Origin of the sequence: [Clostridium] aerotolerans DSM 5434 (genome assembly GCF_000687555.1) — a bacterium.
Taxonomy (GTDB): domain Bacteria; phylum Bacillota; class Clostridia; order Lachnospirales; family Lachnospiraceae; genus Lacrimispora; species Lacrimispora aerotolerans.
The window spans coordinates 288357-460333 of sequence record NZ_JHWJ01000002.1; the positions used below are offsets into that span (position 1 = coordinate 288357).

Consider the following 171977-nt stretch of genomic DNA (forward strand, 5'->3'; position numbering starts at 1 on the left):
ATAGAAAGACTCAGTTCTTACAGCAAAAACTGCGCTCATTATTTGTAATTATTTATATTTTTATGTCTAACTTTGATATTATAATAACAATTTTGACAGATCAATTTTACTCAGCGGTATGTTTGGTTCCCCTTCCTTGATTCGTATCGTGATATCCTCATAATTCGAATCCAACATGACCAAGGGAACTTTTTCTTTTTCTGCCAGATCAGATATGTTAAAAATCTTTCCAAACTCTCTGTACGTGGTATCCTCTTCATTGACGGCTGCTGTGGTAGGATTATAATCATCGTAGAAGCCTGTCACATATTTGCCGTCCTTATAGGTCAAGCATACATACCCGGACCCACTGGTTCCATTGCTGACCAGAAAGAGGCTGTTTCTTCTATAATATATATTATTAATGGAGTACCAGCCTTCCGGCTCATATAAATCAATTACCTTTTCAGCCTTGTTATTTTGATACGTAAATATACTGATGGAGACGGAATCACCTAATATTAATTCCGGTATGCTGTCATTATTAAAATCGTGAAGGCTTACGTAGGCCCAACGGTCAGTACCATTTCCTTCCCTTAGACCGTATGGATCGACTAAATATTCTTTTGCATAAGTTATGATGTCTTTATACGATGTTTGCCAGCCATTATCAATGGAAGATTTCTCCGGTATTTTATCATCGGATGCCATTGTTTCTTCCTTTGCTTCTTTTTGCATATGACTTTGACTTTCAAGCTTCACATTATTACTTTGAAGCTTGGTGGTCCGACAGCCTGTTATCCCCGATATTGTAAAAAATGATATTGCAAGTAACATGAATCTCCTTCTCAATTCTCAGTCCCCCATATCTATTATTGTTGCGTTCTAACCTTATAGAATCCGTTTTAAAATATTAAAGTACGAACTAACTTAATATTATAGCAAAAATCCTACCTGATATTTATTTCGTGTAATTAAATCGTATTACATTGTAATTATTTAGTTGTAATTATTTCATTGTATTTATTACATTAAAGATCGGACTAAAACAGTACCTTGATCCATGGGAATGCACTTTGGGTAATAGAGAAAAGAGGGGCTGCAAGTTACGCCCCTCTTTTCGCAAATATCTTAATTCATTTTTTGAAACACCGGAATTGCCTCCAGGGGAGCCTGACAGTTAATGGTCTGACCACCAGAGTATTCTAAATGATCAATTAGATTCTTCCAGGTTCCGGCTGGCAAATATACATTTCTCTCAAATTTACCTGGATATAAAATTGGGGCGACCAGATACTCCGCACCGAACATATACTGATCAGTTAATTCCCAACATTTTTCGTCCTCTGGAAATTCATAGAACATGGTACGCATGAGAGGGGCACCCTTCTCACTCGCTTCCATCATAAGCTTTTCTATGTATGGCTTTAAGGACAGTCTTATGTCTAATTGCTTTTTCATAATGGTAAATGCCAACTCCCCATAGCTCCACAGTTCGTTTGGCTGGCCAGTAAACAGGCTTCCCCCACCGTATTCTTTAGGAGAAAGTGGCGGAATGTTATGAGGGCCACGGTCACCGTGCATCCTTAGAATCGGGCAATAGACTGCAAATTCAAACCAGCGCACTAGCAGTTCTTTAAAGGCCGGATCATCAACATCGTCTGTCATGAAACCACCGATATCCGTAGTCCACCAGGGAATGCCAGCCAGGCCGATATTTAAGCCGCCGTATAATTGGTCACGGAGTGACTCGAAGGTACTGGGTACGTCGCCGGACCAAACCAGGGTGGAATATTTCTGACTTCCTGCCCAGGCGCTGCGTACCAGGTGAAGCATCTCCTTTTCCCGACCAAGCTTTGTTATTCCATCGCAAAATGCCTTCGCATACATCTGGGGGTAGATATTGTTCACTTCAAGGGCACACCCCAAAGCGTACCGGTAATTATCAAAATCATATACTGCATAATCAGGTTCTGCATTGTCAAGCCAGAACATATCGATCCCATAGTCATAATAATTCTTTTGGCATTTCTCCCATATAAATTCTCTTGCTTCCGGGTTCGTAACATCTATGGTCAGGCAGTCCCCCTGAAAATCATAGGTCTGAATACTGCCTCGCTCCGTACGGATAAGAAGTCCTCGTTCAAACATTTCAATGAAATTTTCACTTTTTCGATCCACAGTCGGCCATACGGATACTACTACTTTGACCCCCATAGAATGAAGCTCATCACACATTGCCTTAGGATCCGGCCAGTATTCCACATCAAATTTCCAGTCCCCCTGCCTGGTCCAATGGAAAAAGTCGATCACAATCACATCAAGGGGAATCCCAAGTTCTTGATACTTTCTCGCCACGGTCAATACTTCCTCTTGGGTGCGATATCGTAATTTGCACTGCCAAAGGCCTAACAGGCCCTGAGGTAAGGCTGGTGCATGGCCTGTCACAGCCGTGTAATGTTCTACGATCTGAGCTGGAGTATCTCCCACCGTAATCCAATAGTCCATCTCTTTCGTAGCCTCTGCCCGCCATTCGGTATAATTCTTACCAAAGGAAACCTTACCAATAGCCGGATTATTCCAAAGAAATCCATATCCGAGGCTTGAGACTGCAAATGGGATTGATACCTGGGAATTTCTCTGTGCCAGTTCCAGGATACAGCCCTTTAAATCTAAATAGGCATGCTGATATTGCCCCATGCCAAAAAGCTTCTCCCCATCGTTGCTATCGAAACGGACGGTAAGTCCATAATCCCCTCCCATAATTGGCTTATAATCTCTTCCCACAATCTTTAAGCAGCAGCTTTCCCCACATTCTGTCCCAAAATAATTCCGATAATATTCCCGAAGAATAAGCTTCCCATCCCGAAAAAATGAAAGTACTCCAGCAGCATTTACCTTTGCAAGAATCCTTCCATTTCGAATCGTTGCGGACTCATTGCCATCAATTGTAATTTCAGCAGAGCTCTCCTCTTCCGGTACATCTTCACTAAGAGCCCAATTGCGTCCGGTAAAGTTCACGTACTGGGTAGCCCTCACCCGAAGAGAATCCTGTCCCCAGGCCTCAATGCAGAGTTGTTCCGTTTGATGACGGATTACCAGAGTCTTGTTTCCATTGGAATAAATCATAGTTCCTCCTTTTACATGGCTGTGTACACGTTTCATTTGACTTCCACCAGGTTCCGCAAATGCAGGGTTTGAACATATTGGACCAGAAATGGAATGTTCATTGCAATACATAGAAAAGAGGGTGCTGCAAAATGAGAAACATCAACAAGATACCATAATTGGCTGCCTTATTATCAACCGTATCTTGTATGAAACTTTCATCTTACAACACCCTCTACCATCGATAAACGATGTAATTTTAACGATTAATTATTATTCAATGCTGCCTGTGCTGCTGCCAGTCTGGCAATGGGCACACGGAATGGAGAACAGGAAACGTAGTCCAGACCAATCTTGTGGCAGAACTCCACAGAGGAAGGATCTCCGCCGTGCTCGCCGCAGATACCTACATGCATATCAGGGCGTACTGACTTACCAAGCTTTACAGCGGTCTCCATCAGCTTACCTACACCAATTTGATCCAGTTTTGCAAATGGGTCATTCTCAAAAATCTTGGTGTTATAATAAGCATTTAAGAATTTGCCGGCATCATCTCTGGAGAAGCCATAGGTCATCTGAGTTAAATCGTTGGTTCCAAAGCAGAAGAACTGTGCGTCCTTTGCAATATCGTCTGCCATAAGAGCAGCTCTTGGAATCTCGATCATAGTACCTACTTCATATTTTAAGCTGCTTCCTGCTGCTGCAATCTCTGCATCAGCGGTTTCCACAACAATGTTCTTAACGAACTTAAGCTCTTTTTCGTCACAGATAAGAGGAATCATGATCTCAGGACAAACGTTCCAGTCTGCATGAGCCTTCTGAACATTGATGGCTGCACGGATAACTGCTTTTGTCTGCATTCTTGCAATTTCAGGATATGTAACGGTCAAACGACAGCCTCTGTGTCCCATCATTGGGTTGAACTCATGAAGGGAATTGATGATATTTTTAATCTGTGCCACGGTCTTACCCTGAGCATCGGCAAGCTTTTTAATATCATCCTCATCAGTAGGAACGAACTCATGAAGAGGTGGATCCAGGAAACGAATGGTAACAGGATTTCCTTCCAGAGCCTCATACAGTGCTTCAAAATCTCCCTGCTGAACCGGAAGGATCTTTTCAAGAGCTGCTTCTCTTTCCTCTACGGTATCAGAACAGATCATCTCACGGAATGCATCAATTCTGTCACCTTCAAAGAACATGTGCTCGGTTCTGCAAAGACCGATGCCCTCTGCTCCAAGCTCTCTTGCCTTTCTGGCATCAGATGGAGTATCTGCATTGGTTCTTACTTTCAGTCTTCTATATTTGTCGGCCCATGTCATGATTCTTCCGAACTCACCTACAATGGCTGCATCCATGGTTGGAATGATTCCGTCATATATCTTACCGGTAGATCCGTCAATGGATAACCAGTCGCCTTCATGGAACTCTTTGCCAGCCAGTGTAAACTTCTTATTTTCTTCATCCATAGCGATTTCAGAACAGCCGGATACACAGCAGGTTCCCATTCCACGGGCAACAACCGCTGCATGGGAGGTCATACCGCCTCGTACCGTTAAGATACCCTGAGCTGCCTTCATGCCCTCGATATCTTCTGGTGATGTCTCAAGACGCACCAAAATAACCTTCTCACCTTTTTCTTTCCATTCCTTTGCATCATCGGCAGTGAATACAATCTTACCGCAAGCGGCTCCGGGAGATGCTGCAAGAGCTTTCCCGATTGGCTCTGTACTCTTTAATGCCTCGCTGTCAAATTGTGGGTGGAGAAGGGTATCTAAGTTTCTTGGGTCAATCATCTTGACTGCCTTTTCCTCTGAAATCATTCCTTCATCAACCAGATCACAGGCAATGGTTAAAGCAGCCTTAGCGGTCCGCTTTCCGTTTCTGGTCTGAAGCATATATAATTTCTTATCTTCAATGGTGAATTCCATGTCCTGCATGTCGCGGTAATGGTCTTCCAGCGTGTTACAGATTTCTACGAATTTGTCGTAAGCTTCCGGCAATTCATCCTTTAGCTGATCGATCTTTCTTGGAGTACGGACACCTGCAACGACGTCCTCGCCCTGAGCATTCATTAAGAACTCACCCATAAGGTGCTTTTCTCCGGTTGCCGGGTTACGGGTAAATGCAACACCAGTTCCTGATGTCTCACCCATATTTCCAAATACCATCATCTGAACATTGACTGCAGTTCCCCAGGAATATGGAATATCATTGTCGCGCCTGTAAATGTTGGCCCGCGGATTATCCCAGGAACGGAATACTGCTTTTACTGCTTCCATAAGCTGAGTCTTTGGATCATCGGGGAAATCCTCACCGATTTTTGCTTTGTACTCATCACGGAAGAGATAAGCCAGTCTCTTTAAGTCCTCAGCCGTTAAATCAACGTCTTCTGTGACTCCTTTTTCCTTTTTCACCTTGTCGATTAATTCTTCAAAATATTTCTTTCCGACTTCCATTACTACGTCAGAAAACATCTGGATAAATCTACGGTAGCAGTCCCAGGCCCACCTTGGATTTGATGATTTTGCGGCCAGAACTTCAACCACCTCTTCGTTTAAGCCTAGATTTAAGATGGTGTCCATCATTCCCGGCATGGACGCTCTTGCACCGGAACGGACAGAAACCAGGAGAGGATTTTCTTTGTCGCCAAATTTTTTTCCTGCAATCTCCTCCATCTTAACGATGTATTCCATGATTTGACCCATGATCTCATCATTGATTTTTTCGCCGTCTTCATAATACTGGGTACAGGCTTCTGTTGTAATGGTAAACCCCTGAGGTACTGGAAGACCCAGATTCGTCATCTCTGCCAGATTGGCCCCCTTGCCCCCTAAGAGATTCTTCATCTCAGCATTGCCCTCGGTAAACAGATAAACCCATTTTTTTGCCATAAGTAAAGTTCCTCCTCAAAAATGTGTTGGTTAGTTTACTCTTCCACTATATTCCAAATCGGAAAAGTCATGCAAATATTATAACATAAATAGACGCCTAGTAAATAGCTTTTCCCAGTTTTTTATATAAAATTTCGTCATTTTTCGATACAATTATACTTTTTTCGCGCTTATAGTCTGTCTTTTTCTTATATGCGATTATAGGTCGTATATACGAATTTATGGGACAAATATCATTTTTTTGCTCTTTATTTAGGAAGCTTCCAGTAATTGGAAGTGACAAATTTGGTAAAAACCGTATAATAAACTGGGAGATATAAAACCACGTTTATTTGCCATGGATTTTCGGTAAAATAACATCAAATAAGATTGTCTAAGAAACAAAAATATGATACATTATTGTTATCTCTGAAAAACAATCAATAATAGGAGGAAAAAAGCATTATGAAAAAGAGAGCATTAGCATTGGCTATGGCAGTTTTAATGACTGCTTCCTTAAGCGCATGTGGTTCTTCCAAGCCTGGCACATCTACAACTGCTGCGCCTGCGGAAACAACGACTGCTGCTGCAGAATCCAAGGGGGATACTTCCAAAAAGTCTGACTCCTCCACCGGATACGAGATCGCGTTGGTTACAGACTTAGGAACCATCGACGACAAATCATTTAACCAGGGTGCCTGGGAAGGAATGAAGAAATACGCTGAGGAAAAAGGAATCTCCTACAAGTACTATCAGCCACAGGAAGGAACCACTGATTCCTATCTTGAGACCATTGGTCTTGCAGTGGAAGGCGGAGCTAAGTTAGTTGTCTGTCCTGGTTTCTTATTCGAGGAGCCTGTTTTCATGGCTCAGGATCAGTACAAAGATGTTAGCTTTATCCTTCTCGACGGAGAGCCACACAATGCTGACTATTCCGAAAAAAGAATTGAGAAAAATGTAATGCCTATCCTTTTCCAGGAGGACGAGCCTGGTTTCTTAGCCGGCTACGCTGCTGTTAAAGATGGCAATACAAAGCTTGGTTTCTTAGGCGGTATGGCTGTTCCTGCAGTTGTTCGTTTCGGATACGGTTTTGCAGAGGGTGCTGACTACGCTGCAAAAGAATTAGGCATTGATAACATTGAAATTATGTACAACTATACTGGTGCATTTGCTGCTACACCTGAAGCACAGTCTATGGCTGCTTCCTGGTTCCAGAACGGAACTCAAGTCATCTTCGGCTGCGGTGGTGCGGTTGGTAACTCCGTAATGGCTGCTGCTGAAGAAAAAGGCGGTAAGATGATCGGTGTTGACGTTGACCAGAGCTTTGAATCACCATCTGTTATTACCTCTGCTATGAAACAGCTCTCAGTTTCTGTATATGATGGCGTAAAGGCTTACTATGACAATCAGTTCCCAGGCGGCAAGACAAGCATCTTCACCGCAAAGAACGACGGTATCGGCCTTCCAATGGAAACTTCCAAGTTCACAAAGTTTACAAAAGAAGACTACGATAAGATTTACGGCGTGTTAAAAGAAGGTAAAGTAACACTCGTTCAGCCTTCTCAGGATAACAACAATCCTAACGTTGACTTAAAGCTTGAAAAAACAAAAATCAATTTTGTAGAATAATCTGCAAAAATAGCCCTGGGGGCATACCACGATGCTCCTTATAGGAGCAGATAGGAGGAAAGGAGATGCCGTTTGTTCACCAGTCAATTAAGACATGGTTTCTTACGGCATCTCCTTTCTCTATTTATAAGAAAAATAATCTAAGGCATATTTTGAAGAATTGGTACCGGGTCCCATAGTCAGGTACCGTAGTTAGGGGGATTTTATGGACTATATTATTGAGATGCTGCACATCACAAAAGAATTTCCCGGTATCATCGCCAACGATGACATTACACTGCAGTTAAAGAAAGGCGAGATACACGCCCTGCTTGGTGAAAACGGCGCAGGGAAATCCACTCTTATGAGTGTTTTATTTGGTCTGTACCAGCCGGAAAAAGGTGTGATTAAGGTTCGCGGTAAGGAAGAAAAGATTACCGGACCACTGGATGCCAATACCTTAGGAATCGGCATGGTTCATCAGCATTTTAAGCTGGTTGAGAATTTTACCGTACTGCAGAACATTGTTCTTGGTATGGAAACAACGAAGCGGGGCTTCTTAAAGATGGACGACGCCCGCAAAAAAGTAATGGAATTAAGTGAAAAATATAAATTGTTCGTGAACCCGGATGCCCTCATATCGGATATTACGGTGGGCATGCAGCAAAGGGTCGAGATTCTTAAAATGCTTTACCGTGATAACGAAATTATGATTTTTGACGAACCCACAGCGGTTTTGACCCCTCAGGAGATCGATGAACTGATGCAGATCATGAGAGACCTGGTAAAAGAAGGTAAATCCATACTGTTCATCACTCACAAGCTCAATGAAATCAAGGCGGTTGCAGACCGTTGCAGCGTACTGCGCCGCGGTAAATATATTGGAACTGTAGACGTAGCAGGTACCACAGCAGAGGAAATGTCTGAGATGATGGTAGGCCGTAAGGTGAATCTGACGGTTGACAAAAAGCAGGCAGCTCCCGGTGAAGTGGTACTGGAAATCAAAAACCTTTCTGTAGAAGCCAAACGGGAAGGACAGAAAAAGAAGCTGGTTCATGATGTTAATTTCCAGGTAAAAAGAGGCGAAATCGTCTGCATCGCAGGAATCGACGGAAACGGCCAGACAGAGCTGATCCATGCGATCACCGGTATCTCTGATATGAGTTCCGGTACCGTTTCTATTAACGGGGAAGACATGACGAAAAAAAGCATCCGCTATAAAAATACCCATGGCTTGTCCCACATACCGGAAGACCGTCATAAACATGGCCTCGTTCTGGAATATAACCTGGCTTACAACATGATTTTACAGCAATATTTTGAATCCGGTTTCCAAAGCGGTACATTTTTAAAGAATGATAAGATTTATGAATATGCGGAAAAGCTAATTGGGGATTACGATATCAGAAGCAGCGAAGGCCCATTTACCATCTCCCGCAGCATGTCAGGCGGCAACCAGCAAAAAGCAATTGTTGCCAGAGAGATTTCCAAATCACCTGACATCCTTTTGGCAGTTCAGCCTACCAGAGGTCTTGATGTAGGTGCCATTGAGTACATCCACAATCAGCTGATCAAACAGAGAGATGCTGGCGCGGCTATCCTTTTGGTTTCTCTGGAATTAGATGAAGTTATGAATTTAAGCGACCGTATTTTAGTCATGTTCGAAGGCGAGATTGTCGCTGACTTAGATCCTGAGAATGTTACGGTTCAGGAACTGGGTCTTTACATGGCAGGCGCAAAGAAAGAAGGTGAGCGGTCATGAAACAGAAATCAACCAATAATTACACAGGCATACTCTCTTCCATTTTTGCCATTGTTTTAGGACTTATTGTAGGTCTTATTGTCCTGTTCTTCTGTAATTCCGAACAGGCACTTCCGGGCTTTGCCACCATTTTAACTGGTGCATTTACCCATGGTGCAAAAGGAGTTGGTCAGGTCTTTTACTATGCCACTCCCATTATCTTAACCGGTCTTTCCGTAGGGTTCGCCTTTAAAACAGGGCTCTTTAATATCGGAACTCCCGGACAGTTTATCATGGGCGCCTTTGGTGCGGTATACGTTGGAATCATGTTCACCTCATTAGGTCCGGTTCACTGGATCGCAGCTCTTCTTACCAGCGTTTTATTTGGAGCTTTATGGGGACTGGTGCCAGGACTTTTAAAAGCTTATTTTAACGTGAATGAAGTGATTGCTTCTATTATGATGAACTACACCGGAATGTATCTGGTAAACTGGATCGTAAAAAGCTATAAGCCGCTGTTTAACAATCTGCGGAACGAATCCCGTAATGTAGCAGTCACAGCCAATATTCCTAAGATGGGCCTTGATAAGATCTTCCCAGGCTCCAGTGTAAACGGAGGCATTATCATTGCGATCTTAGTCGTTATTTTAATCTGGCTGATCTTAAATAAGACAACCTTTGGCTATGAGCTAAAGGCAGTAGGCTTTAACCGGGATGCCAGCAAATACGCGGGTATCAACGAGAAAAAGAGCATTATCCTTTCCATGGTGATCGCAGGTGCCATTGCAGGACTGGCAGGCGGCTTATTATATCTGGCAGGAACCGGTAAGCATATTGAGATTAAGGATGTATTGCCTTCTGAAGGCTTTACCGGAATCTCTGTTGCTCTTCTTGCTCTTAATAACCCCATCGGAATCCTTTTCTCCGGTATCTTTATTGCTTACTTAACAGCCGGCGGATTTTATCTCCAGCTATTTGAATTTTCAACCGAAATTATTGATATCATCGTAGCCGTTATTATCTACTTCAGTGCCTTTGCCTTAATGGTCAAGCTGCTGATCAGCAAGCTCCACGGCAGAAAGTCGACCACTTCAGAACAGTCCAGGGAAGGAGGAAAGAAATCATGAATGTAGTTTACTTTATCTTTCAGCAGACCATGTATTTCATGATCCCTCTTATGATCGTTGCCTTAGGTGCCATGTTCTCTGAGCGAAGCGGTATCATTAACATCGCTTTGGAAGGAATTATGACCATGGGCGCATTTACAGGAGTTCTGTTTTTAAGCCTTACAGGGGCAAGCATGAGCGGTCAGAGCCAGCTTATCATCGCTGCAGTGATCTCCATGGCAACAGGAATGGTATTTTCTCTCTTCCATGCCTATGCTTCCATTAACATGAAATCCGATCAGGTTATAAGCGGTACTGCCCTTAATATGTTCGCTCCCGCATTCGCCATCTTCGTAGCACGTGTCATTCAGGGCGTTCAGCAGGTACCTTTTAGCAACACCTTCCGTATCGTCTCTGTTCCAGTGTTAGGTAAGATTCCATTTATCGGACCTCTCCTGTTCCAGAATGCATACATTACCACTTATATTGGAATCGCTATCTTTATTCTCTCTTATGTGGTGCTTTATAAGACAAGGTTTGGACTTCGCCTCCGTTCCTGCGGTGAGCACCCTCAGGCAGCTGATGCGGCAGGAATCAACGTATATCATATGCAGTATGCCGGAGTGCTCATATCCGGCGCTCTGGGCGGACTTGGAGGACTTGTCTTTGTAGTTCCCACCTCCACCAACTTTAACGCCGATGTAGCCGGTTACGGCTTCCTGGCACTGGCTGTACTCATCTTCGGACAGTGGAAGCCGGTGAACATTATGTTTGCCTCCCTGTTCTTTGGACTCATGAAGGCTGTGGCATCTGCTTACTCCGGAATCCCATTTTTACATTCCCTGGGCATTCCAAGCTACTTCTACAAGATGGTGCCATATATTATTACTCTGATTGTACTGATCTTTACCTCCAGAAACTCTCAGGCTCCTAAGGCAGAGGGTATTCCTTATGATAAAGGACAAAGATAGTAAATGATAATAGGGAAAGGACCTTGGAAATGTCTTTTCAGACAGACCAAGGTTCTTTTTTTGCACCAGTTTTATCAATATTATGTGAAGAGGCCTTGTGTCCATTTAACGAACTGTAAACTTCTTACCTCGTCTGATAGAGCCGTCACTGTTCCATTCTGTGTAGACGTATGGACCACCGTCTGTGGTTCCATTTTCCGTAAAGTAATGGTTGGTACCATTGTAATCAATTGGGCCAGTCATCATTTTCAGGGTACTGGTATTAAAGTAATAGACATTGTCATTGATCTTCATTATTCCCCCCTGAAGCTCACCGGTATCAGACGCATAATACCAGGTATTATCTCTTTGAATCCACCCGGTACGCATAAGCTGGTCATTGCCAAAGAAAAACCAATGGCTTTTATAATTGACCCAGTTATTGGTACAATAATCCCCTGATCCCCACTGGTACTTTACTCCCTGTGGTGTGGTGACAAATCCGGCCGCAAATGAAGATATCGCGCTTCCTATCGATAAAGCCATAGATAGTGCTGTAACTACTAAATACTTTCTTTTCATAGGTTTGACCTCCTTATCAATGCATTAGCATTTGGATTTGCCTAGAGTATATAACTGGATCGGTTTCAAGTCAACAAAGTTCAGGTATCCGTAAAGATATGTAAATGAAATGTAAATATTTGGTAATAATGCGTGAAACCTTAAGAAAACTGTAAATATTTTTCAATTTGAGAAATAAATTTCACAATTTTACTACATCAGGCAGTGTCTGTCCATGGGGGTATTTGACCCGATTTCCTTCCCGGACTGTATGAGGGATACCAGATAAAATGGGGTTTCCTCTTCCTCCACTCCTTTTAGAATCTCAATTTCAACCACATGCTTTCCCGGCGTTCCGTGATGAAGGAGATTGGTCAGCGCGAGACAGTCTCCCCACTCCTCATCGAAGTTTCCGTCCAGAATGACGCCATGATCCCTGTCTCCATCAAGATAGGCTGCTGCCACTGGCGCAGGTCTCTTTATGGTTCTTCGGTATTGTACCGAAAGGCTGCTGCCCTCCGTCTCAAAAACAATACGGTCCCCACTGCATCGGCTGATCCAGCCTCCTTTAAAGACATCTGTTACTCCGTTTTTTATAGAATCATCGCGTAGAAAGCCCCTGCACTGGAACGGAGTTATGTTATTTTGTATCCGACTGGCGTCCTGGTAGCTGCACGGAGTTAAAGGAACTGGCATATTGGGTTGACCTGTATCCTCTGACGGTACAGGATCCATTCCTTTTATTTCCTCCAAAGCTATGATGATTAAATCAGCAATCTTTTTATGTCCCTCGTCATTGGGATGAAGCCCATCGGGAGTTATGTCTTTTATGGCTGTCTTGCCGTCTAATATGTCCTGATAGAGAGTTTCCTTTATGGAAACATAAGGGATGGAATAATGGTCCAGGACTTTCTTATGACGCTCCAATGCCGAGCTTCCATCTTCATAAAATGCATTGCACAAAGCCATGACTCCAGGTCTTTTAGAGTGGGATAAAATACGCACAATCAGGCTTTCATATGTTTCCATGAAAAAATCCGTATTGTCATCATTGACCGAAAAATCAAGAATTATAAAATCCGGGTTACGGGAAAGAACATCTTCCTGAGCTCTGGCTGCACCGAATAAGGAATTGGTCCCCCCAATTCCGGCATTGATGTAGGTAAAGCTTGCATTAGGAAATGTTTTCTTCCACCACTCATATACAAGATAAGCATAACAGGTTACTGGTTTTGTGGCTAAAGAGCCCTGAGTGATGGAACCGCCAAGAAACGCCAGCACCACATGCTTTCCCTCCTGAGCCTTTTTAACTGCCTGAACGATATCTCTTGGATTCTCTAAGTGAATCCCACGTAATTTCATCCTTCTCCCCCTTTTCTATGCTGGTTAAAACATCTTTCTTCAACGCTTTTAGCTTTTCATCGGCATCATGAAATGATTTTCCTTTTACTCCAAAATAAAACTTGATTTTAGGCTCCGTTCCAGAAGGTCTTATGGCAAACCAGGCATCCTCCGATAAGAGGAAGCGAAGTACGTTTGATTTGGGAAACCTTCCAGATACCCCTTCTCCTGTTTCATAATCTTCCTTTTTTATTATCTTAAAGCCACCTGCCATTTCCGGTGAATGGGTTCGGAAGGTCTCCATAATTTTGTTCATTTGAGTCAGACCATCTTCTCCTTTTAAGGTTACAGATTCCAGACACTCCTGATAGTAGCCAAATTCTTTATATAGCTGATTTAATTCTTCCCAGACAGAGCTGTCCTTTGTCTTATAATAGGCCGCGGCCTCGCACAAGACCATGACCGCTGAAATGGCGTCCTTATCTCTGACACAGGTCTCCACCAGACAGCCGCAACTTTCCTCAAAACCAAACTGGTAGGTGAATTCCTCAGATTCTTCAAAGATTTTCATCTGCTCTCCTATGTACTTAAACCCGGTTAAGACCTCAATCAGCTTCATTTTATACTTCTCTGCCAGAGGTCTTGCCATTTGCGTGGTTACAATGGTTTTTACTACAGCTCCTTTCAAGGGGAGATTTCCTGTTTCCTTTCTCCTTAAGAGAAGATAATTGCATATTAATATTCCGGTCATATTCCCGGTCAAACGGCAGTATTTACCGGTTTGGTCATCCCTTACATAAACACCCATACGGTCTCCATCAGGGTCCGTAGCCAGAACAAGATCAGCGACTGCCTTTTCGGCAAGCTTAAGAGCCAGCGCAAAGGCACTTTCTTCTTCCGGGTTTGGGGACTTTACTGTCTTAAAATCACCGTCTGGTTCCATCTGCTCCTCGACAGTAAACACATTGGTAAATCCCAGATGGGATAACAATCGCCGTACCGGCAGATTCCCGGTGCCATGAAGAGGCGTGTATACAATATTCACTCCCTTTGCGGCCTGTAATAGAGCCTTGGGAGATGATACCCATTGTTCCATTTCCTTTATGTAAGCGTCCTCCAGCTCATCTCCGATCCAATGAAGCAGTCTCTTTTCTTCTGCCTCTTCCAACGGAAGTCTCTTGATGGAACCATAATCCTTTATTCCGGTGATACATCGTCCTATTTCCTTATCCTTTGGAGAAGTAATCTGTGCCCCATCATCCCAGTATACCTTATATCCGTTGTATTCCGGTGGGTTATGGCTGGCTGTGATAACAATACCAGCAGCAAGAGAAAGGCTGCGAATGGCATATGAAAGTAAGGGGGTAGGTGTCAGTCTGGAAAACAAGTAGACCGGAATCTGGTTTCCGGCCAGACATCTGGCTGTCTCTTCAGCAAATTCCCTGGACATATGTCTGGAATCATAGGCGATACCAACGCCCTTTTCCCATTTTCCACTCTCTTTAAGATAATTGGCTAGTCCCTGAGTCACCCTCGCCACCGTATACCGGTTCATCCGGTTGGTTCCGGCTCCCATAACTCCTCTGATTCCTCCAGTGCCAAATTCCAGTTCCTTTGAAAAGCGATCCTTAATTTCTTCTTTCTGGTTCCTGATTGCTTCCAGCTCTTTTCCTGTTTCATGGGAAAACAAAGGACTGGTACACCAATATTCATACTGATCTATATATGTCATAATCTGCTCTCCATCAAATGACCATCAAAACCGAATTCATCCCGCCAGATTTCTTCTCCTAAACCATTGATATACTCCGACAGCTCTCCGGCCATTTCCTCTGCTTCTGGAATCCTGATATGTCCCGGTGTTCCACAACCGTTTCTCTTATAAAGGAAATGAGATACACGGTCATCCTTAAGTGTACTCCACACTTCTTCGATTGTCCTGTCCCAGTTATGGTGATGGCACAGTATGGTTGTTGTCAGGATTAGAAATGCCTGTGGATAGAGTTCTCTTAACTTCTGTATAAAACAGGTGTAGTGGGCCCTCCATTCCATTGCTTTCTGACCATCATAATCTTCCTTCATGAAATCCTCTGGGTGGCTGTCATTTTGACCCAAAGCTATAATTACTACATGAGGACGATACTCCTTAAAGTCCCACAGACTGGTTCTTCCTATTGTGGGTTGGTACTGAACCTTATCATAGACCCACTCCATACCAATGGGCCTTGGAGATTCAAACCAGCCCGTTCCATTTCTAAGGGCAATTCCGCCCTGGGAGATATTGTGGATGGAGGCATGAAGCTTTCTTGCCGTCATCCAGGCATAAGAGTACCAGCTATTGGAGTACTCTCCCTGATGAACCGGGTCAACTTTTCCCACATAATCAGTGGCTTCTGATACCTCTCCTGCACTGACAGAATCCCCGTAAACCTCGATTCTCCGTTTGGGCAAAGGCTCTGGTTCCATGAGGGAACCGCCCTTTGGCAGTAGAAAGCCCTCTAGGGAAATGGTATGGCAGGAATCCTGACGCTTGAACAGCAACAGGCTGTGCCTGCCCTCTCCCAGTTCCTTTCCCAGACAAAGACTGGTTTTTCCTTCCCCGGGAAGTTTTGCTTTTCTCTGGCCTCCATCTAAAATCCAGCCAATGTAATTATCCCAGTATACGGAATGGTTCTCCAGTTCTACTTCAACAGAGTCTCCTATAAATTCCAGCCTTACAAAACTGCAGGGATAAATAAACTCCGGCCGCCCCTTGTCATCTCTTCCGATCCTGCCACAGTACTGCAAAAAGGGGTGGTCTGCTTTTATAAACAGCTTCTCATTCATACCTTATAAGCTCCTTATTCTTGTGAATCAGGGCAATTCTCTGCCTCACACAATCAGCACTCCTTAAAGGGTCCTCAGGCGTAGAAAACACGTAATCCATCAGCTTCTCTACAGTGGTGACTGCCACATGGATTCTGGTATCTGAGGAAGCATAATAAAGATATACCTCTCCATTTTCACGGGCAATTGCCCCATTGGTAAAGACCACATTGGAAACATCTCCTACCCGTTCCTCTCCTCTTGGTCCAAGAAGAAGGCCAGAAGGCTCTGCTATGACTTTAGATGGCTCTTTTAAATCTGTTGCAAAGGCATAGAGAACATATCTGAGTCCTGCTGCCGTATACCTGACTCCGTGAGCGATGTGGATCCAGCCAGCCGGTGTTTTAATGGGAACAGCCCCGGCTCCATTTTTCGCTTCTGTTATGGTATGATAACGGCGTTTGCTGGTGATGATTTCTTCGTCTATGACTCCGTGGCGGATATCCTTGCAAAGGCCAAAGCCAATTCCACCGCCGCTTCCAGTCTCAATAAAGTCATCCATGGGTCTTGTATAAAACCCGTAACAGCCATTTACAAATTCAGGGTGAAGCATGACATTGCGCTGCTGAGGGGAACGAAGTGTCTTAAGATTATCAAGACGCTCCCAGGTTTTTAAATCCTTTGTTCTGACAATACCTGCCTGGGCCACTGCTTTTGATAAATCAGAAGAAGTGGAGTCGTGGCTTTCTGAGCAGAATACCCCGTAAATCCAGCCGTCCTCATGCTTTGTCAGCCTCATATCATACACATTAGTTTCTTCCGGGCAGGTGTCAGGAAGAGTGACTGGTTCTTCTAAGAAGCGGAAACCATCGATTCCATTCTTGCTTTCTGCTACCGCAAAAAATGATTTCCGGTCGTTTCCTTCCACCCTCGCAATGAGATAAAACTTTCCATTTAATTCAATGGCTCCGGCATTCATCACTGCATTGATACCAAGACGCTCCATAAAATAAGGATTGGTGTTCCAGTTAACATCATATCTCCAGGTAAGAGGCACATGGTCCCTGGTCAGGACCGGGTATTTATATCGGTCAAAGATGCCGTTATACCAATCTGTCTTTTCATTCCTCCTGCCAATTAACTGATCCTGCCTGTTCTTTTCCGCTTCATACCGCGGGTGAAGAATGCCAAGTCTCTTTATGACTTCCATGCACATTCTTCCATTGTGATAAGGACATTTCCAAGGCTCCACCAGAGGATCGTCACCAGAAGGTGCTTCCCCTCCACAAATCCGGTAGAACCATTCTGACCCGGGTCTTTGGTCCACCACCCGTTTTTTTATGTAGCTCCAGATATCCTCTGCGGCTTTAAAGAACCTGGTATCCTCCGGCTGTTTCTCCCAGGCATTTAAAAATCCCACCACGCCCTCTGCCTGAACCCACCAGATCCGGTCTTCATCGGCTCTGCCATTTTCCCATTCATTTAAAAGGCTATGGTCTTTATAAGCCAGCTCATAGACCTGTTCAGCCAGCATTCTGGTCAATGGTTCCATTCTCTTTTGATATTCCGAATCTCCTAACATTCCGGTACAACGGTCAATAAGCCAGGAAGCCTCTATGTCATGACCATAGGAATGAAGGTCTAAAAGGGATTTCCAGTCATTGTCGAAAAATACCTCCAGCCGCCTTTTTTCAGTATTAAACACACGGCTTTCAAGTACATCTAAAAGATGCCTCAGGGTTTTAGCCACTCTGGGAGCATGGTCCACCCGGTAAAGCTCTGTATACGCCTCCAGCAGGTGAAGCAGCGTGTTCATGGTTCTTTCTGCCATGACTCCGTGCTCTGAAAGCTTATCATTTCTGATAGGGTGGAAGGAAGAATCATAAGCTTCTCCGTAACCATCCATAGACCGGAAGGAATGCTCAATCTGGTCAAAAAGATCATAAGCAAGACCCAACGCCTCTGGTTGCCGGGAGGCATCGTAATAGGCTGATAGGGCGTAGACGGCAAACGCCTGATTATAGGTGTGTTTTGTCCGGTCCACCGGCTTTCCATCGTAGGATACCGACCAGTACACCCCTCCTTCTGCCCGGTCCAGACAGAAGTTTTTTAGGAACCGAAAACTATGATCCGCGTAATCCAGAAGGTCCTTTCGCTTTAAAGTCAGAGAAGCATTGGAAAAGAACCATAATATCCTGCTGTTTAAGATAACTCCCTTATCTGCCTTTTCATCCACCTTAAGGTCATGGCCCACGTAGCCGTAATAGCCTCCGTACACCTCATCCTTTAATCCTTCCCAGAATGGGAGCAGCTTTGTCTCCAGATGCTCCCTCATTTCTTCTGCCATCGTTTCCTTCATGTATTACTCCCTTTCTGTCCCTGCTATCGTCTTCCTGGTTCCTGGTCCTCTTCCGTTAAAACACTATGTTCCTTTATGTAAGTGACTATTTCCTCTGCCCTTGTAAAGGCCAGGGCCACGTAGCTGTCTGCCGCGCCGTAATAGATGGCTATTCTTCCATCCTCCGGGTCACAGATCGTGGCGCAGGGGAAGCAGACATTGGGAACAAATCCCCGTTCCTCATACCAGGTTTCAGGGGTCAGAAGGAAATTTTCACACCGGTATTTGACCACGGAAGGATTGTCGATATCTAAAATAGCCCCCCCAATGCTGTATACGAATCCATTGCAGGTGCCGGATACCCCATGGTAAAATAAGAGCCAGCCTTCATTGGTCTCAATAGGAGCTGCACCTCCCCCAATCTTTAAGGATTGCCACCATTCCTTGCCCTTTCCCATTACGTGGCGGTGTTTTCCCCAGTAAACAAGATCCGGGCTCTCGCTTAGAAAAATATCTCCAAAAGGGGTATGACCGCTGTCACTGGGACGAGAGAGCATCATAAAATTCCCATTTACCTTTCTGGGAAATAAGACGGCATTCCGGTTAAATGGAAGAAAGGGATTCTCGAGCCTGACAAACGTCTTAAAATCCTGTGTTTTTGCCATACCAATGGAAGCTCCGTAAAAATCCTGACACCATATGATATAGTAGGTGTCCTCCACCTTTACCAGACGGGGATCATAGGCATATCTTGGCATGAACTCCTGACCTTCCTCGTCGACGAACGTAATCTTTTCTTCTTCAAACTCCCAATGAATTCCGTCTTTGCTTCTGCCAAGATAAATATAGGGAATTCCATTGTTCTGCTCTCCCCGGAACACGCCGATAAAGCTGTTCTCATAGGGAATCACGGCAGAATTAAATATCCTGGCCACATGATCTATGGGATTTCTTCCGATAATAGGATTTTCTGTATAGCGCCAGATTGGGGATCCTGTACATGTTCCTGCTGGCTCCTGCCATGGCATTGCCTTTATTTTAGGTGTATATAATTTCATGGTTTTCCTCCTAACCTTTGACTGCTCCCTGAGTCAGTCCGCTGTATATTTGTTTCTGACAGAATATAAATACAAAAAGTGCTGGCAGCAAGGTAATGATTACACCTGCGCAGATATAGTTATACTGGCTGCCAAGTGGCCCTGTAAATTTATAGAGAGACGTAGCCACGGTTACCAGACGGTTCTTATCCTGGAGATATAAGTTTGCCATATAGTATTCGTTATAAGTCCCAACGCCTTTTAATATCATCACCGTTATGATGGCTGGTTTTAAAAGGGGCATTAATACCCGGAAAAATACACCGAAATACGTGCAGCCGTCCATAATGGCTGACTCATCTAAGGATATTGGTATGTTTTCAAAAAACTGAATGAAGATGTAAATGGAGATTACATCGGTTCCCATCATCAGAATAATGTATCCTGTAAGGGTATTGATTAAGTGAAATTCATACATCAGCTGATAGACCGATACCTGCATGGCGATTCCAGGCAGCATGGCTGCAAATAAAAAGAGATTCCTGATGAGCCCATTTCCAAGAAACTTAAAACGGTTCAATATGTAGGCAAGCATGGAACCTGTGAGCACGGAACCAAGGAGAACAAATACTAAAATTACAAGGGAATTGCGAAATGCAGTTGCCATATTCGCCTGATTCCATGCCTGAATAAAGTTTCCTCCATACAGCCAGTTTTGAGGTAAAGTCATGACATTGGTGGAAGCATATTCTTTTTCTGTTTTACATGCAGTTATGACGCATACCACCACAGGAGTCACGGATACAAAAGCGCCCGCCATAAGAGTCAGATATTGAAAGAACTTCCATAATCGCTTTTTTACTTTATGACGATTCACTAAGCCCCCTCCTTTCGGGAGATCATTTCTCTTTTTCTCCTCAGCCTCTTTTCCCGCCAGGAATCCTCTTCCCCTTCTCCGAAGAAATATCTAAAAATAAGTTTCTGGAACAGAGTGGCTGCCAGAATGATCACAAGCAGAATCACAGCCATTGCAGAAGCGAGGCCTACCTTTTGATTTTCATGAGCCAGTTTATTCATGACCACAAAATAAGTTGCGGTCCCAAAGCTTCCGTTGGTAATGACATAGGGTGGTTCAAATGCGCTTAGGGAACCAGTGATGGACAAAATCAGATTGAGGACAATAACAGTCTTAATGCTTGGAAATACGATATACCGGAATTTTTTCCATTCATCTGCCCCATCTATAGCAGCCGCCTCATACATGGTGGAATCCACGGACATAATGGCACCGATAAATAAAACCATGTTCTGTCCCATGTACCTCCATATCGAGGTAGCCGCTATGGAAATATTATTGATCCGTGTATCTTTCAGCCAGTAAGGCAACTGATCCTGTGTAAAGCCGAACCAGGAAAGGACAGTATCGAAAACAAACCCTCTGGTATAGAAAAACTTGAAAATAAAGCCTACTGCGATTCCACAGATGAGATATGGAAAAAACATAAACCCCTTAAACAAATTACCACACCGGATATTGGTACTGAGTACGGAAGCAAAGTAAAGAGCCAGGGACATCTGAACAAAGCATGCCCCTATGTAGTAAAGACTCAGTCTCAATGCTTTAAAGCAATCATCTCTTTGAAACACATCCAGATAATTTTGTATTCCTACATATTCCCTTTTTCCAATGTACTTCATATCGAAAAAGCTAAAGCCCATCATTTTCACAAAAGGAATATAGGTAAATACCAAAAGCAGGAATACGGGTATAAACATAAATGTCAGGATGACAAGCCACCGGTTCACTTTCCCCTTTTGGAGCCATTTCACCACATGGGCCGCCATGTTCGATCTTTTACTCAAAGCTGTCTCCTCCTACTTTATCGCTCCGAACTTTTTCTGAGAAGCAGTCCATCTGGCATTCCAGTCAGCCATGATCTCATCAAGAGTCGGAGAACCGGTTGTGGCTGCTTCCAGGATTTTAGAGACTCCGTCGGGGGATACGTTAAGGCCTACCTCAGAATCATTGTTGATATCATTGTAAAGCGTCTCCTCTCCCTCTGGAGCCGGGTTATCGATGACTAATTCAATTCCATCAAACATCTTATAGACGTCCGGATACTTTTCCCCTACGCAGATGGGAATCCCGCCCTGGTCATAGGCAAAATTAGACTTTTCCGTAAGCCATTTGATGTAAAGCATGGAAGCGATCTGATTATCCTGGCTGCTGTTCAAATTAATGCCATAATTATAATCGGGAGCTGCGGAGACATATTGTTTTCCATTTACAGTAATAGGAAATGGCATATATCCGATGTCATCCCCATGATCTCCTGCCCCCTGCATCTGAACTACAGACCAGGAGCCCAGTGCCATGGTCGCAATCTTACCGCTGTTCATCATGCCCTTGCTTCCCTCCCAGTCCGTTGTGGTTGGATCTTCTTCCGTCAGTCCTCGTTTCACAGCCTCATATAAAACGTAATAAACCGCATAAGGTCCTGTCATATCTGCCCGCTTTTCAAATGGATTTTTGCTGTGGAGCAGCTCATTGTTGGCAAAGTCCGGATCTCCTGTGGCAGATCCTGTAATATAGGCATCCCAGGCCGTCATCGTCCAGTTTGCCGCGAAATTGGTATACATGGGAATCGCGTCTGTATTATCCTTGATTTTCTGTAAGGCTGCCAGAAAATCGTCGGGCGTTTTGGGAAGCTCCGTAATCCCTGCATCTGCAAAAACCTTTTTGTTATATACAATTCCCTGTACATTTCCCATAGACGGGATTCCATAGACCACATTTTTATAGGAATAGTTATTCAGCATGACGTACTTCTTTTCCAGCTCTGTGATATCTCCAAAAGGAAGGAAATAATTTTTCAGTTCATTCTTATCGATCTGAGTAGGAACCATGCAGATATCGCCCCAATCTCCTGTGGTGAGTCTGGTAATAATATCATCCGCATAACTGGTGATTCCTTCGTATGTAATTGTTACGCCCGGATACATCTTCTGGAATTCTTTTATGTAATCCTGAAAGACCGTATCAATGATATCTGTCTTGTGTGTGATAAATCTTAAATCTGCTTTGATATCCTTATAATCTTCTCCCACCTTCAAATCTGTAAATTTAGGCAGCTCAGCTGCCTTCTCTTCTTTGGCTGCCTGGGTTGCTGTGGCTTTTGCGCCGCCGCAGCCTGCCAGGGAAGCAGCCATCACTGCCGCCAGTCCTGCCGCCCCAATTCGTTTCCAAACCTTCATCATGCTTCCTCCTTCATTATTTAATCCTGTTAATTTCAGGATTTTATTAATTTATTTTAAGTTAATTTAAGTATATTTTAAAGTTAATCCATATTCATCGACCATTCTTGCGACTTATCATGAATCCTTGTTTATTTTTATGCACTACCTCTGTTTTATATCATTTATTTCATTTTTTTTGTTTATATTGTTATATTTATCCTGGATTTTAGTAAGACACTTTCGTTATAAATGATTTTTTTATTCTGTTTTTAACTTTAATTTTATGGTTTATTATGCTAGACTATAAAAAAACAGATGAAAAGAGGTGCGTTTTGGAATTCAACAAACTTTTTTTAGCTCATTTATTAAGTAATAACAAGCTAACTTCTGCTTTCAGTGCCAGCCAGTGTCTGCCCCCTGAATATCCCCTTAAACCAGAAGATGGTGATTCCTTACTTTCCCTGATGGCAGCCGGATATATGAATACCTGTTACCCTTACCGTTACGAAATTACAGATCTTCCCTGCTTTTGTATTCTGTATACTGTATCAGGAAGCGGTGTGTACGAAACTGGTGATAAGAGGCTTTCCCTTTCACCCGAAACCTTTCTTTTTATCGATGGTTCTATCCGCCATAAAATTTACACAGAAAAAAACAGCTGGAATTATTACCAGCTGTTTATAGAAAAAACAAAATGCTTATTCTTTTTTAGAGAGTTTATAAAAACGTGGGGCAGTCTTACCGTCATTCCAGCCACCCCATATATCCTGTCTCTTTTTTCCCGCCTCACTGAGATTCCTGAATTCTTAAGCAGGGACAACTTAATCATCAATCACCGGCTTCTTACAGACCTGCTTACGGCTGCTGTCCTGCCTCCTTTTGCCTCCCAGTCTGATGTGGCCCCTCCTTATTTAAGGGAAATGAAAAAAATAATGGACACCCGGTACGCCTCTTCCCACAGCCTCACTCAATTTGAGCAGACACTGGGAATCAGCAGATACCGGCTGTCCAGAGAATTTCATGAGCTTTATCAGGTCCCGCCTTTGCAGTATTTAAACAGGCGGAGAATTGAAGAAGCAAAAAAGCTGCTTCAGGATCCAGCCATCACCGTGTACGAAGCAGGCCGGCGGGTGGGAATGGAAAACACCACTCATTTTATCCGTATCTTTCGCAAATACACAGGAACGACGCCTGCCAATTACAAAAATTCCCTGCCCACTTAGATTTCTGACACGCTTTTTTTCTTGACCAGTCCCCCTGCTACGATCTGGATTCCAGAAATGTAAGGCTCTTTTTTAATCTTACTTACCAGATTTTCCACTGCCAGTTCAGCCATTCTGTCTTTGTGCACATCATAGCTGGTAATAGGGACCTTCACTACTTTGTCCCATTCACAATTATCAAATCCAACAACAGAAATATCCTCCGGCACCCGATAACCAGCTTCTCTAAGCCCGTTGATCAGTACATCTGCCGTATAATCGCTGCTGCATGCAAATGCGGTCGGCATCTCATCAGGTAGCGGAATGGTCTCATATGCTCTATGACCAGCGGACAAGCTCCTGTCCTGAATGACCCATTCCTGTTTAAAAGAGATTTCCTGCTCCATAAGAGCCTTCCTGTAACCAAAATACCGGTCAGTGATGCTGCTGGTTGACATGGGGGTCCCAACAAAGGCGATTTTTTTATGACCGCATTTGATTAAATAATCTGTAAGGAGATACATCCCATAAAAACCATCGGATATGACGCAGTCATATTCCTGATTCGCCTCATAAAAATCCATGAAAACAACGGGTACATGGGGATTCTTCCACAAGAAACCGGAATATTCCTGGCTTGGCTGTCCGATTAAAATAACACCGTCCACCTTACCGTCTAAAATCATCTTTGGCATGGTAAGGGAGGCTTCCTCCTCCTGGTTCACAATTTCAAGTATGCAGTAATAGCCTCGCTCCGAGGCAGAAGTCACTACAAACTGATACATGTTCCAGTAAAAGGAATTGACTCTATCTAAAAATCCGGCTGGAATTAAAATTCCCAGATTCCCGGTCCCCTCCGGTCTTACTTTCTTGGAGGAAGTAACCATCTGATATCCCAGCTCGGCTGCAACTTCTTTGATCTTATTTCTCATATCCTCACTGACACCGCTTTTATCAGACATTGCCTTGGAAACGGTAACGGTGCTGACACCCACGATTTTGGCGATATGGGACAATGTAACAGCTTTTGACATAATATCCCCCTGTAATTTAAGTTAATGTAAGTATATTTTAACTTAAATATTTTGTCAATGTAAACTTAACAGATAAAAAAGAGGTTGCAACTAAAAAACCAGAGCATCAAAAGACAATTTATTTCATCTTCCAATGCTCTGGTTTCATTCAAACTTATTTACCAAACGCTTCCCTCTCATCTGCCCGGAACTTTTCAATTCCCTGGTCGGTCAGGGGATGCTTAGTCATCTGCATCAGTACGCCGTATGGAACGGTAGCTATGTCTGCTCCTGCCTTTGCACAGTCAATGATGTGAATGGGATTGCGTATGCTGGCTGCAATGATTTCTGTCTCGATTCCATGTATCTGGAAAATTTCAGTGATATCACGGATCAAATCAATGCCCGGCATGGAAATATCATCAAGACGGCCTAAGAAAGGAGAAACATAGGTAGCTCCTGCTCGTGCAGCCAAAAGCGCCTGAGCAGCGGAAAATACCAGCGTAACATTGGTTTTTATTCCTTCCGCTGTCAGCACCTTGACAGCCTTTAAGCCTTCTGCTGTCATAGGAATCTTTACTACCATATTGGGGTGAATGGCTGCAATGTCTCTTCCTTCTGCAATCATACCTTCCGCATTTTCGGTAGAGGCTTTTACCTCACCACTGATGGGACCGTCAACGATGGAGGTGATTTCTTTGATGACTTCATTAAAATCACGGCCTTCCTTGGCAATCAGGGAGGGATTGGTGGTAACTCCACAGATAATGCCCATATCACTTGCTTTTTTCACGTCTTCCGTATTTGCTGTATCTACAAAAAATCTCATTCCAGTTCTCCTTCGTCTATTTCATTTTCGAAACTAGCTTACCTTGCAGAATTCAATTTTTTCCCCGTTTGGTCCCTGAAAGAGAAAGAAACGATTGGTACGAGGTGCAAACATTTCATTGGACTCAATCCCATTGGAGATAAGAGTATGTCCCTGGGATACAATTTCATCATAAGCCTCTTCCAGATTCTCACAGGTCAGGGCTATATGGTCGATATTACCGATGGGCTTTTCATCCTGGCGTCTGGGGTAAAATTCTATGACGCAGGTTCCGCACTGAAGCATCCCCCTGATGCCCCCATCTACCAGCCGGGTAAATCCCAGATTTTCATAAAATGCTTTTGTGGCTTCCGGGTCATCGGTAGGAATTGCCACATGGGCAATTCCTGATGGTTTATTCTTAAGCATGTAATGCCTCCTAAGCAAGCAGACTCTTTACATACTCTGCTATTTTCTCATCCTTGCAATTTGCAAAGAACAGCTCGCTGAATTTCTCTCCGCCGATCGAACCCTTCACCAACTCCTGGTCAAGTCCCTTTAAGCAGGTTAAGATATCCTTTAAGTTGTTTTCTCTTACCACATCAAGAATCTTTTTGTTTCTCTGCTCTGGAACTGCACGCTCTCTTGGGTAGCCCTGACCGCTGGCTTCTGAGAATAATTTTTCAAAGGTATATTCCAGGTTAAGCTCTGCTCCCCAGCCAAAGCCTTTTGCAAATGGCATGGAAATAGCATTGCCGTCATTGATCTGAGCGAACATATATCCGTCACTTGGATCGCATACGTGGCCGCAGATAACTCCTGGGAAGCTGTTGCATGCCAGCATGGCACCTTCACCCGTTCCGCATCCGGTAATTACATAATCTGCTGCGCCGGAATTTAATAGGATGGCAGCGAGAATTCCGTTCTGTACGTAAGTGAGGGAACAGGCATCCTCTGGGGAATACATTCCGTAGTTATCAACTTCGTAGCCTTTCGCATCTGCTACCTTTTTTAAGCTGTTATAGATCAGTTCATTTTTTGCCGCCTGGCTGTTCTCGTTAATTAATGCGATTCTCATGCTTCCAACACTCCTTTAATCTGATGGTATACTTGATTTTCGCTCAGTCCGTATTCTTCTAAAAGCTCTTCCGGCTTACCAGATTGTCCAAACCGGTCCTGAACGCCAATCTTTTTAAATGTTACGTTACATTTATGTTCCAGAAGAACTTCACCTACTGCATCACCAAGTCCGCCGATGGTGCTGTGTTCCTCTACAGTTACTACTTTGCTGCATTTTGAAGCATATGTCAAGATGCATTCTTTATCAATTGGCTTTATGGTATGCATATTTACGACGGTAATGGACGTTCCTTCCGCTTCAAGCTTCTTCGCACATTCCAAAACGGTGGAGACCATGATACCACAGGCAAATACAACCAGATCCCCGCCTTCTTTTAATACGTTGGCTTTCCCAATGACAAAGGGCATCTCCTCTTCAAATACAGGACTTGGTAGTCTGGCAAGACGCAGATAAGCCGGTCCTTTCATCTCTGCCACTGCCTTGACCGCACGGTGTGTTTCACTGGCATCACAGGGAACCACGACTGTCATTCCTGGAATGACGCGCATGAGGGCAAGATCCTCAATGGCCTGATGGCTTCCGCCGTCTTCCCCAAGGGTAATGCCGGAATGTGTCATGCCAAGCTTAACATTGAAATTTGGATACGCTACACCGTTTCGCACCTGCTCATAGGCACGGCCTGCGCCAAAGATTGCAAAGGTGCTGCAAAATGGTATGTATCCCATCGTAGAAAGTCCTGCGCTCATATCCACCATATTGGCCTCTGCAATTCCTGCATTAAAGAACCGCTCCGGAAACTTCGCTCCAAAGGTTGCTGTCATGGTGGCATGGGCAAGATCCGCATCCATAACCACTACTTTTTCATTCTCTTCTCCAAGCTCAGCCAACGCTTCCCCGTATGCCACTCTGATTGCTTTTAATTCACTCATGTCTTAACCCTCCAGTTCCTTTAATGCCTGCTGTCTCTCGTCTTCGCTCGGTGCCTTTCCATGCCAGCCAACCTGGTTTTCCATAAAGGAAATGCCTTTTCCTTTTACGGTGTGTGCCAGGATGCATTTTGGTTTGCCTTCCATGGTACTGATGGAATAAGCGGCAAGAACTTCTTCTAAATTATTACCATCAGGTAGCTCCAGTACGTTAAAGCCAAATGCCTTAAATTTGGAATGAAGGTCTCCCAGTGACATGACCTGGTCATTGCTTCCATCAATCTGAAGTCCGTTATTATCGATGATAATCGTAAGGTTATCCAGGTGATAATTGGCTGCTGCCATGCAGGCCTCCCAGACCTGTCCTTCCTGAAGCTCTCCATCTCCTAAAAGAGTGAATACCTTGGTATCCTTATTCTGGGCTTTCGCTCCAAGGGCCATGCCAACTGCGATGGAGATTCCCTGTCCTAAAGAGCCAGTGGATGCATCCACACCAGGTACCTTTTTTGCATCCGGATGTCCCTGAAGAATGCTGTGAAGCTGTCTGAAATTCTTAAATTCCGATTTATCGAAAAATCCCATTTCTCCTAAAACCGCATAATAGCAGGGAGCTGCATGTCCTTTGCTTAATACGAAACGGTCACGGTCTTCCTTGTCAGGGTTCTTAGGATCGATCCGCATCTGGGTATAGAACAGGGCTGCCATTAATTCTACCGCAGAAAGGGAACCGCCTGGGTGACCACTGGCTGCATCTGCTGTCATATTAATAATATCTTTCCGGATATCACTGCATTTCTTTTTTAGTTCCATTATGTCCATCATTTATTGTGCCTCCGTCTTATTTATGAACGATCACTTTTTCAGTGAGCCTCTCTTTTTTAAGTAATCTACATAGACTGCTCCAAGGATAACCAGTCCTTTTACTACGAACTGCCAGTAGCTGTTTATCTTAAGCAGGTTCATTCCGTTGTTTAATACGCCGATGATCAGTACGCCGATTACAGTACCGCCTAAGGTACCTAATCCTCCGTTAAAGCTGGTACCACCAAGAACGGAAGCCGCGATGGCATCACGCTCAAAGCCTTCTCCTACAGATGGCTGTCCGGAATACAATCTCGCTGCCAGTACAACACCAGCAAGGGCTGCCATCACTCCACTGATAATAAATACTCTTACCTGAATCCATTTGGTATCAACGCCTGCGTATTTTGCCGCCTCCTTATTTCCTCCGGTGGCATATACATGACGGCCAAAGGATGTACGGTTCATAATGAAATAAAGTATGATAAACGCTCCAATTACAAATACAACTGGAATGGGAATTCCAAAAATATTACCTACGCCCATGTTGTTAAATACTTCGTTGTTGGACTGGGCAGGCTGTCCTCCTGTTAAGATGTAACTGATCCCTCGCACGATAATCTGTGTGGAAAGGGTTACGATAAAGGGAGGAAGTGTGGTATGGGAAATAACAAATCCATTGAAAAATCCAATGACTGCTCCGAATACAAGGGGAATGAGAATGCAGATGATTAAAGGAAGACCTGCATTGCCGCATCTTACTGCGATAACACCTGCTGCTGCAACCACAGAACCCACGGATAAGTCAATACCGCCGCAAATTAAGACACAGGTAATACCAAATGCAATAAAGCAGTTCACGCACACCTGGCGCAATACGCTGAATAAGTTATTTTTAACAAGGAATGTTTCGGTGGTTATGGATAAAACGATGCAAAGGAATACCAATGCGATCATAGCTGCCATGTTGCGTTTCAGCCAGATAAAAAATGGATTGGTAGTCCACAGGCTTTTCGCCTCTAACTGGGGTGTCTCTACTTGACTTTTCCTGTTTAACATACTGAATGTTCTCCTCCTACTGCATATGACATGATCGTTTCCTGGGAAATTTCTGTTTCCTGCTGATCCAGGATTCCCGCCAGGCAGCCTTCCCTCATAATTGCAATCCGGCTGGAGTTATTGATGATCTCAGGTAACTCTGAAGATATCATGATAATGGAAACTCCTTCTTCTGCCAGTGTGTGCATCAGCTTATAGATCTCAGCCTTTGCCCCAACGTCAATGCCCCTGGTCGGCTCATCAAGAATTAACACCTTTGGCTTTGCTGCCAGCCATTTTGATATAACGATTTTCTGCTGGTTTCCACCGGAAAGCTCTCCTGCTGTCTGTTCGGTAGAAGCCATTTTAATGGAAAGCTTCTGTTTAAACTCGTCGACGATTTCTGACTCTTTCCTTTTGTCCACCCGCAGGCTCTTTATGAATTCAGAGAGTACCTGAAAGGTCAAGTTGGTTCCTATGCTGTGTCCTAAAAACAGTCCCTGCTCTTTCCGTTCTTCCGGCACTAAAGCGATACCGGCATTAATGGCATCTCTTGGCTTTGTAATGGAAAGTTTCTTTCCTTCCAGCCACACCTCACCGGACACGATGGAATCAATGCCAAAGAGAGCAAGAGCAAGCTCGGTTCTTCCCGCTCCGACCAGACCGGAAAATCCAAGGATTTCTCCTTTTTTCAAGGTGAAGCTAATGTTGGATACCTTTTGAGTCGTCAGGTTTTTCACTTCCATGATAACATCGCCACCGACTACCCGCTTATTTCCATAGATGTTGTTAAATTCACGGCCAACCATCATGCTGATTAATTCGTTTTCTGTAGTTTCCTCTGTATTCCTGGTGCCGATAAATTTACCATCCCGTAAGACCGTAACGGAATCACAGACTTTAAAGGTTTCCTCCATACGATGGGATATATAGATCATGGCTACCCCGGCCTTTTTCAGACGTTCAATCTGTGCAAATAAGTTCTCTGTCTCGCTGTGAGATAAGGAAGCCGTAGGCTCGTCAAGAATCAAAATCTTTGCCCCTTCATTCACTGCCCTTGCAATTTCAATCATCTGCTGCTGTGCCACGGATAATCCACGGATCAGCATACCGGCATCCAGCATAAGTCCCAGTTCGTCAAGGGCCTTTTGTGCTTCCTGCTTCATCTTCCGGTAGTCCACCATCTTTAGATGGTTCTTTGGCTCCCGCCCCAGAAAGATATTCTCTGCTATGGTCATCTCCGGCACATTGGTAATTTCCTGGTGAATGAAGCTGACTCCGTATTTTCTGGCATCATCTACATTCCGTATGGCTGCCTCCTGGCCTTCCATAAAAATAGTACCTGAATCTGAGCTGAAAATCCCCCCAAGAATCTTCATGAGAGTTGATTTTCCCGCTCCATTTTCTCCCATCAGGGCCCGGACTTCTCCGGGCCTTATGGAAATACTCACTCCGTCAAGTACAACATTGCGGCCAAACGCCTTGGTAATATCTTTCATTTCAAAAACATATTCCACTGACATGTTTTCACTCCTGTTCTGCATTCTTGCCTCAAGTCACACACCTTACGGATTATTTGTCTACATTATCCTTTGTGATAATAGACATTGGTACAACTACCTTCTCCTCAATGGTCTTTCCGGTAAGCAGACTGTAAGCAGTTTCAATACAGGTGGTTCCGATTCCTGCCGGATCCTGAGCAGCGGAAGCAACCATCTCGCCGGAGCGGATAAAGCCCTTTCCTTCATCAGAGCCGTCGATGGAAACTACCTTGGTGTTTTCTAATCTTCCAGCTTCCTTAAGGGCTGCAATGGCTCCTCTGGCAGTGGGATCGTTGATGGTGAATACACCGTCAATCTCTGGATTCGCATTGATGAAATCTACCATGATTGGCTGGGAATAGTCAGACTTTGGCTTCTCCACGTCTTTTGTCTGAATAATCTGAATGTCAGGATATTTCTTTAATTCTTCTTCAAAACCGATCTGACGGTCATAGCATACTTCTGTAATACTGTAAGTAATCTCAACTACCTTGCCTTTTCCACCCAAGGCTTCTGCCAGTGCCTGAGCACAAAGCTTTCCAGCAGCTTTGTTGTCAGATACTACGGTACACTGAACCAGTTCAGGATTCTTTACAGCAGTATTAAATGCGATGACTGGAATTCCAGCTTCCTTACATGCCTCTAAGGTTGCTCTTACGCCTTCGGAGTTGATGGCTGAGATACAGATAACATCACACCCCTGATTGATCATATCTGCAACATCATTCATCTGTTTGTTCTGATCTCCGGCAGCGTCCTGAATAATTAATTCATCATTAGGACCTGTTAAAGCTTTCTGCATGGCTTCTTTAATCTGAATAAAAAATACGTTTGTAAGATCTGGAGCGGAAACACCGATTTTGATTCCTTTTCCATCTTTTGATTCCCCTGATTTTCCTGTCTCTACCCCAGCTTTCGTAGTCGCTGCTGCTGCCGTTGTCTCAGCTGCACCTGATGATGGTTTTGTTTCGTTCCCCTCAGTTCCGCAAGCTGATAAAGAAAATGCCATAAGAACAGATAAAGCGATTGCTGCAATTTTTCTCATAATAATCCACCTCTCAACATTTGTAATCACATGGTATATTTTTTTCATATACCGTGTATTTATCCCCTAATTTTTGTCTCTGATGCCAAGTTCATTGTATGATATCATTCTGAATACGTTCCCGGGTATGTATTATTGTATGCTGTCATACAATCTTAGCATCCTCATGATACATCTTTACTCAAAAAATGTCAATGATAAATTTAAAAATATGCAAATTACACAATATACTCATATACTCTCACATAAAAAGGACCTGAAAGCCTTTATCACCGGCTTCCGGTCCTTATAAATTTCTATCATATTCTCTTAACATCATACAATTTTTCCTGGGTCAAAGATTCTGATAAACCAGTGATTCTATCCTGCTATCGTTTTATAATTACATCCATATCAATATTGATCAGGGAGATATGGCGCTTGGCATACAGCTCCGCCACTTCCTCATCTCTTGCCTTTATGGCATCAACGATATCCTGATGAGCTTTTATGGCATTGGCTGCATTTGGAGGAACCTGAAATGTCTTTAATCGGAAATCTCTGATGCATTCATCGATTTTTTTACTGATGAAAATCAGCATCTTATTTCGGCTGCATTCCACAATGTGCTTATGAAACCGCTCATCATACTTTGCCATTCCGGCAAAATCCTCTTCCTCTACTGCCCGGATAAAACGCTGATGAATCCGCTCCAGCTGCTCTAACTCGGAATCCGAAGCACGCCTTGCCACCAGTCTGGCACACAAAGGCTCCACGGCACTTCTCACTTCTATATAATCCTTTAATTCCACTTCATTTTTCAGAAACCACTCTGCCAGCTCTTCCTGTCCAAGTTCTTTTTTACTTACCAGAAATGCTCCACGGCCCGGTTTTATTTCGACCAGTCCCCTGGCTTCCAGAATACGGAATGCTTCCCTGACAGTACCCCTGCCCACGGAAAGCTTTTCGCACCATTCTTTTTCTGTAGGTAATTTTTGTCCCACCTCTGTTTCCTCAGATGCAACGTAATCTTTCATACTGTTTACTACCTGCTGCACGATCGGGACCCTGGAAAACTCTGCCATGCTATTGCCCCCTCTTTCTTCCTATCTTTCGTAAAGTTATTACGATGTCATACAATTATTGTACCACATTTCCGTAAAACTGCAAACAGAAACGTATTTTATGTTATTTTGCCCTGACTCATCGGACAATTTCGACAAAAAAAGACAGCCGGTCTGCCCCCCTTTAATCTCCCCTATGGGAATAACTGGAAATAGGCATATCCGGCTGTCCATATATTATTATTAATTTGTTTCATCCATTGATAGACGTGCTCCGTTAGATTCAATCACTTCTTTATACCACCAGAAGGATTTCTTCCGGTAACGTTCCAGTGTTCCGGTGCCGTCATCGTTACGGTCCACATAAATATATCCGTATCGCTTTCTCATTTCAGCGGTAGACGCACTGACTAAGTCAATGCACCCCCAGGAAGTATATCCCATCACATCAACGCCGTCATGAATGGCTTCTCTTAGCTGAATGAGATGCTCCCTTAAATACTGGATCCGATAATCATCCAATACGGTTTTCTCACCAGATTCCAAGGTCACCAGCTCATCTTCAGCACCAAGTCCATTTTCAACAATGAACAAGGGAAGCTGATACCGGTCGTAAAGCTTATTTAAGGTATACCGAAGTCCCCTGGGATCAATCTGCCATCCCCAATCCGAAGCCTTTAAATATGGATTCTTAAAGCCCCTCGATAGATTCCCTCCGGTAGATGTCCCAAGTTCTTTGTGAACGGTTTCACAAATACTGGAATAGTAACTAAAGGAGATAAAGTCCACAGTATTTTTTAATATCTCATGATCCTCTGGCTCCATCTGAATCTGAATTCCATGTTCTTCAAAGTAATTCAGGAGATATTTAGGGTAACGGCCTCTGGCATGAATGTCGGCAAACAGCATGGTCTCCCGGTCCTTTTCCATGACTGCGATAATGTCCTCTGGATCTGGCGTCAGGGGATAAACTGTGATTCCAAGAATCATACAGCCGATCTTTGCGTCGGGCATCAGCTCATGACCGATTTTAACGGCCAGGGCACTTGCTACCAGCTCATGGTGTACCGCCTGATACAAATCCTGTTCCGTCAGCTGATCCGCAGGAGTCATAATTCCTCCGCTCATAAAGGGAGCGTGAAGAAGAGAGTTGATTTCATTAAAGGTCAGCCAGTATTTCACCTTGTTTCCATATCTGGAAAAGATGGTTCTTACATACCGCTCAAAAAAGCCGATCAGCTTACGGCTTCTCCAGCCATCGTATTTCTCTGCCAGCCACAAGGGTGTCTCATAATGAGAGATGGTCACCAAAGGTTCGATGCCGTATTTTAAGCATTCATCGAAAAGATCGTCATAATATTTCAGTCCCATTTCATTGGGCATTTCTTCATCGCCCTTTGGAAAGATTCTGGACCAGGCAATGGAGGTACGAAACACCTTAAAGCCCATCTCCGCAAACAAACGGATATCCTCTTTATACCGATGGTAAAAATCAATTCCCTCAAGCTTTAAATTATCTTCTGTAGGTTGTTCGGTCCGCTCCCCTCGAAGGCCGCCGGGCAGTACATCTTGTACGGAAAGACCTTTGCCGTCTTCCTTATAAGCTCCCTCGCACTGGTTGGCGGCAACGGCTCCTCCCCACAGAAAATTTTCTGGAAATTTCCGCATAGATACCTCCACTAACGAATTGTCAACAACGGGGAACCGAAGGTCACAGGACCAGAAGCAGCTGCCTCAACGGCTTCATAGTTGCCATAATTGGAGATAATAATGGGAGTTATCACATCATATCCTTCGTCTCTTATGGCCTCTAAATCAAACTCCAGGATGCAGTCTCCAACCTTGACCTTATCGCCTGCCTTCATTTTTACATCAAAATATTTTCCCTTTAAATTCACCGTGTCAAGACCTACATGAATCAAGACCTCTGCTCCTTCTTCGGATTCCAGACCAACAGCATGGCCTGTTTCGAAAATGGTGCGGATGGTACCATTCACTGGAGATAATACTCTTCCGCTTTCCGGTTCAATGGCGATTCCCTTTCCAAGGATTCCCTCTGCAAAGGTGGGGTCATTTACCTGATTTAATGGTACTGCAACTCCTGACATCGGAGACTGGATGATGATATCAGAAGCATCGGACTTACCAGTCTTATTATCTGCTGATACAGTTTCTGCTGGTGCTGTTTCTACTGATGTTGTCTCAGTGGCCTTTAATATCTCATTTGATTCCTCTACCGGGTCCTTGTAAAGAATGTAGGACGCAACAAATGAGATAACAAGACTGATACCTGCTCCCATGCAGGCAAAGTAAAAGTCATTAAGCGTATCCCCGCCCAGGTAGCTTGGGAGAGTCAGGAAACCTGGTGAGCCTCCGGTATAATTCTTAACATTTAAAAGGCCCATGATAAATCCACTGATACCGCCTCCCAGCATGGCTGCATAAAGAGGTGTTTTATAACGTAAGTTTACACCATAGAGTGCTGGCTCTGTAATTCCGCACACACCTGTAATACCGGCGGAAGAAGCGAGCTGTTTAATCTCAGACTTTTTGCTCTTAAAGGCAACGGCAAGAGCCGCGCCACCCTGAGCCACGTTGGAACCAAGCATACCAGGATAGATCAAGGTATCGTACCCAATGGTCATACGGTTATTGATACCAATAGGTACGAGTCCATAATGGGTTCCTGTCATAACAAGAAGAGGTGTTAAAGTACCAACTAAAGCAGGTACCAGCCAGCTTGCATACTGGTTTAATGTATGAACTCCGGATGCGATTAAATTACTGATAATGGTTCCGATTGGTCCGATGACAACCAGTCCCACGATTCCTGTCACAATGATGGAAATCAGCGGCTTGGTAAAGAACTTAATGGGCTTTGGTGATATCCGGTCCGCAATGGGTTCTACGTAAGATAAGAACCATACGATTAATATAATCGGAAGTACAGAGGAAGAATAGCTGGCATTGGTAATGGGGATACCAAATACCCGGATTGCCTCATGACTTTCCTTTGCCGCGGTCACCATAGCTACAAAATTGGGGTGAAGTAAAATTCCACCTAACATCATTGCCAGATAAGGATTGCATTTAAACTTTTTAGCAGCTGAGCTGGCAAGAAGAATGGGAAGGAAATAAAAGGCCGCATCTGCCATAAAGTTAAGCACCTGATACGTAGACCCTTCCTTGCTTACAAGACCAAAGGCAAGTAAAAGAGACAACACAGCCTTAATCATACCGGCAGCCGTAATAGCCGGAAGGATTGGGGTAAAGATACCGGATAACGTATCAATCAGCTTCTCAAGAACCTTTTTGTTCTCCTCCTTCTCCGGCTTTCCACCTTCCTCTGTGCTGATATCAGCCATCTCCGTGATGGGGCGGTATACGTTAGCTACATCACTTCCGATGACGACCTGATACTGGCCTCCTTTATTTACAACACCCATAACTCCGTTTACTTTTTTTAAGGCTTCTGTCTGGGCTTTGTTTTCATCTTTTAAATTAAAGCGCAGCCTGGTCGCACAATGAGTCAGCCCTGAAATGTTACTCTCTCCGCCGACTTTTTCTAAAATTTCTTTTGCTAGATCTTGATAATTCATGGCCATAGCCCCCTTTCTTTTGTTTCTGATATTTTACCATAGTATCCCCGTTTCCATCATTATTAAAAGATAAGATTGAAACATGGTTTCAATAATCCAATAAAAAAACCGCTGAAATTGAAACAGCGGTTCAAAAATTCTATATTTTGTTTTATTCTTCCTCCTCAGGAAGCTCCTTTAAGCTCCAGTAATCCACAGCAGTTCTTAAGGATTCATGACATACCATTTCAAGAGAAGATTTCACGTGCTCTTCATAAGTCTGCGAAAGAAACAGGGAGAAAAATATATCAAGAACATAAGTGGTGGCAGTAAAAGAGGTCACCACTTTAAGACTTAAAAGAGAATCTCTGGACGGAATCTCAACAATCTCATCACACCATTTTCTTATTTCATCGTTATGACGTCCTACAATCCCAACCACATAAGACCCGGTCACCTCTTTTAGATATCTGGCAACACCGATCATATCCAGATTGGCACCGGTAAAGGTAATGACAAAGGAAACTGACTTTTTCTTCTTCCGGGCCATCAGATAATGTGCATTGATACTTTCATAAGCCGTACATTCCATACCCAGGGTCGAAAACTTAAAGGCGGCTGACTGGGCAAGAATATAGCTGATTCCGCTTCCGTAGATATCAAGGCGCTCCGTCTGGCGAATCCTGTTTGCAATCCGAAGCATCACATTCTTATCCATACAAAGCTTTGTATCTGTAATGGCCTTGTCGTAAAGCTTTGGAAGCGTGGTTATGATATCGCTGTAGCTGCTCTTTTCTGTAATCGGCTCTTTGCTTAAGAGCTGATTCACCCTGATGTTTTCTACCATTTCAGAAACAAGCTTAAGCTTTAATTCCTGATATCCTTCCATCCCAAGCTTTTTACAAAGCCTTGCCACAGTAGCCTTGCTGGTAAAGGAGGCCTTTGCAAGCTCCTCTGCCGACATCTTCTGAATTAGCTCCACGTGATCAAGGATATACCTTGCCGCGGCCTTTTCTTGATGGGTAAAAGACTCCATCCTGGACAGATTCTCTAAAATCATATTGTTCTCCTTATCCTCTAAGAAAGAAAAAAGGTGCAGGCAAAGGCATTCCCCGCCTTACACTGCACCTTTAAACGTTCCTAGAAACGGAATTTATCTTCGAAATAAGCTTTCAGCTCTGCAATCGGAACTCTTACCTGATCCATGGTATCGCGGTCACGAACGGTCACTGCGTGATCTTCCTCAGAATCAAAATCATAGGTAATGCAGAACGGAGTACCGATTTCATCCTGTCTTCTGTAACGCTTACCAATATTTCCTCTGTCATCAAATTCACAGTTATAGTGCTTGCGCAGCTCGTCAAATACCTTTTCAGCTCCTTCATTCAGCTTCTTGGAAAGAGGAAGTACGCCGATCTTAACCGGAGCGATGGCAGGGTGGAAATGAAGAACGGTACGAACATCGCCTTCTGCAATCTCTTCTTCATCGTAAGCCGCACATAAGAAAGCCAGAGTCACACGGTCTGCACCGAGAGATGGCTCAATGACATAAGGAATATAGCGCTCTTTCTTTTCATCATCAAAATAAGTCAGATCCTGGCCGGAGGTATTCTGATGCTGAGTCAGATCGTAATCGGTTCTGTCAGCAATTCCCCATAACTCTCCCCAGCCAAATGGGAATAAGAACTCGATATCAGAGGTAGCCTTGCTATAGAAGGAAAGCTCTTCCTTATCATGGTCTCTGACACGCATCTCCTCATCCTTGATTCCAAGGTCCTTTAACCAGGTGATGCAGAATTCTTTCCAGTATGCGAACCACTCTAAATCAGTATCCGGCTCACAGAAGAATTCCAGCTCCATCTGCTCAAACTCTCTGGTACGGAAGGTGAAGTTTCCTGGTGTGATCTCGTTACGGAAGGATTTTCCGACCTGGCCGATACCAAAAGGAATTTTCTTTCTGGAGGTTCTCTGTACGTTTTTAAAGTTAACAAAAATACCCTGAGCGGTCTCAGGTCTTAAGTATACCGTATTCTTTGCGTCTTCTGTTACACCCTGGAAGGTCTTGAACATTAAGTTGAACTGACGGATATCGGTAAAATCATGTTTGCCGCAGCTTGGACAGCAGATATTCTTCTCATCGATATACTTTTTCATCTCTTCCTGAGACCAGGCATCTACAGATCCTTCAATGGTTATGCCATTCTCAGCCATGTAATCTTCAATGATCTTATCTGCACGGAAACGCTCCTTGCAGGCTTTGCAGTCCATCAGAGGGTCGGAGAAGCCGCCCAAATGTCCGGATGCGATCCATGTCTGGGAATTCATCAAAATAGCGCAGTCAACGCCTACGTTATAAGGACTCTCCTGAATAAATTTCAGCCACCATGCTTTTTTTACGTTGTTCTTAAGCTCCACACCTAAGTTTCCGTAATCCCATGTATTGGCAAGACCGCCGTAAATCTCCGAACCAGGATATACAAATCCCCTTGATTTTGCAAGTCCCACAATCTTTTCCATTGTCTTTTCCATGATCTTAACCTCTCTTATTTAAAAATGATGTAATTTTTGCCCTCTGACGTCTGTACTGTATGTTGATCCTTAATGACAACGTTCTTTGATACGAATAACAGCTTGCCCTCTGTCTGTATGGTAACCGGCTTTTTCGTCTCCACCACAACCGCGTGGCTTTCGCCCTTTAACGCTTTTTTCTCTGCCTTTTTCCCGTCAGAAGCCTTTAAAAACTCCACGCCCTCTGATTCCGCCTGACCGGATACTTCTGAAAAATTGGTGACAGAAAGAGAGTCCACCTGGTTATCCTTATCCTCATACTGAGACGCAAAGCTTACCAGATCCTTGCTGGAGCTGTACTGAAACACCATTCTGGCAATTCCTTTTTCCATGGTGCAGGACTCAAGCTTTACAGCGCCTTCTCCATTGGCCTGATTGTATGACGCGGCCGTCTCTTCCAGAAATGCTTTTAGTTCATCCGTATTATAATAATCCTGTTGTACATAGGTTTCTACCGTTGCTGTTTTAAGCTCTCCGGTCCCTGTTACAATAATTCTGCTGCTCTCTGCATTCTGGGCGTTGGTGCCGGTTCTTCCAAGACAGCCAGTCAGCATTCCCGCAGCAATGAGAGCTGCTAAAACTGCTTTCTTTTTTTTCATCCATCTTCCTCCTGCATTGAATCCGCGGTGCTGGAGGGGGGAAATCTTAAGGATTTCCCCCCTCACGGGCATTCGCCCTATGAATGAGAACACAAATAATTTTTTTTATGTGCAAGCACAACAAAAAATTATCCGTATTCTCATTCGCACTTCTCATCGCTTACGTGGATTATACCAAATCATCCCCTTCATTTCAATACTTTGCATTACATCATGGTATGCAAAATATCCAGGGAGTGGAATTCCCTGTCTATAAAGCGTTTTTTATTCATTTCCACGCATCGGGCGAATTCCTCTAAGACCGGCTCTGTAAGAGTGAAGGTATAAAGATGTTCCACCGGAGAAGCGATTACATACTCCCAGGCATAGTTGGCGGAATCGCTGACCGGCCGGGGAGGTGCCTCGGTATACTCTCCGTTTAAGACCATGGTTTTTAATTCAAAGATTCTCTGAACCAGCTCATTTTTTAAGGCAGGCTTTAAAAGGGCCCGCACCGACTGGTACAGGAGCTTTAAGAGCCCGGTGGAGTCCTCATTTTCCCGGGCATAGTAATCAGCCAGCTCAAGAAAATAAGAACCGTAACAGGTTCCTTCCATATCCTGAGCCAGGTCTTCAAAATAATTGGTTATCTCCGCCGAACGCAGGGAATAGGAATCCCTGCCTTCGTACAGCGAAAACTGTCCGAAGGCAAAGGGACGGCTAAGGCCCATCAGCTGATTGCCGGGCCTTCTTGCTCCTCTGGCAAATGCAGTGATCTTTCCTCTTTCCCTGGTGAGTATGACAAGGCGTTTATCCATTTCTCCTACGGGGGCTGCTTTGATTACCATCCCCGTCAGCTTTTCAACTTCCTTCAATTCCTGCCACCGTTTTAGATATCTTTTTGATTGTATCCATAGTTTTTCATATAAAGCTCACTGTCACGCCATTCTTTCCGGACCTTGACCCACAGCTGGAGATTAACCTTCGTATCCATAAGATCTTCAATCTCCTTACGTGCCTGGGTTCCGATCTTCTTTAACATGGCGCCGCCCTTACCGATGATAATTCCCTTATGGGAATCACGTTCGCATACGATATTGGCTTCCACATCCATGATTCCGTTCTGACGCTCTGTCATCTTCTCCACGGTTACTGCGATTCCATGAGGAATCTCATCCTTTAAAAGGCGAAGAGCCTTTTCCCGGATCAGCTCTGCTGCAATCTGGCGCATAGGCTGGTCAGTGACCGTATCCTCATCGTAGTACTGAGGACCAGAAGGAAGATATTTGTAGATCAGCTCCAGCATCAGATCAGTATTTTTATCCTTCAATGCAGAAACAGGTACGATCTCAGCAAATGGACAGATGTCCTTATAGGTACTGATGAACGTAAGGATATCTTCCTGATTCTTCACCGTGTCGATTTTATTGATGACCAGAATGACAGGAGTCTTCACATTGGAAAGCTGCTCTGCGATATACTGCTCTCCAGCTCCGATATAGGTGGTAGGCTCAACCAGCCATAACACTACATCTACCTCTTTTAAGGTATGCTCCGCCACACTTACCATATATTCCCCAAGCTTATTCTTGGCCTTATGAATACCAGGTGTGTCCAGAAATATAATCTGCCCTCTGTCGTCTGTATAAACAGTCTGTATCCGGTTTCTTGTGGTCTGGGGCTTATCAGAGGTGATTGCAATCTTCTGGCCGATCAGGTGGTTCATCAGGGTGGACTTACCTACGTTAGGGCGTCCGATCAGGGTAACAAAGCCTGATTTATAATTGGTTTCCATATGGTTCTCCTTTGTGTTATGAGTGGAATAAGTTCTTTGTCTCTCCAAAGAAATCCTTATCCGCTGCGATTCTGTCTTCATTGCCGATGACGCAGAGGCTGCCGGTACTTAAAACGGCTTTTACAATAGGTGCCAGTTTTCGGATATCTTCCTGGGTAGCATTTAAAACTTCCTCACGCTCCCGTTTCATCATCTCCTGGTCAACGCCGGAAAGATAGGCAGAAAGGCCTCTGTTTCCTTTTGTTGACGGTGGATACGGCACATCCATGTCGCTGACGGTTCCGATGACATACTTGGTCATGTCACGGTCCTCGACCTGGAATTTTTCTAAATAATCTACTACACCTTCGTAAATCTGGTTGGTTTCTTTTAAATTCGGGTCACGGTAGGAGGCAAAATAACCTTCCCCGGAACGTCCAAAGCCGCTCATGCAGCCATAGGCACCGCCTTTTACCCTGATATTGATCCAAAGATAATCATAGCTTAAAATAACCTTTAATATCTTTAAAGCTCCTGTATACGTAAGACCGCTGTCTAAAAAGCTTCCGCATCTGGCCACGTAGTTTACCTGGGAGGCTGTTGCAAAGCCTTCGTTTCTGTTTCCGCTCTTATAATCAAATGGGTAACAGGTACCGTCGCCCACAGGAAGAACCGAGGTGAGCTGCTTCATTGCGTCTGGAAGAAGTTTGTAGCCTTCCTCATCAGCAGTATAGCTGACCAGCATATTCCCGGTGTTAAAAAGCTTCTTAATCACTGCTTTTAATCTGGCGATCACTGCCTGCTTGTCTTTAGCAAAATCCTTTTCCAGCTGTTCTAAGAATTCATAGTATCCGATTCCTCCGGTCATATCATTGTAAGAGGAAGTGGCGGAAAAATAAGAGGTAGCTCTGGCAACTGCGGCTGAATGACAGGCGCCTTCTAACTTCATTCTGGCCCTTGATCTCGTTTCGCTGATGACTTCGCCCATACGCTTTTCATCATCAAGAACAGAACGGGTCAAAATTTCAGCAAGAATGGAGAAGCCAAAGTCCAGCTTATCATACATGACTCTGGCGCTAGCCATAAAATATCCCTTAAACTGTCCCTGGTTTTTCAGATCCGGATAAGAGGTGACGCTAAAGCCCACGCCGCCGCTGTTTAGATGAATCTCACTGGTCAAGTCACTGTAGGTGAAGTTCTCTGTATCCACATAGCCTAAAAGGGATTTTAAAAATCCAACATAGGGCAGATCTTCCGTAGGAACCGCTGAGGTATCAAATAAGACCTTTAAATATCCGATGCCTGAGGTAAACATGTTATGGTGAATCACCTTAACCCCATGGGCTTCTTTCTCTTCCCAGATAATCTCCTCTGGTTCCCTGGTGATGTCTTCCCTTTTAAGCATAGGAATCTTTTCTAAATTTTTCTGGTCAGACGGTGTTTCCTGATATTCTCTTAAGGCGTGAGTCTGCTCCACAAGGCGGGTAATCTCGTCCTGTGATAAGGATGCCTTGTAGGCCGCCAGCTTTTTGGCCGTTTTTTCCTCTTCCATTGCAGTCAGATTCTTTTTCGGACTAACGGTTAAATATGCCTCAAAAGGATTATCCAGCAGATATTCCCGAATGAGCTCTTCAAAGTATCCGTCATCCACGACCTTCTTTAAATAAGCAAAGGTTTCCTGATACTCCAGATGCATCATCGGGTCACCGTCATAAAGCCAGCTGTCTAAGCACTGGAGTCCATACATCAGACCCTTGGGTGCGGAACCATAATCAGCCTCACGGTAACGGAATTCATAATAGTTCATTCCAGCCTTTAAGCTCTTGCGGTTAATTCCTTCATCTGCAAGCTTTCGTAAGGTCCCTTTTACCACGGAAAGGAACTCGCCCTTCTGGTCAGGATTTGCATTCTTTGCAATGATTGAGAAATAAGGCTGTAAGATTCCGCTGTCATATCCGCCCAGAATATCCTGACCGATTCCTGCATCGATGAGAGCCTGCTTAAGTGGGGCTCCTGGTGCATCAAGAAGGGTGTATTCCAAAATTTGAAATGCAATATAATGTTTGGGATCTAAATTATTTCCTATTACGGTATTAATGGAAAGATAGGTGGCATTATCTAAAGATTCTCCCTCTGTAATAGAATAGAAGGTCTCAGCTTCCATAGGCTTTTCAAATGGCTTCTGGCTTCTGATTCTGGAATCTATGGACATTTCCTCATAATGGCTTAAATATTCCTGGTCAAGCCATGTAAGCTTCTCTTCCATATTCATATCGCCGTAGAGATAGATGTAGCTGTTGGAAGGATGATAATACCTTCTGTGAAAGTCCAGAAAATCATCATAGGTCAGGTCAGGAATAAAGGATGGATCACCACCGGATTCCTGGCCGTAACAGCTGTCAGGGAACAGTACTTTTCTTGTAAAACGGTCTAAGACCTCTTCCGGGGATGAAAATGCCCCCTTCATCTCATTGTATACAACACCATTGTAGATCACATCAGATTCCGGGGTTTCCATCTCATAATGCCACCCCTCCTGCATGAAGATCTTCTGCTCTTTATAGATGTTTGGATGAAGCACGGCATCCATATAGACGTTCATTAAGTTCTGAAAGTCCTTTTCATTGCAGCTGGCTATGGGATATACGGTTTTATCCGGATAAGTCATGGCATTTAAAAAGGTATTCAAAGAGCCCTTTACCAGTTCCACAAAGGGATCCTTTACCGGGAACTTGTCCGAGCCGCAAAGCACGCTGTGTTCCAGAATATGGGCCACACCGGTGCTGTCTGACGGCGGTGTACGAAAACCAATGGAGAAGACCTTATTGTCATCCTCACAGGCCACTAAAAAGATTCTGGCCCCGCTTTTTTTATGGCGAAGGACACTTCCCTTTGCCTGAATTTCTTTTATTTCTTTTTCTTCTACTAACTCATAAGCACTCAAGTTTTTCAAATCATACATTCTATCTTTGTTCCTCCTGCATAATCAGTATACCTTACATATTGCCCACTAATTTGTCTTTTAATATCGCTGCACACTCCCTGACGCAAAAGTGTATGAAAAGAACCGGATCTGAACCACAGGATATGGTATAAATATCCGGTATTCCCCATTTTCTTGCAATCTGCTGAGCGCGGAACACATGAAAATCACTGGTCAGTACACCAATCTTAATGGGTTTATCCGGAACCTCTTCATAAGTTCCCGGCACCATAATGATGGGACTTTCCTGGCTTTGGGCCTTTTTTCTCTCCTGATCCTCTTCAATCGCCACACGGCTGTATGCAATATTCTCCACGGTACTGTAAGAACGTGTCTCTAAAATCAGCTGCTCTTCCTTTACTCCATTAAAGACCAGATACTCCTTCATGGCCTCAGCCTCACTGACAGGCTCATCCACACCCTGTGCGCCGGAAAGAACCAGAATGGTTCCCGGATTCTCATCCAGATAATCAATGGCCTTATCCAAACGCTTTTTTAATGATTTGCTGATTCCGTCTTCCTTGACCCTGGCTCCTAAGACTATGACATAATCAAGCTTTGACGTATCCCTGGCTGCAACTCCAGTAAAAACTAAAATCTCCACAATCGTAAATACCAGAAGTCCTGTACAGCATATGGTAACCACAGAGACTGGAATCCATAAGGGAATCCTATCTTTTTGTCTTAAATAAGTATCCCAGCCCAATCCGAATAAAATACAGGCCACCGCAAAAAAAAGCCAGATAATGGAAAAGGAAGTAGACAATCCCGAATAAGTAACGATTATGACGTAATAGATGACACATAAAACTGCTATCAGCCATAAAATCCACATAATAGGCAAGCCTCCATTTTTGTTCCCTCTAAATCCAGGTAATTTCTGGGTATAATTCTTCTATAGTATACTACAAGATGACCATTTCTACAACTGTCAGCCATGATACCTGATTTTATATAAAAAATCATGTCTACGATCCATCATTAGCTGGCCATAGACATGATTCCTTAAATTTCATTTTTATAGTTAAAACAATCTTTTTGCATGCTTTAATCTGAGTATTACATTCCATCATACCTTAGAAATGACGGGCATTGTATCAACCTATTGCTATATTTTCCTTGGATTAGCTCTGGGGCTTATGTGCAAGAAGCGCTTCCACAATGAAGTCAATCTGGCTTCTTATAGAAATAACATCATTAAAGGTGGAGAGATATTCATTCATCAAAATGACATTCCCGTTTTTCACCGCTTCCAGACTTTCATAGACCCCATTTCCTGAAAATGCATTATTTTTTCCATCTCCATAGAGAATGATATAATCCCCGCAATATTCTGGTAAAACTTCAAGAGATATATTTGCATACCACTCTCCAGTCTCATAAAGCTCCTGCCCTTTTTCACTTCGAGTCATTCCCAGTTCATCATAAAGTGCCTGAGCTCCTTTATACGTAGAGACGACGATACCGGGTTCCTCAAGGCTGTTGGTCATAAGCGTAACGCTCTCATCCTTATATCCAGCGTCCGCCAGCGTCTGCCTGGCTTGTTCAATATGAGAAGTATAATCTGATAATACTTTATCTTTCACGGAATCGTCCACGCCCAAAACATTGCTTAAAAATGAGAGTCTTTCTTCTGTTGACAGCTGAGTCGTATCCTTAGCTGTCCCAAAGCTGACCGTGGGAGCTATTTTGCTTAGTTTCTCATAGTCCTCATCTTTTTCGTAAGCTGTAATAATTAAATCCGGCTCTATACTCATGACCTCTTCAAGTTCACTGGCTCTTGGTATATCTTTTAGCAAGTCTTCAACAGCAGAACCTGTAATTGCCCAATAATCGTTGATTGCCGCCGGCGTAACCCCAAGTGCCAGGACATCTCCAAACGCATAATTCATTACCACCACCTTTTGAGGACTTTGTGGTATTAAAACATCACCTCTGACCGTACTCACAACTCTTGTTGCTTCCTCCACCTGCTGCTCCTGACTGGTAACCGTCTTGGACTGGGCAGAGTTTCCGCTTTCGTTATTTACCGGTGCGCTGCCGCAGGCATTCAATAACAATATCATTGACACTGCCGCCGCAACCGCCACTTTGCCTTTCATTTGTTTGAACATGTAGGTTGCTCCTTTTCCTCCTGGTTTGTCAAAACTAACTTGACTCTCACAATTATACGAAAAAGAAATCCTTTTTCCAAGGTCATCATCTCTCATATGATGCGACGCGTTCTCTCTATAGGCATTGGGAGTCATTCCAAAGTTTTTTGAGAACATTCTCTGCAGATTGCGTTCATCCTGAAAGCCGCAATAATCGGCAATCTCACGAATGGACGCCTGGCTGTTTTTTAGAAACTCCGCCGCCGCAGTCAGGCGCATATGAATTAAATACTCCTGCGGACTTTTTCCCATCTGCTGTTTAAATCTACGGTAAAAATGACTGTAGCTGATGCCCAGCCCTTCACAAAGTTCGTTGATGGAAACCGTCTCCCGATAATTCTTTTCTAAAAACCTGGTGGCCATAAGAACCAGATCCGGCTTAAAAATCTGTATCTGACCTTGCTCCAGTTCCTTGTAGACCTCATACACAAAACGGCTAAAGGCTGCTTTCCCATAGAAAATATTGAGTGGTGTGGGATTTTTCCATTTTTCATACATAATCCGCAGCTCTTCCGAGAAAAAAAGCGGATCATAAGGCATATATCCGTATTGCTGGCGAAAGGGATTAACCTGCTCCATCAACCGGCGATATTCACCCCTGTGAAGCGGAGGCTCTAAAGCCTTGTACAGCACCATATAATATTCGAGCCAATTACAATGGGGAGTAATGGTCAGTTCTGTTCCCTTGACTCCATGGAAGAGACCGTAACGCGTTACGTTGTATACGGTATCATTCAGTAAGATCTCCGCTTGTCCGCCGCTGGTGTAGAGAAAAACATTTGCAGGCAACCGATAGCCACAAAGAGCTTCTTCGGGTGAAATTAAATTGTGGCGAATGTCTATAAGAGAAATAACCCCACGGTTCCATATCTGGATTGCGGCGGCGATTTCTTTATGTGTGGAGTTAGGAGAATTCTTATCTATGTACATAACATACCTCAATTATAAATTCAGCTAGTTAGTTTTGGCTAACCACTAGTGTAACATAGAAGCGCATTTACGGCAACGACTGAAAGCTATCTATTATATTTTTCGGTTACTTTCCCATTAGTCTCTCCCGCGGGACCAGTAGCACCTGTTGAATTATATCGGCAGCCGTTAAGGGAACAATAACAGCGTGCAGAGCACACGGTTTCCCGTAATACTCTGCACGCTGTTATGTTAAGATTTAAGACATCTCGCTTCGGCGGAGAATGTCATAAGGATCCATCTCCACGCTCAAATCAACAAAAAGTATTTGTCTGGAATGAGGTGCACTCTCCTGGGGTACTCCCTCTTCGTTGTAAATTCCTTTTACAACTGCTTCCAGATTGCGTCCGTCTGGTTTCATAACTTCAATGGTCTCGCCCACTGAAAATTTATTTTTCTGCTCTATCCTTGAATACCCTCTCTCATCTACCGCTTCCACGGTTCCAAGATACGTGTAATTTTTTACATAAGTATTGTTATCATAGATCTGAGTGGTGGAATCCGGTTTTCCAAAATAGAAACCGGTGGTAAATTCCCGGTAAGTACATTTCCCGATTTCAGAACGGTACCAGTCTAAATTTGCCTCATAAATCTTTGGATCTTTTAAATAATCATCAATGGCTTTCCGGTAAGTTCTTGTAACAGTAGCCGCATAAAGAGCGGTCTTCATACGTCCTTCGATTTTAAAGCTGTCAATACCGGCATCAATCATCTCTGGGATATACTCGATCATACATAAATCCTTGGAGTTAAAGATATAGGTTCCACGCTCATTTTCATAGACCTGCATATACTCTCCCGGACGTTTTTCCTCTACGATGGAGTATTTCCAGCGGCATGGGTGAGAGCAGGCGCCCTGGTTTGCATCTCTGCCTGTCATGTAATTGCTCAGGAGACAACGGCCGGAATAGGACATACACATGGCTCCATGGATAAAGCTTTCAATCTCTAAATCCTCTGGAATGCGGCTGCGGATCTCCTTGATTTCTGCCAGGGAAAGCTCTCTGGCCGTAACCACACGTTTTGCCCCAAGCTGATGCCAGAATAAAAAGGTTCCGTAATTCGTATTGTTCGCCTGGGTGCTGATGTGAATTTCCATCTCAGGCATGATCTGTTTTGCAATCGCAAATACACCAGGGTCTGAAATGATAACGGCATCAGGACAAATATCCTTTAATTCCTTAAAGTATTCCTCCACTCCGTTAAGATCATCGTTGTGAGCCAGAATGTTTGCTGTAATATATACTTTGACTCCATGCTCATGGGCAAAGGCAATCCCCTGCCGAATCTCATCCTGTGTAAAATTTTTCGCCTTGGCACGAAGTCCGAAGGCTTCTCCTCCCAGATAAACAGCATCCGCACCGTAAATGACTGCGGTCTTTAAGGTATCTAAGCTGCCTGCCGGGATTAAAAGTTCCGTCTTTCTCATGAAGCTCCTCTCTTTGGTTCTTTATCTTCGAATGCTGACGGTAATACCGTCACCGATAGGTACAATGGTGGTGACCAGATGGTCAGAATGCTTTAATTCGTAAAGATACTCCCGCATCCTTGCGTGAATGGTACGATTTCGCCTTTCGACTGCATATCTGGATTCAATGATGTCTCCATCCTGGAGAACGTTATCCGATATCAGCATTCCGCCAACTCTCATCACTCTTAAAATTTCCGGAAGCCAGGCCAAATACTGTCCTTTTGCCGCATCCATGAAGACAAGGTCAAAGGGGCCAGTCAGCCCCTTTAATCGTTCCCCGGCATCTCCCTCTAACAGGGTGATGCATTCTGTCTTTCCTGCTTCTAAAAAATTCTGCCTGGCTACCGGAATCCTTTTTTCATATTTTTCTATGGTAGTGATCTGACAATCAGGTGCCATTACCTCCGCCATCAAAAGGGTGGAGTAGCCCACGGCTGTTCCCACTTCTAAAATGGCTTTTGGATTCATGGCTGCTGTCATGGTCTTTAAAAAGGCAGCCGTCTCTTCCCTGATGACAGGAACTCCATTCTCTCTTGCCTTTTTTCCAATCTCATAGATGAGAGGACTCTCATCCGGCTCCAGAGATTTTATATATTCTGTAATTCGGTCATTTACTATCATCTTTACTTTCCTTTTCCTCTGTATTCTCATTCATCATCTGAAGGATATCCCTGGAGGTCATGGAAGTATTTAAGGTATAGCTTCCCGGATTGGCCTTATAGTTGAAAAATTTAGCCTGTATGATTAAGGAATACTCATTGGCAATCAGGCCTTTCTCCTTTAAAAGCTTTGCTACGCCTGCAATGGAGGTTCCCTTTTCCACCTTAATTTCCTTATCCTGTCCAGGCTCCGCCTCCATGGCTGACGCATAGAAAATATCATGGCCGAACTCATAGCCCTTTGTAACTCCTTCATAAAGAAGGAGTACAATAAGGGCAAGAAGGATAAGCCTTATAGATATGGCAATGACCGCTCCCGTTACTTTATTAATTTCCTTGGTTGTTCGGCTCATAAATTTCCATTCCTCTCTTGTTAAAGGTACGGTTATTTTCAGCTTACTGCTATACTTCCATAATGATTGGAAGAATCATAGGGTTACGTTTCATTCTCTTCCAGAGGAAGTCACTTAAGCTGTCCCTGATAATGTTCTTGATTTTACCCCAGTCATTGATTTTACGGTCCAGGCAATCCTGAACGGCATCGCTTACAATTCTTCTTGCTTCTTCCATCAGGTCCTCGGATTCTCTTACATATACGAAACCACGGGATACGATGTCCGGTCCTGCCAGTAACTGGTTTGAGAATTTCTCCAGAGTAAGAACCACAACGATGATACCATTCTGAGCCAAGTTCTGTCTGTCTCTTAATACAATATTTCCAACGTCACCGACTCCAAGACCGTCTACTAAGATAGCCCCGGACTGTACGTGATCTACGATTTTACAGGATTCCTGACCTACTTCTACTACATCGCCAGAAGACATGATGATAATGTTTTCTTTTGGCATTCCCATTGCCTGAACCAGACTCTTCTGGGCCATGAGGTGACGGTATTCACCATGAACCGGAATGGAATATTTCGGGCGAACGAGAGCATACATCAGCTTAATTTCTTCCTGACAAGCATGACCGGATACATGAGTATCTTCGCAGATTACTTCAGCACCCTTCATGGACAGCTCATTGACAACCTTTGAAACTGCCTTTTCATTGCCTGGAATCGGGTTGGAGCTTAAGATAATAACATCGTTTGGCTTAATAGAAACCTTCTTATGGGTGCTGCTTGCCATACGGGAAAGAGCTGCCATGGATTCTCCCTGGCTTCCTGTGGTAATTAACACGGTCTGCTCATCAGGATAATTCTTTAACTGATCGATATCAATTAAGGTTCCTTCCGGAATGCTGATATAGCCAAGCTCACTTGCAGTGCCGATTACATTGACCATGCTTCGTCCCTCGACAACTACCTTTCGTCCGTATTTGGCAGCAGAGTTGATGACCTGTTGCACACGGTCTACGTTAGATGCAAAGGTAGCTACGATGATTCTGTTATTCTTATGATCTGCAAATATATTATCAAAGGCTTTGCCTACGGTCTTCTCAGATGGTGTAAATCCAGGTCTTATTGCATTGGTACTGTCACATAAAAGTGCAAGCACTCCTTTTTTGCCAAGCTCTGCAAAACGCTCCAGATCTGCAATCTCTCCAAATACAGGAGTATAGTCAATCTTAAAGTCACCTGTGTGAATAATGACGCCTGCCGGTGAGAAGATAGCAAGAGCAGAAGCATCGGCGATGCTGTGGTTCGTTTTAATAAATTCGATACGGAAGCAGCCAAGGTTAATGGACTGTCCGTGCTTGATTACTTTTCTCTTTGTATTCTTTAAAAGATTATGTTCTTTTAATTTGTTGTCAATGAGGCCGATGGTAAGCTTTGTTCCGTAAACCGGCACATTGATCTCTTTTAAAATATAAGGGAGGGCACCAATATGGTCCTCATGACCATGGGTGATGACAAAGCCCTTCACCTTATCAATATTTTGTTTCAAATAAGAAACATCTGGAATAACCAGGTCGATTCCCAACATGTCATCGGTAGGGAATGCCAGACCGCAGTCTACCACTATGATGCTGTCTTCGAATTCGAACGCAGTAATATTCATACCGATCTGTTCCAATCCGCCTAAGGGAATAATTTTAACTTTCGCATTGCTGTCTTGTTTTTTCAATCTTTTACCTCCATTTTATCATTTTCCGTTCTGTTCTTTTTTCACTTTTCCCTGCATTCCCTGAAATACTAACAGAGCCTTACTTCCTGATGAGCCATAAATCCCGGGCATTTCAAAAAGAGTCTGCTTCTGTGTATTTGGTATGCTTTTTAAGAAAATACGTTTCCGCACCGGTTTCATATCTTTAAATGATGATTCAGGACTCACGACCAAAGCCCCCAGCTTTCAGCGGGAACCCTAATCGTTATAGCTTTCCTTGTCAATGATTGCTTCATCCACCTGCTCCTGCAACGTCAAAAAGGTCGTGACCAGCCCTGTCTCCGGACACTTCTGTCTGGCCTGATCACAGATCACCTCTGCCGCCAGTTGTTATCCGGGGTGCTAATCAAGAGCTTTCGTACCAGCATACGCTTCGTACAAAGCCGATCCAATGCTCACCATTATTTTTCGATATCTACATCCGCTCCGTCAAGCAGTTCGGAAAATATTTTAAATAAATAATCTATCTCGTTATCATCCTCTACAAACTCATACAAAGCCTCGGATTCATCCTGCTTTGATAAATCTTTTAAGATGTAACATTCACCTTCTTCATCCTCATCTGCTGCATCGGTAACTAACAGATAATTCATGCTATTGATTCTGGTCTCTTCCAGAACGTAAAAATCCACACGATCCCCTTCCTCAGTGGTCAGGGTAATTTTCTTTTCTTCGTTGTTCATTCTTTATCTCCTGTTGTTAAGCTATCCAGATAACCTTGCAAAATCAGTCCTGCTGCCACCTTGTCGATAACAGCCTTTCTATTCTCCCGTCTTACGCCGCTTTCCATTAAGATGCGCTCCGATGCCAGGGTAGTCATTCTTTCATCCCACAGGATGACAGGAAGCCCGGTCCGTCTTTTTAACATTTCCATAAATTCTTCTGTTTTTAAAGCACGGTCACCGATTGTATTGTTCATATTCTTAGGATAACCCAAAACTATGGTTTCAATCTCAAATTCCCGAATCAGTTCCTCGATCCGGGCACAGGTTTTTCGTAATTTGTTTTCGTCTTCTCTGGTAATTGTCTCCACGCCCTGGGCAGTTATACCCAGCAGGTCAGAAACTGCAACTCCTACAGTTTTAGAACCAAAATCCAGTCCCATGATTCTCATATTTTATTCTCCACGTCAAATTTATGCAACAAAACAAAGCTGGTCCGCAGCCAACTGTATAAAAACAAACTGCCAGACTCCGCCCATTCACTTCATCTGACAGCTAGACTTAAGATTATCCACGTCGTTACTTTAACATCGTATCAATATATACCCGCATCAATTCTTCCAGAATCTCATCACGTTCTACTTTCATGATCAGACTTCTGGCGTTCTTATGGCTGGTAATATAAGTAGGATCTCCTGACATAATATAGCCCACGATCTGGTTGACCGGATTATAGCCCTTCTCTGTGAGGGCAATATAAACTTGTTCCAGTACCTGGCTTACGTCCATTTTATTTTCCTGCACTGCTTTGAAAAATTGTGTGTTATGAATATCGCCCATGTTTCTCACGTCCTTTAACTGTTCTCCTTTATTCTAAACCATAATCATAATTTCGGCAAGACTTAAATTAATTTTGTCCGTTAAGGTTTAATAATAACACCTCATCATTGATCATTTCCGTAAGGGTTCCGGTAAGCAACACTCCCTTTAAGCCCTCTTCATAAGGCACTGCCGCCTTCACATATTCTCTGGTGTGACCGATCATATATCTTGTCCCATTCCATTCAAAGGCTTCTTCCATAAGAACCTCTGCAGAGCTGCCAAGATAGGACATGCGGTAGTCATGAGACATCTTCCCTTCCAGGGTTAATAGCTCATTGCTCCTTACTGATTTCACTTGTTCCGGTACCTGATCCGGCATATCGGCTGCCCTGGTGCCGTTTCTCTTTGAAAATTTAAATACATGCATTTCATAAAAACGTACTTTTTCCAAATATTCCCTTGTAATGGAAAACTCTTCTTCCGTCTCTCCCGGAAAGCCTACGATCACATCGGTGGTAATCGCCGGATTTGGAAATGCCTCTCTTAAAATATCACAGCAGTGATAAAATTCTTCCGCAGAATAATGACGGTTCATCCGCTTTAAGGTAGCATCACAGCCACTTTGTAAGGATAGATGGAAATGAGGACAGATTTTGGAAAGCTTTGATAATTCCTTTGCAAATTCCTCTGTGACAATTCTTGGCTCCAGGGAACCTAAGCGGATTCTCTTAAGCCCTTCCACCTCATGAATCTTTATAATCAGATCTAAAAGAGTGATTCTCTCTTCTGCAGGAAAGTCTTTCCCATAAGAGCTTAAATGGATTCCAGTCAGCACCACCTCTTTAAAACCCGTAGCGGTCAGACGCTTTATTTCTTCCACGACCTCTTCTGGCTTACGGCTTCGGACCTGTCCTCTTGTATAAGGGATAATGCAGTAGCTGCAAAACTGATTGCATCCATCCTGTATCTTAATAAAGGCTCTCGTATGATCTGCGATTTTATCGATGGACAGACTTTCGTATTCTCTTGTCCCACGGATATCGATTACGGTCTCCTCTAATGCCTCTTCCCGGTCTGAAAAATAATCATCGAGAATGGACACCAGCTCCGTCTTTTTATTATTACCGATAATTAAATCCACGGCTACGTCTTTTTTCAGTTCTTCTCCTGCTGCCTGGACATAGCATCCGGCTGCAACGACAACGGAATCCGGGTTCATATTCTTGGCCCGGTGAAGCATCTGCCTTGATTTTTTGTCTGCAATGTTTGTGACAGAGCATGTATTTATAATATAAACATCAGCCTCTTCTGTAAAGGGAACAATCTCATATCCAGCATTCTCCAGAAGCTGCTGCATGGCCTCTGTTTCGTATGAATTAACCTTACAGCCAAGGTTATGCAGGGCTGCCTTTCTCATTTTATTTTCTCCTATCTAAATTATCCGTTTATAACGATTTTTTTCATCTAATATTACCATTGACAATTACATTATATGCCAGTAGTATGTAAGGGAAAAGGGGACGATCCCCAATATTAATAAAGAGCCGCTAAAGGAGGTTTTCCCATGAAAACAGTTCGTATATCATTAAACTCTATCGACAAAGTAAAATCTTTCGTAAATGATTTAACAAAATTTGACACAGACTTCGATCTTGTATCTGGCAGATACGTTATCGACGCAAAATCCATTATGGGTATTTTCAGCCTGGATTTATCCAAACCAATTGATTTAAACATCCATTCCGAAAGCGATGTCGAGGAAATCCTGAGCATTTTAGCTCCATACATCGTAGAATAAGAAAAATCAGTTTTAAAATGGGGCCCGGCCTTTGATGCCGGTCCCCTTTTTTATTTCTCTAACACCAAACTTTTTCTACGGTATTAATTGCCGTTTCTAACAGCTCATCAATCTTTTCTGACAGATTTTCCTCAGAACGTTCAATCAGCTTTAAAACTGGCTTTGTGACCGGATGCTTTGCCACAAAGATGGTACAGCAGTCTTCAAAAGGAAGAACGGAGGTTTCATAGGTTCCGATTTTTTCTGATAAATGAACAATTTCCTGTTTATCAAAGCCGATGACCGGACGGAATACCGGAATGGTCGCTGATGCATCGGTTGCTGCAAGGGACTGCATGGTCTGAGATGCCACCTGTCCGATGCTCTCTCCTGTAATCAGTGCCTGAGCACCGCTTTCTGCTGCCAGACGTTCTGCAATCCGCATCATGTATCGTCTCATGATGATAGTAAGCTCCTCGTGAGGACATTTTTCGTAGATGTAGAGCTGAATATCCGTAAAGTTTACGATATGAAGGCGGATAGCGCCGGAATATCTGGAAACAAGCTTTGCAAGATCCACGACCTTCTGCTTTGCGCGGTCACTGGTGTATGGCGGTGCATGGAAATACACAGCATCGATTCTAACGCCTCTCTTAGCAATCATGTAGCCTGCTACCGGGCTGTCAATGCCGCCGGAAAGGAGAAGCATAGCCTTCCCATTGGTTCCAACCGGCATACCGCCTGGACCTGGAATGATATGGGAATATATATTAATTTTATTTCTTACTTCCACATGAAGCATAACTTCCGGTTTATGGACATCAACCTTAGTCTCTGGAAATGTATGTAAAATCACTTCTCCAAGATCCCGGTTGATCTGTTCGGAATTGACCGGATACTTTTTATTTCCTCTTCTTGTGTTGACTTTAAAGGTAAAGCTTTTCTCCTCGTAAAACTCATCAACATAGGATAAAACCTGCTTTTTTAAATCCTCATAGCCTAAATCCTCTACCTGAACCATAGGGCAGATCGCTGCGATACCAAAAATACACTTTAACGCCTCTACTACTTCGTCAAAATCATAGTCGGATTGTGCTGTGGCATAAATTCTGCCGGATTCTTTAGCAACTTCGAAATCTCCGTCCACTCTCTTTAAGGAATGGCGGATGTTGGTCACCAGGGCATCTTCAAAAACATAACGGTTTTTTCCCTTTACTCCAATTTCTGCATATTTTATTAAAAATGATTTGTATTGCATCTGTTGTCCTTTCTGTTAAAACTCCCTAATGACAAAACGTTACCCTCTCTGGTAACGTCTGAGGATTGGAAGCAGTTCCTTTAGTGTATCGATACAGGTATCAACCTCTTCCTTTGTGCTAAAAACTCCAAAGCTGAATCGAAGGGTGGAATCAAGAAGCTCTTTTTTCACGCCGATTCCCACCAGAGTTCCGCTGACTCCCGGATGATTGGATGAGCAGGCAGATCCTGAGGAAACATAGATTCCCTTATCCTCCAGTGCATGAAGGAGAACTTCGCTTCGTACCCCAAGGAAGCTGGCACTGACGATCTGAGGGGATGATAAGTTGCCTTTTAAGCTATTAACAGTAACTCCATCCATTTCCTGAAGCCGTTCTATCATATAATCCTTTAATTCGGTCATGGCGTCCATCTTTTTATCATGGTCCGTATACATGAATTTGGCTGCCACACCAAAACCGGCAATCCCAGGAACATTCTCTGTTCCTGCCCGTAACCCCTTTTGCTGTCCGCCTCCATAAATCAATGGACGGATTTTGACTCTTGGGTCAATGTATAAAAAACCAATTCCTTTTGGTCCGTGAATCTTATGGGAACTGACTGAAAGTAAATCAATTCCCTGCCGTTTCGGCCGGATAACAAACTTTCCATATGCCTGTATGGCATCCACATGAAAAAGAATGGCTGGATTCTTCTTTTTAATTACCTTGGATATGGCTTCCACAGGTGCTACCGCGCCAATTTCATTGTTCACGTACATGGCAGAAACCAATATGGTCTCCGGACGGATGGCCTGTTCCAGCTCCTCTAAGGAGATAGTTCCATTGCCATCGACGGAAAGATAAGTAACGATAAATCCCTGTTCCTCTAAATATGCCAGCGGATTGTATACCGAAGGGTGTTCAATCCCTGTGCTTATAATATGGTTACCTGCCCGCTTATTAGCCATGGCAGTCCCGATGAGAGCCATATTGTTGGACTCTGAGCCGCCTGAGGTAAATAAGATATCCTTTGGGGCAACCTTTAAGGTGTCGGCTATGATTTCAGCCGCCTCTTTTACATACTGCTCTGCAATCATCCCTTTTCTATGCTTTGCAGAGGGGTTTCCGTAATCCTCTGTCATAACCTTAAGTACGATGTCTTTTACCGGCTCCAGCACTTTGGTTGACGCCGCATTATCAAAATAAACTTCCATGTGTGTTTCTCCTATTCCTCTAAAAGCGGGATCCCCCGGGATGAGGAAGCTTTTTCTATGGTTCCAGTAAATAGGACAAGACCGATAAGACTGAAAGTCCTGCCGTTTCGGTTCTTAAAATTCGTTTCCCCAGGGTAACTGTCCTGGCCCCAAAGCTTTCAGAAAGTTCTATTTCCGAATCCTCAAAGCCGCCTTCCGGCCCTATAAAAATCCCTACGTTCATGCCAGGCTTTACCTGAGAAAGAATCTCCCTGGTCCGTTCCATGCCCTTGGCATTTTCAAAAGGAATCACGGTCAAATCAAACTCTTTGGAAAAGACAAGTGCCTCTTTTAAACTCATAACGCCTGCCACTTCCGGAACAATGAGCCGTTTGGACTGTTTGGCAGCGCTTTCTGAGACTGCGTTCCAGCGACGGAGCTTTGATTCTTCCTTTTTCTTATCCAGCTTGACTACCGTACGTTTTGTTTCTACCGGCACGATCTCACAGGCACCAAGCTCCACCGCCTTTTGTATGATCAATTCCATCTTATCACCTTTTGGCAGTCCCTGAAATAGGGTAATCCTGGCTGGAAGCTCACGCCCTCCCTCTTCCACAGACAATATCCTGGCGGTGACTTCCTGGGCTGTCACTGATGTGACCTCACATAAGTAGTCTTTATCCACTCCATTGCTTATGAGCACTTCTTCTCCTGCACCCATGCGCAGAACATTCTTTATATGGTTCACGTCAGGGCCAATGATCCTGATGTGATCGTCTTCTACCTGATCCTGGTTGATAAAAAAGTGATACATTCTATCCCTCTTTCTACTTTTTCCTCACCGTTACAGAAACCCATTCTCCCTGATAGGTGATTTCCACCAGCTCAAAGGCATCATTTTCTGCAAATGCTTTCTTTACTGCTTCCTCTTTCATATTAATGATACCGGCAGTAATAAAGATGGCACCTTTTTTCATATGAACCGGAATCTCTTTTTGAAGCAGGATAATGATGTCAGCTAAGATGTTAGCTACCACCAGATCGTAGGCTTCAAAACCAACTTCTGCCTTTACCTCTTCATCGTCAATGATATTGCCCTTTAAAACCTTGAATTTTTCCGGGGCGATATCATTGGCTTCCATATTCTCTTTTACCGCTACGATGGCATTTTCATCGAGATCGGTTCCGAAAACTTCCTTTGCCCCCAGCTTTAAAGCAGTGATTCCAAGAATTCCGCTGCCGGTTCCTACATCAAGAATCTTTGTATCAGAAGTCACGTATTTTTTTAGCTGGCGGATGCAAAGCTGAGTCGTCTCATGCTGTCCAGTACCAAAAGCAGTACCAGGGTCGATTTCAATTAAAAGCTTTTCCTTATGCTCCTTCGGAATCTCTTCCCAGGTTGGCTTAATTAAAATATCATCCACAGTAAATGGTTTAAAATACTGCTTCCAGTTGTTAATCCAGTCCTTGTCCTCTGTCTCACTGGATTCAATGGTTCGGGCACCAAGGTCAGTAAACATGGATAACTCATCAAGGCTTTCATCCACACGCTTTAACATCTCATCGATATCAACATCGGAATCCGGATCCAGATAAAAGCTGACTTTTGCTACACCCTCATCTGGAGGAAGCTCTGGCAGGATGTCAATGAACATACCTTTTGTCTCAGCTTCGGTAAGAGGCGTATTGTCTTCAATTTCAATTCCTTCTATTCCGATCTCATCAAATGCGCTGCTGATTAAGTCCACAGCTTCCGTTGTGGTAGTGAGTGTAAATTTTTTCCATCTCATGCTTTTATTTTCCTATCCTTTTATAATTTTTACAAACAGGCAAAGAAGCACCACAAATACAACCGGGCGCACGATCTTTAAGCCGTTCTTTAGGACAAGGCCTGAACCAATGTAATGACCTGCAATACAGAAGATTCCGGATGCAAGTCCAAGGGGAATTAAGACCTTACCATTTATTAAAAATGTCACCAATGCTGCGATGTTTGATGACAGATTGATTACTTTTGTCGTTCCAGATGCATTTCTAACATTCATCTTTGCAAGACCAGTCAGTAAAAGCAGTAAAAAGGTGCCGGTACCAGGCCCGTAAAATCCATCGTAGCAGCCTACCACCAGCGCTGCTCCCATACTAATTAGAAGAGTCTTTCGCTCCGGAAGACTTTCTTCCTTTGTATCGCCTAAATTTTTATTTTTAAACACATAAAATGCTACTACCGGTAAGACCGCTATCATCATGGTCTTTAATACCTGCTCACTTGCCAGTAAAGAAAGGTGTGCTCCTATGACAGAACCGATGACAGCACATAAAGCAGACAGCAAAGACAGCTTCACATTGATAAATCCGTTCTTTGCGTATCGGGCCGTTGAAATAATCGTACCGAGCGTAGAACTCATCTTATTGGTTCCAAGTGCAATATGTGGCGGTACCCCTGCTGCCAGATAAGCCGGCAGAGAAATCAGTCCTCCGCCTCCTGCGATGGAATCTACAAATCCAGCCAGGAAAACAAGGGGACATATGATCAAATATTGGTACATATGCGGGTTCCTTTCTTCTGTCAAAACTAAACCACATGATATCATAACATACAATGAAATGGGTTGCAAGCTTATAAAATCATGGATTTATGGAAGAATTTTCGGCTCAAAAAAAATATTTCAAAAAATTTTAAAAAAAGATGCAATAAAAAACCTTCCTAGTGCATTAACTAATTGAACGGATGAAAAGGACTTCTGTTTCATTCCCGGAACTAAGGCAAAAAACATATCAAGTAAACGAAATTCCTTGATGCATTACACCCCATCACACCCGCCTGAACGCCTGGTAATGAAGCAGAATCTATTTTCACAACATGCAACAAAAAAGCAGAAGACAGATCTGATAATTGGAATTAATCCATGTTCAGATCTGTTTTCTGCTTTTTTTATATCCCAATCATTTTCTTTCTGCCTTACTGCTTTAAGGCACCGTCCGCTCCAACGGAATAACCATCAGGCGTAACAGTGTTGATTAACAGCCGGCCCAAAGAGCCGTCTGACATGGTATTAAAGTAGTATGCTTTTCCGCCTATGATCTGCCAGCCGATTCGCATAGACCCTAAGGTACCGTCATCAACTGGATTTAAATAGTACCGGTTCCCGGTCTGGTCTGCATACCATCCCATAAGCAGATGGCCGCCCTGATCGAACCGGTACCATCTGCCATCAATATATTTCCAGCTGTCTAAAGGCCAGGTACCATCTCCATACTGATACCACCAGCCTGCCGGACTGTAACGCCAGCCTCTTTCATAGCTGCGGCTGTATGGACCGTCGTCGTCGTCATCGTCATCTTCGTCATCGTCCCAGCAGTCATAGTGATTCGGTCCTTCCACCGGTCCCTGAAAACTGGTTCCGGAACCGTGAAAGCCTGGATATTTTCTTACTGCCTGTGTCTCATCGGCTGCAGCACGCCCCGGAAACATCCCGGAAAGAAGCAGGAAACAAAATAAAAGTATGAACTTTCCCTGAATCTTCTTCATTCCTAACCTTCCCCTTTACATGTATCCCCTAGAAACCTATTTAAAGATTCCCTTTTTTTTATGTTTTTCCCCATCCGTGGTGCCATTCATGGCATCCTGGAAACTCTTAAGGGCATCTTTTTGAACTTCTGTGAGGCGCTCTGGGACCTGTACTACCAATGTTACATAATGATCGCCACGGACCGCTCTGTTTCTTAAAGAAGGAACTCCCTTTCCTTTTAAGCGAACCTTGGTATCTGTCTGAGTTCCTGGTTTGATTTCGTAATCCATATCGCCGTCAACGGTCTTGATCTTAATGGTTCCGCCTAATGCTGCATTGACAAAGGAAATGGGTACGGTTGAGAAGATACTGGTATCCTGACGCTTAAAGATAGGGTGATTGGATACAACCACTTCTACTAAAAGATCGCCTCTTTCTCCTCCGTTGGTACCTGGTTCCCCTTTGCTCTGTAAACGAATGGACTGGCCGTTATCAATTCCTGCGGGAACTGCAACACTGATTTTCTTTCTTTTTGTAATAAAACCAGTTCCATAGCAATCCGGACATTTTTCCTTGATTACCTTACCAGTGCCGCCACAGTCGGGACAGGTCTGAACACTCTGCACCTGACCGAAGAAGGACTGCTGGGTGTACATGATCTTACCTTTACCGTTACATTTGGTACAGGTAATGGGTGATGTACCCGCCTTTGCGCCACTTCCGTGACACGTATTACATTCTTCTTTGAAATTAATTTCAATTTCTTTTTCGCAGCCAAAAATCGCCTCTTCAAAGGTAATACGGACGCTGGTTCTTACATTGGCTCCTCTGGCCGGACCATTGTATGCGGCACCGCCTCTGGAACGGCCGCCGCCAAAGATATCGCCGAAAATATCCCCAAAGATATCTCCCATATCTGCTCCGCCAAAATCAAAGCCACCGAAACCGCCAGGTCCTCCGCTGCCATCAAATGCTGCTGATCCAAACTGGTCATACTGACGTCTCTTATCAGGATCACTTAAAACACTGTAAGCTTCGGAAGCCTGTTTAAACTTCTCTGCCGCCACAGCATCCCCGGAATTTGTATCCGGGTGGTATTTCTTAGCCAATGCCCTGTAAGCCTTCTTAAGCGCTGCATCATCTGCATCTCTTGGAACGCCAAGGATCTCATAATAATCTTTTTTACTCTCTGCCATCTTAGGTCTACCTTTCATAAACTAAGGAAGCCCGGTAGGACATCGCCTGCCGAACATAAGAGCCCAAACTGTAAGCTTCGTTTTTACCGGGCTATACAAAAGAACTCATGCCTGCGGAAAAAGTGCTGTATCACTACAACACTTTTTCCAAAGCCCTGTCAACTGACCAGACTATTTTACACTTCTTTGTACTCTCCGTCAACTACGTCGCCGTCTTCATAGGAAGCACCTGCTGCATTCATGTCAGGACCTGCACCCTGTCCCTGAGCCTGCTCGTAAACCTTAGCAAATAGAGCCTGTGCGCCTGTCATCAGTTTTTCTTTGCCTGCCTTGATATCTTCGATCTGAGCATCTGTCATCTCGTCGATTGGAGCTCTGTTGATGGCTTCTTTTAATGCATTTAAATCAGCTTCTACTACTGCTTTATCGTTAGCGTCGATCTTATCTCCAACTTCCTGAAGAGCTTTCTCTGTCTGGAATACCATGGAGTCAGCATCGTTTCTTGCATCAATGCCGTCTTTACGCTTCTTATCCTGTGCCTCGTACTCAGCAGCTTCCTTCACAGCCTTGTCGATATCAGTATCAGACATGTTGGAGCCGGAAGTAATGGTGATGTGCTGTTCCTTACCTGTTCCTAAATCCTTAGCGGATACGTTAACGATACCATTGGCATCAATATCAAAGGTAACTTCGATCTGAGGAACGCCTCTTCTTGCTGGTGGGATTCCATCAAGACGGAACTGGCCTAAGGTCTTGTTATCTCTTGCAAACTGTCTTTCACCCTGAACAACGTGGATATCTACAGCGGTCTGGTTGTCAGCTGCTGTGGAGAATACCTGGCTCTTCTTTGTAGGAATGGTGGTATTTCTCTCGATCAGTCTTGTTGCTACGCCACCCATGGTCTCGATAGATAAGGAAAGTGGAGTAACATCAAGTAAAAGGATATCGCCTGCGCCTTCATCGCCTGCAAGCTTACCACCCTGAATGCTGGCACCGATTGCTACGCACTCGTCTGGATTTAAAGACTTGGAAGGCTCTTTGCCTGTCAGCTGTTTTACTTTTTCCTGAGCTGCTAACATACGGGTAGAACCACCAACTAAAAGTACTTTTCCTAATTCAGCAGATGTGATGCCTGCATCTTTTAATGCATTCTGAACCGGAACTGCTGTACGCTCTACTAAGTCTAAGGTAAGCTCGTCAAATTTAGCTCTTGTTAAGTTCATATCTAAATGCTTCGGGCCTTCAGCTGTTGCTGTAATAAATGGCAGGTTGATGTTTGTAGTTGTAGAGGAAGAAAGTTCTTTCTTTGCCTTCTCTGCAGCTTCTTTTAATCTCTGCATAGCCATCTTATCACCAGATAAATCAACGCCTTCTGCTTTCTTGAATTCGTCAACCATCCACTGTGTAATACGGTTATCGAAATCGTCACCACCTAAGCGGGTATCGCCGTTGGTAGAAAGTACTTCGATTACGCCGTCACCGATTTCAATTGCAGATACGTCGAAGGTACCGCCGCCTAAGTCGTATACCATGATCTTCTGCTCATGCTCGTTGTCAAGACCGTATGCCAAAGCTGCTGCTGTCGGCTCGTTGATGATACGCTTTACATCAAGACCAGCGATCTTACCGGCATCCTTGGTTGCCTGACGCTGAGCATCGTTAAAGTAAGCTGGTACTGTAATAACTGCTTCTGTAACCTTCTCACCTAAGTAAGCCTCTGCATCTGCTTTTAATTTCTGAAGAATCATAGCAGAGATTTCCTGAGGACTGTAGTTTTTACCGTCAATGGTTACCTTATAATCGGTACCCATATGTCTCTTGATAGAAGAGATGGTACGGTCTGCATTCGTTACTGCCTGACGCTTTGCAGGCTCACCTACTAATCTTTCACCATTCTTTGTAAATGCTACGATAGATGGAGTTGTTCTTACTCCTTCGCTGTTTGGGATAACAACTGGCTTTCCGCCTTCCATAACGGCTACACAGCTATTTGTTGTACCTAAGTCAATACCAATGATCTTGCCCATAGTTTTCTTCCTCCTAATTTATGAAACAAATGTAATATGTTTTCTGATTTTGATTTATTATTAATTAGCTACCTGTACCATGGAATGTCTCACCACAGTATCCCGGTAGGTATAACCTTTTAAAAGTTCCTGAGCTACTACGTTCTCTCCCAGGGATTCATCTTCCACGTGCATCACTGCATTGTGGAAATCAGGATTAAATGGCTGGCCAACTGCTTCAATTGGCTTTACTCCCGCCTCTTCCAACGATTTTATAAGCTGTTTGTAAATCTTTTCCATGCCCTCGGCAAATGCAGAAGCCTTTTCCTCTTCCGGAATGGCTGCAAGGCCTCGTTCAAAATTATCGACAATAGGAAGGATTCGTTCAATGATATCCTTTGCCCCGATCTCAAACATGGCTGACTTTTCTTTTTCTGTTCTCTTTCTGAAGTTATCAAATTCTGCCATACTTCTCTGGAGACGGTCTGTCAGTTCCTCGATTTTTTCATCCTTTGGATCAGGCTTATCTTTTTTCTTACCAAAGAAGCCTTTCTTAGCGGTATCGCCTTTTGCGCTTTCTTCTTCGTTCTGCCCTGTCTCAGCTGCAGTCTCTTCTGCTGCGGGCTCTGTGCCTTCTATCTCATTTTCAGTGGAAACGGCATCTTCCTCATTTAAAATCTCATCTGCCAGTTTTTCCTCTGTTTTCACATCTTCCATGCTCAATGTTCTTACCCTTACCTTTCATCTTTTTTCAATATCACATCAAGCTGCGTCATTAAATTGCGCAGAGTACTGAGAACCTTCTCATAATCCATTCGCTTGGGGCCGATGATTCCAATGGTGCCTCGTAACCCTTCCCCCAGCTCGTAATTGGCTGTTACAATGCTGCAGTCCTTCATATCCTTAACCGGTGCTTCATCTCCGATATAGACCTGGATACCAGAATTGCTCTCCGAGTCGTTGACATCATCGACCAGCTCCTGCAAAAGCTCCTTTTGCTCCAGGGTTCCAAGAAGTCTGCTCGCCTTATCTCCCTCGCTCAGCTCCGGATATTTAAAAATATTGGTGGTGCCGCTGGTATAGATCTGTAAATCTTCATCATCTGCCCGAATGGCTGCTGCCACCTCGGTCAGTACCCGGTCTACCACTTCACTGTGATGGCCTGCCTGAACCTTTAACCTGCTGATCACTTCCAGATTAATCTCTTCTATGGTCAGTCCGTTTAAGGCACTGTTTAAAAGAATGTTTAAATTCAACAATCCTTCGTCATCCAGTTCCTTATCAATGGGAATCATGGTGTTCTTAATAATATTGCCTTCAATGACAATCACCACCAGAAGCTTTCCTTCATCTACCTTTGACAGCTGGATAAACTTTAGCTTATTCCTTTGATACTGAGGAGCGCTGATCATAGCCGCGTAGTTGGTATTCTGAGCCAGAAGCTTTGCCATCTGCTTAAGCATAAGCTCTACACGGTCTACTCTCTTTAGCATCATATCCTTGATTTCTGTTACTTCTTCTTCCTTTTCCAGCATGATCTGATCCACATAGAACCGGTATCCTCTGTCGGAAGGAATTCTTCCTGCTGATGTATGAGGCTGAACAATATAGCCCAGTTCCTCTAAATCAGACATCTCATTACGGATCGTGGCGGAGCTTAAATTCAAATCCGTATACTTTGATATGGTTCGGGATCCAACCGGTTCTCCGGTTTCCAGATAAGTTTTAATGATGGCCTTTAATATGGTTATCTTCCGCTCATCCAGCTGATCTTTATCCTTCAAACTGCCACTCTCCTTTCTTAATGCTTATTACTGCTTTGTTAGCACTCAACGTTTGGGAGTGCTAACATCTTCTTTTCATAATATATGCTTTTTTTCTACATTTGTCAATACATTCCTATAAAAAAAATACGTTAAGTTTTTATGACTACTTTCTACATTTTTAAACATAGTACAAGCATATATTACAAAGGTGTTGACATTTTTTTCTTGACTTTTAACACTTTTGTAATATAATAGTAAATGATACACCATAACAACACGATTGCGAGGTAAATCATGAAGCGTTTTTCAGGTAAACTACGAATCACTGGACTCCTGACAATCCTTTGTATTCTGCTGTTATCTACATCTGCAATGGCAGATGAAGCTGCTGGTAAAGAACAGACTACAGCGGATGCACAGTCCGGGAGTGTCCAAACGATAAAAAGCGATGCCAAAACCGAAAACGGGACTGAGGGCACAAAAGACTCAGAGGAAATCGGACCTGGTATTAAAAAAGAAACAGAACCGCAAGAGACAGAGCCAACTGGACCTGTTTTTGAAAAAGGAGCATCACTGGGACTTTTTTCTGCAACTGCATATTGCCCCAGCAAAAGCGGAAAAATCGGCCGGACCTACTCCGGTACTACACCAAGAGCACAGCATACCTTGTCTGCGGATCTTACAATTTTGCCAATCGGCACTATGGTCATGATCGATGACGTCATCTATACTGTGGAGGATACTGGAAGCGGAATCAGAGGAAATAAGGTTGATATCTACTTTGGAAGCCGGGAAGAAGCCCTAAACTTCGGCAGACAGACAAAAGAGATTTTTGCAGTGAATGTAAAATAATACATGTCCAAATGGCGCCCAGAAAAGCGATTTGATTTCGCTTTCTGAGGTGCTTTTTTGATGTCCAAAAGTTCTCTCCCCTAATAGTATGAAATAAGTTAGCCTTGACTTTTCTGGAAAAATATGTAAAATGAATACTTGTACCTCATTTATTACAAAACTGTTACATATAATTATAATAGTGTTAATTTGTATTACAGTTTGTAAAAAAGAAAGGAAGTATTTGTAATATGCAAAATAGGAAGAACCTTCACCAGATTTCTGGAATTTTACTGATGACAATCTTTGTTTTAATAAACACATTAAAAGCTTACGGTAATCCGGTAACCGGCATTATCGACGGGGCGGATGATAAAAATGTCCGGGGCTGGGCCTTTAACAGCTCAGAACCAGAATCCTCTTTGCCTGTAAGGGTCATTATCACCAACCAGTCAAGCGGTCAGGTGACAGCTGAGCTTGAAACCACCGCTTCCAAACACCGGGAGGATTTAGCCGCACAGGGAAGCGGAACCGGTAATTATGGATTTGAAGTGAACGTTCCCTGGGATACCTACGAAAATGGTACTTATCTCATTGAGGCCTACGCATCAGGGCAGAAGCTTTCCGGCACCAAGGTATACGGCGTTGGCACTGCGGTTCCTGCTGTTAATCTCCGCTCCATCGGTACGTTTAAAACAACCGCCTACTGTCCCTGCAGACAGTGCTCCGGTAAATGGGGCGGCCGCACCAGCACAGGAACCATTGCTGCTGCCAATCATACCATCTCTGTGGATCCAAGAGTCATTCCTTATGGAAGCAAGCTGATGATAGGCGGTGTTATTTATACCGCTGAGGACTGCGGTGGAGGCGTTAAGGGTAGACATATTGATATCTTCTTCAATACCCACGGGGAGACTCGCTTTTACGGTACCAGAAGTATGGAGGTATTTCTGGTTCAGTAGTATGAAAGTAACGCCAGTTGTTTTGAAATAAACTGCAAGCAATTGTGAGGTATTAGCCTACATTGCTTGAGTATATAATGAGGTCAAGAAAGGGCACAGGACACAAAGAATGGTTTCTCTTTGCGTTCTGTGCCCCTTCTATATTCTTATTAATAAGAATGTATTACCAAATCGCTCTACTGTTTTATGAGAGGTTACTCCCTCCCATGCGGCGCACCAGTTAATGTCATGTACATATAACTCGTATTAGCTCTTACATGGTTTAAGGTCTGAATTAAAGCTTATAACAGGAACTGACTCATCGCATAATTGCTGACATCAATTCCGTGGGAAGTTAGCTTGTAGTAACCATCTTTAAATTCCATCAGCCCCTCCCGCTCCAGCTTATCCAGCACCTGACCATAAACATTGCGGATATTCTGACCGAAATTGCTAACGAAGTCATGGGCAGATACCCCATTGGTCAGCCGTAGGCCCAGAAACATATACTCTTCCATCTTTTCCTCAATGGACAGACGTTCTAATTCCTGTCTCAGTGCCTGAGTAAATCCCTCGTCCTCATCGAAGCTGGCATTGCGGTAATCACTTAAATCTGTGGTATTGTGAAAGCGGCATCCATTCATATAGGAAGACGCTCCTAGCCCAAGGCCAAGATATTCAATTCCAGTCCAATAGCCAATGTTGTGACGGCATTCATATCCTTTTTTAGAGTAATTGGAGATTTCGTACCGTTCGTATCCCTGTTCCATTAAGAATTCCTGAGTGAGATAATACATCTCCCTTTCCGAATCCTCATCAGGAAGGTCCGGCAATGCCATCAGACGTTTCCGCTCTTCCTTTGTCATGGAATAGCTTTCCATTTCCACATGATCTCCGTACCTGTCATAATAGGGAGTCCCCTCTTCTATGATAAGGCTGTAAGCGGAAATGTGCTCCGGTTTTAACATGGTGACCTTTTTTAAGGTATTCTTCCAGGAATCCACCGTTTGCCCGGGAATGGCTGAAATTAAGTCCACGTTAACATTATCAAAGCCTGCCATCCGCACTCTCTGATAGCTTTTTAAGAACTCATCATAGGTATGAATTCTGCCAAGATAGCGAAGTTCTTTGTCATCTGCGGATTGAAGGCCCATGCTGATGCGGTTGACTCCAGCTTTGCGGTAACTTAAAAGCGCTTCCTGAGTCAAGGTACCTGGATTGGCCTCCATGGTGATCTCTGCATCGGGAAGAATGTCAAAATGGGTATTTAAGGCATTTAAGACAGCTTCCATATCTTCTGTCTTTAATATAGAAGGAGTGCCTCCTCCTATGAATACACTGACTACCTGGTATTCTTTCGCAAAGGCACTCTGGTATTCTATTTCTTCTATTAATTTCTCCGTGTAATCTCTCTGTGTCCGTTCATTTCCCGGAAAGGAAAGGAAATCGCAGTAAGCACATTTGCGGGAGCAAAATGGGATATGCACGTAAATCTCCAAACTTTTTTTATTCATCATCTAATTTCAGTACGCTCATAAATGCCTTCTGCGGTATCTCAACGTTACCGACCTGGCGCATACGTTTTTTACCTTCTTTCTGTTTTTCCAGAAGTTTTTTCTTACGTGAAATATCACCGCCATAGCATTTGGCAAGAACGTCTTTTCGCATAGCCTTAACGGTTTCACGGGCAATGATCTTGCCGCCAATAGCAGCCTGAATGGGAATTTCAAAAAGCTGTCTCGGTATTTCATCTTTTAACTTCTCACACATTCTTCTGCCTCTGTCGTAGGCTGATTCTGCATGAACGATAAAGGACAGAGCATCCACTTCTTCTTTGTTGACAAGAATATCCAGCTTCACTAATTCTGAGCGCTCATAGCCCTTTAATTCATAATCAAAGGAAGCGTAGCCTTTGGAACGGGACTTTAATGCGTCAAAGAAATCGTAAATGATTTCATTTAACGGAAGTTCATATTTTAATAAAGCTCTTGTTGTCTCCATATATTCCATGCCAAGGTACACACCGCGGCGTTCCTGACAAAGGGACATAATGGCTCCAACGAATTCTGTGGTCACCATGATTTCTGCACTGACAATGGGCTCTTCCATGTAATCGATTTCAGTTGGGTCAGGAAGGTTTGAAGGGTTCGTAAGCTCCAGCTTCTCTCCATTTCTTTTATAAACCCGGTAAACTACGCCTGGGGCTGTGGTTACAAGATCTAAGTTATATTCCCGTTCCAGACGTTCCTGAATTACCTCCAGATGAAGCAGACCTAAAAATCCGCAACGAAAACCAAATCCAAGGGCAAGGGATGTTTCCGGCTCAAAGAACAGGGAAGCGTCGTTTAGCTGAAGCTTTTCCAGCGCCTCACGAAGGTCATTGTAGCGGGCACCATCTGCGGGATATAAACCGCAATAAACCATGGAGGTTACTTTTTTGTATCCTGGAAGTGCCTCTGCGCAAGGTCTTGCCGCATGAGTGATGGTATCACCTACCGCAGTGTCTTTTACATTCTTGATGCTGGCGGTGAGATAACCTACCATACCTGCGCTTAACTGGTCACATGGAATAAACTGTCCGGCACCAAAATATCCTACCTCAACCACGTCTTCCACGGCTCCTGTGGCCATCATCCGTACTTTATCGCCTTTTTTAACGGTTCCTTCTTTCACTCGGAAGAATACGATAACTCCCTTATAGGAATCGTATAAAGAGTCAAAAATCAGGGCTCTTAATGGTGCCTCCGGATCTCCCTCTGGAGCAGGAATCTTTTCAACAATCGCTTCCAGAACATCTTCCACATTCAGTCCGGTCTTTGCAGAAATGCGAGGAGCATCATGAGCTTCTAACCCGATAACGTCTTCGATTTCCTGTACGACACGTTCTGGATCTGCGCTTGGAAGGTCAATTTTATTAAGAACGGGGAACACATCTAAGTTATGGTCCAGTGCCATATATACATTGGCAAGGGTCTGGGCTTCTATACCCTGGGAAGCATCTACGACTAAAATTGCGCCGTCACAGGCCGCAAGGCTTCTGGAGACCTCGTAGTTGAAATCCACATGACCTGGTGTGTCGATCATGTTAAAAACGTACTCTTCTCCATCTTTAGCTTTGTATACGGTACGAACGGACTGGGCCTTGATGGTGATTCCTCTCTCTCGTTCCAAATCCATGTTGTCAAGGACCTGAGCCTGCATCTCTCTGCTGGTGAGCAGTCCGGTTTTCTCTATAATTCTGTCTGCAAGGGTTGACTTCCCGTGATCAATATGAGCGATTATACAAAAATTGCGAATCTTATTCTGCTGGGCAGCTGCCATAAAGTAAACTCCTCTTTTCTGATGTTTCTGTCTGGTCCCGGCGCTCTTAATGATTTAAGAGTCAAACCGCCTAAAACCTATGATATCCTTAAAAATATACCATTAAAATCACGGATTGTCCACTGTGAAAGCGTTGAAACACCCTGCAATTCCCTTGGAAAAATAAGGACGATTGTTTGTATACACATCATACCACTATTTTCGCTTGCAAATACTATAATTATGTATTAGAATAAAAGTAAAGGAACAACCGCCCCAACACAAGGGGTTGACCAAATACGAAGAATAGAAATCCCATCCTTATGACTCGGCAAAGTTTACAAGGGTGGTTTTTCTTTGCCTGTTACCAGGACTTTTTGAAAAACTCTACTTACAATTATAAAAAATAAAGGTAAGCAATGCTAAAATGAAAGAACCAAAAGCCATAATGTCTTTAAAGTCATATTTCATACGCACCACCTCCCATCTATGTAGTGATGGAAGGCCAACACCCTCGCAGTGACACGATTGTTCCATAAGATTATGGTAACATATCCCATTTTTCAGTGCAATTATTTTTTACAAGATTTCTGCTGTTTTAATGCCTTTTATCTGATGAAAAAGGCTAAGATTCTGGCATCTTAATTTTTATATACAAACGTGATAAATCAGCTATTATAAAAACGGCCGGAAACCTGAAAGGAATACAGATTTCCGGCCTTACTATATTTATTCAATGTTCTAATTTCCCTGTAATACCATATCCAGAACTTCTGCTAATGGGTCCATGGCATTCAGCGCTTCCTGATATGTATTGGTCTGGGCTCCTACTTCTATTAACGCAGACCTTGCCCTTAAATGCTGGTTATAGCGAAGTCCCTTTATGTATATCTTTCTTGTTAGATTTGGAAAATAAGCGGCCGCATCCAGCTGCATCTGGAAGCTGAAGGCCAGATTTTGTTCCCGATATGGATTTGCCAGGTATTCGATTGGGCCTTCCGGCGTCTGGCTGACACCGTTAAAAAACATTAGAGGGGCCGTAGGCTTTCCATTGACCTGATTGACCATATGCAGGCTTTCATTGACTCCATCTCTGTGAACATCCAGAACAACTTCTATAGATGGATTTTTCTGAAGAATTGCTGTGATTCCGTCCAGTGCATAGGTATAGGCCTTGTTTCTATCCAGTTTTCCATTTTGCAAATCGTAGACTGTAGTATCGTGAATGACATTATATCCTTTTTCTGTGAGAAGCTTAGTTAAATAGTTTCCTAATCCCACAACGGTTGCATCTGGTTTTGCTGGTCCATGGTCGGCATATTCCTCCTGGGAATGGGTGTGGTAGATAAGAATCTGAGGTTTATCATTTCCCCCTTTTAAAGTGAAATCCTCTGCAAGGAATTTATCTGCCTTCATAAGGTCCCTGCCTGCTGTGGTGGAGGTATGAACGCTGTAAAAATGCTTCATCATATAATCATAATCAACCAGCTGCTCTTTTAAATATGTAGTTCCTACAATGGGCCAGATACTGCTGGAGGCACAGGTTAGTGCGTCATTTTTCGTTATCGAAGGGTTATGCTCCTTCACCGGGCCAGTGTTTCCTGCTGGTTCCTGGGAAGCGGCTGCCTGGTCGGCTCCTCCACTGTTATCACCTGCATTTGCATGTTCTCCTCCTGCATTGGCAGCCGGTATACCGGGATTTACAGATCCGTCTTCACCACTTTCCTCTCCTCCGTCATAAAGAAGAAAACCATGCTCTTCATAGAATTTACCACTTTCTATATAGCCTCGATAGGACGGATCCGCTTCTTCATAGTCAATGTCTCCCTTTTTCGTATCACCGGAGTAGCGGTAAAGAGGAGACTGGCTTACTAAAAAATGAAACAGCGCGCTTCCTATGGATTCATTTTTTCTATCTATACTGCTTTTACTATTTTCTTCGTCCCACACGACCGCAGGATACTGGTGTCTCCAGATATAGGAGACACCAAAGCCAGCGCCCTCTTTTACCAGCGACTCTGCTTTACTTAAATCTGCCTTTTTTCCAACTTCGGCAGCTTCTTTTATGCCTAAGAAAGCAGCCAGAATTAAGATTACTGCGATCATCATGTTTTTGATTATCCGGTTTATGAAACTGTTTCTCCTATTCATAGCCGCCTTCCTGCATTATCATTCTTAATATCCTATGCAGAAAGCCTGTCTTTTACTACGAATCTTCCTGTCCCAAAAATGCCAGATGGATTCCTTCTGAAATGGTAAAGCTCAGTTCCTTGACTGTCTCATCAATATCAGGCGGTGTTACATAAAGTGGGCCAAATTCTGGTTCCAAAAGCTCCTTAATGAGATTATACTGTTCATCGGAGCTTAACTTTCCAACAAAATCACCCATGCCCTTTGTTTCCATGCTTTCTGATAATGCTCCGATCATTGCGGAGACGGTATCGTGAACAATGGCGGCGGCTCCCACAACCGTAGGAACACCAATTGCCATGACAGGGATACCAAGGCTGTCTTTCGTCAGGCTGTGCCTGTGATTTCCAACTCCAGAGCCAGGATGAATGCCTGTGTCCGTAAGCTGTATGGTGGTTCCAAGACGTTTGACACTTCTTGCTGCCAGCGCATCAATGGCAATGATTAAGTCGGGTTTTGTCTCTTTGATGATTCCTTTTAATATTTCAGCACTTTCCATACCTGTTTGAGCCATAACGCCTGGTACAATGCCGCTGATGATTGGCATGCTTCTTCCTTTTAAAAAGTCATCTCCGTACTGAACCTTCAAATGTCTTGTTACCTGGAGATTATTAAGAACTCTTGGGCCTAAGGAATCTGGTGTTACGGAAGAATTTCCAAGTCCTGCCACCAGGACATGAAAATCTGGTTTCCTGTATTTTTTCCCCTCCAGGAGATGTTCGATTTGAGAGGCCAGCTCTTCAGACACCTCCCTGTGATAATCTTCATCTTTCATGGAGAGCTCGTCTGCCTCCAGAGTAATGTAGGTGCCAATGGGCTTTCCCATTGCTTTTTCGCCTTTTTTGTCTAAAATTTTAACCTCTGTCATTTTAATACGGCTGCCGGATCTATGCCATTCCCGCAGAGAAACGCCGGATATTTCACCGCCGTCACCAGGAAAGCTTTCCTTCTCCTCTACCGCGAGGTCTGTGCGCACTTCAAATGTGTTTTCCATTTTTTCCTCCTTTCCAGCTTTTATAGGGTATTTTCTGCAAAAAAGCAGGAATTATGTATTGACATATGGGACGAAATTCGTTAGAATACAAAGGTATGTTTACATTGAACTGTCCGTGTCCAGACTTTGATGCAAAACAAAGAATAATCATATATCAGTATATTGGAGGTGTACAGATTGGCTAACATTAAATCTGCTAAAAAAAGAATCTTAGTTAACGAGACTAAGGCTGCAAGAAACAAAGCGATCAGATCCAAAGTGAAGACATCTATTAAGAAGGTAGACGCTGCTATTATTGCCGGTGACAAGGCTGCTGCCCAGGCATCTTTAATCAGCGCTATCACAGAGATTGACAAGGCTACAACTAAAGGCGTTTATCATAAAAACAACGCTTCCAGAAAAGTATCCAGAATCTCTAAAGCTGTTAACGCAATGGCTTAAATTATAGAATAGTACGTGATCCCATTCAGACTAACCCGCTGAGTGGGATTTTTTGTTGTGTTTTAATTCTTTTTTGGGTTTTATTGATTGAGGAAATATAATAGGCGGGGCTGTTATAGATATCTGCTCTCTAGTTATTAGACATGAGGCAAACTCTCAAACAGACTCCCGCCTTTTGCATAAGTTCTTAATAAATCTTTTTTTGATTTTCTATATAAGCTTTTATTTAATCATATAGGATTCTTATATAATCTGTTTTTAATCTATCTTGTATTTCTTTACTTTTTTGTAATCTTTTTTTGTTTAGTCTTTTTTGTTTAATCATCTGTATCATTCACATGTGGGAGTGCGTTTTTGATTCTACATCAATTTACTATACCATTTTTAATGCACCTTTGTCATCGGTACTCAGGGAAATGGTTCCTTCCAGCATACTGCCGTCTTCTGTGGCACGATATAGCTCATCTTTCCAGATGACCCACTGATCTTTTGCCATGGAGCCGTCACTGGTCAGGTAGTACCATTTTCCATCGGAACCGGTTTTCCAGGTGTCTTTTACCATATAGCCTGCATCATCAAACCAGTACCATTTCTCACCGTCTTTATACCAGTCGTTTCTTACAGGATTGCCAGTATCTCCCAGATAGAATTTCCATCCGCTTTCTTCTTCTACCCAGCCTGACTTTATTTCAGCTGCTGTTACCAGACTTTCTTTAAAGTCCTGCCAGGTATGTTTTGTGTGATTGTATACATAAGGATTGGGGCAGATTTTTCCGGTGACGTCATAATGGCGGATGATGTGATCTTCTGGGACGCCGTATTTTTCCATCAGCATCTTAGTAAGCGCTTGAGCTTCTCTTACGGTTGCATCTTCAAAATACCAATCCCGGCTGGTATCGGACTGAACGCCTTTGTTTCTGACACACAGCTCGATTCCCAAGCTGTTGCTGTTACGGCATTCCGGGTGTTTGTAGGTTTTGGCACCGCAATGCCAAGCAATGTTTTTGTCTTCTACGGACTGCCAGACTTCACCGCTAAAGCCTACAAAATAATGGGCGCTTGCTCCGATATATTGTGAGGCATAGTATTTACAGTTGGCTTCTGCTCCGCCCAGGGCTCCTACATAATGGATTACGATATATTTAATACGGCTGATCTCGCCGTTTGAATAGTTATATGGTGTTAACAATTGATGAATTTCCATATTAGATTCCTTCCCTTCTGCCTGAAAAACCCATATCATCCGGGTCAAAGGATTCCCGGAAACGTTTGATTTCTGAGTAATCGGCATCCTCTAGGTTCTCCTGGATTCCTATGAGCTCCAGACGCGACATATCTATCGTTGCTTCGCTTTTTACCATACCCTCCACCTTGTCCTTTCTATATCTATTACATTTTATGATATGAAAGGGCAAGGTAGAATGTCCCGGGTGGGAAATGGGTGGGTGGGCTGGCTCTTTTTCTTTGTTATTTTGTGTAGATGAAGAAGAAAATTGGAAAGAGCTGTTTGGTGGGATGGCTAGGGTGATGGTAATAGCGATGTTATTTTGATGGTTCTGATTTCTGATTTAGGATATCAATGGCCTTGGATAATACGGCTGGGAGGGGTAAGCCCATGAGGCCAGCATTTTCCACGATTGATATTAATTCGTTTGCCATAAAACCGATGACTACGGTATCTCTTATGTAGTTTGTCCCGATGGATAAGTCGAGACGGTGGGCGATTAGGACAAAGAGCAGAGTCATGCTTTTTCTGCAAAGTCCCTTCCAACCGGCTCTTGATTCCAATGCGCCGGTTTCTGTTTTACTGCTGTTTTTGAAGATTCCGGCGACTGCCAGGCCGGAGAAAAAATCGATGCCCATGAAAAGGATTAGTGTTGCGATACCTGTGTCCCACCCTCCGAATAGTGATGCTATGATGCTGCCTGTTAGGCCTGTTGTTGTGCATATTATATTTTTCATATTATTTACCTCAATATTTTTGTTGCTAAATTATTAGTATATTTGTGTTTAAGATAACTTTTGGTTTTGCTTAATATAATAGTGATTTAAATATTAACTTGCTTAGTGTTCTAAGTTCTGCAGATTCCTCACGTTTCAGATTTGATAGTTGGACAGTTAATAAAATTGTACGTAAGGGATAGGAGGTCTATTTTCATTGTCATTTTGTTTTATTAAAACAAGTAAATGATTGGAACGAGTATACTTTGGTTAATTTACCTACATAATTTAAATCATCTTATGAATTCAACGGTGAAAAATACGCGTCCTATAACGGTTCAACATATCTATTTCAGTATTTTGTAAGACCTTCTGGGACTATTTCAGTCAAAATGATAACGGTGCCCCTGCTGGATTAGCTTGCACCTTGGAACTTACATACCTTGCAAGCTAATCAGTTAAGTATTTGCTTGAACCATCTTAGCTTCAATGTACCGCCATATTGGTAAATTGTTGGCAGCTGTATCCGCAAAGGTGCGGAAATATATAGGACACCCCGCATTAGTGGCATTATTATGGGGTATATAAATTTGAAAAGAAAGCCAAGCATAATTATGTTTGCCGGTAATCAAAGCGCCATACCCGTAAGCATCGGCCGGAAATCCCTTCGTGTTTTTTGGCCTTTCTGATGATATTGTATGAAAGTATATTTTGTTTTCGACAAATAACCCGCTGTCTAAATTAATACTAGCCGTATCTGTTAGAGGAATAGGGGTGGTTAAAGAACTTAAATCACTATTTAATTTAGAATATAAATCAAATAATGTTTTTCCATACCTTGCATCTAAAGCATATCCTTCAAACGTTGTATTTCCGTTATTTGCTAGCTTTCCTACAGTAATAATTCCAGTTTTAAAATTATTAAAATCTTGCATGAATTTTTTAACTTTTCCCAAAAATACATTAGATGTCTCTCCCTGATTTGGAATTGGAAACTCAGTCGCAATAGACTCTAATGAGCCAATCATAGTTTCAGAAATATCTCCCCCAGAAGCCCCAACCTTCCCATTCCAACTACTCTTCTCCGCATCACTAACAAACCGATGCACCGAATCTGTCGCAACATCTTTTGCATGGCCTGAAAACGCCACATCTTTCATCTCCGAAAACCATTTCTTCACCTTACCAAAAGTAGATGACAATGTCTCCCCAGACTCAATATTGTCCCTTAAAATCTCCTCTTCAAATTCAGTGACTGCCTCTGAAGCGTCCCCATTCTTATTCAGCTTCTTTTGATCCATTTCCGTCAGCGAATCATCTAACATATCCATGGTTTTGTTATACTCTGATATATCGTAAAAATCATCAACCTCCGGCTTAGGAAGTTTATAATTGTTGGTTTTTTTTGCCACTGATAAGCACCTCATTTCTTATATGCCTGTGAGTCCAGGCTCCTAATTGTTTGTGTGTGTATTCGCTGAGCAAATGATGCTGATTATAAAGAAGGTCTAAATCGATTACCATGTTGCAAGGCACAAATTCCTCCAGCATACGTTTCACTTCGTTTAAATTTCGTTTGCTCTTTAAGGCAACTCTTACAATAACCTTCTTTTCCGGATCAATCTCCAGCGTATATCCGTCTTCCCCACATAACACAGCAAGCCTCTGCCTTAATGTCACTTTTGTATAAGGGATGATCCGGTTCCATTTGGAAAGGACCTTAAATCTCCGGTCTGCCAGCGTATCCTTTGAGGATGCCTGTAAACGCAGCATTTGCTCATATCGGCGTATGTTCCCTAAATCGGAGCTCATGATAAACTGATTGTCAAACAGCACTTCTGTTTCATTTTCCATGTGCTGGATTTCCGTCTGCAGGACCTCCTGAATGACTCTCATTTCTTCGTATTCCTTTAGAAAATCAGGAATATAGGACAGCAAATTAACTTCTCGAATCAATTTCAGCACCCCCGTACACTGGAATCTGATATTGATTTAATTCCAGATTTTCTGCTGCTCCATTTATAAGAGTATTTTTAATATCATAGATTCCCTCCAACGCAAGAATCCTGGCTTCCATTTGAGAAATTCTTATAATACAGCCTCGTTCTCCAAGACCTTCCCAGGACGCCCTCAATTCTTTTAAGTAGGCTTCCGCGGCATCTTTTATCAGAGCTTTCAGGGTCTCTGCCTCATAACCTTCTTCATATTCCAGAGTACAAGCTATCTGCACTTTTACTTCTTCTGCTGTATCCACTGTGACGACGTGGTCGATTGGAGCAAGTCCATCTCCCTTTCCGGTGCCTGAAGGATCTATAGTTTCCTGTGCCGTCTGAATAAGAAGGTCTGATGCCTTATTATAATTAGAATCCAGAATGGTCAGCTTAACCGTGGAAGGGCCATTCCATGCCCTTGTAATCTTTGTGGCTCCTACTCCAGGAATTCCATTTGTTTTGATTAGATAATCCTTTCGATTTCCACTAAATGTCTTTTCACTAAAAGAACTCATATAAATAGCACGAAAATCGTCTGTATCCTCTTCATTTTCGCCCGGAATCAGCAGATCAGTAACTTCCAAAGAGGTAAGTCCTGAAATACTCTCGATTGGTACCAGGCGGCCTGAAAGCCGATTACCTGCCTCTCCTGCTGTTTCACTTTCTAAATGAAACACTCCATCTCCAACAATTTTAGTGACGGTATAATAATAAATGCCCAACCGGAAACGCTGACCTGGTAAAATAGTAACATCAGAGGGTGTTGCTTTTGCCTTTATCACCGCTTTTGTTGCAGGTCTTGGCTCCATTCCCCGTTCTGCTGCCCTGCGGATTAAGTTTTCTCTGGAAGCAGTCTGTGCAAATGTTTCTTTTAGAATCGTATCAAACTCTATGTACATAACCTGCATTTCTGCAGCAGCAGCGGAAAGTGCTGTATAGACAAGTGATCCTTCTCTTTTATCGAGACCTTTTGGAACACGGTCCAGCATTCGTTTTATAATGACTTCATAAGTCATGTCTTCATACATTAAATACTCACCTCTTTCTCTGCCTCAATTTCCCCCCATTGGGTATGCACGGTAAATGTTACATGGAGCTTTCGCTCATTTATATCAAAGAAAAAGGAATCCACATCAGAAATCCTGTCATCTTGAATTAAGGCTTCCCGTATTCTCTTTTTTATTTTAGCCTTAACAAGCCCCGATGACTTTCCAAATAGGTCCTTTAATTCTGAACCATAATTCCAGCTGTAGATGAGCCATTCAAATCGCTCCGTATACAAGATACAATATACAGATTGTTTTACGGCTTCCAAGCCATCTACCATATCGATAATTCTTTTATTTTCCACATCCAGCTTAAATGTTTTTGATGGTTTCTGTACAATTTTTAAATTCTTCTGTAAAATATCACCTGTCGTGGGAAGCATCAAATTCCTCCTTTCTTACCAAGTGCCTATAACTACATACTGCTGTCCGCCCCGTTTTTGAAGAAGAAGCACCTTTTTCCCTGTTTTTATTTCACCTTTTACTAAAACCGTAACTTCTCCTACCCCAGGAATATTCATTATCCTGTTGTGGTCTTTTAATTGGTCTGGGATGAGGATCTGGGAGGGGAACAAAACGATCTTCTCACTGATTCGTATTTCAATTGGTGATTCACTGACTACGGTACCGGGAATGACATCGCAAGGATCTCCGGCTTCTACCGCCTGAATTACAATTCTTTTTATATTATCAATCCACTCAACATCAGCCATAAATATTAGCTCCTCTCAACGTTAAATCCATGGTATGAGTTCCCGTATCAATCTTATGGGTCACTGTTTCTACCAGCAGAAAATTTTTAAGCTCAATGTCATTGGTATCCATAATAACAGGAAGAATACAGCCTGCACGTACCCTGATATCTCCAAAGGCATCCTTGATAGACAGACTTCTGGAAGGACGGTTATATAAATTTAAATAATTCTCTGCAATGGACTGGCCGTCAGCCCCTTCATCAATGGATTCATCTTTTTGCAAAATGCCCCATTTATTAATGTTTTCCGTACTCTTTGTGAGAAAAATCTCTCGTTTCTGGGTATTCTTATCGTCGCGGTAGAGCTTGATCTGATTGTAAGTGTTGCTGTCAATGCTGATCTTATAGTCATAGTCAAGAGCGGTTTTATTGTCAATGACCACATTTAACTTCATGTTCTCCACATCTTTTAATACAAGCTTTCCTGCATTGTCGTAGAATACAAATATCTTTTTCTTATTTATCATAGTAAGATCCAGATTGTTTTTAATGATGTCAAATAAGGTTTTATCTTTTTCATTTCTGGTAAGTTTCTCACCGGTATCTTCCAGCTCTCCAACATTCAGGTTATAATCTCCGGCTATCATTTTAATTAAGTCGCCAGCTGTTAAATCAATGTAATTGTAGCTGTCCTTATTTTTTAAATACCTCAGCTGATCATAGGCGGTGACCTTTACCTGGCCGTTACTGTTCCAGCTTCGTTCAAATATAAAGCCAAAGAAGACTGGAGTCCCATCCACATCCAGTCGGAGGGCATTGCCCTCCTCAATGTTCAGGATGTTGTCAGGGATCAGCGTAAACGTACATTTTCCCGGCTGACCGCTGCGCTGTGTCTCCCAGGTGATACTTCCCTGGACAACCGGCTCGTAAACGGTCTTGCCATTTTGAATATATAAATGAGCTTCCACTGTTCCCCTCCCTTCTATGGCAATGTAAGAATCTGCCCTGGATAAATCAGATTCGGGTTCTTTATTTTGTCTTTGTTCAGCTGATGAATTTCCGGCCATCTGCTGCCATTACCAAGCTGTTTTTTTGCAATGGACCAAAGACAATCGCCCTTTACTACGGTATAGCTTTTTTCTTTGGGTGCCTCTCCCTCACGCTCGCCTTCTGTTTGTTCTGCCTCAGCTTCTTCCTTATCTACCAGGACAAAGTTCATGATGTGAGTTCCGTAGTGCCTGTATTCTTTCATGGAAATGGATACAAGCAGATCAAGCCCCTGGCTGACATCATCTGACACCTTATAGTCTTCCAGAGTCACATCAAGGCTTGTATCAAACAGGCTGTCTCCACCGAAGTCTTCTCGTACAACAGTAAATTCAAAAGGTTTTCTTTCCTTTTTTAAGGCTTCCAGCTTGCCCAGAAAATCTTCTGCATTTTCAATGCTCCCGTCCCATACGGCTGATGGATAATCCATTTGGGGAATGGTCACATCAATACTGATTTCTGCCAGTCCGGAGGGCTTTAAGAGGTTAATTTCTTCCCCATTTATTAAGTTGGCTGTTTTGTTCTGGCCACTGTATTTTACAGGGATTTTCTCTGGTGGTAATGGAAGCCGCATATCATCTATGTATACCTCATAAGCCATTATCCAATCACTCCTTCCGCAAAGGCAAACAGTGCTTCGGATGTTGAATCTTTTAACATGTTGGAGACCATATCTGCATCTGCAACGCTTCGGATTGTGTTATTATTGTTAATATCCAGTTTTAGATCCGCAAGGGTAAATCGGTTGATCACTTCCTGCTCTGCCACATCTCTCATGTATTTTAATTCTTCATCCATGGAATCCAGGGAGTTTGACATTGCTGCTGTGTTCATTGCGGTGTCACCGGTATTTTTTGAAATATCCTGGAATCCGGAAGCTCCGCCAGTTGCGTTGTTGTTTAAGTTGTTTAGTAGCGCTGATGTATCAGGCTGATTATCCTCACCTAAATTGCCACCATAATTGTTTGGGTCCAATGGGTTGTTTCCCTCATTGAGAAAACCTTTCATTCCCTTAAAGGGATCTTTTGATAAATTATCACCCGAATTATAACCTTTCTTTGCCGCTCCTTCTATGTCTATAAAATTAGCCTGCTCTAATAATTCTTTAAAACTTGCATCTTCATTATTTTTATAGAATTTATTAGCATCGTATTTCTTGTCCCCTAAACGCTTCTCAATATCCGACTTCATTGCAGAGAGATTCTCTTTCTGCACTATTATCATACTTTCAAATTTTGAACCAAATATTTTGTCAATTGCTTTTGCCACTTTTTGAAGTGCTCCAAGAATTGTATCAGTCATGGAAAAAAATAATTCAACCGCAGTGCCAACAGGGTTAGTAAATACATTTCCTATAAAATTAGCAAGTTTGAAAAATATTTGTTTAAGTTCTGAAATGATTGCCTCAATAAATATTTTCATAAATGTAAAAATGTTCATAACTACTGCTCCCAATGTGGTAAAGAAACCGCATATTAATCCAGTTGCGCTTAATGAAGTTCCCGTTAATTTATTAATCAATCCAATAACTGCATAAAAAACTACAATTAATATGATAACTGCTGCAATTATAAGACCAATGGGAGATGTCCAAAACGCTGCGTTTAAAGCATTCTGTGCTACTGTCAGAACCATAGTTGCTGCAGCCGAAGCTAAATCACAGGCTGCTTTTGCATTTAGAGCTGCTATAATTCCAAAAATAATTGGTGCTATAATGGCCCAATTATCAGAGATAAAACCTCCCACAATCCCGATTCCTAGTCCCAACATGCCAAATATTCCATTAATTTCGTCCACTTTACCTTGTAAACCAGTTGTAAAATCATTGATTATATTAGTTATAAACATGACTGCCCCAGTCATTGGACCAGCCAGGCCTGTATTTATTGTATTGGCAAGTGAGGTTATCGCACTGCTGGCGTTGCCGAACTTTAGCTGATTTAATTCTTCTAAATGTTGTGAGGATGTGCTTACCGATCCATTTAACTCAGACAATGCTGCTAAACCTTGCTGCCCCAACTCTCCCCATGAGTTACCAAACAACTTAGTTCCAGCAATATTTCTACTTACCGGATCATCCATGGTATTTAGAGCATTTACCGTTTCCAAAAATGCCTGTTTGGCAGCTTCTCCTCCACTGCCGAATGCATCTGTCATCCTTCCTGCATCAAGTCCCAGAGCAGCAAACCCCTCAGATGCATCTTTTCCTCCGCTGACAGCCTTCTTTGAAAACTCGTTGACTGCATTGCCTAATGAACTGATGGAAACATTGCCGTTTTGTGCCCCGTTCACCAGCATATTAAACATTTCCTGCCCGCCAATTCCAAGAGACTTAAATTTGTCACTGCTGGCATTTATGGTTTCCAGTAAATCCCCATTTTTATTGAGCCCTGCCTGGGTCGCCTGTATGATTAAATCAAATGCTTCCGCTCCCTGAAGTCCAAATTGCTGCTGTAGTGTTCCTGCTGACTTAATACTATCTGTCAGACCATAGCCAAAGGTGTCCTGTAAAAGCAGACCTGCCCGGGTAACTGATTCCAAGCCATCACCTGTCAGCCCCGTTAACTGATTTACAGCTGACAGACTTTGTGCTGCCTCCTGAGGACTTTTGCTCATATTATCAGCAAATAGACTTTTGGTGCTTTCTTTCGTAAGTTCAAGATCCTGGCCCTTCATTCCCGTTTGTGCCTGTATGATATTACCAGAAGTATTTATACTATCTGCCCGAGATAAAATATCCAGCGGATTATGATCAATTCCCATTTTATCCAGTCCACCCATAAAGCTTTTCCAGACTTCTTTAAGTTTTTTTATTTTTTTCTCATTTTCATCTGTAGCTTTATTTAAATCATTCTGTTTTTGTTCAACACCAGCCACTGTATCCGTTATTTCTCTATACTCGCCATCTATAATATCAAGTTTTCTTCCCATGTTTTCAAAAGATGAAACATTAACGGCCAAGGTATTTAATCTCTGAAAATTCATAAGAGACGTTGTCGTCTTCTTAATTGAATCATCTATTACACTTAAAGCGGTACTCATTCCATCATAGATGGCAAGAGAATATTCCACTGAAGCCAAACCTATCTCCTCCTTTCCTATTATGATAGGAAGAACGTCCCCATAGACGTTCTTCCTTGTTACCTGTATTTACCTGCCTTTGCCTTATCCGCTTCTTTCTTATCATGCTCAAGCTTTAACTGCACCGCTGCAATGACAAAAGCACGTTCATACCGGTCAAGACTCAAAAACTCGTGAGGCCATTTGTGGATTTTATGAAGGCAATAGTAGGCTACATTGGCCTCCATATCGCCTCCTTCAATTAGTTTTTTGCTTCTTCTACCTGCTCTTCCATGGTGCTGTCAAAGCCGTTGACCTGCTGGATCTTCTCCAGATAGCCAGCGTACTCCCCGGCTGTCAGCATAGCCTTTAACAGCGCATCAGCGCCCATGACGTGGTAAGAATCCTGTAATGCTTTATCATTTAAATTTGGATAAACGGTACATTCTGACGCCAGCTTTCCAAGATATAAGTTAAAGTCCGTTTCCTGAGTGTACTGGCCCTTTTTGCCGGATACTGGAACTCTTTTTGTACATTCTTTTCTTAAATCCTCATCTTCCTTAGAGGTAATGGCCTTGATTTCCCATTCTACCGGCTTTTTATCCGCTCCCAGGAAACGTTTGGATGCCACATATTTTTCACGATCTGCCTTTACTGCATTCTGACTTAAAAAACAACTTAAATCTCCCATAACTTTACTCTCCTTTTATTCTTACTGCATTCCTGCGATTTTTCCAAAACGTTCTGGCATTTCCCAGCTTTCGAAGGTGAACTCAAACTCGTCTTCCAGGTATTCGCCGGTAGCGTCAAATTTAGTTAAAAGGCCACCATTTAAGTTACAATCCTTTAAAATAATGGTCTGTCTGCCTACGCTGGAGGTCGGATCTTCATTGGTCACCTGGATATCAAAATAGACATCCTTGCCAGACTGCTGATACTTGTACAAAATATCACGGAAAATGCTGGTGTTATAATGGAAGGTAGCGGAGCCAGTCCCCTTCATTCCAACCGTTTTGTTTCCTTTCATGGCTCGTCCTAAAATCGGGATTTCGGATTTTACCTTTTCAATTTTTGCCTCCAGCTTTAATGCCTGCATAAAATTGTAACGCTCATTTTCAATTGTGATAAAACATTCTGCTTTCGCTGCGCTGATTGCGTCCCATGCGTTCATTGTAATATTGCTCATAATCCATTACCCCCTTCTTAAGATACAACGACTGTCATATATAAAATGCTCATACAGTTAACCGGCTGAACCGGGAAATTAACAACAACGGAACGTCTGCCTTCTCCCTTTTCCACGGTAATCGCTTCTGAATCAAGAGCCTCAATAGCCCGTAAGACCGCCAACTGTTTTCCGTATGTAACAATATCATTCCAAAGACTTACCCTGCCTGCTGCATCATTGGAGATTTTTCCAAGATAGCGGGTATTAAATAAGGAAGCAATGTCATTTCCAATCTGGTCCAGAATTCTGATGGTCTGGTTATTGGAGAAATCCTCTCCCTTTTCCGCAGTATAGGTAACCAGGGTATTCACATCAGTGAGAACTCTGATATCCGTTCCGACTCTGTGGAAAAGGAATTTACCTTCCTTCATACCACCTGCAAGCTGAGTCTGTGTATAAGGAACCTTTACGCTGTACTCACCGTCATAGATTCTGTTCTCATTGGTTTTGTTGATTTCACAGGCAGCTTCTGCACCTGTTACCCAGTAGACAAGCCCAGAGGCAGATTCCTCTGTTTCATTTTCCACGGAAATGATTCCTTCATGATCCGCCTTTGCATATTGATGTAACACAGTCTGGAATTTAATACCTGCTTCATCTCTCAGACGTTTTGTAAATGCTGCAAACAGTGCTTTTACTTTATCATCGGTCGATGGGCAGCAAAGAACCTGGAAGGAAGTGCTTTCAATCGTTTCAAGAAATGCTGCGTAATCTTCCCCTGTTACATTGCTTCCATTGGTGCCTCCAACAAATGCACTGCCGGCTGTCTCGGCAAGAGACGCTTCCTTTTTAAAGGTGATATAGGAATTGTCCTTTAATTCAGATGCGGTTAATACGGTCTGGGAATCTACCTCTCTGCCGTCAAATAATGTTTTCACATCAAATTTCTTTCCGTCATCTACATTCTTTGCAATGACAGTCATAAGGCTGTTGCCCCGTTCTCCCGAATATTTAGCTGTACCATAGTCATTGGAACCATAGGCGCCGCCATTTAAACGATAGAAGATACCTTTAGTCATATTTCTGAAAAGCTCTCTGATTGGAAGCATGGCTTCATCATCTGAGGAAAAACCAAAGATCTCCTTTGCGTTCTTCTGGAATTCTTCTGAGGTCACCTCAAATACCTGTTTTTCCGGTCCCCAGGAAAGAATCATGGGAATCGCTGCTACTCCTCTGTTTCCTAAAGATGCTCTGGCTGAAACGCTGTTTACGAAATTGATATACGCACCTGGAAACACCTTATTCTGAACTGTAAAATTTCCTCCACCTAACATACTTTCACCCTTCCTTTCATAAATCGATTCATAATCTCATCTGCTTCTGACAGGGAGTATAGCTTCCCATCTTCCAGCAGAGCGCATAAAAGATCACTTTGATTGCAATACCGTTCGGAGCAGACCAACTGTTTTTTGGTATAACGTTCGCTGGCTGTCTGATTTGTTACTTTTACTTCTTTCTTTGCCAAAACTGCACCTCTTTCAATTTAGTTCTATGTCTTCCATGGATTCTTCTGCCTTGGCAGATTTTAAGACATGTATTTGATACTCTGTGAGGAAGTTTAAGTATCTTTCCTCATTTTTTGCTGTTCTCATACTTCCTCTGATTAAAGAACCGTCAGTTGTTGTTATGTATTCCAGGTTGTCCATTAATGCATCCAGCACATTGTTTCTTTCTCTGATAGCATCTCGGGACTCTTTGGGGTAATACATGATGGAAATGCTGATGTTTCGTAAATAGCGATTTCCATTGACCGGCTTTTCTTCTGCCTGGGTGATCCTTACCTCAAAATAAGGACCGATCTCCCCCTCCCCCAAGGGGTCTGCTGAGACTTTTGTTTCTGGGAATAAGTCACCAAGCTTTTTCATAACTGCATCCAAAATTTCGTTATACACGTATGCCCTCCTTTGCCATGCTGCCACTTGTTATTCGGGCCTTTTGTTCTCCATCTTCTTAACTTTATGTAGTCTTATTGTCTACATCGTCAGTAAAAAAAATTTCCTCTTTCTTTTTCAACGACGTAATCTTAAGAAGCTGGCACAAGCTTTTAATTTCTCCGGCCTTAAATTGGCTTTCATTGTTCATCTTTCGATGAAAACCATAGCTGGATAACCCCAGCTCCGCTGCTATCCACCCTTTTTTCAGACCGGACCGTTTGATTTCTTCTTTCAGCCGAACCGTATCCGTCATACCTGCCCTCCCTTGCTGTAGTCATTTCGTCTACATTGTTATAATACTCCTATGTTTCACTTTTGTCAACAGTGTTTCATAAATTTGTTGAACTTTTATCTACAATGTGGTATAATATCATTATGGAGGTGATCCTATGGAAATAGGTCAGATCATTAAACGGAGGCGCGAGGAGCTTGGCATTTCCCAGGAGGAACTGGCGTTAAAGGCAGGCTACAAATCCCGCTCTTCCATTAATAAAATCGAGGTCGACGGCCGGGGTCTTCCCCAGTCAAAGATAGAAGCGATTGCAAAAGCATTAAAGACCACCCCCACTTATTTAATGGGCTGGGAGAATGATACTGCTTCTGCGTTCGATTATGTCAATAACTGTTTTGGTACCGATGCCGGTGAGATGTTACAGAATTTCAACCGCATGAATGAAAAGGGTCAAAAAGAAGCGTTAAAGCGTGTCAGGGAAATGGTACACATACCTGAATACATCAAAGAGCCAAGTAATATAAGAACCATTAGTCCTAAGGACAAGTCTTATCTTTTACCCGTGGCCTCTCATGAAAGAACGGACATAGAAGTGACCGAAGACATGAAGAGACACGATGATGCATTTTTTGATGAATAAAATTAACTCGCTGGGGTGATTTATTTTGAATTATGAAGCATTGATTGAAGAAGCTGAATTAGTTGGAATTACGATTAAAGAAAGGCCGCTAAAGGCCAATGATGGCCGGATCATGGGGGAGAAAATCCTGATCCGGCAGAATATGCCGGACTGCAAAAAGGCCTGCGTCCTGGCAGAGGAACTTGGACATTATTACACCACCGTAGGAGATATTTCAGATCAGTCTGAAGTTTCCAATCAGAAGCAGGAACGAACTGCAAGACTTTGGGCCTATAATAAGATGATTACTTTAGACAAACTGGTAGCGGCTAAGGATGCGGGATGCCGAAATGGTTATGAGATTGCAGAATATTTAGATGTAACCGAAGATTTTTTATATGAAGCCATTCATTGCTACCAGGCAAAGTACGGCAAGGGGTTCCAAAAGGACGATTACCTGATTCTTTTTGAACCATTTAATATTTATAAGTTAATGGATTGAGGCATGTTCTCTCTCCTCACAGGGTTTCGCTACATATACTATCCCGAGGTGATGTCTTTATGCAGTCCTGTGAACTTGTCTTGTTCATATCCTCTTTGGCGTGTTGTATTGCCAAAGACAAGACCGATGAGGAAATCGCACTGCTGAGCTGCATTTTTTCACAGCTTGGTGACACCCTGGGAACAATCTCCGCGCAGGAAGCTTTATGCTGCAATGATGATGATGACGATGATGACGATCCTTGCTGTTGTGAAGATTAAGACTAGAGGCTTGTGTCGATAAGAACACGCCTGAAAAGCAGCTGTTACAAAACAAATTGTGATAGCAATGAATACTTAAATATAATACCACCGACACGAAAATACGCCTTGAAGCGGAACTTTAAAGTAGTATGCTCCCAATCAAAAGAGCACTACATACCTAAGACCAATCAAGACGTATTTTTTGTGAACTTCTTTAATATTTACTGGTAATCAAAAGCTCCACTGCCATTCGATCTCCCAAACGTCCGGTTTTTACCGATTCTTCCGCGTCCACGCAAAGATCAACATAGGAAAGAATCGCCTCCTTGGAAAATGATCTTGCCTGGGGCATCAGCTTTCCTGCGGCAAAGGGAGGAATCTTAAGCTTGGAGGCAATACCGGCTTTATCAAGCCCTTTTCCCATCAGCTCCTTTACCTGTAATAACTGATTAAACTGTCTTGCGATGAGAAACAGGATCCTCATCGGAGGCTCCTTTAAGGTCAGCAGATCCTCATATAAATCCATGGCTTTTCTTGTCTGTCTGTTTACGATGGCAGCTACCATATCAAAAATCTTATTGGTGACCCGCTCGGTACAAATCGTCTCCACATCCTGAGCCTCAATGACCTCACGGCCTAAGGTATAGCTGATCAGCTTTTCTAATTCCATCTTGATATTTTCCATATCATCTCCGGTTTTATGGAGAAACAGTTCCATGGTATTTCCAGTGATTTTTTTCCCTTCTCTGGCAAGAATGGTGCCTGCCCATTTGGAAAGCTGGTTTAAATCCTGACGCTCCATTTCACAGGCATATCCGATTTCCTTCACCTTTTTGAACATCTTGCTTCGCTTGTCCACCTCTGATTCCACAAATATAATACAGGTGGTTTCCGGAACCTGAGGCAGATAAGAGGACAGTTCCTCTGAAGGACTCTTAAAAAATCCGCTGTCCTCAACAAGAATCAACCGCTTATCCGCAAAAAAAGGCATGGTATCTGACAGGCTGATAAGCTCCTTCACATCAATTCCTTTTCCTTCAAACTGGTTGAAATTAACGGTATCTCCTTGTGTGATGGTAGCCTTCAGCTGATTTTTATAGCTGTTCTTTAAAAATACTTCTTCCCCATATAATAAATAAACCGGTTTAAAACGGTTTTCTTTCATATCCTGAGCTAACGTCTGCATGGTATATCCTCTCTTCTTTCCTTCTATTATTATACCCATAGAATTACTCCTCGTCAACGAAGCCGGAAAAATGTATGTCTTGTCCGTCAGTCCATAGACGAACTGCTCCGCTTTTAGCCGTTTCAAATACACGGATCCGCCTCTCTTCCAGTCGATCCATTACTTCCTGATGAGGATGACCGTACGTATTATTTTCCCCATAGGAAATGACTGCCCAACTGGGAGAAACTCCGTCAAGAAATGGGCCGCAAGATGAATATTTAGATCCATGGTGAGCCGTTTTCAGCACATTGATCTGAGATAATTGGCTCGTGTAACGCTCCAAAAGCTGCATCTCTCCTTTTTCTCCCATATCTCCGGTAAATAACATATGACAATCCCCAAAGTCCATCTTTAGTACTTCAGACTGTTCATTTACATTATCAGGAGTATCCTTAATTTCTGGATAAAGGCATGAAATCTTTAACCCTTCCACTTGAAATGTCTCTCCAGCAGCTATATATCCTACTTTCGTTCCTCTCCTGTTTGCCAGTGACTCAAGGTTTTGTATTGCTTCATCTTCTTTTCCGTGGTAAGGAAGCAGGATGGTTTTAATGGATATATCTTTGCTTTCTTCCAGCAGAAAACGGACACCACTGATGTGATCCAGATCTCCATGGCTGACAAAGGCATAGTCAATGGCTGGAACCCCCAGGTTTTTAAGACACGGCTCCAGGGTATATTGACCAAGAGCCTTTTTTGATGAACTTCCCCCATCTATGAGCACGGAAGAGGTTCCGGTGCGAAGAAGAATGCCATCCCCCTGCCCTACGTCCAGGAAAGTAGCTTCCAAACCATTTACGGGCGCAGGTTTAAAGAACAGGATACCAAGTCCATAGATAAAGAATAAAAGCAACAGGCGTATTGAGGTAGAACGAAACCTTGGTTTTTCTTCCTTCTCCCCAAGGTTTGTATTAGTTGTGATAGAAAAGAGAATAAAGAGAGCTGATAAAAAGAAAAGATAGGCTAGAATCCGCTTAGAATCTGGTCTTCCAAAGGTCAGATTATAATAGGGAAGCTTTTCCATACATCTGCAAGCAAACTCGTAAAAAATAAGAATGTAATTTCCCAGACCTGCCGCCGCTGTTCCAAGAATGGGGCAGATACTGCCTATAAAGATGACGGCCAGACCAGAATATACCACCGCATCCATAAGAGGTATGGCTATAAAATTTAGTAAGATACCGTAGAGGGGCAGCTGATAGAAATGATAAAGAATAACCGGAAGTGTGGCTAACTGTATGGCAATGGATGTGGCTATCCCCTTCACAAGTGGTCTGTCATCCCCCACCCATTTGACCATCATTGGCATGATTCCTCCAATGGCAAACACGGCTCCAAAGGATAACTGCACACCTCCCTGCATCAGCATTAGTGGAGATTGAAGCCCTAAAAGAAGGAGGGCTAAGGCTGCAGAGCAAAGAAGATCATAAGTCCTTCCGAGATAAGATGCTAAAAATGCTATGACCATCATAATTACGGCTCTTAAAACAGAAGGTGAACCTCCGGTCAGGATTCCATAAAGAATGACTACCACAGAACTGATCCCTCCGGCAAAACCGTAGGAAAGTCCAGTTTTTCTAAGTATCCGGTAAAAGAAAAGTCCGATTACCGACATATGCATTCCGCTGATAGCTAAGAGATGGGCAATGCCATTCTTCTGATAAAGATCATTGATCTCCTTTGGTATTCCTTCCTTATCTCCAATGACAGCGGCTACAAAAATTCCGGCTTCCTTTTCCCCTGTAAGTCTGTAGAAAATTTCAATGATCCACAGCTTTACCTGACGGATTCCTTCAAGAACAGGATCCTTTCGGCTATCCAGGATGAAAATTCCTTCGCCATATAGCTTCATATCCAGATCCATTACCTGATAGAAGGATTTAGAATCAAACTCACCTGGATTTCTGGCTCTGGAAAAAAGATCTCCCTCACCTCGAATCAAGACCTTCTGTCCCACTAAAAGTGTCTGAAGGCCAGCACAATTGCCTCGTTTCTCCCGCTCAGAGATATCCTTTACCGTCACCATAAGGCCATTCACGGATAAGCCCTCGCCGCTTCGTTTCCCTTTATCCCCCAGCTTCCAGACCTGGTTATCCTTACATATGACCTTTAAGGTTCCATCTTTTTCTTCCAGAGTTGTGATTCTTCCCTCCGCTTCCACAAATGCCTTCGAAAGGCTTTTGGCGCATTCCTCTCTCCTTGTCCAGTCTTTGTCATATTTACAAGTCCAGGCCATACCCAGATAGAAAAAAATGAGAGGCACAAACACCCAACGGGTATCTTTGCCTCTCCAATAACCATAAAGAATCATTCCGGCAGCAAAAAAAGCCGGAATCAAAAGCCATGATGTCAGAGCCAGCAAAGCGGCAGTCTCTCCAAGTACAAATCCCCCTGCGATCAGACATAATGGGCGTTTTATTGTTGTTTTCCTCCTGTTTCGGTTTCCGTTTCCCCTTCTTTCTCTGTTCCTGCATTCTCCGCGTTAAAATCAAGGTTACGCTCAAACAGCTGATTTAAGGAAATGGAATCCCGGAACATAAATTCTTGAGAGCCATTTACCGTAATCTGCACCTTGTTTATAGAGGTCACAGCAGCCAGCGAGTTTACGATGGAGTAAATCGGAATGTACTCTTTCACTTCCAAAGTATTATTTAAAAATGTAGAATCAAAATTAATATAACAAACATTATCGTTTACTGATACATTTAACAGCTTTGTTTCTTTGGGCAGCGTGGGATTCATTCCCACACGGCTGGGACCGGCAATGAGCTGTTCTACAATCAGCTTCTCCAAAGAGGTATTCACGCTGTGGACCACCTCTCTCGTCTCCCTTTCCAGCTTATCCCCTGTGCTATTTGCAAAATACAGCACAAGCTCTGTCTTTTCATAGGAGTTCACGTTGCTGATGTTATCAATAAAATCTGAGTTGGCCATGGGCCTGACTGGACTTCCTGCGCTATCCATAAGGGGCTGGTCTGCGGTGTAGACTGCAACATAATCTACTCCCTTAATCTGGGTCAGTGTCCTTACCAGGGACGCTCTGCAAAGAATCTCCCTGGTGCTGTTCATCATGGAATAATTGTTGTCAAAATACAGATAAAGGACCTTATCCTCCAGCTTGTATTTTTCAAATCCTACCTTGTCCGGAACAGCGGCCTGACGGTCCAAATCCTTTGGTACCGTTTTTAACTGCTCCATGAGTTTTACGATTTCCCAATCTAACTGGGTATCATCACTTTCAGACGTTTTCTCCGGCATGGTATAATCCTGAGGCTCCAGCCTCGTCATTGCCGAATTTAAGTAATAAATCTTATATACATTACCAGTAGTATCTCCTCCTATATCCCTTCTTCCCTTGCATCCTGTCAAGATGAGAAGGCAGACCAGGAGGAGAAATACCATAAATTTTTGTTTCTTCATATGACTCCTCCTGTTTCTATGAAATATAGGTAAGAGGAATTCGCACCGTAAAGGTTGTTCCCTCTCCGTCCTTACTTTGTAGCTTTAAGGCTCCCTGGTGCATTAATATAATCTTCTTCGTAATGGAAAGGCCAAGGCCGGTACCGCCGGTTTCTCTGGATCTCGCTTTATCTACCCGGTAGAACCGTTCAAATACATGCTCCTGGAATTCCTCCGGGATACCGATGCCGGAGTCAGCCACCTTAACATAGAAAAACTTGTGGTCCGCATCCAAGGTTACACGAACCCAGCCGCTTTCAATATTATACTTAATGGCATTTTCCACAAGATTACTGAGAGCCAGGGACAGCTTCATCTCATCTACATCAGCCGTCACCTCACGGATGCTCTCAAAAATCAGCTCCACATTTCGTTTTCCTGCAATGGGTCTCAGCCTTTTTAAAATCAGCTCCAAAAGCCCATTGATATTCACCTGGGCGATGTTCAAATTCCCCCCAGATGTCTTATCCATTCGAACAAGAGCCAGCAGGTCGTCGATGATCTTGCTTTCCCGCTCGATTTCCACAGAAATATCACCCATGAATTCCCTGTAAAGCTCCACCGGAGCATCCTCCATCCCTATGAGAGAATCTGCAAGCACCCGAATGGAGGTAATAGGCGTTTTAAGCTCATGGGAAACGTTAGATACAAATTCTTCCCTGGACTGGTCCACTGCTTTTAGCTTCTTTAAGGTCTGATTGATGGAATCTGTAATTTCCATGGTCTCTTTGTATGCATGAGAGCTGATTGGCTCATCCATATTTCCTTCGGAAGCACGATTTAACAGACGTTGAAGGTCACGAAATGGCTTCATAACAAGCTTAGCCAAAATGACCGCTATAATGGCCAGAATGGATATAATCATTATATTCAGTAAGGATCCTTTTTCCGATACCTGGGAAACCCGGTTAAGAAGATCTTCCGTGGAAGCAGTTACTATCATGACACCGTCAATCTCTTTATCCTGACTGTTGGAATAGATTGGAATGGTAAGAGCAGAATATCGCTTTTCAGAATTGTATTTATTGCTGTTTTCCCCTCCAAAGCACCGAATCACCTCTTCTGACACATTAATCTTACCAAGAGATAAGGAAAATGTATCTCCAATGATCCGAAAGCTCCGGTTTACAATCACGATTCTTCCATTAAACATGTCTGCTTTCACAGACATCTCATTATCCAGGAGAGGATCCTTTGGTTCCGAGGTAAGATATCCGCTCCTGGTCATCTTATTGCTTAAAATCCAGCACTGGTTCTGAATATCCTGCATTCTGGAATCAATGAGATTCTGCTTATAAGAGCCCAGCATCACCGGACTCTGAATAAATACAGGTATACTGCCAATGAGCAAAAAAGCAAGAATTAAGGTGGCTCTCAGGCTAATGGTGTGTTTCATTTTAAAAAACTTTAACGGAAACATCGTCCCGCACCTCCTATATGATCTCCTGTCATAGTTCCAGCTTTTTTGTGCAGGTGATAGCAAGAGCACCAGGGCCAATATGGCAGGAAATGCTTAAGGATAAATGATCCACATAAATCTCACCAGTCTCTGGAAAAATTTCTTCCAGCTCCTGTTTAAACTCCAGGGCAGCTGCCTCATTATGGGAATGAACCACAGCTATGCTGGTACGAATCCCTTTGGGGTCTCCAAAGCGTTCTTCCATATCCTTTTTGGCGGCGGTGATCATCATGGTCTTAGCCTGTTTTGTGGTTCTTGCCTTTGCAAAGGCATCCAGCTTCTCTCCCTGGATGGTAAGAACTGGTTTGATACGGAGAAATGAACCAAGAAGGGCGGCTGCCGGGGTGATTCTCCCACCCTTTTTTAAATATTCCAGGGTATCCAGAGTAATATAGATAGTGGATTCCATCTTCGTTTCTTCCAGTTTTTCTTTAATGGCGCTGCCGCTCATTCCAGCATCCGCCATTCTTTTTGCCTCCAGGGCTGACTCTCTTAATGTAACGGAAATTCTCTGGTTATTGACGACAAACACCTTACCCTCGTAATCTTCCGCAAGCATCATAGCAGTCTGGCAGGAACTGCTTAAACCGCTTGACATGGGAATATGAACCACTTCATCGTATTCTTCCAAAAGCTTATTCCAGACATCCATAAGGTCTGCAGGAGACGGCTGTGAGGTGGAAATATCTACTCCCTCCTCCAGCTTTTCATAAAATTCATCTTGAGTTAATGTGATATCTTCATAATATGTCTCTCCGCCCATCATAAAAGGCATTGGTATCACATGAATTCCAGCTTCCTCTCCCTGCTTTTGGGTGATTCCGCTGTTGCTGTCCGTTAATATTGCTACTTTCATTTACGTTCTCCTTTATTCCTCTAACTCAGCTTCCGCCCCTGCATCCTTTACAGAGGTATAAAGCTGATAATACATGCCCTGCTTATCAAGAAGCTCTTCGTGGCTTCCTTCTTCTATAATTCTGCTGTCTGACAGAACCAGGATCCTGTCAGCATTCTGTATGGTTGTGAGGCGATGGGCAATGGTAAGAGTGGTACGTCCTGTTGACAAACGCTCCAGGGACTGAGATACCAGGTGCTCACTTTCATTATCCAGAGCTGAGGTAGCCTCATCAAGAATCAGAACCGGAGGATTCTTTAAAAATACTCTGGCAATGCTGATTCTCTGCTTCTGTCCTCCAGAGAGCTTAACCCCTCGCTCTCCTACGTAAGTATCATAACCATCCTTTAAGCCCAGAATGAATTCATGGGCTCCTGCAAGCTTCGCTGCCTCATACACGGCTTCCCTGGACGCACCTGGGTGACCGTATTCAATATTTTCAAAAACAGTACCGGAAAACAGGTATACATCCTGCTGGACCACACCCACTGCATTACGCAGGCTCTCCAGCGTCACTGTTTTTATCTCCTGACCGTCGATCCATATGCTTCCTTCTGTTGGATCATAAAAGCGGGGAAGGAGGTTGCATAATGTAGTCTTTCCACCGCCGGAAGGGCCGACCAAAGCGACCTTTTCCCCCGGTCTAATGGACAGATTAATATGGCTAAGTACCGGATTGTGATCATCGGGATATTCAAAGGAAACATTTTTAAATTCAATGCTGCCCTTTACGTCATGAAGAGGAAAAGCTCCTTCCTCATCAAAAATGTCCACATCTGCATCCATTAACTCCATGAACCGCTCAATACCTGTCATACCTCTCTGGAACTGCTCCGCAAACTCAATGATTCTTCGTATGGTGGAAAGAAGAGCGGTCACGTAAAGAGTATAAGCCACTAAATCTCCTGGTTCAATCAGGCCCTTGATCATAAAAAGACCGCCTGCAACAATAACTACCACATACATCAGGCCGTCAAACATGCGAATGGTATTCTGGAATGCAGCCATGTATTTGTAGGTTTTCCTTTTGATTTTAAGGAACTCCATATTGTCCTGAGTAAACTTTTCTATCTCAATCTTTTCGTTGGCAAATGCCCGGACTACCCGGTTACCAAGAAGACTGTCTTCAATTCTTGCATTCAGCTCACCAATATGATTTCTCTGATGCTTAAAGGCCCGTTTTACCTGAAGATTAAAGTAGATACAGGAAGCCCCCATGACTGGAATCAAAGTGAAAATAAGTACAGTCAGCGGCAGGTTAATTCTTGATAAAATAATAAATGAAACCACTGTCTTTAAAAATGCAATGAAAAACTCCTCCGGACAATGGTGGGAAAACTCTGTTACTTCAAATAAGTCACTGGTGATTCTGGACATGATCTGTCCGATTTTTGTGTTATTAAAATAGTTATCAGATAGCTTCTGCAAGTGGGAAAAGGCATCCTGCCTCATGTCTGTCTCTATGGCGGCTCCCATAACATGACCTGTATATGCCATATAAAAGCTGGCCAACCCATCAATGATTCTAAGGCCAAAATAAACGAGGCCAATGGTTACAATGGTCTTAGCAGATAAAGAAGCCAGATCCCGAAGGCCCTGATTTGTAATGTAGCGTAAGATAAGCGGTAATACCATCTCACAGATGGTTGTCAGTGATGCACAGAACAAGTCCATAATCATCACTTTCGTATATTTCCTATAGTAAGGCACAAAGCGTTTCAGCAATACGCCTGTCTTCATCTCATTTTCTTTCATATAATCCTCTACTCTGTAATTCGAATGCTATTAATCAGTTTCAAAGCCCAATCCTTTTCTCCCGGGCTTCTGCTGATAATATTTATGTTCATGCGTTGATCCCCGTAAATTACCTGGGCTGACACCCCATAGAGAATTTCTCCCTTTTGATCCTCCGGTTCATAAAATGCAGCACGGGCTCTTGCTTCCCCCACATTAAAATCCATGAGTTCTTCTACCGTTCCCTGTTCAAACCACTGCTTTTTAAATTCCGCCTCCCGTCCTTCAAAAACGGCAGCATAAATATAATAATCATGTCCCCCATACTTAGGACCATCATAATAATGATCCATGATTCCCTGATCCACTTCATCGTATAAGAAATTTCCAGGCAATCCAAAGGTCATGCTTCCAATCTTACGGTAAACCATATGCTTCCTGCATCCAATGGAATTCTCAGACAAAAGTACTGCATCCGTAACCTCCACCGGCGTATGGTGATCAAGGCTGCATACCTCTAAATATTCCTCTTTGGGAAATGGAATTTTATCATCCATGGATCTGGCTGTTTCCAGAAGCTTTATAATCTCACGGTTGATCTGTTTATCCAGCCTGCTCCGCTCGGAAGGCATATAATAGCAAAACTGATTAAGCAGTACCAGTGCACTGTTTCGATAGAACCAGGCATCCTTTTCTATTTCGTTCCACACAAAAAAATCTCTGGCAAATGCAACGCTTAGGCCGGAGTTTGCCATGCCCTTTAATTCTTTGAATGAAAATGCCCGGATATGGGTAATCAGTTTTTCTTCCTGTCTCTCCGGTATGTAATAGACCGCAGGCCAGCAAAACAAATATTCTTCGTCTTCATCCCATCTGGATACAAGATCCACCAGATCCGAAAACCACTGATAGAAATATTTCTGGCGCATGGCAAGAAAATCTCTTTTTACAAAATACCCCGTACGGTCCTCAACCTTTAGCTTAAGTTTTTCCTTCCCTGCAAGCCGCTCCAGAAATTCTATGACAGCAACATGAAAGCCTGGTCCGGCAATATTCGTCTGGCTTTCCCCCTGCAGCTTATTCTTGTTCCATTGAAACCAGATGAAACCTTCCGGACAGAGCTGGACCAGTAAAAAACCTTCCATCCGATAGCAATGATACCCCATTTCCTTTATCAGGCTTTTCGTCATTCGCTCCGCATTTTGGGCATTCCAGTTCACCCCGGAAAATATTTTTTTCTTTGGTTCCAAAGTAAATCTGATACGAATACTCATCTGAAACCCTTCCTAACATATCTTTATCTATTCTATCGTATTTCTGTTAGAAATGGAAGCCCAAAACGAATCTGGACAGATATAATTTTCCAGGCAGTGAAAGGAGGGCTCTCCAGATTCCCCTGGAAAGCCCTCTGTTTTACTATGCTATGCTTTATTTTACAAGCAATGATTTTCCTGTCATCTCCTCTGGCTGCTTCATTCCCAAAAGTTCAATGAGAGTCGGAGCAATATCTGCAAGGCATCCGCCTTCTCTCAGCTTATAAGAAGGATCCGCATTTACCAGAATGAATGGCACTGGATTTGTGGTATGAGCCGTAAATGGTTCTCCGGTTTCATAATCCAGAAGCTGCTCTGCATTTCCATGATCCGCGCAGATAAATAATACGCCGCCAGTTTCCTTAATGGCATCAACCGTCTCGCCAACGCATGCATCCACGGTTTCAATGGCCTTAATGGCAGCAGCCTCGATTCCTGTATGACCAACCATATCCGGATTTGCGAAGTTTACAATGATCACATCGTATTTACCGGAACGAATGGCACCTGTAAGCTTTTCACAAACAACTGGAGCGCTCATCTCAGGCTGTAGATCATAGGTGGCAACCTTTGGTGACGGAACTAAAATCCGGTCTTCTCCTTCGTTTGGCTCTTCCACACCGCCATTAAAGAAGAAGGTTACATGGGCATATTTCTCAGTCTCTGCAATTCTAGCCTGAGTCATATGGTTGTCAGCGAGGAACTGTCCAAAGGTATTATTAATGGATTCCTTCTTAAATGCCACCAGCTTATTTTTAATGGTCTCATCATAGTTGGTAAAGCAGACAAAGGTCAGATCAAGGCGTTTTTCTCTCTCAAATCCCTTAAACTCGTCGTCACAGAACGCTCTTGTCAGCTCTCTTGCACGGTCAGGACGGAAGTTAAAGAAGATTACAGAATCATGGTCTGATACGACTGCCAGCGGTTTTCCGCCTTCTGTTACTACAAGGGGCTCAACAAATTCATCGTAAACTTCCTTATCATAAGAAGCCTGGATTCCAGCTACTGCAGATTCAGCATGATTTCCTTCTCCCTTAGTGAGCGCACGGTAAGCACGCTCTACACGATCCCAGCGGTTATCACGGTCCATGGCGTAGTAACGGCCAGATACAGATGCTACTTTGCCTACTCCAAGCTCTTTCATCTTCGCTTCCAGTGCCTCTACAAAGCCTTTTCCGGAAGCAGGAGGAGTATCACGGCCATCTAAGAAGCAGTGTACATAAACGTTTTCAAGTCCGCTTCTTTTTGCCAGCTCAAGTAAGCCGTAAATGTGGGTATTATGGCTGTGTACACCACCGTCTGATACCAGTCCCCACATATGAAGAGCGGAGTTATTCTTTTTACAGTTTTCAACAGCCTGTAAAAATTCCTTTATTTCAAAGAAATCGCCGTCTGCGATAGATTTTGTTATTCTAGTCAGCTCCTGGTATACGACGCGTCCGGCACCCATATTTAAATGTCCTACCTCTGAGTTGCCCATCTGTCCATCTGGAAGGCCAACAGAAAGACCGCTTGCATATCCTTTTACATAAGGACACTGACTCATTAACTGGTCCATGATGGGAGTTCTTGCTTCACAGACAGCATTATGGTCACAGTTATCATTTAATCCATAACCATCAAGTATCATTAATACAACTGGTTTTTTGCTCATAACTAGTTTCTCCTTTTCATTATGCTTTCACAAAACAGATGTTGAGAAAAAAACTGCCGACTCATGGCATTATCATATGGAGTCGGCAGCATTCTTTATTTGTTATAATTAACAATGGAACCAAACTCTGGCTTTAAGGAAGCCCCTCCAACCAAACCGCCGTCAATGTCAGGCTGTGCAAACAGCTCAGGTGCGCTGGCTGCAGATACGGAACCGCCGTACTGAATTCGAATGGCAGCAGCGGTTGCTTCGTCATAAATCTCACCGATGCAGACACGGATGGCACTGCAGACCTCCTGAGCCTGCTCAGTCGTTGCTACCTTGCCGGTACCAATGGCCCAGATTGGCTCATAAGCGATGACTGCTTCTTTTGCCTGAACTGCGGTTACATTTAAAAATGCAATCTTGATCTGCTGACGGATCCAGTCAAGTGTGATGCCCTGCTCTCTCTGGGTTAAGGATTCTCCGCAGCATACGATTGGTGTAATGCCATATTCAAATGCCTTTAATACTTTTTTATTTACCGTCTCATCGGATTCTGCAAAGTATTCTCTTCGCTCGGAATGACCGATTACCACGTATTTAACTCCTGCATCCTTTAACATAGCAGGAGAAATCTCACCGGTGTAAGCTCCCTTATCCTCATAATACATGTTCTCAGCACCAATATTAATATTGGAACCCTTTGCTGCTTCCATGGCCGGAATGATATCAATGGCCGGCACACAGAAAATAACATCCACCTCGTCGTTTGCTACCAGAGGTTTTAATGTATTTACAAGCTCAACCGCCTCGGTTGGCGTCATATTCATCTTCCAGTTTCCTGCTATGATTTTTTTTCTAGACATACGATTACCCTTCCTTTTTCTACACTCAAAGCCCGGACGCTCACCGCCCGGGCCGGTATCTTTTCTTATTTGTTGTCAGCAGCTGCTACGCCTGGCAGTTCTTTTCCTTCCAGGAACTCTAAGGATGCACCGCCACCAGTAGAGATATGAGTCATCTTATCTGCAAATCCAAGTCTCTTCACTGCATTTACAGAGTCACCACCGCCGATTACGGTAGTTGCATCGCTGAGTGCTGCAACAGAACGGCATACCTCTAAGGTACCTTCTGCGAAATTGGAGAACTCGAAAACGCCCATCGGTCCGTTCCATACAACGGTCTTAGCGCCTGCTAATGCGTCTTTGAAAAGTTCGATGGACTTTGGTCCGATATCAAAGCCTGACCAGCCTGCTTCAATGGTCTCAACTACTTTTCTCTCTGTATCGTTAGAGAATTCTTTACCAATTACGTTATCAACCGGAAGAAGAAGCTTTACGCCTTTTTCTTTCGCTTTTTCAATCATCTCCAATGCATAATCAAGCTTATCTTCTTCACATAAAGAATTGCCGATTTCTTTGCCCTGGGCTTTTGCAAAGGTATAAGCCATACCACCGCCGATGATTAAAGTATCAACCTTATCAAGCAGGTTATTGATTACGTTGATCTTATCAGAAACCTTAGCTCCTCCCAGGATAGCCACGAAAGGACGTACCGGATTCTCAACTGCCTGACCTAAGAATTTGATCTCTTTTTCCATCAGGTAACCAACTACGTTGGTGGATGTATACTTTGTTACCCCTACGTTGGAGCAGTGAGCTCTGTGGGCGGTACCAAATGCATCGTTAACAAAAATGCCGTCGCTGAGTGCTGCAAGTTCTTTTGCATAAGCTTCTGCACTCTCGTCTTTGCCATATTTTGTTTCTTCCACTCTGTAACGGGTATTCTGAAGTAAAAGAACTTCACCGTCCTTTAATTCAGCAGCAACCTTTTGAGTCTCAGGTCCTGTTACCTGTGGATCGTTTACAAATTTAACTGTCACACCAAGTCTCTCGCTTAATGCAGGAGCTACTGGCTCTAATGATAACTCTGGAAGTGGCTCTCCCTTTGGTTTTCCTAAATGAGAGCAGAGAATGACTCTTGCGCCCTGGTCCAATAATTTCTTTATGGTCGGAATAGCTCCGTCAATACGGTTAAAGTTCTGGATCACTCCATCCTTTAACGGTACATTAAAATCGCAACGAACTAATACTTTCTTTCCCTGTAATCCGGATAAATCGTCAACTGTTTTCTTATTAAGCATGCTAATAATGCTCCTTTCCATTATGGTGTATACAATATAATTACAAAATAATAAAAGGGCCCGGTCCTCAACGACCGGACCCTTCTTGGATCATTAGCCTAATTCAGCAAAGTACTTAATTGTACGAACCATCTGGCTTGTATAGGAATTCTCGTTGTCATACCAGGAAACAACCTGTACCTGATATAAATCATCACCGATCTTGGAAACCATTGTCTGAGTGGAATCAAACAGAGAACCGAATCTTGTACCGATAACATCAGAAGATACGATCTCGTCTTCGTTGTAGCCGAAGGACTCACTAGCTGCTGCCTTCATAGCTGCATTAATTCCGTCTTTTGTTACGTCTGCGCCCTTAACAACTGCTGTTAAGATTGTAGTGGAACCTGTAGGAACCGGAACACGCTGAGCGGAACCGATTAACTTGCCGTTTAACTCAGGAATAACTAAACCGATTGCTTTTGCAGCACCAGTAGAGTTAGGAACGATGTTTGCAGCTCCTGCTCTTGCTCTTCTTAAGTCGCCTTTTCTGTGAGGTCCGTCAAGGATCATCTGATCACCAGTGTAAGCATGAATGGTGCTCATGATACCAGACTGGATCTGTGCATAATCATTAAGAGCCTTAGCCATAGGTGCTAAGCAGTTAGTTGTACAGGAAGCAGCAGAGATGATCTTGTCATCAGCTGTTAATACGTTCTCATTTACGCTGTAAACGATGGTAGGAAGATCGTTGCCTGCTGGAGCAGAGATAACAACTTTCTTAGCGCCTGCATCGATATGAGCCTGAGACTGTGCTTTAGAGCAGTAGAAACCGGTACACTCTAAAACTACATCTACACCAATTTTACCCCAAGGAAGGTTTGCAGCATCTTTCTCAGCGTAAATTTTAATGTTCTTACCATCAACAGTGATAGAATCTTCAGAAGCTTCAACTGTATGAGCATTCTCGCCGTAGTATCCAGCGTATCCACCCTGTGCAGTGTCATATTTTAATAAATGTGCTAACATCTTTGGATCTGTTAAATCGTTGATTGCTACTACTTCATAGCCTTCTGCGCCAAACATCTGTCTGAAAGCAAGACGGCCAATACGTCCGAAACCATTAATTGCAACTTTTACTGCCATAATTCAATTCCTCCTAAGAATAAAATTAATGTGATTGTTAAATAATAATCAACTACCTTTTATTTTACCTAACATCCCAATAAATAGCAAGTCCTTTTTTTATTTTTATCTTTTCCTCAAGTGCTGTTTGCCCTCTTCCTAAATAGGGGAAAAAGCCTTGTAAAAAGATCATTTATTCCCATAAGTGATGGATAAATATGATAAAAAGACTTATCTTATCCTATTATAAATCCGCTTTTCTTAATTATACATATTATTATGAAAACACATATTTTTTATTCCTTTAGCCTAACTATTATTTTCTTTTGATTTTTGCAATATTTGTAAACTTTTGTCTTAATTTAAATAAAACAGCCGGTTCTGTCCGTTGCTTTTCTACCCTTCATTGATTATAATTAATTTACTTTTGAAAGGAGACCTTCATGCTTCCAGATTATCATTTTCATACTATTTTTTCAGGAGACTCCGAAACACCGGTGAGGGAACAGCTGAATCAGGCCATTGCGCTTGGTATGAAATCCCTCTGTGTTACAGACCATCATGACTATGATGTGGATTCCCCCATAGATTTTACCCTCGATTTAGACCGGTATTTTGAGACCATGATCCGGTTAAGAGAGGAATATAAAAACAGGCTGGAGCTTCGCATTGGCATCGAACTTGGACTCCAGACTCATTTAGAAGAGTATTTTAACAATCTGCTGTCAGCCTATCCTTTTGATTTTGTCATCGGCTCCACCCATTTCGTCAATCGGAAGGACGCCGTCTACCCGGAATTTTTCCAGGGAAGAACAGAGGAAGAAGCATATCTTCACTATTTCCAGGTCACACTGGATAATGTAAAGAATTTAAGTACATTTGACGTGGCAGGGCACTTGGATTATATTGTCAGGTATGGCCCTAATAAGGCTGATTTTTATAGCTATCATACGTATCAGAATCTTTTTGATAAGATTTTAAAAGCCATCATTGAAAATGGCAAAGGAATTGAATGCAACACAGCCGGATACCGAAAAGGAATTAACCAGCCAAATCCAGCACCAGAAATTATAAAGCGCTACCGGGAGCTGGGGGGAGAAATCATAACCATCGGTTCGGACGCACATATACCGGAGGATTTAGGAGCAGATTTTCACAGGGCAAAAGAGCTTCTTCGTTCTGCCGGATTCACCTATTATACGGAATTTAAAGAACGCAGGCCGGAATTTAAGCCTTTATAAACATACGAGAACCAGAATTGGAGAAAAATTATGAATGTATTTGACATCGTTGGTCCTGTTATGATCGGCCCTTCCAGCTCCCATACTGCGGGCGCTGCCAGGATCGGAAAAACAGCCGCTATGCTTTTAGGCGCTCCCATTGCCAAAGCGGATATCCTGTTTCACGGCTCATTTGCCAAAACCTACAGGGGACACGGTACGGATAAAGCCATCGTCGGCGGTATTTTAAAAATGGATCCCTGGGATCCGGGAATCAGAACGAGCATTGAAACCGCAGAAAAAATGGGCATTGAAATCATTTTTCGGACCGGAACCATTGAAAATGCCCACCCAAACACAGCACGGATTACCCTGACTTCGGAGAAAGGAAAAACCATTTCCGTACAGGGGGCTTCCATTGGGGGAGGCAACATTGTTATCACCAAGGTAAATGATATGGAGGTTTATTTTACCGGGCAGAAGACAACCTTAATCGTCATGCACCAGGATGTCCCAGGAATCATTGCTCACGTGACCAACCTGGTGGCAGCAGGAAATGCCAACATCTGCAATTTCCGCTTAAACCGGGAAGAAAAGGGAGGCCTGGCCATTATGACCCTTGAAATGGACTCTGATTTCGATAGTTCTCTGGTCAAACAGGTGAAAGCCATTCCTTTTGTATATAATACCATACTATTAAAATTAAATTGATCTCTGTTTCTTTATCAAACCTAACAGGGACACAGTCATTTAGGAGAAACTCATGAAACTGAAATACAACTCTGTGGAAGAACTGGTTAACGCAGCACTCTCTTCCAACCAAAAAATCTCACAAATCGTTCTTACAGAACAGGCGGAGGATATGGAGCTTTCCGAGGAAATGGTTTACGAAACCATGGAAAAAAGCTTCGATGTCATGAGGCAGTCCGTTGAAAATGGAATGGATGCGGATCTCCGCTCTCCCAGCGGATTATCGGGAGGAGCTGCTGCTAAGCTTAAAAAAGCAGTGGATGAAGGCCGGAATCATTATGGCCATCTCCTTGGAAATGCCATCAGTATGGCTCTTGCGGTAACAGAATACAACTCCTGTATGGGACAGATTGTTGCGGCACCAACTGCCGGTTCCTGCGGTGTCATACCAGCGGCTCTGATTTCTGTCCTGGAGGAATATAAGCTTCCAAAACGTGACATTGTCATGGGATTATTCACCGCCTCTGCCATCGGTATGGTCATTGCCAAATGCGCCAGCATTGCAGGTGCAGAAGGAGGCTGTCAGGCCGAAGTAGGCTCTGCATCAGCCATGGCTGCTGCGGCTCTTACAGAGATTTTTGACGGCACACCGGAGATGGTTTCCGACAGCTGTGCCATTGCTCTAAAAAACACCATGGGACTTGTCTGTGACCCGGTGGCCGGACTGGTAGAGGTCCCATGTATTAAACGAAATGCCATGGGAGTTGCCAATGCCTTTACCGCCTCTGAGCTGGCGCTGGCCGGAATTAAAAGCGTGATTCCTGCCGATGAAGTTATCATGGCCATGAAAAAGGTAGGAGAACAGATGTCACCGTCTCTTAGAGAAACGGCAGAAGGTGGACTTGCCGCTACTCCTACTGGATGCAGACTTTGTAAAAAGATTTTTGGTTAATTACTATTAATACAAAAAAGCCTGCTGGAAAGGAATTTTTGAACTTACCTACAACAAGTTAGATTCTTAGGTCTAACTTGTTGTGATACAGCTCAAACTCCTTACTCCAGCAGGCTTTTATCATATATCTTTTTCTTATATCGCTTATCTTTTATTTCTTATCTTTATTATATAGTGTTAAATATTGTCTTATACATGTAGGTTTAAAGCTGCTTAGAAGTACCACCGCATATAGCGCATATAGCGTATACCTCTCATACAATTTTAATCTTCTACTCTATTAATCCTCTACTCTTTTAATCTCTATGCTTCCAGCTTCTTTTTATAAATTTCAATCACCTTTTTCATTGCTTCCTGGCCAGGAGCGCCGATGGTCATTCTCTTTTCCACACATGTCTTTAAGCTGATAGCATCATAAATATCCTGTTCAAATACCGGGCTGATTGCCTTGTATTCTTCCAGAGTCATATCATCAAGCGCAATTCCTTTTTCAATACAGAAAAGAACCAACTGACCAACGATTCCATGAGCATCCCGGAAAGGAACACCGTGGTTAACCAGATAATCTGCTGCATCGGTAGCATTGGTAAAACCATTCTTTGCACTGGCTTCCATAACATCTTTACGGAAGGACATGGAAGAAATCATGCCTGTAAACAGGGCAAGACAACCTTTAACTGTATCAATGGCATCAAAGGTCAGCTCCTTATCTTCCTGCATATCCTTGTTATATGCAAGAGGGATTCCCTTCATGGTAGTGAGAATGGAAACAAGAGCACCATACACTCTTCCTGCCTTACCACGAATCAGCTCCGCAATATCCGGATTCTTCTTCTGAGGCATTATACTGCTTCCTGTGCTGTAGGAATCATCGATCTCCACGAACCGATACTCATTGGTATTCCAGATAATGATTTCCTCGCAAAATCTGCTTAAATGCATGGCAATGGTAGACAAAGCGCTTAATAGCTCAATGAGATAATCCCTGTCTGCAACAGAGTCCATACTGTTTAAGGTAGGGCCGTCAAAGCCAAGAAGCTCTGCCGTGTATTCCCTGTCTAAGGGATAGGTTGTACCTGCAAGGGCACCAGAACCTAAAGGACAGTAGTTCATCCTCTTTCTGATATCAGAAAGACGGGAAAAGTCCCGGTCGAACATTTCAAAATAAGCACCAATATGATGGGCAAGGGTAATTGGCTGAGCCTTCTGCAAATGGGTGAAGCCAGGCATATAAGTATCAATATGCTCCTCCATCACCTTTAAAAGCTCTGTTAAAAGGCCTTTTACCAGACCGGATAATTCATCGATCTCATCTCTGGTGTAGAGCTTCATATCAAGTGCGACCTGATCATTACGGCTGCGTCCGGTATGAAGGCGCTTTCCGGCTTCTCCGATTCTCTCTGTTAAAACAGCTTCCACAAAAGAATGAATGTCTTCATGCTCTGCTGTAATTAAAAGAGTTCCATTTTCAAGGTCTTTCCGAATCCCCATGAGCCCGTTAACAATGGCATCCCTGTCTTCCTCTGTAAGGATTCCCTGCTTTGCAAGCATTTTCACATGTGCCATGCTTCCTTCAATATCCTGGTGGTAGAATTTCTGGTCAAAGGATATGGATGCGTTGAAGTTGTGTACCAGCTGATTGGTTTCTTTTGTGAAGCGTCCGCCCCATAATTTCATAATCAAATCTCCTCTTTTCGCTGTAAGTTAATTGTGTACCCGCATGGGATGATGTTTCTTCCTTTTTCTTAAGGAGATGCCTGCGATCACGAGAAGGATCAGAACACTTCCCAATGTTATGGCTCCGCCAAGCTTTAAGCCCTGAGGCATATATTCCAGTGTGATTTCATGCGTTCCTGCTGTCATGTGCACACTTAAAAAGGTGTCAAATATTTTATAGGAATCCACTTTTTTGCCATCCAGATATATGGTCCAGCCCTTATCATAAGGAATGCTTAAGAACAAAAGACCTGCCCGGTCAGCATTCACAGTGCCCTTAATCTGAGTATCAGACCATTTCGTAAGGGTTAAGGAATTCTTATTTAAGATATCGTAAATCGATTTAAGCCCCTCCGGACTAAAGCGATAGGCAACTGCAATCAGATCCTGCTCATTGTCTTCATTATTAATGGTGACCTTTTCTCCTGCCTTAGCAGTTCCAAGCTCCAGAAGATATCCACGGCTTACATTATCAAAGCTCTTTGATCGTTCGCCGATAAATGCATTTACCTTTTCCACCTTTTTATTGCTGACGTAAACGTAATAATCTCCCTCTTCCTCAGGGGTAAATGAGAAGCTGGTTCCTTTAATCTCACTCGGCACTTCTGTCAGCACAGGACTGGCTCCTAAGACCACGGAGAGATCATTTTGCACCTCTGCTGGATTAGTGAGATTCAGCTGCCAGTTATTTTCCACATCATAAGGCATCATAAAGCCCAGGGACAATGCATAATTGTTCTGGCGCAAATACATATCCTCTTCGTTAGAAAGCGGTGTAGAAATGGTATCTCCCTCTTCTGGTTCTTCTGAATAGAGGGCATATTTAACTGCAAACAGGGCATCCACTAAAGGGGTACTACCCGTAATACTGTAGGCATTGGTGGAGCTTTCACAGCCAATCTTTTTAAAGAACTTGGATAAATCCGCGTTGGCTGTGGAGGAGAATAAGGAAACCGTAGGAAAGTGAAGCCACGCTCCGTCATTCTTTGTTTTACGGTCTACTTTTTCCACCCGGTAAAAGGTATCGTTTGGCATTAAGCTTGCAGCCAGCTTCATGGATGATTCATTGTCTTTTACATAACTGGTCCGGCTTGTGGTCGTCACACTGGTTACTGTAGTATTAACCGCAGCTTCCAGGGCTACTACGCCAAGAGCTACCAAAACAAGTACATTACGATTGAATCCTTTCTGGTAGAGATGAATCAGCCCTGCATAAGCCCCCAGGAATAAGAGGGCCACGTAAAAGATGGAAAAATGAAAGGCATCGTCCGTAATCAGCTTCTGAGCCATTAATACAAAGATCACGGAAGCAAAGAAGGATATCACAACATGTTTCCACGGTGTCTGATGAAGGTGAGTATAAGCATGGTAGCACACAGCCAGCATGAGAAATATATAAATAAATGACTGTCTGCATGGAAGGCTGTTGGGATAATGAAATCCATGCCAGATAAAGTTTAAAATATTGACTGAGAAACTTGCAAAAAAGAAAAGAAGGAGTGAGCACATAACAATCTTATCTTTTCTTTTAATCTTTGAACTGCCCAGATACAATAAAAAGAACATAAGAACTGCAACGCCGCAGTATATATTGGGCCAGTGGTCAAGTCCGATCTCCGTTTCCACTGCCGGCAGATGTCTGGCAATCATATCAAAGATGGAGAAATAGGAACTTATGGTCTGTGGGAAGTTAAAGTCACTGGAAGCGGTCATCTGAAGGGCATAAATCTCCGGCAGCAGGACAGCCGCGGAAAGACCTCCGGCCAAAAGAGAAAATAAGGCAAAATGACAGGCGTTAACAAAGACTTCCTTCCATGGCCGTCTTCCTTCTAAAATAAGAAGAACTACAAAATAGAAGACCATAAAAATACATATCATAATCGATATGTAATAATTCGATATAATTGATAAGCCAAGAGTTATACAATAGAGAAAGCATTTCTTTTCTTTTACCAGTCTCTCAAGTCCCAGCATGATGATGGGGAATAAAAGAATGCAGTCCAGCCACATAATATTCCAGCTGTAAGCTGCCATATATCCGGAAAGAGCATAAAAAATACCAAAGAATGCGATTCCAAAATCATTGGTTTTAAAGTGCTTTCTTAAATACCAGGAAAAGCTTAAACCGGAAAGACCGATCTTCAGTACGATCATATAGGTCATGAACTCAATGACCGAATTTTTCGGACAGAATATCAACAGCCAGTTTAATGGGCTTGCCAGGTAATAAGCATAAAGGGCTGCAAAATTCACACCCATTCCAATATCCCAGCTATATAAAAGACTGCCTCCATGGGTCAGCTTGTACCGGAACTCAGAAAAAAACGGCGCATACTGGTGATACATATCCGTTCTTAAAAAGCTTTCTTCCCCAAAAGGGAAAATCCCTCTCTGGGCGAATATGATGACCATAACGATCATGGGCACAAAAAAGGCAGCCAAAAGTCCATCCACAGGCCGCACCAGGGTAGTACTAGACCGTCTTTCCCTTACCAGGCCTTTCCGCTCCGGTCTCTGATCTTCATCATCCATATCCGTTTCTTCTATTATAATGTCCTCTTCCATGAAATCCTCTGCCATATCTTCTTCATAAGTATCCTCTTCAAAAGGATCCTCTGATTCTGCCAAAGGCTTCTTCGTATCTTTTAAATCGTTTTCATTATCATCAGATTCTGATGGACCTTCCTCATACAATTCCTCCATACCTTCCACCGGCACAAGCAAATGGATTTTGGGAGGATCTATAAGCTCTGGATCCATCTTCTGGTTGTTCTCGTTCTCTTTCAAATCTGTTTCCCCTGCTGTATTTTCTTTTTCATCTGATGTCATCTTTAGCATATTCTCAAGTTCTTTTGATATTTTCTCAATCTCGTCATCGTGTTCCATTTCATTTACCTCTCTTTACAGGGGTTTTTCCTCACTGCTTCGGAATATGAAAAGTTTGCTGAATACATAGTTTGCTACCACTACTACTACGGATACCAGTACTTTACTTACATATTCATCCATATTGAGCCAGGAAACCATAATCACCATCAGAACCAATTCTATGACGCCTGATGCTGCTCTGCACGTGGTAAAGGATATGACTTCCTTTATCACAAAACTAAGATGCATGTCATAGCTTTGAAAAACAAAAATTTTATTTACAACATAGGCAAACAGAACGGATATGACCCAGGCTGCTGCTGTTGCGATTCGATAATCTACGCCGGTTTTTACCATCATGCCATAGACTACCCAGTTCACAAGGGTTGTCAAGACTCCAAATATCAAATAAGAAATGACTTCACGGCTCATGAATTTATGCCATATTTTCTTTAACATTTCTTTTTCTCCTGTAAAATTACATTTCCTCTATTGTATTATAGGGAAGGAAAATTGTAAAGGGAATCTAGGGCTTGACTTCCAGAAAGTCTTTGGCTCCATCCGAATAGTAAACCTCGTAATCATCAGTAATAAATATCCCATAAACATCCTCTAAGGAATTGACTAATTTAAGTCCTCCTTCCAGTCCCTGGGAAAAACAGGCGGTAGTAAGACCATCAGCGTCACCAGAAATCTTTGATATAATGGTAACCGATACAAGACCATTACGATAGGGGTATCCGGTCTTAGGATCTAACAGATGGTGATAATTGACCCCGTCTTTTATAAAATGACGTTCATAAACACCGGAAGACACCACTGACATATCATTTATATTAAGAGTTTCTATGGTCTCATTCCGATCTGCAAAAGGCTTTTGAAGCCCCACTTTAAATGGTGTCCCATCTGGCTTTTCACCCACACAAAGGACATTTCCGCCTAAATTAATAATAGCACTTTTGACGCCCTGCTCTTTTAAATAATCCTTTAAACGGTCAGCAATATATCCCTTTGCAACTCCACCAAAATCAAGAGTGGTATCCGGTGATAAAAAGGTGAGACTGTTTCCCTCCAGCTTTAAGTTCTGATAATTTACCTTTTTCACATCTTCTTTGATCTCATGTTCAGGGGGAATGACAGGATTTTGAGAGGTAAAGTCCCAAAGGGAAGACAAGGGCTCTATGGTAATATCAAAGCCTCCTCCTGATATCTTTGAAAGATATTCTGCTCTGGTAATCAGATTTTTAATATCATCCGATACGGTAATTGTCTGCTGATCCTTCGGCCTGTGATTCAGCTTGTAAACTTCGCTGCCTTCTATGGTCTTGCTTAATATATTTTCATAGGAACGGCATAATTCCAGGCAGCCGTCTAATATCTTAGGATCATCGTTATCATAGATGGTAACGGTAACATACGTATTCAGTAAAAAACCGGATTTGCTGACAGGTTCTATCTTCCGGTCACAGCCGGATAGCAAAAACGCTGCCAATCCGGCAATAAAAAGGAGCTTTTTCCCTTTTATCATTCCATTTCCTCCATCTTACCCTTAGCTTCCCTTGCATGATCTACCAGGATCTGGCGAACGCCATCTAATTCTCCCATGCCCTTTAACCGGCAGATTACCTCATAACCCTCTTCTTCCAACTGAGCTTTCCAGGAGTCATCCTCTTCTCCTGCCATATCGTTGTGGGCGTGGTCTCCGCATACGATCATCAGAGGCTGAAGGATAATACGGGTGGAATCTGTTTTCTTTACCTCTTCCATAATATCCTGAAACGTAGGTTCTGCCTCTACGGTTCCAATATGGTAACGGTCAAAATTCTGGCTGGAAAAAACACCTGCCAGTCGATGGTATGCTTCATTGGCAACATGCTCGGTGCCATGTCCCATAAATATGATTTCCGTTCCAGCCTCATCATATTCCCTGGTATCCTCAATCAGCACTTTTGTCAGCCTTTCATAATCCTCTTCTAAGGTTAAAAGGGGCTGTCCACAAATTATTTTATCAAAATGGTCCTTATATTCCTCTACAGCTGAAAGCATGCGGTCATTTTCTTCCCCGCCCATAACCAGAGTGGGTTGAACCAGCACATGGGTATAGCCCTCCTCTTCCAACTGTAGAAGAGCTTCAGAAACTCCGTCTATTTCAATTTTATCTCTATTTTTAAGAATTCCGATAATAATCCGGCTGGTGAATGCACGGCGTATTTCAAAGTCTTTGAATTCATCTCTGATTGCCTGTTCTATGGCCTCAATGGTCTTTTTTCTGCTCTCATTATAGGTTGTACCAAAACTCACTACTAAAACCGCTTTTTTCATTTCATTCTCCTATATGTATATTTCCTGATTACCATATCACAGATGATTTTTACTGTCAAACTCCTTTTCACGCACCGTAGGCGCAAAACCAAAAGGTCTTGCGCCTACGACTCACATTGCATTCATTTTAGGAGATTTTTTAGAAATCTACCTCTTTATCATAGTAACAACAAATCAACAGTTTTTCCATCTCAGCCGGTGTAATCGGTCTTGGGTTGGAGCCGGTGCATGCATCACCTACTGCTAATTCGGCTACTGACGCTAACTTATCATTGAACTCTGCTTCGTCAATGATTCCGCCTTCATATTCCTTAATACAGGTTGGAATACTAAGCTTTTCATTCATGGAACGAATCTCAGCAATCAATGCATCAACCAGTTCTTCGTCAGTATTACCCTCTAAACCAATGAAGCGGGCAATCTCAGCATAACGTGTTGCTGCTTCGGAAACCTTTGCGTTGAACTTGATTACTTTAGGAAGATACATTGCATTTGCACAGCCATGAACAATGTGTCCACCGGAATATGCAGCCCCTGTCTTATGGGCCATGGAATGAACGATACCTAACAGTGCGTTGGAGAATGCCATACCTGCAAGGCACTGTGCATTGTGCATACGTGCACGAGCCTCTAAATCTCCATGATAGGATTTAATCAAATCATTATGTATCATCTTGATCGCATGAAGCGCAAGAGGATCGGTATAGTCACAGTGAAGGGTAGATACATAAGCCTCTACTGCATGTGTCAAAGCATCCATACCAGTGTAAGCGGTCAGCTGCTGAGGCATTGTCTCGGCAAGGTCAGGATCGACGATCGCAACATCTGGTGTGATGTTAAAGTCTGCTAACGGATATTTAATACCCTTCTGATAATCTGTAATAACACTGAATGCCGTTACTTCGGTTGCTGTTCCGGAAGTAGACGGAATCGCACAGAACTTAGCCTTTAAACGTAAGGATGGGAAATTAAATGGGATACATAAATCTTCAAATGTGACATCAGGATACTCATAAAATGCCCACATTGCTTTTGCTGCATCAATTGGGGAACCGCCGCCGATTGCAACGATCCAGTCTGGTTCAAACTCGCGCATCATCTGAGCGCCTTTTAATACCGTCTCCACGCTTGGATCAGGCTCTACCCCTTCAAATAACTTTACTTCAATTCCAGCTTCCTTTAAGTAAGCCTCAACCCTGTCAAGAAATCCAAATCGTTTCATCGAACCGCCGCCAACTACCACGATTGCCTTATTTCCCTTTAAATTCTTAAGTTCTTCTAAGGCACCTTTTCCGTGATACAAGTCTCTCGGTAATGTAAATCTAGCCATGTTATAACCCTCCTTATGAATTTCCAGTTCTTGCTATAAAAATATTGTATTATAATTCGACAGGAAATACAAAGGTAAAAAGGTATATATCAGTATATATATATTGATATATATTTAACACTCCTTGGCGGATAAAGGCTCTGAGGACTCCAGTTCTTTTAAGAATTCCTTATCCCAGGCAGTAAAGGCATATCCCTTTCTATATATGATAGAATCCTGAAATAACCGATGATTTCCGATGCATTTCCGCTCAATCAGATGATACCGCTTTAGTACCTGGTCTGGCATGGGAGATACCCACATATAGGAATCTGGATTCTCGCATAAAAGGTCGAACTGGCTTCCTCTCTCAAATACATAGATCCGCTTGGCCGGATTTTTAAGATGCGTATCCCTTTCAAAGGTCTCTTTGTTCCTGGTTACTCCGTCTCCATGGGAGATTTCAATATAGGGTGCCAGATCTTCTGAATTTATCTCTTTCTTTTTAGCCAGAGGGTGGTGTGAGGATAAAAGAAGTCTTAAAGAAAAATCAAACAAGGGCTCCATGCTAAGGCCCTTTGTTGATGTGATCTGCCTGTAATAAGCCTCTGATGAAGACTGGTATCGGATGATCCCCAAATTGTATTCCCCTGTTTCTACATCCCTTAAGGTCTCGGCTGTATTGGTCTCCCTCAGCCAGACAGCCATGGATTCTTCCGGATCCATGGCATTTATAAATCTGGTACAGGCAAGGCTGATATAACTTGCCCTTGGCATAGAAAGAGAAAATTTCATGCCATTGATTTCATCGGGCTTATATAAGTGCTCCATTTCCTCAATCTGTACCAGAACGTTCCTTGCGTATTCCAGGAACACTCTCCCCCGTTCCGTTGGAACCACCCCTTTGGGAGTCCGTTTAAAAATAGGAGCACCAAGACTTTCTTCCAGACTTTTGATTGCCTTACTCAGATTTGGCTGATCCATGTAAAGGTTTGCTGCTGCCTGGGTGATGGAGCCTGTTTTTTCTACTTCAACCGCATATTGTAATAGTACCGTATTCAAACGCCTTCCTCCTTTGTATGCTACCTGCCTTCCTTTTCAGCTTCATAAAGATATTTAGACAGCGCCGCCAGGGAAACTGCCATATTTTCATTCTGAACCAGAACATGCCCCGGAACTTTTAGATGAATGGGCGCAAAATTCCAGATTGCCTTTACCCCTGCTGCCACCAGATGGTCACAGGCCTCCTGGGCCGCATGTGCCGGAACTGTAATAATTCCAATATGAATGTTCATTCTCTGGCAAAGATTCTCCAGCTTTCCAAAGGGAAAAATAAGCTTGCCTCCGATTTTAGTGTTCACCTTTCTTCCATCGGAATCAAAGGCCATCACAATCTCCACCCCATACTGTTCAAACCCCCGGTAAGTCAAAAGAGCTTTTCCCAAAGAGCCTGCCCCTACTAAAACAGCCTGATTGGTGTTATGATAGCCCAGAAATTCTTCAATATCCCGGATTAGTTCCCGAATCTGATACCCCATCTTGGGCTTTCCCCCAGTTTTGGTCACCATGGCAAGGTCTTTTCGAACCTGAACCTCATTGAGCTTTAAATCAGCGGCCATTAAGGGAGCAGAAATGGTTTCTGCTTTTTCCTTCTCTTTTTGCTCCAGGTAATGATGATAAACCGGAAGGCGCTCCAGCGTTTTTCGGGAGATTCCTCCCACCATATGTTTCTTTTCTTCCATAAGCAAATACCTCCCCTTCTAAAAACGCAGGCTGCGGCACCGGTTAAATGCTGCAAACATTTCCTGTCTTCTGGGAACCGACAGATTACCGGGATGATAACTCTTTTCTCCCAGAACATTCAGGCCTTGTAACTCCATCCGCTTCTCCAGCTCGTCCACTATCTGGACCAGCGTCTTTTTACCATCTATAAGGTGGGCCCCTGCATACTGAATCAGATACCCCAGGGCAGCAATCTGCTCAATATCTGCAATCTGTTCCACATAACGCAGATCGACTGTTTCAGAATCAAGCTTAAGACTATCCCTGCCTAACACCTTTGTTTTAGACCGCTTTCCGTCTCCTCCCGTCTCAAGGCGGGAAGGAATACGGCTAAGATTGACAGGAGGAAACTCAAGAGACTGCATTGCTTCCCCAAACGACTTTGCAGCTTCCTTTGCTACCTTTGTAATCTCTCTTGGAACATAGGAATCCATTTGAATGACATGGTCTGCAACATGAAAATAAGCACCAGAGCTTCCTGCAACCAGTATGGTGGAAATTCCTTTTGATTCATAAAGTCCCCGAATTCTCTCAATAAATGGAGTGATAGGCTCCTGGCTTGGCTTTACTACCTGCTGCATGAGACGGTCACGTATCATAAAATTAGTTGCGCTGGTATCTTCATCAATTAGAAATACATGTGCCCCTGCTTCCATGGCCTCCACCATGGAAGCCGCCTGAGATGTGCTTCCGCTGGCATCCTCAGTAGAAAATCTGCTGGTATCTTTCCCATTGGGCAAATGGTTGATGAATCCGGAGATATCTACCTTTCTTACGCTTCTTCCATCCTCTGCCCGAAGCTTAACAGCGGAGGAATCTGTAATGACAAATTCCCTGCCATCTCCGGCAATGTGTGGATACACTCCTTTTTCAAGTGCCTCTAAAAGTGTGGATTTTCCATGATATCCGCCTCCAACAATAAGAGTCACTCCTTTTGGTATTCCCATTCCCTTTATGGCTCCTCTGTGAGGAAGAACAATCTCCACCTCCATGGAGGACGGAGATTGAAATGGTACTGCTTTTGCCATTGGTCGATTGGATATCCCTGACTGTCTGGGAAGAATGGCACCATTGGCAACAAATGCAATAAGACCAAGGTCAGATAACTTGCATTTTAAGGCTTCCTGGTCTTCGGAAAGCTCGATTACCGATGTTATCCCTGCCTTTTCCTCCTGGTTATAAGCGTCGTAAAAACAGACCTTTAAAATACATGCTGGCAGAAAATCAAACAGAATCTTAATAAGCTCTTCCGACCGTATGGATCTTCCATTGGCAGGAAATCCTGCTTCAAGGCGAAAAGTCAGACTGCCATTGATTCCATCCACCTGACAGGCGGTCCGTTCTAAAATCTCCTGTCCAGGACGACTGATTGATAATAGCCCGCTTTTTCCAGATCCCTTTGCCTGAAAGGAGTATGGCTCCAGCATTTTTCCAAAACGTCTTAACAGCTCGTCAGAAAGAGCAATTCTTTTATGTTTCAAATTATAAGTATCAGCTGGGAATGCTGCTTTTTTACCCTGTACCTGTATGCTGATCCGTGAGGGGGAGGCAAAAGGATCCCCCTGTACATGGTCAATGGATAACACATAGCCAGGAAACTGATATTCTCCTTTTGCCCCTTTATAAGCAGGATATCCTTTTCCGTCTATGGAACGGAGAAATTGCTTTAAATCCCCGGAAGTCTTCATTCCAAAGGCCTCCTCCCATTCTGATTGTTAGTAAGGTCTGTAAGGAACATGGCATCTCCGAAGCTAAAGAAACGATAACGCTCTTTGATTGCCTCTTCATAAGCATGAAGCACATGCTCTCTTCCTGCCAGTGCAGAAACCAGCATCACTAGAGTCGATTCCGGCAAATGGAAGTTGGTAATCAGACAATCCAATGTCTTAAAACGATATCCTGGATAAATGAAAATTTCAGTCCACCCGCTTCCTGCCTTTAAAATTCCATCCTCTGTAGAAGCAGATTCAACCGTGCGGCAGCTGGTGGTTCCAACGCAGATGATTCGGCCGCCGTTCTTTTTGGTATCGTTGACCTTCTTTGCCTCCGCCTCTTCTACCATATAGAATTCGGAATGCATGTGATGGGATTCAATAGCATCCACCTTCACCGGGCGAAAGGTTCCCAGTCCAACATGAAGCGTTACCCGAGCAATGGAAATGCCTTTTTTCTCGATTTCCTCTAACAATTCCTTTGTAAAATGAAGCCCGGCAGTTGGTGCAGCCGCAGATCCTTCATGCTTTGCATACACCGTCTGATAGCGATTTTTATCCTGAAGCTGATGGGTAATATAAGGAGGGAGAGGCATCTGTCCCAGCTGATCTAAAATTTCTTCAAAAATCCCGTCATAGCTAAACTGAATGAGCCTGTTCCCTTCTTCCACAACGTCAATGACAGTTCCTTTTAAAAGTCCGTCACCAAAGGATATAACGGTTCCTTCCTTCGCCTTCTTCCCAGGCTTAACAAGGGTTTCCCAAATATCATTCTCTCTTCTTTTTAAGAGAAGAATCTCAATTTTTGCTTCCGTTCCTTCCTTTACTCCAAATAGTCTGGCTGGAATTACCTTAGTGTCATTGATTACAAGACAATCGCCTTCCTTTAAATAGGAAAGAATGTCTCTAAAATGCCTATGTTCGATTTCTCCTGTCTGCTTGTCCATCACTAAAAGCCTGGAAGAAGAACGATCTAACAGGGGATCCTGGGCGATCAGCTCCTGGGGTAAGTCAAAATTAAAATCTCTCACGTTCATGATTTATTATCTCCTTTGATAAAAATGCCCCTCTGCACGGTGCCACGCAGAGAAGCATCTGTTCTTACATATTAATTCGCCTGACTGCTCTGGCTGGCAGACTCTTTGGCTGCTTCTGTCTCCTGACTGGTTGTTTCTTTTCCAGCCTCTGACTCGCTCTCAGAGCTTTCCCCAGTCTCCTCTTCCTGATTCATCAAGGTATGATAAACAGCTAAAAGATTTTCATCAGACTTTAATGCCTTATCAAGGCTTTCATTTACTTCTTTAGCCAGCTTCTGAACTTCATCTGACTGGTTGGCCTCTTCCATTAGCTCAGACTGCTTTTTATCCGTTTCGGCAACCAAATAATACGCTCCGTCTGCATTCTTCTTAGCATAGCAAACGATGAGACTAGGTGCCAGGGACTCCGCCTGACGGAATTTTACATCAAACCTTGTGTAAACAAGCAAATCGCCTTCCTCTGAGCCTGGAGCTGTATAGCAAACCAGATTTTCATAATCCTGATAGAATTTTACCTCTTCTTCCATTCTGGTAATCTGCTGATTCAGTTCCTCTGTCGAGCTAGTTCCTCCATATACCGCAGAAAGAGCTTCTTTATCACAGGTTTTTCTGGCCTTAAAATATGCTTCCATTAATTCCTTGATTTCCGGTACTGCATCCTTCTTTAAAACGATCTCTGCCTTTGGAACTTCACCTGATCCATTATCCTCCGCACCAACAGAATTTCCTGTCTTCGATGATAAATCCTTTTCCCCTTGACCCGGCTTATCGAGGATAACTACCGTGATCATAAGTATAATTACTACCAATGGAATGGCAAGAAATTTCCAGTAACGCTTCAAAACGTCCATGGTACCATTTTTCCATTTTTCCAATAAGTGCTTCATATGGGCTTGACCTCCTGGAGAATGAATCTCCTTTTCATTTTAGCAAAAAATGCGATAAAAATCAACAAAACTCTTGCGCTTTAAAACTTCTTATAGTAGAATATAAAAGATGCATCTGTAGCTCAGTGGATAGAGCAATGGCCTCCGGAGCCGTGTGCGTAGGTTCGATTCCTATCAGATGCACTATTTTTTTGCCCGAAAATAATTCTTGTATTTATCTATTATTTAATTCTTCTATTTCCATATTTGAAGTTTCCAACTGAATTTTTCAATTACTTTTGAGATATAAGTAGTCATTTTAGGACAACTAACTAGTCAGATGCTTTTCCACTTTTAAAGTATATTTTGTTGTGTCCTCATTATATTCCTTAATTTAGCATTTAAGCCCCTATTCCTCTTTCGTATAGAAAATTTATTCCATTTTCTCCAAGTAAACTACATAATTATTATTACTGACATATTTCTACAAAAACGTATTTGTTTACATTAAAGCAAATAAAATAAAAGAGAGTGGAACATTATTCACTCTCTAAAAATTATAATAGAAATTATAGATTCATAAGTATTCTTTATTCTTATAATGGATTGTGTATTTGATCTCTATTGGAATCTTGCATTTAAGTGAATCAGGAAAGAAGCTAAGACATACAATCAAAGCTTGTTTCGCAATCTTGAATTCCAACTGGCGGAGCTTATAGTATAGCAAGAAGATTCTAATTAGTAATTCTTAAATCATCTATTTGCTTAGTTCAATCAAATCCAAAGGTCAGACTTTATGAAATAATAGAAAGATAATATAAAATCTAAGGATTCATAAGTATTTTCAACAGCACTCAATCTTAATCTATATGTAAGAAAAGTATCTGTAGAATTCTAGAAGTTTTTACTCTGGTAATAAAAGATTTAAAGCACCCTTACTTTTATTCACCACGGCTATTAGTTACCTAGCCGTGGTGCATCCATAAAATTGCCTAAATATCATTTAGACCAAGATTCTGTTTAACCTTTTCATTTATGAAAACACCCAGGGTGATTATAAAAAGTTGCTCTATATAAAATATATCATAAAACTTTACCATAGCTGCCCGGTTGGATCTGATATCGCAGCTATACTTGTAAAGCATGTGCAAGATAATCTGACTCAGGCGTTTACACCTAAGTTATGAAGATTTTTACTTCATTGTGCCTGACTACCTGCTTTGAATTTTGAAACATAACATAATCTAATCCCTTATTTCAATTACATCTTCATTGTACCTGTTTCTGGCAGATTGTATTCTTCTTTTTATAGCCAGTTCAATCCGAACCGTATCGTATGTAAAAGTCAGAATCAAGTCTCCCAACTCCATAATTCCGACATCTCTTAATTTGGGATAGCCGATTATAACTATGGCCTCTCCATCTTCCTTGTCCTTTATTTCCAGACCTATATCATAATCCTGTTTATTGATACAGGCCCTTTCAATGGTCTGGCAAGCCCTAAAGCCTTCTCCTCCTCGACAAGAAAATATATTAACTGTTATTTTACTGTCCTGTCTGCTCATTAGCAGCGCTTCCACAAATTCTATTCTCATATCATCTCCCCAATATTCGAACGCGTGTTCTGTATGTATCATATCACCGGAAATTAATTTCGTCAAGCCCAATCAGAACGTATGTTCTTATCAGGCTATTGATTTAAAATATTGTGCAAAAAAATAAGCCGGAATCACCGGCTCACTTGTTCTTAAGTTTAAAACTTTCATAATAACTTTTATAACGATATCTAATATATTTCCCTTCCAAAAAGAGACCATATTCTCTCCCATAGGTTTCTATCTCATCACACAGCTCCATCATCAGGCCTCTAACCTTATCATCTGCGTAGAATAACTCGTCCATTTTATCAATGGAGCCACTTTTCTTATATAAATAATTAATAAATCCTGATCCATATAAATGAATCTTTTTAAAACCTGCCTTGCTGACAAACCTGGAAGCTGTATTGGAAAAATTGATATAAAAATCAGTTGTGCTCCTATATTGATTCACCTTTACAAAGCTATTTTCATATGGTCTTATTAATTTAAAATTATCCATATCCCAGGTATCTAAGTAGATTTTCATAGAATGGTATAAGTCTTCTGACATATCCATAGTATGATTTTCAAAATAAATTTTGCGATTCTCTAAATCAATCTGATCCATGGTAATGTGATATAAATCCCCTGACTCCCGTATTCCTTCATAGAAAAGGCGTAGGATACAGGCACCTATTTCCTTGTTCTTCAGCTGATTAATTCCAATATCCAATTCCAAAGGGGTAATATAAATATTCTTCTTCGCCGATTGATAAATATTTTTAGCTTCCAGCTTATAAGAATCAAAAGGATTATAATCTGTATCACCGATTGACTGGAATACATTATAAAGCTTACGGAGGGAGGTCCTTGTTTTTTGAATTGTCTGCATGTTATCGAGACCCATAGTAAGAAATAGGGAAAGCCAATCATCTTCATTCATGGATAAAATATCTTTTTCTGATATCTCTCCCAAAATCTTTTTCTGAATATCAATACCATATTCTTCACATAAATTTGCTAATTTTTGATATCCCATAGTGACCTCCGGTGAAATGACGCATTTTTTCAACCTTAACACAAGATGATTTGTATGTCAATACGGTTAATATTTTTGAATGTTTGCGATTATTTCATCCCTGTTGACAAACGATTCTCCTTATGATAGTATGGCATCACAAGAAAATATTAACTGTATTTTAAATTTGTTGTTTCCTCCCATTCACAAATTTCTATCTCAATTCTCTCTCCCATGCCATTTACATCCTTAAGGGAATGTACCGTACAGGTATCCTTCGGATGCTGCCAATATAAATGGAAAGGAGAAACAATCACAATTATGGACTATCATAGAAAAACAAAGGTTCCCACCAGGGAAGAATTTCATAGAATGTATGCCGGTGATATAAGCATAGATGATTTCTGCACCCATCGGTCGAAAAAACGTAAAGTTCCCCATTATACTCTGGAAGAACGAAAGCTTCAGTCGTTGAGTAAAAAACTACGCCCATAACATACGAATTTATTAACTATAACCAATAACAAATGAATCAAGGGGGGATCTTCTTGGCAAAGGAAAAATCATGCCATAAATTTATTTATAAAATACCCAGCAAACGACTTTCTCAGTCGGACTGGAAATTATCACTGCCGCTGCAAACGGCAATCAGGAATAAAAATGATGTAGTAGCACTTGGTGACAGCCAGCTTTTGCGCTGGATTTGTGAACTGAATGGTATCAAGGACTTAGATCAGGAAGTAAGAGATACTCAATCACAAATAAAACATCAAAAGAAATTACCAAAAAGCGAGGAATCCAAAAATAAGATCAAAGAATTATACAAAAAGCTGTATTCCCTTCAATACCAGAAGGATTATTTTTGCATGATCATGAATACCAAAAAAGACTACGTAAGAGCAAACAAAGGATTCACCATCAATCAATACCCTTACCGCAGACTGGTGGGAACAAACGGTGGCATAAAAAAATCCACCATCACTTATATAGGAAGTCCCATATACGAAGAAATAAAAAAACGTATGGATAATGGAAGGGATTTAAGTAAACCTTTGATCCCCGCCAAGCTGGAAGCTTATCAGGCTTTAATCTGCAGCAGCTCTACTCCTGTCTCCATGCCACGGATTGCCGTAGTAAAGGATTGCAATGTAACCTTTAAGGAAGATGTAATTCTGATTCAGGACGGAAACAGTGACGAACCAGAGATGAGCCGCGAAAAAGACTACAAAATAAATTACTGCGATTCCGACGGCTATGGACTGATGTCACCAGAATATTCCAGGATTGTAAATAAGGAGCTTTCCGGAGATTCCTCAAACGAGAATACCATCTCCGGAATCAACACCCGCTTTGCCTGGACCAAAGGAATGCTCTTTACCTTTGACTTTAATGAGTTTGCTCAGAAAGTGAACTACGGAGATTTTACCTTTCAGGATGCCTGGGGGACGTTACGTGATGTCAGGGATTATGATGTTTTACTCACTACTTCGATGGTAAAGCTATGGGATTCCTATGACAGCCTGGAACACTTTTTACAATGCTCCAAGGAAAACCATTATGAGTTTTCCGTTTCAAAGACAACTCCAGACAGGCTGGAACATGTGAGAAATGCCAACTATCAGTTTCTGCAGACCTTTGAATTAACGGACGATGAGCTGTATCAGCTTTGCGAGCCTACCATCCGAGAAATTAAAGATGTATTGTTTGATGACTGGAGAAAAACCATTGTATTTTTAAAAGGAATGAACTTAAATGAGCTTCAGTCCGAACAATGGGAGCATGATTTTGTAAAAGCTCTTATGATAGATAAGCGCATGGCAGAGGACCCATTTGTAGTAGGAAAGATCCACAGCATGATAAGAAAGCGAATCCAGATGGCTGCCAAAGGGTCCATTAAACTGCCCGGAAACTTTGCCATGGTATGCGGGGACCCCTACTCTCTTGCCCAGTCCATCTTCGGGCTTCCAGTATCCGGACTTTTAAGGCAGGGAGAGGTTTACCATTCCTATTGGAATCAAAGGGGTGTCGATGAGATTGCCTGCTTTCGTGCTCCCATGACCTGTCATAATAACATCAGAAGGCGAAAGGTTGTACATAACAGTGAAATGGATTACTGGTATCAATATATACAAACCGGAATGATTCTTAATTCCTGGGATTCCACCTGTGATGCCTTAAATGGTGCAGATAAAGACAGCGATGCCTTTTTTACTACCAATCATCCGATTATTGTAAAGAACACAAAGAATGCTCCCACCATTGAATGCGTCCAGAAACGAGCCGAGAAAGTAATTCCAGAGGAATCCCATCTGGTGCAGGCAAATTTTCTTGCTTTTGGAGATGAGATTGGTTCCACTACCAATAAAATTACTGCCATGATTGAATTGCAATCCGGTTTCCCAAAAGACAGTCTGGAATATCAGACATTGGAATACCGAATTATGTGCGGCCAACATTATCAGCAGAATTCCATTGATAAGGCCAAAGGTATCCTGTCAAAACCAATGCCAAAGCACTGGTATGATAAGTCTGCCTGCAGAGCCCTCCCGGAGAACAGCGAGGAAGAGAAAGCATATAAAAAGATATGTCTTGAAATCTGTGCCAATAAAAAGCCTTATTTTATGAGATACATCTATCCTGAACTCATGGCTGAACACAAAAAGTATATCAATGACAGCAATAAGAAATGCATTCGTATGTTCCAAATGCCATTGGAAGAACTCAAACAAAATCCTGCTAAAACAAAGGAAGCATTAGAATTTCTTAAATATCACCAGGAGGGATTGCCAGTAGGAAATCAGTCCTGTACCGTAAACCGTATCTGCTGGCTCTTTGAGCAGGAATTTCAAGATGTTCTTCAAAAACAAAGAGCTGTATCTGCTTTTAATTATTCCATCTTAAAATCGGGAGCACCCTATAGCAAAGGGGATTATAAGAAGATTGAGAAAATAAAAGGAGAATATGACCTGGAGGTGAAAAATTATCAGCAACAGGCGAAGACACAGCGATTGGATAAAGATGAAGTAAGTATGAACCGAACTTTGCTCATTCAAAAATTCAAAGCAGCCTGTGAAGTCATCTGCCCCAATGAAAAAGAGCTTTGCGACATTTTGCTGGATATGTGCTATACCACCGATAAATCGAAGCAGTTCGTCTGGGACAACTGCGGAGAGACCATTATTAATAACTTGCTGAAAAAGAACGACTACGTTATCAATTACCCGGTGCTGACGGAAGGTCATGGGGAATTTGAGTACGCCGGGGAGTCATTTATTATGAAACAAAGGAAGCAAAGGGAGGATGAAGAGTCATAATTATTTTAAATGAAAAAGAATATGTGGAACATTTACTGGAAACAAACCGGCCAGACTTAACAAAAACCTATCAGACCTTAAGTATGCTGGCAAGATATTATTTTCATATGAAGAGGCTGGAGAACAAAAGGAATAAGGAAAAGCTTCATATATTTATGGAAGCTCACTATCCTAAATATAATCCGGTTGACTGGTCTGAAACAATAGAATCCTGTGTGAACCGTGCTCCCAAATATCCCCTATGTCTTTGTGACGGCATCTGGATTACAGATCAGGAGATTAGCACCATTGAAGGCATCTCCGACAAGGTATTGGAGAGGCTGGCTTTTACTCTTTTATGCCTTGCCAAGTACGGGAATTTTAGGAATAAGGAAAATAATAACTGGGTGACAAACAGCGACAGTGAGATTTATAAGATGGCCTGTATTACCACCAAGGCGTATGACAAGGATATCCGATTTCATAAGCTAAGAGAGCTGGGACTCATTGAATTTGCTAAGAAGATAGATAATCTAAGTATTCGTGTACTGTTTGCAGATGAGTCCGAAAAAGGCAGCGTATTCATTGGGGATTTTAGAAAGCTTGGGTATGAATGGAGAGTTATGAAGGGTGAGAATTACATCAGATGTGTTAAGTGCGGCATATTGGTGAGAAGAACTTCTTTAAATAGGAAGTACTGCACCGACTGTACCAAACAAAATCCTTATTACTCTCCCATTGGAACTAAAAAGATAACCTGCATGGACTGTGGAGCCACGTTTGAAGCCGGGGCTGCCAGCAGAGAATGCAGATGTGAACCATGTAAGCTGAACCATAAAAGAGAAATTCAAAAGATGAAAACGAGACGATATCGCAGCAAAACAATGGCGTAACCCAGCTCATTTTAGAGGAGCTCCTAAAAATACCATTACGAAACCATTGATTTTGCGGCTTTTTATAAGAACATACGTTCGATTGTAATTTTACTAATATGGAAAGGTACAAAGAATCCATTCCTTTCTCATAACACTCCTTGGCACCGGTGGTCCGATTGACCTTGTCGTCGGACTGCCGTTTATTTGTACCGGTTGAGAGTATGACTAAAATTATGGAATTATGTACATTTATCAGAAAGAAGGTATTACCATGAAAAAACGCATTTTTCCAAACGTGGATCATTTGATAAGTGAAATAATCTCACTGGCTGATTCTTCTTCCCCTTCTGTTCAGGAAATTAATATTGTAGCCGGATACGTACCTCTATGCTCTATATTAAATGCAATCGTGAAAAACAGCGATTACCAGCTCTGCAACGTAAAGCTAAGCGATTTCCATGTGGATGGATACAGAGACGAATACATACTTACTTTATCTGACAAAAGAATATGGTGTCAGGAAGCAAAGAATGACAAAGGATACTTATGGGTGGATGGAATTTTAACCTATGTCCATTCCGATTGCAGTAGCGCATTCGTAATAAAGAACAGGGAACAGCCTATGTTAGAATTTGAATTTATTTATGAAGAGGAAAAATAGTTCTATGAAATTAGATTACGGAACACTTATCAGCATATCACCTTTGGAGCTAAAAAATGGCCTGAGCATCCGCTCTCCCCTGCTAAGAGAAATTGGGGCCCTCACCTTTCCGGTTTACCAATCCTTCCTTGGCGTTTTACTACTGGACATTGAATCCTATTACAGTGGGATGGATAAAAATGGGCCGGATTATTTTACAAACTATTCCCACCAGGAAAAGCAAACCATTTGCCAGATTCGAGAGGAATATAATCATTTAACCCTGGAGGAAAAGGAAGGAATTTTGCCCATAGACATTTTCTCCTATGATACAAAGCTTTTAAAAAGCGTAACAGAGGCACTGTCCTTTTTTCTGGATTGCCGCCTAAGCTATTCCCATGAACATAAGGGATTTATTGCAATCGATGGAAAGAGGTCTGATTGCCAAATGCCAAGGGAGATTTATTCTCTGGTTACAGAGCTCATTTTGCAGCGAAATGGCATCTTTCCTTCCAAAACAGTCATAGAAAAGCCAAAATTTAAAAGCGAAATGGCAAAAAAACTATATTACCGGGCCAAAGAGGCAGAACAAAAACGAGAAAAGAGCAGAGATAACAGTGCAAGTATGGACTTGCCCAATATTTTATCTGCGGTTGCTGCCAGACACCCTTCCCTAAACATGTTAAACATATGGGATATTACAGTCTATCAGCTATACGATCAGTTTAAGCGGCTGCAAAATAACACACTCTATGACATACAATCCATGTCAGTGGCCGCATGGGGAGATAGTAAGAACAATTTCGACCCTTCTCAATGGTACAAAAACTTAAACACCGAAAATTAAGATTTGCAAATTTGTAAGTCTTTTTTTTATATTTCAAAAATCAGGAGGATTTTATTATGACAAACATGAACAAAGCCAACAGAACTTGCTGTGACGTGGATATCAGAGTGTTAAAGACACTGGCTCCATATCTCTTCTTTGAGGACGCAAACGTAACCACATTTGGTTTTACAGCAGACGAGACCTATGCTACCAGCAAAGGTGCGAAGAAGATCGCTTTCTCAAACCCAATGGACGGCACAATGACAATTGAAGCACAGGTAAAACCATTTAAGCTTTACGCTTTATTATCTGACGGTGTCATTGATACCACTGCTGTTGTTGCAGAGAGAAAGACCATTTCCAGTACTACTGCTGGAGAACTCACTCTTCCAGAAGGCGTAAAATCTGGTTCCGTATTTGTATACGAGGAAGGTGACTTTGGCGGTAAAGCCGTACAGGGAACTTTGGAAGGTAATAAATTCAGCGCTGCCGGCATCTTATCTGGCAATTCCTATGAAGTAGGTTATTTAATCGCCAAAGAAACCGGCGTTCAGAAAATCAGCTTTAACAACAAAAAGAATCCACAGGATTACTACATCACCATGAAAACAGTAGAAAAAGATGAAAGCGGCGTGATTACTCCTTACCTCATTACAGGCTATAAGTGCAAGCCGAAAAAGGCCCTGGACTTAAGCTTCTCTTCCAGCGGTGACGCAGCTACTGTAAAAATTGAATTTGCCTGCTTAGAAGATAAGGATGGCAACGTTGCTGACATGGTAGAGTACATGGAAGTGGAAGCATAAGGTTTTCGTTTCACGATTGAATTAATTCAGGTCTAACCGATTGTAGTTTGTGTTATTTATAACACTTAGGGAATAACGAGTCCGCTACAATCGTTATTCCCTATTTTTTTGCATAAGGAGACGTTATGAAATTTTATTCTTTAGAAGAAGCAAAATCCGTTTATGGAGAGGAATCCTTAATTCCTATTTCCTCCTTAAAACAGATTATATTTTACTGTTCCAACGGACTTCAGCCAGAATTCATCTGGGAATCGGAACGACAGGAAGGAAAAATCGTCGCCTGGTTCCACAAGGCAAAGAGCGAGCTGATCTATAAGCGCTGGCAGGAAAATAAACCGTAACAAAACCGTATCTCACCAAATCTCCCACCTATATATAAATGAGGAAAATCTATGGCAGACAATGATTCTATGTTAAAACTTACCGCTGCTTTGGACAAAGCCAAGAGTACAAAGCAGCTGAATCAGGATATAAAAAACATAGAGAAAACCATCAACCAGCTTCACCTGATGGCAAAACTCTATCAAGGGGAAAGCAGAACGCAATTAAATGCTTCCATAAAAGAACTGGAAAAAAAAGTAGATGTCATCCGTTTAAAAGCAGAGATTGACAATAAGAAATTAAAAGCAGATTTAGACCATGCATTAAGCAATGTTTCACTAAAAGAGATAAAAATCAGCGAACAGGGAATGAAAGTCTCGGCTATGAAAATCGCCCAGAGTCTAAACTCTGTTTTATCTAAATATACCATTTTACCAAAAATCGATTTAAAGCCAGAGGGGTTCAAAAAGGACCTTACTGGTATTCAAAGTAAAATAAACTCCGTGACTACAGCCTTTGAACTGGCAAGGACCGGAATTGTTAAATTTAAGCAGTCTACGGCCACCTTAAAAGAAATTTCTTCTATTCTAAACGATATTTCAAAAGCAGCTGGAATGAGCCGGGAAGAAATTAAAAAGTTAGGAAAAGAATCATTTCAATCTGCCGGAACTTATGGAGCCTCCGCCAAGGACTATCTCCTAAACGTCCTTTCCATGGCAAAAAGCGGGTACGGCTCTGTTTCCAAAGAACTGGGAGAACTATCCCTGTTAGCCCAGTCTCTGGGGTCTGTTTCTGCAGCGGCTGCTGACAGCTTTATTAAATCTATGGATACTGCATACCAATACAGCGGCAGTGTAGATAAACTTACCACGGCTCTTGAGGGCGTTATCTCTGTATCAATGCAAAGCAAGATACCACTGTCTGAACTTACCACCGCTATGGAAGCAAATGCCGAATCAGCTGCAAAGGCAGGCATTGGAATCGACCAGCTGACTGCTGCAGAAGCAACTCTTATTGCCTCCTCCAGCCAGTCAGGAGCTTTCGTGGGGCAATCCATTCAATCCGTTTTAGACCAGCTGAACCGTATGAATCAGTCATCACAGCAGCTGACAGAGCCAATCAAACGCCTGGAAGAAATGGCAAATGCCTACTCTTCTATCTCCAGTCAGAACGATGTTTCTATGTTTGGGGATATAGATAGTCAGGAAATGTCTAATCCTATTAAAGTATTGTTAGAACAATGGAGTCTGTATGAACAGCTTCTTTCTAATTATTCCAACGGCAGTCAAGCAGCCATGGAAGCAGCCATCTCTTCTGCTTCTACTTGGGAAAGTCAGCTTATTTCCCTTCAGAATTCATGGGATTCATTTATTTACTCATTGACTAGTCAAGATCAGTCATCGGGAGTTGGGTTATTTCTGGAGCAAACGCTTGTTAGCTTAGAAGCGGTTGAAGAAAACTTGAAACAGATACCTCAGATGTTAGAAGGGATTAATGGGTCACTCTCTTCCGTTGATTCGGTTCAGATATCTTCTTCTAATGATAATATTGATTCCTCAGAGAAAAAAACAGCTTCCATAAAAAACGCTTTTAGTTTCGATTCGATTAAAGGTTCTGTCAATGATTTTAAGGATATATCTAAATCAGTTGATGAGTTGGAAGAGAAACTAATAAAAGGCCAATATTCAACCGATTCATTTGCCGAATCTATTGCTAAGAATCAATCGACTCTTAAAGATTATTTTTCCAAAGTCAAGGAGGGTGACCGGTCCTTAGAAAGTTATCAAAAACACCTAAAGGATTCAGGAGTACAGACTGATGTTTTACGTCTTAAATCTATTTTGCTTGGTGGCGTCTATTCAGCAGCTATTGCGGTTGGAGTACAATTAGCTACTGCTGCCTTAGCCTATTTAGGCCAGGCCATCTATGAAAATACCCATAAAATGGAAGTTGCTGCAGATGCAGCAAGAGAATCAGGACAAGCACTTTCAGAGATTCAGTCAAAAATCCAATCCATTAACAGTGAACTATCCAGTACAGCGGAAAAGATAGATCTGTTAAATAGCAAAGATAATCTGTCTCTTGTGGAACAAGAAGAATTAGAAAATCTAAAAACATATAATGAATTGCTGGAACGTCAGCTTGGTATTACTAGGGCGATGGAAAATGAAGCTTCAGAGAAAGCCCAAGGAGACTCCCGTAAATTTTTTAATACAGAGCAAAAGTACAAAGTTGTAGATGATGTTATATACGAACCTCGATCTGATGGCTTTATGGGTTCAACCTATATAAGTCCTAAATATTATACAGGAAATCCAATTGAAAAATTACAAAGTAGTATGGACGAATATGAAAGTATCAAGCAAAAAATAGAAACAAACCAAAAAGAGCTTGATCGAATAAAAGAATCAGATTCCAACTACGGCAGTAATAATACTTACATGGAATTAACTGCAACTACTAGTGAAATGCGACGCCTTCTTCCGGATATGAAAAAAAGTATTGATACTCAAGTTCAGGATATCTACGATTCCAGTAAAAATCTTGATCCAGAAAAAGATAAAGATTTAATTACAAAAGCTTTTGCTGTTATGGATTCCTATATTCTTAAATTTAATGGTCTAACCCCAACCGAAAAATTTGATAAACAATGGAATTCTGAAGAATTTAAAAAATCAAAGGCGGAGTTAGAATCAAAAGCAGTGTCCGGAACTCTAACTGCTAAAGACATTGATGAAAACGTCGATTTTGCTAAGCTGAAAGAAGTATCGGGTAAAACTGCGGAAGAATTAGTGGAGTATATTAATAGTATCTTTTCTGATGAAATCGACCAGAAAAAGGATGAGACGTTCAAAAATGCCATCTCTCAGCTACCAGCAAATGAGATGGAAAAATACGTTAACCTCCTAAATTCAGGTGATCTTAACGAAAAGTCCATTGAATCGTTTGAAAGCTTAAAGAAGATTATGGGCGACACCAATATCAGTGCCGAAGATGCGATTAAAAATATTAAAGAAGCGTCTAAAGGCTATGTCACTACTCCTGAATTATTGTCTGGAATGGAAAATCTCTCACAACTCATGGGCAATGTGCAGCAGGAGTTTGACGAAACAGGCGAAATTGGCACATCAAATTTAAGCGCTATTACCAAACAATTCCCTGAGCTACAAAATGCAGTTCTTGAGTATAGCCAAGGATTAATTGAATCTGACGAATTTATGGCACAGTTAAAGGCAGCATATGGTAATGATACAGAAACCTATCAAATGAATATGCTCCTTAAATTGGAAAATGACGAAACATTTTTCAGTACGGTCAGAGATCGTAACCAAAAACTATTTGAAGATTTAGCTATCATATATGGCCAGGATCTAAAAAACTGGAATAATCTGGTACGAGCGAAATCTGGTATTGAAGAAGTACTTAAAAATGACGTTGCAAATATTACCGGAGGTAGTGGGGCCAACGCCACCAGTAAGGAAGACCTTTTTGAACGATATGTAAATATAGATGAGAACGGATTCTATTCTTTAGACGAAGAAGGTGCTAAGGCAATAAGTAAGGTCCAAAGTGATTCACTAAGATCAAAGATTAAAATAGCAAATGAATCCAAAAGTAAAATTGGTGAAGCAGCTAAAGACCTTATAGTTCCTCCAAAAATCAATTCTTCCACAAATTCAGCATCAAACGGCGCATCAAAAAGCGCTCCTGCCCAAACACGCGAATTCGACTGGACCGAGCGCTATGAGAAAAACAGAGATGACGCCCGTGACAAATTAAAAGATGCCTCCTCAAATACCTACATCGACTACCTGGGTATATCAGAAAATGATTTTAAACGTGGCAAGGAAATCTTAGATAATGAAGCTCCCACCATAGAGCAGCTAGAAGAACTGAAAAACATGGCCGAGAAATCAGGGCTATCCATCAATGATCTAACTCGCACATTAACAAGCGGAACCTGGACTGCCTCCCGCCAAAGCGCATTACAGCAGCTAGTGGAACACGATAAAGCTGCCCTGGAAGATCAGACAAAAATAATTGACCAGTATCAGTCTCAATATGACGCTGCCCTCTCAAAAATAGACCCCAATTACAGAAGTAAAATAGAGACAGGAGAATTGTCCACCGAAAATCTTTCAGGAGCGGAAGCAGAAAACGTACAGTCTGCCATAGATGCATACGATAAGCTAAAAGCATCAAAAAATAAACAAATTGATCTACAAAAAAATTATACCGAAAGCTTTATGGCCAGCTATGAAAATCAAGCAGCAGCCGTTAAAGCGGAAAATGATGAACTAAAAGCCTCTAGTTCACTCATCGAAAAGCAGATTGCCTACATGAAATCAGCCGGTGAACTCATAGATGCTTCCATTTATAACAAGCTGATCGAGCAATCAGAAAAACAGGAAGCAAACAACCAACGGCTGATAGAAATCAAGCGAAAGGAAATGCAGGATTTAAGAGAGCAAAATCTAAACTCCGAAAACTCCGAATCATATCAAAAGCTTGATCAGGAAGTCAGTGACTTAGAATCCTCTATTCTGGACTTGAAGAAATCTCAGGAAGAATACAATTTCCAGCTTCTAAAAATGCCAATCGAGCACATGGAGACAGTCGCTGGAATGTACAAGAACATCCAGTCTGCCATGGAAAATTGGAACAGTGAACTGGAAGCTTCCGGCAAAAAGGCTGACAGCAACTACTATCAGAAGTTAATTTCAAACGGCTTCACCCTGATGGATCAATACCAAAAGCAGGCTGGATTAATTGAAGATGTCATGAATGAATACGAAGCCGGTACTGACAATTGGAATGAGTTATATAGCAAGCTTCAAAATGTAAACTCAGAAATGTCCTCTATGGTCCAAAATCTCCATAAATGGAACGAAGCACTTTTAAAAATGCCACTGGAGAAGATCACCGCTAATTCCTCCGATCTGCAAAAGCTATTAAGCGGCCTGGAATCCGTAAAAGGAGAATATGATACCATCATCAGCGCTGTAACAGGTGCCATTAACGATCAGGTCAAGGCCATCAATGAGCAAAAAGAGGCTGTCAATGAGGAATACGAAGCATCCAAAAAATCATTACAGGATAAATTAGATCTATTAAGCAAACAAAACGAAAAGCTTAAATTGCAGCAAAGATACGAACAATCCTTGTATGATCTTCAAAAGATCAACCGACAGGCGACTGAAAAAGTAATCCGCAATGGACAGATGGTATATGAGCAGGATGCTGACAAGCTACGCCAAGCAAAAGAAGCGGTCCAGGATGCAAAGTTCGACTTGGAAACCAATGAGCTAAAGACCCAAATCGACAACCTGCAGGAAACCCTTAATGGTTTAAACGATACCTACCAGGAGCAGCTGGAATCCTTACAGAAAATATCTGATAAATGGTCTGAGATCAACGGCAAAATCTCTCAGGCACAGAATGAGTCCAAAGCCGATGAAATTCTGGGAAAAGGCTGGAAGGATAAAATCTTATCCGGCAATGATACAAAGCTCTTTCAGAACATCACTCAGATGTATACAGGTATCTCAGAGCAAATCCTACAGTATAAAGAGCAAATCGATGCCACCAATCAGATTTCTACTCTCCTTGAAAGCTACATTGCCTCCTACAAAGATGGAACCTTAAGCTATACTCAGGCCCTGACTGGAATCAATGACCTCTTGTCCCAACTCAACCAAAAGATGCCTGCTGCCGATGGCCTGCAAAACTTATACGATTATTACGGGGCCATAAAAGGAACTGCTGCTAACGGTGACAGCATATTTTCTGAGATTCAGAAAAGCTTAGCCGCCACTGCCGGAGATCTTTTAAAATCTCTGGAACAGTATAACAAAAATTACGGAGCTATTTCCGAATACACCTCCAGCTGGCAGCAGCTGACGGATAATGTAGCGTCTATGCTTCGTGTATTAAAAGAAGTCCGAGATAACTTAAAATCCACAGAAGACGATGACGATGAGGATAAAAAGAGTAATAAGAAGTCTAATGGCGAGCCATACATAGGCGATGACTGGGTAAGCGGAGGACCAGGTGACCTTGGCGGCAAAAATGTTGACTCCCTCAAAATCGGCATTCAAGGCGGACTAATTGGTAACAGCACTCCATTTAACCGTGAAGCAAAAATGAAGCTCTTAGGTCTTAAGAAACTGGAACTCGACGAATTTCCAACAATTCTTCATAAAAATGAAGCTGTTTTCAACACCGAGCAGCAGGATACTCTTCTCTCCAACTTGGGACAGGCCTGGAACTATACACCATTTGCTTCAACATTTCTCACAGACGTATCAAATGGAACGGGACAGACAACCACGAATTTTGAATTTGGAGATATCCGCATTGAGTCATGCAGCAATGCAGATGAACTGGCACAAGGTATCTTAAATGGCGGCCTGAGAAATGCCATGATTCAGCATACAGGAAAACGTTAACAAATGCGGAGCAAATAGAAAGGAAGTGAATACAATTGAACCTGCAAGATGTCTATAAAAAGCTGGTGGAGGACATTCATTACTTATTTAAAAACGCGGCAGAAACCATGAAATTCGACCGAACATTCCGTGCTAAGGTCATCGGCCCAGCCTCCAAAGGGAAATATACCATTTCCTATAAGAATAGAACGCTCACAGCCAAATGCAGCCAAAATCTTCACCCAAACGATACCGTTTGGGTCTGTGCTCCCTGTAATGACTGGAATTCCTTATTTATTCAGGCAACAGAGCCACAAGAGAGTTCCTGACCAAAACAGAACCGGCGAAACCACTTTTATAAGAAAAGGAGCAAAATATGTATGCAACCATACACCCCATAGAACCATTTGATTCGTCAACTGGTTCTACCATTCATTTTTCCTGGCAGGGGAACCAAATTTACAAAGCAAGATGCCTCATTAAAGACAATGCTTCTGGAACAACCGTATACGATAAAACGATTAACACCATGAAACAAAGCTATTCTCTTCCAGCCGATTCCGGTCTAAAAAACGGAGGCTATTACGTAGCGTATTTGTCCGTTTTTGACATAGACGACAAAGAGTCCACCCTTCAAAGCATAGGAACACCATTTTACTGCTACGAAACACCGGAATTTAAATTATCCGTAAATCCTGGTGATATTTTAAAATCATCAGCCTTTCAAACTGGGCTCGTCTATTCCCAGAAGCAGAATGAGCCCCTAAATTCCTTTTGCATTACCCTCTACACTTATCAGAAAACTGAGCTTCAGACCTCTGGCGATCTATACGATACCAGTGAATTAACGTATCTCATATCTGGTCTTGAAAATGCAAAACAGTACTACATAAGAGCAACCGGAAAGACCCTTCACAACATGAGCCTGGATACCGGCTATATTTTATTTACCGTATCCTATACCCAAGCTCAGATTTTCAATCCACTTGAGTTAAACAACAGAGCCGAACACGGCGCCATAGAAATAAAAAGCAATATCATTTCCACCATTGGCATCCCAGAAAAAGATGTCATATACCTGGAAAATGAGTACGCTGACTTAAGAGAAAATTCCGTTACCTATGATATAGGTTTTGAGGTAATAGGAGACTTTACCAAGGCATTTCGCTTTCATCGACCGGTGTGCAATGCAAAAATCATTCATTTTACCAATAAAGATCAATGTCATGTAAACATTTATTACAGGGAAGGTATTTATTCAGACTCTGGAGGAGAAAAAGCATTTTTCGAGCTGGAAGCAATCTCTTCCGGCAGCAAATATATCCTCTTTACCAAATACCTTCCAATCCCCAAGGATACCCAGCAATTTGTACTCTGCATTAACCGAACCGGCAGCTATTACGAAATAAAAGCTGATCTGGTAAACAAATAGAAAGGCGGTGATATTATGTTTTTAGGAAGCTGTTTTGCCTCAAGCAAGGAATCCCTGGCCTCATCACCAGCCTCAGCTTCTGACATTTCCGACTTAACCATAGCATCAGCAGTCTATGATGAAATCTTTGCAACAGAAAAGGTGATTGAACTGTCAGAAGAAGACTATACCTTTCCTTCTGTCTGGGGCTTTGATACTAGGCTTCACGCCCTGTTTCAGGGAACCCTCTACGGTGGAAATGTCAGCTTTACAGAAAGCATCGTAGAATCCATACGAATTAAAAAGAAGGTAAAGGGCGATAAAAAATTCAAAACAATCTTTGAAAAGCCCATCCGCTCCAATGAAGATTTTAAAATAGAATTAATGGATTACTATGAACCAGTAGGAACGGTGGAGTACGCCTATGTACCAGTCATTTCCGGCGGTGAAAATAATTATATTACAAACCGCGTAGAATCTTTGTTTGACTCCTATTTTATCTGTGAAAAGGATATCTCCTATCCTATGGTCCTGGACACGAGATTTGATAAAAAGCTGACTCAGCGCACCAATCTGATTGAGCTTTTAGGAAGAGAAAAGCCAGTGGTATTAAAGGGTGGAAAAATCCGATATTTCTCCGGAGATATCTCCTGTACCTTTATCGAATTAAAAGAAGATGGCTGGCAAACTCATTCATCCTGGGAATACCGAAATGGAATCTATGATTTCCTTACCAACGGCCAGCCAAAGATCCTGAAAGATTTTCTTGGAAATGTCTATATGGTGGCAGTCACAAGCAGTGATATCACAGAAGAATCCGATCATTATGAGCACGTAACCACGAAATTCAGCGTTGCGGAATGCGGCAGTGCCTATGAGGCCGGAGACCTTTATGACAACGGCTTTATTGACGCCGACATTGACAGGTAGGTGAAATAATGGCATATGAAGTAACTCAAAAAGACTTGGATTTATTAAAGCAAGGCACCCAGGAAATTTACTTAAAAGTTGAGTTAATGGATTCCACTTTTAAAACATTGGATTCCCTGGAAGGACAAATCATAAATGACAGCTACAGCCAGGACAGCGAATCCATACAGCGCAGAAGCTACCAGTTTGATCTAGTGGTATTAAACTCTTCCTTTATTATTGGGAAAGATAAAAAAATATGGCTGGACAAACGCTTGCGGGTCTTCTACGGAATCAAATCCGTAAAGACAAAAGAAATCATCTGGTATCAATTGGGAGTATTCTGCTATCTGAGCATGAAGTACTCCTTTTCTAATACCGAAAAAAAGCTATCCGTCTCCTGCGGTGACTTAATGTCCCTATACGATGGTACTTTAAATGGCCATCTCCATGGATACGGCTCTTCCAACAACGCCCCTGACTATGCCGTTCAAAACCTCACCATACCAGCCGGTGAGGATATCCGGGCTTCTGTTATTGCAACCATGAAAGAGGCAGAAATCGAAAAATATATTGTTGAGGACATTGGAAAACCAATTCCCTATGACTTGACCTTTGCAACCGGAAGCACATACGCTGATATCTGGCAGAAAATCCGGGATCTATACGATTCCTGGGAATTTTATTTTGATGCAGACGGAACCTTTATCTGGCGTCAGATACCCACCTGTCTGGAAGACCCGGTCATTTTAAACGATACTGTCATGCAGAACATCGTAGTAAATGAAAATGCGGATTCCATATTTGACGGAATCTATAATGTCACTGAAGTCTGGGGCAAGGTATTAACACTGGAGCAGGAAGACCGATACGCAGACACTTCCAGCTATACCAACAATACGTATGGAATTAACCTTAGTATGTACACAGCCTGGGACAGCGTAGATAACCTGACTCAGCTGGCATTTAAAGTTAGTGACACCAATCTTGCTGCTCCCAAATTTACAATCAACAACTTCTCTCCCGCCATTCCTATTTATGACGGCGATGGAAATCCATTAAAGCCAGGGGTACTAAAGAAGGATAATATTTACGTCTTCCGTTACCGGCGTCTCACACCTGACCAAACCGCCTTGTTCCTGTTAGGTCAATTTCAGTGCTATGGAAGATACGTAGAGGAATCACCGGATTGTCCCTACTCAGTGAAAAATATTGGTTATGAAATTTCACAGTCGGTGGATTACGGTAATTTAAGCGACGATGCCGCCTGCTATAATCAGGCAGAATATTTAACCTATAAGTCAACCGCCATGTTGGATACCATAAACTTAAGCACCTTAGTGGTCCCCTGGCTGGAAGTAAACACAAAACTCGAATACACTCCCAGATACAATAAAGAAACCAGCCAGTATATTGTTAAAAATCTAAGCTGGTCAACCGGTGACGGAACAATGAGTATGACTCTTTATAAATTTTTAGAGAGCTATTCCTATGTATATGGAAGAAAAAAGAAAGGAGCTAATTAAGTGAGCTATTCAGAATACCCACATAGTAAATTCCCAGAAACAATCTGCGACCTGCCAAACATGCAGGACGCATCTGCCACCCTTCGCCCTGTAATTGAACAGTATAATGAGGCATGGATGAATAATGATACGGACAAAATGGCCGCTCTGACAAATCAGTATCCAAATCTGACTAAATCATTATTTAATGCAGATAAATTTAACGTCCTGTTGGACGGAGTCAAGGCAACGCAGAAGTTCTTTAAAGAAGAAGTCGATGAAATGATTTTAACAGTTGCTCAGAAAACAGTTGGGATTAATGATTCTGCTGAGGGTGAGGACAAAAAAAGAAATGCTTACTCCGCAGAGAAAACTGATTATTTAACCGGTGTCACCATTGCCACCAATGTAGAAATTCCGGTAAGCGCATGGGATGAGAATTTAACTTATACTTATTCATCTGATAAGATTTTGGAAAATGACAGAGTGAATGTGTTTTTTAACTCTGAAAGCATGTTCCATGCTGCGAAAGCATTTATTGTTGTGAAAGAAAATACAGGCGCCGGGAACTTTGTATTAAAAGCAAATAAACTGCCCAAAAGTGCTTTGAATATTAGAGAAATTGAGGTGATGAGAAAAGATGGCTAAATGCGGAATTACTAATATTAGTGGTGGTGGAGCAGCTAGCTCAGATGATTGTACTGCAACAAAAAATAAAGTGTTAATGGGTTATACTGCTATAACAAAAGATAGTAATGATGAAGTAAATGAAGGAACCATACCTACTCTTGGTGGTAACGCTTTCGGTGGAGCTGATGAAACAGCGTTTGACACATCTCCTATTGTTGGAGCAGCAAACAATAATGCAGTAGGTGCTTTTGATTATCCATTACATGGGTACTTTGATAATGATGCTGTTCGAGTTCATATCCCAAATTTATTACCAAATAATATTAAAGCAGGTGTTAAGGTCGGAGGAAAGAAGGCGTCATTAACAGGGACGTTTACTTCCGATGCAAATGCCCAATCTTCACAAATATTAACTGGCCGATCAGCCTATGTAAATGGTGTAAAAGTAAATGGTACAATGCCAATTCAAAATGCAGAAACGGATGGTGATCGCGTTTGGGCCACCACAGCATCAAACTGGGCTGGAACATTTAATGTCGGTGTGCGAAATGGTTATTATCTTAACGGTGTAAACTGGGTTCGATATGACGTGCCTACGTATCGTCCAGAAAATATTAAAAAGGGCGTTAATATCGGCGGTGTTATTGGGACATGGGAAGGTTGGGTTCCACAGCCCACCGACTTATATTATCGTGGAAATAATATTGCTAATCTTAGTCTTAATTATTATGGTGTCGGAAAAGCAACATTTGAAAGTGGAGGTATTAGAGTCGAAAAGGCCTCTTCATACTTATATACAAGTACACCATTTAATTTCGAACGGTACAATTACATCAATATTGAAATATATTTTGAAACTAAATACAGTACTGTTTATAATTATAGAAATTATGGGGTTAGTGCCGAAATAATACCATCCAAACATACATCGCAAAATAGAAGAACATATATTACAGGAGGCGACAATCGATCATATACCATTTCGATCCCACTAAATGGTTTATCTTTTACTGATACGTACAGACTTGAAATTGGGCATGCCGGTGAATATTACAGTTCTAGTGATGATGATTCTGGTTGGTATTGGTCTTATGAAGACAGATGGATTGGTTGGATTTACAGAATTTGGGTTTCATAAGTTATTAAAAAAATGTTAGTAAAAAATCATAAATATGGAGGGAAATAAATAATGACAACACCATATTTATATGCAGACTTAATTTAAGCGAGTTTTAAGACAGAATTACATATAAGACATTCCTAAAAAAATCAAAAAATGAAGTTAAAGAAATTTTAGACTAGAGGCATTGAAGTATAAAAACTATTTAGGGGAGCATATGAAGAAATCTCTGTAAATGTGAATCTTCTATGATATTGAGTGGGCTGAATTCTTCTAAAAGTAGGTTCAGCCCTTGATTTATATATAACAGCACATGCTGGGCATGTCAAGGGCAAACGGAACTTTCCGTCTGTTTTTTCTCTTATGTCAAACTATTATTCCGGTAGGCGTCCCTCGTACATAATGCTCAATTCACCGTAAACTTGGCCCCAGTTACGGATAGGCATACTCCACCTTTTTGTGGCTTCAAAGGTTGACAGATACAAGGCTTTTAATAAGGCCGTATCACTCGGAAATATACTTCTTTGGCGGTTAAGCTTACGATATGTAGCATTTAAGCTCTCTATGGCATTTGTAGTATAGATAACCTTACGAACATCAGAAGAGAACTTAAAGATAGGAGAAATAGCATCCCAGTTCTGTTTCCAGCTCCTCATAGAGTTGGGATATTTTTCTGACCATCTTTCTGTAACTCGCTCCAGAGCTTCCAATGCTTTTTCCTCCGTCGGCGCCTGATAGATTGTTTTTAGGTCTGTTGCAAATGGTTTCCGTTCTTTATCACCCACATATTTCAGCGTATTACGTACCTGGTGAACAATACATCTTTGATATTCAGTTTTGGGAAAGGCGGTTGAAATTGCTTCTTTGATTCCGGTCAGGCCATCTGCACAGATAAGTAAGACATCGCTCACTCCACGATTTTTAAGCCCGTTTAACACAGATAGCCAGTACTTTGAACTTTCGTTTTCCCCTATTCCAATGGTTAGAACTTCCTTGCGTCCATCGAGATTGATTCCAAGAACAACATAGGCTGCAAGTTTACGAATGACGCCGTTATCTCTTACGGAGTAGTGGATGGCATCAATATAGAGCACTGGATAAATATCGGAAAGAGGACGATTCTGCCAGTCTTCGATTTGTGGAATTATTTTATCTGTTACATCCGATATAAATCCCTCAGAAGCTTCAAAGCCATAGATATCATAAAGAGTGTCAGAAATCTGTCTGGTAGTCATTCCCTTCGCGTACATAGATATGATCTTCTGATCGATATCAGAAATATCTTTCTGTCTCTTTTTCACCACCTGTGGTTCAAAATTAGATTTGCGGTCTTGGGGGACATTGATCTTCATGCTTCCAAAACTACTGTTAACTTGTTTTGTTTTATAGCCGTTACGAGAATCATCATTATCCGATCGTTGGGATTTGTTATAACCAAGATGGTCATCCATCTCTGTTTCCATCATTTCTTTGATTGTGCCGCCAAGAAGATCTTTAAGAGCCTCCTGAATATCCAGAGCAGACTCAATGTCATACTCTTCAAGAAGCTGCCGGATAATGTTACGTTTCCCATCTGTCATTTGTACTTTGTGTACTGGTTTCTTTTCTCTCGCCATAATAAAGGGCCTCCTATGATTTTTTATTTTATCATAGAAGACCCTATTTTACAGAGAAACTTTCACATACTCATTTAGGGAATATAAGGGGATTACTCTTATATTCCCAGATAAAAACATCTAGAAACTAATGATAGCTCTAACTCACTCCCTCAAACACCCCATCCAAATCCCTAACAATCCCTTCATCAATCATCCCCATCCCCGCCATATTCCCAAGCACCTTCATAGCCTCCCCATGAGCCATCCCCTTCCGATAAGGCCTCTCTTCCGTAAGCGCCTGATAAATATCAAGGCACCCCATCAACCGCGAATTAAAATCAAGCGCCTCACCCTTCTTCCCAAACGGATACCCCTTCCCATTCAGCTTCTCATGATGATTCGCCGCCCATTCCGTAATATCCTCAAATCCACTAATCTTCTCAAGTGCAACCCTGGTATAATACACATGCTTTTTCACAACCTTAAATTCCTTATCCGTAAGTGCCCTTGGACAATCCAAAATACTATTAGGCACCGCTAACTTCCCCAGGTCATGTAAATCAGCTGCTATGATTAATTTTGTCCTCTCCTCCTCATCCTTTCCATAATAATCCGCCATTGCTGCTGCCTTTTCCGCAAGCCCGCTAGAATGACGTTTAGTGAAATGAGACTTAGAGTCAATGATTCTGGAAAAAATCTTAGTAATTTTCTGAATTTCCTCAAAGGACAGCTGGCAGTCAAACTCAGGTATCACATCAGAAAGAGCCTTCCCCACATTCTCATCCGCCATCTTCTCCCAAATAGATAAATCCTCCGCCATCTTACGAAGTGCAATTCCCAAGTCCTTAGAAAACACTTTGCCTTCCTCTTGTTTAATCCATTGCACTAGTATTTCCTTCCCATTCCCTGCTTCGTCTGGCTGATATCTGTCCTCAAATCCATCTGCCGCTGCAATGATCTGAGAAATCAAAGGAATTTCATCACCACTTAATCCATAGAATCCGCTTCCGTTATACCTTTCGTGATGATAAAGAATCACATTTTCAGGAGCTGTAAGAAAAGGATAACCCTTAACATTCTTCTCTCCAATTACGCAATGAGCCTTTGACCGTTCAAATTGATTAACAGAAAGCTCTTCTCCCGCCGAAACCTCATATAAACTGGATTCACTTAACCCATTGTCATGAAGCATAGCTAAAGCTGCCGTATCGTAAAGTTCTTCTTTTGATAATCCCAATTCTCTAGCAATGTATAAAGAAATAAATGCCGTTCTTTTCCCGTGATTCGATTGTCTTCCCAACCGATCCATTTCCACAAAATCCAGTGCAAAAGAAACGGAAATCAAAAATTCATTTAAGCTGAATCTCATTATTATTATCCTCTCTCTCTTCGTATCATGTCGTAGCTAAAATGCCAAAAAAGGATGCTATACTTTTGTAAAAATCATGCCATGGCACAGGATACACGTTTGCCTGTACATAGAATGCAATAGACACCAATCTATTTTATCAATAAAAAGCATAATGTCAACTATTTCCAATATACTAAAACACTTAGAACATCAAGTCTATCACTTTAATTCCATTAGCCTTTCTCATCATTATTCAAAAAATCCCTCCTTCAAATACAAGTAAATCTTTCCGAAGCCATTCTCTGATATCCCTAAAAAAACTTACAGGAATCGCCCCCGGTGATACTATCAGCCAGCAACAATTCCTGTAAACGTTCACTTTATCATACTAATTAATTAAACCCCTTAATCAGGAGATTCCCTTATCTCATGTACCTTAATACTCTAGTTCATGTAGTTTTTTTTCTCCGTTTAGATTAATAATACCTGCCTGGAATTCTGGTCTTTTTACTTCCTTTGACTTCATTCCCCAAATATTCAGCCCCATGCCCAAAGCAAAGAGACCAATAAAAACAATAAGCTGCGAGAGTTGATTCCTGTTTGCCAGGATAACAAAAATTCCATAGGCTGCAATTAAAGTAATCGGAATACCCAGTACAAAATAAGGAAATTTTCTAATCATTTTTTTTATCCCCCTCGTATTATTTGATAATTTGATTATACCACAAAATACTGTTAAAATATGTTAATTTTCTCCCATTTGTCACCATCCAGCCATAAAACCATCTGGGAAAAGAAATAAACTAGTTGTTATTTTCTTCCTGCTTCGGTATAATGGATAGAAACAAGTCTATATCACTTCTAATTCTTATATCACTTCTTAATCCCTCTATTTTATTTAGAGGATTAACACATCTTCATTCGTTGTAGATCTGCATAAAGCAATTTACATACATCATATCTAAGGAGGTATACTATGGTATACGAAACATTTCTTGAAACCATCAAACAATCCCTGAAAGAAAGTCTTGGCCCTGAATATACTCTAAGCATTCAGCCCATAACAAAGAACAATGGATTAAGCCTGGACGGAATCTGCATCGGAAGAACCGGAGAAAAAGCGGCACCCACCCTTTACTTAAATCAATTTTACAACTGCCACCAAGAGGGTGTCCCGCTTGATGAAATTATTAATGATATTTTACTGCTCTATCAGGCAAACAAGCTGCCAGATGAAGTCCATCTAACCGATCTCACTTCACCTGACCACATAAAAAGCCGTGTTATTTACCGTTTAATCAATGAATCCGCCAATCAGGCTCAGCTTTCCCAAATCCCACACATCTCATATCCAGCACTTGATTTATGTCTTGTTTTCAGCATCTATGTTCATGAAGCCCAGGACAATCTTTTAACAGCCCTCATTCTCAATAGCCATTTAAAAACCTGGAATCTGTCATTTGGGGAGCTGCAAGAGGCTGCGAAACTCAATACTCCCCGTCTGTTTCCAGCACGAATTCGGTCACTTTCTGAGGTCATAAAGGATATCGCTATAAAATCTTCCCAGGAAGAAATAAGCGAAGATGATCTTCTTGACTTCTTTGAAACAGAGCCCCTTTCCCCTCCCATGTACGTTCTCTCCAACCACACCGGAGTCAGTGGTGCTGCCTGCATGTTTTATGATGGCATATTAAAAGACTTCGCAGCATGCACCGACAGTGATTTAATCATTCTGCCCTCCAGCATTCACGAAGTCCTAATCATTCCTAACAGTAAAAATGTTTCTATCGAAGAACTGGCTGAAACCGTATTTGCTATCAACCAGGAAGAGGTCCCGGTAGAAGACCGTCTTTCCAATCACATCTATTTCTATTCCAGAAGTACGGACCAGCTGTCTGTTGCCTTTACTTCTTCTGTATCAATCGGAACAAAGAATCCATAATAAAAATCGCCATAGCAATGGCACCTGAGATTTGCAGTGTCTGAACCAGATAATGACTGGAAAGCTCCGGATCATTGCTAATTACATAAGAAACACTCCTGTAAATAGAAGCTCCAGGCACAGAAGGCAGAATACCTGCCACTAAGAATACTGTGACTGGGGCTTTAAAAATGCGGGCCGATACATGGCTTGCCAGAGCAACCAAAAGCGTGGATAAAAATGCCGCAGCGGTGACCGAGCCTGCTGCGGTGTCCACCATAAGATAGGAAAGCCAGCCTGCAGCACCAATTCCTCCTGCTAATACCACATACTTCTTCGGCAGCTCCAGAACCAGGGCAAAGCTGATAACCGCAAAGAATGCGCCAATTGTCTGCATTACCATAGTTGTCCTCCCATAAACTGAAACAGCCTGATTCCAGCACCTACCCCTGCTGCTACGGAAAGCGCGATGACGACTGCCTCCATCATTCTGGCTGTTCCTGAAGCATAGTCTCCATTTAACGTATCCCGGATCGCAGTGGTAAATATAACCCCTGGAACTAATGGCATTATAGCTCCAATAATAATGATATCACTTCTGATCCCCGGCAGCAGGAGCTTTTCCACGGACAAAGCAGTAAATGCAATCAAAAATGCGCTGATTCCATTCATACAAAAATCATTGAGCCTGAGACGGCTGGATACCTCCATTGCAACCGCAAGAACCGCTCCGGTTATGGCTGCTGCTAAAAAGTCCCTGCCTCCTCCTCCCAGCAACAGAGTGAAAAATACAGAGACCCCAACAATACCTGCATCCTTTAGCCATCTGCTGTACTGCATCGTGGTACGAATTTCTTTCAGTTTCCCATATGCCTCTTCCACCGTGATTCGGTCTTCACATAGCTTTCTTGATACATCATTTACCAGATACACTCTGTTTAAGTTGGTGGATCTCCCCGTCACTCTCCTGGCAACTGTAATTGCCTCAATGGAAAGGTCATTGAGAGAAGCAAAAATGCCTGTAGAAAAAACAATTGCCTCAGACGTCTCCCGCCCCGCTTTTCGCAAAATATGGTCAATGGTATTTTCCACACGGAAAATTTCCGCACCGCTTATCAACATGATTTCACCTGCCAGTACGGCAGTTTCCACAAGCAGTTTATCATTCATTCATGGATTCCTCAGTGTTAAGTTTATAAGATAAGACTTCCAATCTGAAATACCAGTACAGCGGCTCCCCAGGCAATGAAAATCTGAAAGAGAACCATACCAATCGTCCAGCTTAAAGAGCCGGTTTCCTTCTTAATTGTTGCAACTGCAGCAATACAGGGAGAGTAAAGCAGGCAAAAGATCATGAACGCATAAGCATTCACACCATTAAAACCAAAGCTTCCAAGGCTTCCAAGCAGATTGCTCATTCCTGCTGCCGAGTTTATATTGTTGACACCAAATAAAACAGAAAAGCTTGATACTACTACCTCTTTGGCAGAGAGTCCTGAGATGAGGGCTACAGCGATTCTCCAGTCTCCAAGTCCTGCCGGTCGAAGTACAGGCACAAGAGTACGCCCGATCATGGCTGCAAAGCTATTTTCCACATCTGTTACGAAACCAGACGGACCTCCGTTTAATACGAACCACAAAACAATGGTTGCAAGAAATATAGTTGTTCCCGCTTTGCTTAAATAATCCTTCACCTTATCCCATACATAAATCCCAACGGTTTTTCCATTGGGAGCTTTGTATTCCGGAAGCTCGATAAGAAGTACATCTTCCTCTCCCCTTCCAAGCAGACGGCGGGATCCAAAAGCAATGGCAATGGCAACTAAAAGCCCCACCAGATAAAGGGAATAGGCAACCATCAATGCGTGATCCGGAAAAAACATTTCAGAAAATAACACATAAATAGGCAGCCTGGCTGAGCATGACATAAAAGGCGTAATAAGAATGGTTCTCTTTCTGTCCCTCTCACTTGGAAGGGCTCTGGCTGCCATAACAGCAGGCACGGTACAGCCAAATCCAAGAAGCATAGGAAGAAATGCTTTGCCAGATAATCCCACCCGTCCCATGATTTCATTCATGACATAAGCCACTCTTGCCATATATCCGCTGTCCTCCAAAAAGGCCAGGGCAAGAAATAAGATAAATATATTGGGCAGAAATGTAAGGATACCACCAACACCGGCAATAATTCCATCCACCACCAATGAAGTAATCCAGCCAGAAGCGTGAATCCCAATCATAAGCTGTCTCATGAACACAGAAACATAATCCAGGGCAATTTCAAAATACCCCTTAAGAAAATCTCCCACCGTAAATGTGAGAAAGAAAACAAGTGCCATAATCCCAAGGAAAATAGGTACGCCCAGAATCGGATGTGTCAAAAACCGGTCAGCCGCATCCGTTCGCTGCACTCCCTGTTCTTTTTTTACCAGGCATGCTTTTATTATTTCCTCAATGCGGTTATATTTCTGGCTGATAATCTCCTTTTCATAGTTCTGGTCAATCATATGGTCCAGCTGAATCGGGTGCTCCGTCATAATCTTCTCATCATGCTCTAAATACTTGATAGCATACCATCTTATATTATCCAGGCTTTTATCATTGGATTTTAATATGGTTTGTATTTTTGAAATCTTATTTTCAATCTTGGGAGTATAAGCGACTACCGGTATTTTCCGTATACTCTTATTGGGATTTACCACCGCGGATAAAAGTTCTTTTAGTCCGCTCCGGTTTCTTGCAGAAACAGCTGCCACTGAAATTCCACCAAGCATATCAGACAGCTTAGGGAGGTTTATTTCCATTCCCCTCTCTTCTACGATATCTATCATATTTAAGGCAAGTACCACAGGAATATTAAGCTCCAATAACTGGAGTGTGAGATATAAGTTTCTCTCCAGAGACGAAGCATCTAAAACGTTAACAATGACGTCAACCTCTCCATCTTCCAGGCACTTTCTTGTTACCTTCTCTTCTAGGGTATAGCAGGACAGGCTGTAAATTCCAGGCGTATCTATGACACGTATGGGTATGCCTTTATAACTGGTCATACCTTCCATTCGTTCAACCGTAACTCCCGGCCAGTTAGCCACCTTTAATCTGGCTCCCGTGAATGCATTAAATAAAGTGGTTTTTCCGCAGTTGGGGTTTCCCACAAATCCAACGCGTATTTCCTGATTACCGTCATTCATGGCTGGCTGCCTCCCTTATTTCAATCCCCTCTGATATCTTTCTACCAAGTGCAAGCCTGGTACCCCTTACCTTAATAATTACAGTACCGCTTCCCTTTTTATTCATCAGAGTTATGGGTGTCAGCTCCGTGACCCCCAGGGCTTCCAGCCGCCTCGTAATCGCATCCTTAACCATAACGCTGTACACAATATATGTCTTCCCGATCTCTCCTTCATGCAGCTTCATGATTATCTCCTCCGGATGCCACACTTTAACTTCCTGGTATCCATAGAGATTTTACTATTACTGAGAAACAATGTCAATGGAGGTTACTTGTACAATTTATTAACCTTTTAGTCGTCAATCTCCTGAAGCATCTTCTTTATCTGAACCATGCGGTCACGCAGCTTTGCTGCCTCCTCGAAGTTTAACTCTGCAGCCGCCTGATGCATCTTTTTGGTCAGCTCCTTGGAAAGCTTTTCAAGCTCCTTGGCATCCATGGACTCCGGATCTTTCTTAAAGTCCTTCTCATCTTCAATCGCAGCCTTTGAAATGGCAATGAGATCCCGGACGGATTTTTTTATGGTAGTTGGAGTAATTCCATGTTCTTCATTATACTGCTGCTGAATTGCCCTTCTTCGGTTGGTCTCTTCAATTGCCACACGCATGGAATCTGTAATGTGGTCCGCATACATGATAACATGGCCTTCTGAGTTTCTGGCCGCACGTCCTACGGTCTGAATGAGTGAGGTTTCCGAGCGAAGGAATCCCTCCTTATCCGCATCAAGAATGGCAACCAAAGTGATTTCCGGAATATCGAGTCCCTCTCTTAGAAGGTTGATACCAACCAGAACATCGAACACATCAAGACGCATATCCCGAATGATTTCCGAACGCTCTAAGGTATCAATATCCGAGTGAAGGTACTTTATCCGAATGCCTATTTCCCTCATATAATCGGTTAAGTCTTCTGCCATACGCTTGGTCAGCGTGGTAATGAGTATCTTGTTCTTCTTTGCAATTTCCTTGTTGACCTCAGATACAAGATCATCGATCTGGCCTTCCACCGGTCTTACATCAATTTCCGGATCCAAAAGCCCGGTAGGACGTATAATCTGCTCCACCCGCAATAATTCATGCTCTGCCTCATAAACAGATGGGGTCGCCGAAACAAACAGCATCTGATTGATTTTTGATTCAAACTCAGGAAAATTAAGAGGACGGTTATCCAAAGCAGAAGGAAGCCGGAAGCCATAATTGACAAGAGTCGTCTTTCTGGACCGGTCACCTGCATACATTCCTCTGACCTGCGGAAGTGTAATATGGGATTCATCAATCATAATCAAAAAATCATCAGAGAAATAGTCAATCAGGGTACAGGGCGGCTCTCCCTCCTGGCTTCCCGTCAAATGTCTGGAATAGTTCTCAATTCCAGAACAGAAACCAGTTTCCTTCATCATCTCCACATCAAAATTGGTCCGTTCCGAAATTCTCTGAGCTTCTAATAACTTGTCCTCACTTTTAAAATGAGAGACCTGCTCCTTAAGCTCTAAAAGAATCGCTTCCGCAGCACGCTCCATCTTGTCCCTGGAAACTACATAATGAGAGGCAGGGAAAATAGCGATATGACCAAGCTCTGCCCGAATCTCACCCGTAAGAGTATCAATTTCCGTGATTCTCTCCACTTCGTCTCCGAAAAATTCTATACGGTATGCTTCACTTCCTGAATAAGCTGGGAAAACCTCCAAAACATCTCCCCTCACCCGGAACGTACCACGCCTGAAATCCATATCATTCCTGTCATATTGGATTTCAATCAGCTTATGAATTACCTCATCCCGATCCCTTATCATCCCAGGTCTTAAAGAAATAACCATCTCCTTATAATCAATGGGGCTTCCAAGACCATAAATGCAGGATACAGAAGCAACAATAATTACATCCTCCCGCTCAGAAAGAGCCGCTGTTGCGGAATGGCGCAGTTTATCAATCTCATCGTTAATGGCAGAATCCTTTTCGATGTAAGTATCTGTAGAAGGAACATAAGCCTCCGGTTGATAATAATCATAATAAGATACAAAATACTCCACTGCATTTTCCGGGAAGAACTCCTTGAATTCTCCATACAGCTGAGCCGCCAGAGTCTTATTATGGGCAATAATCAGAGTTGGCTTCTGTATTCTTTGAATGACATTGGCCATGGTAAATGTCTTACCGGAGCCGGTAACACCAAGCAATGTCTGAAACTGATTGCCTTCCTCAAATCCTTTTACCAGCTTTTCAATGGCCTGCGGCTGGTCACCAGTAGGGGCATATTCTGAATGTAGTTTAAACTCCATAATGTTTCACCTCCAAAATCTCTTAATGCCAATTATATCATAGCCATAACAAAATGTATAGGCGAAAAGAACATCAGTTCTTTATAGAAATATTTCCATATATCTTTCAGAATCTCCCAGTCCTGATACAAATATTCCATTCTTTCATTTGGATTGCAATTCATACCGGTTTGATATATGATACTATTCATATAGATTAACAGCAGGAGGACTTTTTATGTACAGCTTTAATAACGATTACAGCGAAGGCGCACACCCAAAGATACTGGAAGCCATGATCCAGGCTAACTTAATCCAGAATGGAGGATATGGCCTTGATGAGCACTGCAGCCATGCCAGAGAACTCATCCGTAAGGAAATTGGCCAAATAGATAGTGACATTCATTTTATCACAGGTGGTACCCAGACCAACTTAATAACCATTGCTGCGGCTCTCCGCCCCTGGCAGGCTGTGATTTCAACAGATAAGGGACACATCAATGTTCATGAAACCGGCGCCATTGAAGCCACAGGACATAAGGTCATTGCCATGCCAAGTAACGATGGCAAGCTGACACCCGCTGATATTTTAAAAGCACTGGAGGACCATACCACAGAACATATGGTACAACCTAAAATGGTCTACATCTCAAACTCTACAGAAATAGGAACTCAATACACCAAAGCTGAATTAGAGTCCCTTCATCATATCTGCCGCCAGAAAAATTTATATCTGTTCCTTGACGGTGCACGCTTAGGCTCTGCCCTGACAAGCCCAATCAACGACGTAACACTTTCCGATATCGCAAAACTTACCGATGCATTTTATATCGGAGGAACCAAAAATGGCGCCCTCTTTGGGGAAGCCCTCATTATCCTTAATAAAGATTTAAAGCAGGACTTGCGTTTCCTTATAAAACAGCGCGGCGCAATGATGGCAAAAGGCTGGCTTCTTGGAATCCAGTTTGAAGAGCTGTTTCAAAATAACCTTTTCTTTGACCTGGCTGCACATGCCAATGAGATGGCAACCCTGCTTCGAGACGGTATTTCTTCCTGTGGTTTCTCCTTTTATTCAGACTCCACGACCAACCAGCTCTTTCCCATTTTTCCTGATAAATTGATTGAAAAGCTTGAAAGAGATTTTCTATTTTCCATTCAGGAACGCTTTGATGATAACCACTCTGCCATCCGCCTGGTGACTTCATGGGCAACGAAAGAAGAGGCCTGCAGAGAATTTATCAAGACACTAAAAGCCAATATCCAGGAATAATCCCTTCCTGCAGGACACAAAAGCCTCCTGAACGCCGGTGCTGCACCGACCCAGGAGGCTTATTTTACACATTATATTTCATTTTACATATTTAATTTCACTTATATCGAGTCTTATTTCAGCGCTTTAATGGCTTCCATAAGCTGGTTATCTTCCTCATGCTCAATTTTAATCTTGGTCTTTAACTCTTCCTTTAATTCCACAGGTACATCAGGCTCTAATCCCTTTTTGTGAAGATCAAAACCATTGGGTGTATAATAGTGAGCTACTGTCATCTTAATGGCAGTTCCTTTATCCAGCGGGAATAATGTCTGTACAATTCCCTTACCAAATGTCTTGGTTCCCACCAGTTTGGCTCTTCCGTAATCCTTTAATGCACCGGAAAATACCTCAGAAGCACTGGCTGACTGACCATTGACTAAAACAGCCATTGGTACATCGATCTGGTGGCCGTCCTTGGCATAATACTGCTCGCCCTTGCCATTTTTATCTGCCATATAAACAAGAAGCGTCTTATCCTTTTTCTTTCTTACAAGGTTTGGATCTCCCTTAATATCCAGGTTGTCAGGAAGAATATAATCCAGCATGGAAACTACGGAGTCCACAATTCCTCCCGGATTATTTCTTAAGTCCACCACCAGCTTTTTCATTCCCTGTTTTTCTAAGTCATCTATGGCACCCTTGAACTGGTCTGCTGTCACTGAATCGAACTGGCTTACGGAAATATATCCTACTTTATCTGCAAGCATCTCATGCTCTACCGTAGGAACTGTAATCTGACGGCGCTCCATGGTCATATCAATATATTTCCCTGTATCTTTACGGAGAACGGTAATGGTGACCGGTGTTCCTTCTTCCCCTTTAATGTGATCCTTGACTACAAGCTCTAAATCCATGCCTGTAACTTCCTGATCTCCCACCTTATAAAGAAGATCTCCCGGCAAAATACCTGCCTGGGCGCCTGGAGTTCCTTCAAATACCTTGGTTATGGTGATGATGCCAGTTTCAGCACTCTGACTGACCATGACTCCAATTCCACAATATTCTCCGGACGTATCCTCCTTCAGCTTATTATATTCGTCAGCGGTGTAATAAACCGTATAAGGATCGCCAAGTCCACTTAACATCCCCTTATAGATCCAGTCTTCCACATCACTGGTGTCTTCGTCAAATAGATAATATTTGTCTATTACCGCCTGAATCGTCTGTATCTTGGAAGTAATTTGATTTAAGTCTAAGTTTCCCTGCTGATTTTCTGCCTGGGCTGATTCCGCAGTCTGTCCATTTCCATCAATTGCGGCTTTCCCAATCAAAAATATTCCCAGGGACATTCCCACAATCACGAGGCCTGCTAATGCAGTTAACAGCGCCCCGACCAGGGCACCCTTCCAAAATTTATTTTTACTCTCCACTGTCATTCTCCTATCTAGCTCCTTATGGGCTAACGTATTTCGCCGGATTTACATAGCTTCCATCTACCCTGATTCCAAAATGGAGGTGAGGACCGGTAGAATATCCGGTAGAACCCACTTTTGCAATTACCTGCCCCTGAGATACCTCCTGCCCTGCGGACACCAAAAGCTCCGAACAGTGCATATAGACGGTATAAACACCGCCGCCATGATGTATCATGATATAGTTGCCGGCAGAATAACTGTATGTAGATATGGTAACTGTACCAGACGCCGCCGCTACGATGCCGCTTCCCGTGGGTGAGCTCACATCAATTCCCTTATGATTGGTAGATGCACCCTCTGTCGGGGAATCTCTGTCACCAAAGCCAGAAGTAATCTTACTTGAAGAAGGGCAGGGCCATATAAACTTAATATTCCCGATCGCAACCGTATTATACGTTTTTCCTGCTTTCTGGGCTGCTTTACGCGCTTCTTCTTCCTTTTTACGGATCTCCGCCTCCATAGCTTCAATGCGCTTTTCCTGTTCAGCGATATCCTGGTTGAGCTCTTTTAAACTATTTCTGCCGTCATTGATCTTATTTTGGTAAACGGCAAGGTCAGCATTTTTCTTACTGATGAGGCTTTCTACCTCCTGCTGTTTTTTGCTGGTTGCTGCCTCAAAGGCGGCCAGCTCCTCCCGCTCTGCCAAAAGTACCTGTTCCCGCTGCTCTACCTCTTCTTTCGATCTTTTGTAGTTCTCCAGCATTCTCCTATCATATGCGACAATGCTGCTGATATATTCCGCCCGGTTAAAAAGCTGGGTGAGATCGCCAGACTTAAATAATAAGTCAATATAGCTTGTCTCACCCTTTTCATACATATATTGAATTCTCAGCTTCATATCCTCATATTGGCGAGAGACCGTGGTCTTTGCAGCCTCCAGTTCCTCACTGGCTGCTTTTATCTCTTCTTCCTTTGCACTCATCTGGGACTGCAGTGCATTTACCTGTTTATTTAATGAATCAAGACTGGTATCAAGGGTCTTTATATAGTTTGCAGCATCCTGCTCTAACCCTTCCAGTTCCTTTAAGGTTGTTTCTATTTCCTTCTTTTCTTCTTCTAAAGAAGAGGCCTTTTTCTTTGCCTCATCCATTTCAGTTTTAGTCGCATAAGAAGGAAATATGCATGATACTGCCATCAAACTGCATAGTCCTGCTGCAAACAGCCTCTTTTTTAAATTCATGGGCATATCCCCTTATACTTTTAAATGCTTTCTAATGGTAAAGAAGCTTACAAAGAAACCAATTCCCAGTCCCAAAGAAAGGGCAGTTACCGCCATGTACGGGAAAATGGCCTCCACCGGGAGAAACTGAAACAGTCCCGATAAAATGCTGAACTTTGTAACAACATACTCAACCGTGGAACGGTATAGAAAATAAATGGCAATGAGAGGAATGGAGGCTCCAATCAGGCCTATAATAACACCTTCCACTACAAAGGGGGCCCGTATCATATAATCCGTGGCTCCAATGAGCTTCATGATGTGATTTTCATTCTTACGGAAGGCAGCAGCCACAGATATGGTATTGCTGATTAGGAAAATAGCTACTGCAAGTAAAATGCCGATTATCAGCATGGAAAGCACTCCAATGACCTTATTTAAGCTGTTCATGCCTTCTGCAGCCGTTCTGGAGTAATTGACTTTTCTGACTCCTTCAATTCCATTTAACCAGTCCACGACTTTATCCTGATCCACCAAATCTTTTAAGTATACGGTATAGGAGGATGAATTGGCCAGTGGATTATCTTCTTCAAACCCTTCTGCCAGATCCTGCATATCACCAAAATACGCTTGCTTTGCTTCTTCCCAGGCTTCCTCTGCGGAAATGAACTTCACTTCCTTTACTTCTTCCCTGGCTTTAATCTGATTTCCAATTGCCGTTATCTTATTCTTATCAAGTCCGGCTTCAAAAAATACGGTAATTCCAACGGTGCCTTCTGTATTCTTAATGACATGCTGAACATTTATCACAATGGAAAAAAACAGGCAGAAAAGAAAAATGCATGCGGATACCGTAGCAATAGAGGCAAGGGAAAACAAGATGTTCCTGCATATATTAATAACGCCCTGCTTTAAGCAGTACCAAAATGTACTAATTCTCATATGTATAACCGCCTTTTTTCTCATCACTAATGATGGCTCCACGATCCATCACAATCACTCGCTTCTTCATCCGGTCTACGATCTCCTGGCTATGAGTTACTACGATTACAGTAGTTCCCTGCTTGTTGATCTCGTTTAGAAGCTTCATGATCTCCATGGAATTGTGCCCATCTAAATTTCCAGTGGGTTCATCTGCAAGAAGAATTTCCGGTCGGTTAATCAGAGCCCTGGCAATGGCAACACGCTGCTGCTCACCACCGGACAACTGCTGAGGAAAAAATTTGTATTTTGACGATAAGCCTACCATCTTTAACATGGCTGGGACAGACTCTTTGATGCTTTTTGTGGATGCGCCAATGACTCTTTGGGCAAAAGCAACGTTTTCATAAACATTACGGTCTTTTAAAAGACGGAAGTCCTGAAAGACCATGCCTAGCTTTCGTCTGTATCTTGGAATAAATTTTCTTGGCATCTTGCCTAAATTCATATCATTTACTATTATCTTGCCGGAGGTTGGTTCCACTTCTTTTAACAGCATTTTTAGAAGAGTTGATTTACCTGATCCGCTGCGGCCGATGATGAAAACAAATTCTCCATCTTCCACATTGATGCTGACATTGCGAAGGGCTTTGTTACCGGCTTCATATGTTTTACTTACATTCCATAATTCTATCATTTCAGTCCTCTAAGTCTTTGTGCTTACGTACTTTTTGCATGGAAGGATTGGTGCTTGTAGTGCTTTGGCTTGTGGTGGAACTTCTACTTTTATACTAGCGGAGTTTTTGTGTGTTTCCCTCTAACCCGCAGTGAAACTTCGATTCCGCTTCGCTTCATCTCAGTTTACGGGCTTCGCCCTATGAAAAGAGACAGCAAATCATCTGCTTTTACGCTAGCGTAACGCAGCTGTTTTGCTGCCTCTTTTCGCACTGCTCATGGCTGGCGTTAATAGTCTTGGTTCTCCATATACTTCATGTATTTTACTACCATTAATGCAATCTTAAATGTAATCGCATCCTCAAACACCCGAAGATCCAACCCTGTACTCTTTTGAAGCTTATCCAAACGATATACCAAAGTATTTCTATGAATATAAAGCTGTCTGGATGTCTCTGATACGTTTAGACTATTCTCAAAGAATTTGTTAATCGTTGTTAAAGTCTCTTCGTCAAAATCATCTGGTGATTTGCCGTCGAAGATTTCTCTGATAAACATACGGCATAATGGAAGTGGGAGCTGATAAATCAGACGGCCAATGCCAAGCTTGCTGTAAGCAACCACGTTCTTATTGCTATAGAAGATCTTGCCAACATCCATAGCCATCTTAGCTTCCTTATAAGATCTGGAAACTTCTTTGATTTCGCTGACGATGGTACCAAAGGCAACGTGAACCTGGGTCATGGCTTCTGTGTTGAGCATGTCCAGGATGGTATTCGCTGTCTTTTCTAAATCCTCATATGTCTCGCCTTCTTTTACTTCTTTTACGAGAATAATGTTCTTCTCATCTACAGCAGTAACAAAATCCTTTGTTTTAGCCGCAAATAAATTGCGCACAGTTTCAAGTGCATTTACATCCTTTTCATGCTGGGTCTCAATAATAAATACGACCCTTTTGATATTTGTTTCAATGTGCAGTTTCTTTGCACGGTTATAAATATCCACCAAAAGGAGGTTATCAAGAAGTAAATTTTTGATGAAATTATCTTTATCGAAACGTTCTTTATATGCAACCAAAAGGCTCTGAATCTGAAACGTAGCCAGTTTGCCGACCATATATACATCATCGCTTCCTCCTTTTGCAAGAAGGATGTATTCTAATTGGTGTTCATCGAACACTTTAAAAAACTGGTATCCCTGGATTACCTGGCTGTCGGCCGGAGAATCCACGAAAGCCAGGATTGAACTTTCATAATCTTCCGCATCAGGAAATGTGGTAGCCAATACCTTTCCTTCTGTATCACAAATACACAGATCAATTCTTGTAATTCCTTTTAATCCTTCAATGGTCGTTTGAAGTATTTGATTCGAAATCATGGCATATTCTCCTTTTTCGTAAATTTACCTTATTCTATATTAAAGCAAAAAGAAAAAAAAAGCAAGCGAGTATCATACCCGCCTGCTGAATTTTTCATATAATTTAGTTTAAAACAATAAGTTCTGTATCCTTATCAAATACATGTACCTTGGATAAATCAAGTGCAAGCTTAATTGTATCGCCAGGTCTAGCAGTTGTACGAGGATTTACTCTTGCTGTAAAGCTTGCATCATCAACATCAAAGTATAAGTAAACTTCTGCACCTAAGAGCTCATAAACTCTGATGGTCGCGTCAATGATACTGCTTGGAGAAGATGCAAGGAATGCTTCCTCATCGTGTAAATCTTCTGGACGGATTCCTAAAACTACAGTTTTTCCAACATAGCCTGCTGCCTCTAACTTTTTAGCCTTTGCTTCTGGAAGAGCAATTGTATTGCCGCCAAAAGTAAGTGTTACATCGCTGCCGCTTTTAGCAACAGTAGCATCGATTAAGTTCATCTGAGGAGCTCCGATAAATCCAGCAACGAACTTATTGCCTGGCTTGTCGTATAAGTTCTGAGGAGAGTCAACCTGCTGGATAACGCCATCCTTCATAACTACGATTCTGGTACCAAGAGTCATAGCCTCTGTCTGATCATGTGTTACATAAACCATAGTTGCCTGAAGTCTCTGATGTAACTTGGAGATCTCAATACGCATCTGGCCTCTCAGCTTAGCATCAAGGTTTGACAGGGGCTCATCCATTAAGAATACTTTAGGATTACGTACGATGGCACGTCCCATGGCAACACGCTGTCTCTGTCCACCGGATAAAGCCTTTGGCTTACGGTCTAACAGATGCTCAAGGTCAAGAATTCTTGCAGCTTCATGAACCTGCTTTTCAATCTCATCCTTTGGAGTTTTTCTAAGCTTAAGACCAAACGCCATGTTATCGTATACAGTCATATGCGGATAAAGAGCATAGTTCTGGAATACCATTGCGATATCTCTGTCCTTTGGCTCAACATCATTCATCAATTTTCCGTCAATGTAAAGTTCACCGGAAGAAATGTCTTCCAGACCTGCGATCATACGAAGGGTTGTGGACTTACCACATCCGGATGGTCCTACGAAAATAACGAATTCTCTATCTGCGATTTCCAGATTAAAATCCTTAACTGCCTCAAATCCATTCGGATATCTTTTGACAATGTTTTTCAATGATAAACTAGCCATCTTACTAATCCTCCTAAAAATATAATGTAAACCACTTGTAATAGCCAAAAGCCCCCACAGCTCTGGCTCATGTTTCTTAAAATAATCATACATGAATTGAATTTTATTTACCATATTGTTATTTACCAAAAAGGATTTAGGGCTTTTGGCTAATTTGTATAACATACAAAAAAATTGACTGAAACGTCAAAATAACAAAAGAATGGCCTGGCTTTTTCTGTCTATATTCGATAGCAACCGCTTATTTTTCATGATATTTAGTAATAAAGTACAAGGCGGAGTCGCAATTATCGACTCCGCCTTGTGTAATTTTTTGTCATTTTATCGTTTTCTAACAAGAACGTTTAACCACTTAACGTCAGAATGTCCAGTACGGATATCCTCGGTTTCCCAGATCTTAACAATTTCAAATCGACCGTTATCCCTTAGAAGCTCAGTGATAGAATCAGCCGTATAATCGGTAAAATACCGTTTTCCCCGAAACCCCTCAAAATCTCCAAGCTTATATGACATATAAAGGATTCCCCTGTCATTTAAGGCCCTTGCTATCTTTGTAAGAATGTCAGACAGTTCCTTCTTTGGAGTATGAAGTAATGATGCGCATGCCCAGATACCATCGAAAACGTTGTCAAAATCCATTTCCTCAAATGTCATCTTAAGCACTTCCAGACCAGTGTGGATCTCTGCCAGCTTGCACATCTCTTCCGATGCATCAAGCGGAGTTACGTCATATCCAAGGTCGTAGAAGGTCAGGCTGTCTCTGCCTGATCCGCAGCCTAAATCCAGAATAGTATCCCCCTCCTCGAGAAGATCAGTGAATTCCTTCATGATCTTTGACATATCCTGATTTACAGTTTCCTCAAATTCCTTTGCCGCATACTTATTATAATAGTCTATCGAGTCCAAAATAATCCTCCTGTTATCCGCTTACCCGCTATTTAATCTTATCGATTTTGCTATCTGTTATGTTAACTTTTCCTTCTTTTAAAAGATGGCCGATGGCACGCTTAAATGCATTCTTGCTCATGGAAAATTCCCTTTTAATTATCTCAGGATCTGCCTTATCTGTAAATGGCAGACTTCCCTGAAACTGAGTCTCTATGATTTCATACACACGGGCAGCATCCTGATCCATCTGAATATAAGCTTTCTGTCTTGGACTTAGATCCAGCTTTCCGTCCTCCCGCACCTTCATTACCCGGGCGGTAACACGATCACCTTCCTTGTAAGTTTCAAATAATTCCTTTTGTGGGATCAGACCGTAATACTGATTGTCAACGGCTACAAACGCACCGAGAGTGTCACTTATTTCATAGATGATGCCAGTAACCTGATCGTCCTTTTTATAAGGCGACTGATTGCTCATGTAGGAATATACCCGCATAGTTGCAGCCAGACGTTTGCTCTTGTCAATGTAAAGGGCTACCAGCACCTGCTCACCCTGGCAAACCTTATATGTCTGTTCCTTAAAGGGCAGAAGAAGATCCTTTTCAAGCCCCATATCCAGAAATGCACCGATCTTTCCAACCTCTTTTACATTAAGTACGGCAGTTTCCCCTACCTTAAGCTTTGGCTCAGCTGTGGTAGCAATAAGCCGGTCCTCAGAATCCTTATAGATAAAAACGTGGATTCTGTCACCAGGAGAAGTATCTTCCGGAACCTGCTTCTTAGGAAGAAGGACAGAGGCCTCACCTGAGCCATCTTCTCCAAGATATACACCGAATTCCTTGACCCTCTGTACTACCAGGGTCTGCATCTTTCCTAATTCTATCATCTTATTTCCTCTCTGTTTTTCCCTGCAGCCAAATGACCGCAAAGGCGTTCCCCTCTCCATCACACAAAGAAACCGTATAACCTTCCTCTGTCCGGCTGATGCGGGGATAAATAGCATCACCAAAGACTGCCGCTTTTTTATATTCCACCCTCAGTTCCGTAACCTCCATATCATCCGGAAGCACTTCCCTGGCAATCTCTACATATTTTGCATTGTTCACATGATGATTGGTATCAATATGATGCTTGCTTACAGTCACAGGATCCAGTGCCTTGTATTCCTCCGGCAGTTCAATCCTTCTTGGAGCATAATCCATGGCAAGCTTCTCTTCCCAGCCATCTCCATACCCCTTGATGTCATCAGGCTCAATCTTCACTGGCCTGCCCTTTTGCGTATCAAAGAGAAACCAAACGGAATTGGCCCTCACCAGATAGTTTCCGTTCTTATCACTAATGGTAAAATTCCGGTATCCGTAAAAGCCTTTAAAATCATAAGGCCAGGTGCTGATTACGATCTCTTCCCCGAGAACCGGATAGCGGTCCACAACAATCTGCCAGGAAGAAAGCCACCACGCTTTGTGACGGTTTATCAGGTAAGAGAGACCTAATCCGTTATCCTCAGACTGAAATGTGGAACAATCCTGAAGATAGTTCATAATACCAGTCAATGTCAGTTTTCCATATTCATCTGTCTCACTGTAACGGACTCTGCTGCCGAAATAATACATCTTACACCTCTCACCAAAATTATATAACATTATAATGCATTTTTATGTTCTTGTCCAGACAAACCAAAAACATCCTACTTATATATGCAAAAAACGGAACCTATCCAGGTTCCGTTTACTAACTGGGCTACAAGGATTCGAACCTTGAAAATGACGGAGTCAGAGTCCGTTGCCTTACCATTTGGCGATAGCCCATCACTACAACGAGATTCATTATACATGAAACTACAAAATGTGTCAAGTATTTTTCCCAAAATTTTCTATTGTGCCGAATTTTGCGAAAAAATAGCTCCGATTCTCTAAAATCTTAGAAAACCAAAGCTTCCTATAAAACTGGGCTACAAGGATTCGAACCTTGAAAATGACGGAGTCAGAGTCCGTTGCCTTACCATTTGGCGATAGCCCATTAACACAACGAGTGTATTATACTACCAATTTTATCTTTGGTCAAGCACTAATTATAGTTTTTTCCGAATAAAGAAAATACCGCCTCTCAGTGAGCGGTTTCCTTTTGGGATGTCTGTTCCTGAGAGACGTTTTTCTCGGTGCTATGTTCTGTTTTCTCTGTCTCAGCAGGTGTCGTACTGGCTGGAACCGTTGTCTCCGCCTGGGTGGTTTCCTCTGATTCAGAATCTTCACTACCAATAACCGGGGTTTCAAAAACTCCTTTCACTGTAACCTGCTTACCAATTTTCGGTGATATGCCCCCAAGGATAAAGGTATATTCCTTCCCCTGAGGAAGATCGGTAACTTCTATTTCACAGGATTCCGAACCCGTATCGGAAAACTTGGCAGAATACGTAATACCGTCCTCATCTTTCACAGAAACTGTGGGGTTTTTCCACTTAACCTTTGTTTTAAAATAAACCGAGACTACACCTTCATCGTAATCCACATAATCAATCTTAATTTTCTCACCGCTAACATTATCCTGATCAGATGTTGTTTCTTCTGAGGAAGAAGATGGTGAGGCTGAAGTAGTCTGAGCCTGTGATGGATCCTTATGTGCTGTCGTCTGGCTTTCTGTCTCCGAAGATGTCTGAACAGCAGAAGTTTCCTGATCTGTAACTGATTCCGCTGTAGGGTCAGTTACCGTGGGGGCCGTAGTGGCTTTCGTTGTTGTATCTGTCTCTTCCTCCGTTACATCGGTCTTTCCACCTACTGCATAAGACCGTTCCGTAATCACCTTTGCAATCTGCTCCATATTAAGGGAGGCAAAATTCTTTATGTCATCTAAGGTCAGGGAGGGATTTTGATCCATCAGTTCCTTTAAAAAGTAGGCCTTTCCATAAGAAATTCCGTACTCCGATGCAAACCCTTTTACCTGTTCCTCATCAATCACCTGCTGGTCATATACAACAGCTTCTAACTGTTTTTCCTTTAATGCCGTCTTAATATCACTCACAACGGTTGACCGGAGATTCTTTGCTTTTTTTACACTGTCATTGGCAACAGTAACTAAAATAGCATTATCGGAATCCGTTAGATAACCATTGGTGACCAAGGCTCCGATCACTGCATTAACTGCCACATTTAAATCCACGCCCTTTAGATCCATCTGCTCCATGATATTTTTAGCATCTTCATTCAGAGCTTTGGCAGACAGTACCTTATTTCTTTGATTCACGGACAATTCAACGCTTGGATTTACATCAATTCCAATGACAGAGTCAACTCTCCCGTTTTGGTACGTATAGGTACCTCCGGCAAGAGCAATCATGCAAAAACAGGCAGCTATCAAAGAGGCAATTACCCTACGCCGAATCATGAAAACAGACCTTTTATGTATTTCAATCGCTTCCTGTGGGGTACTTAAATCAATGCGGTCTAGAACATCAGGTACCATATCCCGGGCAGCAGTGGTTATGCAGGCTTCGATTTGTTTTTTATTCATTTGTCTCTGATCTGACTGTTTCATATCAAAGCCTACTCCTCTCTTAAATAATTTTCTAACTTTTTCATGGCACGGTTATATCTGGAAAGCGCAGTTGCCAAAGGAATATTCAGACTGGCAGCAATCTCTCTGTGCTTCATACCGCCCGAAGTATGAAGCAGAACAATCTCCCGCTCCTCCTCTTTTAAGATCTGAAGAGCCGCAAGAAGTACCATCTTGTCTGCTGCCATCTCAATTTCCTTACAAACCTCTCCTGCTTCCAGACCCATTAAATCATCTATTGTAACATCCGAATCATGTTTCTGTTCCCGAAACTTCATATAACATAGATTCCGTGCAATTGTAAACATCCAGGCCAACGGCTTCCCCTGAGATTTATAGCTTTTTGCAGAGGTCCAGATCTTTAAGTAAGACTCCTGCATAATCTCTTCTGCATCCTGGGGATTCTTTACAATGGACAGTATAAAACTGTACATCGTACGGTCCGTATTCTGATATAGCTGTCGAAAGGCTTCCTGGTCACCATCTGCGACTTTATTAAGAAGCTTTTCATCGCTCAAACGGCCGTAATCTTCCGGCCGGTCAAGGCTCATCAATCCCATAAATAGCATGGTTTGGATTTCCTTTCTACTAAGTTAATGCGGAATACTGTCATCTTATTGCATAAAATGGAAAATTATTTATTACCTTATTTTTCCACTGCGAAGCCACTTTCTTCTGTCATGACCAGACAGCATCGATTATCAGTTTCAGTCACTTTTTTTATGATTTCTTCCTTTAACCGCTCTCGTTTCTTTTTATCATATTCCCTGGGAAATACCAGATCAAAGATCAGATTGATCTGTTCCTGCCCATCGATCAACCGAAAATCGTGAAATGATATCCTGGGATCCACACCGTGAATTACATTTTCAACCATGCTCCCAAATTCCATCACTCTGGAATTTTTTGTTTCCACCGGGTCCATGTGGATAACCAGAAAAATACCGAACTTTTTTAAAGCTTCCCGTTCAATCCTGTCCACGACCTCATGAGAGATTTCCACATTTACATCATTAGGTACCTCTGCATGGATAGAAGCCATACTCCTGGTAGGCCCATAATTGTGTACAATTAAATCATGGCTTCCTATAATCCCTTCATAGCTTTCCACAAATTCTGTAATTTCCAGATAAAGCTTTGGATCAATGGGTTCACCAATCAGGGGAGTAAGTGTTTCTTTTGCAATCTTTACACCAGCCAGCATAACAGCTACTGACACAATAAGTCCAACAATTCCGTCAATATTAAGACCCCAAATACCATAAACAGCAACCGATAATATCGTAGCCGAGGTAGTGACCACATCCCCCAGAGAGTCCGCAGCCGTGGCCTTCATGACAGAGGACTGGATTCTTTCTCCAAGCTTGCGGTTAAAAAATCCAAGCCACAGCTTTACAAAGACAGAAAGGATCAAAATAACAACCGTCACGGCCTGAAAGGACATCTCCTCCGGGTTCATTACCTTCCCAAACGAAGTTTTAAAGAGAGAAAAACCTACTTGAATGACCAGGAACGCTACAATAAATGCTGCAATATACTCCACCCTTCCATGACCAAAGGGGTGATCTTCATCCGCCGGCTTGCCAGCCATTCTGACTCCCACAAATCCAATAATGGAAGAAGCCGCATCCGATAAGTTATTAAACGCATCAGCCATAACCGAAATACTGTTTACCAAAAGCCCGGCAAATATTTTAGCAACAAACAGGAGAATGTTACACAAAATCCCTACCACACTTACCATAACACCATAACTGGTACGTACCTGGACGTCTTTCGTATTTTTGTAGTTCTTTACAAAAGTCCTTACTAAAAATTCAGTCATGCTTCTCCCTTCTGACCTTACTCTAATCTTTATAAATGACCTTTTCTAAAAACAAACCTTCCGCAGGCGCTGTAACCCCTGCCGCACTGCGGTCCATTGCCTCTAATATTCCTTTCATCTCTTTGGGACTTCTCTTACCTTCTCCAACTTCTATCAGAGTGCCCATAAGTATACGAACCATATGATGCAAAAAGCCATTGCCGGTATAGTGTATAAAAAGCCTGCTTCCTTCTTCCTCAAATTCAATCGCTTTCAATATCCTGACAGTAGACTTTTTCATCTTTTTATTGGAACAAAAGCTCTTAAAGTCATGCTCTCCGAGAAAATGCCGGGAAGCCTCTTTCATTGCATTCACATCAAGAGGTTTACCAAAACCGTAAATATATTTACGTTCAAATACCTGCTTTCTTTCCCCCGTCTCGATCCGGTAAAGATAAGTCTTTTCCTCCGCGTTCAAACGGCTGTGAAACCGATCCTCTACTCGGTCCAGGTTAATCACCCTAATGTCTTCCGGAAGATACTGGTTAAGATAATCTTTCATTTCCCCCTCAGTCATCTTTGTATCCAGATGAAAATTCGCCGTCTGAGCCAGAGCATGAACCCCTGCATCTGTCCTTCCTGATCCGTGTATTTCAACCGCAACACCTGCCATCCGCTCCAGAATTCCTTCCAGCTTTCCCTGTATGGTACGGTCCGTATTTCCCTGCTTCTGCCAGCCATCATAACGGCTTCCATCATACTCCAGTACCATTCTATAATTTTTTAACATTCAATATCTCCGATCTTTTGTAAATGAGATAGATTCCCATCGTTACCAGGGTACCAAAAGCAACTCCTGCCGAGTCCAGCCAAACATCTGAGATCTGACCAGAGCGTCCTTCTACAAACAACTGAATGGTTTCATCAAAAAACGCCACGAGAAACCCTGATGCTGCATGGTAAGTCCAGCGTTTTTCTTCACTGAGCCCCTGAGCACCCAGACACCCAAAAAGCAGCATTCCAAGTATAGAGTATTCTGCAAAATGACCCATTTTACGTATCACATGCTCCGTAAGCCAATAGCCACTTAATTCAAAATAACGAAAACCACTTTGTATGAGATACAATAATCTGCCACTGTCTTTTGATGAAGTGTCAGCAATCTTCATGGAATTTGAAAAAATGAACAAAACATAAAGTCCAACGATCAATATCCATATATATTTTCTTTTCATTCGGACTTCCTCAAAATACCACTCTTCTCTATCCTATCTGCCGCTCTGCGAAGAGCTTCTTCATCCTGTACGAGGGCCATTCTTGCATATCCCTCTCCAGAAGGCCCAAACGCGCTTCCAGGAGTGACTAAAACACCAGCTTTCTCCATCAGTTCTGTAGCAAACTCCATGGAATCAGAAAACCCATCCGGTATTTTTGCCCACACGAACATGGTAGCTTTTGGCCGTTCCATCTTCCACCCTATGCGGTTAAAGCCATCACAAAGAACATCTCGACGCCTTTCATAGGCATTTCTGGTCTCTTTTACACAGGACTGATCTCCTGTGATGGCTGCAATTGCCGCCTGTTGGATTGGGAGAAACATTCCATAATCCATATTGGACTTTAAAGTCTTTAGTTTTTCCACTACCTCCTGATTTCCAACACAAAAACCAATGCGAGCTCCTGCCATCCCATACGTCTTTGACAGAGAATTAAATTCCACTCCAACCTCTTTCGCGCCCGGAAACTGCAAAAAGCTTCCGCAAGTTTTATCATCAAAAACAAGCTCACTATAAGCATTGTCATGCAAAACAATGATATTATATTTCTTTGCAAATGCAATCAGCTCCTCATAAAAAGAATCCGGAGCCATAGCAGTAGTCGGATTGTTGGGATAAGAAACTAACATGAATTTTGCTTTTTTTGCAACATCTTCTGGAATATCAGAAAAATCAATGATATAATCATTTTCTTTCTTCTGCGGCATATAAAAAAGGCTTGCTCCAGCTAACAATGGTCCGTCTGCAAAAATAGGATAGCAGGGATCCGGAACAAGGACGATATCTCCATCATCAATAACAGAAAATGCAATATGTGCCAGTCCTTCCTGAGAACCAAGAAGGGAACAGATTTCCAAATCAGGATCAAGATCTACGTGATATCTGTTTCTATACCAGACAGCCACAGCCTCTAAAAGCTCTTTCTGATCACGTATGGCATAGATATAATTTTCCGGCTTTGCAGCAGCCTCACATAAGGCTTGTCTGATATGGGCCGCGGGTGGGATATTGGGAGTTCCCACACCTAAATCAATTACCTCTTCTCCCTTTTCTTCCTTCTGCTGTTTCATCTCCAACAACTTGGAGAAAATTCCCTCTCCAAATTGATTCATTCTTTCTGAAAATTGCATTGGTCGTCTCACCTCTGTCTTTTCGTAATTTTCATAATGTAAGTTATTATATTACAAAGCCTGTTATAATACAAGGATACCCATTAAAAAAGTCCCCAAAAACGGCTTAAAACCGTATATTGGGGACACTTTTACCTATGGTCCTATGGTAACGGGCACACCTAAATTACAGTAGCTCCACAATACATCCATCACATCATTGTCCACTGCGACACAACCATGAGTATCCCCATCAGGAACCCTGCATCCATGGATCATAATCGCTCCTCCAAGAGGAGTATCCCAGGGCGGCTGTTCGCCTGCCTTATTGGCTCTGATAATCTCATCTCTTTGGGCCTCTGTAATAATACCGTCAGCATATCCTCTTTCCGCATCCTTTATTCCTGGATAAGAAAGTCCAAGGGAAAGATATGCCACACTTTTATCATTTCTGGTACAGACATAAAATTCACCGCTTGGAGTTCTCATATCTCCTTCTACCTTCTTATTCCCTTCTGCAGAAGAAGCTCCCATGGAAACGGGATACTCTTTAATAAGGACGCCATTCTGTTTTAAAGTCAATATCTTCAATCTTTTACTTACATATATAGTCACTCCATTGGTGGAACGAAGATTTCCTGCCCCTGGCCCTGCAGCCTGCTCTGCGAGTGTAGCACCACTAAAAGAAACCGTTGTCACCATAATAAGTACTCCCGCTATTAAGGCTCTGATTTTTCTCTTAAACCATTTCATTACTCTAATCCCTTCCTTTTTCTAACATTATATCATTTTTCTGGAAAATGATGGGTTACATTATTCTTACAATTTTCAGAATTCAGGAAAGAGACTTCAGATATTCCATTACCGTACCGTAGCAGCCTTCCAATCCAATCATACTGCTGTCAAGACACAAATGATAATTTTGTGCCTTCCCCCATTCACATCCAGTATAATACTGATAATATTCTTTTCGCTTCCGGTCCATATCCCGGATTCTCTGTTCCATTTCCTTAGGGTCTACTCCTGTATTTAAAGTATTAAGTCTTCGTATTCGTTCTTCTATTCCCGCATAAATATAAAGATTTACGCTATCTTCAAGCACTCTGTCCGCACAACGACCAACAATAATACATGGCCCCTGATCTGCCAGCTTCCTTATGATACTAGTCTGGGTAAGAAATACCTGATCCGACATTGGTATCTCATAATAATTTGAAAATGGAGTATAAATCTGCTGTTCAAGAGATTCCTTAATAACTGGTATTCTCTCATCATAGCGTAAAAGGCTTTCTTCTGTCATACCACATTCTTCTGCAGTCAGAGCTATAAGTTCCTTATCATAAAAAGGAATCTCCAGTCCTTTTGCCAGTAGTATTCCCAGTTCTCTCCCGCCGCTTCCAAACTCTCTGCTTATGGTTATTACCTTTTCCAACATATTATCTCCTCCTCTTTTGCCAAAGGGATTCAAAATCTCTCCTTACCCGAATTTTACCACATTTAAAAATTCCTGTATACCTTATTTCTATTAACTACATTTTGTTATTTCAACTTCATTTTCTTATTTCTTTCTCATTTTATTAATTCTATTGCATTATCCTTATTTCTGTTATTCTTGTTTCTATTATCCCTGCTTCCTTTATCACTGTTTCTGTTATTCCTGTTTCTATTATTCCTGTTTCTGTTATTCCTGTTTCTGTTATTCCTGTTTCTGTTATTCTTGTTTCTGTTATTCCTGTTTCTATCATCATTATTTCTTTTTCTGTTATCCCTATTTTTATTAATCCTATTTATGTTGACCTTATTTATATTAACCTTATTTCTGTTATCTCTATTTCTGTTATTTGTATTTCCGTTATCTCTACTTCTTCTATCTCAATATCTGTTATTTCCATTTGTTATTTCTATATCTGATATTTCTATCTGTTATCTCCATTACTATCTCTTATATTCTTATTTCGTTATCTCTATTTCTTTATTTATGATTCTCTCCAGTATTTAAAATATCATCGTTATAATCAAGTTATTATTTTCATATCTTGATTTTTGATTCTTCTTTCTATACATTATAAATCTTTTGCAACTCTTTCTTGATCTTTCAATGCTTTTTTCAATCCTCTTATATTCTTTTATTGATTCTTTCATACTTTTCTCTATGTTATGTTTTATCTCTTGCATTATTTTACTAATCAAAACATATGAATACACAAAAAAAACGGACCTCCATTTCTGGAAATCCGCCTTTATCTTTCGTATAAGAGCGCGAGACGGGACTCGAACCCGCGACCCCGACCTTGGCAAGGTCGTACTCCACCAACTGAGCCACTCGCGCTTACTCTCTTTTTTTTAGGCATATACCCTCAAAACCACACATTGTTATATATCTTCATCCGTTCTTTCCTCTTACCTAAACCAACCTGGTTAAGCCCTCGACCTATTAGTGACAGTCAGCTGCACATGTTGCCATGCTTCCACCTCTGCCCTATCTACCTCGTCGTCTTCAAGGGGTCTTACTCTTGCGATGGGATATCTCATCTTGAGGGGGGCTTCACGCTTAGATGCCTTCAGCGTTTATCCCTTCCCGACTTGGCTACTCTGCCATGGTGTTGATCACCAACAGATACACCAGAGGTCAGTCCATCCCGGTCCTCTCGTACTAAGGACAGCTCCTCTCAAATATCCTACG

The 171977-nt window shown here is 42.4% G+C and carries 154 protein-coding genes, 4 tRNA genes, 1 rRNA gene and 1 pseudogene; 32 read left to right on the top strand and 128 right to left on the bottom strand.

What is annotated here, in order from left to right; translation table 11 throughout:
- Positions 1 to 78 precede the first annotated feature (78 nt).
- The 3 genes from T546_RS0104100 to ppdK all read right to left on the bottom strand — a co-directional run bounded on the left by T546_RS0104100 (position 79) and on the right by ppdK (position 5981).
- Positions 79 to 816 carry a hypothetical protein gene (locus tag T546_RS0104100; protein WP_026890532.1) on the bottom strand — a complete coding sequence of 246 codons (738 nt, stop codon included), beginning with the start codon at positions 814 to 816 and terminating at the stop codon, positions 79 to 81.
- 294 nt (positions 817 to 1110) lie between these two features.
- A complete protein-coding gene (locus T546_RS0104105) occupies positions 1111 to 3144 on the bottom strand; it encodes a glycoside hydrolase family 31 protein (RefSeq protein ID WP_242842184.1) in 2034 nt (677 codons plus the stop codon).
- Between the two features lie 209 nt (positions 3145 to 3353).
- Complete coding sequence (gene ppdK / locus T546_RS0104110) at positions 3354 to 5981, bottom strand: pyruvate, phosphate dikinase (RefSeq protein WP_026890534.1); 2628 nt, start codon at positions 5979 to 5981, stop codon at positions 3354 to 3356.
- A 444-nt stretch (positions 5982 to 6425) separates the two neighbouring features.
- Here ppdK and T546_RS0104115 point away from each other — a divergent pair, with 444 nt between their 5' ends.
- From T546_RS0104115 to T546_RS0104135, 4 genes are all read left to right on the top strand, one after another.
- Positions 6426 to 7589, top strand: a complete 1164-nt coding sequence (locus T546_RS0104115; RefSeq protein ID WP_026890535.1) for a BMP family lipoprotein — start codon at positions 6426 to 6428, stop codon at positions 7587 to 7589.
- A gap of 205 nt (positions 7590 to 7794) precedes the next feature.
- Entirely contained in the window at positions 7795 to 9330 is a 1536-nt protein-coding gene (locus T546_RS0104125) for an ABC transporter ATP-binding protein (protein WP_026890536.1), read from the top strand.
- On the top strand, positions 9327 to 10436 hold the full coding sequence (locus T546_RS0104130) for an ABC transporter permease (protein ID WP_026890537.1): 1110 nt from the start codon (positions 9327 to 9329) through the stop codon (positions 10434 to 10436). Before T546_RS0104125 ends, T546_RS0104130 begins: the two co-directional genes overlap by 4 nt.
- A complete protein-coding gene (locus tag T546_RS0104135) occupies positions 10433 to 11386 on the top strand; it encodes an ABC transporter permease (RefSeq protein ID WP_026890538.1) in 954 nt (317 codons plus the stop codon). The genes T546_RS0104130 and T546_RS0104135 overlap by 4 nt, the downstream gene beginning before the upstream one ends.
- 105 nt (positions 11387 to 11491) lie before the next feature.
- Here the strand turns inward: T546_RS0104135 and T546_RS0104140 are convergent, their stop codons facing one another.
- From T546_RS0104140 to T546_RS0104180, 10 genes and pseudogenes are all read right to left on the bottom strand, one after another.
- A complete protein-coding gene (locus tag T546_RS0104140; protein WP_026890539.1) occupies positions 11492 to 11947 on the bottom strand; it encodes a hypothetical protein in 456 nt (151 codons plus the stop codon).
- A gap of 192 nt (positions 11948 to 12139) precedes the next feature.
- Positions 12140 to 13288: an SGNH/GDSL hydrolase family protein gene (locus tag T546_RS0104145; protein WP_026890540.1), complete on the bottom strand. Its 1149-nt coding sequence runs from the start codon at positions 13286 to 13288 to the stop codon at positions 12140 to 12142.
- Positions 13233 to 14999: a phospho-sugar mutase gene (locus tag T546_RS22805; protein WP_084326147.1), complete on the bottom strand. Its 1767-nt coding sequence runs from the start codon at positions 14997 to 14999 to the stop codon at positions 13233 to 13235. Before T546_RS22805 ends, T546_RS0104145 begins: the two co-directional genes overlap by 56 nt.
- The gene (locus tag T546_RS22810; protein ID WP_242842185.1) at positions 14996 to 16093 is read right to left on the bottom strand and encodes an SGNH/GDSL hydrolase family protein; all 1098 of its coding nucleotides are present in this window, start codon (positions 16091 to 16093) and stop codon (positions 14996 to 14998) included. The genes T546_RS22805 and T546_RS22810 overlap by 4 nt, the downstream gene beginning before the upstream one ends.
- Positions 16086 to 17258: a glycoside hydrolase family 130 protein gene (locus T546_RS26300; RefSeq protein ID WP_026890541.1), complete on the bottom strand. Its 1173-nt coding sequence runs from the start codon at positions 17256 to 17258 to the stop codon at positions 16086 to 16088. Before T546_RS26300 ends, T546_RS22810 begins: the two co-directional genes overlap by 8 nt.
- Positions 17259 to 17372: 114 nt before the next feature.
- Positions 17373 to 18431, bottom strand: a pseudogene (locus T546_RS26305) (AGE family epimerase/isomerase); the annotation flags it as partial.
- 23 nt (positions 18432 to 18454) lie between these two features.
- On the bottom strand, positions 18455 to 19468 hold the full coding sequence (locus T546_RS0104165; protein WP_026890542.1) for a glycoside hydrolase family 130 protein: 1014 nt from the start codon (positions 19466 to 19468) through the stop codon (positions 18455 to 18457).
- A 10-nt stretch (positions 19469 to 19478) separates the two neighbouring features.
- Positions 19479 to 20267 (bottom strand): carbohydrate ABC transporter permease, encoded by a 789-nt coding sequence (locus T546_RS0104170; protein ID WP_156951294.1) that lies wholly within the window; start codon positions 20265 to 20267, stop codon positions 19479 to 19481.
- 56 nt (positions 20268 to 20323) lie between these two features.
- Complete coding sequence (locus T546_RS0104175) at positions 20324 to 21292, bottom strand: carbohydrate ABC transporter permease (protein ID WP_026890544.1); 969 nt, start codon at positions 21290 to 21292, stop codon at positions 20324 to 20326.
- A gap of 30 nt (positions 21293 to 21322) precedes the next feature.
- Entirely contained in the window at positions 21323 to 22705 is a 1383-nt protein-coding gene (locus T546_RS0104180; RefSeq protein ID WP_051629592.1) for an ABC transporter substrate-binding protein, read from the bottom strand.
- Between the two features lie 311 nt (positions 22706 to 23016).
- Here T546_RS0104180 and T546_RS0104185 point away from each other — a divergent pair, with 311 nt between their 5' ends.
- On the top strand, positions 23017 to 23907 hold the full coding sequence (locus T546_RS0104185; protein WP_026890546.1) for an AraC family transcriptional regulator: 891 nt from the start codon (positions 23017 to 23019) through the stop codon (positions 23905 to 23907).
- Here T546_RS0104185 and T546_RS0104190 read toward each other — a convergent pair.
- The 29 genes from T546_RS0104190 to mtaB all read right to left on the bottom strand — a co-directional run bounded on the left by T546_RS0104190 (position 23904) and on the right by mtaB (position 54925).
- Positions 23904 to 24920: a LacI family DNA-binding transcriptional regulator gene (locus tag T546_RS0104190; RefSeq protein WP_026890547.1), complete on the bottom strand. Its 1017-nt coding sequence runs from the start codon at positions 24918 to 24920 to the stop codon at positions 23904 to 23906. The two genes, T546_RS0104185 and T546_RS0104190, sit on opposite strands and share 4 nt — an antisense overlap.
- Positions 24921 to 25074: 154 nt before the next feature.
- Entirely contained in the window at positions 25075 to 25728 is a 654-nt protein-coding gene (gene fsa, locus T546_RS0104195) for a fructose-6-phosphate aldolase (protein ID WP_026890548.1), read from the bottom strand.
- A 33-nt stretch (positions 25729 to 25761) separates the two neighbouring features.
- Positions 25762 to 26136, bottom strand: a complete 375-nt coding sequence (locus T546_RS24490; protein WP_024836983.1) for a VOC family protein — start codon at positions 26134 to 26136, stop codon at positions 25762 to 25764.
- A gap of 10 nt (positions 26137 to 26146) precedes the next feature.
- A complete protein-coding gene (locus tag T546_RS0104205) occupies positions 26147 to 26785 on the bottom strand; it encodes an RpiB/LacA/LacB family sugar-phosphate isomerase (RefSeq protein WP_026890549.1) in 639 nt (212 codons plus the stop codon).
- A complete protein-coding gene (locus T546_RS0104210; RefSeq protein ID WP_026890550.1) occupies positions 26782 to 27717 on the bottom strand; it encodes a transketolase family protein in 936 nt (311 codons plus the stop codon). Before T546_RS0104210 ends, T546_RS0104205 begins: the two co-directional genes overlap by 4 nt.
- Before the next feature lie 3 nt (positions 27718 to 27720).
- Positions 27721 to 28533, bottom strand: a complete 813-nt coding sequence (locus T546_RS0104215) for a transketolase (protein ID WP_026890551.1) — start codon at positions 28531 to 28533, stop codon at positions 27721 to 27723.
- Between the two features lie 33 nt (positions 28534 to 28566).
- Entirely contained in the window at positions 28567 to 29574 is a 1008-nt protein-coding gene (locus tag T546_RS0104220) for an ABC transporter permease (protein ID WP_084326153.1), read from the bottom strand.
- Positions 29568 to 31076: a sugar ABC transporter ATP-binding protein gene (locus T546_RS0104225; protein ID WP_026890553.1), complete on the bottom strand. Its 1509-nt coding sequence runs from the start codon at positions 31074 to 31076 to the stop codon at positions 29568 to 29570. The genes T546_RS0104220 and T546_RS0104225 overlap by 7 nt, the downstream gene beginning before the upstream one ends.
- A 49-nt stretch (positions 31077 to 31125) precedes the next feature.
- Positions 31126 to 32139: a sugar ABC transporter substrate-binding protein gene (locus T546_RS0104230; RefSeq protein WP_026890554.1), complete on the bottom strand. Its 1014-nt coding sequence runs from the start codon at positions 32137 to 32139 to the stop codon at positions 31126 to 31128.
- 368 nt (positions 32140 to 32507) lie between these two features.
- The gene (locus T546_RS0104235; RefSeq protein ID WP_026890555.1) at positions 32508 to 33203 is read right to left on the bottom strand and encodes a FadR/GntR family transcriptional regulator; all 696 of its coding nucleotides are present in this window, start codon (positions 33201 to 33203) and stop codon (positions 32508 to 32510) included.
- Positions 33204 to 33425: 222 nt separating this feature from the next.
- Positions 33426 to 34850 carry a 6-phospho-beta-glucosidase gene (gene ascB, locus T546_RS0104240; RefSeq protein WP_026890556.1) on the bottom strand — a complete coding sequence of 475 codons (1425 nt, stop codon included), beginning with the start codon at positions 34848 to 34850 and terminating at the stop codon, positions 33426 to 33428.
- Between the two features lie 11 nt (positions 34851 to 34861).
- The gene (locus T546_RS0104245) at positions 34862 to 36781 is read right to left on the bottom strand and encodes a beta-glucoside-specific PTS transporter subunit IIABC (protein ID WP_026890557.1); all 1920 of its coding nucleotides are present in this window, start codon (positions 36779 to 36781) and stop codon (positions 34862 to 34864) included.
- A gap of 151 nt (positions 36782 to 36932) precedes the next feature.
- On the bottom strand, positions 36933 to 37820 hold the full coding sequence (locus tag T546_RS0104250) for a MurR/RpiR family transcriptional regulator (protein WP_026890558.1): 888 nt from the start codon (positions 37818 to 37820) through the stop codon (positions 36933 to 36935).
- 80 nt (positions 37821 to 37900) lie between these two features.
- Positions 37901 to 39289: a glycine--tRNA ligase gene (locus T546_RS0104255; RefSeq protein WP_026890559.1), complete on the bottom strand. Its 1389-nt coding sequence runs from the start codon at positions 39287 to 39289 to the stop codon at positions 37901 to 37903.
- Positions 39290 to 39303: 14 nt separating this feature from the next.
- Positions 39304 to 39927 (bottom strand): hypothetical protein, encoded by a 624-nt coding sequence (locus T546_RS0104260; RefSeq protein WP_026890560.1) that lies wholly within the window; start codon positions 39925 to 39927, stop codon positions 39304 to 39306.
- Positions 39928 to 40133: 206 nt separating this feature from the next.
- Positions 40134 to 40754, bottom strand: a complete 621-nt coding sequence (gene recO, locus T546_RS0104265; protein ID WP_408643055.1) for a DNA repair protein RecO — start codon at positions 40752 to 40754, stop codon at positions 40134 to 40136.
- Positions 40755 to 40795: 41 nt separating this feature from the next.
- On the bottom strand, positions 40796 to 41701 hold the full coding sequence (gene era, locus T546_RS0104270; RefSeq protein ID WP_026890562.1) for a GTPase Era: 906 nt from the start codon (positions 41699 to 41701) through the stop codon (positions 40796 to 40798).
- A 16-nt stretch (positions 41702 to 41717) separates the two neighbouring features.
- A complete protein-coding gene (locus tag T546_RS0104275) occupies positions 41718 to 44642 on the bottom strand; it encodes an insulinase family protein (RefSeq protein WP_026890563.1) in 2925 nt (974 codons plus the stop codon).
- Positions 44643 to 44676: 34 nt separating this feature from the next.
- Complete coding sequence (locus tag T546_RS0104280; RefSeq protein ID WP_034597763.1) at positions 44677 to 45498, bottom strand: YdcF family protein; 822 nt, start codon at positions 45496 to 45498, stop codon at positions 44677 to 44679.
- A gap of 289 nt (positions 45499 to 45787) precedes the next feature.
- Positions 45788 to 47746 (bottom strand): AraC family transcriptional regulator, encoded by a 1959-nt coding sequence (locus T546_RS0104285; protein ID WP_026890565.1) that lies wholly within the window; start codon positions 47744 to 47746, stop codon positions 45788 to 45790.
- Between the two features lie 238 nt (positions 47747 to 47984).
- On the bottom strand, positions 47985 to 49214 hold the full coding sequence (locus T546_RS0104290) for a peptidase U32 family protein (protein WP_026890566.1): 1230 nt from the start codon (positions 49212 to 49214) through the stop codon (positions 47985 to 47987).
- 21 nt (positions 49215 to 49235) lie between these two features.
- Positions 49236 to 49877, bottom strand: a complete 642-nt coding sequence (locus T546_RS0104295; RefSeq protein ID WP_026890567.1) for an O-methyltransferase — start codon at positions 49875 to 49877, stop codon at positions 49236 to 49238.
- Positions 49864 to 50268 carry an endolytic transglycosylase MltG gene (locus T546_RS0104300; RefSeq protein ID WP_026890568.1) on the bottom strand — a complete coding sequence of 135 codons (405 nt, stop codon included), beginning with the start codon at positions 50266 to 50268 and terminating at the stop codon, positions 49864 to 49866. The genes T546_RS0104295 and T546_RS0104300 overlap by 14 nt, the downstream gene beginning before the upstream one ends.
- Before the next feature lie 49 nt (positions 50269 to 50317).
- Positions 50318 to 51985 carry a ribonuclease J gene (locus tag T546_RS0104305; RefSeq protein WP_026890569.1) on the bottom strand — a complete coding sequence of 556 codons (1668 nt, stop codon included), beginning with the start codon at positions 51983 to 51985 and terminating at the stop codon, positions 50318 to 50320.
- An 18-nt stretch (positions 51986 to 52003) separates the two neighbouring features.
- Entirely contained in the window at positions 52004 to 52192 is a 189-nt protein-coding gene (locus T546_RS0104310; RefSeq protein WP_026890570.1) for a hypothetical protein, read from the bottom strand.
- A 233-nt stretch (positions 52193 to 52425) separates the two neighbouring features.
- Positions 52426 to 52707, bottom strand: coding sequence for a DUF1292 domain-containing protein (locus T546_RS0104320; RefSeq protein ID WP_024837006.1), 282 nt, complete (start codon positions 52705 to 52707; stop codon positions 52426 to 52428).
- Positions 52704 to 53138, bottom strand: a complete 435-nt coding sequence (gene ruvX, locus T546_RS0104325; protein WP_024837007.1) for a Holliday junction resolvase RuvX — start codon at positions 53136 to 53138, stop codon at positions 52704 to 52706. Before ruvX ends, T546_RS0104320 begins: the two co-directional genes overlap by 4 nt.
- Positions 53139 to 53265: 127 nt before the next feature.
- A complete protein-coding gene (locus T546_RS0104330) occupies positions 53266 to 53526 on the bottom strand; it encodes an IreB family regulatory phosphoprotein (protein ID WP_024837008.1) in 261 nt (86 codons plus the stop codon).
- A gap of 67 nt (positions 53527 to 53593) precedes the next feature.
- Entirely contained in the window at positions 53594 to 54925 is a 1332-nt protein-coding gene (gene mtaB, locus T546_RS0104335) for a tRNA (N(6)-L-threonylcarbamoyladenosine(37)-C(2))-methylthiotransferase MtaB (protein WP_026890571.1), read from the bottom strand.
- A 147-nt stretch (positions 54926 to 55072) separates the two neighbouring features.
- On the opposite strand from mtaB, the gene T546_RS0104340 reads away from it, so the two are divergent.
- Positions 55073 to 55306, top strand: coding sequence for an HPr family phosphocarrier protein (locus tag T546_RS0104340; RefSeq protein WP_026890572.1), 234 nt, complete (start codon positions 55073 to 55075; stop codon positions 55304 to 55306).
- Between the two features lie 58 nt (positions 55307 to 55364).
- On the opposite strand, the gene thiI is transcribed toward T546_RS0104340, so the two are convergent.
- From thiI to hrcA, 10 genes are all read right to left on the bottom strand, one after another.
- A complete protein-coding gene (gene thiI / locus T546_RS0104345; RefSeq protein ID WP_026890573.1) occupies positions 55365 to 56543 on the bottom strand; it encodes a tRNA uracil 4-sulfurtransferase ThiI in 1179 nt (392 codons plus the stop codon).
- A 39-nt stretch (positions 56544 to 56582) separates the two neighbouring features.
- Complete coding sequence (locus tag T546_RS0104350) at positions 56583 to 57737, bottom strand: cysteine desulfurase family protein (RefSeq protein WP_026890574.1); 1155 nt, start codon at positions 57735 to 57737, stop codon at positions 56583 to 56585.
- Positions 57738 to 57792: 55 nt separating this feature from the next.
- A complete protein-coding gene (locus T546_RS0104355) occupies positions 57793 to 58530 on the bottom strand; it encodes a 16S rRNA (uracil(1498)-N(3))-methyltransferase (protein ID WP_026890575.1) in 738 nt (245 codons plus the stop codon).
- A gap of 13 nt (positions 58531 to 58543) precedes the next feature.
- Entirely contained in the window at positions 58544 to 59506 is a 963-nt protein-coding gene (gene prmA / locus T546_RS0104360; protein WP_026890576.1) for a 50S ribosomal protein L11 methyltransferase, read from the bottom strand.
- Positions 59507 to 59518: 12 nt separating this feature from the next.
- A complete protein-coding gene (locus tag T546_RS0104365; RefSeq protein WP_026890577.1) occupies positions 59519 to 60262 on the bottom strand; it encodes a sulfite exporter TauE/SafE family protein in 744 nt (247 codons plus the stop codon).
- A 413-nt stretch (positions 60263 to 60675) separates the two neighbouring features.
- Positions 60676 to 61245, bottom strand: a complete 570-nt coding sequence (locus T546_RS0104370; protein ID WP_026890578.1) for a hypothetical protein — start codon at positions 61243 to 61245, stop codon at positions 60676 to 60678.
- Between the two features lie 36 nt (positions 61246 to 61281).
- The gene (dnaJ, locus tag T546_RS0104375) at positions 61282 to 62421 is read right to left on the bottom strand and encodes a molecular chaperone DnaJ (RefSeq protein ID WP_026890579.1); all 1140 of its coding nucleotides are present in this window, start codon (positions 62419 to 62421) and stop codon (positions 61282 to 61284) included.
- A gap of 176 nt (positions 62422 to 62597) precedes the next feature.
- A complete protein-coding gene (dnaK, locus tag T546_RS0104380; RefSeq protein ID WP_026890580.1) occupies positions 62598 to 64448 on the bottom strand; it encodes a molecular chaperone DnaK in 1851 nt (616 codons plus the stop codon).
- A 60-nt stretch (positions 64449 to 64508) separates the two neighbouring features.
- Positions 64509 to 65144: a nucleotide exchange factor GrpE gene (gene grpE, locus T546_RS0104385; RefSeq protein ID WP_034597767.1), complete on the bottom strand. Its 636-nt coding sequence runs from the start codon at positions 65142 to 65144 to the stop codon at positions 64509 to 64511.
- A 17-nt stretch (positions 65145 to 65161) separates the two neighbouring features.
- On the bottom strand, positions 65162 to 66211 hold the full coding sequence (hrcA, locus tag T546_RS0104390; protein WP_024837020.1) for a heat-inducible transcriptional repressor HrcA: 1050 nt from the start codon (positions 66209 to 66211) through the stop codon (positions 65162 to 65164).
- Between the two features lie 276 nt (positions 66212 to 66487).
- Here hrcA and T546_RS24495 point away from each other — a divergent pair, with 276 nt between their 5' ends.
- Both T546_RS24495 and T546_RS0104400 read left to right on the top strand, forming a co-directional pair.
- Positions 66488 to 67045: a 3D domain-containing protein gene (locus T546_RS24495; protein WP_051629596.1), complete on the top strand. Its 558-nt coding sequence runs from the start codon at positions 66488 to 66490 to the stop codon at positions 67043 to 67045.
- 230 nt (positions 67046 to 67275) lie between these two features.
- Positions 67276 to 67986 carry a 3D domain-containing protein gene (locus T546_RS0104400; protein ID WP_051629597.1) on the top strand — a complete coding sequence of 237 codons (711 nt, stop codon included), beginning with the start codon at positions 67276 to 67278 and terminating at the stop codon, positions 67984 to 67986.
- Between the two features lie 281 nt (positions 67987 to 68267).
- On the opposite strand, the gene hemW is transcribed toward T546_RS0104400, so the two are convergent.
- From hemW to gpr, 4 genes are all read right to left on the bottom strand, one after another.
- Complete coding sequence (gene hemW, locus T546_RS0104405; RefSeq protein WP_026890583.1) at positions 68268 to 69482, bottom strand: radical SAM family heme chaperone HemW; 1215 nt, start codon at positions 69480 to 69482, stop codon at positions 68268 to 68270.
- A complete protein-coding gene (gene lepA / locus T546_RS0104410) occupies positions 69472 to 71286 on the bottom strand; it encodes a translation elongation factor 4 (RefSeq protein ID WP_026890584.1) in 1815 nt (604 codons plus the stop codon). The genes hemW and lepA overlap by 11 nt, the downstream gene beginning before the upstream one ends.
- 720 nt (positions 71287 to 72006) lie before the next feature.
- Positions 72007 to 73374: a stage II sporulation protein P gene (gene spoIIP, locus T546_RS0104420; protein WP_242842186.1), complete on the bottom strand. Its 1368-nt coding sequence runs from the start codon at positions 73372 to 73374 to the stop codon at positions 72007 to 72009.
- Positions 73375 to 73471: 97 nt separating this feature from the next.
- Positions 73472 to 74449: a GPR endopeptidase gene (gene gpr, locus T546_RS0104425; protein WP_034597769.1), complete on the bottom strand. Its 978-nt coding sequence runs from the start codon at positions 74447 to 74449 to the stop codon at positions 73472 to 73474.
- Positions 74450 to 74626: 177 nt separating this feature from the next.
- On the opposite strand from gpr, the gene rpsT reads away from it, so the two are divergent.
- Complete coding sequence (gene rpsT / locus T546_RS0104430) at positions 74627 to 74890, top strand: 30S ribosomal protein S20 (RefSeq protein ID WP_024837027.1); 264 nt, start codon at positions 74627 to 74629, stop codon at positions 74888 to 74890.
- A gap of 373 nt (positions 74891 to 75263) precedes the next feature.
- On the opposite strand, the gene T546_RS0104435 is transcribed toward rpsT, so the two are convergent.
- The 18 genes from T546_RS0104435 to T546_RS0104520 form a co-directional block, all read right to left on the bottom strand.
- Positions 75264 to 76094 carry a peptidoglycan recognition protein family protein gene (locus T546_RS0104435; protein WP_026890587.1) on the bottom strand — a complete coding sequence of 277 codons (831 nt, stop codon included), beginning with the start codon at positions 76092 to 76094 and terminating at the stop codon, positions 75264 to 75266.
- A 1-nt stretch (position 76095) separates the two neighbouring features.
- Positions 76096 to 76251 (bottom strand): hypothetical protein, encoded by a 156-nt coding sequence (locus T546_RS25235; protein ID WP_156951287.1) that lies wholly within the window; start codon positions 76249 to 76251, stop codon positions 76096 to 76098.
- A 181-nt stretch (positions 76252 to 76432) separates the two neighbouring features.
- Positions 76433 to 76852: a phage holin family protein gene (locus T546_RS0104445; RefSeq protein ID WP_026890588.1), complete on the bottom strand. Its 420-nt coding sequence runs from the start codon at positions 76850 to 76852 to the stop codon at positions 76433 to 76435.
- 437 nt (positions 76853 to 77289) lie between these two features.
- Positions 77290 to 78243: a hypothetical protein gene (locus T546_RS24500; RefSeq protein ID WP_051629599.1), complete on the bottom strand. Its 954-nt coding sequence runs from the start codon at positions 78241 to 78243 to the stop codon at positions 77290 to 77292.
- Complete coding sequence (locus tag T546_RS0104455) at positions 78218 to 78787, bottom strand: putative phage tail protein (RefSeq protein ID WP_026890589.1); 570 nt, start codon at positions 78785 to 78787, stop codon at positions 78218 to 78220. Before T546_RS0104455 ends, T546_RS24500 begins: the two co-directional genes overlap by 26 nt.
- Entirely contained in the window at positions 78771 to 79850 is a 1080-nt protein-coding gene (locus T546_RS0104460) for a baseplate J/gp47 family protein (RefSeq protein ID WP_026890590.1), read from the bottom strand. Before T546_RS0104460 ends, T546_RS0104455 begins: the two co-directional genes overlap by 17 nt.
- Positions 79850 to 80251 (bottom strand): DUF2634 domain-containing protein, encoded by a 402-nt coding sequence (locus tag T546_RS0104465; protein ID WP_026890591.1) that lies wholly within the window; start codon positions 80249 to 80251, stop codon positions 79850 to 79852. The genes T546_RS0104460 and T546_RS0104465 overlap by 1 nt, the downstream gene beginning before the upstream one ends.
- A 15-nt stretch (positions 80252 to 80266) precedes the next feature.
- On the bottom strand, positions 80267 to 80581 hold the full coding sequence (locus T546_RS0104470; RefSeq protein WP_034597773.1) for a DUF2577 domain-containing protein: 315 nt from the start codon (positions 80579 to 80581) through the stop codon (positions 80267 to 80269).
- Complete coding sequence (locus T546_RS0104475; RefSeq protein WP_026890593.1) at positions 80574 to 81530, bottom strand: XkdQ/YqbQ family protein; 957 nt, start codon at positions 81528 to 81530, stop codon at positions 80574 to 80576. Before T546_RS0104475 ends, T546_RS0104470 begins: the two co-directional genes overlap by 8 nt.
- A 14-nt stretch (positions 81531 to 81544) precedes the next feature.
- Positions 81545 to 82210 (bottom strand): LysM peptidoglycan-binding domain-containing protein, encoded by a 666-nt coding sequence (locus T546_RS0104480; protein ID WP_026890594.1) that lies wholly within the window; start codon positions 82208 to 82210, stop codon positions 81545 to 81547.
- A complete protein-coding gene (locus T546_RS0104485) occupies positions 82210 to 84681 on the bottom strand; it encodes a phage tail tape measure protein (RefSeq protein ID WP_242842187.1) in 2472 nt (823 codons plus the stop codon). The genes T546_RS0104480 and T546_RS0104485 overlap by 1 nt, the downstream gene beginning before the upstream one ends.
- Before the next feature lie 68 nt (positions 84682 to 84749).
- A complete protein-coding gene (locus T546_RS25515) occupies positions 84750 to 84917 on the bottom strand; it encodes a hypothetical protein (protein WP_166429795.1) in 168 nt (55 codons plus the stop codon).
- 14 nt (positions 84918 to 84931) lie between these two features.
- Entirely contained in the window at positions 84932 to 85360 is a 429-nt protein-coding gene (locus tag T546_RS0104495) for a phage tail assembly chaperone (protein WP_024837038.1), read from the bottom strand.
- A gap of 21 nt (positions 85361 to 85381) precedes the next feature.
- Complete coding sequence (locus T546_RS0104500) at positions 85382 to 85855, bottom strand: phage tail tube protein (RefSeq protein WP_024837039.1); 474 nt, start codon at positions 85853 to 85855, stop codon at positions 85382 to 85384.
- Between the two features lie 17 nt (positions 85856 to 85872).
- Positions 85873 to 87171 (bottom strand): phage tail sheath family protein, encoded by a 1299-nt coding sequence (locus tag T546_RS0104505; protein ID WP_026890596.1) that lies wholly within the window; start codon positions 87169 to 87171, stop codon positions 85873 to 85875.
- Entirely contained in the window at positions 87165 to 87362 is a 198-nt protein-coding gene (locus T546_RS0104510; RefSeq protein ID WP_026890597.1) for a hypothetical protein, read from the bottom strand. Before T546_RS0104510 ends, T546_RS0104505 begins: the two co-directional genes overlap by 7 nt.
- Positions 87363 to 87375: 13 nt before the next feature.
- Entirely contained in the window at positions 87376 to 87789 is a 414-nt protein-coding gene (locus T546_RS0104515) for a phage tail terminator family protein (RefSeq protein ID WP_026890598.1), read from the bottom strand.
- A 64-nt stretch (positions 87790 to 87853) separates the two neighbouring features.
- Positions 87854 to 88084: a hypothetical protein gene (locus T546_RS0104520; protein ID WP_026890599.1), complete on the bottom strand. Its 231-nt coding sequence runs from the start codon at positions 88082 to 88084 to the stop codon at positions 87854 to 87856.
- 136 nt (positions 88085 to 88220) lie between these two features.
- Here T546_RS0104520 and T546_RS24505 point away from each other — a divergent pair, with 136 nt between their 5' ends.
- The 3 genes from T546_RS24505 to T546_RS0104535 all read left to right on the top strand — a co-directional run bounded on the left by T546_RS24505 (position 88221) and on the right by T546_RS0104535 (position 89444).
- The gene (locus T546_RS24505; protein ID WP_051629601.1) at positions 88221 to 88703 is read left to right on the top strand and encodes a helix-turn-helix domain-containing protein; all 483 of its coding nucleotides are present in this window, start codon (positions 88221 to 88223) and stop codon (positions 88701 to 88703) included.
- A 25-nt stretch (positions 88704 to 88728) separates the two neighbouring features.
- Positions 88729 to 89184: an ImmA/IrrE family metallo-endopeptidase gene (locus T546_RS0104530; protein ID WP_026890600.1), complete on the top strand. Its 456-nt coding sequence runs from the start codon at positions 88729 to 88731 to the stop codon at positions 89182 to 89184.
- A 95-nt stretch (positions 89185 to 89279) separates the two neighbouring features.
- The gene (locus T546_RS0104535) at positions 89280 to 89444 is read left to right on the top strand and encodes a DUF6774 domain-containing protein (RefSeq protein WP_330371856.1); all 165 of its coding nucleotides are present in this window, start codon (positions 89280 to 89282) and stop codon (positions 89442 to 89444) included.
- A 196-nt stretch (positions 89445 to 89640) separates the two neighbouring features.
- On the opposite strand, the gene holA is transcribed toward T546_RS0104535, so the two are convergent.
- The 11 genes from holA to gap all read right to left on the bottom strand — a co-directional run bounded on the left by holA (position 89641) and on the right by gap (position 104418).
- On the bottom strand, positions 89641 to 90612 hold the full coding sequence (holA, locus tag T546_RS0104540; RefSeq protein ID WP_026890602.1) for a DNA polymerase III subunit delta: 972 nt from the start codon (positions 90610 to 90612) through the stop codon (positions 89641 to 89643).
- A 43-nt stretch (positions 90613 to 90655) separates the two neighbouring features.
- Positions 90656 to 93016, bottom strand: coding sequence for a DNA internalization-related competence protein ComEC/Rec2 (locus tag T546_RS0104545; RefSeq protein WP_026890603.1), 2361 nt, complete (start codon positions 93014 to 93016; stop codon positions 90656 to 90658).
- 53 nt (positions 93017 to 93069) lie between these two features.
- The gene (locus T546_RS22835; RefSeq protein WP_051629603.1) at positions 93070 to 94074 is read right to left on the bottom strand and encodes a GerMN domain-containing protein; all 1005 of its coding nucleotides are present in this window, start codon (positions 94072 to 94074) and stop codon (positions 93070 to 93072) included.
- A 16-nt stretch (positions 94075 to 94090) separates the two neighbouring features.
- The gene (locus T546_RS0104555; RefSeq protein ID WP_026890604.1) at positions 94091 to 95533 is read right to left on the bottom strand and encodes a sensor histidine kinase; all 1443 of its coding nucleotides are present in this window, start codon (positions 95531 to 95533) and stop codon (positions 94091 to 94093) included.
- A 28-nt stretch (positions 95534 to 95561) separates the two neighbouring features.
- Positions 95562 to 96428, bottom strand: coding sequence for a DegV family protein (locus tag T546_RS0104560; RefSeq protein ID WP_026890605.1), 867 nt, complete (start codon positions 96426 to 96428; stop codon positions 95562 to 95564).
- A gap of 12 nt (positions 96429 to 96440) precedes the next feature.
- Entirely contained in the window at positions 96441 to 98222 is a 1782-nt protein-coding gene (locus T546_RS0104565) for an ABC transporter ATP-binding protein (RefSeq protein WP_026890606.1), read from the bottom strand.
- 8 nt (positions 98223 to 98230) lie between these two features.
- Positions 98231 to 99475: a hypothetical protein gene (locus T546_RS0104570; protein ID WP_026890607.1), complete on the bottom strand. Its 1245-nt coding sequence runs from the start codon at positions 99473 to 99475 to the stop codon at positions 98231 to 98233.
- A 154-nt stretch (positions 99476 to 99629) separates the two neighbouring features.
- Complete coding sequence (gene gpmI / locus T546_RS0104575) at positions 99630 to 101168, bottom strand: 2,3-bisphosphoglycerate-independent phosphoglycerate mutase (RefSeq protein ID WP_026890608.1); 1539 nt, start codon at positions 101166 to 101168, stop codon at positions 99630 to 99632.
- A gap of 95 nt (positions 101169 to 101263) precedes the next feature.
- Entirely contained in the window at positions 101264 to 102016 is a 753-nt protein-coding gene (gene tpiA / locus T546_RS0104580; protein WP_026890609.1) for a triose-phosphate isomerase, read from the bottom strand.
- A 65-nt stretch (positions 102017 to 102081) separates the two neighbouring features.
- Positions 102082 to 103293, bottom strand: a complete 1212-nt coding sequence (locus T546_RS0104585) for a phosphoglycerate kinase (protein WP_026890610.1) — start codon at positions 103291 to 103293, stop codon at positions 102082 to 102084.
- A 93-nt stretch (positions 103294 to 103386) separates the two neighbouring features.
- Positions 103387 to 104418, bottom strand: coding sequence for a type I glyceraldehyde-3-phosphate dehydrogenase (gene gap / locus T546_RS0104590; protein ID WP_026890611.1), 1032 nt, complete (start codon positions 104416 to 104418; stop codon positions 103387 to 103389).
- Positions 104419 to 104840: 422 nt separating this feature from the next.
- Here gap and T546_RS0104595 point away from each other — a divergent pair, with 422 nt between their 5' ends.
- The 3 genes from T546_RS0104595 to sdaAA are packed head-to-tail and all read left to right on the top strand — an operon-like array spanning position 104841 to position 107259.
- On the top strand, positions 104841 to 105638 hold the full coding sequence (locus T546_RS0104595; RefSeq protein ID WP_026890612.1) for a histidinol-phosphatase HisJ family protein: 798 nt from the start codon (positions 104841 to 104843) through the stop codon (positions 105636 to 105638).
- A 30-nt stretch (positions 105639 to 105668) separates the two neighbouring features.
- On the top strand, positions 105669 to 106328 hold the full coding sequence (sdaAB, locus tag T546_RS0104600) for an L-serine ammonia-lyase, iron-sulfur-dependent subunit beta (RefSeq protein WP_026890613.1): 660 nt from the start codon (positions 105669 to 105671) through the stop codon (positions 106326 to 106328).
- 52 nt (positions 106329 to 106380) lie between these two features.
- Positions 106381 to 107259 carry an L-serine ammonia-lyase, iron-sulfur-dependent, subunit alpha gene (gene sdaAA / locus T546_RS0104605; RefSeq protein WP_026890614.1) on the top strand — a complete coding sequence of 293 codons (879 nt, stop codon included), beginning with the start codon at positions 106381 to 106383 and terminating at the stop codon, positions 107257 to 107259.
- Between the two features lie 303 nt (positions 107260 to 107562).
- Here sdaAA and argH read toward each other — a convergent pair whose 3' ends face one another.
- From argH to T546_RS22840, 11 genes are all read right to left on the bottom strand, one after another.
- A complete protein-coding gene (gene argH / locus T546_RS0104610) occupies positions 107563 to 108936 on the bottom strand; it encodes an argininosuccinate lyase (RefSeq protein ID WP_026890615.1) in 1374 nt (457 codons plus the stop codon).
- Between the two features lie 27 nt (positions 108937 to 108963).
- Complete coding sequence (locus T546_RS0104615) at positions 108964 to 111861, bottom strand: YfhO family protein (RefSeq protein WP_026890616.1); 2898 nt, start codon at positions 111859 to 111861, stop codon at positions 108964 to 108966.
- Positions 111862 to 111876: 15 nt separating this feature from the next.
- Positions 111877 to 112302 (bottom strand): GtrA family protein, encoded by a 426-nt coding sequence (locus T546_RS0104620; protein ID WP_026890617.1) that lies wholly within the window; start codon positions 112300 to 112302, stop codon positions 111877 to 111879.
- 67 nt (positions 112303 to 112369) lie between these two features.
- A complete protein-coding gene (locus T546_RS0104625) occupies positions 112370 to 113371 on the bottom strand; it encodes an FAD:protein FMN transferase (protein ID WP_051629604.1) in 1002 nt (333 codons plus the stop codon).
- Positions 113368 to 114165: a sirohydrochlorin cobaltochelatase gene (locus tag T546_RS0104630; protein WP_026890619.1), complete on the bottom strand. Its 798-nt coding sequence runs from the start codon at positions 114163 to 114165 to the stop codon at positions 113368 to 113370. Before T546_RS0104630 ends, T546_RS0104625 begins: the two co-directional genes overlap by 4 nt.
- Positions 114166 to 114304: 139 nt before the next feature.
- Complete coding sequence (locus tag T546_RS0104635; RefSeq protein WP_026890620.1) at positions 114305 to 115495, bottom strand: iron-containing alcohol dehydrogenase; 1191 nt, start codon at positions 115493 to 115495, stop codon at positions 114305 to 114307.
- Positions 115496 to 115609: 114 nt separating this feature from the next.
- Complete coding sequence (locus tag T546_RS0104640; RefSeq protein WP_026890621.1) at positions 115610 to 116536, bottom strand: LysR family transcriptional regulator; 927 nt, start codon at positions 116534 to 116536, stop codon at positions 115610 to 115612.
- A gap of 20 nt (positions 116537 to 116556) precedes the next feature.
- Positions 116557 to 117216: a redox-sensing transcriptional repressor Rex gene (locus tag T546_RS0104645; protein ID WP_026890622.1), complete on the bottom strand. Its 660-nt coding sequence runs from the start codon at positions 117214 to 117216 to the stop codon at positions 116557 to 116559.
- An 18-nt stretch (positions 117217 to 117234) separates the two neighbouring features.
- Positions 117235 to 118944, bottom strand: coding sequence for an ABC-ATPase domain-containing protein (locus tag T546_RS0104650; protein WP_026890623.1), 1710 nt, complete (start codon positions 118942 to 118944; stop codon positions 117235 to 117237).
- On the bottom strand, positions 118941 to 120005 hold the full coding sequence (queA, locus tag T546_RS0104655) for a tRNA preQ1(34) S-adenosylmethionine ribosyltransferase-isomerase QueA (protein ID WP_026890624.1): 1065 nt from the start codon (positions 120003 to 120005) through the stop codon (positions 118941 to 118943). Before queA ends, T546_RS0104650 begins: the two co-directional genes overlap by 4 nt.
- Before the next feature lie 71 nt (positions 120006 to 120076).
- On the bottom strand, positions 120077 to 120892 hold the full coding sequence (locus T546_RS22840) for a hypothetical protein (RefSeq protein ID WP_051629606.1): 816 nt from the start codon (positions 120890 to 120892) through the stop codon (positions 120077 to 120079).
- A gap of 111 nt (positions 120893 to 121003) precedes the next feature.
- Here T546_RS22840 and T546_RS0104665 point away from each other — a divergent pair.
- A tRNA-Arg gene (locus T546_RS0104665) sits at positions 121004 to 121075 on the top strand.
- A 1040-nt stretch (positions 121076 to 122115) separates the two neighbouring features.
- Here T546_RS0104665 and T546_RS0104675 read toward each other — a convergent pair.
- Both T546_RS0104675 and T546_RS0104680 read right to left on the bottom strand, forming a co-directional pair.
- Positions 122116 to 122436 (bottom strand): hypothetical protein, encoded by a 321-nt coding sequence (locus T546_RS0104675; protein ID WP_156951288.1) that lies wholly within the window; start codon positions 122434 to 122436, stop codon positions 122116 to 122118.
- Between the two features lie 172 nt (positions 122437 to 122608).
- Positions 122609 to 123490, bottom strand: coding sequence for a hypothetical protein (locus T546_RS0104680; protein ID WP_026890626.1), 882 nt, complete (start codon positions 123488 to 123490; stop codon positions 122609 to 122611).
- 300 nt (positions 123491 to 123790) lie between these two features.
- On the opposite strand from T546_RS0104680, the gene T546_RS25240 reads away from it, so the two are divergent.
- From T546_RS25240 to T546_RS0104745, 14 genes are all read left to right on the top strand, one after another.
- Positions 123791 to 123964, top strand: coding sequence for a hypothetical protein (locus T546_RS25240; RefSeq protein WP_156951289.1), 174 nt, complete (start codon positions 123791 to 123793; stop codon positions 123962 to 123964).
- 53 nt (positions 123965 to 124017) lie between these two features.
- Positions 124018 to 126783, top strand: a complete 2766-nt coding sequence (locus T546_RS0104685) for an RNA dependent RNA polymerase (protein ID WP_026890627.1) — start codon at positions 124018 to 124020, stop codon at positions 126781 to 126783.
- 23 nt (positions 126784 to 126806) lie between these two features.
- Positions 126807 to 127655, top strand: coding sequence for a hypothetical protein (locus T546_RS0104690; protein ID WP_026890628.1), 849 nt, complete (start codon positions 126807 to 126809; stop codon positions 127653 to 127655).
- 253 nt (positions 127656 to 127908) lie between these two features.
- Positions 127909 to 128298, top strand: coding sequence for a hypothetical protein (locus T546_RS0104695; protein WP_026890629.1), 390 nt, complete (start codon positions 127909 to 127911; stop codon positions 128296 to 128298).
- A 4-nt stretch (positions 128299 to 128302) separates the two neighbouring features.
- Complete coding sequence (locus tag T546_RS0104700) at positions 128303 to 129124, top strand: hypothetical protein (protein ID WP_026890630.1); 822 nt, start codon at positions 128303 to 128305, stop codon at positions 129122 to 129124.
- Between the two features lie 56 nt (positions 129125 to 129180).
- Positions 129181 to 129909 (top strand): hypothetical protein, encoded by a 729-nt coding sequence (locus tag T546_RS0104705; protein ID WP_026890631.1) that lies wholly within the window; start codon positions 129181 to 129183, stop codon positions 129907 to 129909.
- Positions 129910 to 130034: 125 nt separating this feature from the next.
- Positions 130035 to 130250: a hypothetical protein gene (locus T546_RS0104710; protein WP_024837081.1), complete on the top strand. Its 216-nt coding sequence runs from the start codon at positions 130035 to 130037 to the stop codon at positions 130248 to 130250.
- A gap of 51 nt (positions 130251 to 130301) precedes the next feature.
- The gene (locus tag T546_RS0104715; protein WP_026890632.1) at positions 130302 to 136679 is read left to right on the top strand and encodes a hypothetical protein; all 6378 of its coding nucleotides are present in this window, start codon (positions 130302 to 130304) and stop codon (positions 136677 to 136679) included.
- 35 nt (positions 136680 to 136714) lie between these two features.
- Positions 136715 to 136987, top strand: a complete 273-nt coding sequence (locus T546_RS0104720; RefSeq protein WP_026890633.1) for a hypothetical protein — start codon at positions 136715 to 136717, stop codon at positions 136985 to 136987.
- A 47-nt stretch (positions 136988 to 137034) separates the two neighbouring features.
- Positions 137035 to 138090 carry a hypothetical protein gene (locus T546_RS0104725; RefSeq protein ID WP_026890634.1) on the top strand — a complete coding sequence of 352 codons (1056 nt, stop codon included), beginning with the start codon at positions 137035 to 137037 and terminating at the stop codon, positions 138088 to 138090.
- Positions 138091 to 138105: 15 nt separating this feature from the next.
- Positions 138106 to 138999 (top strand): hypothetical protein, encoded by an 894-nt coding sequence (locus T546_RS0104730; protein ID WP_026890635.1) that lies wholly within the window; start codon positions 138106 to 138108, stop codon positions 138997 to 138999.
- 8 nt (positions 139000 to 139007) lie between these two features.
- Positions 139008 to 140504, top strand: coding sequence for a DUF5048 domain-containing protein (locus T546_RS0104735; protein WP_026890636.1), 1497 nt, complete (start codon positions 139008 to 139010; stop codon positions 140502 to 140504).
- Positions 140505 to 141131, top strand: coding sequence for a hypothetical protein (locus T546_RS0104740; RefSeq protein WP_026890637.1), 627 nt, complete (start codon positions 140505 to 140507; stop codon positions 141129 to 141131).
- A complete protein-coding gene (locus T546_RS0104745; protein WP_026890638.1) occupies positions 141124 to 142251 on the top strand; it encodes a hypothetical protein in 1128 nt (375 codons plus the stop codon). Before T546_RS0104740 ends, T546_RS0104745 begins: the two co-directional genes overlap by 8 nt.
- Before the next feature lie 356 nt (positions 142252 to 142607).
- Here T546_RS0104745 and T546_RS0104750 read toward each other — a convergent pair whose 3' ends face one another.
- The 3 genes from T546_RS0104750 to T546_RS0104760 form a co-directional block, all read right to left on the bottom strand.
- Positions 142608 to 143849, bottom strand: coding sequence for an IS256 family transposase (locus tag T546_RS0104750; RefSeq protein ID WP_026890639.1), 1242 nt, complete (start codon positions 143847 to 143849; stop codon positions 142608 to 142610).
- 139 nt (positions 143850 to 143988) lie between these two features.
- On the bottom strand, positions 143989 to 145200 hold the full coding sequence (locus T546_RS0104755) for an HD-GYP domain-containing protein (RefSeq protein ID WP_026890640.1): 1212 nt from the start codon (positions 145198 to 145200) through the stop codon (positions 143989 to 143991).
- 418 nt (positions 145201 to 145618) lie between these two features.
- Positions 145619 to 145864, bottom strand: coding sequence for a hypothetical protein (locus T546_RS0104760; RefSeq protein WP_024837091.1), 246 nt, complete (start codon positions 145862 to 145864; stop codon positions 145619 to 145621).
- Positions 145865 to 146158: 294 nt separating this feature from the next.
- Between T546_RS0104760 and T546_RS0104765 the strand changes: the two genes are divergently transcribed.
- Positions 146159 to 147124 (top strand): DUF5688 family protein, encoded by a 966-nt coding sequence (locus tag T546_RS0104765; RefSeq protein WP_026890641.1) that lies wholly within the window; start codon positions 146159 to 146161, stop codon positions 147122 to 147124.
- On the opposite strand, the gene T546_RS0104770 is transcribed toward T546_RS0104765, so the two are convergent.
- The 5 genes from T546_RS0104770 to uvrB form a co-directional block, all read right to left on the bottom strand.
- Positions 147087 to 147506: a threonine/serine exporter family protein gene (locus tag T546_RS0104770; protein ID WP_026890642.1), complete on the bottom strand. Its 420-nt coding sequence runs from the start codon at positions 147504 to 147506 to the stop codon at positions 147087 to 147089. The two genes, T546_RS0104765 and T546_RS0104770, sit on opposite strands and share 38 nt — an antisense overlap.
- A complete protein-coding gene (locus T546_RS0104775; RefSeq protein ID WP_026890643.1) occupies positions 147500 to 148273 on the bottom strand; it encodes a threonine/serine exporter family protein in 774 nt (257 codons plus the stop codon). The genes T546_RS0104770 and T546_RS0104775 overlap by 7 nt, the downstream gene beginning before the upstream one ends.
- Positions 148274 to 148296: 23 nt before the next feature.
- On the bottom strand, positions 148297 to 150294 hold the full coding sequence (feoB, locus tag T546_RS0104780; protein WP_026890644.1) for a ferrous iron transport protein B: 1998 nt from the start codon (positions 150292 to 150294) through the stop codon (positions 148297 to 148299).
- The gene (locus T546_RS0104785) at positions 150287 to 150520 is read right to left on the bottom strand and encodes a FeoA family protein (protein ID WP_024837096.1); all 234 of its coding nucleotides are present in this window, start codon (positions 150518 to 150520) and stop codon (positions 150287 to 150289) included. Before T546_RS0104785 ends, feoB begins: the two co-directional genes overlap by 8 nt.
- 107 nt (positions 150521 to 150627) lie before the next feature.
- Positions 150628 to 152613, bottom strand: a complete 1986-nt coding sequence (gene uvrB / locus T546_RS0104790; RefSeq protein ID WP_026890645.1) for an excinuclease ABC subunit UvrB — start codon at positions 152611 to 152613, stop codon at positions 150628 to 150630.
- A gap of 217 nt (positions 152614 to 152830) precedes the next feature.
- Here uvrB and T546_RS0104795 point away from each other — a divergent pair, with 217 nt between their 5' ends.
- Positions 152831 to 153862, top strand: coding sequence for a threonine aldolase family protein (locus T546_RS0104795; RefSeq protein WP_026890646.1), 1032 nt, complete (start codon positions 152831 to 152833; stop codon positions 153860 to 153862).
- Between the two features lie 113 nt (positions 153863 to 153975).
- Here T546_RS0104795 and T546_RS0104800 read toward each other — a convergent pair whose 3' ends face one another.
- The 22 genes from T546_RS0104800 to T546_RS0104915 form a co-directional block, all read right to left on the bottom strand.
- Positions 153976 to 155280, bottom strand: coding sequence for a S41 family peptidase (locus T546_RS0104800; RefSeq protein ID WP_334291583.1), 1305 nt, complete (start codon positions 155278 to 155280; stop codon positions 153976 to 153978).
- Positions 155281 to 155296: 16 nt separating this feature from the next.
- Positions 155297 to 156499, bottom strand: coding sequence for a murein hydrolase activator EnvC family protein (locus T546_RS0104805; protein WP_026890648.1), 1203 nt, complete (start codon positions 156497 to 156499; stop codon positions 155297 to 155299).
- Positions 156500 to 156511: 12 nt separating this feature from the next.
- A complete protein-coding gene (gene ftsX, locus T546_RS0104810) occupies positions 156512 to 157420 on the bottom strand; it encodes a permease-like cell division protein FtsX (RefSeq protein ID WP_026890649.1) in 909 nt (302 codons plus the stop codon).
- The gene (gene ftsE / locus T546_RS0104815) at positions 157410 to 158096 is read right to left on the bottom strand and encodes a cell division ATP-binding protein FtsE (RefSeq protein ID WP_026890650.1); all 687 of its coding nucleotides are present in this window, start codon (positions 158094 to 158096) and stop codon (positions 157410 to 157412) included. Before ftsE ends, ftsX begins: the two co-directional genes overlap by 11 nt.
- A 266-nt stretch (positions 158097 to 158362) precedes the next feature.
- Positions 158363 to 159451, bottom strand: coding sequence for a PucR family transcriptional regulator (locus T546_RS0104820; protein ID WP_024837102.1), 1089 nt, complete (start codon positions 159449 to 159451; stop codon positions 158363 to 158365).
- 103 nt (positions 159452 to 159554) lie between these two features.
- Entirely contained in the window at positions 159555 to 160667 is a 1113-nt protein-coding gene (locus T546_RS0104825; RefSeq protein ID WP_026890651.1) for an ABC transporter ATP-binding protein, read from the bottom strand.
- 321 nt (positions 160668 to 160988) lie between these two features.
- On the bottom strand, positions 160989 to 161573 hold the full coding sequence (locus T546_RS0104830; RefSeq protein ID WP_026890652.1) for a class I SAM-dependent methyltransferase: 585 nt from the start codon (positions 161571 to 161573) through the stop codon (positions 160989 to 160991).
- Positions 161574 to 161601: 28 nt separating this feature from the next.
- Positions 161602 to 162441, bottom strand: coding sequence for a CvfB family protein (locus T546_RS0104835; RefSeq protein WP_026890653.1), 840 nt, complete (start codon positions 162439 to 162441; stop codon positions 161602 to 161604).
- Position 162442: 1 nt separating this feature from the next.
- Positions 162443 to 163168, bottom strand: coding sequence for an acyl-[acyl-carrier-protein] thioesterase (locus T546_RS0104840; RefSeq protein ID WP_026890654.1), 726 nt, complete (start codon positions 163166 to 163168; stop codon positions 162443 to 162445).
- Between the two features lie 122 nt (positions 163169 to 163290).
- Positions 163291 to 163363 (bottom strand) — tRNA-Gln (locus T546_RS0104845).
- A gap of 138 nt (positions 163364 to 163501) precedes the next feature.
- Positions 163502 to 163574, bottom strand: a tRNA-Gln gene (locus tag T546_RS0104850).
- An 87-nt stretch (positions 163575 to 163661) separates the two neighbouring features.
- A complete protein-coding gene (locus T546_RS0104855) occupies positions 163662 to 165086 on the bottom strand; it encodes an anti-sigma-I factor RsgI family protein (protein ID WP_026890655.1) in 1425 nt (474 codons plus the stop codon).
- Between the two features lie 8 nt (positions 165087 to 165094).
- On the bottom strand, positions 165095 to 165673 hold the full coding sequence (locus T546_RS0104860; protein ID WP_034597781.1) for an RNA polymerase sigma factor: 579 nt from the start codon (positions 165671 to 165673) through the stop codon (positions 165095 to 165097).
- A 77-nt stretch (positions 165674 to 165750) separates the two neighbouring features.
- Positions 165751 to 166929, bottom strand: coding sequence for a cation diffusion facilitator family transporter (locus T546_RS0104865; RefSeq protein ID WP_026890657.1), 1179 nt, complete (start codon positions 166927 to 166929; stop codon positions 165751 to 165753).
- A 22-nt stretch (positions 166930 to 166951) separates the two neighbouring features.
- On the bottom strand, positions 166952 to 167698 hold the full coding sequence (gene truA, locus T546_RS0104870) for a tRNA pseudouridine(38-40) synthase TruA (RefSeq protein WP_026890658.1): 747 nt from the start codon (positions 167696 to 167698) through the stop codon (positions 166952 to 166954).
- Entirely contained in the window at positions 167682 to 168143 is a 462-nt protein-coding gene (locus T546_RS0104875) for a VanZ family protein (protein WP_026890659.1), read from the bottom strand. The genes truA and T546_RS0104875 overlap by 17 nt, the downstream gene beginning before the upstream one ends.
- Complete coding sequence (locus T546_RS0104880) at positions 168140 to 169315, bottom strand: aminotransferase class I/II-fold pyridoxal phosphate-dependent enzyme (RefSeq protein WP_026890660.1); 1176 nt, start codon at positions 169313 to 169315, stop codon at positions 168140 to 168142. The genes T546_RS0104875 and T546_RS0104880 overlap by 4 nt, the downstream gene beginning before the upstream one ends.
- Positions 169316 to 169450: 135 nt before the next feature.
- Positions 169451 to 170047, bottom strand: coding sequence for a L,D-transpeptidase family protein (locus T546_RS0104885; protein ID WP_026890661.1), 597 nt, complete (start codon positions 170045 to 170047; stop codon positions 169451 to 169453).
- Between the two features lie 82 nt (positions 170048 to 170129).
- Positions 170130 to 170726 (bottom strand): cytidylate kinase-like family protein, encoded by a 597-nt coding sequence (locus T546_RS0104890; protein ID WP_026890662.1) that lies wholly within the window; start codon positions 170724 to 170726, stop codon positions 170130 to 170132.
- Positions 170727 to 170877: 151 nt separating this feature from the next.
- On the bottom strand, positions 170878 to 171042 hold the full coding sequence (locus T546_RS25245) for a hypothetical protein (RefSeq protein WP_156951291.1): 165 nt from the start codon (positions 171040 to 171042) through the stop codon (positions 170878 to 170880).
- A gap of 508 nt (positions 171043 to 171550) precedes the next feature.
- Positions 171551 to 171623 (bottom strand) — tRNA-Gly (locus T546_RS0104910).
- An 85-nt stretch (positions 171624 to 171708) separates the two neighbouring features.
- Positions 171709 to 171977: ribosomal RNA gene (locus tag T546_RS0104915) — 23S ribosomal RNA — on the bottom strand; the annotation flags it as partial.

Coding starts and splice junctions, on each gene's coding strand:
- T546_RS0104100 (WP_026890532.1), bottom strand. CDS start 816: ATGTTACTTGCAATATCATTTTTTACAATATCGGGGATAACAGGCTGT.
- T546_RS0104105 (WP_242842184.1), bottom strand. CDS start 3,144: ATGAAACGTGTACACAGCCATGTAAAAGGAGGAACTATGATTTATTCC.
- ppdK (WP_026890534.1), bottom strand. CDS start 5,981: ATGGCAAAAAAATGGGTTTATCTGTTTACCGAGGGCAATGCTGAGATG.
- T546_RS0104115 (WP_026890535.1), top strand. CDS start 6,426: ATGAAAAAGAGAGCATTAGCATTGGCTATGGCAGTTTTAATGACTGCT.
- T546_RS0104125 (WP_026890536.1), top strand. CDS start 7,795: ATGGACTATATTATTGAGATGCTGCACATCACAAAAGAATTTCCCGGT.
- T546_RS0104130 (WP_026890537.1), top strand. CDS start 9,327: ATGAAACAGAAATCAACCAATAATTACACAGGCATACTCTCTTCCATT.
- T546_RS0104135 (WP_026890538.1), top strand. CDS start 10,433: ATGAATGTAGTTTACTTTATCTTTCAGCAGACCATGTATTTCATGATC.
- T546_RS0104140 (WP_026890539.1), bottom strand. CDS start 11,947: ATGAAAAGAAAGTATTTAGTAGTTACAGCACTATCTATGGCTTTATCG.
- T546_RS0104145 (WP_026890540.1), bottom strand. CDS start 13,288: ATGAAATTACGTGGGATTCACTTAGAGAATCCAAGAGATATCGTTCAG.
- T546_RS22805 (WP_084326147.1), bottom strand. CDS start 14,999: ATGACATATATAGATCAGTATGAATATTGGTGTACCAGTCCTTTGTTT.
- T546_RS22810 (WP_242842185.1), bottom strand. CDS start 16,093: ATGAATGAGAAGCTGTTTATAAAAGCAGACCACCCCTTTTTGCAGTAC.
- T546_RS0104165 (WP_026890542.1), bottom strand. CDS start 19,468: ATGAAATTATATACACCTAAAATAAAGGCAATGCCATGGCAGGAGCCA.
- T546_RS0104170 (WP_156951294.1), bottom strand. CDS start 20,267: ATGGCGGGCGCTTTTGTATCCGTGACTCCTGTGGTGGTATGCGTCATA.
- T546_RS0104175 (WP_026890544.1), bottom strand. CDS start 21,292: ATGGCGGCCCATGTGGTGAAATGGCTCCAAAAGGGGAAAGTGAACCGG.
- T546_RS0104180 (WP_051629592.1), bottom strand. CDS start 22,705: ATGATGAAGGTTTGGAAACGAATTGGGGCGGCAGGACTGGCGGCAGTG.
- T546_RS0104190 (WP_026890547.1), bottom strand. CDS start 24,920: ATGTCAAAAGCTGTTACATTGTCCCATATCGCCAAAATCGTGGGTGTC.
- fsa (WP_026890548.1), bottom strand. CDS start 25,728: ATGAGATTTTTTGTAGATACAGCAAATACGGAAGACGTGAAAAAAGCA.
- T546_RS24490 (WP_024836983.1), bottom strand. CDS start 26,136: ATGCTTAAGAATAAACCATCAGGAATTGCCCATGTGGCAATTCCTACC.
- T546_RS0104205 (WP_026890549.1), bottom strand. CDS start 26,785: ATGAGAATCGCATTAATTAACGAGAACAGCCAGGCGGCAAAAAATGAA.
- T546_RS0104210 (WP_026890550.1), bottom strand. CDS start 27,717: ATGAGTGAATTAAAAGCAATCAGAGTGGCATACGGGGAAGCGTTGGCT.
- T546_RS0104215 (WP_026890551.1), bottom strand. CDS start 28,533: ATGGACATAATGGAACTAAAAAAGAAATGCAGTGATATCCGGAAAGAT.
- T546_RS0104220 (WP_084326153.1), bottom strand. CDS start 29,574: ATGTTAAACAGGAAAAGTCAAGTAGAGACACCCCAGTTAGAGGCGAAA.
- T546_RS0104225 (WP_026890553.1), bottom strand. CDS start 31,076: ATGTCAGTGGAATATGTTTTTGAAATGAAAGATATTACCAAGGCGTTT.
- T546_RS0104230 (WP_026890554.1), bottom strand. CDS start 32,139: ATGAGAAAAATTGCAGCAATCGCTTTATCTGTTCTTATGGCATTTTCT.
- T546_RS0104235 (WP_026890555.1), bottom strand. CDS start 33,203: ATGGCAGAGTTTTCCAGGGTCCCGATCGTGCAGCAGGTAGTAAACAGT.
- ascB (WP_026890556.1), bottom strand. CDS start 34,850: ATGCGGAAATTTCCAGAAAATTTTCTGTGGGGAGGAGCCGTTGCCGCC.
- T546_RS0104245 (WP_026890557.1), bottom strand. CDS start 36,781: ATGAATTATCAAGATCTAGCAAAAGAAATTTTAGAAAAAGTCGGCGGA.
- T546_RS0104250 (WP_026890558.1), bottom strand. CDS start 37,820: ATGATTTTAGAGAATCTGTCCAGGATGGAGTCTTTTACCCATCAAGAA.
- T546_RS0104255 (WP_026890559.1), bottom strand. CDS start 39,289: ATGGAAAAGACAATGGAAAAGATTGTGGGACTTGCAAAATCAAGGGGA.
- T546_RS0104260 (WP_026890560.1), bottom strand. CDS start 39,927: ATGAAAAAAAAGAAAGCAGTTTTAGCAGCTCTCATTGCTGCGGGAATG.
- recO (WP_408643055.1), bottom strand. CDS start 40,754: ATGGTAATCAAAGCAGCCCCCGTAGGAGAAATGGATAAACGCCTTGTC.
- era (WP_026890562.1), bottom strand. CDS start 41,701: ATGGAAACCAATTATAAATCAGGCTTTGTTACCCTGATCGGACGCCCT.
- T546_RS0104275 (WP_026890563.1), bottom strand. CDS start 44,642: ATGTATGATTTGAAAAACTTGAGTGCTTATGAGTTAGTAGAAGAAAAA.
- T546_RS0104280 (WP_034597763.1), bottom strand. CDS start 45,498: ATGTGGATTTTATGGCTGATAGCAGTTTTATGTGTCATCTATTACGTC.
- T546_RS0104285 (WP_026890565.1), bottom strand. CDS start 47,746: ATGTACATAGATAAGAATTCTCCTAACTCCACACATAAAGAAATCGCC.
- T546_RS0104290 (WP_026890566.1), bottom strand. CDS start 49,214: ATGAGAAAGACGGAACTTTTAATCCCGGCAGGCAGCTTAGATACCTTA.
- T546_RS0104295 (WP_026890567.1), bottom strand. CDS start 49,877: ATGATAGTAAATGACCGAATTACAGAATATATAAAATCTCTGGAGCCG.
- T546_RS0104300 (WP_026890568.1), bottom strand. CDS start 50,268: ATGAGCCGAACAACCAAGGAAATTAATAAAGTAACGGGAGCGGTCATT.
- T546_RS0104320 (WP_024837006.1), bottom strand. CDS start 52,707: ATGAACAACGAAGAAAAGAAAATTACCCTGACCACTGAGGAAGGGGAT.
- ruvX (WP_024837007.1), bottom strand. CDS start 53,138: ATGAGAATCATGGGACTGGATTTTGGTTCTAAAACTGTAGGAGTTGCA.
- T546_RS0104330 (WP_024837008.1), bottom strand. CDS start 53,526: ATGGGCGATATTCATAACACACAATTTTTCAAAGCAGTGCAGGAAAAT.
- mtaB (WP_026890571.1), bottom strand. CDS start 54,925: ATGAGAAAGGCAGCCCTGCATAACCTTGGCTGTAAGGTTAATTCATAC.
- T546_RS0104340 (WP_026890572.1), top strand. CDS start 55,073: ATGAAAACAGTTCGTATATCATTAAACTCTATCGACAAAGTAAAATCT.
- thiI (WP_026890573.1), bottom strand. CDS start 56,543: ATGCAATACAAATCATTTTTAATAAAATATGCAGAAATTGGAGTAAAG.
- T546_RS0104350 (WP_026890574.1), bottom strand. CDS start 57,737: ATGGAAGTTTATTTTGATAATGCGGCGTCAACCAAAGTGCTGGAGCCG.
- T546_RS0104355 (WP_026890575.1), bottom strand. CDS start 58,530: ATGTATCACTTTTTTATCAACCAGGATCAGGTAGAAGACGATCACATC.
- prmA (WP_026890576.1), bottom strand. CDS start 59,506: ATGAGATGGAAAAAATTTACACTCACTACCACAACGGAAGCTGTGGAC.
- T546_RS0104365 (WP_026890577.1), bottom strand. CDS start 60,262: ATGTACCAATATTTGATCATATGTCCCCTTGTTTTCCTGGCTGGATTT.
- T546_RS0104370 (WP_026890578.1), bottom strand. CDS start 61,245: ATGAAGAAGATTCAGGGAAAGTTCATACTTTTATTTTGTTTCCTGCTT.
- dnaJ (WP_026890579.1), bottom strand. CDS start 62,421: ATGGCAGAGAGTAAAAAAGATTATTATGAGATCCTTGGCGTTCCAAGA.
- dnaK (WP_026890580.1), bottom strand. CDS start 64,448: ATGGGCAAGATCATTGGTATTGACTTAGGTACAACAAATAGCTGTGTA.
- grpE (WP_034597767.1), bottom strand. CDS start 65,144: ATGGAAGATGTGAAAACAGAGGAAAAACTGGCAGATGAGATTTTAAAT.
- T546_RS24495 (WP_051629596.1), top strand. CDS start 66,488: ATGAAGCGTTTTTCAGGTAAACTACGAATCACTGGACTCCTGACAATC.
- T546_RS0104400 (WP_051629597.1), top strand. CDS start 67,276: ATGCAAAATAGGAAGAACCTTCACCAGATTTCTGGAATTTTACTGATG.
- hemW (WP_026890583.1), bottom strand. CDS start 69,482: ATGATGAATAAAAAAAGTTTGGAGATTTACGTGCATATCCCATTTTGC.
- lepA (WP_026890584.1), bottom strand. CDS start 71,286: ATGGCAGCTGCCCAGCAGAATAAGATTCGCAATTTTTGTATAATCGCT.
- spoIIP (WP_242842186.1), bottom strand. CDS start 73,374: ATGATGATCGCAGTAATCTTAATTCTGGCTGCTTTCTTAGGCATAAAA.
- gpr (WP_034597769.1), bottom strand. CDS start 74,449: ATGGAAAACACATTTGAAGTGCGCACAGACCTCGCGGTAGAGGAGAAG.
- T546_RS0104435 (WP_026890587.1), bottom strand. CDS start 76,094: ATGGAAATTCATCAATTGTTAACACCATATAACTATTCAAACGGCGAG.
- T546_RS25235 (WP_156951287.1), bottom strand. CDS start 76,251: ATGGTAAAAAGCGAAGCAACGATAGATATGTCGCGTCTGGAGCTCATA.
- T546_RS0104445 (WP_026890588.1), bottom strand. CDS start 76,852: ATGAAAAATATAATATGCACAACAACAGGCCTAACAGGCAGCATCATA.
- T546_RS0104460 (WP_026890590.1), bottom strand. CDS start 79,850: ATGTATGAAGACATGACTTATGAAGTCATTATAAAACGAATGCTGGAC.
- T546_RS0104465 (WP_026890591.1), bottom strand. CDS start 80,251: ATGCTTCCCACGACAGGTGATATTTTACAGAAGAATTTAAAAATTGTA.
- T546_RS0104470 (WP_034597773.1), bottom strand. CDS start 80,581: ATGGCTGATGTTGAGTGGATTGATAATATAAAAAGAATTGTAATTCAG.
- T546_RS0104480 (WP_026890594.1), bottom strand. CDS start 82,210: ATGGCTTATGAGGTATACATAGATGATATGCGGCTTCCATTACCACCA.
- T546_RS25515 (WP_166429795.1), bottom strand. CDS start 84,917: ATGGAGGCCAATGTAGCCTACTATTGCCTTCATAAAATCCACAAATGG.
- T546_RS0104495 (WP_024837038.1), bottom strand. CDS start 85,360: ATGGGAGATTTAAGTTGTTTTTTAAGTCAGAATGCAGTAAAGGCAGAT.
- T546_RS0104500 (WP_024837039.1), bottom strand. CDS start 85,855: ATGAGCAATATTACAATGAACGCATGGGACGCAATCAGCGCAGCGAAA.
- T546_RS0104505 (WP_026890596.1), bottom strand. CDS start 87,171: ATGTTAGGTGGAGGAAATTTTACAGTTCAGAATAAGGTGTTTCCAGGT.
- T546_RS0104520 (WP_026890599.1), bottom strand. CDS start 88,084: ATGACGGATACGGTTCGGCTGAAAGAAGAAATCAAACGGTCCGGTCTG.
- T546_RS24505 (WP_051629601.1), top strand. CDS start 88,221: ATGGAAATAGGTCAGATCATTAAACGGAGGCGCGAGGAGCTTGGCATT.
- holA (WP_026890602.1), bottom strand. CDS start 90,612: ATGCAGACGTTAGCTCAGGATATGAAAGAAAACCGTTTTAAACCGGTT.
- T546_RS22835 (WP_051629603.1), bottom strand. CDS start 94,074: ATGAAGAAACAAAAATTTATGGTATTTCTCCTCCTGGTCTGCCTTCTC.
- T546_RS0104555 (WP_026890604.1), bottom strand. CDS start 95,533: ATGTTTCCGTTAAAGTTTTTTAAAATGAAACACACCATTAGCCTGAGA.
- T546_RS0104560 (WP_026890605.1), bottom strand. CDS start 96,428: ATGAAAGTAGCAATATTAACGGACAGCAACAGCGGAATCACCCAAAAG.
- T546_RS0104565 (WP_026890606.1), bottom strand. CDS start 98,222: ATGAAAGAAAATGAGATGAAGACAGGCGTATTGCTGAAACGCTTTGTG.
- T546_RS0104570 (WP_026890607.1), bottom strand. CDS start 99,475: ATGAGTATTCGTATCAGATTTACTTTGGAACCAAAGAAAAAAATATTT.
- gpmI (WP_026890608.1), bottom strand. CDS start 101,168: ATGAGCAAAAAACCAGTTGTATTAATGATACTTGATGGTTATGGATTA.
- tpiA (WP_026890609.1), bottom strand. CDS start 102,016: ATGTCTAGAAAAAAAATCATAGCAGGAAACTGGAAGATGAATATGACG.
- T546_RS0104585 (WP_026890610.1), bottom strand. CDS start 103,293: ATGCTTAATAAGAAAACAGTTGACGATTTATCCGGATTACAGGGAAAG.
- gap (WP_026890611.1), bottom strand. CDS start 104,418: ATGGCAGTAAAAGTTGCAATTAATGGTTTCGGACGTATTGGCCGTCTT.
- T546_RS0104595 (WP_026890612.1), top strand. CDS start 104,841: ATGCTTCCAGATTATCATTTTCATACTATTTTTTCAGGAGACTCCGAA.
- sdaAB (WP_026890613.1), top strand. CDS start 105,669: ATGAATGTATTTGACATCGTTGGTCCTGTTATGATCGGCCCTTCCAGC.
- sdaAA (WP_026890614.1), top strand. CDS start 106,381: ATGAAACTGAAATACAACTCTGTGGAAGAACTGGTTAACGCAGCACTC.
- argH (WP_026890615.1), bottom strand. CDS start 108,936: ATGAAATTATGGGGCGGACGCTTCACAAAAGAAACCAATCAGCTGGTA.
- T546_RS0104615 (WP_026890616.1), bottom strand. CDS start 111,861: ATGGAACACGATGACGAGATTGAGAAAATATCAAAAGAACTTGAGAAT.
- T546_RS0104620 (WP_026890617.1), bottom strand. CDS start 112,302: ATGTTAAAGAAAATATGGCATAAATTCATGAGCCGTGAAGTCATTTCT.
- T546_RS0104625 (WP_051629604.1), bottom strand. CDS start 113,371: ATGATAAAAGGGAAAAAGCTCCTTTTTATTGCCGGATTGGCAGCGTTT.
- T546_RS0104630 (WP_026890619.1), bottom strand. CDS start 114,165: ATGAAAAAAGCGGTTTTAGTAGTGAGTTTTGGTACAACCTATAATGAG.
- T546_RS0104635 (WP_026890620.1), bottom strand. CDS start 115,495: ATGGCTAGATTTACATTACCGAGAGACTTGTATCACGGAAAAGGTGCC.
- T546_RS0104645 (WP_026890622.1), bottom strand. CDS start 117,216: ATGGAAGAAAAGAAACATATGGTGGGAGGAATCTCCCGAAAAACGCTG.
- T546_RS0104650 (WP_026890623.1), bottom strand. CDS start 118,944: ATGAAGACTTCCGGGGATTTAAAGCAATTTCTCCGTTCCATAGACGGA.
- queA (WP_026890624.1), bottom strand. CDS start 120,005: ATGAACGTGAGAGATTTTAATTTTGACTTACCCCAGGAGCTGATCGCC.
- T546_RS22840 (WP_051629606.1), bottom strand. CDS start 120,892: ATGAAGCACTTATTGGAAAAATGGAAAAATGGTACCATGGACGTTTTG.
- T546_RS0104675 (WP_156951288.1), bottom strand. CDS start 122,436: ATGAGCAGACAGGACAGTAAAATAACAGTTAATATATTTTCTTGTCGA.
- T546_RS0104680 (WP_026890626.1), bottom strand. CDS start 123,490: ATGGGATATCAAAAATTAGCAAATTTATGTGAAGAATATGGTATTGAT.
- T546_RS25240 (WP_156951289.1), top strand. CDS start 123,791: ATGGACTATCATAGAAAAACAAAGGTTCCCACCAGGGAAGAATTTCAT.
- T546_RS0104695 (WP_026890629.1), top strand. CDS start 127,909: ATGAAAAAACGCATTTTTCCAAACGTGGATCATTTGATAAGTGAAATA.
- T546_RS0104700 (WP_026890630.1), top strand. CDS start 128,303: ATGAAATTAGATTACGGAACACTTATCAGCATATCACCTTTGGAGCTA.
- T546_RS0104705 (WP_026890631.1), top strand. CDS start 129,181: ATGACAAACATGAACAAAGCCAACAGAACTTGCTGTGACGTGGATATC.
- T546_RS0104710 (WP_024837081.1), top strand. CDS start 130,035: ATGAAATTTTATTCTTTAGAAGAAGCAAAATCCGTTTATGGAGAGGAA.
- T546_RS0104715 (WP_026890632.1), top strand. CDS start 130,302: ATGGCAGACAATGATTCTATGTTAAAACTTACCGCTGCTTTGGACAAA.
- T546_RS0104725 (WP_026890634.1), top strand. CDS start 137,035: ATGTATGCAACCATACACCCCATAGAACCATTTGATTCGTCAACTGGT.
- T546_RS0104730 (WP_026890635.1), top strand. CDS start 138,106: ATGTTTTTAGGAAGCTGTTTTGCCTCAAGCAAGGAATCCCTGGCCTCA.
- T546_RS0104735 (WP_026890636.1), top strand. CDS start 139,008: ATGGCATATGAAGTAACTCAAAAAGACTTGGATTTATTAAAGCAAGGC.
- T546_RS0104745 (WP_026890638.1), top strand. CDS start 141,124: ATGGCTAAATGCGGAATTACTAATATTAGTGGTGGTGGAGCAGCTAGC.
- T546_RS0104750 (WP_026890639.1), bottom strand. CDS start 143,849: ATGGCGAGAGAAAAGAAACCAGTACACAAAGTACAAATGACAGATGGG.
- T546_RS0104755 (WP_026890640.1), bottom strand. CDS start 145,200: ATGAGATTCAGCTTAAATGAATTTTTGATTTCCGTTTCTTTTGCACTG.
- T546_RS0104760 (WP_024837091.1), bottom strand. CDS start 145,864: ATGATTAGAAAATTTCCTTATTTTGTACTGGGTATTCCGATTACTTTA.
- T546_RS0104765 (WP_026890641.1), top strand. CDS start 146,159: ATGGTATACGAAACATTTCTTGAAACCATCAAACAATCCCTGAAAGAA.
- T546_RS0104770 (WP_026890642.1), bottom strand. CDS start 147,506: ATGGTAATGCAGACAATTGGCGCATTCTTTGCGGTTATCAGCTTTGCC.
- T546_RS0104775 (WP_026890643.1), bottom strand. CDS start 148,273: ATGAATGATAAACTGCTTGTGGAAACTGCCGTACTGGCAGGTGAAATC.
- feoB (WP_026890644.1), bottom strand. CDS start 150,294: ATGAATGACGGTAATCAGGAAATACGCGTTGGATTTGTGGGAAACCCC.
- T546_RS0104785 (WP_024837096.1), bottom strand. CDS start 150,520: ATGAAGCTGCATGAAGGAGAGATCGGGAAGACATATATTGTGTACAGC.
- uvrB (WP_026890645.1), bottom strand. CDS start 152,613: ATGGAGTTTAAACTACATTCAGAATATGCCCCTACTGGTGACCAGCCG.
- T546_RS0104795 (WP_026890646.1), top strand. CDS start 152,831: ATGTACAGCTTTAATAACGATTACAGCGAAGGCGCACACCCAAAGATA.
- T546_RS0104800 (WP_334291583.1), bottom strand. CDS start 155,280: ATGACAGTGGAGAGTAAAAATAAATTTTGGAAGGGTGCCCTGGTCGGG.
- T546_RS0104805 (WP_026890648.1), bottom strand. CDS start 156,499: ATGAATTTAAAAAAGAGGCTGTTTGCAGCAGGACTATGCAGTTTGATG.
- ftsX (WP_026890649.1), bottom strand. CDS start 157,420: ATGAGAATTAGTACATTTTGGTACTGCTTAAAGCAGGGCGTTATTAAT.
- ftsE (WP_026890650.1), bottom strand. CDS start 158,096: ATGATAGAATTATGGAATGTAAGTAAAACATATGAAGCCGGTAACAAA.
- T546_RS0104820 (WP_024837102.1), bottom strand. CDS start 159,451: ATGATTTCGAATCAAATACTTCAAACGACCATTGAAGGATTAAAAGGA.
- T546_RS0104825 (WP_026890651.1), bottom strand. CDS start 160,667: ATGGCTAGTTTATCATTGAAAAACATTGTCAAAAGATATCCGAATGGA.
- T546_RS0104835 (WP_026890653.1), bottom strand. CDS start 162,441: ATGATAGAATTAGGAAAGATGCAGACCCTGGTAGTACAGAGGGTCAAG.
- T546_RS0104840 (WP_026890654.1), bottom strand. CDS start 163,168: ATGTATTATTTCGGCAGCAGAGTCCGTTACAGTGAGACAGATGAATAT.
- T546_RS0104855 (WP_026890655.1), bottom strand. CDS start 165,086: ATGAAACAGTCAGATCAGAGACAAATGAATAAAAAACAAATCGAAGCC.
- T546_RS0104860 (WP_034597781.1), bottom strand. CDS start 165,673: ATGCTATTTATGGGATTGATGAGCCTTGACCGGCCGGAAGATTACGGC.
- T546_RS0104865 (WP_026890657.1), bottom strand. CDS start 166,929: ATGACTGAATTTTTAGTAAGGACTTTTGTAAAGAACTACAAAAATACG.
- truA (WP_026890658.1), bottom strand. CDS start 167,698: ATGTTAAAAAATTATAGAATGGTACTGGAGTATGATGGAAGCCGTTAT.
- T546_RS0104875 (WP_026890659.1), bottom strand. CDS start 168,143: ATGAAAAGAAAATATATATGGATATTGATCGTTGGACTTTATGTTTTG.
- T546_RS0104880 (WP_026890660.1), bottom strand. CDS start 169,315: ATGCAATTTTCAGAAAGAATGAATCAATTTGGAGAGGGAATTTTCTCC.
- T546_RS0104885 (WP_026890661.1), bottom strand. CDS start 170,047: ATGAAATGGTTTAAGAGAAAAATCAGAGCCTTAATAGCGGGAGTACTT.
- T546_RS25245 (WP_156951291.1), bottom strand. CDS start 171,042: ATGATGATAGAAACAGGAATAACAGAAACAAGAATAACAGAAACAGGA.